Genomic DNA, 229,677 nt, shown 5'->3' on the forward strand with positions numbered 1-229,677 from the left:
GGCAGCAAGGAGTTGCGCGACATATTCGAGGAGTTCGACCGTTCAATGATAGCTGGTGATCCGAGACAGACGGAGCCGGAGAAGCCTATGAGGAGGAGTGCTAGGAGAAGGTGGCAGAAGAGCTATAGGTGAAACACTATGATTATTCCTATGCGTTGTTTTACGTGTGGTAGGCCTCTTGCTCAGTACTGGGAGGAGTTTCGTAGCCGCGTTGAGGGGGGCGAAGATCCCCGGAAGGTGCTTGATGAACTTGGTGTCAAAAGGTACTGTTGTAGGAAGACCCTACTGGCTCACGTTCCAGCCATCTATGAGGTTCGCAAGTTTAAGCGTGTACTCTAGAGGTATAACCCCCCGTCCAGCTTGGTGCGTGGAGGGGGCTAGAAGATGAGCCAGGAGTATGGGAGGCAGCAGGTAGAGATCGGGGGTAAGGTGGTAGAGCTACTCGTACCCCTTGAGCGTTACCTCTCGGCGGGAGTCCACATAGGTACACACATTTGTACAGCATATATGAGGAAGTTTGTGTACAGGGTTAGGCCTGACGGGCTCTACATCCTCGACATAAGGAAGACTGATGAGAGGCTAAGGGTGGCAGCAAAGTTCCTCGCTAGGTTTGAGCCCTCCAAGATAGTAGCGGTATCTGTGCGTCAGTACGGTCAGAGGCCTGTCCAGAAATTCTGCACATATATAGGCTGCAAGGCGATAACTGGCAGGATACTGCCTGGCACATTTACCAACCCGAGCCTAGAGTGGTACGTAGAGCCTGACGTCATAGTGGTCACGGACCCGCGTGCTGATAGCCAGGCAGTGGATGAGGCCGCGCGCATGGGCATCCCTGTAGTAGCACTTACCGACACCGACAACCGTGTAGAGAACATAGACCTTGTGATACCTGTCAACAACAAGGGTAGGAAGAGCCTAGCGCTAGTCTACTGGATACTCACCCGTGAAATACTAAGAGAGCAGGGCAAGATACCGCAGGATCAGGATCTACCCGAGCCGCCGGAAGCATTTGAGTTCAAGGTTAGGAGACACTAGCATGGAACAGCGCTTCTCCCTAGCTAGTAGGCCGATACTTTCGCACAGCCGATTTGTAGTGCTCCTCCTTCTCTATTCCTAGCTGGGTGAGGTGGCTAGTCCTGGCCAGCTACGCTGGCAGGATCATCGCTGGCCGCCGTCTTCCAGCCGTTGCAGGCTTATTTTACGAGGCTGATGCAGAGGCTCTAAAGGCGCAGATAGAGGCTGCCTTCCGGCACCCCCTGGGGCCCGGCTATGTACCGGAGGCTAGTAGTGAGAGGCGTCGTGAAAGCCTCGGCTTTCTCGTGCCACACGCAGGTTACATGTACAGCGGCCCAATAGCAGTCCACGCCTACGCTAAAATGGCCTTGGAGGGCTCTGCCGAGACCTACGTGATAGTAGGTCCTAACCACACAGGCCTCGGCGCTAGCGTGTCGGTTTACCCGGGAACAGCCTGGTCTACGCCACTGGGCGAGCTACAGGTCGACACTGAGCTTGCACGAGTATTAGTTAAGGCTAGCTCGTACGCCGAGCTTGACGAGAAGGCTCACCTATACGAGCATAGTGTCGAGGTTCAACTACCCTTCCTCCAGTACCTCTTCAATGCACGGGTTAGGATACTACCTGTGGTAGTCTATGAGCAAACACCCGAAGTTGCTCGAGACATTGCGGAGGCTCTCGTTGAGGCTGTGGAGAAGACGGGGAGAGACGTGGTTTTCATAGCTACGAGCAATCTTACACACTATGAGCCCTACGAGGCTGCTGTCGAGAAGGATAAGAAGGTTATAGATGCGATAATCTCGCTTAACGCTGAGGAGCTATACAGGATTGTAACCAGCACGCCGGTCTCGATGTGTGGTCCGGCCGCGGCAATGGCGCTGATATACTACGCGAGGCTCCGCGACGCTCGTGGAGTTGAACTGTTGAAATACGCTACTAGCGGCGATGTAGCAGGTGATAAGAAGAGCGTTGTTGGCTATGCCGCTATAAGAGTCTACTAGCGATAGGGGCCTCGGCGGGCAGAGGAGCCTTGTACGAGTTCCCCTTGGCACTTGTGTTCGCTGGCGTACCTATTCCCGGGCGCAGCAATCCCTACATAGTCCTTGTGACTCCTAACACCCCCATAGGCGTTGATGTTGATGTTGAGGAGTCAGATAAGCCCTTGGCACGCGTTACCGGTGCTAGTCTGGGTTGGCGTTTTGAGCTAGCAGTAAAATCCTTCGTGGACACAGTGGCGGCACGACTCGAACAGCCAGTATCTATTAGTCTGCGTGTTGTGCTGCCCAGTAGTCTACAGTATCCACCTCCGGCCTCGGTCTATGCTGCTGTAACGCTAGCCATAGTTGCTAGTGTCGCGGAGGCTGGGGGCTACAGCATGGATCCCTATGAGGTTCTAGAGGCTGCAAATAGCATAGACGAGGAGGGAGGTGTCGGCCTAGACTTCATAGATGCCATGAGGACCGCGATAGTCCGTGGTGAGAGCATAGTCTACCGTCGTGGCGAGGACTCAGTACCATTGAGTATGGGTTCCAGGGTCGAGCTTGAGCTTGTCGGGGAGGATGATATAGGCGAGGACATGTCGAGGCAGCTCGATGAGTCTGTTATGGCTGCTGTGACGAGGCTCGGCGGGATGGCTGTTGTAGCAGCGGTGCAGAAGTTACGCAGTAGCGACTTTAGCCATGTCTTCCAGCTCGTCTCGAGAGTGGATAACGCACTATTCCACCTACTCTATGGCGTCCAGACGCCGGAGGGGCCCTGCAAGTGGACACCATCGCTGCAGAGGGTGTACGGTGTTTGCCTCGAGGCGGGGCTGGGAGACAAGGTGGAGTTTACGTTGTAAAGCTTGGCGGTAGCGTTGTAACCGTGAAGGATAAGCCGTTTACGCCAAACCTTGACATACTCCACCACCTTGCTAGGGTTCTCGCGGGGCTCAATAGGGAGGGCAGGCTTGCAGGCATAGTTATAGGCGGTGAAAGCTATGGCCACTACGTAGCTAAGACTCTCGGAGAAGCAGGCGTTAGTGCTGGTGAGGCATTGTCAGCTATTCCCAGGGCTATGATGGAGCTTAGCCTTCTAGCTGCGGACGTGTTCTCCATGTATGGGCTACATGTTGTGGTATATCCGCCTCACAGCTTCTGCAAACCTCAAGGACTAAGACCCTCCTGCAACTGGAGCCTAGTCATGGGTTATGAGTGGGGGCGTCCTATACCCCTAGTCTATGGTGATGCCTACCCCTGCTCCAGCGGGGCCTGCATTGTCTCGGGCGATGAGCTAGCAATGGAAATGGCTTGTGCTCTCGGAGCCAGCGGCGTCATCTATGCCACCACCGTGCCGGGTGTATTGGGTAGGGATGGTAGGCCTATCCCGAGGCTTAGGCTCAGCGAGCTAGACAGGGTGGCAGTAGGGGGTTCCGACAAACTAGACGTCACTGGTGGTATGAGAAGGAAGCTTGAAGCCATAAGGGCTAATTGGTGTGAGGGGCTAAGCCGCGTAGTTATAGTCTATGGTTTGGAGCCGAACAACATAGAGCAAGCAGTACTGGGCGCAGCGGGGGTTGGCACTGAAATACTCCCCTAGGAAGTCCTGCATCATGTGAGGTGTACGGTAGGCCTTGCAGACAAAGACGCGGAAGCTTGACCACATAAGGATAACAGTTGACAGTGATGTTGAGCATCCAGGGAAGATCACGCTGCTAGAACACGTCGAGCTGGTACACCGCGCGCTCCCCGAGACGGCGCTCTCAAGCATTGATACCAGCATAGAGTTTCTCGGTAAGCAGCTCAGCATGCCGCTAATGGTTACAGGCATGACTGGTGGTCACCCAGTGGCTGCGAGGATAAACTGTGTAATCGCTAGAGCGGCGGCGCGGCTAGGCATAGCAATTGGCGTGGGGAGCCAGCGTGCAGCAATAGAGGATCCATCGCTAGAGTATACGTTCCGTGTTGCGAGGGATTGTGCCAGGGAGGAGGGTGGTGATGTGGTCCTCGTTGCAAACCTTGGGGCTGCGCAACTCGTGGCAGGCTACGGTGTTGAGCATGTGAGGAGGGCTATAGAGATGATTGATGCTGACGCTGTGGCGATACATGTTAATGCTGCGCAGGAAGCTTTCCAGCCGGAGGGAGATGTAGACTTCCGTAACGCCATAGACCTTGTAGCCGAGGTTGCGAGAGAGCTGGACAAACCCGTAATAGTCAAGGAGACCGGGCATGGCCTAGGCTACGAGGTTGTATATGTGCTCCGTGGCCGAGGGATAAGGTTCTTCGACGTCTCAGGAGCTGGCGGTACTAGCTGGGTACGCGTTGAATACTTCCGTGCCAGGATACGAGGCCTCCAGGGCCTAGCAGAGGCTGCCAAAACATTCTCGTCCTGGGGCATACCCACAGCCCAAGCAGTGGTTGAGACCCGCTGGGCAGCACCAGACTCATGCATAATAGCTAGCGGTGGAGTGAGAACCGGGCTTGATGCCGCGAAAGCAATAGCGCTAGGCGCCGATATTGCCGGCCTCGCATTGCCAGTAATAAGAGCCTATACGGTTGGTGACCTCGACGGTGTTATAGGGCTCCTCGAGAGGATAGGTATGGAGTTCAAGGCGGCACTATTCCTTACGGGTGCTAGCAGCCTCGCTGAGGCTAGGAGGCTACCACTAATCGTTAGTCCCGAGCTAGAATCGAGGCTCCAGGCTCGGGGAGTAAAGCTGGATCTCTACCTTAACGGTGCCAGACTCCTTTTCAAGCCCGGTGAGACATGTAGCAACTGGGCCTAGCCGGCAGAGGGCATGGGTTATGACCGGCCAGCTACCCGAGAGCGTTGTGGCCTACTTGAAGCGAGTTGCCAGCCTAGTAGACGGCTACATATACGCTAAGGTGAAGGGCGAGCCTAAGGAGGTCTATGATGCCGGCCTACACCTCATAAGGGCGGGCGGGAAGAGACTAAGGCCAGCCATAGTTGTTGCCATTGCTGAGGCTCTCGGGGAGCCTGCTGAGCGCGCCCTACCCTTCGCAGCAGCGGTGGAACTCGTACACAATTTTACCCTCATACACGACGACATAATGGACCGCGATGAGTTCCGCCGTGGAGTTCCCACCGTGCACAAGGTCTGGGGCGAACCCCTAGCAATAACGGCGGGCGACCTCCTCTTTGCCAAGGCGTTTGAAACGCTCACTGACGCCCTCGACAAAGGCATACCGCCCGACAGAGTTGCAAGAGCCACGAGAGTATTATCCAGGGCATCAGCGGTCATAGCTGAGGGCCAAGCTATGGACCTGATGTTCGAGGAGGAGGACGAAGTTAGCATTGATGAATACCTAATAATGATATACAAGAAGACCGGTGCACTCTTCGAAGCCTCAGCTGTGCTCGGGGGCCTAGTAGCAACGGGTGATGACGCAACCCTGGAGAAGCTTGCAGAGTTCGGCAAGAACCTTGGCATAGCATTCCAGATACGCGATGACATTCTTGGTATTGTCGGCAAGGAGGAGGAGCTAGGAAAACCCGTCTATAGCGACATAAGGGAGGGCAAGAAGACTCTCCCAATAATCTATGCCTTGAGGAACCTTGAGGACGAGGATAGGGAGAAGCTAGTAATGGTTCTCGGAAACAGAGAGGCTTCAAGAGAGGAACTCGAGCAGGCAGCAAAACTCGTGGTAGCATCCGGCGCGATAGACTACGCCGAGAGCAAGGCTAGAGAATACATAGACCGTGCCCTAGAAGCCCTCCGGGGTGCGGTACCCGAAAACAACTACCGTAGGATACTCGAGGAGCTAGCAAAATTCGTGGCAACTAGAACCTGGTAGCTGAAGGGTTTCCCGGGATGGAGTCCGGAGAGAAATCCTGCCACAGATCCCCCTATCACATCCCCCGGATATACATTGAGGGTATAGGTAGCGACGAGTATCTCGAACTCGTAGACTCCACCGCAAGGAGGACAGACAGGTGTAGCGGTAGGCGCTGCTTTGGCAAAGCAATATATGGCACGCTCCTCGACGAGATAGCCGATCTACTAGCAAAGAAAGCTACGAGGAGCTTCATAGTAGTATTGCCGCCTGACTACAGGAAAGGCCTCCTCGTAGAAGCTGGTAGCTACCTCGAACCAGTACCTCTCGAAGGCATGCGTGTCGTAATCCACGTTTGCGAGGGCGACAGGGTGGAGGAGGGTTCAACTCTAGGATTTATTGCTACACGTAAGTTTGAAGTCCGGCATATACGTAGCCATGTGGAGGGTGTTGTTGTATACATTTACTCCTCGCCTGAAGGCCCACCAGACCGGAACATAGTGTTCATAGCGCCAGAGGAGGTGGTTCAGACTGTCACAGTACAATCCTGAGGAGATTAGAGAGCTAGCTCGCGCTTATGCATTGCTTAACGCTGTCGGACACGGTGGCAGGGCAGCGGTAGGCCCAGTAATGGGCAAGATAATGGCTGAAAGACCTGACCTAAGGCCACAAGCCAAGCAGATAGTAGCAATTGTGCGTGAGGTCGTGGAGGAGGTTAACAAGCTGAGCCTCGAGGAGCAGAAGAGGCTGCTGGAAGAGAAGTATAGCTGGGTTATCGAGAAGAAACTGCAGAAGCGGAGGGAGGCTGTGGAAAAGAAGCTACCGCCACTGCCTGATGCTGAGGAGGGTCGGGTGGTTACACGGTTCGCTCCAAACCCTGACTTCGTCATACATCTCGGCAATGCTAGACCCGCTCTCCTCTCCTACGAATACGCTGTAATGTATCGTGGCAAGATGATACTCCGCTTTGAGGATACCGATCCGAGGATTAAGACGCCCCTACCCGAGGCATACGAGTTGATAAGGGAGGATCTCAAATGGCTCGGTATACGCTGGGACGAGGAGTACATACAGAGTCTAAGGATGCACATCTACTATGACATAGCCAGGAAACTAATAGAGGTTGGTGGTGCGTACGTAGACGACCGCAGCCCGGAGGAGTTTAGGAGGTACCGAGACGAAGGCAGGCTAGAGGACTATCCGCCGCGCAAGCGCAGTGTCGAGGAGAACCTCGAGCTATGGGACAAAATGGTCTCCGGAGCCTTTGGCGAAGGCGAAGCAGTACTAAGAGTAAAGACCGACCCCCGGCACCCTGATCCCAGCGTGCGTGACTGGGTAGCATTCCGCATCATAGACACCAGCCGCTATCCCCACCCCCTAGTAGGCGACCGTTATGTAGCATGGCCGACCTACAACTTCGCAGCAGCAGTCGACGACAAGTTAATGGGTGTAACCCACATACTTCGTGCAAAAGAGCACATGCAGAACACAATTAAACAACAGTTCCTCTACAAGCACCTAGGCTGGAGCTATCCTCACGTAGTACACTTTGGAAGGCTTAAGCTTGAAGGCTTCATAATGAGTAAGTCTACGCTAAAACGGTTTCTCGATGCAGGCATAAGTAGGGGCATTGATGACCCACGCTTTGCAACGATTGCAGGGCTTAGACGTCGGGGGATTGTGCCGGAAGCTATAAAGAAGCTAATAATGGAGGTCGGCGTAAAATATACCGATGCAAGTATAAGCTATGACAACTTAGCAGCGATAAACAGATCGATAATCGATCCACGTGCCAAGAGGATAATGGCTGCATTGAGTCCTGTACCAGTAGAGGTTGAGGGATTGCCGTGGAGGGAGAAGGAGTTCAGAATACCTTTCCATCCTTCAGGCCAGCTTGGCGAGAGAATAGTCAAGCTTGCCGGGCCTAAGGCAACCATATACGTGTCCCAGAGCGATGCAGTGCAGCTTGCCAAGGGCAACATTGTGAGGCTAATGGAAGCCTTCAACATAGAGGTTCTAGGGGCGTCACCTAGACGTGTAAGGGCACGCTATCACAGCTTAACAGTTGATGAGGCTAGGCAGCATAACGCGCCCATAATACAGTGGGTGCCAGCCACGGATAACATTGCAGTTGAAGTGTTGAAGCCGGAAGGTCTAGACCTAGTACAGGAGCGTGGCCTCGCAGAACCAGCAGCAGCCCAGCTGAAACCGGGCGAAATAATACAGCTCGTACGCATAGGATTTGCGCGGGTTGATAGCGTCGAGACAGACGAAAAGGGGAAAGTAAGGAAGGTAGTGCTCATCTATGCTCATGACTGAGAAGAAGCTTTCATTCAAAGTGGGGCCGCTAGTTTTGTAAACCCTTCCAGGCCTAGAGCCCTAAGCGTACTATGGAGGGGCGACGACCGAGCCCCGGGAGGAGGATGAGCCATGAGCAAGCCGTTCTATGTTAGGTTCGAGGTTCCACCAGAGCTAGCAGAGAAGGCCTACCAGGCACTAGAGATAGCAAGGAAGACTGGCAAGATAAAGAAGGGCACCAACGAGACCACTAAGTGTGTCGAGCGCGGCCTAGCAAAGCTAGTACTCATAGCTGAGGATGTAGACCCACCAGAGATCGTTGCTCACCTACCACTACTCTGCGAGGAGAAGAAGATACCCTACGTCTATGTACCGAGCAAGAAGAGGCTAGGCGAGGCTGCAGGCATAGAGGTTGCAGCAGCTAGCGCTTGCATCATAGACCCGGGCGAGGCTAAGAACCTAGTTGAGGAGATCGTAAAGGCTGTGAACGAGCTAAAGACAAAGGCAGCCCAGTAGCACGCAACTAGAAACCCCTAGCCCATCGTGTCCATGGTTTTTAGAGTATCTCACTAACTACCTCGTTCTCGTTGTCTCGGGTATGCATATCTTGAATCCATATTCCTCATCGCAGCTCCTACACGTATACGATACACTATATTCTACACAGTTTGGCAGGGGCTTCAAGGTAGCCATCTTCTCTGGTTTCCCACCGCAGGGGCACTCTAAGAGATCCAGGTAGGCTATGTGTCCCTCATATACTGCTTCAATTCGTAGTATGGTGCGCAGTCCTAGCTCCTGCAGCTCCTCGACAAGCCACTTAGCATAGGCCATTGTGTGTGGCTTCAGTCTTGAGGCTAGCCTTTTTGCAGCAGCTGTGTAGAGTATGTAGTCTGAGGCTACTGCATAGCTTAGCGCATCTGCCGTAACTGAAAGTAGCTCTGAGAAGCTCCTAGCAGGCTCCCCGGTGAGGAGGGATATAGCACCAATACGGGATAGTACGTCGGCATCCAGTGCTACCCTTGTATAACTAGCTTGTGGTGCACGGAGCGCAGCATCGGCAGCCTCTTCGGCGGCGCGATCAGCAACACTCCGATATGCTGGCTTGAGCCTATCTGCCTCGCCGGGTTCTACAATTGCCACAGTAGCTGCAGCTGCTTGAGTAGCGTCGCAGCCTTCAATCCTGCATATGGCTGCCGCATAGGCCAGTGCTAGGAGCGTCCTAGCCCTAAGCCTGGGCCTAGACTCAAATATCCGAGCAGCAAGCTGGGAGGCCAACTCGTACAAGGTGTCAGGCCACCCTCCCCAGAGGGATGTGAGGGCGGCTGCAGTTGTCACAGTTTGTTCGGGGTTTAAGCTGCTAGTGCTACGGCTATAACAGCTAGCGTAGCTGCTACTGCGTGGCGGGCTGTTGGCTTCTCAGCAGCTTCTCCTGGCAGGATTGTTGCTGCTAGGAGGAGAGTGTGAAGTGGGTATAGACCTATCAGTATGACGGCGGGGGCTACCTCGATTATGCTTAGGGCAATGTATCGTAGGAGCTGGGCAAACGCGACACTAGCTGCAGCCGAAGCCATGAATATGTGGTGTCGCGTGAGTCCCGTAATCTCCTTGAGTCTGCCCGCTGCGGCTGCTAGCGTGGCGGCGATGGGGAGCGCTACGGTGTAGGAGACTGCTGTGCCGAGTACCGGGTTGCCGCCCGAGTAGCCTCCCGCATAGCGTACGAGTAATGTTGAGGAGGCGAAGACGAGGCTTGAAGCAATACCTGCAACAACACCTAGGCCAAGCTTCTCACCGTGTAACGGTCTCCCGCTAGGTCTGCTGGAAGCAAGGTAGACTGCCAGGGTCGCAGCGGTGAGCCCTGCAGCCCTCTCAGCGTCTATGGGCTCTCTGAGGAAGACCCAGGCTAGCAGCGCTGAAAAGAGCACGGTGGGGCTAGAGGCCACGGCAGCGCTTGTAGCGCCGATAGCGGATATCGAGACGTAAAAGAGGAGTCTCCCAACAACAAAGTTGAGAAGGCCAGCTACAGCATAGGCAAGAAGAGCAGACCTATCCGCCGTAAAAGAGTTTGTGGCTGCCACAGTCAGCCATAGCAGCGGCGTACCTATGAGGAGGCTTAGCAAGAGATTTGCCAGCGGTGATAGCCGTGCCGAGGCAGCCCGTACAAGTACATCGCTAACCCCAAACAGTACACCAGCAGTAAAGGCGGCTGCATAGCCCAGCAATGCACGGGTCACCCATGCATACTGGGAAAGGCTTGCACAGCGTGGGTAGCCGCATGGCGGTCAGCTGCGCCGTCCAGGAGACAGCCCGGCAACCAACTTAGTTTTATTAACCGTTTCTTCCGGCCGCTAGCTGGCTGGGGGACGAGGTTGAGTCAACGCAAGGAGAAAGAATTCAACATAATAGAGGAGATAGGCTATCCTGCAGAGGTCATACAGATAATCGGCAGGACTGGCGTCCACGGCGAGGTTATACAGGTGCGTGTAAGAGTTCTTGAGGGCAGGGACAAGGGTCGAGTACTCACGAGGAACGTTCTTGGCCCAGTAAGGCTGGGTGACATAGTTATACTCCGCGAGACAGAGCGCGAAGCTAGGAGACTTGGCAGGAGGAGGTAGAGGAGCGGCGTAGCGAGGTGATGAGTAGATGCCAGTCGTGCATACGTGCACTTATTGTGGCCGCTCAATAGAGCCAGGCACCGGCCTAATGTACGTAAAGAATGATGGTAGTGTGCTATGGTTCTGCAGCAGTAAGTGCTTCAAGCTCTGGCGGATGGGTCGCGATCCCAGGAAGCTAAAGTGGACCGAGCGCTACACGCAGCTACGCCGTTAGCTGGGTCTTTTCCCAGCCATCTCCAAAGGAGAGGGGCAGCTTCTCCTACCTATGCGCTAGGCTTGCTAGGACTAGTCCTGTGAGCACCAATAGGCCCCCAGCGATCAGTCTTGTTGTGAGCTTTTCCGAGGCTAAGATGGATGAGAGTAGCTGGGTTAGCACCGGCGTAAGCGCTATACCTATGCTGACTATGCTGACTGGTAGGAGCGTTAGGGCATAGAGGAAGGCTATGCCGCCCGTAACATAGCCAAGCAGCCCAGCCACAACGATCTCGCCAGCCACGAGTCGAGCTGCACTCCATCGTGCCATAACCGGGGCTAGGACGGCAACGGAGTATGCTGCTCGCACGCTCGCCACGGTGAGGTAGCCAGCTCTCTTGAGTGCAGCATCGTATGCGTACATGCTCACAGTCCATACAAACGACGCTATGAGAGCTGCAAGTACGGCTAGGAGCCTTTCGCGTTCAGCCACATCAGCTCTGCCGCCTCTACTGGTGGCGATTAGCCATACACCGGTGAGAGCGAGTGCTGCAGCTGCAAGCGCTAGAGGGCCAATAGCGCCGGAGGCGTAGTCGTAGAGTGCTGTCCATATCACGAAGAGGTATGAGACTGGCATGGCAACGCTTGCGCCAACCCTGCTAATACTGTAGACGTACAAGCTGTCCCCTGCAAGGGTGCTAACAACACCGCCAACAATGACGCCTAGCTGGAACACAAGGTCAAGCCAAGGGGTTGTATAGGGAAACCCTTCCCACAGCCATGCAAGTGGTGCCGTAGCTGCGAGAGCTACGAGCATGCGCCAGCCATTAAACGCCCAAGGATCAATACTTGTCTTTGATGATGCGCGGCTAATAACAGCAGGTGCTAAAGCCCAGGATGCGACGGCTGCAGCAATAGCAGCCAAGCCAGCTGAGACTGGCATGCTTGTCACCACGCGCTAGAAGCACTGTTGTCCATATCGTGGAGTTACTAGCTTAAAGGCCTAGAGGTCTCCAGTGGTAGCATCAAGCACTTATCCCGCAGCTTCCAATGGGTAGCGCTTGGTGGAGGAAATCCATGCCTGTAGAACGTACGTTCGTCATGATAAAGCCTGATGGTGTCAAGAGGGGGCTCGTAGGCGAGATAATAGCCAGGTTTGAGAGGAAGGGCCTCAAGATAAAGGCTCTCAAGATGAAGTGGCTAACCCGGGAGGAAGCCGAGAAGCTTTACGAGGTACACCGTGGCAAACCGTTCTTCGAGGATCTTGTCAACTTTGTCACGAGTGGGCCCGTCGTAGCAATGATACTTGAGGGTGACAGTGCTATAGAGGTTGTAAGGCTAATGATAGGCCCAACCGACGGTAGAAAGGCACCGCCGGGCACCATTAGGGGCGACTACGCCCTAGACATTGGCGCTAATGTAATACATGCTAGCGACAGCAAGGAGTCCTATGAACGTGAGTACAAGGTATTCTTCAGCGACGACGAGATAGTGGGTGACTACTAACCATCGATTCAAGGCACATAGCTTATCGATATGATGTTATACATAATGCTAATGGAGTAGTCTCGCTCCACTTTTCTTCCCTACAGCTTACTCCTACCCGCTAACCTGGGTGTGTCGCCAAATTGCCGCCACCAGAGAGGATAGCTGGCATAGTTGGTAAGACGAACGTAGGTAAGTCAACATTCTTTGCTGCTGCAACCCTGGCAACAGTAGAGATAGGCAATAGGCCATTTGTAACACTAGAGCCGAGTACCGGTGTAGGCTATGTGCGTAAGCGCTGCATCCACGTGGAGCTAGGGCTTCCGCGCTGCGAACCAGCGTCGGGCTACTGTATTGATAGCTGGAGGTTCATACCGGTAAAGCTGGTGGACATACCAGGCCTCATACCGGGCGCCCACGAAGGTAAGGGTCTTGGCAACAAGTTCCTAGACGCGATAAGACGGGCAGACGCCATTATACTGGTTGTTGATGCTGCAGGCTCAACCGACGCAGCTGGGAACCCGGTCCCTCCTGGCACCTATGACCCAGTAGAGGAGGTTAGGTGGCTCGAGGTAGAACTCGAAGAGTGGATGTACGGGATAATAAAGAGCGACTGGCAACGCTTCGCGCTCCGCGTCTCAACAACCGGGGAAAACGCTGTTGAAGCTCTTGCACAGAGACTTAGCGGGCTCAGCGTGAGGAAAGAGCATGTCGAAGAGGCCCTAGAATATGCTGGGTTAACAGGGAAGAGCCTGACATCGTGGAGTGACGAGGATTTACGCCGTTTCGTTAGAGGGCTGCGTCTCTCCAAGCCAATGCTTGTAGCTGCCAATAAGGCCGACATACCCGAGGCAGAGGACAATATTAAGCGGATGCAGCGCGAGCTCAAGGAGTATACTGTAGTGCCCACAAGCGCAGCAGCAGAACTGGCGCTACGGCGGGCTGCCAGGGCAGGCCTGATAAAGTACATCCCGGGCGACAGTGACTTCGAGATAATAGCTGAGGACAAGCTGTCCAGGCAGCAGCTCAAAGCACTCGAATACATCAGGGAGCGGGTCCTCAAAAAGTGGGGCTCCACGGGAGTACAACAAGCAATAAACAAGACATTCCTCGAACTGCTAGACATGATAGTCGTATACCCAGTTGAAGACCCCAACAAGTACACCGACGGTAAAGGTAGGATACTGCCCGACGCATATCTCGTCCCGCGCGGCACCACGGCAAGAGAACTAGCATACATGATACACACAGACCTGGGCAAAACATTCCTCTATGCAGTCAACGCGAGGACAAAGATGAGAATAGGCGAAGACTACATACTCCAGGACGACGATGTGATAAAAGTCGTAGCTGCAGCTGCAAAAAAGGGTTAGGCGTAGAGCTAGAGAATCCTTAGCTAGAAACAGAATATCATGTGATTTAAACATCGAGCTTTGAACCGCATCTTTAGGTTGAGGGGGTCAGCCGGGGCGCACTCTCCCCATGGGCTCCAGGCATGATGCTAGCCGGCCTCGGAAATGCGGGCAAATCGTCATCCCCTACGGGATTCTTCTCGTCTAGACGAGCTTAGAAGGTTACATCACCAGGTCTCGGGCTCGTTCTCTCAAGCTATTATAACGTCAGTGCTATTCCCGGTGTCTATAAATATAAAAATAAAAAGAAGTATATCTATGAAGTGTGTATTCTAACTACTTGCTGGCCTCGGGATGCCCCATGCTGCATGAGTGCTGGCAGCCTGGCCTTGGCAAGATGTTTCGTGGTGAGACTGCCAAGCTCTTCCTCAAGGTAATGGATAGTGTATGGGAGCGGGGTGAGGAGGAGGCTGAAGCTATAGCTGCTATGTTAAAGCGGAATGGTGTTGATGCTGGCTCTAGTCTCTTGGAGCTCGGTGCTGGTAACGGTCGTGTAGCCATCCCCTTGGCTAGGCGTGGATACCGGGTAACTGGTGTTGAGGCTTCAGAGGTATTTGTCGCGGATGGCCGGAGAAGGGTTGAGGAGGCGGGTCTATAGGATAGAGTTGAACTGGTTCTAGGAGACGTATATGATCTTGATGCCGCGCTTGGAGATAGGATGTTTGACGCTGCATACATGACCTGGACCAGTATAATAGGCTATGCTCTTTCCGAGGAATGCGACGAACTTGCGCTCCGAAACATTGCAAAACACGTGCGTCCCGGTGGCCTGCTCGTGATAGCCAATACTGCTAGCTATGACAACGTCGGTTTGAGACAGGGTATCTGCGGCTTGTCAGCGTCTCTCAGCATGGTGGATGAGGAACTTGTAGTTGTTGAAGAGCCCCGTTTCGACCCCGTAGAGAGTGTGGTAACAAACAAATGGACTTTCTATAGGTTGGAGGGTAAAGATCTACGCTACCTGGACGAGGTCGAGTTCAGATTTAGAATCTACACGCTCCGCGAGCTTGTAACGCTTGCTCGAAGTGCTGGCTGGGAGCTCGTGGAAGCGGTCAGCGATCCTGTAAAGGCTACGCCTTACAAGCCGTACAGGAGCCCATTCAACCTTGTCTTTCGGAGGACAGTCAGTACGTAGCTTTTGGCCTAGCTACGCTTTTAATAGGGCCTAGCATGCTAGCTGGTCTCCTCTGGGTGCTTGGAAGGGGAACGCTAATGGCGCGCGGTCTATACCACTATCTGCGGGAGATGTGGAAGCAGCGTCACGACATTCCGGAGCTCGCTGAGCTGTGGAAGAGGAGGATAATGGAGTGGAGGCGTCAGCCAAGCGTAGTGCGTATCGAGAAACCCACACGCATTGACCGCGCCAGGGCGCTGGGATACAAGGCTAAGCAGGGCATTATCGTCGTAAGGGTGCGCGTAAGGAAGGGTGGTCTGAACAGGCCGAGGCCAAACAAGGGTCGTAGGCCAAAGAGGATGGGTGTCTATGGCTACGCTCCTGCAAAGTCTACAAGGCTCATAGCTGAGGAAAGGGCGGCCCGCAAGTACCCCAACATGGAGGTCCTCAACAGCTACTATGTTGGCGAGGACGGCGAGTACAAGTGGTACGAAGTCATACTGGTTGACCGCAGCCACCCAGCAGTATGCAGAGACAAGGACCTGGGCTGGATATGCGAGAAGCAGCACCGCGGCAGAGTATTCAGAGGCCTAACAAGCGCAGGCAAGAAGATGCGCGGTCTGAGGAAGACACGTGGCCTACGCGGTACACACAAGTACAAGTGGAAGAAGAAGCAGAAGGAGCGCAAACTCAAGAAGCGCCACGAGGCACACCGCGGTGCAAGGCTCATTGCTCCAGACGAGATACGCGAAAAGTACCACAAGGGAGACCTAAAGTAGCTCTCTACGAGCCGTGCTACCTTACATTCTATATGGCTAGCCCCCAGTTTTTATCTCGGAGAGGCAGGGGAGTACTCGGCGATGTCTCCTACATCCTCCTCTGCGTGGTGGCCCGCTCTTGTCTCGGATACCTACACGCGTCGTTGGCGTAGAGATATCAGTGCATGCACATGCGACAGAGGATGTTGGGAGGGTTAAGCAGGCAGTACTCAACCTACTACCAGAGAGTGTTCATGATAAGGCTGTCTTTGAAGAGCAGGTTCTCGAAGGCCACCACGGCAACCCTATAACCCGTATACGCCTCAGGCTCCGGGACCGTGATGCAGAGGAGTTTATCAAGCATCTGGCATCGATGCTTAGTGATACTGAGAAGAGGGTTCTCCGTGCAATGCTTGGTGATAGGTATGATGAGAGACAGGGCAGAATGTACATTAGGCTTAGCAAACAAGATGCTTTCCTCGGCGATGCAAGACTCTACGATGGTGATGACGTGGTGCATATAGTGATTATTCTCCGGGGCTCGCCCAAGCTTGAAGAAGTAGCACGCGTACTTGGTGAGCTGGGGCTGCTGGCGTGAGGGCCTGCGATCTTAACGTCGCGCCTACCAGCGTTAACGAAGCTAGGCGTATGGCTAAGCTGTTAAAGGGTATGGGTGTTGGCTGTGTCGCTGTGGAGCATGGAGACCCTAGCGTGGCTAGGCAGCTAGTAAATGTTTTCGAGGAGGAGGGTGTTGAGGCCTATACGCGTGTAACTCTCGAGATATCGGACTGGCAGCGTGGCATAGAGCTTGTGAGGAGAGCATCCAGGCTCTACAACATTGTAGTCGTTAAGCCCAAGACCGCCGAGGCGGCAAGGCTGGCGGCTAGGGATCCGAGGGTAGCTCTTCTACAGTTGACGCCAGGTATGGCGCGCTATATGGATAAGAGTCAGGCTCAAATGCTGCGCGAGGGTGGTGCAGCGGTCGAGATTAGGCTTCTCCCCCTACTATACGGCGGGGATCCACGCTCAGCACTGAGGGGGCTCATGATTATTGCGCGCCGGGCTGCAGCCTACGAGGCTGTATTCGTTGCTACCTCCGGTGCTAGGAGCGCCTGGGAACTATGGCATCCCGCCATTGTTAGGGGGCTACTAGTCTCCATAGGGCTCCCTGAGAATATTGCTAAGCTAGCCGTGACTGGATATCCACGCAGTATTGTTAGGCTAAAGGCTCTCAAGTCCCTAGCTAGCGAGGGGTGACTCTACGCCGTGACGTTGTGGGAGGCTATACTTATGGGTATTGTTGCGGTATTGTTGGTGCTAGTTTACCTCCTCAACCGCCGTGTCTCGGGGCTGACAGGGGCCCTTGGAGAGTTCCGGGCTAGGCTTGGCGAGCTAGAAGAGTCCTTCAATAATGTATTGAGAGAGCTGGGGTTTGTCTCCAGGTCCCTCAGCACGGCTCTCCAGAGTATCGAGGCTGAGGATGCGCTTGAGAGGCTTAGAAGGCGCCGGCGGAGACGCTACATAGCCTTTTACGTTGTGTATGAGGGTGATTCTCCCCCGCAGGCAGAAGAAGTGGAGAAGGCTATTGTTAGGGCTGTTGAGAGGCTTGCTGGGCAGCTAACGGTGGCACTTGCGAGGCTCCAGCTCGTATACTATGACCATGTTCGCGGTGCTGGCATTGTTAGAGCAACAAATGATACCAAGTATGTTGTGCTCGCAGCTATGGGGTTGGTGCGGAGCATTGGTGGCCGCAGAGTATTATTGGTGCCTGTTAGGACTACGGGAACCATTAAGAGGGCTAAGAAGGCGCTAGCTGTTCCCAGGAGACTGCTATGACGCTGCGGAGGCCCTACACCGTCATATTCTCCACGATGACTCTTGACGGTCGCTTAGCATCATCGACGGGCTATAGTGTGCTCAGCTGCCCATACGATTTCGCGCGGCTCCGCCTCCTCCGCGGCGCAGCAGACGCCGTGATGATAGGTGCCAATACGGCGCTTCTGGACGATCCCTCGCTACGCAAGAGACTTGAGCCTAGAAGCGAGAAGTACTACAGAGTAGTGGTTGACGGTCGGCTCCGCATATCAGCGTCGCTGAGGCTGGTGCGCGAGCCTGAGCCGCCAGTGATAGTGTTTACAGCGGTTGAGTCACAGCGAGCCAGGGAGTTAGAGGAGCGTGGCGTGAGGGTACATGTTGTCGGCTCTAACGGTGTAGTAGACCTTGCTAGGGCGCTGGAGATACTAGCTGTAGAGTATGGTGTCGAGAGGCTCCTCGTGGAGGGTGGTGGGAGGCTCAACTATTCCCTGCTCTCGAGCAGGCTTGTAGACGAGGTACGCGCAACGATAACACCCTACGTGTTCGCCGCTGGCCGGAGCTTCTTCGAGGACCCGGTAGGTACTGGGTTCCGTGATACCCGCGAGTCGCCGAGGCTGCAGCTTGTCTGTACAGAGTTGTGCCCTTGTGGCCGCTGTGTACACGTAGTCTACCGTGTAGTGGATAGACGTGGGGAGCCGCTAGCTAGCTCCCTAGTGGAGCCGTGTCTGTCCAGTAAGCTCCGAGAGCTAGCTGCGAAGGGCCTCGTGTAGCTAGCCATAGAGGCTCTTTACCCTCCCCACGGGAGGGGTGTGTAGTGCAGAACACTAAGGAGCGGCTTGGGCAGCAATGGAGACGTTTCGCTTCGGGGGCGCAGCGTAATGGGCGAACTAGACAAGGCAATTGAGGCTATGCGGAAGGGTATCCCCGTCCTAATCCACGATGACTATGGTAGGGAGGACGAGGTAGACTATGTTATCCATGCATCCTACGTGACTGTCGACAAGATATATGAGATGAGAACCCTGGCAGGCGGCCTCATATGCTACGCTATGCCGCTACCAGCTGGTGAGATGCTTGGCCTCCGCTACATAGCCGACATACTTGCTGGTATCGAGCCTCTTGGCAGGCTTGCAGAGCGCACCCTAGGCTACGGTGATAAGCCTGCCTTCTCGCTATGGGTTAACCATCTGAAGGCCAGGACGGGGATACGGGACAGGGATAGGGCGCTCACAATACGCGAGCTGGACCGGGTTGTGAACCTCATATATTCTGGCAGGGTTGAGGAGGCCCGTAAGCTATTCTACGAGAGCTTCATGGCGCCAGGTCATGTGCCGATACTGCTTGGAAGAAGGCTCGGGGAGAGACGCGGTCACACCGAGCTATCCCTGCACCTTGCAATGCTTGCCGGGATGACACCGTCAACGGTTATCGTCGAGATGCTCGACCGTGGCGAGGCTTTGAGCGTGGAGGAGGCCCGCAGGGTATCTAGGGAGAAGGGCTACCCCCTGGTGGAGGGGAGTGAGATTATAGCAGAGGTGGAGCGTCGTGGTGAAGATATGTATTGTCGATACAACCTTTGCAAGAATAGACATGGCTAGGTATGCGATAGAGGTTCTCCAAAACCTCATGCCTGACGCAGTTATAGTCCGTAGGACGGTGCCGGGGATAAAGGACATCCCGGTTGAGATCAAGACGCTGATGCAGCGTGAGGGCTGCGAGGCAGGCATGGTTTTTGGCTGGGTTGGACGCAGCCTGGTTGACAAGATAAGTTATGCAGTATACTCTCTCGCGCTCCAGCTGGTGCAGCTCGAGCTGGGCCGCCACATTATAGACGTTACTGTGCACGAGGACGAGTCCGAGAGCGAAGAGGAGCTCTACAGAATAGCGGCTGACAGGGCTAGGAAGCACGCCGAGAACCTTTACCTTCTACTCCGCAGGCCCGAGGAGCTAGTGAGACGTGCTGGTACAGGTAGGCGTCAAGGCTATCCTGATGCAGGCCCTATAATGGGCGGGTATGGCTAGCCAAGCATTTTTCCCCGCCAAGGCCTAAGGCTCACTGGGCTACGGGGTGTAGAGAGCAGTGTCTGCAGCTGATGTGAGGCTTGCATTTGTTGTAGCGGAATTCAACTATGACGTGACCTACCTCATGCTCCAGCGTGCGCTGAGCTATGCCAGGTTCCGTGGTGCAACTGTAACGTACATTGTTTACTCTCCCGGAGCCTACGATATGCCGATACTGGTAGAGGAGTTGCTGATAAAGGATGATGTGGATGCTGTGGTTGCGCTGGGTGCAATAATAACCGGGGCTACAAAGCACGACGAGGTGATAGCACACCAAGTAGCTAGGAAGCTAATGGACCTCGCTGAGAAGCATGGTAAGCCCGTAACTCTAGGCATATCTGGCCCGGGCATGAACCGTGTGCAGGCCCTGGAGCGCGTGGACGACTATGCTAGGAGAGCTGTTGAGGCAGCAGTAAAGCTGGCCAAGAGGCTGAAAATGCTTAGGGAGGCAAGGTTTGAAGGTGAGACAGTCACGATCCAGTAGAGGCTTCTGCATCTGTGCAGACTACGTAGTTGCCGGTAGCGAGCTCGAGCTGCTGCGGGCCGCCTGCATAGAATTCAACGAGGAAGGCATAGTCGTCGGTGTAGGTGCCTCCCGCAGCCCGGGAAGGCCATGCAGCGCGGTTCCAGGCTACATAATGCCGCCGCTCTGTAACGGCCACATACATGTCCTAGACTACGCACTGGCCGAGGCTAGAGAGGATAAGCCCCTAGAGAGCCTTGTGGCCCACCCAACCGGGCTCAAGTACAAGCTCCTCGAAGCCCTGGGCGAGGCCAAGCTAGAAGCCGCCCTTAGAACACTGGCAGCAAGGCTCCAGGACGAGGGCATACTCTACCTCGGAGCTTATGCCGAGATGGGTTTTAGCGGCGCACAGCTCGTCTCGACGGTACTCCAAAGCTCTGGGCTAAGGGTGAGGCTCCTCCCGCAACCCCTACGCAAAACACTACCAGACTATGAATACCTCCTAGAAGCCTATGGAGGCGCTGGGCTAGACACGGTATTTGACCTCAACCCCGGCGAACTCGCGGAACTCGCTGCCGAGGCGCGTAGGCGCGGTTTAAGCCTACATGTACACGTGTCGGAGACCAGGCAGCTCAGAGAAATGCGCGACTACGAGCTAGCACTAGAAGCCAAGCCAACGGCCACGGTACACCTCACTCACCTCGAGCCCAAAGAGGTTCTAGCCCTAGCAGCTGCTGGCGTCCTCCCGGTGTTCTGTCCGAGGTCCAACAGCTTCCACGGCGTTGGCAAGCCACCCCTAGAGGTGCTGCCACAACTTGCCGGGGAGCAAGTACCAGTTGCTCTTGGCACGGATAACGCTGCGTGGATTCCACCATCAATAGCAGAGGAGCTCTCCCACGCATACATGATGTGGAGGCCAATGATGCGAAGCAAAGTGGAGGAGTATGCCCGCTCACTACTCTATGCTGCAACACTGGGCTGCACGAGCCTCCTAGGCCTACAAGCCGAACCCATAGAACAAGGCTCCACCACAGTACTCGTGGCAGCACTGCCAGACGCCCGCTACACAAACAATCCCCTAATAACTCTCATAAAGAGACTGTCAATAGCCTACAAACAAGTAGTTAGCACACCAGGTTGGCGTCGATAATAGTATACCACAAATAGCAAGATTACCATTTAACTCCTAGCCATAAAATAAATGGTAGCTACCCCCCGGGAGGTTTCTTGGCTGTAGTTTTAATTGTTGAGATTAGCTCTGCTACGGCCTCCTCCAGAAGTGTCTCGCCCAGCTCTTGTGACGCTGGCACTGGCTGGTCTGGGTACAGTCCTGGGACGTCCTCGGCTATCCATGGCTGGATGGGTGTTCTGTGGTTTGAGCTGTGGAGGATGCTCAGTACGGTGTCTATGTTCTCTTCCTTCAGCCAGGATCCCTTGTAGCCGCAGGCTAGCAGTATGCTTGCCTCGACGGGGTCGGCGTGAAGTATGCCTGGCTTGAGCCCGTAGCGTTTCTGTAGTGTATCCTCTACTACCTGCCAGAAGCTGTAGACTAGCACGGGTCTCCCAGTTGTCCTCCTAGCGTATCTGGCGGCGATGTAGGCTGCGTGGAAGGCACCACCATGAAACACAGCTATGACGACTGATCCCGTGTATGCTAGGATCTCGTTTAGTAGGTCTACGAGGTACTCTATGAACACGCTGGGACGCACACCGAGCCGCGGGGGCTCGTGCTCCACGCAGACAGAGTATGGGATGACTGGTAGAATAGCAATACCGTCGGCCCCCTCTACTGAGGTCTTGACGCGCTGTACTACGCAGTCGGCGATCAGGACGTCGGATGCTAACGGGAGAACGCCATGGTTTTCGACGGAGGCGACGGGGAGTAGCGCAACGGACGCCCTGCAATATGCGTTGCTGCTATAGGGGCTACAAACCCGTGCCAAAGGGGCTCAGCCAGCACCTACACCTGGTTCAGGCTAAATTATGGGTAACACACTCCTTGGGCATGTGCTGGGTTTATACTGGGCTACCGATAGCTGCCTACCTGGGTGGTCTACCCGGTGAATAGGTATGTGACCGTGTCTGCTAAGATACGCCGCGAACTTAAAGAGGAGGCCGAAAGGCTCGGTATAGACTTCTCTGAGGTTATAAGAAGGGCTATAGAGGAGGAGGTTAAGCGGAGGAAGCTCCAGCTACTTCGTGAGAAGCTTAACGGTCTGAGAGGCGCCCTGGAAAAAATTGATGTTGAAGAAATTGTGGAGCTAATTAGGAGGGATCGTGAGGAACGTTAGCGTCTTGCGGGGCAAAGGTCTGCTCTTCGATGCATCATCGCTAATCTATGCTATTAAGAAGGATAAGGCTGGAGCTGCTAGCGGACAATTATATCCAGTGGCTTACAATCTATGAGGCACTTAATGCTGTGTGGAAGGAGGCGATGCTGCTTCACAGACTGATCCGTGAGGAGGCTGCAGGTCTTGCAGAGGTTATAGCAGAGTTGGCAGGGTTAATGCGCGTGCTAGATCCACGGGGCAGCGAGCTAGAGATAGTGGAGAGGGCACATGAGCTAGGCTTGACAGTATACGACGCATCATATGTTGTTTTAGCGGAAAAAGCATAACCTGATACTCGTAACAGAGGATAGGCGGCTTAGGCAGCGAGCTTCAAAACTAGTGGAAGCTAAAAGCCTGGAAGAAATATCCTAGCACTTTTCACAAGGAGAAAGACTGTGATGATGCCGTCCCAGTCTGAGCCCAGATGTGCGATGAAGATCTCACGACGAGCTGAGCTTCGATGCTTGAAACCATACTGGCAAGATGGAAACAAGATGGTAATCAGTGTCTAGTTGTAGGTTGTGGTGTTCTGTAGGTTTGATGTACTTGGCAGCCGTCAGGAATATCGGGTTGTGTATGCCCAGAGGCTCTAGTTGGGGCCTGGCTGGTTTTGGGTGCTGCTTATGCCCGGCGAGAAGTTGTCCAGCGAGGAGCTGGCTAGGTATGATAGACAGCTACCACTGTTTGGTATTGGGGGCCAGGCTAAGCTTAAGAATGTAAGTGTCCTAATCGCTGGCGTTGGTGGGCTTGGATCGTTCGAGGCTATGTATCTTGCTGCGCTTGGTGTTGGTAGGCTTGTTCTAGTGGACGCTGATTATGTTGACATTACTAATCTTAACAGGCAGGTGCTCTACTGGACTGAGGATATTGGTAAGCCGAAGCCCTACCCGGCGGCTGAGAAGCTTCGCCGTCTCAACCCGAATGTTGAGGTTGTTGTTGTTAGGGAGCGTATAACGCCGGAGACGGCGTCCAGGCTTGTGAAGGACGTGGACGTGGTTATTGATGGGCTTGATAACTGGGAGACGAGGTTAATTCTCGACGAGGCAGCGTATCGGGCGGGTAAACCATACATCCATGCTGGTGTCTATGGGTTTCAGGGCCAGGTTGTAGTTGTAGTACCTGGTGAGACGCCCTGTCTGCGGTGTCTACTTCCGCCTTTTCTACGTACGCCAGAGCGCATAATAGCAATTAGCCCCGTGGTGGGTATTGTGGCTGGCATAGTAGTGATGGAGCTGGTAAAGCTTGTAACGGGGATTGGTCGCTCAAATAAGGGAAGAATGATAATAGTTGATACGTATAACATGGAGTTCATGAACGTAGAGCTAAAGCCCCGCAAGGGGTGCATGTGTCCCGAGCCTGGGGTGTAAGCTAGGCCGTGGAGTATGAAAAGCTGGTACTTGCAGCGCTTTCCGGCGAAATAGTGTTGAAGTCAGAGCGTACAAGGCCTAGGTTTGAGCAGAGACTAGTTGAGAATATCCATGATGCCCTTAGCCGCAATAATGTGTCGTGCAAGAGTATCGCCATAGAGTATGCAAGGCTGCTAGTTAGGGACTGCAGCGACTACGATAAGGCGCTGGATACGCTGCTCCGAGTCTTCGGTGTCCACGGCGCAGCAATAGCCTACAGCTTCAAGCACAGTGGGAGCCTCGACGAGATAGCGGTAGGGGTACGAGAAATCGCGGCTGAATGGGTGAAAGGGCGCAAGTTCGCGGTGCGCGCCAGGCGTAGTGGTGTCGAGGGCTTCACAAGCCTGGACATAGCTAGGCGTGTAGGCGCAGAGCTCTACCCCTACTCGGCGGGCGTAGACCTAGAGAAACCCGAGGTGGAGGTATACGTTGAGGTTAGAGGACGCCAAGTCTACGTCTACCAGGGCATGAGGCCTGGGCCTGGCGGGCTCCCCGTAGGCGTTGAGGGCCGGGCTCTCGTTCTCTTCTCCGGCGGCCTAGACTCTCCAGTTGCGGCATGGTATACGGCTAAGAGGGGCGTCGAGGTTGACCTTCTCCACTTCATACTAGCTGTTCCAGCATCAGCCAGGGATGCCGAGCGTGTCGGTAGGAGGCTAGCAGAACTATGGCTCTACGGGTATAAGCCAAAACTGTTCCTCGTAGACTTTAGGCCGGTAACAGTAACGATAGCTTCAAACACTAGGAGAGGCTATGAGCAGATAGTGCTAAGGCTAGCAATGTACTATGCAGCACAGCTAATAGCCGAGAAGCACGGATATGACGCGGTGGTTACAGGCGAGAGTATAGGCCAGGTTTCAAGCCAGACCCTCAAAAACATGAAAGCGATGGCCCAGGCCTTACCCCTGCGCCTCCCCCTCATAAGGCCCCTGGCTGGCATGGATAAGGAGGAGATAGTAACGGTGTGCAGGAGGATAGGAGTCTACGAGGAAGCAGCAAAAACCAAGGAGTACTGCCAGATAGCGAGAGGTCTAGCAATAACTAGAGCAGACCCAAAGATTCTGAGCGAAGAGTTCGAAAAGGTAAAAGATATTGTTGAAGCTTCACTAGCCACGCTTAAAACTGTCGATCTCGCCTAGCCTCATAATACCTAGCGTGTGGATCGGAGAGTATGGGTGATGGATCAACAATAAGCTCCTCGAGCTTCTGTGCGGGTCTAAACACGACACCCTCAACAAGCCTTGGCGCTCCATGGTTAGCGGCTAGTACTGGGACAACGATTTTCGGCTTCACAAGCAGCTCCAGGGCATAGTTACCCTCTGCAATTCTCCTAGCCTGCCTAGCAAGCTTGGCAGCTATCGCTTCAAGTCTTTCTCCTGCCTCCCCCATTCTAACTATATGAATTGCAAATACTATGCCGTCGCGTCTAGCAACTATATAGTCTACATGTGGTATGCTGGAGACCCTCACTACGCTTGCAACTACTCTTCGAAGGCCGCGGAGCCTAGAGAGGACCTCTTCGACGAGACTGCCACGCTCCAGCGGTTCGGGCTGTGACTCGAAGCCCGTATAGCAGGCTATGTCACCGGAGACTAGGACTATGCCACGGGCTTCAAGCTCGTCAAGTGCCTCTCTAACCTCGCTCAGGGAGAGCCTTGCCCTAGCAGCTATCGTTGCCAGTGAAAGACAGCCCCGGCCGCGCTGGCTAGACTCTCGCAGTACACGCAGCACCCTCGATGCGTGGTCCCGGCCTGGCATACACTACTACCCCGCTATTATGCCTGGAAAGTGGTCAGCAATGAGGCCTCCAGTCATCGCTCCCCAAGCTCTTCACGAAGGACGCGGTCATCATACCCAGGTGCTGGGTAGAGGAGCGCAGGCCCCCTCATCCAGCTGGGCGTCCACAGCGCCCTGTTGGGGGCCCGGCGGCACCCGAGAGGCCCCGGCCACCTGGTATACAGTAAGTCGCAGGTTTCCGGTTTTAGTCTTGGAGTGCTGGGGGCCTCTGGGGCGAGAAGACTCCGCATCCCTTGTTGCTCTACGGTTTTCGGACTCGTCTTCACCGGCCCCCAAGTAGCACTAGGATGGTGGTTAGTGTAGCTATACGCTTTATAGCCTAGGTAAGGCTTTTTACGCGTAGGCCTGGGTTTACGGCTTGATTGGAGGTGTAATGTGCAGTGTCGTTCCCGGCTCCACCAGCGATGATGGGGTATGACCGTAGTACAGCGATGTTCTCTCCTGATGGCCGGCTATTCCAGGTAGAGTATGCTATGGAGGCTGCTAAGCGTGGCTGGACGATGGTGGGTGTTAGGGCTCGCGACGGTGTGGTGATCGTTGCTGAGAAGAAGAAGACAAGCCCGCTAATCGATATTGAGCAGCTGGAGAAGGTCTACATGGTTGACGAGCATATAGGAGCTGGTTTTGTAGGGTTCGGCAGTGATGGTCGCGTGTTGATAGACTATGCTAGGCAGCTAGCGATACAGTACAAGTTCATCTATGGCGAGAAGATACCAGTTGAGTACCTTACCAGGCAGATCTGTGACCTAATGCAGCTCTACACCCAGCATGGTGGCGTGAGACCCTTCGGTGTGACACTGCTGATAGTCGGTGTAGATGATAGTGGTCCCAAGCTATTCGTTGCAGAGCCGAGCGGCCAGTACATGAGCTATAAGGCTCATGGTCTTGGCCAGGGTGGTGGCCAGGCTATAGAGATCCTGCAGCGCGAGTACAGGGACGACATAGATGTTGAGGGCGCAATACTCCTGGGCATAAGGGCTGTAGCATCTGTAATGGAGGGTAAGCCTACGCCGGAAACCCTAGAGGTTGGTGTAGCGGATACTAGGACTGGGAGGTTTAGGAAACTGACTAAAGAGGAGCTATTAAAGTATATAGAAAAGCTTGGTGCCTAGAGAATGCCGCGGAAGGGCAGGGGCGAGCACGAGCCTGTAGTTGCGAGGCTTGAGGTTGCAGGTAAGCGTTTCGAGGTTCTCGTAAACCCGGACCTTGCTTTTGAGTATAAGCAAGGGAAGCAGGTTAGCCTTGAGGACATGGTTATTAGCGACGCTGTCTACACTGATCTGCGTCGAGGCTTGAGAGCATCACCTGAACTCCTACGCAAGGTTTTCGGCACTGATGACGTGGTAAAGATTGCGGCTGAGATTGTACGTCGTGGAGAACTACAGCTCACTGCCGAGCAGAGGAGGAGGCTGATAGAGGCAAAGAAGAAACAGATTATAAGCTACATAGCCCGCAACGCCATAGACCCGAAGACCAAGCTTCCAATTCCACCCGCTAGGATAGAGGCTGCTATGGAACAGGCGGGCGTAGGTGTAGACCCGTTTAAGAGTGTAGAGGAGCAAGCCCAGCTCATAGTCAAGGCTATAAGCAGGATTATCCCGATAAAGATTGCTAAGGCGCTTCTAAGAATAGTTGTGCCGCCCGAGTACTCGCCGAGAGTTGCTGGTGCACTGCAGAAGCTGGGGGAGGTAAAGCATATGGACTGGAGGACTGATGGGAGCCTCGTAGCGGAGCTGGAGATACCCGCGGGGCTTCAGCAGGAGGTTATAGACAAGCTTAACAAGCTCACGCAAGGCAATGTGGATGTTAAGATTGTGAGCGTGGTGTAGCAGGGCCTTGGCCAGGATATATGTGCAGAATAGGAGCATAGTTGTGCCGGGGGATCTCCTGGCTGAGGGCGAGGATGTGGTAGTGGAGTCCATCTTTGTTGAGCGTGTAGGTCTAAAGTACTACGCTACTATAACTGGGCTTGCCAATGTACAGCAGGAGGATGGCAAGTTCAAGGTATCCATTATACCACTCGAGGGAGCCTACATACCCCGCCCAGGCGACATAGTTATAGGGCTTGTAAGGGATATAGGGCTCACTCATTGGGAGGTAGACATCGCCTCGCCCTACAAGGGCATACTCACTGTGCAGGAGGTACTAGATCGCCCCTTTAACCCCGCAACCGATAGCCTGAAGAAGTACCTCGATGTAGGCGACTACATTGTCGCCAAGATAGTAGCTTTTGACCGCGCAAGGGATCCATTACTAACAATCAAGGGTAAGGGGCTCGGCCGCATAGTCGAGGGCTCCATTGTCGAGATTAAGCCCAGCCGTGTACCCAGGGTTATAGGTAAGAAGGGCTCAATGGTGAACATGATTATGCAGGAGACTGGCTGCGAGGTACTCGTGGGCCAGAATGGGAGGATACTAGTTAAATGCCCTAATCGGGAGCTTGAAGAGATAGTAGTACTCTCAATAAAGAAGATTGAAGCCGAGGCTCATACAACGGGGCTCACTGAAAGGGTTAGGGAGTTCATTAGGAGGGAGAGGAGTAGGAGAGGTGTATAACCCATGGCTGGCGGTGCCGGTGAGAAACCCACCCTTATAAGGTGGGAGGAGCGGGACGGCCAGAAAGTAGCTATCCGCCATGATGGTAGGCTGCCGGAGCAGCTCCGCCCCATAAGGATGGAGGTTGGTGTCCTCAGCAATGCTGATGGCTCGGCGCTAGTAGAGTACGGAGGCACCAGGGTTATAGCAGCCGTCTATGGGCCTCGTGAAGCTCATCCCAGACATGTAGCGCTGCCAGACCGTGCCATCATAAGGTGCCGCTACCACATGGCCCCGTTCTCGACGGCTGAAAGGAAGACGCCAGCACCGACAAGGCGCGAGGTTGAACTATCAAAGGTTATTCGTGAGGCGTTGGAGGCTGTTGTTATCTCCGAGCTATATCCTCGCACAGCCATCGATGTCTACATGGAGGTGTTGCAGTCCGATGGCGGCACGAGGACTGCTGCGATAACAGCTGCAAGCCTAGCGCTAGCTGATGCAGGTATAGCTATGAGGGATCTCGTTGCTGGTGTTGCAGTGGGGAAAGTTGATGGAGTCCTGGTACTCGATATAGACGAAATCGAGGATAACTATGCAGAGGCAGACATGCCGGTAGCAATGGCGCCGAGCCTGGATAAGGTTCTACTCCTACAGCTTAACGGTGTTCTAACCCATGACGAGTTTGTAAAGGCGCTAGAGCTTGCCCGGAAGGGTATACAAGTGATCTACAACCTCCAGAAGGAGGCTCTCCGCAAGAAGTATGTCGAGGTAAGTGTTGAGGAGGGTGCATAAGCCATGAGTATCACGCCCTCATTCCAACCAGTTATTCCCAAGCTCAAGAAGCATACTATGGAGACGCTGCTCTCGCGCGGCGTTAGGCTTGACGGTAGGAAGCTGGACGAGACAAGGCCGGTAGAGATAACGCCGGGCTACATTGATAGGGCTGAGGGCTCGGCACTAGTCAAGCTCGGCCAGACAGTTGTATTAGCGGGAGTTAAGACTGATATCGTTGCCCCGTTCCCCGATACGCCTAATGAGGCTGTGCTAGTAGTTCACGCCGAGTTCGTGCCGCTGGCATCGCCAACCTTTGAGCCAGGCCCACCAGACGAGAACGCTATTGAGCTTGCAAGAGTTATTGATAGAAGTCTACGAGAAATCAAGGCTGTTGCGCTGGATAAGCTTGTATTGGAGCCGGGTAAGCATGTGTGGAGGCTCTATGTGGATCTCTACATACTAAACCATGACGGCAACCTATTTGATGCCTCTATGCTGGCAGCAATGGCTGCACTCATGACTACACGGCTGCCAGCAGCAGTTAAGACCGAGGACGGCTACACTGTGGATAGGTCGAAGTTTACAGGCTTGGTGCCAGTGAACCATAAGGTTGTAACGGTAACGATAGCAAAGCTGAGTAATAGGCTCATAGTTGACCCGACCTATGAGGAGGAGCAGGTAGCCGATACAAGGCTCGTAGTAGCGGTTAGCGACGATGGCAGGATTGCGGGTATACAGAAGACAGGTATGGGTGACCTCACCTACAAGGAAGTACTCACTGCGGTAGCTATAGCGCTAAACAAGGCTCAAGTCTACCTCAAAGCTCTTGAGGAGAAGGTTGTTCCCTACCGTGCAGAGCTCGAGAAGAAGCTAGCTGAGCAGGCTGCTGGGGCTACTCCTGCAGCAGCGGTACCGGCACCTGCTAGGGAGCATGAAGAAGTTGTAGAGCAGGCTGAGTCCGCTGGCGAGGAGACCGTTGAACAGAGCTACGAGGAGGAGCGGGACTAGACCTTCAAGGCTTATAAGTTGGCTCTCCTAGAGCCGTGGCGGGGGAACAGCGTTGGCCAGGCGGACGCGCGTCGTAGGCATTGCTGGCAGGTTCGGGCCGCGCTACGGTTCGACCCTTAGGAAGCGCTGGAAAGAGGTTATGGAGCGCCGCTATGCAGACCACGAGTGTCCATTCTGCGGGGTTAAGGGCCACGTCAAGAGGATAAGCGTAGGCATATGGACATGCACAAAGTGCGGAGCCGTATGGGCTGGTGCAGCCTACGTACCCAGAAGCGGGCTCAACAAGCACTTCCCGAGAGTAGTCATACGCGAAGACTAGCCCCAAGCCCGACTTCTTTCCATGTAGAAAGCTCTACCCCTACCTGGTCTTACAGTGATATCGGCAGCTGAGCGGGGACTTCTGGACTGATGGGCTATGGTGCTGGAAAAGCGTGTAACCAGCTATAGGATCCTGGTGACCACCTCTCACCGTCCAACCCAGCGTATAAGGAGCTTTGTCAAGGACTTGGCATCGGTCCTGCCAAACGCGGTTAAAATCAATCGTGGTAAGGCCACTATGCGCGATCTATACTACGAGGCAGCCAGTATTGGTGCAAACCGCGTCGTCATAGTTGCTGGATGGAAGGGTAATCCAGGCTCTATAAACGTCTACGAGCCTGTAGAGCCACCAGACATGGAGCTTAAGCTTATTGCTAGGCTTTTACTTAGAGGCGTTAGATTGTCGAGGGAGACTCCTGGAGCACAACGCTCATATGGAACTTCGAGCCTTGGCGTCTATGTTGAATCAGGCTCCCAGGAGCTAGCAGTACTTGCTGACACACTGATACGCGCGTTTAACGCGAAGCTTATACTCGACCTTGAGAGAGCACATCGTGTCGTGGATGTTGTAGCTGTCATCTCGCCTGGCAGGGATGACTACGTGGCTGAGATAAGGTTCCTATGTACTGGTTCTGGGCGGCAGTGTGGCCCCCTACTGAGGCTCGCGGGGGTAGCGGATAATGTATCGGGTTACAGGCTGCATAGAGCTAGAGCTGCCGGAGGAGAAGGCGCTGCAGGCAGTAGCTAGGGCTTTAGATGTCGAGGCTAGGAACCCGCCAGACCCGCGGAGAGGCCGTGTAGAGGTACGTGTTGAGCCTGGCAAACTAGTAGTCTGTTTCGAGGCACGTGACCTAGCTGCAGCACGTACATTGGCAAACACTTATCTCAGCCTAGCAGCGACAACAGTCGAGGTGGTTGCGGCTACAGGTGGGTAGGGCCTTGGCGCAGCGTCTACCCCCCGAGTTGGAGAACAAGCTTGTCCGGCTACAGACGCTACAAGCACAGTACAATAAGATACTGCAGGAGAGGGCTACGGTGGAGAGCGAGATAGCCGAAACACAGCGCGCAATAAAGCTCATCGAGGAGGCTGGTGAAAACGCACCAGTATATCGGATGGAGGCAAACGTAATGGTAAGGGTTGACCGGGCTAAGCTGCTCCAGGAGCTCAAGGACCGCCTCGAAATACTGGAGCTGAGGCTGCAGAGGCTTAAGAAGCAGGAGGAGGAGATTAGGAAACAGTTAGACACGTTAGCCAAGGAGATAAGGGAGCTACAGACGAAGCTAGCCCTAGGCAAGCAGGCAGGCGCAGGAGCGAGCTAGTATCTCCCCACGAGTTCCTAGGAGGATGGGTGAGCAGACAGTACGTGTTTTTTAGCTGAGAATACCCCTTAAACCCGGGCTCTGTGTCTCCCGTTCCGTTATGTGTAGGGGCCAGTCGTTGCCGAGGGTTATAGACGTCGGGCTTGGCAAGAAGCCGCTGAGCCTCGAGGAGCTAGAGGAGATACTTGGAGAGGTTGAAAGGATGCTTAGCAGGGAGCTTGAGGAGAGGCTTGGCAGGAGGCTGGAAGAGCTAGATATAGTTGTTGAGGGTGTGCTTTCGCCGGACGGTAGAAACCTCCAAATACTAATTGATGTGAGGGCTACTGGTAGGCTAATAGCGCCCCTATCCTATGACGAGGTGGTGGCTGAGGCTATTGACGCTGCAGCAAAGTGGCTCGAGCGCAGGCTACGTTCCAGACTGGCTAAGGGAGAAGGCGGAGGAGCTGCTAGAGCTAGCTGAGGATGCTGGCACACCTATAGTGGTTACCGGCCACAAAAACGCCGACCCTGATGCCCTCGCCGCAGCCTACGTTATCCGCAACATTCTCCGCTCCCGTGGGCTTGACGCGAGGCTCGTACTGCCTGAGGGTCTTAGCCAACCGAGTAAAAGGGTTGCCCGCGAGATACTCGGTGTAGAGCCTGCAGATGTGGAGGATGAGCCCCCGGAAGAGTCTGCGCTAGCAGTAGTTGTTGACACGGCTTCGCCGGAGCAGCTTGGCAGGCTTGCAGAGTTTGTGCTACAGGTAGACTTCGTAGTGATAGACCATCATGAGAGTAATAGGCTGGCGGAGAAGGCTGCCTTAGCCATAGTTGATACATCTGCTAAGGCTAACGCCGAGATAGTATACATGATGGCTCGCCACATCTACGGAGTGAATCTCTCAAGACAGGAACTCGAAGTCCTATTGTCAGGCATAGTCTATGATACAAGGCACTTTGTCCTCTCTACAGCGCGTACACTGAGAATAGCAGCTGAACTCATGGAGGCTGGTGCCAGTCTTGAGAGGGTGCTGCGTGCCCTCCAGTCGCCGCCGATGGAGATTGCCGAGAGGATAGCTAGGATAAAAGCTGCCAAGAGAATGCATGCGCTACGTGCTGGCGACTACATAGTGGCTGTTACAAATGTTGGAGCCTACGAGTCAAGTGTAGCCAGGGCGCTGCTCGACCTGGGTGCAGACATGGCGCTCATAGTTTCCGAGCATGGTGATGAGGTGCGAGTCATTGGGAGGGCTCGCAAGAGCATCGTGGAGAAGCTAGATGTACACTTGGGTCGAGACATAATGGAGCCGCTAGGCTCAATGTTCGGGGGAGGCGGTGGAGGACACGCGCAAGCAGCAGGGGCAACTGTTAGAGCTGATCTTGAGAGAGTATACGCCGCCCTATTAGAACTCCTAGAAAAGCTCCTAAAGAGTAAAGGGCTGGAACCACAAGCTCTAGCCTAGAGGGGGTGTGTGGCCTGGTGGTTTCCGATCTCTCCGAGCTAGAGACCATGGTTAGATTGCTCCGGCTCCCATATCGCCGCATGGGGGACAGTGTAGTCGCGAGCTTCTCCGACGAAAAATACGGTGAGATAGGCCTCGTATACACTCTCGACCGGGATACGGGAAGCCTCCGCGTCGCGGCCCCCTTGGACGTGGAGCCTACGAGTGAGGGGTTGCGCGTAATCCTTGAGGAGAACTTCACAAGCACCACATACAAGTATGCCCTAGACTACGAGGGCTTCATAACTGTGGTGTACGATGTTCAAGCTGACTGTGTAAGGGATGTTCGGAAGCTTAGAGAAATAACGCTCTATGTTGTTGAGGGTGCTAAGAGGATCCTGGAGAGGAGTAGGCCGGAGAAGGTGGAGGGAGGTTAGCCCTTCTTCATACCTATCATCGCGCGTTTCGGCCTCAGATTCTTGCTCTTACAGCGCCTACACTTCTTTGCACCTGGCGGGTTTAGCGCTCCACACTTTCTACAGACAAGCTTGTTTAGTACACGTTGGTACACAATTCTCATTGTTTCTGGGTCGCGCGCTGCAACCATGGCTTACCCCCCGGCTCCCCTCTCCACGGGGCCTCTTATAAGGTGCTCTCCGTGGCTTCTTTCTGGAACAACCCTCGAGCCTATAGCTGCAGCTGTGGCTGCTGCGAGGAATGCTGCTACTGCTAGTGCGTTGTAGGTGCTTGTTTCACCTCTGAGCCTTGCGGCTGACAGAAGTACAATGCCGGCAATGCTGTAGGCTGATGATACGGCGGCGGAGCCCATGGCTTCTCCTACGAGTCTTGCGGCATACTTGTAGATGGCTACGTCGAAGAGAGGGTAAAGTGGAAGCAGCCAGACGGCCATGAAGATTGGGCCGTGGGTTGATGCTAGTAGCGGGATGTAGCCGGCATATAATATGAGCACTAGTGGGAGCACACGAGCCTCCCCAATGCGGTCTACGAGGCTGCCAGCGTAGGGCCTAACAGCGGCACCTATGAAGCCGCTCAGAGCTATGCCCAAGGCGTAGCCCAGTCTTTCCATCTCCACGCTGAGCTTAGCCATGTATATTGTGCCCACTATCTCGGTGCCCACAAAGGCCAGGCTAGCTGGTATAATGGCGACAGCAAAGTATCTCAGTCTCGTCAGTCCTTTGCCTCCCTTCCTGCTAGGCCTAGCCTGCGGCATCAAACCTAGCACTAGGTATATCGCGGCTACAATAATGCCTGAAACCACTAGCACCACGTCTGCGCCGACGTAGGCGGCGAGTATCGGTGCAGCTGCGCCGCCCAAGCTCCAACCAATTGTGCCTCCAGCAAGCACTATGCCGAGAGAGCGGGCGCTAAGCCCCGACACGGTGAGGGCGTAGCCCAGAATCTGTGGCCCGGCGAGGCTCCAGGAGAAGCTAGCTATGAGGGCAGCAAGCCAGAGCAGTTCGGGTCTGTGGAGCCAGATACCGGTTAGCGAGAGGAACAATCCCTCAGCAATGCCTAGGAGGAAGATAGGCCTATACCCAAGTCTTTCAGCAAGTATGGCGCCCAGAACACCCGCTATCGTAGGTATAGTCTCGGCAGCAGCAAGCATGACAAGGTACTCGCTACTCCCGCTATAAACCATCCTGGTCAGGGCGAAGTATGCACTCCACCCAGCAACGTGCAGCAGCTGTAGCCCCGCTAGCAGCAGCTCTAGTCTCATCAAGGGGCAGCACCCAGCCACTGATAACACGGCAGGTATACAAGGTGATACAATACGGATAATATTCGTGGGCTTAGGGTTAGGGGGAGTGTGTAGCTATTGGCGTGGGAGCCTCCCGTACCACGTGAACCCACAGCCGAGCCTCCAGTACCACACTTGGCTGAGGAGGAAGAGGAGCTAGAGTTTACCCCGGCGATACGTAGCCTCCTAGAGAAGAGCAGAGACATCGCGGAGGAGATAATAAAGAGGCTAATGGAGTTTCGCGAGCCTAGTGGAGGGAGCGGTGAGAGGCTCTGGGAGAAAATAGAGTCGGTTGTTATACGCGGCCAGCTAGGCTATGAGGAGCCCCTACCAGGCCTAGCAATAGATTCGACATTCCCCATCGACGGTGGCATGGAGCTTATTGGGGGTAGGCTGGTTGCAATAGTAGCAGGCTACGTTAGCTTTGGCAGGCTCCAGGGCAGAATACTGCCGCGGCAATCCTTTGCAAGTGTAAGGCTTGTAGATACTGAGGAGGCATTGAAAACTATCCCCTACCACGCTAAGCTCTACGAGAAGAAGCTGGCCATGAAGCTACTAAAGGCCATTGAGAACGGTGACGCGGATGCGAAGATAATACTGTTCGACGGCGAGCTTGTACCATACGCACTCCTCTTTAAGAGTCCCGAGTCAATAGGGAAGAGCCGCATATTATCAAGGCTATCGACTATAATGCAGAAGCTGCTGGAGAAGGCTAGGGAGCACCGCATAACCCTTGTAGGCGTTGTCAAGAGGAGCTACTCTAAGCTACTAGCAGTCTATACTGGGCGTAGGCTACCATTAAACGATAAGGCTGTTATGAGCCTAGTCCTAGACTACGGCGAATACGCTGTCGTGGGCAGGTTTGGCGACATCCTACCCAGGTACGCTGAGATAATTGCCCGCGAGAAGGGGGTAGACCCGAAGAAGTATAGGAGCATAGTGTCTGTAAACCTTAGCAACTGCCCCGACTGCAGCAACATAGTCGTAGCCTTCTACAAGCCCCACACCAGGACACCTAGCCACCAAGCCGTAAGAGTCGAGGTGCTAGACTTTGGAGGTTATGGGTTAGAGAGGATACTTTCAATGCTGAACAAGCTTACAAACCCCGGGACAGGGCTGCCATACCCTATAGACCTTGTAGACGAGTACATTAGGCTAGAAGCTAGGGTTCTCGAGCTGGTGAGAAGGAAGGTTATAGGCCATATAGCTCAGGTGCTTGATGTGGTTGGTCCGGGAGCGGTAATGCTGCTAGGCCATACTAACCCGGAGAAAAGATACATCTACGAGCCGAGGCGCAGGTTTACAGTAGGCTAAATCTGTACCTCGTCAACTCGTAGCAGCATTGGGCGCCGCAGCGGATTCATGAGGCCGGCCACGTAGAACTCTCTCCTACCCAGCATTGCAAGGCTAGCCTCCGTAACCTTGCCAAGATCCAGGTAGCCTGCTAGCTCCTGCAGGTCGCCCGTAGCCTGGAGCTTCGAGAAGAATACCGTGCCGAGATTGCTCCGGATACTCGTCTTGATATCTCTCGTTATTCTCTGGCTAGCAACGATTATGAAGAACCTCCACTTCCTCCCCTCCCTCGCTATGGTCTCCAACGCGTAGCTGGAAGCTCCACAGTGTTCGCACGCGTAGTTCTGAGCCTCATCCACGACCAGGCCGAGGTTTATCGGCTCCCGCCGCTCAGAGATGATCTCCCACACTGCAGATGCTATTGAGGCTAGTATGCCCCTCTTAACCTCAATATCCCTCTCATCACTTGCATCGAGGACCACCGCGCCAGACGACAACGCCTTCTCAACGATATCCCGAGGCTCATAACCCCTCGTCTTGAGACTGTCGAAGAGCTCTGGCGGCAAGGAGAACCGGGCTAGTAGCCTTAGCTTGGCTAGCGTTGGCGTCTTGAGGTTAAAGGCTTGGCCTACAACACCGAGTATGCCTAGGAACTCGTCGAACCCGCTAGCATTGCTGCCAGCTTGGCTGCTAGGCTGTGTTAGTCTTTTCTGCCGGTATACTGACCCGGTTGTGAGCTGCTGACACTCTGACGCGATGGCGGCTCCTCTGCCCTGTCCAGAGCTGTTGTAGCCATAGGCTGAGGCTGCATAGCACATAGCCGCGACTTCCACGGCATCCCTCTGGGTGCTCTGTAGGCTCCCCATCATCCTTGTGACTATTGATGCTAGTATCTGGGGCTCTATCCTCACGCTACTAGCGCTTATCACTGGTATCCCGAGCTTCTTGGCTAGAGGCACATAGTCCACACCGCTGTGGTCGAAGATTATGAGTTTATAGCCTGCACTAATTAGTTCCTGGATTAGCTTGGCTACAAGCCGGCTCTTGCCCGTACCAGTAGCTCCGAAGACACCTACGTGGTAGTTTATCCAGGCGGTGTCAAGGGGGAGTCTCCACCCGCTATACTTGTGCCTGCCCACGAACACTGGGCTGCTAACAGTGAGAAACTCTGTGAGGGGCTCCGCGTTAGTAAGCCTAAACACCCTGCTACCCGGCGTGGGCGCATAGATATTGCTCTGGAAGCCCTGGCCAGAACTGCACAGCTTACCGTTTAGGCATATGGCGCCGTAGATTTCCACGTATGCGTTGGTGAAAGGCATAACGGTCTCAATGCTCAATGCGTCGGGATGCTCTATGTAGATGTTGTGGATGCTCCTCCGGAGGAAGGGCTCATACCGGGTTATCCACCTAACCACACCGAGCATATAGTAGTCTTCTAGTCTGTGGTCATAGATGACTACCAGGTCCTCCTCGCGTACCTCAAGCTCACGATCCCTGCGCAGTGCTATTGGCGCGAATGCTACGCTGGCTCCACTAAGTACTATACCTACCTCCTCGCCCATCCGCGCTAGTGGTAGAGCCAAGGGGGCTCTCCACAATATAGCCTATAGCGATAATACCTAATAACGAGAAGCCTAGTAGACAAAGGCCATTAACGCCTTGAGGTAGTCTAGGTGTGGCGCTGAAGGCCTTACAGGGTGGTCTGGTGGCATTCCGCGGATACCCCCTACCGGTGTGTAGCTGCGCCCGGCTCTTGCAAAGCTCTCGGCAACAATGCTTGCGAAGTCGCTGCGGGAGAGGTGTGTGCTACAGCTGCTAAGCAGTACTACACCGCCCCTCTCTACAAGGTTTATGGAGGCAGTATAGAGCCTACGGTATGCCTTTACCCCCTTCTCCCAGTCCTTGGGGTCCGGTATGAATGCTGGCGGATCGACTGCTATGGAGGTGAATCTTGTATCCTTCAGTTTCTTCAGTACGGCCCACACGTTATCAGCAATGATCTCCGCAGCGTCTGCTACCTTGTTAAGCTCTAGGTTTAGCTTTAGCAGCTCTATAGCCTTCTCGTCCTCCTCGACGAAGACAGCCCTCTCCGCGCCAGCTACGAGAGCGTGTATTCCGAAGCCACCAGTGTAGCTGAAGAGGTCCAGAACGGTGCCGTGAGCAAGTCTGCCGAAGTCTATCCGGTTCAGCCTTTGGTCCAGGAAGAACCCGGTCTTCTGTCCAAGACGGACGTCCACGTAGAACCTTGCATCCCCCTCCCGTATCACGGTGCGAGTCTTCGTTCCGTAGCGCAGCCCCTCACGCGGCTTGAGGCCTATATCCTTCCGGGTTCTCTGCACGCTCTTCTCGTAGACCGTATTCACACCAGTGACCTCCACGACGGCTTCAACAACCGCGTCCATGTGAATATCCCAGACTATGCTGCTAGACTGTACCACCGCTACGTCGCTGTAGACGTCTACGATGAGTCCGGGGAGGTAGTCGCCGTCGCTGTGCACGAGTCTGTACCCAGCCTCGGGCCCAGCTAGGCCTAGGCGGCGCCGCGCCTCGAAAGCCCTAGAGATAAGAGTCCTAACGGCCTCTCGTGGGCTACTGTAGCTGCAGCCGCCAAGCTCTATGACGCGCAGCGCTACGGGGCCAACAGTATCGTATAGTGCGCAGCCAACAGTCTCTCCCCTTGGAGACTCGACGACCACCAGCTCGCCGGGCTCAAGCCCATGTGGAGCTTCAACCCATTTACGGTAGACCATTAATACGCCCCGGGTCAAGAGCAGCTTCAGTCCCTCACCTCTCACCCGTACCGAGCGCAAGGGCTCCATGGTGCTGGTCCCTCCTCACAGCAGATTCTCAGCGGCGATGAGAGGTGTCGATACTAACACTAGCGAGGCCAGGCCACCAGCGAGTAGGGATACCAGCCTCTCTTTCCTCGTAAACCCCAGTATTAGCGCTACAAGCGAGCCAGTGTACATTCCCGTGAATGGTAGGGGTATAGCGACAAAGGCTGCCAGCCCAAGCGCGCCGTAGCGCTCTACGAGCCCCCTATGCTTCTCTGCGAGCCTTCTAGCCCTCTCGAGGATCAACCATGCAGCTGGCATGCGTGGCCCCATTCTCTCGAGCAACACCTCTAGCTTTTCAACCAGGAGCGAGAGTGCGAGGGAGAGCATGACGACCTCAACAACAGCAATAGCTATGGCTGGCGCTGTGCCAAGCATAGCTGCGAGTAGTAGCAACGTATAGCGCGGCTCGAAGCCAGGCGCAAGCCCCAGCACTATGGCTGTCAAGACGCTGGTGCTGGGCATGATGCGTGCTACCCTACAAGGCATTCTCTGCAGGTGGTAGCCTCTTAGCCGAAACATCAGCAAGGTAAACCGATATATTTCCTCACCAGCACACCATATGTGACAGCAAGCTGTAGGTATGGAGTGCCTTGACTGGGGCTGTGCGTCTAGAGGGGCCAGTTTATAGTCTCGAGCTGCGTTATGATCCGGACAGCTATAGTCCAAGGGACACCATGAGGACCTATAGTTTTGGCTGGATGTACTGGGGTGAGGATAGGGGCTACATAGAGCTGTGTAGGGGCAGCGTAGCCGAGGTATCCTGGTCAGACGCTGTTCTCTCCGTGAGAGTGTTCTCAGAGCCCGGCACGCGTTGCTGGGAGATGGCTATCAACAATATTGCGGGTATGCTGGGCGTTAACGAGGACCTGGCTGAGTACTGGAGGCTAGCGCGTGGCGACCCCCTCGTTGGCGGGCTGGCGGAGTCTATGAGAGGGCTCCGGCTGCGACAGACAAGCATCTGGTATGGCTTTCTCGTAGCAGTCTGCCAGCAGAATGTCAGCTTCCGGCAAGGCTGGAACATGCTGTACAGGCTACACCTCAACGCATCCAGGCGCCTCGTCCTCCCTAACGGTCGTGTCTACCTTGAAACTCCAAGCCCTCAGAACCTAAGCTTCGAAGTGCTACGCTCATCCGGCCTAGGCTACCGAGCTAGGACGGTGTTGAACCTGGTAAGTGCGCGAGCATGGGAGCTAGAGTGCGGCAACCTAGAGGAGGCCCGTAGCGTATTGGGCGTTGGCAACTATACAGTGTCGCTGGTAGAGCTGCTTGCATGCCGCAACTATAGCAGTCTTCTGCTAGACCGGTGGCTTCGCAGGCTTGCAGCCGAGGCGTACAAGGTTTCGGAGCGGGAGGCTGCGAAAGCGCTAACTGAGAGGTTCGGAGAGTGGAGGGGGTTGGCGGCAATACATACAACAATAGCCTTTGATGCTGAGCCTTCGCGGCGGGCGCTTGAGAGGCTTAGAAGGGGTGAAAACAAGCCGGGACGGGTAGAGCCGTCACCCATATCGCTCTGGAAGCATACGCCTCCTGTTAGCTCTTAGGCAGGAACCTAGCTAGAAGCCTGGCGAACGGCGGCAGTATCCTCGTTTGCACGTAGACCGTTGCGGGCCCAGTAACCTCTATGACGAAGCCCTCGCCGCCGAAGAGGAAGGTTTTGAGTCCACCAAACTTTCTCACAGTATACCTTGTATCGGCTGGCATAGCTACGAAGTGGTAGTTGTCGATTACTAACCTCTCTCCAGGACCGACCTCAACCCTCTCAATACCACCATAACTGTTAACCCATACAATTCCATGCCCCTCAACCTTGAGCCAGAACAGCTCACCTTCAGCTATAAGGCCACGGAGCCCCCGAAACGATGCTGTAACCTTTAGGTCACCATAGTGTGCAAGGTAACTCGCATCCTGTATCACCCATTCACCATTAACCTCTATCGTGTCAATATCTCCCGGCAAGCTCGGTGCAAACCATACCTCCGCTCTACTCCTGGCGCGGTATCTGTTAAGGAAGAAGCTTTCACTGCCTGCCAGCTTGCGCAATAAACCCGAGGTAATGCCTCCACTCTGAGTTCTAACCTCAACATCGCCTCGGAGAAGCATCAATGCACCAGGCTCGCTCCAGACTTCCTCACCGGGTTCAAGCTCTACCTTTAGCACAGCATAAGCAGGACGATAGTCTATACGCCATTTCAAACTGCAATCCCTCCAAGACTACGTATTAGGCCTCGGACCTATACATACTAGTGGTGTAAAGTGTGGGAGAACCGAATGTAAAGTTTGGAGTTCCAATACTTGATAAGCTTCTCCCTCGGGGGATTCCTCGTCGCAGCCTCGTCATAATGGTTGGGGATAGCGGTACTGGGAAGTCGTTAATCACCCAGCTCATGGCAGGCAGTTTCCTACAGCGTGGCGAGAAAGTGATATACGTGTGCCTCGACGATGATCCTGAAAGCATTGTCTCCAGCATGGAGTCCCGTGGTATCGAGGCAAGACGTTATGCCCGTGAGGGCAAGCTAATACTTGTGGATGCATATGCTTCACGTTATGGGCTTGAAACGGAGGAGTATGTAGCCGAGAAAATTAGCAGCCTAGACATACATGGTGTTTCATCCATACTAGCAAGACTTGCAGATAACAATGGGATAAGGGACTCGGGGCTGGTGATTCTAGACAGCCTGAACTCTTTCGCCTTCCGGTACGAGCCCTCAATGCTATACGACTTCTTGAACATGCTCAGGGTTAGCCTTGCAAAGAAGAGGGGGATAACGACAGTGGCAACGTTCCATACGCCAACCCAGCTATATGCCGAGATAGCTGCCACACTAGAGCATATGGCTGACGTGTACATAATTATACGCTACCATGAAGAAGCCCTTGAGGCTGGTGTGGCTGTTCGCGAACTACTAATCAAGAAGGCTAAGGGTGTTCCAGTAATGTTTGGCTGGGTTAAGTTCGTAATAACTGATGAAGGTATACTCGAGGCGAAAGTTAGGAAGATTGAAGGATAACAACTCATTGCTCTTACCAGTTACCCAACTATATTATCCCCTTGCACTATTCCCCCAGCCATCCGGTCAAGCCTCTCTGAGCATTCATCGAGTAGTACTATGTCGACAGTATCGCTGCGGTAGGCATGAAGGGTGCAATGTGGAATGGTTAGGAGGCTTGCAGTAAGAAAAATTCTGAGAGCACGTAGGGCTATTCGCGGAGTACTCGTAGTGGCTACCATATCGCTAATCTTGTCCCTACTAGGCCTTGTAATGTATGTCTTCTATGTGCCGTCGGAAGTAATTCTGATGGAGGCCTTTGTATGGCTTATAGAGGCTTTATCATTTGGTAGTCTTGCCCTAGCCTTCAAGATAGCTGCATCGAAAACAGTTACGTATCGTGCACGATACGAGCTGTTGAGGCTTGAAGCACTTGCTGCGCTGATAACGAGTGTAGTTGCTATGTTTGTCACGTCAACAATCATGTATAAGGCTGTAACAGCAGAGCACAGGGAGCCTTCACCAATAATAGTGTCGGTATACCCTTTGGGCAGCGGTATCATGAGCTTCATACTCGAGCACAGGCTGTCAAGGATACTGCGTGGTATGCGCATTAAACTTGTAAGCGTTAGGATGATTGCTGAGAAGCTAAAGCTAGACGTAGTATTTGAGCTGGGTGGCGGCGTAGCAATAATAGCTGCAAACCTGCTAAACTCGGCACTATATGAGACTGTTGCAGCACTAGTAATGAGCGTCTATGTGCTCATGGGTCTTTATGGTATAGCTAGAGAGGCAGCAATGCATCTCCTAGGCCTTGTGCCAAAGAGCGTTCACCGCGACATGGAGGCAAAGGTTAGAGCGTTACTGCATAAGGTTACACGGTACCGTAGGATTAGAAGGCTAAAGCTGGAAAGCTACGGTACATTTAGCGAGGTGGAACTCTGGCTAGAGGCGCCATCATCAATAAGTCTTGGCGAGGCATACTATGAATCGATAAGGATAGCGCGTGAGCTAATACATAACATTCCAGAACTGTTGCGTGCACTTGTTGTCCTTGTCCCAGAGAAAGAGGCCACAAGCCAGCTAGCAATGAGGCTTAGCGAGGAGGTGCCAAGAACGAGACTTGGTAGACGACGTCGTCAAGTCAGACTTTCCTCTTCTCGATCAGTTTCGCGATCTTTGAGAGGTAGCGTGCAGTCCTTACAGCCTCGGCAGGTACCTCGACGAGTTCAGAGCCAACAACAACGAAGTGGCGACGGCGAATCCCAAGCTTCATCACCTTAAACACTTCTTCCACCATAAAGTGTAACTGTACACAATGCATACTGCCGTCAGTTGTGACCACGGCAACTTCCTCGAAAGGCACCCTAGCCAGTATCCCAGCGAGTTTGAAGCCAGCCATGTTGACATGGGTCTCCTCGAGGCAAACCGTGAGCTTTGCATACTCGTCATCGGGAAACCTTTCAAGAACCCAGGGTTTTTCTACCTCCAAGCAGCGGCCAACAAGTAAGAGCTTACGTTTTCCACGCAGCAATCTTGATGCAACATTATTGTCCATTAGCCGTGGAAGATTGCAACATCTATCACACGCCGCTCCCGGAGACATGGATCACACCCCCTCAGCCTAGGGTGACATGCATAGTAGAGACCTAAAGCCGTGGAGTTACTACGTGCTTCGCTTATCTGCGTGGATGATTTACATCTAGGCAACAGTTCTTGTTCCAAAAGCCTAGTCTAGGCATCCAGGTCTCTAGACATGGTTTCCCAGTGCATGGCTCTGAGTGTTTATACATGGTGGAATTACATCCCTACACGGAACTGTTATAAACCGGTTAATTGTACACAATCGTATATGTCCTAGGGCGAATATTATATGCTAGTCGTAACATACTGGCAAGACGTCCCAAGGCAAGGGGTTGCACCCCATTTGGAATAGAATATGTTTGATCGCTAGCACGTGTAGTGGGTGGCCACTATGCCGCAAGGGTCTACCTTGTGTCTGGAGGCTACTAGAGCAACACTCCTACGTCCAATCTACCCTAGGTACACAAACCGATACGGTACGCTTCACGGTGGCAGACTGGCATGGTGGATTCTCGAGTCGGGCAGTATGGCTGCCATGAAGGCGTCGAGAGGCTATGTCGTTCTTGGCGCAATAGACTACCTCTTCATTCTCAGCCCGGGCCGACTCGGAGAAAATCTAAACGTATACTCGTGGGTCATAGGCTCCACTAGACATACACTAGACGTGCTTACCTATGCAACAGCCGAGCCGGTAGGCGGCGGCGAGGAACGCCCGGTAAGCCTCAGCATACAAACATACGTTGCCGTCGACGAGAACGTAAGGCCCCGCGAGCATGGAGTCGAGGTTAGGCCTTGTAGTCTTGAGGCTGAAGCACTGACTGAGATACATAGAGCTTGGCTCGAGGAGAGGCGAGCCCTGGTAGAAGAGAGGCATAAGATAGCATCAGATACTTCAAGGTTGACAGTTCCCTACCACATAGAGTCGTATCAGATCGTAGGCCCAGACTCGACCTTCTCTCTACACAACGTGCTTGACGCCTCCAAGCTCTTCTACACTATCGACCAAATAGCGGCAATAGCAGCGATAAAGGCGGCCAGGGCCCCTGTGGTTACAGCCAGCTTTGACGCGGCGGTATTCGCGTCTCCAGCCCGTGTAGGTAACATACTGCGCCTTGAGGCGGGCGTAACCGGTGTAGGAAGAACAAGCATCGAGGTGCTAGTGAAAGTAGTCGCAGATGATCCTGTTGCTGAAAGAAGCGCTACCGTAGCTAAGCTGTACACTGTACTCGTTTCAGTAGGGCCAGACGGTAGGCCGAGCCCTCCACCCGTCAAGCCCGTGGTCCCGGAGGAGCTACAGAAAGGCTTCATGGAGAGGAAGAGGGTGAGAGAAGAGAAGAGGAGAAAGGTTAGAGAAATAATAGAAGCGTTGAAGTCAATGCTCTACCTTGTCTAGTAGCTGTAAACACGTCGCCAAAAGACATGGCGGCTACATCTTTTTACCAACGTGGTGGGCGTCCAGGGTTAAGGCGGTAACTTGAAAGAACAGTTACGGGCAAGGTCTCCGGAACTAGCGGCTCCAACGGTTCATAGCTTCTAGAGCCATGCGCCTAGCTGCCTCGGGTAGGCTTCTCAGTCTTTCCTCACTAAGCTTCAGAATCCCGAGCTCTAAGCGTAGCTGGCAGGCACGGCATATCGGGTGGGCCGAGGGCTCGCCACAAATGGCGCATGTGTAGGGTCCCTCCTCCTCATCCCCTGTCTTAACCCTTCCAGCCTCCTCAAGGATCCTTATGGCGGTCTGGAGGCTGCGAAGCAGCGAGTACTTTACACCAGGTGATCTCTCCTCAAGCTCGTTTAACATTCTCCGGATATACCAGCGTACACTTAGCCTCGCATATGGACACTCCTCGAAGCCCGTGTAAAGCCCGTTGATTACAGCGTAGATAGTTGTTTCCTTCTCAAGTACTTCGTAGAATGGCTTAACCTTCCGGACAAACCTGGGATGCGTACCCGGCCCCGAGATTGGGCCGAGCCTCGCAATTTTGTCCCAGTCGTTGTTAAACACGTTCATCAGGTAGGTTTGCACTAAGTCGTCGAGATTGTGTGCTGTAGCTACAACGGTAGCACCCATCTCTCTTGCAGTCTTGTTCATAAGATAGCGGCGGAACACGCCACAGTACGTGCATGGAAGATATGGAAGCCCCCGCTCCTTGCCAATCTTAACTATCTCATCCAGGGTGTAGCCAAACTCGTCCCGGAACCGTGCAATCCTATACTCAACGCCGTGCTCCTCCACGAACCGTAGGAACCGCTCAATTGTGTACTCGCGGTATCCGCGGATACCCTCGTCAACTAGGAGTGCTGCAACCCTCCAGCCAGGCACACGCTTTGAGAGGCGGAGCAGATAGTGGAGCAACGACATAGAATCCTTGCCGCCCGACACTGCAACAACAATCTTCTCCTCGGGGCCAAACAGCTTGTAGCGCCGGAGGGTCCTCCGGACCTTCCTGTCAAAGTACTCTAGGAAGTGCTTCTCGCAGAAAGCCATCCCGGAAGCACGGGACACATAGATCGCGGGCCTCCCGCAGATAGCGCACCTAGCCACCCGACACCACCGGGTACAGTATCAGCTCGTCTCCATCAGCTACAGGCTCATCCTCAGCTACAACTCTTCCCCCTTTAACAACCACGTACTCTGTAGAGAGAAGCCCTGCTTCGCGAAGCACGTCAGCAACCCTGGCACCTTCGGCGACTTCAACCTCTCTAACACCGTTGCCGAGTATGTTAAGCCTAACACGCGGCAATACAGCTCCCCTCCGCCGCAGTGTACGGTGTAGCATCTAATCTGCTTCCTGGCAGGTCTCCTTGTGGCGAGGGATGGGGATAGGGATGCAGGGGGTAAAACAGCGGTATGCGTGTACATAGCCTTAGGTTATCCACAGCTCGGTATGCCGATAGGACATGGCTAAAGTATTTGCTGTGATATAGAGGCCTATCGGTGCAGGTGCGAGTTCTCCACAAGCCCTCGGTGGGCTCTACGAGTTTCCCTAGAACCAGGCTACCACAGGCCCAACTCTCCCACGGAATACGAGCACAAGCCTATCAGGCATAGTAGCATTAGTATTCTTACTTATCTCCAATCACATCTGTTACAGTGGCACCCCTGGCTTCAACTGAGACAAGACTAGGCTCTTGACCAACACGTAGAGCGTACCAGGGCTATACAGTGTGTACAGAATCTAGGTCTCCTTCATCATAGGTTATGGGGTAAGCAGTGATATATAGTTGTGACATAACTATGACGTAGAAGAATATTTAGCCATAATAGGCGCTAAATACGCCCAAGTATGTGGAGTAGACTAAGGAGATGTTTTATCTCCCATGATAACCTATCAGTGTTAAACCTGGACGAACAGCCAGATACAAACTATAACCGTCAAGCTAGGCTCTAGGTGTAAACTACCTGGCTGTGATGACCGCCTGAGCCTTCCGACATCCATAGCAAGGTGGGTGGGGAGCCCTTGCACTCACTGAGCCATCACCAGTCCACTAGCAGCATCCTGAAAATGGCGCATATCATGTTCTTCTTCTAGTCAAGTGCTTCCAAGCTACTCTAGCTCCTGGCCACATCTTGGCATTTTGCCTACGTGGCGTGGTGCTACTGCGAGATAAGCATTCCCGCGGTGGATGTGGATTATGCGGGCCTGGTATACTATCCTTAGCCCGTACGCATTGTAGGTGAAGTATATGGTGTGTCCGCATTGTGCAACTTCAGAGCCGAGTCTCCTAAGATAGGCGGTTAGATCCCAGTAGAGGAGATGGCGTGGCACCCTGAGAACCAGGAGTTCATACTCGACGCGTAGGACCACATCGCCTCCAGCCATGTAGGCGTATGCTTCCATATCGTCAAATCCTAGTCTGAGGGCTTCGAGCAGCTCGGAGGGGTTTACAGCTCCATACCCCCCTCTACCCGTAATCCTCTCCTCGGCCAAGGCTTGGGCACCGTGCCGGGGCCTGTTTGGGCTCTCGGGCCCATATTCCCACGCTGTGCCCCCTATATCAGAGTTTTTCGGTGTAAAATGCCTAGGCGGGCTCTTGGCCCTGCTAGGTGGCAGGCTCGGCTACAAGGTTATGGAGCCCGGATAGCCTCTCGAGGGCTGCGAGGCCCTGGATGAGTGTTTGTTCGGCGAGGGGCCGAGCCATGAGCTGTACCCCTAGCGGCACCCCATCCACGTAGCCAACAGGTGCTGTGCCAGCCGGTATGCCAGCTAGGTTTGCGGTAACTGTTGCAAGGTCTAACGCATACATCTTTGCAGGATCCTCCACTACCTCGCCGAGCCTAGGGGGCGGTGTAACGACGGCTGGTGCTAGGAGTAGGTCATGTGCCTGGAGGAGCTGTAGTAGTCTCCTGCGCACCAGTGCCCGTAGTTTGAGTGCGCGGACATAGTATTGGTCCTTGTAGCCGCTGCTAAGCATCCATGCGCCAAGCATTATGCGGAGCTTGACCTCCCTGCCAAAGTACTTGCCGCGTATCCTCGAGTAGTATTGGTTCCAGCTCTCCCACGGCTCTGGAGGCTCCTTAGGTCCGTAACGTACCCCGTCGTATCTTGCAAGGTTGCTGCTTGCTTCAGCCATTGCTACCACGTAGTATGCGGGGAGGCTGTACTCTAGCACCTCTCTTCCAAGTCTCACGGGCTCAACAACAGCTTCGGCCTCGCCCAGCAGCTCGGCAGCCCTCTCAACAAGTTTCTTCACAGACTCGTCAACACCTTCATGCTCTAGGAACTCCTCCACGACTCCAACCCTTAGCCCCCGTAGCCCCTCACCGTAGCCCTTCTCAACCGCCCCCAGTAGCTCAACCTTCTCGACTGGCAGGCTCGTAGAGTCCCTCGGGTCAAACCCTGCTATCGTCTCCAGTAGCAAAGCCAAATCCCTAACGTTACGGGCCATGGGGCCTATCTGCTCTAGGCTATCAGCGTAGGCCACGAGTCCGTAGCGGGATACGAGCCCGTAGGTCGGCTTAACACCGTAGAGCCCTGTCCATGCGCATGGCATCCTTATGCTGCCGCCCGTGTCGCTGCCAAGACCCAGCGTCGCCATGCCAGCAGCGAGCGCAGCGGCCGTCCCGCTGCTGCTCCCACCAGGCACACGATCCAGGCTCCACGGGTTCCTTGTTGCCCCATAGGCGCTGTTCTCGCCAGTAGACCCCATCGCAAACTCATCCATGTTAGTCTTGCCGATGATTACTGCGCCAGCAGCACGCAGCCTGGAGACGACAGTAGCGTCGTAGGGTGCCACATACTTCTCCAGCATTCTTGAACCGCATGTCACGGGTAAGCCCTCAACATGGATGTTATCCTTGACAGCAACCAGCACACCAGCTAGGGGAAGCTTCTCCCCCCGCCGAGCCTTCTCCACAGCCTTCCTAGCTTCAGCCTCTACCAGCTCCCGAGGCCTAAGAGTAATGTACGCGTTAATCTTATCCTCGAGCTTTTCAATCCTCTCGTAGATAGAGCCAACATAATCCTCGACAGACACATCGCCGGAGACTAGTAGGCTGGTAATCCTCCATGCAGGCTCGGCGTAGAGCCGCTCCAAACCCTACACACCGCCAGCCACTACAGCCAGGAGCCCCAGGGTAGGGTTTGCCCGCATAAAATACTGTCCAAAACAATCACAGGAGGAGAGGTGGCATGTACACGTGAAGATAAAAGAGGCCTAGTTCTAGGGTGTAATCGAACACTTAGAATATGCTCCCAAGCTCTCCAAGACCTTCAAGTAGTTCTGTCCAGGTCCTCTTTACCTACCACATGCTAGCCTCGTCCTCTAACGTACTGATGTCGCCCAGGGGTGCGCTTGCAATAACAGCTTCTACCAATCTTCTCATTATCTTGTCGCTCTTGATCCTCGGTAGCTTCTTCACTAATAATGCTCTCTACGGTACAGCTATAGGGCTGGGCACCTAGTGGGCCGTTCTTCCTGAATCTATTCCTCGGTTCAGTGCTTAGCTAGTACCCCTCGCGTAGGACCACTACGGCTAATGGTACATCGTCATTAATCGGGTCATGAACTTTTCACCACGACGGTCTTGGCGACAGCGGGTGGGAGGTCATGGCGTGCTCTATCCCGGCGGCACCGATACAGTGTTCTGCAATGTTCAACGCTCCGTCGCCGTGGCTTAGGATCTAGAAGTAGTCGTCATCATCTTTTATAGCGTAGTCGGCAAGTTAATAGATTCATTTGCCTCTCTCGAGCTCGCTAAACCCCGCCCAGTAGGTTTGGCCTGGAAGTTGATCCATAGGACTACTCAAGGATGTCTAGCGGCTCTGTGTAGCCATTTACCCATCAATGCTGTGTTCCCGGCTCTTATCGCATGTTTTGCCCGGTTCTCCGCTTGGTGCTGGCTGTTGTTTATTTTATTGTCCTTAGTTGTTTGTGGCTAATAGACTGGTGTGTAGGGTTGCCTGTGCGTTGGGCTAGGATTCTAGCTGTGGTGGCTGGTCTCGCCCTGTTGGCTTTGGCAATTGGCCTCCACGTTTATGCTTGGTTTTCAGCGTGCGGTGGTGAGTGTTAGTGGCAGACCATTACATGGGTTTGAGCGCCGCACCATGGTGTCTATTGTTGTTCCAGGCAGGCCTTTACCCATGTTGGAGCCGAGGGCTGTAATGCTGGCGACTATCCTCGTCTGCCTCTTGAAGCATAGTCTCTGTGGGGTAGCCTAGCACTATGAGAGGGACATGCCTTTGGGTCTTCCTCTTCGAACTGTTTCACTATCTCGAAGAGCTTGCCGGTAACTATGCGGCTATCTCGCCTTCCTCAAGCATGTGTAGCAATACGACCTCGGTACTTGAGTGCTCTGCTATCGTGAACGCGTAGCTGGTAACCATTTCTAGGCGGGGTAGAAGGTTGTGCAACAAGTATTTGGGCCTTTTAGTGGATCGTAGAGTGCCACAATATGCCTTCGCTGGCCCAATAACCATTACCGGGTGATCAGCAATATGTATCGCCTCCTCAGCCATACCACCTGGCAATAGGTAGCTAACCAGATCCCGTCACGAGAATCTGAAAACCTAAGTTCCTATTATGGTGTAGTCTGCTGTAATCTCCTAGCAGCCTCGATAATAGCTTTGGCGAGATCTTAAGTGGACAGGATCCAGTACATAAACCCGGAGCCAGCCTTGCCGGTTCGGGTGTCCTTCTCCAACTGTCTATAGGTGTTCTCGCGTAGCTTCCCCTAAGCTCTCTAGCCACAGCCTCATAGCGTCTGTTGAGGGACATCACCTATCTCGCTCAGCGCTATCGCGTGGGGCAGGCTGAGCCCCTCAGCGCCGAGTCGCTCGAGTTAGGGCAACTACTTGGCCATGATGTTACTCGTGTTTGGTAAGTCATGCGCTGCAAGCGCATAGGTAAGCTCCAGGCCTTTCAACTTAACAACCATACTGGACCACTGTAGGCAAACCAGTAGTTATAATCAACCATCGCCGGATAAATACTGTGCAACCCTCGGGGCTCCGGGAGTCCGCTTATGCGAACACCGATACGGTGCTATTGCAAACGGTGTCTCCATGCAATGTTCCGGTATGTGGTCCCCGTACGTGGGGCTTTGTCCCTGTGAGGCTTGCCCAGAGGTCTTGCCCCCTCTGGGTTTTATGCCGTATCTTCCAGCACTTGAAGCATGCGTATTGGGGGTTCTGGTGGAGGATATTCTGGAGGAGATATTTGAGCGTGTTGTGAAGTCGCGTATCTTCCGGAACAGGGACATACTGAGCCCCGACTATATACCCGATAGGCTGCCCCACCGTGAGAACGAGATACGCAAGGTTGCCAGTGTTCTGGCTCAGGCGTTGAAGGGTAGTAAGCCCAGCAACCTATTCATCTACGGGCTCACGGGGACGGGGAAGACAGCGGTAACCCTCTACGTGTTGCGGAGGCTTGAGGCTAAGGCTAGGCAGCTTGGTGTTCCCGTGAGATTCTCCTACGTGAACACCAGGCAGAGGGATACACCGTACAAGGTGCTGGCGGACATAGCCTCCTCGATAGGCGTCCGTGTCCCGTTCACCGGGCTTTCAACTGCAGAGGTCTACGCTAGGATTGTCCGGGGATTGTCGAGGATGCAGGGTGTGCTCATCGTTGTGCTTGACGAGGTTGACTGGCTTGTCCGCCGTAGGGGCGACGACCTACTATACAAGCTGACGAGGATAGGCTATGAGTTGCCGCCTGGGGCCGCGAAGGTCTCAATAGTCGGGATAACGAACGATGTCCGGTTCGTAGAGTTGCTCGATGCACGTGTCCGGAGTAGCCTCGGGGAGGAGGAGATAGTGTTCCCGCCCTATAACGCTGAGCAGCTACGTGACATACTGTGGGAGAGAGCTAGGGAGGCCTTTCAGCCGGGCGCCGTAGACGACTCCGTGATATCCTACTGCGCAGCGCTGGCAGCTAGGGAGCATGGTGATGCACGCCGGGCCCTGGACCTCTTGAGGGTTGCGGGTGAGGTTGCTGAGAGGGAGAATGCCGATAAAGTCACCATTGAGCATGTAAAGAAGGCTTGGAGCCAGCTTGAGAGGGATAGAGTGTTAGAGGTTGTCTCGACGCTGCCACTCCATGCCCGTCTAGTGCTCCTAGCTGCCATTGCGAGCGGTGCTGCGAACGGGTACACTACTACCGGCGAGCTATACGCGGCCTACCGGGAGCTGGCTTCAGCCGTGGGAGTGGAGAGCGTTACACAGCGGAGAGTTAGCGATATCATCAACGAGCTGGATATGCTAGGCATTCTCTCGGCAAGGGTTGTAAGCAGAGGCCGCTACGGCAAGACAAGAATCATAACGCTTGCGGCTGACCGTGACACTGTACTGGAGGCGTTGAGGAGGGATTCAAGGCTTAGCGAGCTGGTTGAAAACTTACAAAACCCTAGAGGTTAGTGTGTAAGCCTCTGCAGCGCCTCCCCAAGGAGTGTCAGGCTCGGTATAGCTGCTAGCCTGGCCTCGGGCATGTAGACTGGCTCCCTGAGGCTCCGGTTAACCCAGACAGCCATCATGCCTGCCGAGAGAGCACCAGCAACATCCTCCGTTAGCTCGTCGCCGACATGGACAGCCTCTCCAGGATCTACATCCGCCTCCTTGCACAGCTGGAGAAACGCTCTACGATCGGGCTTGTAGAGCCCAATCTCGTCTGCATAGAGCTGGAAGTCTATGAAGTGTTCAAGCCTGGCCTTCTCCAGCAATAGCCTTGTATAGCTGCCGGGCCAGAACAACACGTTGCCCAGAACAGCAACCTTCCCAGCAATCCTTGCAGCTGTTTCGAGAGCCTGGAGGGCTTCCGGGTAAACTATCTCCTCCACATGCTCTATAGCCCGTAGCAGTCCGATAGCGATGCCCCGCCGGACACGATCCAGCGGAGCATCAAGTGCCACAGCAAGCATTTCTTGAGACTCTAGCAGCGGATTGCCACCCTCACCCCTAAGCCTTGCCCTTTTAGCCTCTGCACGAGCCCTCTCAAAGGCTGTCCTCACAGCGCTAAGAGGCTTCCCAGTAGCCTCCGACAAGCCCTCAACAATAAATCCAGCAATTGCCTCAAAGCGTAGTAGCGTATTCCACACATCAAACGATACAAGCCTAATACCCGCCAAGGCCCTATCCAGCCCCCATAATCTAGCCAGGGGCTGGGAGAATACGAGGCTATCTCCCATAGCTGATTACCAAGATAAGCTCTGTAAGCCTATGCACCGTGGGATGTGTTAGGCCTAGAAACTGATTGCGTGAACGACAGCCTTGTAGCCATACACACAGCGCTATGATGTTTGATACTGAATTAATACTATTTTATGCCCTATAGTATCTGTATGGCAACCTGCATCTCGCTCCATGATTTACACGACGTGGTGATATGGAGTTGGAGATTAGGCTTCAGCCTATTGGTGTGGTTCGTGTTGATGCTAGTGACGAGGAGGTGAAGAAGGCTTTACATGGCGTTGAAGGGGTTATAGAGGTTTTCCCGGAGTATGAGGCAGGGCTGAATGGTATTGAAGGGTTTTCCCACATAATAGTTATAGCGTACCTACACAAAGTCACGGATGAGCAGAGGAGTGTCCTCCGGGTGCGACACCGTAGGCTTGAAAGGCTAGGTGTCGACCTTACCGGTATACCTGAGGTTGGCGTCTTCTGCACAGACTCGCCGCACCGGCCCAACCCTATAGCATTGAGTATAGTCGAACTAGTCGAGAGGAAGGGTAGGTTCCTAAGGGTACGAGGTCTAGACCTCTTCGATGGTACACCTGTATTGGACATTAAGGGATACGATAGGACGAGGTGTATTAGGGAGATTAGGGTTCCCTGGTGGCTTGAAGAGCTCGAGAAAAGGGTTGGACGAGTACTGGGTGAGCCAAGCTTTCTCTGAAGAATGGTTTGCCGGATGCAACTTTGCAATGCAACCCCCATGGCTGTAATGAATCCAGGTTGGCACCCGGATCCCTACCCGGTGCCTAGCTACAACAAGTGTTGAGCTCGAACAGCGAGTTTATGAAGAAGCCTATTGTGCTGTCAAAAATAGGAGCCTATCTTTCTCCACTCCTACCCACTCCATTCTAGGAACCAAGAGATCAAACCATTCCAGCTGATGTAGATATCCAAGCATCTAGGCTATCGGTTATTATACCACCTATCATTATGAGCATGAATGTTGTAGGCAAACCTGTTTGAAGTGTGGAGTCTTGGGATCTAGCGTGTATACAGCCATAGCCAGGAAGGTAATCATCATCATAAGCTTCGTATAGAATAGTTGTTCCCTGGATTCCATCTCATGGATCTTAATAACTGTGTTGTTGGATGGGTGTCCGTTGACGTAGACAGGGAATCGCTGTAAACAGGACAAGCCACATAGATAGTGCAGTAGCTAAGCCCAGGTGGCTCAATACTTCTCCCTTGCAAGTCGATTTCATGCGTAGGGTGCAGCATTCCTGATTGGATGGGTGCACCTAGGCGTTTAAGACAAGTGTTCTGTGCAACTGCACAAAACTATATGAGGCCCTTCTGTGCAGTTGCACAGAACTAGTGGGAAGCTATGGTGTGGTGGGGTCCCCGGCTAGGCTGGGGCCGTGGTTGGTGCTGGTGGTGGCGGGGTCCATGGCCAGGTAAGGGGCCGTTTAGCCATCTGCCGCCATGGCTGCGGCCTGGCTGGTTAATGGGCTGGTGGTGGCGCTGGCTAGCAGCCTGGCCAATGCCGTGGCTCTACTACAGCTACTACGGCTACTGGCAGTCAGCATCCTGGCCACACAGCTACCCCGTGTACCCCTGGCCCTGGTGGTAGGCCATGATCTCTCAGCTATACCCTCCATATATGCCACTGCCATGCTGGCCACCAGCACTGCTTGCGCCGCCATACCCATACCCCTATGATCCAGCAGCGCTGCTCTACGCTGCTAGCTGCATGCTGGTAGCACCATACTACTACGCAGCAGTAATAGAGGCGTATAGGGCGGTAATCGATGCCTGGAGGAGGGCCCTGGAGACACTTGCAGCGGGGTTGGGGCAGAGGCAAGGGTAGAGGAGGCGGTGGAGCCCCCTGGTGGGTCCAAGAGGGTTTAGCCGAACACTTACAGCCCCCAAGCCATGGTAGGGGATGGGGGAGAGGTTCGGGAGCCATGTTTGGCTACTGGTATAGGTGGATGAGGCGGCTTGTGTACTACGCGCCACCACCCCCGCCGCCCCCACCGCTACCGCTGCAGCAACAGCAGAGCCAGCAGCAACAATACCCCTACCAGTACCCTCCATACCCATACTATCCGCCGATACCACCATACCCGTACTATATGCCACCAATCCCACAGAGTCCCGAGGAAGAGCTGGAGATGCTAGAGGAGTACAAGAAGATGTTAGAGGAGGACCTCAAGGAGCTACAGGAGGAGCTGAAAAGCGTCGAGGAACGAATACGGGAGCTAAGAGAGATAATTAGGCATAGAAGCAGCAAAGCATAGCATAAGGAAACGCTTAACTATAGTATTTTTCGCTCGTGTAATCCTAGTAACAATGCAAGCTCGTCCCTTCTATATCAGCCCGGCTATCCCAACCCTAACCCATATCTTCGTATCTTCTTACCAAGTGTTCTACATTCTCTATATCATCTGTTGTATGTTCCCCATGGGCCATCCCTCGTAGAAGAGCATGGTTGTGGTAAGCTAGGAGATTGGTGTAGGAGGGTCGGAAAAGAGCTTGTGGCTGCAGCTCCTGGCTTGGGCTGAATGTGATAGTGGTTGAGGTTGACGGGAGTGTGAGGCTTGCTGGGGCATTGCGATGCCAGGGGATATAGTCAGTGTTGATGGTATGGTGACATAGTCCCTAGAGCCGGGGCTGCCGTTGTCTCGGCAGCCTTGGCGATCTTCCTGACTCTCTAGACCTTCGGGCAACAGTTTGTGCTTGTAGGTATAAGTTTCGTGGATGTATTGTGTGCCTTCGGTTTCTGTCGCCAAGCTTATCTTATACGGTTGATGTGTACAGGGCTGCATGGGTGCTTAGATGGTCTCGGAGGCACTGTCGCTACTGGTATTCCTAGCAACTATTGTCGCGATAAATGCCAGGATTATCGATGAAACGGTTGTCGCTCTAGTCGGGCTTACAGCGATGGTCGTGCTGGCGGGTTATCGGCCGGATGACGCCTTTCACGCTGTGGACTGGAATGTTATAATGATACTGCTCGGTATGTGGATGATAACAGCCTACCTTAACCGTGCAGGGTTTTCGGAGGCTGTAGTACGTTTCGTCTCTAGGAGGGTTAGGGACTACCGTCTATTCCTGGTATATCTCATGCTCATAGCTGGCTTTATATCGATGTTCGTCGATAATGTGCTTGTAATCCTCCTCCTAGGCTCAATGGTCATAGAGGCTGCTCGGAGGAATGGGGCGAACATAGGCCTAGCGGTACTCATGATAGGGTTCTCTGCGAACTTCATGGGTACAGCCTTGTTGATGGGTGATTTGCCGCCTCAGCTTCTCCACAGTGTGGCAGGTGCAGAATTCCTAGACTTCATATGGAGCCGTGGCAAGCCTAGCAGCTTCCCACTACTCACGATTACATTCCTCGCTGTAACTGGGTTGATGTACTTCCTCTTCATAAGGCGTGAACCTTCGATGCTCCAGCTGCCAGAGACTAGTAGCAGTGGAGTGGGGGCTGATCGGAGGCTTCTAAACATCTCGGTATTCTTCTTCGCGGCAACCGTAGCCGCTATGGCTCTAAGGCCCTTGCTCGGCGTGCCCCTGGGCTTCATAACCATTGCTGGTGCCTCGCTGCTAGCACTAACTGTTGAGGTTTGGAGACGGCTAGGAGGCAGAGTACCGTCCTTTGAGGAGATTATCGGCGATGTGGAGTGGCGTGCGCTAATGTTCTACGCGCTCCTATTCAGCCTCGTAGGCGGGCTCGAGGAGTCCGGTGTGCTGCGGCGAGCTGCCGAGCACCTACAACCCTACGTTCAGGCCGGCGGCGTAGCCGCCTATACGGTGTTCTACTGGGTCACCGGGCTTCTATCAACGATGATTGAGCATGATGCTCTTCTTCTCACATTCCTCTACATAGTCCGTAATGCTGCAAACCTCGCGGGGGTCGATGCGTGGCCCCTCTACTGGGCCATGGCGTGGGCTGCAACTCTAGGCAGCAACGCGACGATAGTAGCAGCCCCAGCACTATACGTTGCAGTAACCATGGCCGAGAAGGCGGGCCACAGAATATCACCCAGAGAGTTCCTACGCTACTCCCTCACATACGCTACAGCCTCGCTAGTCATACACTACCTCCTAACACTACCGCTCTGGGGCACCTAGAGGCAGACACGAAGGGCTCAAGAGGTGGGTAGCGGCCGTCGCCGGCTCGGCGCCAGCCCATCCCGGGGAGGGCCGTGGACGGCCCCGTAGCTGGCGCCCAGCCCCGACGTCCCCGCGTAGCTATAGCATCTTATCAACATACTCCTCGAGGAGGTTGCAAGCAGCCCCATTGCTGGAGCTGTATTACAGCGTGGCCCGATGCGCGAATATCCACGGTCTAGCTCTTAGGGCTCTATAGCCGAGCCGCGCATAGACCCTTATGGCTGGCTTGTTGCCTGCCTCAACATGCAGCAGGGGCTTAGCACCACAGGCTAGGGCTCTAGCCGTAACCGTACTCGTGACGGCCTTTGCTAAGCCTCGTCCACGGTATTCCGGCCTCGTGTAGACGTTGCCTATGAGCCATATATCGTGCATCCGGATGTATGTACATGCTATGGAGGCTAGAACGCCCTCGACGTAGGCGCCATAGCAGCCCAGAGTTCTGAGCAGCCTCGAGGCCTCTTCGGGGCTTAGCTTCCTGCCACGGGTGGCCTCAACCTCTGCATAGTCTGCTGCATGCTGCTCCCCAAGCTCTACCACGCGTACGCCCGGGGCATGGTAGGGCTTGAAGAGTCTGGGCGAGTCTATGGCCATGTCAATATAGGTTTTCCCCCTGGCATTGTAGCCGTTGTGCTCGAGTACAGCCTTGAAGCCCCAGCTGAGCCTTGTCGAGGAGCCGTGAAGCTGCACAATGATACTTCCATACTTGTCGCTAAGCCTCTGGAGAAGGGAGTTCAAGTGTTCGGGCCTAGCATTCCAACAACGTGTATGAATAGTTTATCTCTGCTAGCCCTATAGGCTACAACGTAGCCTACAAGGGAGCCTTCATCCCTGCTAGGAGGACGCCTGTGGTCGCATCTGGGTGGTAGACTAGGTCGTAGACAGCATAGAAGTGTGTAAACGGGTCACCACGGTATAGGCGGAAGAGCCCAGTGACGAGCCGTGAGCTAGCCTCCTCCAGCCATACAGTCTCCAAGACAAATTGTACCCCAGCTCCCGGAGGGTCCACACTTGGACTGCTAGTCCAGTGCAACGGGTAAGTCTGTGTTGTAGAGCCTTACACCATGCTGCTCGGGGTCAAAATCCATGCCCACCGCCTTTACCAGCACCCCAGCCCTGGTAGCCCTGGCTATGAGACCCGGTATCTCCGGGTCTCCTTCAGGGTTTGGCTTAAACCTCCTAGCGCCGGGTAGTGCGGCGATGAAGACCAAGGCTACACGATAGCCTCGGCTGGCATGCTCTATGAGTTCGCGTATGTGCCTCCGTCCACGAGGCGTGGGGCAATCCGGGTACATAGCCGTGGCGTTGGGACCCATTAGCACTGCGCTCTTAGTCTCAACGTATACCCTCCCATCCCTACAGTCCAGCAGGAGGTCGAGCACCGAGGAGCCAAGCCGGGGCCTCCAGCTGGCAACCCTGCAGCTCCTCAGCCAGGGTATGAGGCCTAGCTCCACCGCCCTGGCGAATGCTTCTTCCTGGAGCCTCGTATCGATAACCGCGAAGCCGCCAGCATACTCTACCGCAAAGAGCCGGTAGCGGGTCCTACCAGGCCTCTCCAAGGGCCTACAGAGCCCAAGGCGACCGGGCACAAGCACGTCGAGGAGGCGACCAGTATTCGTGTTATGGGCTAGTATGTGTTCTCCTTCAGCTTCAACCTCTACAACGAAGCGATTAACCCTCCTTAAAATCCTGCACTCAACATATGCCGGAATCGTAGCCACGATATCCAAGTATTCCCCTCCACGTGGGACCTATAGAGGCGCCAGATTTTAGGTTATGAAGCTGATACAAGCGCGACCATTCCTGGAGGATAGGCTTAAGGGCAGGGAGTATCACTACTAATAGAAAGAAAGGTGTAGGATGGACTCCGGTAGCCTCCCCAGAACTAACCCGTAACCGCCATGGAGGCTGGGCCCGCTGGACTGGAGGTGAATGAATGTGCAAGTTCTCCGTCGAACACAACACGGCGATATGAGGAAGGAGCTCCGGGTTAGGCTTGGCTGGGGCCTCGTTGCTGTTGTGGGCTACATCCTCAGCCCACTGTCGTGGTGGAATGACCTCTTTGTAAACATCCCACTCGCTATACTTGCCGGAAAGCTCTTTGAGCTAGCTGGTCTCCGCTTCGTGTACGGGTTCTACCTGGGATACCTGCTAACGAACATTGCAGGCATGGTGCTACTAGTGCTCGGTGTTGGAGGTGCCGTGAAGGGCTATGCTAACCGTCGCGAGCTAGTGAAAGTCATACTGATTGCAGCAATCTATTCCACAGCGGTATACCCAGTGCTGGTAGCACTAGGACTCGCATAACGATACGCGTAACATGCTAATCTCTCCTAAGAGCTCTTGTGTATATCTCGTATGCCCTGGGCTGTAGCTCTAGTAATGGGAGCTGCTTACGCACCTCATTAATGTAGTCCAGGTCTACATCGACCTCGGCGTAGCCCGGCTCGGATCCCAGGTCGAGCCTTACAACACCCATTGGGTCTACGAGTATGCTGCGTCCAGTGAAGTGCGGCCCAGTCATCGAGGCTACTGCAAGGTAAACTGTGTTTTCGAGAGCTCTAGACCTAGCAGTGACGAGGAGATGCTCCTCTTTGAGATTCCCACGGTACCAGGCAGCTGGTACTGCTACAAGCTCTGCGCCACGGAGAGCCAGGCTGCGAGCCAGCTCGGGAAAGCGCAGCTCAAAACACACGATAAACCCAACCCGAACCCCCCTCACCTCGAGGACCGGCGGCGGCTGCTCACCCCGGCAAAGGCTCTTTGACTCCCTCACGCCCAGCGCGTCAAAGAGCACTGTCTTCCTGTAAACCACTTGCACCTCCTTGCCCGGCTCCACCATCACTATGGAGCTGTAGGCGCAGTCCCCGCTCCGCTCAAGGAACCCCGAGACTATCACAGCCGTATACTCGGATGAAATTTCCTCGAGAAACCTTATGAATGGAGAGTCTTTGGGATTCTCAGCCCGAGCCCTTACCTCGGCTGCACGGAGCCCAGCAGGATACACATTACCGTATTCGGGTAGCACTATAATGTCGGCCTCGACACGGTAGCGGGAGAGGAGTCTTCGGAGCCTCTCTCCACTCTCAATCCCGCTGCGCCCAGCCTCAAACTGGGCTAGGCCAAGCCTAACCCGCGCCACTACACAGCACCACATAATAAAGGCATGCGTTGTGAGGAATTTCTCTCCAGCTCCAGCCCCTAAGAGGCTATGTAGCAGCAAGTATTTATGAAAGAGCTGTAACAGTTACAGATAAGGTCTTCATCTTAGCATCCTACGCGGGCCCCGCTAGGCTGGAGGCAAGAAACCACCATGGCCCTACAGGGCTCCGAGAAGCTTCTCACAATGCTGTCCATCCTGTTCATAGCAGGGTATGTTGGTATAAACACTGTAGCGCCCCTCCCGGGACTCCTTGCCGCGAAGAAACTTGCAGCTGGGCATGTACCACTCCCAGCAGTAGTTCCCGCCGTAGCACTGCTAGCAGCCCACCGGACAGCAAGCTCTACAAACAATACTAAGGGCGTGTAGCTCCCAGATGGCGGTGTTCTAGCGGCTGCGTAGTGTAGCTACTACTACCAGCTCTAAGATGCTGGCTATGAGGAGGACTATGAAGCCTATAATGATTATAGTTAGTATTGCACCGTACCAGTAGAGTTTCCCGGTCAGCCTTGCGAGGCCCTCGTCCCCGTATCTGGCTAGGATCTCCATTAGCCTTCTCCGGTAGTATCCCATTGCGAGCATGGAGATGTAGAGTAGGACGAGGCCAGCAATTATCGCAGTGCCAAAACCCGGCGGTCCGGCGAGCAGGCCAGCGAATATCGAGCCGAGCCCCATTACGAGCACGGCAACTACTACGCCAGCCAGGAAGCCTACCGTGGAGATAAGCGCATAGCGAAGTATCTCGCTCTGCTCGTAGTACGAGGCTAAGCCGTACATGCCTACAAGGTACAGTACGAGTCCGATAATAGCTGCTGAAGGATGTCCAGAACTCAGGAGGGATACAATGATGCCAGCAATAACCAGGAGCTTTGCAAGATTGAGATTCAATGTTATACACCAGCCTCCAGCAAGCTACTGGTGTAGTTGTTATAGCCTAAGGGGAGAAAATAATGTATAGTCCTTAGCTGTGGGCTATCTGTAGAGCCAACATGCAACCCAGTGGCCGCGCTCGGCCTCGACGAGTGGTGGCTCCTCCCTCCTACACCTTTCGCTGGCGTAGGGGCAACGTGTATGGAACCGGCATCCGGGTGGCGGGTTGATGGGGGAGGGAGGCTCGCCTACTATTCTTATCGGCTTCTTTGCCCGGGCCTTGGCGGGATCAGGTATGGGTATGGAGGCTAGTAGCATCTTGGTGTAGGGATGTAGCGGTTTTTCAAACACCTCCTCTGCAGGGCCGAGCTCGACTATCTTGCCCAGGTACATGACTGCTATGTAATCGCTCATGTACCTCACGACGCCGAGATCGTGGCTTATGAAGAGGTATGTCAGTTTCCTCTTTGCCTGCAACTCTTTTAGGAGGTTTAGTATCTGAGCCTGCACCGATACGTCGAGAGCGCTTGTGGGCTCGTCAAGCACCATGAACTCAGGGTTTACCGCGAGAGCCCTTGCGATAGCTATTCTCTGCCTCTGCCCGCCGCTAAACTCGTGGGGGTAACGGTAGACGTGGGTCTCGTTGAGCCCAACCTCCTCTAGTAGCTTCACAATGTATGCGTAGGGGTCTCCAACCTCTACCCGGTGGACCTTCAATGCCTCCATGATTATGTCGTAAACGGTCATCCTTGGGTTGAGGCTGCTATATGGGTCCTGGAATATCATCTGCGCCTTCTTCCGGAATGCTTTAAGCTCCTTACCTCTCAGCTCGAAGACGTTCCGTCCATCAAAGAACACGTAGCCACTTGTCGGCTCTATGAGGCGTAGAATAAGCCTACCAATAGTCGTCTTGCCGCTGCCGCTCTCCCCTACAAGCCCAATGGTCTTGCCGCGTGGAATAATGAACGAGACATCATCTACGGCCTTGACCCAGCCACTAACCCTGATGAACCCCCTTACAGGGAAGTACTTCTTAAGCCTATAGACAAGTACGTGGGGTTCCTCGCCTGGAAACATTCTTGCAAGGCTGTTGACAGCTTCTCTGTATACCTCCCCACTATTGCCGCGAGCCACCTATACGGCACCTCACACGGCTTAGAGACTCAAGTTGGGGGGCCCGGCACAGCCTTATATACATCATACAACCCGAAGGCTTAGCGTAAATAAAATCAATGGATAAGCCTGGCTGGGTTGGGATGTTTGTCTATGTATCTCCAGCAGGCTACGCGGTGCCTCTCGTTAACCCATATCTCCGGCGGCCTATCCTGACGACAGATCTCTGCCATGTAGGGACATCGTGGATGGAATCTGCAGCCCGGCGGCGGGTGAATGAGGTTGGGCACAGTGCCCGGTATTGATTCCAGCTTCTCTATCTTCTTCGTGGGGTCCGGTACCGCCCTTAGGAGGAGCTGAGTGTAAGGGTGCAGAGGGTTGCTGAACAGCTCCTCTGTGGGTGCCTCCTCTACTATGATGCCAGCATACATTACTGCAACTCGGTCGCACATCTCTGCTACGAGGCCCATGTTGTGTGTGATGAGTAGCAGGGTTAGACCCTCCCTCCTCTTGAGCTCGCGTAGCAGCTCCATTATCTGAGCTTGAATAGTCACGTCTAGCGCTGTCGTAGGTTCATCGGCTATTATTAGCTTGGGATTGTTTGCAAGGCTCATGCTTATCACTGCTCTCTGCTTCATCCCGCCGCTCAGCTCGTGGGGGTAAGACTTCACCCTCCTCTCCGGGTCTGGTATCAACGTCTTCTTCAAGAGCTCCACGGCCCTTGTGAAGCCCTCCTTTATCTTCTTTATCATGTCATGTACAAGCATGGTCTCCGAGATCTGGTAGCCAATAGTGTATAGTGGGTCTAGCGCTGAGCCTGGATCCTGGAAGATGTATGCTATCTCAGCACCCCTTATGCGGCGTAGCTCCTCCTCACTCAGCCTCATAATGTCTATCCTCTTGCCCGGCTCTGGGTAGTAGTATATCTCGCCCTTCTCAATCCTACCAGGAGGTTGTATGAGCCTCGTTAGCGCCCTAGAGGTTACACTCTTGCCGCAGCCGGTCTCGCCAACCAGGCAGTACGTCTCGCCCCTCTCTATGCAGAAGCTTACACCGTAGATCGCCTTGACTACGCCGGCATACGTGTAGAAGTTGACGTACAGGTCGCGAACCTCGACTATGGGGTCCCGGCAGCGAAGCATACCGCCACCCATTTCACTCGCCACCCCCACCAGCTGCCTCTTCCTCAGCCTCAACCACCTTCTTCACCTTGAACTCTATGCTCCTCCTAGTCCTAGGGTCTAGTATGTCTCTCAGAGCGTCGCCGAGCAAGTTGAAGCCGAAGACTGTGAGGAATATCATTAAGCCTGGCCAGAATATTAGCCACCAAGCTCGGGGGAAGTACTGGGCTCCGTCGAATATTATCCTGCCCCAGTCAGCTAGCGGCGGGACAACACCTAGGCCTAGGTAGCTTAGTCCAGCCTCCGTGAGTATAACACCACCCATGTCCATCGTTACGTATACTAGTACAGGGCCAATCATGTTTGGCAATATGTGGCGGAACATTATGCCTAGAGTGGAGACGCCTAGAGCCCTTGCAGCCTCAACGTAAGTGTTCTCCCTTACACTAAGCACCATGCCGCGCACGAGCCTCGTATAGGATGGCCACCATACCATCCAGAGTGCAATTATTACAGATGCCAGGCTGGCAAGTGCGGGCTCATGCTCAGGCTTGACAGCGAATAGGTAGCGTAAGATGGTAGCAATGTTCGGGTACTGCTCGAAGACCCCTTGCAGCGCGTAGGGTAGCGTTGCTGAGAAGGCTATAGCTAGTATTAGCCCTGGGAACGCGAGGAATATATCGGTAATCCTCATTATAACCTCGTCAACAGCGCCGCCATAGTAGCCTGCAACGAGCCCCAACAGTATACCTATGGTTGCGCCTACGCTAACTACAAGTATTGCGACGACAAGACTTGTACGTGCACCATAGAGTATCCTGCTGTAAAGGTCTCTACCAAAGTTATCCGAGCCAAGTATGAATGTGAAGTTGCCGGGCTCCAGCCCTACCCTACGACAGTATGTGCTATTTCGTATCTCGATAGTTGTACCTGGAGGCGCTAGCTTGGATTCAAACTCGCCAGGCTTCTTGGTCTTCTCGCAGAAGATAAACTGGGTATCGTAGCTTACCGGGGCGATGTATGGCCCAATGATTGCAAGTATTACAAATGCAGCTACCAGCACGAGGCCAGTAAGGCCTAGAGGTGAACGGTTGAGCGTGTATAGCATTAGCTTCCACTCCTCGAGCCGGCCCTGGTTCTTCAGCTTCCAGCCAGGCCTAACACGGTCTATGACTATTGCAAGCCCATCAACCAGCTTGTCAGCAAGCCTATCGAGGATCTTCTTCTCGTACACGTACTCGGGCATGTGTATTCACCTCCCTCTAGTATCTCACCCTGGGGTCTATGATGGCGTAAAGTATGTCTATGATCAAGTTTATAGTCACGTATATCAGTGCTATGAATAGCACAGCTGCTATCAACACTATGTAGTCGAAGTTGTGTATCGCCCTGATCATGTACGTGCCAAGCCCCGGCAGGTTAAAGACGGTCTCAGTAATCGGCGCGCCCGCCAGGAGCCCGCCAAACATTAAGCCCAGAACTGTAACAACGGGGGTTAGCGCGTTTCGGAGCACGTGAATGTAGATTCTACCACGGGGAAAGCCACGGGCTTCCATGAAGTTTATGTATTCTCCGCTAAACGCGTCGAGGAAGCTATTCCGCACGATCCTTGTTATAAAGCCTATGCCGCCGTAGGCGAGCATGAATGCCGGCAGCCACATTCTTTTGATAAACAATACTATGTACTCGATGTCCATCTTTAGGAAGGCATCTAGTATCGGTATGCCGGTAATCCTATAGTCTGGCATTGGGAATCCTGTAAGGCTTATGAGGCCGCGTGGCTGCAGCACGAAAATTAGAAGGTAGGCTAGCCAGAAGATTGGCGTCGATATTCCGATGAGGGCGAAAGCTCTTATCACAACATCAATCCACGTATCCCTTTTGATGGCGGCTATTATGCCTAGAGGTATACCGATAGTTATTATGAATAGGAATGCGAATAGTGTTAGAGGCAGCGTAACCGTCAGCAGCTTCTCCATAATCTGATCCCAGACATTTGTGTGCGTCACAGGGCTCACAGCCTCACCACTCAGCACCTTCTTGAGAAAGAAGTAGTATTGTACATACCAGGGGTCGTTGAGGTGGTACTCCTCGATAAGCCTCTGGACAACCTCGGGGTCAGCCTTCTCGCCGCCAGCCCATAGCCTAGCTGGATTAGCTGGTATCTGTACAGCAATAATGTAGACGAGGAATGTAACACCTATCACTGTTGGCACGAACGTTATGAGTCTGCGGAGTAGGAAGCGGCGTAGATTGGCCAATTCCCTAACCCCCATTCACCCGCGCTACTGAGATGATACTTCGTACATGTTGGCTCCGGGCTCTGGGATAAGGCTGCCCCCTATTAGTGCTTCCCTGCACAAAGCCCAGTATTCAAAAATACTATTCAAAAATACTATTTAGCTTGTATCTAATTACAAAGTATATATACATTATTGAATACACGTAAAATATACAACGTTCCCACTCTAGAACCCTTCAACTACTGCCTGGAGCCATCAATTCCGCTTGCTTCGCCATAACTTCCTCCGACGTCTATACATCTGAGCACAGGGTAAAGCATAGTCAAATCCCACGCTTGCACAACAATAAAAGCTTTTTAAAGGGGCCAAGGGGTAGGCTAGAACCCGATAGAATAGGTAGCCCGTAGACATATGGGTGGGAGTTGTGGCGAGTCGTGCGGCTTTAATAGCTGGTATTGTTGTGCTTGTTGTTATTGTTGCTGGTATTGCGGTCTACTTTGCCTCCAAGCCTGAGGAGAAGCCTGCAGCACCAACCGAACAGCCAACAGAACAACCAACAACAACACCAACAGAAGAAAAGCCTGCTGAAGAGCAACCGGTACAGGCGGCAAAGCCTCAGCTTCCACCCGAGGTCAAGGTTATAGAGGTTAGCAAGGCTGTAATCGCTGTTGCACCAAAGGATGTAGCTGTCGAGGACATAGTTAACGCGATTGATACTAAGGGCAAGAAGCTGATAATTGTCCGCTACGAGGTTGATGAGGAGAACACTAAGCCGGTAGAAGAAAGTGTAGGCTTCTCCGACATAAACCCAGCATTCTATAGGAACACAACGATAGACGCACTAATCATAGCTGCGAGAAAGGAGACCAACCCCGAGATACGTGAAATGCTCTATGAAGCTGTCTACAAGCTGAGCAACTACGAGGTACCAATACTCTGGCTTGGCCAGTATATGCTTGTGCGTAGTCAGTGGAGCTGGGTGCACGGCCGCTACTATCACCCAACACTAGCTGAGCGCTACGACTTGCTATGGGAGGATCCAGCTGCGCCTGTGAAGAACCTGGAGTTTGGTGGCTACAAGAATGACCCCTCAACATACGTGATAGCAACTATAGGCTGGCCTGACACCTTCGACCCAGCAGCAGACTATGAGACCTTCGGCTGGGCGATATTCCACAACATTGGTGACACTCTAGTAACCTACTGGAAGGATGATACTAAGGAGGTTATACCAGACCTAGCTGTTGCATGGGTACACGATAAGGAAGGTACAACCTGGTACTTCGTGATACGTGGCGGTGTAAAGGCCTACGATCCATGGCACAACAAGGTCTACGATATAAGTGCTGTAGACGTGTTATTCACAATATGGCGTGTAGCGAGGCTAGGCCTAGACCCGAGCTGGATGGTTACAGAGTTCATTGACGTAAACAACTCCAAGGTGCTAACTGAGGAGGAGTTCGACCAGATACTAGCCCAGGGCGGCCTCTATGCAGACTACAAGGGCCAGACGATAGAGCCTAAGAGCTTGAAGGAGCTGCTAGAATTCTTCGGCTACGATGGTGAGACTGCTGGTGTTGTAATGCTCAAGCTATACATGCCGTACAGCCCGATACTCAGCATACTCAGCGACCCATTCCTAATAGTCATCCCGATGAAGTACTTGTTTGACAATGTCGACGAGTTGAAGGGCAAATATGAGGAGGCCCTGGAGGCAAGCCAGTACGGCAAGAACCCGGCAGCGTGGGCCAACTATATAGGCACGGGTGAGCAGGAGCCGACGCACCTCTACCTCCACAAATACCCCATTGGCACCGGGCCATACTATGTTGCCGAGTACAAGGAGGATAGCTACATAGTGCTAAAGTACAACCCATACTACTGGAACAAGAGCCTATGGTACATGGAGCCCTATGGTAAGGATGGTGTGCCAAGCCACCAGACAGTAATCTACCTTATAGCCAACGACCACGTAACAAGGCTGCAGATCTACAAGGCTGGCCAGGCCGACACAGCAGTTGTGCCGCTCGATAGGCTTGACGAAGTTAGAGACTACAAGCTGCAGGACAACCCACAGTTCAAGATAGAGGTGGAGACTGGCGGACTAGAGCCAGCGATAGTCTACATAGTGCTCAACGCTAACAAGGAGCCATTCAACAATAGGCTTGTAAGGCAGGCGTTAATGTATGCTATACCATTCGACCAGATCAAGGAGGTGGTATACTCCGGGTTCCTTGAGAGGCTATATGGTGTCATACCTGCAGGCTTCCCAGGCCACAACGATGACATAGTGATAAAGTACACGTTCGACCTAGACAAGGCTATGGAGCTGATACAGAAGAGCGGTATAGACCCAACCAAGTATAACATCGAGATCTGGTACAACGAGGGTAACGCACAGCGCGAACAGATAGCCACCCTGCTACAGCAGACATGGGGCCAGCTAGGCTTCAAGGTTGGCGTAAAGGCGCTCAACTGGCCAACGCTACTATCAAAGACCGAGAAGGGCGACTTCGACGTATACATCATCGGCTGGGCGCCAGACTACCTAGACCCAGACAACTATGCAGGCCCACTATTCTACGGTGGTACCAGGTTCAGCTTCCTAGAGGTAGTAGTACCAGAGCAAGGCTAACCCTCTAAGAGGGCCGAAGTGGTGCGACAAGCTGGCTCCGAACTTGTTTTTACGTGTTTTTCATTTCACGCTCTTCTCGCCCGCGCGTGCTCCCCTGGTTACTCTTGGACTGCGGGTGCTCTGCGACAAACTAGCACGTTTGTCTGAGCCCTACGCACCACAGTCTCTGTCGTAGCTCCTATCGGTGATGTGCGGCTCAAACCTGGGCCGACAATGATTAGTGCAGCGTCTAGCCTTGCTGCCTCCTCTATTATCCGTTTACCGGGCTTCCCTTCGAGGAGTCTAGTGTTCACAGCTAGGCCACGGTGTCTCGCTTTCTCTGCAAGCTTCTCCAGCCTCTCCCTTGCGAGGATGGGGTCTTCGCCTGGCTCGAGTACATGTAGCAGTGTAAGAGGATTCCCTGTATGCTCAGCAACCTCTACCGAGCATGTATACACGTCTTCTAGGTAGAGATTGAAGTCTATGGCTGCTACAACGGTGCCCTTGAGCGGGGGTGGCTGTACTGGCTCGCCGTCCGGGCTCCTCCGTATCCTTGCTATGAGCAGAGGTTTACGTGACGCGTGGAGTACCTCCTCGACAACACTGCCCAGTAGCAGTTCGCGGAGGAGGCCATGGCCTCGGGAGCCTAGCACTATGTAGTCCGCGCCGTATGCCTCGGAGGCTCTCACTATCCATCCAGCTGGGTTGCCAATCTTGGGCCTCGGCACCTCCACCTCAAACCCGTAGCGCTCCAGCATGCTTGCATACTCTGCAAGTTTCCCCAACGCCTTCCTCCTCTGCTCCTCAACAACCTTGTCAACAGACACTATCCCAGCCAAAAGTTCTGCCACAATGTGCTCTGGCACGACATGGAGAAGTATAAGTGTTGTTGTGCCGAGGAGTCTCAGGTTTGGAAGCCACTCTACAAGCACGTCAGACGATGGAGACATGTCTAGACCAACGAGCGCTGTAGCAAACCTCCATCCAGAATCCCTTATCTGCATATCATTGCAAACCTCCTGGAGACCACTACACTTATACAGTATCTAGCCCACCCCTAAGTCTAAACAATGCCTGGATTAACAACAATACAGCATAGCAGAGCTTGACAGCAAGGTACCAAAAGGAATGATCGGAAAACCGTGAAGAAGAGCGTTCCAAGAATATTCTGTACTTCGCTGAAGGGTTAAGAGTTGCCCAGCTATACGGCCCTCGACATAGTCGGTTGCTTGAACACTTAATGTGCGGGGCTTAGCCGGGGATGGTTTTCAGGTTCGGTCACGGGAAACCAGTCATAGACCCCTATGAACTCAAGAAGGACAGGGTGCTACAGGGCAAGAAGATAGTCCTCACGTTTCACCCCGCATTACTTGCTAAAGCGAAAAACGTGCTTGAGAATGTTAGGAGCTGTGAAGCTGAGCGGGTGGCTCTTCAAGAGCTTTATGGGCGTTTACCGTGGCAAGGAGGTGCTCGTTGCTCTTCCGTATCCCGGTTCTCCTGATGCTGTGGCAGTACTCGAAGTACTCGCCGCTATGGGTGGAAGCGTATTCGTGGTTGTTGGAAGAGTTGGAGCTATCCACCCAACGTTGAGTGTAGGCGACGTGTTTGTTCCAACGTGGGGGCTACGCGAGGAGGGTGTAAGCTTCCACTACGTTCCCGACACGGATTTCATCCCGAAACCTGATGCCGAACTGGCCGACGCTCTTTACAGACGTGCTATAGGGTTGAAGGGGGAAGAGGAGAATTAGGATCGTTAAGGGAGGTGTCTGGACTACCGACGCGATATTCCGGGAGACCGTTGACAGGGTTGTAGAGTACTCGTCAAAGGGCGTATATGGGGTTGACATGGAGTCCACAGCGTTGATGACAGCGGCTTGGTATAGAGGCGTGAGGCTAACCGTCATAGCATCCGTATCCGACGAACTACACCACGATGGAAGGTGGGTGAAAGGATCCCAGAGCAGGAGGCTCAGAGTAACAGAGAAGCTTATTGTTAGAGCGGCCCTTGACACGGCCTCGGATCTAGAGCCCTAGACTTTACTGGAGCCCTGATACAGTGAACATCCTAGCTCTACATCCTACTCTATATTTATAGCTTAAACTTATAGCTGGCCGGGCTGCGAGAAAGCTATCCAGAGCTCTAGGCGAGATATTGATCCTTGAAGCCTGGGCAGAAGCCTACAATCTCCATGTCCACGGTTCAGCGAACGCGCTTACAGCACCGAAGACATAGAGCCGGCGACATAGTTGATAGAGAAGCAGTCGAGTGCACGAGGAATCGGCTGGAGAGCATGAACATAGACAAGAGCCTCGGCACCTTGCCCATTCTTCACCCGTTACTGTCAGCGCCGGGGTAGCGTGGAGGTGCCTCCTCACGGGCTCCGACGTTGAGTCCTACTCCTCCTGCACCCAATTAATGCTTTGAGTGCTTCCCGCAGGAGCGCTTGTGCTTCTTCTACGCTGGCTCCCAGGATTTCCGCTGTTTCACCGATCGGTTTTCCTTGAAGTATTCTCGCCACGAGCGCTACTAGGCTGCGGTCATCTAGTCTGTCTTCGCAGCCTGCCAGTAGGGCTGATGCCGTGGCTAGGTATGCGGAGTCTATTACCTGCTCTAGCTCGACCACTCCCTCCATATAGGTGTTGAGCGCCTTGTGGTCCAGCTGTTCGAGTACTATCGGCGCATCGTGGAGGGGCTGGGTAGCCCTCAGGAGTATAGCCGTCTTTTCTGCTGCTAGGTCGCGGTAGGTGCTATGTGCACCTAGAACTAGCTTCCTCCGTGCCCTCCTGGAGGCGTTCGTGAGCACCTCTGCACCCTTGGGGGTTAGGGGCTTTGCGAAGCCGAGGTTCTTCTCGCCCGTAGCCTTGTTGTAGCGGGGGCTCACGTAGAACAGTGTGTAGCCGGTCTTAACCCAGAACCCTATGACGTCGTGGCGGCCAAACAGTGCGGCAACAATGTCTACTCCTTTGCCGCGGGCCCAGTCCTCGACAGCGCTTAGCAGCTTCCTGCCAAGGCCGCGGCGCTGCAGCTCGGGGTGGACGGCTATCCTCACGATCCTGGCAGCCTTCAGCTCCTTTGCCGCACTGTCTGCTTGGAGCCACAGAATCTTAAGAGCGATCCTCGCGGGCTCCTCTAGCCCCCACTCCTCCAGTGCCACATCGGCCGCAGCTGCTAGACTGCCACCGCAGACTAGGGCGTGAAGTATGTGGTTTCGGGACTCGAGGATGACGAGGAGGTAGTCGGGCTCCGTGCGATAGTGAGCTAGCGCTAGGAGTTGGACTAGCCTCCTAACAGCCTCCGGCTGCTCGGCGAGGCTGCGGGGCTCTAGCTGCTCAACCCTGCACTCATCAACACTGGCTGGAGCTGGGTAGTCGGGCTCGGGCTTTAGCACGAACACCCTGTTAACCCAGTCCTCGAGGGGGTCCCCGGGCGGGTAGCGTATCGGCTCACGTAGCTCAACCCTCTCAAGGGGCTTGGGGAGCACATCCTCGACCATGTGTTGGAACACTCTGCCGCTACCCTCGTAGCCGTGTATCGTTGTTGCAGCCAGCACTCTGCCGCTCTTCCAGGCTAGTCTACGGAGCCTTGCAACTCCCACGGCGGCGGCCTCGTCGACTACAAGGAGTCCGGTTGGCTTAGCATCGTCGGGAGCTGCGTAGGCTATACGACCCCAGGGCCCCGTAACAGCTACGACATCGCCGCCGACTCGGCGGATGCGGTAACGTAGGCCTAGGACTCGCAGGCCGCGAATGAGTCCCTTGTAGAAGCTCGCTAGGCTAGCAGGGCTAGGTGCGACGGCCACAGCCTCGCCAGCTGCTCCACGCTTTACGGCTAGGGCGACAGCTAGGCCTAGCAGGTAGCTCTTGCCTCTGCCCCGGTCGCCGGTTACCAGGAAGCTGCGATAGCCAGCGTCGAGGTATAGACTGAACCTGTCCAGCGCCTCTGCCTGGCTGGGCGTGGCGGCGAGCCCGAGGAGCCTCCTCGGCGCTCCAAACCTGGGCTCGTAGCCTCGGGGGCCGAGGAGCCACTCGTGGGCTCTCCCCCTGGGTGGCTGGTACGCGTACACCTCACCGGTATCAGCGTCGGCCCAGAGGAGCACTCTAGCCTCGCGCAGTGAGGAGAGGAGGTAGCGACGGTAGCCCCCCACGCCGCCACTGGGCCCTGGATTCCACTCGTGCAGCGGCGGTGCCATGATGACCAGCATTCCTCCCGAGGAAACTACTCCTGCGAGGCCTGCCACAAGGTTGGGTCGTAGCAAGCCGTCGGTAGCAATGATAACGTAGTCGGCCTCGCTGCCAAGTAGCCTCTCAAACCCGCCAGGAGAGCCGGGCCTGCAACGCCTGGGGACAGCAAGGGACTGGGGGGCCACAGCTATACAATTACCGTCCAGCACTTCAGCGGTAGTATTCAGCAGCCACTGGAGCCTATTGCTGTGAACTACAGCGAGGCCACGGTAGCCAGAGTTGCGTATCTCCACGGCGAACCTTGCAAGGCTCTCCGGGTGGCTATACTTCATGCCAGCTACACACCCTTCGGCAAGGAGATGGGAGAATGGGGCGGCGCTGGGGAGGCCACTATACCGGCCTTGCCGGTCCCCGCATCACCCCAACAGCGGGCCGGAGACTCGGCCCGGTCTGCGGGGCGGGGCCGGGGGAGCCCCGCGGCCCACCACGTGATGAATCTTCAGTCATGAGAGACACCTATAACAGTTAAGCTTGTCACTCACCCTGGCTATCCAAGGCTACCGCATGCGGGTTTGGGGCGCACATCGGCACGTTCAACAGAGTGGTGCTCTACGGTCTACTCCATGGCTGGAAGCGTTGATATACATAGTGGTGAATACATGCTGGCATGAGGGAGATCGGCAGGTGTAGCAGCGGCGATTGCTGGGAGCCAGAGTTTAACCGCTATTGTTGGAGGATGTTTCGGTGAGCAGGCTGTAAAAAGCTGTATGGGCTGGGGTTCAGCTACTTTGAGATGCCAAGGTATAGCTTGCTGAGCTCGGGATGTGACAGTATCTCCTTGGACGGGCCCTCATAGGCTACTCGGCCCTGGACGAGTATATACCCCCTATCAGCTATCTCGAGCGCCCTCCTGGCATTCTGTTCCACGAGGAGAACGGTTACACCCCTATCAGCTATTTCCCTTATCTTCCTGAATATCTCTTCAGCAATCTTGGGTGCCAGTGCAGCGGTAGGCTCGTCAAGTAGTAGAACCTGGGGCTTCATGAGGAGTGCCCTCGCTATTGCTAACATCTGTCTCTCGCCGCCACTCAGCGTGCCCGCTTTCTGTTTCCTCCTCTCGCGCAGCACTGGGAACATGTTGTAGATCTCCTCTAGCATATCTTCAAACAGCTTATCAGGACTAGCACCATCCTTTTGCGGTGAAGGGCTACTCGCATACCTTTCCCTAAACACTATCCTGGACAACTTTAGGTTCTCCTCAACGGTGAGCCTTGCAAATATGTTGTCCACCTGTGGCACGTAGGCTAGCCCGAGGTAGGGCTTTCTACTGGGAGGAATCTTGGTGATGTCTCTCCCGCCGAGAATTATCCTGCCACGATATACTGTTGTGAAGCCGAATATCGTCTTTAGGAGTGTACTCTTGCCGCTACCGTTTGGCCCAACAATGGCTACCAATTCTCCAGGCTTAGCCTTTACCGATACGCCGTAGAGTATCTGTAGCTTCCCATAGCCTGCGTGTAGTTCCTCGACGACGAGGGGGAGACCATTCACGGCCAATCACCCTCCAAGGTAAATGTCTAGCACGACCGGGTTCTCAGCAACCTCCTCCGGTTTGCCCTCGGCAACTATCTTGCCACGGTGCATTACGTACACGTAGTCGACGAAGTCGAAAAGTATCTCCAGCCTGTGCTCGATTATTAGGAAGGTTAGCCCGTACTCGCTTCTCAGCCTCTCTATCCCCTCGAATATCCTCCTGGCCAGGGTGGGATTCACGCCGGCAGATGGCTCGTCTAGTAAGAGTAGTTTAGCACGCGCCATTAGGGCGCGTGCAAGCTCCGCTAGCTTCATCTGTCCTCCGCTGATGTTTAGGGGGAGCATGTGATCCACGCTGGACAGCTCGACGAAGTCTATCCAGTCTAGTGCTTCTCCTGCCAGCTTTCTCTCCTGCCCCTCCCAGAGCCTCTGGAAAAGCGCTCCTGCAATGTTCTCGCCTTTCCGGTTCTCGGCAGCGCCTAGCACGTTCTCGAACACTGTTAGGCTCGTCCATAGCCTTGGATTCTGAAATGTCCTTATAAGCCCCAACTTGTATATCTCATGTGGCTTCCTACCCGCTATGTCGACTCCGTCGAAGATTATGCGGCCCTTGTCGGGCTTGTACAATCCAGCCACAACATTGAATAATGTCGTCTTACCACTACCATTGGGGCCTATGAGGCCAATTATGCTGCGACGCGGCACTCTAAGGCTTACACCGTCTACTGCACGTATGCCGCCAAAGTACTTGTAGAGGTCCTCAACAACCAATATGTATTTGTCAAAGTCGTAGCCTCCCTTCATGTTTTTCACCTCCTCATCCTAAGCTTGTCTAGGATGTTCTGCATGAAGGGCGGTGTTTTGCCACGTACAGCCATGTAGACCTTCCATGCAGGTGTCCTGACGGGCTTCTCTGGCAGGAGCCCGTAGGGCCGGAAGAATATGGCGAGTATTATTGCGAGGCCATAGACGAGGTAGTAGATGTAGCTCCCCCAGTCTAGCCCGTGGAATGCAGCTAGGTTTGTACCCACGGTGTAGCTGAGCCTCTCGATAAAGGCCATAGCGGCGGCACCAAGTATGCTGCCCACATTGTTTCCTACGCCGCCTACAAGCACGAATGTGAGGACCAGGAATGTAAGCTCGGGGAGATAGTTGTCTGGGTTTACGCTGCTAAAGTAGACCAGGGAGTAGACGGCGCCAGCTATACCGGCAAGGAATGAGCCTATAACCATAGCCTCTAGCCTTGCCCTGGCTACGTTCCTGCCGAGAGCCTCAGCTGCAACCTCGTCGTCCCGAATCATCCTCAGCTTTCTGCCGAAGGGAGAGTTCATCTGCTTCTCGACATAGTACAGGTAGAGGATGACAAGCCCCCATACGAAGAGGGCACGAAGTGTATCCACAAGCACTGCTGGCGGGTTGGGCCCAGCAATCCTGGCAGCTATTGACTTGAAGTCGGGGCCGGGTAGCGGGAGAGACATTGTGCCACCCATTATCGGCTTGTAGACCCTAATTACAAGCCACACCAGCTGGGCAGCCATCAGCAGTGCGATTGCCAGATAGTCCTCTCTCAGCCTTACAGCGGGATACGAGAACGCTACGGCCATCACTACAGCGATAGCGCCGCCTATCAAGGCGGATATGGCAAACACAAGCCATGTATCTAGAGGGTGCTGCTGGTACGCGGGCAGTACCGCCCCGTTGTAGTACCCGAAGAAGTCCAGTGTTGCCGGCGATGCCGGATCCATACCTAGGAGGAGTGGGGGTCCAATCCTCGTAGCGGTAATCGCCGCTGCTATGCCTCCAGCAGCTATGAAGGCGGCCTTTCCAAAATTCGGTATGCCCGCCCATCCATACTCTATGTTCATGCTTATAGCTAGTAGGGAGTAGACCCCCGCCACTACAAGGTATTGTACAAGGAAGCTAACCACATCCACACTACATCACCTCCGTCCTATCCTCCAAACTAGCCTGATAAGCCTATACCAGTCAATTCCCGCCAGGCCCTCCGGGAAGAAGAGGAGCACGAGGAGGGTCAACGCGAAGGGGACTGAGAGGGCTAGAGAGCTATCAAGCCCAAGGCTTGATGAGATCCAAGCAGCAGCCTCGTTGTAAGCAAGGCCGAGGAGTATGCTCGCAGCAAGCGTTCCATAGAAGCTGCCTAGGCCGCCGAGAACTGCTGCAGCGAATATTGAAAGTAGGTTCATCCAGCCAAGCTCTACTATAGGCCTCTCTCCCGGAGGCCCCGTCAGTATAAACATTAGTACTCCTCCAAGCGCCGCCAGCCCTCCACCTATAAACCAGGCTATGGCTTGCACCCTGAAGCTGTTTATTCCAGCGGCCTCGGCGAGTGTGGGATTATCAGCTACTGCTCGTAGAGAGATACCGAGCATTGTCTTTGAGGTAAACAGCGCTATTAGTACAAGCGCTGCAACAGCTAACACAATACTCAGCAGCTCGGCAAGATCTATCCTAAACCCAGCCACGACGTACTCAGCAGCTCCGGGGGATGGCAGGCTAAGCCACTGGAACAAGCCTGCGACAATGTAGAGCAGGAAACGTATAACCATCATAACACCTATGCTAGCCACCATAAGCTGGAGAGGTGTTGCCCCCCTCCTTGAAAGCGGCCAGAAGACGGCAACGAACGTGGCAAGAGATACCAGCCCACCGGCCGCGAAGACAAGGGCTAGCATCCAGAGATTGTCCGGGCTGAGAGATGCACAGTAGACTATGTCGTAGCCTTTGCAGTTTGCAAAGCTGTGCAGAGCTGCTACAAGCAAGAGATACGTTATCACTCCAATACTTGCGAACTCCCCGTGGGCGAAGTTGGCGATTCTACTGACGGAATAGTAGATTGCAAGACCGCCAGCCATTAGTGCTAATGCAGAGCCCCACGCCAGAGAGTACACTATGAAGCTTAGCTCCATAGCCATCACCTCTCAACGCTTGAAGCCTTGCTGCCATGAATGTTGCAGCCAACCCGCTCGTTACGGAACCACGCTTTCTGCAACAGTTATATATTTAACGGCTCCACTAATTGTAACATCGATAATCATTTAGTACAATTCACGATAACAAATGAGAGACATGCGAATGATTTTATCATTATTTTATATCATTTACATGTAGAAATACTTTTAATATGGGGTGATTGGAATCCCCGGACGAGAGAGTGGGATCATGAAAGGATTTAGAGCAATCTCAATATATGTTGTTGTGGGCCTGCTAATACTGGGCCTGCTAGTAGGCCTAGCAGTAGGCTACTTTATTGGTGGCGGCGGCGGTGAGAGTAAGTCAGCTACTAGTACACCAGCCTTCAACGAAAGCTCAAGCGTAAACTTTACTGCTGCAGGAGGCGGCCTTCAGGGCGAGATACCTATCGGCATATTGCTCCCGCAGACGGGAAGCTTGGCGCAGGATGGAAGGGACAATATTAAGGCTGCCAAGCTGGCAATAGAAGACTTTAACAAGCTACTAGAGTCGATAGGTGCTCCATTCCGCTTTAAGGCTATAGTTGCTGATAGTGGTACTGACCCCAATAAGGCGCTTGCAGCACTACAGACACTCTACAACCAGCACCACGTACAGATTGTCGTGGGTACTGATAGCAGCTGGGTGCTAAGCGGCGTAATGAGCTTTGCCAACGAGCACCACATAGTCATGATAAGCCCAGCCAGTACGAGCCCTGCGCTAGCACTGAAGGACTACATATTCAGGATCGTTGGCAACGATAAGGGTCAGGGTAAGGCGCTAGCAGCACTAGTTCACAATAATGGGTTCAACGCTGCTGTCGTGATATTCAGAGACGAAGCTTATGGCCGTGGCATAGCTGAGGCATTCAAGGAGAACTTTGAAGCCTTGGGTGGTACAGCGGTCCTAGTACCGTATAACCCACAGAAGAGCGACTATGCTCCAGAGGTTCAGAAGCTAGCATCGGAGGTTGAGAAGCTCCTCAACGAGGGTAAAAATGTTGCAGTTATCATCGTCGCGTTCGAAACAGACGGGATAAACATACTGAGCCATGCAGCCGATATACCGGTGCTAAGCCAGGTAAAGTGGTTTGCCAGCGAGTCTATCAGGTCGCCAGCGCTGCTCAAGGCCCCTGACAAGGTTAGACAGTTTCTAGCCAAGGTGGAGCTTGAGGGTACATTCCCAATACCGCCCAAGAGCCCGCTAGGTGAATGGTTTGAAAAGCACTTCGAGGAGGTATACGGCCATCCGCCAGAGTCTCCGTTCTCGCCATACGCTTATGATGCCGCCTACCTGGCATGCCTGGCTGTAACCATTGCAGGTAAGTACGACGGTACGGTCATAGCTAAGGTGTTGCCGGAGGTGGCTAAGAACTACTATGGTGTTACGGGCTGGAAGTTGCTAGACGAGAATGGTGACCTCAAGTACCAGGAGTACAGCATCTGGAAGTACGTCTGCGAAGGGGGATCCTGCGAGTTCATCGATATCGCCATATACGATCCACAAAGTGGCAAGATACAGCAGATAGCAGGCTAGACCTAATCTAAACGCCTAGTACACATCATAGCCCAAAGCCTCTTTTTTACAAGCTTCATGGACACGGCATGGGCTTATTAGGATTGTTAGGGGATGGCAGCATAGTGTGGTCTTCACGACTTTGGCGTGATGGTTTGTCTAGGGCTCTCCTATCCGGACTGCCAGCACCAGCGTGCATGTATATCCTTGAAACGGTGTAGGGTGCCTCATTCGGAACAGCGCCAGCCGGTAATTCCATGCTGTTCGATCTAGCAGCGTCGAATAGCTCGGCTATCGCGTCGTGGTAAACAGCGTTTTAACACGTATTCTACGAGAATACGGTACTGATAATATGGTGGTTCAATAGAATTGCATCAGTGTTTAGCTGTGAGGCTAGGAGCCAGGCTTGTTTAATCCCAGCTTCATGAGGGGATTCTAGCCCGCGTCGTATGTAGGGCAACATCTATAACGGGTTAGACGTGTCTTGCTAGTCTTAGTGGGTGTTTCTATGTCGAAATTATTGTCTGTCAGTAGGGAGGCCGGGTTCGAGGAGCGTGTGCGTAGATTCTTGGAGCTGGCTATAAGGCGGTATAACAGGTACCGTGGCGTTGAGTCTACTGCTAAGCTGCTAGAGGTAAAGGGTGATGTAGCCTACGTCGTGTTTGAGGGTAGCTTCTGCGAGACCTGCGGTATCAACGACTGGGTAGATGATCTCAAGTACGTGATCGAGGATCTTGGTGGAGAGGCTGAGCTCATAGCAGTTGTTGAGCCTCCGTCGAGGGATGAGTTCTTCGACTACCGTATAGGCGTGTTTAAGATTAGGAAGGTTCCTGAGAACCTGGATGAGCTTGAGAGGGAGGAGGAAGAGCTCGAGAAGTACTTCTCCCATCAGAACGAGGAGGCGGCACAGAGGGTCTAGAACCTCCCTCTGGATAGCATTCCTTCGCGGCTATTGCTGAACGCTAAGGCTTGCAGGGCTTGGTTCGCTATAGCGAAGAGAGCGTCGGTGACATACCCTGAGGCTGTGTTTTTATTCAGGCTCCGAGTATGTAGGCTGGCGAGACCCTTACACCCCTGGCGGCCAGTTTTACTGTACACCGCCTACAGTACATTGGTTTCTTCTTATCAACCCCCCATATGCTATTGCTGAAGTTCATGACGCAGCCCGGGGTAGCACAGTGCTCCAGGCCAAGGGCGTGGCCAAGCTCGTGTAGCGCTTCCTTCAGAAGCCTCCTACGATAGAGAGCTTCGTTTGGCGGCTCACCGTAGAACTCTGGGTGCAGCCTCGCAGTGTAGACCACGGCGACACCCCGGCCCAGGAGTGCCTGGCCAAATACAAAGTTGAGGCCTGGCGTATAGGCGTCAAAGCCTGCCACAACCAGTAGGGCATCGCCCCTAAGCTTCTCGTGGAGAATAGCTGCAAGCTCCAGTATAGCGTCGCTGAGGTACTGGCGGCGCACCGGGTCATAGGCTGACGGAGGCGGCTCCAGCTCCTGCTCCACGATGTTTACGTGTGCGTTACTGTAGGCCTCCCTGAGCCTAGCAGAGAGAAACACCAGATCATCCCGCTCAACGTGTGTACCCGCAATGTGTATGACTACCATGATGTTGTGCCTCCATACTATGCTAGAGCTAGAGCGGCAGCTAGTAGTAGTGTGAAGAGAGTCAAGCGTATGAGTTCTACCATGCCTAGAAGCCTTATCCTAGACATTTGTATCTTCCTGGCCCGCAGGGCGTTCCACACCAGCTTTATGGTGGGCTCCACGCATGTCAGCAGTGCAGTGCAGGCTTGACAGCTGCAGCAAGGGGTAGCGCAGGGAGCCATAGCGCTAATGGTAAGAGAGGACTCGTACTGCGCATGGGAAGCCTCGACTCTACATACGCTGCTGTGCTAGCAGTGTACAGCGCCATGAGGCCTGCAGCTGTGATGGTTAGAGTTGTGGGCTCGCCAGCGAGGACAGAGGCTAGTACAGCGGTATAGGAGAGAAGGGCAGCGTCAGCTATGTAGCCCATAGCGGTGCCTAGGAGACCCCTCACAGCCGCAGCGGTGTAGCCAGCGAAGAGAGGCGAGTAGGCTAGGAGCGCGGCAGCAACAGCACTACGCCCAAGAATGAATGCAGCTGCGTACGGCAAAACATTGACACTGGCAACGGCTGCTACAAGACGTGCACAGCGCCTCTTCGCAGCATCAAAGGCGGCGTCGAAGGTCAACACGTGCAGAGATACGGCTGCCGCAGCGAACAACAAGCCCCACAAGGTGACAGACTCCATCGACACGACACCGACAGCGGCGCTAAACACTATGATGCCAGCAGCACTAGGCTCCCGGGGCAGCCTAACAAGGCCGCGGAGCCCTACGCTGCAGCCTCGCCCCATTAAGGGACTCCCATCGAGCGGCAAAACAGTAAACCATGATATGGCTGGCGTGGGAGCCTCCACCAGCCAGTATGCAGCCCCTCGCGGCTCAGTGCTAGAGGGAGGAATCCAGCTTGAAGGAACGTCCTGGAGAACGACTTGCAGCCCTTAAGAAGGGGGTAGGGTGTTATAGCTCCTTGGGCGGTGAGGATCGCCTGCGACGAAAGAAGGCCGCCACAGTGTTGGCGGCGATGCTGATGGAAGAGCCGTGCCGAGCCCTCCTCCCCTTCTAGAGTACATCCTTTATGAAGCGGCCGTTCTCATATATCAGGTCGCCGTCAGCGTAGACCTTGTGGCTCCAGAGGCTCCTTATCATGTCCCAGTGGATGCTCGACTGGTTCCTCCCGCCAGTCTCGGGGTAGGATGCTCCTAGTGCTATGTGCATGGTGCCGCCTATCTTCTCGTCGAATAGTATCTCCTTGGTGAACCTGTCAATGTTGTAGTTTAGCCCGAAGGCTAGCTCTCCCAGCCTCCTGGCTCCCTCGTCTGTCTGGAGCATCTTACGGAGAAAGTCCTCGCCTCTCCTCGCAGTGGCCTCTACGACTTCGCCGCGGCGGAAGACGAGCCGTACACCCTCCACCTCGACGCCCCGCCATATGGCGGGGTAGTCGAACTCTATGTAGCCCTCAGCTGTGTCCTCCACCGGGCCGGTAAAGACTTCGCCGCCTGGCATGTTGTAGCGGCCGTCATCGTTTATCCACTTCCTCCCCGCGACGCTCACCTTGAAGTCTATACCGGGCCCCTTGATGTGTAGCTCTGACACCCTGTTCAACATGTCCACTATCTTCTGCTGCTCCCTAGCCTTCTCTCTCCACGCAGCTATGGGGTCGTCGCGGTCAACCATGGTTGCACGATATACGAACTCTTCAAACTCGAGAATAGACATGCCAGCCTCCTGGGCCATAGCCCGTGTTGGGTAGGGCGCCAGGGTCCAGCGCAGCTCGCCTCTCGCGCTCCTCTCCATGTATATCCTTGTCAGCTCGAACCGGGCCCGGCTACGCCTAGCCATCCTCTCCGGATCAACGCCATTCAAGTGCTTGGTATGGCTCGGCGCCAGTATGGATATGGAGACGTCAATCTTTTCGGCTAGGAGCTTCTCCACGGGGCTAATATGGTCTAGGACATTGTCCTTGGCGTACCGGTAGAATATTTCATCGAGAACCTCGTCTCGGAGGCTTACGAGGAGCGGGTACCCGCCCCGGCTAACGACCTCCCGGTAAAGCTCCCGCACTAGAGGCAACGCCTCAAGTCCAGCAGATATAACGACTTCGTCGCCTGGGCGAATGGAGACACAGTATTCTGCAATCAGCTTGGCAAGCTTTGAGATACGAGGGTCGGGCATAGCCTAGCCGCCATATGACACGGGAGTCCCGGCCGTAAAAGAGGCCAGCGGCCACGCTTCCCTTAACACCAGCCTCACGGGAAGCTTGGGCAGCAGGGAGGGGCGGGCAGTATTGATATTCGTGATATACCGTGTCATAAGGAGGTTGGTTAGAGAGCTTGCAGGCAGGATAACAATTATCCTTGTCGCGTTTGCGGGGCTTCTACTCGTTGCAGGTGCCATTTTCAGCTATGTCGAATATCGTGGCCTCTGGGAGGGCGTCTACTGGGCCTTCGTGACAGCCACGACGATAGGCTACGGCGATATATACCCGGAGACGTGGCTCGGGCGCGTCGTAGCAGTAGCAACAGCTGTAGCTGGCATAGCCCTATTTACGGCACTCATAGGCGTTGTGGCAGACCATTTTGCCGCGAAAGCTGCCAGGGCTGAGAGGGGTGAGCTACCAGTACGCGAGAAGGGCCACATAGTGATTATGGGCTGGACACGTCATACAGAGAGACTAGTCGAGGAGCTGCGCGCAAATCTTTCCGACAAGCACATAGTCCTGCTAAACACTGATGGCCCCGTGATACGTACAGCAAGCATTACAACCGTGCGTGGTGACCCCACGAGGACCAAGGACCAGCTAAAAGCTAGCACAGACAAGGCCTGGGCAATAGTAGTCTCTACTGGTGACGACTCAAAGACGATACTAGCAGTACTCCACGCCAGGAGGCTCAACCCCCAAGCACTAATCGTCGCGGAGGCGCTCGAAGAGGAGAACATCGACCCGATAAGGCAGGCTGGCGCCGACCGTGTAGTATACACGGGTGGTCTTGGAGGAGACCTCCTGGCAAGCGCAGTCTTCGAGCCCTCAGTTCCACGGCTCATAGCTGACCTAGCTAGTAGTGTTGAGGGCATAGCAGACCTTGTAGAGGAGCCCGCCACGAGCTATGCAGGCAAGACGTTCCTGGAGGCACTAGTAGAGGCTAAGAAGACCGAGGACAAGCTATTGGTAGCCGTGGTAAAGCATGACGGGATGATAATCGCAAGCCCGCCACCAGACTACCGGATAGAGGATGGCGACAAGCTAATCGTCCTAGTAAAGTCGCACAGGGAGAAGAGTAGCTGAACTCTAGCAAGCCGTAGCAAAAACACACAGTAAACAAGCTGGTGACGGCTTTTGGTGGATTGGCTATCCTAAAGCTTGTCCTGGAGGACGTGGTATAGCCCGCTCCCAGAGGACGAGCAGACATGACCAGCAGGATAGCCATGCTAGACCTGGAGGCTACGTGCCTCCGCGGCCCCGCTGCCGCATAGCATCGCTAGCCCTCATTCCCCAGGTCGCCAAGGCCTCGGCTAGGCTCCACAGTTTACGCCGTGGAACCCCTGGGAACAGGTGGGAGAAACAGCCCTGGTGTATGGGGTAACCTCCAGTGACGCCCCAGGACCACAGTCAAACACCAGCCTCGACGAGGCAATTAGGGCAGCGCTAAGCTACACACTCATAGCCTACGGGGCCAACTACATCAGCCCACTCCTAGCCGAGGCCGAGAAAGGGAAGCTAAAACCCACAAGAATCTGCTACATAGACCTCCTCAGCCACCTCCTATCAAACCCAGCCTGGGGTCGTGGAAGCTTGCCTGGGGTACATACAGAAGGGGAACCAAGGAGGATTCGGTGGGGGTGGTGGACCGGCCGGGATTTGAACCCGGGACCTCTCGGATGCCAACCGAGCGCTCTTCCAGGCTGAGCTACCGGCCCACCCAGCCGGAGGGGCTGGGCTCCATTAATGTTGTGTTATCGTGTTGGCTGGTGGGTCTTTATTTTTGTCGGTCTTGCTTCGGCGGCTAGGGTTCTAGGATTATTCTTATCCTTGCCTTCGGGTCGGGGGCTTCCAGCCTCATTGAGGTTATGAGGCTGCGGTGTGTCGTTAGGTCTATCCTTGTCTTGCCTGGGTGTAGTGTGTAGGTGTCCGTATCGGCATTGCCTGGTGGCGTGTTGAGGGTGTAGGTGTAGACCGTTATCCTGTTTGTCTTGTTGGTTTTTACTTCGAGTTCTGCGTAACGGTAACCTGTTAGCGGTATGCCTGCAAACTGTTTGTTGTCGACAATCCAGCCCTCTAGCTCGATTACTAGGGGTGGAGGTGGGTTCGTGAGAAGCCTGCCAGCGTCGAATGCAACTATGCTTTTGCGGCTGTAGTCTATTCTGGTTGCATCGTAGCGCTCTAGGTTTGGCACGGTATTGCCTGCTATGAGCACTTTTGAACCCATCAGCGTCATACTGGTGATCCTTACTCCCAACGCGGCCACTATCCTTGCTGTGGGTGGGGATATGTAGACGAGTATTGAGGGGGCTACCGGCCTCTGGGATGCTTTCTGCTGCACCTCTGGCAGCTCATCGGTGCCCCTCACTGTGGCGTGGCTCTGGGCACTAAATGCCACTAGTAGCCCGCCGGCGAGTGGTAGAATGTTGCTTCTCAAGGGCCCGTAGGTATTATAGTGGAAGTCCATCATCCTAACGAATACGTGTTCGTTGCCGAAGGGGTCGAAGACTATGATTCCGCCCTTAACTGCGGCGTAGAGCTTTGTGTAGGCTGCTTCTATGTCGCCGCTCCGGTAGCCCCAGAGCCCGCCGCCATCAACGCTATAGGTTTCAACGGGATCCAGCTCTACCGTTACCGTTTGGCTGTAGTTGTCAAGGTTTATGCAGTGTAGTCCAGGCCTACCGCCCCAGCCGTGGTGTAGTGTGAAGCAAGCATAGTCCATGTATATTGTGCCTCTTAGCACGCGCTTCCCTGATGCTCTCCGTGCAGCGCCCCTCCGCCGATCGATCTCGTAGACTCCAAGGTTGAAGTGTCCGTCTCCGCGGGCTGCTAGGAGGGTGTCAGTGCTTGGGTTATAGAGTAGGTCTGTAACCTCTCCGGCCCACTGGCGTTTATCGCCACCGCCCTCGAGCCATAGGAGTTTTACGCTTCTCTCTCCTGTATCGTAGGCGTGTACATGGCTATACTTGTTTGTGAAGCTTATTACCGACCTGCCATCGGCGGTGTGGAGTACGTCGGTTGGTGCGTGAACCCAGCCCCCGAAGTATATGGTGCCATCCACTGCCACGGAGGCGTTGTAGGTGTCGCCGCCGGAGCGTGGCGGCTTGCCAATGTGCTCGAAACGGTATATTCTTGTCTCGCAGTCGTCGTGGTGGAAGAATGCTATAGCTTCAAACGCTAGGGTGTAGTAGAGGGTGCCTCGGTGGTATAGTAGGCCGTAGACCCCACCGCCTCCCCATTCTGGGGAGAGGCTATTGGATGGCAGCTCGAGCTTCGAGAGGATGCAGTCGAGCCCGGCCACACATTCCACCCTCCTAGCCTAGGACTAGGCCCTCCGGTATGAGGCGGCCCTCCCTAAACCTGTCCGGGTTGTAGGGCTTCATGTGTGGATGCTCCTTGTCTTCGGCGATGAGTTTTGCGAGAAGCTCGCCGGCATAGGGTGCCATCATTAGGCCGTGACCGCTGTAGCCCGTGTCAACGTAGAGGCCCTCCGGCCACTCAGAGCCCCTGCCAAGCACGTGGCTGTGGTCGGGGGTTACGTTATAGGTGCCGCTCCAAGCCCGGAGGATGCGGAGGCACGAACCACCCTTCAGAAGCCTCGCTAGCAGCCGAGCAGTGGCTCGGAGCCATTCGAGGGATACACCGCCAAAGTCTAGCGTCTTCGGATCCCTGGTCTTCCCGGTTGCTATTACCTCGCCCTTCAGCGTCTGCCCAATGTATGAGCCCTCCTCGAATACTATCACTAGGGGGCCTATGGTGTAGCGGTAGGGCTCCGTCACCAGGAGGCTTTTACGGACAGGATCCAGGGGGAGATCAACGCCAGCTGTCTGGAGGAGACGGCGGCTCCAAGACCCAGCAGCAACAACCACTGTTCCAGCCCGGATGCTCCCGAAGCCCTCTACATGGACCCCAGCGACTCTGCTGCCGTTAACGAGTATCCGCTCAACCCTAGCACCCTCAACAATGGCTACGCCGTGTCTTGCAGCATAGGAGGCAAGAGCCATGGACATGTAGTCGTGGTGTAAGCTCCCATTCTGGGGACCAAAGACTCCAGCCACGAAGCCTTCAAGGTTTATGTAGGGGTGCCGCTCAGCAACCTCCCCAATTTCGAGAAACCTTACTGGCACGCCGAGAGGCTCCCATATCTCCCTATTGACTTTACGGAGCTTCTCCAAGCTATCCTCACGTTGTACGAGCCAGAGGTAGCCCCGCCGAGCTATAACAGGGTTTACACCCGTTACCCTGGGTATTTCGAGTATCCTCCTGGCGGACTCCCTGGCGAATACAGTGTTCTCCCGGGAGAAGAAGTGTACACGGAACCTCCCAGCGTTTCTTGTCGTGGAGCCATAGAAAATGCTGTGCTGCTCGAGAACCACAACCCTGCCAGGATACCCTATTCTTGCAAGGTAGTAGGCTAGGGCTAAGCCTGCAACGCCACCCCCAATAATAGCTATATCTGCCTCCCGTGGTGGCCTCTCCGTCACTATGCGCTGGGGGAGCGGCACAATAGTCCACCCATCTCGGGCTATGCGAGTAGTGATACCTGGGGCAGGGATAGTGGGGGCCTTGCGCGGAAAACACCGATACTGTTGACGGGTACCCGGTATAGGTGCGAGAGGATGAGTGCAGCCGTGACGGCGCTGAATCGCCCCTGCTCCAGCCCGGTGCCGAGCCCAGTAGCTCTCTTCAACAGCTCCATCCCATGGTAACCCCTCTCCCAGGCCTCAATGACGTCTCCAAGCACGATATCCTCGTCGAGATCCACAAATTGTAGTCCCTTGACGCTGCTTGACAGTAGGACCGGCGGCCTAGTAGCCACGTCGGTGCTGTCGGGGCTGCAGCCAGCGATGCGCGACACCCTCCTATAGGCTTGGTAGGCTGCTTTCACATCCTCCTCGCTTGCCCTGCCGAGCCTCCACGCGGCAATGGCTCCTGCAAGCTCGCCACCAGCCAGCGCAGCCTCTAGCTCATAGTCTCCAGCTGCGCTGCCTGCAGGGATGAGCCACGATCTATCTTCCAACCAGCCCGGCTCGGGCCGGACAGGTTCCGGCACGATGGTGCCAACGCTGCTGCAGTAGGTTGCACGGTACCCCGCGGCGTAGGCTGCAAGCGCATTAGGATACTCGGACACCGCTGAGGCTGCAGCTTCGACCCGCAGATGTCTACCATCAACTGGTACCTCATCTAGCCTGCCACGGCCCTGGAACACGACCTCCCCGGCCTCAACAACCTCGACACGCCCCGGCGCGTCCCGCACTAACTGCTCACGGCGGGCCACAACGTACACTTTCTCCACCTTCTCAGCGAGAGCCTCGGCAACCTCCATGGCCCACGGCCCAGCACCTATGACGGCTATGCTGCGCGGCCGGTAGCCAGCCTCAACGAGTTCTAACAGGTAGGAGGCAGAGACCACGCCGGGCAAATCATTGCCAATGGCGAGGGGTGGGGGAGCCTCGGACCCAGCAGCGTAGACTACCGGGATGCCCCTCCTAGCGAGGAGAATTGAGTCGCTAGCTACAACAGCATGGCCCTCGTCGTAGAGGCCTATGTAGCTGGCGCCCGTGAGTATTTTCACCCTCCCACTCCTCTCCACGGCCTTGACGAGCCTCCTAGCAGCCTCGCTAGCCTCACCGCCGAGTAGGCGGACAAACCCGCCGAGAACACTTGTGGCCTCGGCTAGAACCACCTTGACGCCATACTCGGCTGACTTGGCTGCCGCTGCTAGCCCGGCAACACCAGCCCCAATAACCAGCACGCGATCAGAGACATCTACTATGCTGCGGCTAGCAGTGCTGCAGGGAGCCTCTACGCTGGGCAGGGGCTCGTAGCCAGCGAGTCTTCCAGCAGCAGCCACGACCACACTGTACATCTTCGCTCTCAGCTTTCCATGGAGGCCTGCGGGGGATAGTAGGCCCGGCGCAAAAGCCTCGATAAACCTGCTGGTTAGCGGCTGCGAGGGGTAAAGCTCCACCTCTCCATCGAACCCTATTGGACAGGAGGCGCAGACATAGACGTTAGCTGTGGCTACATAAGCCCTGTTACCCGGGCACCACGGCCTGGAGCAGTAGGGCCACCTTGGACGGCGATAGCGAAGGCTAAGCTCTAGCCCTACGAAACCGCCGTAACCCCTTAGAACCTCCAGATCCGGACGCTGGCCTCGGCCCACGGGGATACGGCGGGGCGGCAAGGATGAGCACTTCCAGCAGCCTGGGAGGGTGGTGAAGGAAAATAAGCTCTCCCACCAATCAGCACTATATGCGCTAGTCCCACAGGTTGCGCCCCCGCAGCCCAGACAATATTAGGGGTGGTTACAGCCAGCGGCTGGGTGAATCCTGCAAGAAAAGCGGCCACGCAGGTACCCCCAGGGGCCGATGCCTCTGTCAATACAGCCCAAGACCCTCGAGGCATGTAAGATGGGGGGGTGGGGAGCCACGGTACAAATCCCGCTGGACTACGTGTGTGTCAAGAGCGGCGTGTTGTGTCCCCGCTGCCAGAGCCTTATCGACACGGGTGCTGTTGAAGAGCGAGAAGTAGACATTATGAAGGTGCTAATAGAGCTCGAGGAGAGTGAGGGTGTACAGCTACTAAAGAAGGCAACATACTACAAAACGTATTTCATAGACAACGACATGGTGATAATAGTAATGGATCTCGGCGTCGGCACCAGCGTCCCGATATTCACCAGGTATGCCAGGCAGGTAGAGCAGAAGCTAAGAGAGAAGCTTGGCACCCGCGTAAAGATAATACCGAAGGCGAGCGATGTACGTGGCCTAGCAACACACCTCCTCTACCCTGCAAGGGTGCTAGGAGTAAACACACTATGGCTGCCAGATGGCAGCATAGAGTACGTCGTAAGGATACCCCGCCGCGACGAGGAAAGGCTCGGCAAGGCAAAGGAGCTCTATGAGCGTATACTAACAGAGCTTCTCGGGAAGAGAACGAGGATAAAGTCCGGCTACTAGCTGTCGCAGCTTTTGGCATGGAAAACTCCAATATGGATTTTTGAAATCACTAAATAATCACTAAATATTAGACGTAAATTATAGGATATTCGTAAGCTCCTCCTCGATATTGATTAGCTGTGCTCACTAGCTCTCCACAGAAGGGGCTAGATGTGAATATTTCATCAATTAAGCAAACATTATTGGTTATCCTCACGGTGGTGGCAATTTTAGCCGTAGCGGCTGTTGTAATACAAAAACATGGTAGCAATACAGCGGAACAACTCTGTACTGGAGCAACATGTGACGAAAACGTCTGTGATAAAGGTGTAATAGTATCGATATCGTCTCCCGAAGAAGCTCTTAGGTGTCCCGGTGCAAAAATCCTGGTAATAAAACCTTTAGTTAAGGAGGTGGATGTTGTATCGGGGACAAGGTATGTGAAAGTACCGGTTAACATTACATATATTCCCACCTCATATGCATTCAGGGACTTTTACAAGCTCCCTTAACAGTATAGTTGCATACATGCCCCTCTCGAGCCAGAATGATACGGCTGTGCGGTTGCTGCTGAGGACCTGCGCTTTCAGCTCGCGTGCTACCGTGTAGACTGGCCTCCAGTATGGCTTTAGCCGTGGCACATAGCTTGGCGGCTCTGCGAGCTCCCCTGGGCGTTAGGCCGGCAAGTTCGATGGCCTCCATTAGCAGCTTCCTGGCCTCGCCGTCTACGCCGATTCTGTAGCCTATGCCTGGTACTAGTGCTAGGGGCCTCCCACTGTCCTCTTGCCGTTCGCCGCGGAGCTTCTCGCCTAGGTCATAGCCGTAGCGTGTTCGGAGCGAGAGGTAGAGGTTGAAGATGTATGCTTGTACAGCCCCGATGAAAACCTCCATTATGCTGCGTGGTATGCGGCGAATAGCCTCCAGGGGGTCCCCAGCCGACTCGGCCATCCACGCCTCATACATTCCCCGTGGGCAACCCCCATCCCTCCACATGGAGAGTCTGCACCGTGTGATGACGCTAGACTCGTCCGGGTACGCGGCGGCTACAGCCTCGTAGAGTGCCGCGTCAACCTCGCCCCTCAACAATAGTATGCCGACTGTATGCGTGTTCGGGCGTCTCGTCCCAAACCTCTGATAACCATAGTATGCTGGGAGCCTCCTACCCCGAAGCACATCCAGGGCCCCGAGAAGCCCCCCGGTATCACCGGTTTCGAGCACTATTGTGAACCTGTTACCCCGGAGCCTTCCCGGCCGCGGACACGCCTCGAGGCGGCCGGCGAGACGAGCCCACAGATTGTCGAGGACGATGTAGCGTGGCGGCTCCTGGGGGCACGGCGTACATACAGCTTGCACAGTGGTAGCTTCAGTGTCCTTGAGCCCTAGAGCCTTCAGGAGGGATGCTTTGACGCCGAGGGCGCGGGCTAGGAGGCGCAGAGCCTCATGGGTAGATAGGCTCCTCTTGCCAACGATGTAGACGCAGAAGCGCCCAGTGCCTCCCAGCTCCAGGCCGTGATCCTCAACCACTATGAAGCTCCTCTCCCGGGGCGCCGCTATGCATGCCACAGGCTCGGAGTCAAGCACACGGTACCATATCCCGACGTGTAGATCAAGAATACTCGAGGCAGGATACACGGGACACCACCGCACTGGTACCCGGATGTTTCGATTAGACCCGGGATAGTTCATGTAGAGCTCCATGCACGGTATGGATGCTACAGCCTACTTTTGGCCCAGAAGCTCTTGGTGAACCCTATATCCGCAACGGTCACCGCCAGATCTCCCATTACGTTCACATAGCTAGGAACATACACGCAGCCGCAGAGGTCATGGTAGGTCACCCGTATCGGGGGTATCCGCTGGCTTGGGCTACCAGAGTGTTGGTACTCCAAACTTTTCCGCCACATAGGCTAGGTCCTTGTCGCCGGTAAGTATGGGTATGTTGAGGCGGAGCGCTAGCGCTATCACTGTGGAGTCCACAATGCTTAGTCTCCTCTGTCTCAGCAGAGGGTTGCTGGAGTTCCGGAGGAACTGATCACCCTTACTCTTAATTTCAGCTGCTTTCACCCAGTCGGCAAACTCTACTCTCTCCACCTTAAAGTATGATGTTAGGAATGTTACCACTTCGTCTACAGTTTTAAGGACTGGTATTCTGCCCCGGTGCCAGTGAACCAAGTACTCGTAAGCCACTGTTACAGGTATGATACCGACAACGCGTCTCTCCCTAACCTGTTCTAGGAGACTGGCAGCCGTACTGCTCAACTCACCGTAAGCCATTGCTAGCAATGTGTATGTATCGATAATCACCTTCTTGGCTTTCTCGCTTCTAGCCATGCCTCTTCCTCCTCGTCAAGCTCCCTCTCGGCCTCCTCCGCAGAGCCCTTGCAGCAGCTCCAAACCCTTTCCCATAGATCAAGCGGCTTGAGTACTACCTCGCCATCCCTCACGCACACTTGCAGCAGTGTACCTTCCTCTATGTGCAACTGCTCTCTCACACTCTTCGGTAAAACAATAACACCCTTCCTGCCCACTCGTACAGTTAAACACAAATGTCACACCCATAGGTTAGACTCGTTATGCGTACAGACTAATATAGGAGACTCTGCTGAAAATCCGTCCAGGTATAGACTTCGGGCATAATCACTGTAGACTTTCATGCCAATGTGAATCGGAATACCTAGGGTAGGATGCGTCGTATTGCCTACGTTACACTTGGGCGGTTTACGTGTAAACCCCTCGGGGGAGTAATGCCAATCCTAGTTTTTAGCATGTTTCATCAGCGGCTCGGTATTGATTTTCCTGCTATGTATGTGCCACGTAGTGGTATAGGGTATCCACAACGTGGACAGCGGCACCTACCATTGCTGCAGTCTAGGTTGTAGTACGTGACGCGGTACCCCTCCCTTCTTATGAGCAGCTTGCCGCACCTTGGGCACCGGGTAGACTCTAGCTCCGGGTCGCCCACGTTGCCAACGTATACGAACTCTATGCCGGCCCTCCTAGCCTTCTCCCTCCACTCTAGCAGCTTCCCTATGGGTGTTGGCGGCTTGTGCCAGCGGTGGGCTGGGTAGTACCGGTTGATGTGGAGTGGTACCTGGTGGCCAAGGTTTGATATGTGCTGGTCTATTATCCACTCAAAGCATTCTGGGTCGTCGTTTGCCCCTGTCACCACTAGGTGGACCATTTCTACGTGGCCGCCGAGGTCTATTATCCTCCTCGCATTCCGGAACACCACGCTATGGTCTATCGCGGGGAGTATCCCCTTCCCCTTCATCCCCGGGCAGCCCTTGATGTCTATGCTCCACCCGTCAACCCCCGCCTCGGAGACCAGCACGTCTACAGCCTTCAGGGTGAAGTATGCGTTGGTGACAATTGTCGCGTAGAGGCCGTAGCGGCGGCCCAGGCTGAACACCTCGACGAGATAGTCGAAGAGCGTAGCTGGCTCATTGAAGCTCGCGCATAGACCCTCATCGCCGGCTCGCAGGGCCTCCCTCACGAGCACCTCGGGCTCCACGACCGGGTCGTCGGGGCGTGGGTGGCGGAAGCTGAGGGGATAGTTCTGGCACCATGGGCAGTAGAAGTTGCAGCCCCACCCAGAGAACGTTAGCGCCGTACTGTTCGGCCAGTAGTGGAACAACGGCTTGATCTCGATGGGCCTGCTCTCGGCGGCGCTAAGTCTCCCATACCCCACGTGCACTAGTACGCCTCCCTCGTTGAGGTAGTTGCCGCAAGCGCCACGGGCACCAGGCGCTATGGGGCACCGGCGCTCGCAAACCAGGCACCTGGCAAACCCCGGCCTATCCCGTAGGGGCTCCCAGAGCCGAGCCCTACGGGCACCCTTCCAGCTGATAGAGTTGCTGGGCTGCTTGGCGGGGAAACCTATAGCCTAGCCACCCCCCGGAATACATCATACATGGATGTGGGGTTCCTTGAGGCTATCCCGCCTGGGTCTCCTTGCGGTCCTGCTGGCAGCATATCTTGCCTCCATGTATTATATCGGGGTGCTCGTGGGTAGCGGCTACTCCGTGGATGTTGTGGAAAAGCCCCTGCCTCAGCCGGAAAAGCTGTCGTTCGATGACTACGCCTTCTCCATGTTCCATGTCTCGATGAGGATTTGGGGGCTCGCCTATGAAAAGGTCTACGTTGACGCTACAGCGGAGCCGCTAATACTACACGGCTACCACTTTACCGAAGGGCTGGTCTGCGAGAGGGTGCAAGGAGCAGAGGACATCTATGAGTGTCGCGGCAGTGGCTACATATACAAGCCCGTCGGCTTCGTGGAGGAATATGTCTCTGGCGGCGGGGAGACCATCAACTACTACTCTGGCTGGATTATCGTGCTGCTCTACAGTATCCACCAGGCCGTATTTGCTGCGGCAGTACTTGCACCGGTTGCAGCCGGACTATACTCCTATGGTCTGGCAAGACTGGGGCTACGGGGCAAGGCCTACCTAGCGGTCTCGGCGGCGGGCATCGCGGCGCTGGTCGCCGGCGGCCTAGAGGGCCTAGCGATGATTCCTAGTCATGTGCCCGGCCTTTACCCGCCACTAGCAGTCTCCACGGCATCTGCAGTCGTGGCAGCATTTGCGGCTCAGGTGCTGGCCTACAGGTGGACGTTGCGCAGGAGTTCGGGTAGGTCTACATCGCAAACGAGCTAGTAACCTGGGTAGGGGGCTGGTGTGGCTCGGCGGATGCTCTCCAGGGTGGAGCCCGCAGCTGTCGTGGATGCTTTCCGGGGCCCAGCAAGCTAGATGCATGCTCGCCAAATAGCTAGGCGAAACAATATCTACCCGTATTGGCTGTTTATTCAGAGAGGCTTGGCTGCGAGTGGAGTTATAGCCTATGCTCATGCAATACCTTGACTTAGGTGGCAGCGGTTGGCTCCATGGACTAGGGATGAGGAGTGGTTTAGAGAGGCTCGCCGCCGACTTGTAGAGAGGCTTGTCAGGGAGGGATACATAAGGTCGGAGCATGTGAAGAGGGCCATGCTTAGAGTGCCACGGGAGCTATTTGTGCCGGACGAGCTTCGCCACTTGGCCTACGAGGATACCCCGCTACCAATAGGGCATGGGCAGACGATCAGTGCTCCCCACATGGTTGCAATGATGACAGAATATGCGGACCTAAAACCAGGTATGAAGGTTTTAGAGGTTGGCGCAGGCTCGGGCTACCATGCAGCAGTAATGGCGGAGGTTGTAGCGCCTAGCGATGAGCCTCGAGAGCATTGGGGCCACGTATACACGATTGAGCGTATACCGGAGCTAGCAGAGTTCGCCCGGAGAAACCTGGAGCGGGCAGGATATGCTGACCGCGTCACAGTCATAGTAGGCGATGGCTCGAGGGGCTACCCGGAGAAGGCTCCCTACGACAGGATAATAGTGACAGCAGCGGCACCCGACATCCCCGGCCCACTCATAGACCAGCTCAAGCCGGGAGGCAAAATGGTGATACCAATAGGCGACCGCTACCTCCAACACCTCTACGTGGTGGTGAAGACCAGGGACGGTAAGATAGAATCCAGACCGGTTACACCCTGCCTCTTCGTCCCACTAGTCGGGGAGTACGGCTGGAGAGAGTACGAAGCCGACACTACTCTAGCCTAGCAATCCCGCTGCTCAGAGGCACTATACGCGGAAAGGAGGGCCACTGGAGAGGCCATGGTCTACACAAATCACGCCCCCTTCCCGGCACGCGTCTAGGCTGTTACCTCTCCGCTTTCGTGTGTTAATAACCTCCGTACTAGTTACGGCTTGCCGGCAGAGCGTGGCTAAACCTGTAAAAATAGGGCTGAGTAGAACCTGGTATTGTCCGGAGCCCGCGTGGGTGTATAGTGAAATGAATTGTTGCGATAAAGCCTCGGACCCCAACTCTTTTGTATGGGGTGTCCGTGCACTCGACAAGATGCTTGTTGGTAGTCTTAGGCCGGGCACTACAGTCCTTATAGCGGGGAATCCCGGTGCGGGCAAAACTATTCTAGCGGCATCAATATGTTACGTTAACGCGTTCCGCGGAGTTCCATGTCTCTACGTCTCGCTGCAGGAGTCTAGGGAGAAGTTTCTATGGTACATGGCTAGGCTCGGTATGAACTTTTCCGAGTTGGAGGAGAAGGGGCTCTTTGAATACCGTGATGTACCCCTTATTGTTGACCGTGCTGCTGTTGGACACGTGCTCGAGGACATAATTAGTGCTGTAACAAGCCATGGCCATAGGGTGATAGTAATTGATAGTTTTACCCCCATTGGCCTACTGGTTGGCGGTACCGTCGAGGCTCGGGAGGTGCTACAGAACTTCTTCTACAACCTCGCTAGGCTAACCAAGGGCCTAGTAGTTATCGTTGCAGAGGTGCCCTACGGCTCCGAGAAAATAGAGCTTGGCGGGATAGAGTTTGTAGCAGATATAGTCATCATGCTCAAGCAGAAGGTGGAAAACGGTTTCATAACAAGGCTCATGGAGGTGAGGAAGATCCGCGGGGCGCCAATAACAACAGCAGAGATACCATTCACCATAGTGGAGGGCAAGGGGCTAGTTGCATGCCCCCCGCCAATGATTGAGGATATACCCGCGCCGAGGAGGGAGGTGAAGCTCCAGCTACCCTGCACAGCTCTCGAGGAGGCTATAGGCCCCCTATACCCAGGCCACCACGTAACAGTGTTCTACCCCCCAGATGGCAGGGCTCGGTACCTCCTAGTACCACTACTTGCTGGCTTCATACTCTCCAACAAGCTGAGAACACTGATTATAAGCTATGAGAGGAGCCCCGAGGAGATCATGGATGGTCTCGTCGAGCAGCTTGGCGAGCTAGCTGGAGATGCTAAGGAGAGGCTAGAGGAGCTTGTCCGCGTAACCTCCTTCAACCCGGCCTCGATGTCCCTAGAGGAGCTCTATGCTAGGGAGCTACAAGAAATAGAGGAGTACCAGCCCTTGCTACTCGTCTTTGACCGCTCCGACATACCATACCTGGTACACGGTACTAGGGACGAGCACCGCTACTACATGTACCTGCGCAACGAGCTGCTAATGTTTCGCTCCAAGGGAATGACGACGATAAGGGTGCTAGCACTTATCGACGAGAAGATGTACCGGCTAAACACGAGCATGGCCGACATAGTGTTAAGGCTCACCTACCGCAGGAGCGGAGAGCAGCACCGCCCGAGGCTCTATGTGTGGCGTAATGGCCGCAACCCCAAGGTGTTGGGGCCAGCAGCCCTCGAGCACTGTAGGAGCGAGGTACAATCAGTGATAGGGGGTCTACTTGGCTCTAGAGTAGGCTAGAGGACTCTCCAGATCTCTCTAGAGCTCTACCTTGCATTTGTGGGAGCGTATTTATCCTCTAGCGGGGATTCTGCAGCTGCAGACACGGGCCGCCCGGGTTGAGGATGCTCGCAGTACTGCTACTCGCACTGGCTGCCAGTGCCGCGGCCGCCTCTGCGATACTCGAGCTAGGCCATGGCCACGTGGTTTTTGTGACCGGCGGCGGGGCCACATTTCCCTACCCCCAGTACTATATGTGGATGCTAAAGTTCATGGAGGAGCACCCCAGGGTGCGGATGACCTACGAGTACCTCGGCAGCGGTGCTGGACAGGCAAGGTTCTTCCAGGGTACACTCGACTTCGCGGGCTCCGACCCACCGCTCGGCCATGAGGTATGGGAGCAATACCGCGGCAAGGTAATGCAGGTACCCGTACTCCTCGGCGCGGTTGTGGTTACCTACAATCTGCCCGAGCTTGGAGATAAAACCATAAACCTTACCGGCAGGGTTCTCGCCCTCATCTATCGTGGCGACATAGAATACTGGGATGACCCGAGGATCCAGGAGCTAAACCCTGGCGTCAAGCTTCCTCACAAGCCGATAATAGTGGTTTACCGTGCCGACGCGAGTGGTACCCAGGAGGTATTCACCCTTTTTCTCCACAAGGCGGCTCCGGACATCTGGCCCAGGGAGCTTGTGGGCAAGGCGCCGGAGTATCCTGTAGCGGCGACTGGTAGGGCTCTCGGCGGCCTGGGCAATGCTGGTGTGGCTGACATTGTTGTACAGAGGCCCTACACTATAGGCTTCATAGAGTGGAGCTTTGCGATAGAGAACAATATGCCGGTAGCAGCAATAATGAATAGGGAGGGGCGCTTCGTGAAACCGAGCATTGAGAGTCTCCAAGCCGTTGCCCGGGCAGCTGCGGAGAAGCTCCCCCGGGACCCCCGGGGCGATTTTAGCGGCGACCTAGACTACGTCGTGTACGCTGAGGGCGAGGACGCTTACCCTATCACGGCCTGGACACACCTCATACTCTGGACGAGCTACAGCGACCCCGAGAAGGCCCGTGCGGTAGCAGAGTTCCTCCGCTGGATAGCATTGAAGGGCGACGAGTACATGGTTCCCGGCTATGCTCCTCCCCCGGAGCCCCTCAAGCAACTCCTCCTACGTGCGGCTGAGATCCTCGAGGAGAGTGCTGCGGCGGGGTGAGAGAGGGGGATGGGTCTCCCCGCTAGGTTGGCGTCGAGGATCCTGGGTGTGGATGTCTCCCGGATGCCACGGCACGACAAGCTCTTTCTCCTCTCCCTCCTACCCCTCGGCGTGCTCATACTCGCCCTCTACGTGTACATAGCCTACGTGTTCGCCGACTATTCAGCCCCGGTGATCGAGAGGGAGGGGGTAGACTTCATCTTTGGCAGTGAGTGGAGCCCATCGAGGACCACCTACCAGATCTTACCAGTGCTCCTCGGCTCAATGGTGACGGCTAGTATAGCCCTGCTACTAGCTCTGCCTCCCACGCTGGCGGCGGTAGTATTCATAAACGAGTACTTGTCCCCGAGGCTCCGCGAGCCGGTGGCAAGTCTCATCGACGTTATGGCGGGGGTTCCCTCGGTAATTTACGGGCTCTGGGGCGCCAAGGTCCTCGTACCACTACTGCAGCGCTACGTCATGGAGCCACTCCATGAAAAGCTGGGCTTCATCCCGCTGTTCTCCTGCCAGCCACTCACGGGTAGGAGCATACTCGCGGCGGGCGTGGTGCTCGCCATAATGGTTACACCCTACATGTTCGCGCTGGTGAACGAGGCCTACCGCAGCATCCCGACGGCATATCGCGAGGCCATACTCGGCATTGGGGGCCGCCGCTACCATGTAGCCCGGATACTCATCTCAATGCTCCGGGGCGCCGTGGCTGGTGCAGCCCTGCTGGGTTTTGGCCGGGCGGTAGGGGAGACCATTGCGGTAACCCTCGTGGTGGGCAATGTGATAGAGATGCCCACCTGTCTCTTCGCTCCAGGCCAGACAATAACCTCACTCATAGCAACACTCTTCCCCGAAGCCCAGGCCAAGCCACTAATGCTCAACGCACTCTACGCTGCAGGCCTCACCCTCCTAGCTCTAGGCCTCGCCCTAAACTTCGCGGGACTAGCCCTCATGTACAGGTGGAGGAGGCTGATGGAGCGTGTCTAGGCAGGCACTACTAGACAAGCTCGTAGCAGTGGTCACTGGTGCGGCAACAGTAGCCATCATAGCCCCGCTAGTCTCGATAATCTACGAGGTAGCATCGAGAGGCATAAGCGTCATAGCCCACGTCGGCCTCATAGACTTCCTCACCCAGCCACCACCCCCGCCCGGAGCTGGGCTCGGCGGTATAGGGCCAGCATTCACTGGCTCCCTGCTCCTAACCCTCCTATCCTCAGCCATCAGCATACCGGTAGCGCTAGGCCTGGCGCTGCTAGCAGTAGAATACCCCCATACGTGGATAGCCAGGGCTGTAAGGGGCCTGGTAAAGGCACTACTCGAGATACCCACGATAGTTATAAGCATGATAGTTTATTCGCTCCTCGTAATACCCATGGGCGGGCCCTCGATACTAGCGGGTGCGGTAGCCCTCGCGATAGTAATGCTGCCCTATACGACATCCTACGTTGAGACCTACCTCGAAAACGTGCCCTGGATCTACCGTGAGGCAGGCTATGCTATAGGCATGAAGAAGGCCCAGGTGGCAGTAAGGATAGCCATGGGGATAGCACGTAGAGGCGTGGCGGTCGGGATAGTCATGGGGTCTCCAGAGCATTCGGCGAGACAGCACCGCTACTCTTCACCCTTGGTGCTGTAAGGCTCTTCCAGCCCTACAGCATAACCGGCCCTGGAGATGCAATCCCCCTCCTCATATACCACTTCGCCCTCACACCCTACAAGAACCTCGTAGACGTGGCATGGGGTGCTGCACTCATACTCCTGGCGGGCTATCTCCTCCTCTATCTCGCCGTAAAGCTGGCGGTTAAGGGTGTAAGGCTATGACGCGCCAGCCAGCCGTAAGCATTAGGGGGTTAAACGTCTGGATACGTGGGAAGCATGTACTCAAGAACATAGACCTAGACATACCTGAGGCAGCGGTAACAGTAATACTCGGCCCCAGCGGTAGCGGCAAATCCACCCTACTCAGAACCATTAACAGGCTCATAGACTTCGTGCCAGGCGCGAAGGTTGAGGGCAAGGTCCTAGTGTTTGGCGTTGATGCATTAAAGGCTGATCCCTACGAGCTCCGGAGCAGGATCGGAATGGTGTTCCAGACGCCCAACCCATTCCCGCACATGAGCATATACGAGAACGTAGCGGTAGCAGCCAAGATAAACCGTGTGGCAAAAACAAGGGAGGAGCTAGACCAGATAGTGAAATGGGCTCTGGAGGCAGCGAGGCTCTGGGACGAGGTAAAGGACAGGCTCCACGATCCACCAACAGCGCTTAGTGGCGGCCAGCAGCAGCGCCTATGCCTAGCCAGAGCCCTAGCCATGAGGCCCAAGCTGCTACTCCTCGACGAGCCCACTGCAAACATAGACGCCCACAACACCGTGATGATAGAGAACGCGCTCCGAAGCCTAGTAGAGGAGCTAGGCTTAACAATCATACTCGTAACACACATGCCGCACCAAGCGCTAAGAGTAGCAGACTACATCGCGGTAATCTACAACGGCCAACTAGTAGAATACGGCCCAGCAGACGAAATAGCAGTAAACCCAAAGCACGAGTTCACAGTAAAGCTCTTCAAAGGCGAAGTAGGCTAAGCCACACCCGTAAAGTAGCCGTTGCTGTAATAGGCATCCTCGCCGAGAAGTGAACGAGTTTAGCCTAGCCCCCGAGCCCTCCCGACAGGCTACCCAACACCCCAGACTCATTATACCCCATGGCCGTGGAGTACACGATGGGCAGCACTCTATCGCGCCCAGCGACACCAGGCTAGCCTACATGTTTCGAGGCGTACACAATCAAGTGCTCTATAAGCACTCCTTCCCGTAGTCCTAGACTAGATTAGTTCCCACGCTGCCAGGCTCCTACAAGTATACCCTCTACCTGATCCATACTAGCATACTAGCAATATGGCGTTCAACGCAGCCAATGCACCACCCGGCTTAGCAGCTAGGGGGTGTCCGTGTAGACGGCTATAGCAATGGTGTCTCTCGTATCGGGCCGGGCAGGTGCTTACACAGCCAGGCTGCCTTGGTGATGAAAAAACACCAGTGTTTTGTATGGTAAAAAGATGGGTTGGGATCGTCTCCGGTTCATCCCCCGTCTCTATTGCTCAAGGCTTTCTAGTGGCTGATGCGTCTGCGCAGCCCCCATGGCCACCATGCATGGCGGCCGAGCATCGATATTACTAGTGGTGTTAGGAGGTAAGCTGCCATTAGACCTGCTAGTAGCACTGTTACTGCTAGCGTGAAGCCCATCTCCCTCATGCCGATGTTGCTTGCTGATAGTAGTGCTAGGTAGGCGCTTGTCACAACGAATGCTAGGCCTACTATGAATGTGCTAACGGCTCCAGCGGCTCTCGCTACGGCCTTCTTTGCGTCGCCACCGCCCCGGTGGTATTCCTCTAGGGCGCGTGCAAGGTAGAAGCTATTGTAGTCCATACCCACGCCCAGCACGGCTGCCATAGAGACTATGTGGAGGAACCATAGCACCGGTTTGCCCAGCAGGTCCTGGAAAAGTATTACGCTCGCAGCGATACCCATCATTGCTGAGCCTATGATTACTAGGAGCGCTGCTATGCTAGCCACCAGGCTGCCGAAGATGCCGGTGAACACGGCTATCATTAGGAGGCTCGCGGCTGGGAGTATGCGGCGATAGTAGACACGGTGCAGTATATCGTCCATCTCGAGTACAGCGTAGGGTGCACCGCCCACGTAGACCTTGAAGCCGTGCTGCTCAGCGTAGCTGTGTGCTATCTCGTGCACCTTCTCTATCGCCTTTTCGCCCTCGCTACTGTAGGGATCCACGCTGAGCATAACCTGTACCACAGCTATTCTGCCGTCGCTGCTCACCAGCCCGCCCATCATGCCTGCAGTCTGGCCGAATACTGCAGCGCTGCTGGCGAGCTGCGTGGGCGATATAACCTTCGCTACGCCGGGCACCTCTGCCAGCTTGGCTGCAAGCTCGTCCAGCATCTTCGCAGTAGTGTTGCTCTCCCAGATGCTCTCCGGGAGTACTGCTACCACGTACACCGGGTCAGTGATGCCTGGCGTGAACTCCTCGCGGAGCACGTCGAATGCTTGTAGGGCTGGCGCGCCGTCGGGGAGCAGGAGCTTCATGTCGTGGCTCCCCTTGAATGTGACGTAGAAGTATGCCGAGCCTATCATCGCGGCGAGGATTACAGCCAGCACTATGGGCTCGTAGCGTATCAGCGTCCTCATCAGCCTACTCTCGCGGCCCAGCCTCTCAATGCTCGGCCTCCGCGGCCACCAGAACCAGCTCCTACCACCGAACAGCGACAGCAGTGCTGGCACTAGTGTCAGGCTCGCGGCGGCTGTGGCGGCTACTGTTATCGGTATAGTCTCGCCTATGTTGCTAAGGAACCCTATCTCCCAGCCTAGCATGAGGCTGCCAAATCCTATGATCACTGTGAGAGCGCTAGCAACGACAGCTGGTCCAGCCCTCTCGAGGGCGCGTCTCGCGGCTTCCCGTGGGTCCTGGAGCCTAGCGTATTCCTCGCGGAACCTGTGCACAATGTATCCTGCATAGTCTGCGCCTAGGCCGAGCGCGGTAGCTATCATCAGCGACTGTGTTGTCGAGGAGACCTCTATCCAGCCCATGCTAGCTGCGATGTATACCAGGGCTCCGCCCACGGCTAGCCCGAGGAAGATGCCAATGTATGGCAGTATGACGGCGAAGAGACTCTCAAGGATTACCAGTAGCACTATGAATGTGCCAAGCTCGCTAAACTTGCTAGTCTTCTCTGCATCCCTGCCAGCATACTCCTTAACCTGCTTCAGTAGGAGATCGTTACCGCTAACATAGGCCCTCTCATAGCTTATGCCCAGCTCCTTTAACAACTCCTCCGCCGTCCTGCCAGCCTCTACGGTGTTGTCTGCCCGCTCCTCCCCAGTATCGCCGAGCGGGGTGCCCATCACGAGGAAGCCATTGTAGTCACTGGCTACGAGTAGTCCACGCGTCTCGTTGAGTAGTCTCGGGTAGACAGCCTCTAGGAGGAGTCGCTCAGCGAGCTGCCCAGCAGCAGTCTCAGCAGCCAGCTCGCCCCGTGCAACCTTCACGCCAAGCTCGATGGTAGCGTCTGCGAGCCAGTCCGGGACCTCAAACCCCTCGAAAGCAGCGCCAGCCATCTTCCCCGCAGCAGCCTCCCTCACGAGCTTCTCCACTATGCTCCACTTCCTCTCCTCGGGTATCCCGGGGCCCTCCACGGCGACGATATCGGCTAGCTTCTCGAGCAGCGGCTTAGCCTCCTCCGGCGCGTTCTCGACCGCCTCCTCCTTCAGTATCTCGGCCATGGTGCGGCGTAGGGCTTCCCGGCTCTCCAGCATCTCCCGCAGCTCACCAACGGTGAAGGGGAGGCTGAGGCCCTGCTGCTCGGCCATCCACGCTACGGCTTCGAGGGCGAGCGTAGTGTTCGAGGCTATCCTCCCGGAGGCGTCGGGGTCGAAGCGCTCTAGCGCAGCGGCGATCAGCTTTGCCCGCTCCTCGCCGGCCTCAGCGGCGACAGCGTTCTCCACGATGCTGAGGGCTATCTTGCGCAGCTGTCCGGGCTCCGCTGCCCCCTCTGCTACGAGGAGCGAGAGCTGGGTGACAACATACCTGGGCAGGATCGCCTGGCCCATCTCTGTCATCTGCTCGTAGACTATGTCGCCGGCTGCCATGGCTGCGAGGGTTTTGTTGGCTGCCAGTAGCCCCTCAGCCTCCGGGTCATACCTCGGCAGTACCTGCAGCAGCTGCTTGGCTTCAGCCGGGACTTCCCCGGCTAAGAGCTGGACTGCCTCGCGCGCAGCAACTCTACGATCCATGGCGCCCTCCTGGAGTATCCTCTTGGCGGCCTCGACGGCGTCGCCTGGCACCCCGAAGGCCTCCAGGAGCTTTGCAGCAGCCTCAACAGCCTTGTCAGGGCTGGAGGCTAGGGCGAGGCTCGCCGCTGGGTCAGCCTCGACCAGTACCCGTGCGAGGAGCTCCGTGGCGTTGGCCGGTAAGCCCATCTCCTCGGCGGCCCGCCCCGCTACCACCAGGGCAGCGTCGAGGGGCTCCAGGGCTCCCTGCGCAGCCTTCGCCGCCAATTGCTCAGCGATACTCTCCGGCAGGCCTTCCACCTCTAGCTGCTTGGCCAGCAGCTCGGCGACAATGGCTGTCCTGTTGGCGGCTATGCTCTCCGCGGCCTGGCGGGCAGCTTCCCGCGCAGCATTGAGCACCTGTAGCTGGCTCTCAACATGCTCTGGCGGCAGCTTGTAGAGGTCTGTCAACGAGCTAACATTCATGGAGGCCTTAACGCCCTGCAAAGCTCCAAGCCAGGCATCAACAGCTACTGGCAGTACGTAGGTGGCAGTGGCTGGCAGCTCCCCAGCCAGCATGTTGGCTGCGACCCGTGACGCAGCGGTGTCCGGGTCTACGCCCTGCTCGACCAGCTGCTTCACAGCCTGCCACGCGGCTAGAGCCTCCTCCCGCGGCAGCGGCACCAGTGCCGGATCGATGCTGGTCAGGTTTGCCGCCTCGGCGTAGGCCTCGTAGCTACCATTGTAGGCTTCGAGATAGAAGTATGCCCTGCTAACCTCCAACAAGGTATAGGTAGCGCATCCTCCACCTGGCCAACCAGGGGTCTCGTTGGAGAATAGCGCTGCTAGCTGCCCGGCAGCGAGGGTCAGGTTCCTGTAGAGCCCACTGTAGAACCGATCAGCCTCCACGAGGCCCAGGGCTGTCTTGTTAAGCTTCGCCGCCAGCTCCAGCAGTTGGCTAGTCGTATCAGCTAGTGCAGCGTCGAGCTGTACCAGGCCGTTAATGGTCTTGTTCAGCAGGGGTACGAGTTCCAGGAGGCCCTGGTAGGCCCGGGCGTAGCCCCGGTCGGCCTCCACGAGCCCTATGAGGCTCTGGTTGAGCAGCTCCACCTGCTTAGTCGCGTTCTCCAGCGCTGCAGCATAGGCCTTGTCGAGGCTGTCCAGAGCCTCGTAGAGCTGCAGCGTGCGGCTAGCAGTCTCGTTGACGGCGGACAACATGGCGGCGTAGAGGGTCTCGTTCAGCCCTGCGAGCATCATCGGGAGCCCAGTGACACCGGTCATGTAGCGGCCGCTGACAGTCTCGTTGAACGCCTTGCCCCACTCTACGAGCCGGAGAACAGTATCATTATCCAGCAGGTCCACGCCAGTAACAACAATGACACCCACACCATCACTGCTACCCAGCTTCTCGAGGAGCTTCGACGCGTTCATAGCCTCACTATTCTCCGGCAGCGTGTACTGCCGCTCCTCAACAATACTGCCAAGCTTAGCGAAGAGCGGGAGCGCGACAAGCGCCACTACCAGCCAGACAGCGATAACCACGATGGGCCTCCTAGCTATGAACCCGGCAACACCCATGCAACCCACCCGACCAGTCGGCAGCCGATATATCTGCGGTACATATAAATTGTTTCCTAGAACATCCAACCAGTAGGCCACAGCTAAAACAACAGCCAAGAAACAGAGAATGCGGTACACACAGCGGCCAGACAAGCCGCACAGAAAACGAGACCATGAATGCGCGTCAGCAAAAACCGGCAACATAGCGATAACATTCTAGCAGCCGGAGATACTCTCCAAGGCATCCTGCTAGGGCTGCCAGTTCTGCGATGCATGATGTGCATACAAGGGCTCCTGGGACCGGAGGCGGAGCTTGCTGGGACTAGCTTATTTTGAGCATTCTGGCCAAGTTTTCGGCTTGCCTATAGCCTTTCTCCCTTGCTTCTTTGAGCAGTACTGGGTTATATATGCCTAGTTCTCGTAGTACGTGTTTTGCATATCCTCGTGGGTAGATTGTTGCCACGTTGTCGTCTCGCGTGTTGCAGCTCCCTCTTCCATCCAGAATCGCTGCTGCTAGGTAGTCTGCGGCTGCGAGTAAGCCGGTTAGAATCGAGGTCGCCGCCGATAATGCTGGCTGTTTCTTCTCTAAAAATGTAAGTCTCCTTCTCACTCTTGCCTCTGCCTCCAGCGGGTTTGGAGGCGGTGCTGTGTCTGCGAGTTCTCGGAGAGTAGCTGCCACGGTTGCTGCAAGACTGCCTGCACTGTCTAGCTCTTCAGCTAGGGCTTTGAGGCTGCTACCGTCCAAGCCATCTATTTTTCCTTGTTTCGCTGCTGCCCGGCATGCTGCTAGGCTCCTCATACCGTGGTGATGTCTTAGTACTGCTGCAGCAGCAACAGCTGATAGTAATTCTACTTTAGACCTGCTAGGCTCTACTAGCTGTAGTATAACGTCTAGGGTCTCCATTGCAACCCAGCTCCCAGCCAGCTCGTGGCATGTGAAGCGAGGGTAGCACCTAGCCACGGTCTCCTGGTACCTTTCAGCCGCCTTACCAGCATCGTGTAGTAGTGCTGCCACGGCAGATGCCAGCATGAGTGTGTCTTGGTCCAAGCCAAGCCTTAGGGCTGTGACCCGGAGCTCGCGGTGAAAGAGGCCTAGCATGAGTCCTAGAGTGTTTATGCTGTGGTCGCGGAGCCTTACACCAATCCAGGCATATAAGGCCATGATTTGCACCTTCATGTGTTGGTTAGAGTGTTTTGAGGCCTATGCCCGGTGTGTACGCGTCTTCTCGCAGTGCTAGAGCTATAGTGTGGAGCCTTGCACCGGTGTCCTTGGAAAGGTTCTCTAGGAGCTTGTAATACGTTCTTAGGTAGCTACTGCAGTTGGCTAGCATTGCTTCTACATCTCTAGCTGGGGCTTGGGCTTCAACTACTTCGGGTTCTTCGCCGGCGTATCCAATACCTATAACGTTGCAGATGCCGTTGCTGCAGTTTAATAGACTCTTCCACCTCCCCCTGGCGCGTAGCCAGTCTAGTGGTGCTTCAAGAAAGTCGTAGCCCTCGTTAAGTGGGGCTGCGAGGTGTACCAGGGCGGTGCCCCGGACTAGGCTGCAGAACTGCTCGATGAGCATGCGTGCTGGCCTGGGGTCACCGAGGGCTGAAGCCACCACGTTGGCTAGGAGCCTCCTGTAGGCTAGTAGCTTTGCTCTTGGCTGCTCTACTTCCAGGCCTACAGCTTCATGGGCTTCTACGAGGTGGCGGAAGCTCTTCCTCCCACCATTATCGTCTAGTAGCCTCCACTCTATCCCGACTCGCCGTGCTTCCACGAGCTGCTTTACAGTCTTCACCGTCTCCACTGCTATGCTGCCGTAGGGGTGTAGTGTGTTGGGAACGTATATGGCTACTATGGGTGGGTCACTGCGGCATTTCTCCGCTGTTCTCTGGCTCCTACAGAGCCTTCCCGCGCGCTGGGCTAGGCTGCTGGGTGCCGCAGCCTCTGTAACCAGGACCTCAGCGTCAACGTCTACACCGGCTTCTACGACCTGCGTGGCAACGACGACTTTTGCTCTCTCTATCTTCTTGATAGCCTCCTCCCTGTCCCTCTGGGCTAACCGCCCGTGAACAAGTACCACGTTCTCCTCGCCAAGCATGGCGCGCAGCTCTCGGTAGGTCTTCAGGGCTGACCCCACGGTGTTGACAGCGTATAGCACCTTGCGCCCAGCTTCAGCATGATCTACCGCTAAGCGTATAGCCTCGCTTGAGGTCTTGAGGATGACTGTTTTCCAGTCAAACATGTTCTCCTCCTCGAACGCGGTATCGGGAATGCATTTCCAGCCTTTGCCGCAGCGGTTGCAGCTCCTGCAGACTGCCAGCACAGTGGCACCAGTGGTGGCTGCAATACTCTCCGTCAGCTTGGTAGACATAGTGGCGGTCTCCACAACCACTGGTGTACGGGTATCCCTCAGTATGGGGAGTACCGTTGAGAGGTATAGGCGTGAGAACGGAGTCTCCCCCTCTAGCCAGGGCTCAGCGTAAAGGTGAGCTTCGTCGAAGACTACTAGGGAGGTTAATATCGAAGCCCGTGGAAGCTCATAGTGGCCTTCAAGCCTCCTCATCTCGTAGCCGGTGAGTACCAGTGATAGCTCTGCCACGGGGAGTCTTGCAAGGTTTAACGCAAAGCTGTCAAGAGTCGAGACCACAGCTCTACGGAGCATAAATGGGCTATAGCCCTCAGGGTCAAGGCTTAGACCCGGCAAGATAGCCAGCATCTCGGCCAAGGATGCCGCGGAGGTATTCGTACTGCTGCCTCACAAGGGCTCTCAGAGGGAGGACGTGCACCGCCCTAGCTGCTATCCCCGCCTTCTCCGCCTCCTCCAGGAGCAATGGAAGAGACTTACTCTTACCGTACCCGGTGGGCGCTACCAGAACCGCATTGCTGCCCCTCCGCACCTCACCAGCAAGCTCGCTGATGCCCCTCCGCAGGGGTAGCACAGCCCGCATAGCCTCCCAGCCTAGCCTCCCACAACTATTTCCCGGGTGCCACTGGCCTGCGCTAGGCTAGCCGCGATACCCGACAGCAAACTCTTCGACCGGCTGCACTCACGGCTCTCTGCTGCACCACGTAGCAGGCGTGCACAGTCGTAGACGTAGATGTTGTTGGCGGTTACAGTGTAGAGGTAGAGCTTCTGTACACACTGGCCTAGTGCTACATAGCCCGGATCCCGGTCTCCCCCACCGCAAACACCGCCTCTCAGGGTTCGTAGGAGCGCATGTGCCAGCTCTACTAGTGGGCGGCTGCCAAGCATGCATAGGGGCTCGGAGAAGCCTAAGGGGAACATCGTGTTCAGCATCGCCCTATTCCCAGCCTCTGTAACGGATGCAGCGTATAGCAGGTCCAGCTCTGAGGCTCCACATGCAGCACCTGGCTCGAAGTCTAGGAGCTCCGCTATCACTGCCGAGCCGTAGAGTATGAGGAGGGTGTCAATGCTCGCTGGCAGCTTCTCTACGCCCCTAGAGCCGAGAAGCGCGCCTATAGGGTTTAGCCGGCCATCCTCCCAGCGGAGGACTAGGGTTAGGTAGAGGCTGCCAATGGGGTCCAAATCCTGGACACCTACCTCCGGTGGTGGGACCAGGTAGAAGCCTGTATCACCTATACGGCCCACCTTTGATAGGAGCCCGCCTATCAGCGCTAGGATGTAGCCATGGATGCTTATCTTTGAGCCTCCAGCTGCCTTCTGCTGGCCGCCAAGCATGCGGCGGGGATACTCAAACATGTTCAGCTTCATCATCATTGCTGCTGTCAGGGTCTGATTGTAGTCGGCTGAGAGTCTCCCATCCCTCAGCATCGCTACCAGCTGCTCTGCCGCATCAATCCACCGGGTCACCTTGGCTCCCAGAAGGTTCTTGAGGGGCCTCCAGTCGTTGCCAAAGAACCTTGGCGGGTAGACTAGCTTCTCGTCCAGAAGCTGCCTAGCAACATCCCATGCTGAGAGAACCAGGTGCCTATAGTCCTCGTAGCTTCTAAACTCGACACCCTCCCAGCTAATCCTCACAATCTTACCCGGGTCAAGGCTTAGCGCTAGTAGCTGGAATCCCCTGCCGAGCCAACCCGGAGGAAACAGCTCAACAATGAATGGCATGTACCCACCCCTGCTACCTCCCTGCTACGCATAACGGCTTGGATGGGTGGCAGTAGACGCGGCTTCTTGGACTAAACCCTGGGAGCTCCGTGGAGGGCGGGGGAAGGAGTATCGAAGATGTTGAGGAGGCTGCTGCCGGTATGTGGTAGAGAATGTAGTCTGGGATTGCCTCGCCGCCACAGAGTAGCTTGGGGTCAAGCCTCCACATGTAGATGTCTCTGATGAGTTCCACCTTCGAGAAGGGCTCTACAAGGCCTCCCTCCTGGTAGAGTATTGTCTCGAAGACGCCGCCCGTGAGTGTCACGGGTTCCACAGCCTCTGCATGGATGACCGATACTAGCCCCTCCTTGGAGCCAAGCCTCCATCCGGCCCAGGCGAGAGCCGAGATGATCGACTCTACAGTCTCGCCGAGCTTGCGGGATAACCCTTCAACGTCAACGACCAGTGCCAGGTAGAGGCGTGCAGCGGGACCATATGCCGCCCCCACCGCCTGGGCTGCGAATGCCAGCTTCTCCCAGCCAGTCTTCCTCCTACGTTGGTATGGTAATGTAGCCACGTGCGATAAATCACTATGAACTACCAGGCCGCTCCTACTATCAGAATTCAAGCCTGCTGAGGCTGCGAGCGTGTGCTCTGCTAGTAGCGCTGCGGGGCTACAGGGGCGCTTCGCTGGAAACCCCCTGTACTCTGCTAGGCCGAGGAGCCTTGCGAGGGGTTCAGCGTAGAAGCCAACAATTGTTGTTGGTGGTGGTATGGGTAGGGCGGGCTGGGCAGCTGAAGCCCCAGCGTAGCGTACGCTAAACCCCCATGCAAGCTCTACCTTAGATACCAGCATTAGGGGCTTCAAGACTTGCCCCTCAGCAGCTCCAACGTCTCCTCCTTAGCGCGTCTAATAGCCTCGAGATAGCTGCCAACCTTCTCAACGCTTACATTATTGCAGCCCTCGGGCTCCATCAGACCTTCGCCATTATAGTAAACTATGCTGGCCTTGAAGCCCTTCACAACAGAGGTCATAGCGCATGCCCGCTCTACTGTCTCCCTAGCGTAGTTCTTATCGTGGCCCGGTGACACGTTGAAGGGTAGTGGCTGCGATACCGAGGCTACGAGGCTTAGTATCTTCCAGTGGGGCTGGAACCTGGAGGTCTTTGCGCCCCATGCCATTCCGCCGAGCAGTGCTGCTAGAGCGTCGAAGGCTGCCTCTACACGCTTAAGCCTATCCTCAAGAGATAGTATGTACTCGTTCCTGCTACTGGCGCCCTCATTCTCCATGCTCCTAGCTCCCACGCCCGAGGCGTCGAGAGCGAAGCTGAACACGTAGACGGCACTGCCAATCTCAACGTAGTATATTGCCTGCTCCTCCTGCTTTGCACCGGGCGAGTACCTTACATGGAACTGGGCTTCTGTAGCTGCTGCACCAGCCTCGAGGGCGTCCAGCGCTGGAACCATGTAGCCTACGCGGAATCTTGAAGTCCTTTTTACCGTCTTGTCCGTGTACAGGAACCCACCAACATCCTCTACAACACAGTTCTTGACTACGTACTCTTCAGCATCGGTTCCTGTCTTAAACTTGTTCTTAGCACCATCGATTCCGTCATACTTCTTAAAGACATCATCATTAGCGTGCTTTAGGAATACGCCTTGACTGCAAGCACTGCAGACCGGTAGCCCCCTCTGGATAGCTATATCGGCTAGGAGCTTCTGGTAGTGATGTGCTAGGCTCTCACCACTGATAACCGGCACGTAGCGCAGCACGAACCCATTGTCTGTACGGAGCACCACAGGAGCACGACGATGTCTGACAACGTTGCCTACGCTCTCAGCCATGTTGAGTGCTTCGAGGTTTACGAGTATGCGGGCCGAGAGGGAGAAGAACACGGGCATCTGGCCCTCACCCCCCGTGAGCCTATCTTCCGAGCGCGAGTATGGCAGCTGTACGGGCTAGACGGAGCCCTTCCTCAGCCCTATGGCTGTCGAGGAGCAGTTCTGTGATCTTCTCAACTTCATACCTGGCCTTCTCAACCAGCTCCTCCGCGTTGTTTGGGCATTTCTTATCTGGGCTCTCGCTTAGGCAGCTACTCCTAAACACGCGGAGAGCATCATATAGTGCAGCTAGGGCCTGGTCTGGACTCAGCGCGTTAGCTATACGGTCCAACACGCCGAACTGTCTGGTCCTCGCGAAGAAGGAGAGGAGTTCGGGGAGCCGGTAGAGGCGGTGCTGTTCATGCAAGTGTCCTGCCACCAGCCTACTGCTTATGCTTTTTGCACAAACTTAAACGCTACTCCTATGACGTTCACGTTTAAGTAGAAAGTTTGCGGTATGAGAAGATGTGATAATACTTAGGACTACGTCAATTATGTACCATAATATAGAAACATGTCAGCATAGCTGGAAAGAGGCTCCAGGCCTTTTTTGGATAGCTGAACGCGGCATTATGCACAATACTACTGTGCTATGTATATGTGGAGGCAGTGACTTAGGAATCATACCATAGGAACCTAGCTGATAAGTATGGAATTAGTTGAAGGTGGATGTGGTTCCAAGTTTGCGACCTATTCTAGCATCTGTTATGGATTCGAATAACCTGTTCATCTGCTGTGAACAGGTTTCATACCCAGGAAAGCTTATATAGAGTTGATAGGGGAGGTAGTTGGTGGGCTCAATATTGGTGGATTTTTCCGAGCTACATATGAAGGTAGTGGTCTCGACCCTAGGGTTTGATGAGAAGTTTGCATTGCGCGCCCTTATAGCTCATAGGCCTCGGAGATTCTACGCGGTAGCACTCTATACTAACGAGGATGCGTGGCGCCGTATACTGAAGGCGTTTTCGCAGCTGAAACTTGTTGCCAGCCAGCTGGGTGTAGAGGCTGAGCTTGTACGCATAGACTACCGTGGTGAGGGTCTCTCTGTTCTAGCTGGTAAGATCAAAATGCTGCTTGAGGGTTATGCTGAGAATGCTGACAGATTAGTGTTGGTTCTTACTGGTGGTCCCCGAATACTGGTTTCAGCAGCCCTAGTGGCTGCAATAGCACTACCTAGACGTCTCGCCGAGAGGATTGCCGTGAGGCTTGAAGGGGAAGGCTTTGAAGCAGTCATTGTTGAGCCCCTACTGAATATCGTGCCGGTACCTCTTGATGACACGGCACGGAGAATTGTGCGTCTACTACTTCAAGCGCTACTTGAAGGTCGAGGGGTCGGGCCTACGGAGGTTTCGCAGGAGCTGGGCATACCAAAGTCTACTGCGTACAAGAAGCTCCAGGAGCTGGTGGCTATGGGGCTTGCAAGCTATGATCCGCGGAGCCGCAGCTACCGGGCCACTGAGAGAGCCTACATTAACGCCTAGACGTTACGGGAAGGGGTGACGTGAAGTGACGGGGAAAGGGAAGAGACGCTATTTGCTCAATACTAATGTGCCGCTATCGGCGTACTATGGTAGTCCACACGTGAAGGCGTGGTTGAGAAGACATGGTATTGAATCCTATTATTCAGACATATTAGAGCTGGAGCTGCGGGGTCATCCAGCAAACGTCGGTGCTTGACCTGCTGAGATGGTATGGTGTTGAACGGCTGAGCACGGATAAGGGTAGACTCTATAGAGCTGCTGTTAGGTTGCTCACGCAGCATGGTCTCTCGCTCAGACTTGTATTTGACGCTATGCATGTTTTAGCAGTTAAGGAGTATGGGTTAGTTGTTGCAAGTCATGATGAAGATATGGGACGACTAGCAGGTATAGTGGGGTTGTGTATAGCAGGCCCTTGGGCAGACCCTATGGCCCACAGGATAGTGTACCCAGATCCTGCTGTGGAACGCGCAGTAAGAGAGGTGAGAGCGATAAGGAATAAGCTTGCAGAACTAGCGATACTTGCTGAGGAAGCCGGGAAGAAGGGAAAAAGGAGCGAGGCCTATAGGGTGATAGATGCTTTTCTAAACGAGGAAATAGGCTATGATGAAGCGTACTATAAGCTCAAAGCTTTAGCCAGGGCATAAACGCAAGCCTATTCACGCAACCCAAGTTTGCGGGAGCACGGTGGTAAAAACAGCCTCTGTGGAAAGGTGTAGCTTCGTTCTCAGCTGGTGTTACCTGTCCCCCACCCTCTATGAGTTTGTAAGACCCTCTTTCTCCTCCTGCCCTTGCTCTCGAGTTTCACGATTTCTATCCCGGGGCATCCTGCATGTGTTCCTAACGTGCGGGCCTCCGTCAGCCCGTACTCGACACCAGGTATCTCGACAATGCGTAGAACCGGGACGTCCGGTGGAGGGCGGTTGGCCAGCTTCACTGTGCCTGGCAGCTTTAGCGCCTCCTCCCTCGGGAGCCAGTACACCCTGACCTCGATGCACCTCCGTAGTATCCTGTTTGCCTCCTCCACAGCCTCCAGTATCGCGTTCTTCCAGTCCCCCACACCTATCTCGAAGTCATCACATGCAATATCAGGAGCTTTATGCCCTCCGGTAACTCTTGCCTCGTACTGTTCACATACAGCACGGCTGCGAGCATATGGCTGGCCGTATGGAGCTTCATCATCCGATACCTGCGCTCCCAGTCCAGAACCACCGCACTGACAGCCCGCCTCTAGCAGCTCGGCAACGATGTGTGCTGCATCGCCAGCCTCCATAACCGCATCTGTAACCTTCACCTGTCGCCACGCCAGGTTAGAAGGTAACCCCTAGTCAGCGTCAAGCCCACCGCTTGGACATGGATGAAAAGCTGTCCCATCAAGGAACACATTGTTGTCGCCAATCCTTGTTGGGGTTGCTTCGAACTCCCTAGTGCAGATATCCTTCTGGTACAGAAGCTCGGACCCAGGCACTCCCGCCTCAGCAGCAGTATGTAGCCCCGGGTGTAGGTAGGCTGCATGGCCTGCATCACTGCTACAGCTTCACCATTCCGGATTCCCAGCCGTCTAAAACGATGTGCCTGGTAGCCAGCTGCTAACTACCTCCAATACCTGCTGAGGGCTTAGAGGATGTATGGAAGTGTGGCGGGTATGCAGCTGGCAGCCAAGGGTCTTGTCTATGTGCGTGCGTAGGTGCACACGCCGCGATAGCTGCAGACGCGGCATCTCCGTGGGGACACGGTGTAGTGCTGGAGCGGCTCCCCCCGCTGCAGCATCTCGTGCAGCTCCCGGGCAGCGTCCTCAACCATTTTGCGGAGCATGGGGGTCACCTCTACCTCCACAATACGGTTCCTTTCCGCCTCGTAGATGAGCGCCATCCTTAACGGGTAGCCGAGGGTCTCCTCTGCCGCCATGCCGTAGGCTGCAGCCTGGACGCGGATGTGCAAGCTCCGCCTCTTTCCCGGCAGGCTGAGCTTAGCCTCAACCACCACCAGCGTGTCATCCGACAGTACTGCGGCCAGGTCCACCCGGCCGGCTAGGCCCAGCCTACTGCTCGTAACGGGGTGCTCCCAGAGCAGCTCCCGGGCTTCGACACGCCACCGGGCAAACACCTCTTCGAGCCGTTCCAGGAGCCTCCACCGGGTCTCACCGCTCAGCCCGCCGGCCTCCATGCTGAAGGTGGGCCTCTCAGCCCACAACACCAGCTTGTGCCATGCCGCCACGGGGCACCAGTAATACTCCTTCACCAGCACTATAGGTATCAACCGCTGAGCCTCCATGAAGCTCGCACGCCCCCACGGAGCAGGTGTAGTACGGCAAGCTGCAAAAACACGATCCAACACGCAAGCCTTTACCGCCTGCAAGCCTAAAGCAAAGTACTATAGCTATAACCAGCGCAATACGGCCGACGTACTGCCCGTGGATAATCACCTCGTCCAGCTCATCTACACTTGTATGTCGACGTGCCACTGTTGCTAGCCGATTTCTATCATTTTCCTCGTATACCTCTTATACTGCTGGAACCCCTTAGGGCCCGTTACATGGAGGTCGACGGGGTAGTCCCAGGGTAGACCCTCCTCGAAGGCTCTGAGGAGTATGCGTTTCTTCGCCTCCAGCCTCTCCCGGTGGCTGGGGTCCCGGGGGAGCACTACCAGTATGTCCAGGTCGCTCACGGCGGTGAGTCTGTCCTCGGCTGCTCAGCCTATCACGTAGACCCGGGCTTCCGGGTAGAACTGCTTGGCCACGTGCTAGACTACTCTCACCGCTTGTTTCTGCTTGGGGTCGCTCATTATGCCGCCGTATACCAGCATTCTGCGGGCGTAGTCTTCCGGCACCACGAGGGCTACGACACTGTCTGTGCGGGCGTCGACGATCCTCGATGCTGCCCGTATGGCTTCCTTGGCCTTGGTGTAGCCTCCCCTGCCCATGAAGACGCTTCTCTGCACCCTGACGAGCCCGAGGGACTGGAGGGTCTTGGCTAGGAGGTCTCGGCGCTTGTTGTCGCTTACGTCGTAGAATACTACTACGTAGGGCACTCCCAGCCCCTTGTGGTAATACCTTAAAAGCCTGGGGGCTTATCCCTTCCCCCGGGTAGCTCCCAGCAAAACACGTTTAGCCGCGGGAACCGTGGGAGCCATGGTTCTCCCGCGGAGGGTCTGGGACTACATAAGGAGCCTGGGCAGCGAGGGCCCAGTCTACGCCGAGATAAGGGGGTGGAGATTCGATTACGTGGCTCCACGGTACCGGTACCGGCCCAGCGTGAGCGAGGTGGCGAGCTACTGTCCTAGCCACCGGGACGCCTACCTCCAGCACGTCCGGGGCCTCCAGCCCCCTAGGAGCCTGCGGGCCCAGTACGGCGTCCTGGTTCACGAGTTCTTCCTGGAGCCCTTCCGCCTCGTAGACCGTGGCGCTGACAGCCTGGAGGCCCTCACGGCTGGGAAGTACAGGCTGGCCCGGAGGCTGGGGGTCAGGGCTGACCGGTTCCTAGAGAGGGTCTACGAGCTAGGCGCGATACTCGCGCTCCAGTCCCGGGTCGACGGCGACATACCGTTGCGCGTCGAGCCCCCGATACCCGGCGCCCCGGTCGGCCTCAGCGACACTGTGCGCCCCGACCTCCTCGTAGGCTTCATCCCGGTGGAGGTTACGGCTGCCGGGCCCTGGGGTACATACGGCTCCAAGAAGGAGCTCCAATTGGCTGGCTACGCTCTCGCCATAGAGGCCTGGACCGGCATCCCGGTAGATTACGGGGTCGTGGTCTATGTTACGAGGAGGAGCGATGAGCCCAGGCCGGAGTGGCGTGTCGTTGTCATCGACGATGCGTTGAGGAGGAGCTTTCTCCGGGAACGCGACGAGGTGGCAATGATAGTTGAGAACCGCGTCGACCCAGGCCCCGCGGGTGAAGGCTGCCCCTCCTGGTGCCCATTCCGTGGTGTAGAGGGCTGCCCCGGGTGAGCCCGGGGTGCCGGAGGTCCTCCTCGTGGCGACGCCGGGGACACGGATCTACGTGCGCCGGGGGGTGGTCTACGCGGAGGCGCCCAGCGGCGAGAAGGCAGTTGTCACAGCTGACACGGAGCTAGTAGTGCTGGCTACGGGCTCGGTATCGGTTAGCGGCCGGGCACTGCGCCGCCTAGCGGAGCTGGGTGTGCGCCTCGTGGTTCTCGGGCAGCGGGGCCAGGTGGTGGCCGAGCACCGCCCGGTGGACAGGGTGAACCGCACCATAGAGGCCCGGATGGAGCAGTACCGCGTCAAGGCCACGGGGGAGGCACTATACTACGCCGCGGAGATGGTGTACGCGAAGATTGTGAACCAGGCCAAGCTACTGAGATACCTCGCGAAGAGCAGGAGGGAGCCCTGGCTCCGAGATGCCGGGTACCGAGTAGAGGGCCACGCCGACCGGCTACGCCAGATAATAGAGAACGAGGAGCCCACAACCCCGGAGGTGATCCGCAGCATAGAAGCCCAGGCAGCCCGGGACTACTGGGACGCGATAGCCCAGATAGCACCCACCCCCTTTCCCGGACGCCAGCCCAGGGGCGAAGACCACCTCAACATGGCCCTAAGCTACGGCTACGCGATACTCTACAGCATAGCCCACGACGCACTAACAGTGGCGGGCCTAGACCCCTACGCAGGCTTCCTACACGCAGACCGCAGCGGAAGACCAAGCCTAACATACGACTACGCAGACACCTACAAGCCAATAGCAGTCGATAAGCCACTGCTAACAGCACCGAGAAAAACGGACTGCCTAGACACATACATGGGAGCACTAACATACAACGCGAGACGCTGCATAGCAACCCTAGTACTCGAAAACATCTACAAAACACCCTACCCCGACAGCAGAGGCCGAAAGAAGACACTAAGAGACCACATATACACCTACGCCTGGAACCTAGCAGCCGCAATAAGACAACACAAACCCTACAAACCCTTCATAGTAGGACGTCTCTAACCGGTTCAACTGTTTTTTACAACGCGCATCCTACAGCTAGTTGTTTTGTCCCACTATGTTCTCCTATCCTGTGTTGTGGGTGTCCATTGCTGTCAGAGTTTCTTGCAATTCTATATATGTCTTCTTGCGAACATACACGTGGCGGAACTGCAAGTGTTCTTGCATTGCTCCATGCAAACCCATACAAATCCATGAGAACACATTCCAACCCCAAATCCATAGCCACAAGTACGCCCCCAGGAAACCAAAAGAAATAAAACAGCCACAAAACCGGGAGAAAAACCCGGACCCCCCAACTCAACAGAGAAACCCCAACACCCCCACAGTGCAGAACAACTCAAAAGAGAATTGCAAGGCAATCCAGCAGATGGCCCAGCAATTCCAGCAGCAGCGAACAACTCAAAAGAGAATTGCAAGTACGCATAAAGAAAGCACTAGCAGAACATCTTGAAGCATTTGCAGGAACAACTCAAAAGAGAATTGCAAGGGTACAGCCTTGCGAAGTTTTCCTCGGTCGCCAGGGCCTTTTCGAGAACAACTCAAAAGAGAATTGCAAGGCGATGGGCATCCCTGTGCAGATTGGCGCCAAGCCAATCAGCATGAACAACTCAAAAGAGAATTGCAAGCCCTTGGCTCCTCGGGAGGCGAGTGCTGCTTCCTGCACAGCTCGGAACAACTCAAAAGAGAATTGCAAGATGTATTCAACGAGGCCAAACTCCTCAGCCTTCTTTACTTCTCTGAACAACTCAAAAGAGAATTGCAAGCCTACCATGGCGGCCTCCACCCCACCCCAAACATTGTAGCTATGAACAACTCAAAAGAGAATTGCAGACCTCTCAAGCATTGACACGCCATGACCCGCAAGCGCCATTGGAACAACTCAAAAGAGAATTGCAAGTCCATGATGACACCCAGTTATCGTTCACCAACACCACTAGGAACAACTCAAAAGAGAATTGCAAGCGCTCACACGGTCGAGACCACGCTCTCCTCGATCCACGACACAAGGAGGCGACTCGAACAACTCAAAAGAGAATTGCAAGTCGTCGCTCACCTATCTCTCCATCACGATACGCAATCGCCACGTCTATGAACAACTCAAAAGAGAATTGCAAGGCATATGCAGTATGGTAGGCCTTCCTTGTCCCATTTCTCCAGCTCGAACAACTCAAAAGAGAATTGCAAGTCCAAGAGCTCTACTTGCCGTCTCTTCAACTCTAGATATTCTGAACAACTCAAAAGAGAATTGCAAGTCTCCGTGAGACGCTTCTCAAGCTCCTCAGGGTCAACGGTTTTCTGAACAACTCAAAAGAGAATTGCAAGAACTCGCTGGCCATCTCCAATAGCTGCTTGATCTTTTGGAGAACAACTCAAAAGAGAATTGCAAGTCCCAACAGCGTAGCCGTACCTTCTCGCGTGGTCTATGAAGTGAACAACTCAAAAGAGAATTGCAAGTACATCATATCCTACTTCTCTACTCTCACAGTACTCTTCACATTTGAACAACTCAAAAGAGAATTGCAAGTCTCCGCCTGCTCGGCGGCCTGCTCTAGCGCCGCTATGGAACAACTCAAAAGAGAATTGCAAGCTCATTGCCAAGTCTTGCTTGCTGAACGTGAACTGCTTCGCGAACAACTCAAAAGAGAATTGCAAGTCAATGCTGCTGATGTTGCCGATGCTTGGCGTCGGCACAAGAACAACTCAAAAGAGAATTGCAAGCCTTGTTTGCAGACTCGACGAACGTCGCGAACACAATCGTGGAACAACTCAAAAGAGAATTGCAAGGTGAGTACGCAGACACCAAGGCCGCCAAGGTTTCACCCCACGTGTGAACAACTCAAAAGAGAATTGCAAGTTTCTGGAATCAGGACTCTAAGTCTCCTTTCCCAAACAAAGAACAACTCAAAAGAGAATTGCAAGTGGGAGCGCACGGGGGGTCTGCGCACACTTTACCAATTCAAGAACAACTCAAAAGAGAATTGCAAGACGAAGACGCTGTACGAGCTGCCGCCACCAGGCAACTACACACCAAGAACAACTCAAAAGAGAATTGCAAGCGTCATTGTACTCTTTTCGCTCAATTATTATTATGTCGTCGGGAACAACTCAAAAGAGAATTGCAAGGTGTTAGTAGTTCTCTCATGGTTTTCAGTGTGTTTACAGCGAACAACTCAAAAGAGAATTGCAAGATCCGAACTGTGCCAGTTCACATTCCATCATTTTTATAGAGGAACAACTCAAAAGAGAATTGCAAGTCTGCTGGATTGCGGGGACATGCGGCGCGAGCTCCCTCAGCATCTTGAACAACTCAAAAGAGAATTGCAAGTCCGTTCGTCCTCAGAGCGAACAGCTTCCTTGCGTACGCGAACAACTCAAAAGAGAATTGCAAGTGGACTGACTTCGATTACAAGCAGCACTACGACAATCTCGAGAACAACTCAAAAGAGAATTGCAAGGTTCTAGCTGCTGACCCCGACAGCCTCGTCGCTGAGCTTAACCGTGAACAACTCAAAAGAGAATTGCAAGCTGTATGTTTGCCGCAACATATCGCTATCACCTTGGGCGAACAACTCAAAAGAGAATTGCAAGAGGCATCATCGGCGCGTCAAGGATCACTCCAGCACAGCTCTCCGAGAACAACTCAAAAGAGAATTGCAAGACACCTCCACGCGGTCCGGTGCAGCCTCCACTTCCCTTTACAATGAACAACTCAAAAGAGAATTGCAAGGGCCGCGTAGACCATGTAGCCTACTGCTAGCGCTACGGCTGGGTACGAACAACTCAAAAGAGAATTGCAAGGTTTTTACTCTGCCAGGTGTTAACCTCGAATTCAACTCTCATCTTGAACAACTCAAAAGAGAATTGCAAGTTATCGCAGCTTGTTTCCTCTTCTTCCGTTTCCTCCTCCGCTTGAACAACTCAAAAGAGAATTGCAAGGCGGTCGCAACCCCATGCGCGTCGTAGTGGGCTATAATGAGGTCCTGGACAGCGAACAACTCAAAAGAGAATTGCAAGTTTAAATCCGGTTTTCTTTCAATTCCACTTCTGGGTTAAAAAAGAACAACTCAAAAGAGAATTGCAAGTATACTTGTTATATCTCACCCTGATGTCTAGCATTCTTCCACCTCGGAACAACTCAAAAGAGAATTGCAAGCTGGGGACCTGTGTCTGGAAACCTCGCTATTATCGCCCCGCCAAGAACAACTCAAAAGAGAATTGCAAGACACCATTTGCAACAATGAGGATGGTGGTTACTAGCGATAGGGATGAACAACTCAAAAGAGAATTGCAAGTTGATTATTGCCATGACTGTGAAGGCTAGCTGGCCAACGGCATGGAACAACTCAAAAGAGAATTGCAAGCGCAGGCTCAGGCGTGGCACGGCATAGAAAACACTTATACTAGGAACAACTCAAAAGAGAATTGCAAGTAGAACAATATATACGGCTCCGTGCCGTCCTTTGGCACCCTCAGCTGAACAACTCAAAAGAGAATTGCAAGACGAACGCTTTGTTGACAGAGACCGGTGGGGAGACTGCGGCAACGAGAATAACTTAAAAGAGAATTGCAAGCTACATGTCTTACACTCGTAAGACAGCACGTAATACATGTGAATAACTCAAAAGAGAATTGTAATGTCTCAAGGCTTGTTGCGGTTTTGGCTAGAATGGTAGTCAAGGATAGATCTTGTGCTGCCAGAAGTCCTCCTTATCCCTGGCTTCTTCTGGTTCCTCGAGGGCTAGGTGGAGTAGTTCGTTGGGGTGCCCGGCTATGAGGCGGTTGAGCGTCTACATCCTTACCTGTAGGGTGAGCGGCGAGGGAACTGTGTGGTGGCGCTGTACCGTGTGGGGGAGCTTCCGGGGGATGTGTCTTGGAACTCGCGTATTATGATCGTATCTTCTCTGTGTTGTTGCAGAATGGCTTCTAGGTTGTTCGATGGCCTACAGCAGCTGGTGCGCCTACTACGCCTATGTAGCCTCCCCTCACCGCGTAGCTAGCCATGACGGCGGCGTGGTCCGCGTAGTAGGGGAGCCTGGCCCGGTACTCCCGCGGCAATGGTAGCTCCTCGGCGGTCTTCCGGTCGGTGCGCAGGTAGATCTTCGTGTTCGCAAGAGTGGCTATGAGCGGGGAGAGGTCTGACTCTCGGTGGGTGGAGAACACTATCGCTATCCCCCTGCTTCTGCCGAGCCGTGCAAGCCTCTCAACTGCAGCGGAGAGCATTCGCTCGTACTCCCCGCCTCCCCTCGGGAAGAACAGGTGAGCCTCGTCGACCACGAGTAGGGCGCGGTGCCCAGCGGTCCTCTCCGCGTATGCCAGCATCGTCCTCAGGAACTGGTAGCCAAGCAGCACCCTTACAGCAGTGGGGCTGGCGGCTCCGCCTCCAACTGCTTCGCCAGCGTAGGCCAAGTCTAATACTATGGCGCGCACACGGCGCCGCCCCGCTGCCTCGACGAGCTCGCCGTAGGATAGGCTCGGCGCCTCCCCACCACCGACACGGATGACACCCATGGACTTTAGTATACGGAGCCTCGAAGCGAGGTGGGCCAGCGTCTGCCTGTGCACGCCGAGATCCTTCTCCGCATTAGCCGGGTTCTCCAGGCGCTTCAAAAGATCCTCTATTGTTCTCGCCTTCAGATTCCTAGCTATGTAGGGTAGGGCCTCGCGGGCACGCTCGGTCATGTATGGGTCTATCTGGGCTATCTCCTCGACGCTCCGCAGCACCAGGAGCCTCGGCGCGATGTAGAGGGTCGCCTTGGCCGTCTCACCCTCACATGTCACCTTCACGTCTACCGCATACACGGTATCCTCCCCGTCGAGCCTCGCCCTTGAGGCCTCAGCGCTGCAGCCATGACGGCTATACATCGTGGCCACGGCTTCGCGTAGTCTTTCAGCGTAGTGCTCGGCCGCCCTGTCGGGGCTACAGCGTCCATTGCTGCTGGTGCAAGGTATGGCTACGAGGGAGGCTACATAGCGGCCGAACACGGGGCTACCGGGCTTTGCATCGATGCCGTAGACTTCTAGCACCCTAGCCGTATCAGCATCCACGAGTCCAGCGGGTATGTAGCCGGGAAGCCCGGCCGAGACGTAGTCGCCACCGGCATCCAGCACGGCCGCCACCAACTCCCCGTCCATGTTGAGGGCAGCATACATAATGTTCTTGACGAGGCTCGTCTTGCCACTCCCCGTGGTCCCCGTTACCAGCACGTGCTTAACCAAGACACTCCACGTCAGCCTAACAGGTATAGCCCTGCCGCCAGCCACGTAAACCCGATCCATCACAGCGAGAGCGCCAACTGGTACGCCCTCGCTGTGGGCGAGCAGCGCAGCCAACACGTCGGGATGAGGGATAACCACGGGGGAGCCAGGGTCCGGCGGCGCCACGGCCGCTACGGGCTGTAGCTTCTCGAGCACGGCGGCTGCCTCGCCGGGATCCCCGGCCTTTACTAGCCGGGCCCTGGCCTCCTCGTCTAGGTGCACGGCTAGCATGGGCTCGAGGTGGAGCTTTAGCGGCGACACGTTGGAGAGAACGACCATGCTGTGCGGCTTCTCCAGCGGCACAAAGGTTGTTGGCGCCCGCTGGGCTTCGAGCAGCGGCTGCCTCTCCACCGCCACGAGCTGTGCTACTATCAGGTTGAATGTTTTCGGGTCGATTACAAGGTAGTAGTAGCCCGTGGAGAGTATCTCTGGAATCTCGTGGGCTAGCCGAACCCACGCCTCCGGCGGCATATCAACGGTTATCCCCGCCTGGCCCTGCTGCACAGAGACACGGGCAACCACCATGCCGCCCTGCAGGCCTAGAGGCGATGCTGCGGCGAGCTTGGCTGCTATCCTCTCCGCCTCCTCCACCCTGCCACGGTAGCTCTGGTGTAGCTCCCTCTGCCTCTCAATGTAGACGTCCAGGAGACTGGGATCGGGCAGAACCCTACACCCCCACAGGCTCCCACGTGGAGACCAGGGTGTCGTAGGTAAACGCTACAACTGTTGAGAGGTGTTTTAGCCAGACGCTAGCCTGGAGCCTTGCCACGCGGCGGGAAGCCTCATCTGCTAGCTGCAGCGATGCTGGCAATGGTATGCTGGCTGTTGGCAGGGTGTGGTTGCCCACGAGCCACTTTATGAGGGAGAGGTCGTGCTCAAGTATAGCGTCTAGATGCCTGGTGTCAATAGTGTACTCGCCGGTTCCGCTGACCGTTACAAGCTCATTGTAGTCGGGTAGCTCTACGCGGTAAATGAGCCTCGGCATCCCCGGCAAGCTGATGTAGACGTAGTAGATCCTCTTAACGGCCACACCTAGCTCGGTGAGCAGCTTGTAGATATCAGCTATGCTCCTGCCATCCCTTACAACCCCCCGGCGGTGGAGGCTCAAGCTTAACTGGCCATTCACGGAGAGTAGCTCGTCGAGGGAGCTTGGTAACAGCCTCCAGCTGTAGCACGACAGCTACAGGGCCTATGACGGCCAACGCCGTAGGGGCCTCGTAGTGCACGAGATGCCTCAGCCTCGACAAGCTCTACATCCGGCGTATAGGTTATATCTCTTACAACCTTCTCGAGCGCCGCTACGAGCAGCTTACTATTCTCAACACGCTTAACAATAGCTACAACCTCCGCACCCCTCGCCCTGGCGATACCTACTATTTTCACGCGGTCAGCGGTGTTTACGAGGTAGCTTAGCGTGTAGAGGAGCTTCACAGCATTGCTAATAGTGAATGTGCCCTTCAAGCTCCTAGCCGTGGTATGCAGAGTTTTCAGCAGCCCAGGCGTCATAAAGAGAGGACCGTCCACAAGTACCAGGGTGTCATTGGTGGCGCGCTCAGCAATCCAGCCGAGGAGCCGGTTCTCAAGATACTCCCGGTTCTCGTCAAGCATTTTGTTCGGGTCGTAGCCGCTCCCATAACCCAGGTTCGAGAGCAAGCTGCAGGAGGCTCCGCAGAGGCTCGCGGGAAGCGCCTCGGCCAGCCAGGCTGGATCCACCAGCGGCTCCGATGCCAGCCAGCCTGGCAGGCTCCAGCCATCATCGAGGCTGGCTGCAAGGCTTGCCGCCGGCGCCTCTGCTGGGACGTATGGGTAGAGCGTCGAGTCCGGGTAGGTGCCAGCGGTGAAGGCCCCATCATAGTAGGCTACAGCGCCAGCATAAACGCCTAGGCGGAGCGTATAGGCTTCAAGCACGCGGCTACCAGCGTCGACAGCGTATACACGTCCCGGATGCTCCGGCTCAACACGGGCAAGACTATGCACCATCACAGGCCACAGCTTGTCGCCGCTACGGATAGGCGCCATGGAATCGAGTATGCCGCCCACGCGCTGCTCCTCCGAGGCCTCAGCCTCGCCTAGCTGCGAGCCTGGAGGCCCCCGCGAGAGGGGCCGAGGCGGCTCCCTAGCCAGGCTAGCAGCCAGCCTTCCAGCCGCCTCGGCGATATCCCATATGGTTACCCGGCCAGGTGGGGGCAAGACAGCTGCCCCTGAACAGCCACTCCAAAGAGTGGAGTTGAGGTAATACTAAAAACATTCCCACTACACGGCCACTGGGAACGAAACATGCACACTATCCCACGGCAAACATTACACTATCAGCTGCGCCATCTCCCTGGGCGGCAGGCAGTAGATCCCAAGCTATACCACATGCACGCAGTAGCATTGAGCGGTGAGCAGTAGATTAGTGTCACAGCTAGCCAGCGGGATCGGCAATGATAGCTCCAGCCATAGAGCGTAGCCTGCCCGCTCAATCTGGGCGTAAATCGCTGCTTCGATCCGGGGCTTCGACCTCCTAGGACTCGAAGATGGCGCGCTAGCGCTTCAGAGCTCGCCGCGTGGAGGCTGGTGAATCGTGTACTATCCCTCTGGTATCCTCCTGGCATAGACTGTCACAAGCTATGGGGATCGCCGATCTTCGTGGCTGGGAGCTGTGGGCTGGCGTGTCTGGTGGACGGCTGGCCAGAAACCAGCGGTATGTTGTGACGGGCTTCCAGCGTTATGGGGCTGTTGAGGTGCACGAGGGTGGGGTCCCGTGGTGCTAGCATGCTATTATGCCGCGTGGTGTTGGCTTGTACTTGCCCCGGGCGCCCTGGCTGTCTAGCCTCTGGACAAGCCCCTTCTCTGCGAGGTCTGTAAGCTTCTTGTGCGCAGTAGACTTGGCCATTTCGAGACTGTCTGATAGCTCCGTCGGGCCCACGGGGTCCCCATCTTCTCCCATGCCTCGACAACGCTGCATAGAACTCGCCTGGCAGCCTCGTCTAGTACCTCGCCCCGGAGCGTGTCGGCCCCCACATGGGCTAGTATCGAGCTATCCTCCATCTCGACTCGGAGGCATATCCTCTCCTGCTCAGCGGGATCCAGCGCTAGCAGCGCAACAGTGGCCGCAATGACTAGGAGGCGGGGCCGCCAGTCAAGCTCAATACTATGCAGCTACTGGTCTCCCCGAGGGCGCTCCGAAGGATCTTCTTCACCTCCCTTACCAGGCTGGCGAACTCCAGGTCGCCCGCGCGGTCTCCACCGATTATCCCGGCTGCGTCTAGGCCTACGAGGCTCGAGCTGGCCCCGGTGGAGACTGCTAGCTGGCTAACACTGTTGTAGGCCTTCTCGACCCGGCTCCACGCGTCACTGCTAACCCTTAAGCCGACAACGATAATCTTCTTGGGCCGGTGGTCTAGTACGGCGCGTATAACAAACTTCTCGTCGAACCCCATTGTGGCTATGAGAGTGGGGCACTCCTGGGACATCCCCAGGCATGAAAGTGTCCTCCTCCGGAGGACAAGCCGCAACACCTTACAGCCTATCTGAGGAGGTTCGGTATAAATCTTACCGGTACACTAGGACGTGAACTAGCCCATCTGTCCGGGTGCTAGGAGGCCCCAACGCTTTGAACGCCGCCGCGGAGACTGGCCGCCCATACGTATGGCTCTATCAGCGGGAGAACATGGCGCAGCCATGAGCTAGCCTTAGCGCCGTGGACTAGCAGTGGAAGGTACGGATCCCGTGTCCTACGATCCAGCCCTGTAGCTGGACCATCGCGGTGCTCTGCTTGGGGTGTAGCTGCGTCTATAGGGGTGTAGCCCGCCCCGTAACCCCAGTGAGGCGAAGGGGTGTCCTCCCGAGGGGGCGTGTGGTGGCGCGAGGGTGCCCGCTGGCGGCCGTGTGAAGGGTGCTGAGGCTACCAGGCTCTACCGGGAGATAATGCAGCCCATATACTGGTGCGATGACTGTAGAATGGTTGTGATAGGCTCCTGCTCCTGGTGTAGTAGGGATGGTTTGAGGAGGCTGAGGCTCTCCCAGCCCGGCGATATAAGGCCAGCCCACGAGCACGACGTGGCTGTCATCCGGGAGGCTTTGGAGTATAGTGTCGGGCGTAGGGCCGCCCAGAGGCTGCTACCCGGCGGCATGGTCTTCCTAAATAAGGTCCAGGCTATCGATGCGGCGGACGAGGTTGTAGCAGGGGGCCTGGTTATAGGTACAAGGATATACGACGTGTACCGGCGGCGGTGGCTCTTCAAGCCAGACCGCGAGGGAGCCGTGCTTGTTGTCGAGGAGAAGCTCGGCCACTATGCTGTCCTGCGCCGCAAGCCCCGGGAGGGCGAGATAGTCGAGAAGAACGAGCTCCTGGAGGCCGACCTGCCCGGAGAGCCAGGGCTCTACGTGGCTTTCTCGGCTCCTGGAGGGGTCTACGGTGTTGCTAAGACGCTGGAGCGTGGAGGGCTACGCGTGCTGAAGACCTGGGTTCAGAGGCGCCGTGTCGAGAAACCCGTGCCAGCCGGGGACCGGTCGAGGCTCCTCGAGGTGTTCTCTGAGAGGCTCGAGAGGCTTGAGAGGGAGGCCGTGGAGTTCCTCGAGAACAGGGTTAAGGGGCTGGGCGACGTAATGGTGGCTGTTAGCGGCGGCAAGGACAGCACCGTAGCGGCAGCACTCGCCGTGAAGGCGGGGCTCCGCAGGGCATACTTCTTCGACACGGGCATAGAGTTCCCCGAGACCATCGAGACCGCGCACCGGGTAGCCCAAACCCTGGGCCTGGACATGGCCGAGATAAGTGCTGGCAACACGTTCTGGAGGGCCCTCAGACTATTCGGGCCCCCCGCGCGGGACTACCGGTGGTGCTGCAAGGTCGTAAAGTTCGCCCCCCTCGCCAAGGCGCTGAAGCCCCTGGTCAAGACCAGGCTGGTAACGGTAACCGGGCAGAGGGGCTACGAGTCAACCCAGCGGGCAATGGCTGGCAAGCTATCACCCTCCGCCACGACGGGCCGGAGGGACCTCCTAGCCGCGCCCATACAGGAGTGGACGAGCCTAGACGTCTACGCCTACATATGGAGGGAGAAGCTGCCCCTAAACCCCCTATACGAGATGGGCTACGAGCGCGTCGGCTGCTACCTCTGCCCCACCAGCAGGCTTGCAGAGATAGACGTAGCCCGGAAACGGCACAGGGAGATGTGGCAGCGGTGGGAGGACTACCTGCACCGCTACGCTAGGAGCAGGGGGCTCCCCCGGATCTGGGTCGACTACGGGTTCTGGAGGTGGAGGTTCAGCTACCCATCCGAGATGATGCACCTAGCCTACAGGCTAGGCGTAAACCCCCACCGGATGCTGGAGAAGCTCATAGTAAGCCATGCCCCCCACAGCATAGAGTACAGCAGGGAGGGCGTCTGCCACACACTACACCTGCTAGACGTAAACCACGACCCCCGCGAGGTATTCGACCTCCTCAAAACCACCGGGCTCCGGGACCGTGCCAGGCTAGAACCCGACGGAACCATCGTGGTCGTGGACGAGGAGCAGGACATAGTGCTGAGGCTCCGGCCCAACGGAGTCCTAGAAGTCTGCGGCAAAGGGCTCCAACGGGCAAGCCCCCGGCGGCTAGCAGCCATGGCACGCAAGATCCTAGCCCCAGCATACATGTCCGGCGCCTGCTACGGCTGCGAGGTATGCGTAGCAGCATGCCCAACCGGCGCCATGAAAGCAGCCCACAAGGTAGACGTGGGCCGCTGTGCCTCCTGCCAGACATGCACCTTCGTCTGCCCCGCCGGCGGGAAACTAGCACACCACGCAGTCCTGTCTCTAGAGAATGCACTAGCAGCTGAGAGGCAAAGCAGCCGCAGGGGAGGAAGGCTGTAGGCACGGCAATACACGATAGGCTTGTGGGAGAAAAACCGCTCTGCCGGGCTAGCTCATCAGCTCATTAGCCTGACTATCTTTGGCTGCGGCTTAACCTTGTAGTCCTCGAGCTTCAGGTAGAGCTCGATAGCTTTCCTGATAACCTCGCTTCTCGTTACACCCTTGAGACGTGCAAACGTGTCTAGACGCTCGAGGAGTTCTTCGTCCACCTTGAATGTTACAACTCTCATCCCGGGACCGCCCCCAACCCCCAGGCTAGAGAGGGGCAGGCACCTCTTGTAGAAGATTACCGTGCAGGGTATTACTAGAGGACGCTTACAAGCGCCGGACTACATGCGTTTCGCTTAAATAGAGGCCTCTTGTAGAGAGTGTATATGGGGCAGAGAAGAGTGCCGACAATACACCTCTCGCTGCCAGAGAGCGTTTACAACGAGCTAAAGGAATATGCCGATGAGATGGGGATGCAGATTACCAGCCTAGTCAAGATGCTAATCCGCGAGGGCCTCGAGAAGCTTAGGCGTGAGCGCGCGGAGAGGATGAGGAAGCAGGAGGAGAAGATGACGCAGGTGATGCTTCAGATACTCAACGAGCTGGAGCAGCTGCGCCGCGAGCTCCAGGAGTTCCGCACATACACCGAGGGCGAGCTATACAGGCTGAACAGTGTAGTATCAAAGCTTAGGAAGAGGGTTGACAAGCTCGAGGACGAAGTAGAAGCAAGGCTCATCCACGTAGAGGAGCCCGAGCTGGTGCCCTGACGCTCACCCGCTTACGCTACGTACGCCCCCGGCCCCCTGCCGTTGAGGGTCCCCCTGGCGGGCCCCGCCCCGGGACCGCCCCCAACCCCCTCAAACCACTCGTTCTCCCTGCTGTACCCCCGGAGATACACGTACTACTCCGTTGTGAATAGCTCCGTGTGTGTAGTGTATCTGCATGCTGTGCTCTGTTCTAGCGGTGTTTCCCCAGGGTGTGGGGCCTAGCGGCATCCATGCATGTTTACCTCTAGGTAAAGTGTTATGGTTGTGTCATGGAGGCTGTGTACATGTGGAGTTGCATGGGTTTTACCTGTATGTTACACTATTTGTATTCCCGTTTGCAGTGGGGCCCGTGTTGTTATGGGCTGGTAGCATCTAGGGTCGGATTGGTATCTTGAGGTAGTCCTCTGCTGCAACCACGTTGTCGTGGTGTATTCTTGCCTCGGCTAGGAGGGGGTCGGGTGTTTCGTAGCGTGCACTTATATGGAATAGTACTAGGAGGCGTGCATCTGCAGTGCTGGCGGCTCTGGCTGCGTCTCTGGCTGTGCTGTGGCCCTGCTCGTAGGCTTCTCGGGCCATGCTACTGGTGAATGTGGCGTCGTGTATTAGCACTGTGGCGTTGCGGGCAGCCTCTACCACTGTTGGGCAGGGCCTGGTATCGCCCGTATAGACTATCACTGCGCGGGGCTGCTCCTCCACGACCTCCTCCGGCCTCACAATCCTTCCGGCGACGGTGACCGGCTCGCCCCGCTGAAGCTTCGCGAGCAGCGGGCCGGGCTCTATGCCGAGCCTCCTAGCCTTCTCGATGTTTATCCTTGGCTTCCTCCGGGGCTCAACGAGTCTATACCCCATAGCGGGGATTGTGTGGGAGACAGGGAACGACTCGACCTCCAAGCCGCTGGGCAGCACCAGCTTCTCGCCGGGCTCCAGCTCCGCCACGTAGAGCGGGAAGCCGGGGAGCCACCTGCTGGCCCTAAAGGCTTCGCGGAGAAAGCCGTAGAGCCCCCGTGGCCCTGCTACGAGGAGCGGCGTCTTCCTGCCGAGCATCCCCATGGACTGTAGTAGGCCGGGAAGCCCGAAGAAGTGGTCGCCGTGCAGGTGGGTGATGAAGATCGCCTCGACGCGGAGCGGGCTCAGCCCAGCCCGGGTAAGAGCGGCTTGTGTCCCCTCCCCCGCATCTAGCAGCACTATGCTGCCACGGTGTACCACGGCTATGCTTGGGAGCCCCCGGTACCGGGTTGGCACAGCCGCGCTCGTGCCGAGAAAGACTATGCCCAGCTCCAAGGCCCCGGTTCAGCCCTCAGACTCGTAGCCAGCCACAGCCTCAAGAACGCTTTTCACCGCGTCGGCTGCCAGCCTGCCGACACTGGCTACGTCAACGTCCTCTGGCGCCTTTACAGTATCCGCAACGAGTATATGCACTATACCGGCCTTCCTCATCTTCTCCAGCGCCTCACCCGCGAAGAGGCCGTGTGTAGCAGCAGCTATCACAACCTCGGCTCCCTGCTCGTAGAGCATCCTAGCAGCCTTAGCCATGGTGCCGCCGGTGCTGACGATATCGTCTATGAGGACTACAGCTGCGCCACTCACATCCACCAGCTTGGGCCTCAGCACTATCTCTCCCGTAACCCGGTCCCTCACCTTCTCCAGGTAGTCGAACGGCGCGCCAAGCCTCTCAGCTAGGCTCTTAGCCCTGCCCACCGCGCCCTGATCCGGCGCGATAACGTAGACCTTCTCCCGGCCCTCAAGCAGCGGACGCAGCTTCTCCGCAAATGCTGGCGCGGGATCAACGTTTACGGCTGGGCCAGGGAACCACTGGAGGCTAACAGTCTTGTGAATATCAACAGTAACAAAGGCCTCTGCCCCGCTAGCGGCGAGGGAGTAGAAGAGCGCCCTCACGCTAACAGGCTCTCCGCGGAGAAACCTGCGGTCCTGCCTCGCATACGGAGTATAAGCAGCCACGACAACAACATGCTCCGCACCGAGCCCACGAGCAGCCTCGACCGCCAGGACAGCCTCCCATAGACGCTGCGTGGGCTCCGGGTAGCCCGTAAACACTATGACCGCAGTGCTTCCCTCAACCTCGCCCGGAAGCCTAACGTAGACCTCGCCGTCAGGGAAAACCTTCACAAACCCCTCAACGAGCCTAGCCCCAAGCCCCTCAGCAAGGCCGGAAGCAAAGCTCTCCGGCACAGGCCCAACACGAACGACTACAGCTCCGCCAGCCACACCCAGCACCCTGGAAGACCAGCCCACGAATTCGAGGAATAAACCCTTAGACTGCCACGCAGGAGCGGAGCTAACTGCAGCTGCTCAGCTAACCGGCTCCCCCCAGGCAAAGAGCAGCTGCCTAAGAGGCTGACACAGCAATGCTAGGCATACTGTGAGAGTGCTCGCGTAAGGAGCGGAAAAGCTTACCCTACCACGCCTCATGGCTAGTTATGGCTAGCCAATCACGCTACGAGGGATCACCCTCTATGATAGCTTTGGGCACCAGCGAGCCGGTTATCAATCCGAAGTCGTTGGTTGAAAATACAAGCCTCCATGTGACCGTGCCCTGTTGACGTTCTGGTATAGACCCCTCGATCTCGCCAAGCCCCTCCTGGAGGATGCTGAGGAGGAGTCTATGCCGAGGAAGATACCTATGCTGAGAAGTATCCAGGGCAGGTATGGCGATGCCAGGATATGTGTCTACAAGCTATACTTTGGTGCGCCAGAGTCCTAGCCCTAGAACTACTCATAGCTGCCGGCGTAGAGAAACTTGTTGTCTTCGGCGGTGCTGGCGCCATACATCCTCCCCGAGTCAAGATCTACGACCTTGTCGTGTCCACCTGGGGTATTAGGGAGGAGGGAACAAGCTACCACTACCTGCCCCCCGGGGTGGTCCCCAAGCCTAGCGAGGACATGGTTAAGCTCCTCGTGGATGCTCTCAGCCCCGTAGCACAGAGACTCGGCATAGGGCTCCACATCGGCGGCGTGTGGACCACGGATGCAGTGTTCCGCGAAACACGGGACAAGGTCGAAAGTACAGCTCGAAAGGGGTCTTAGCCGTCGATACGGAGAGCACGGCACTAATGGCAGTAGCAATGTACCGTGACGCTAGCCTGGACATAGCCCTCGTAATAACCGATGAACTCTACGGAGAACAGTGGAGGTTCTGGAGCGACGACAATAGAATGGCCGAGGTAGAGAAAGAGTACTACACAAGCCCTAATAGATGCTCTCGCTAGAGCCTAGGCACAAGCCTCATCAAGAACACTTTTACATAGTTCTCACATCATCAATCCCTTGTTTGGCTTGTAGACGGAAAACCCTAGGATGCCAGGATGGATGTACGAAAAACAATATTATGCGAGTATGCCAGGATATATAGTGTATGCAGTGCATACAATGACTACAGAGTATACTACCATAAGGGTGAAGAGGGAGACAAAGAAACTCCTAGAAAAGACACTCGTGGCCATGGAATCGAAGCTAGGCAGAAGACTCGACTATGACACGCTACTACGCCTACTAGCCAGGAAGGCACTCAGGGGAAACCATGGCTGCTAGAATGGCTAGTCAACAACCCTATAGGACAACACGACACTAACATGGCCCAAGAACTGTTGAGGCGCGAGAGAAAGAGGGATGAAAGGCCTTGGGCGCCCTAGAGGGTAGAATAGTGCTTGATGCAAGCGTGCTGATAGAGCTACTCGCCGGGAGCCCGGCGGTGAAGCCGCTGGTTGAGGCGATAATTGCTGGTAGAGTTGAGGCGTACACGTCGAGGCTAAGCATAGTAGAAGCATTATACGTAACCTGCAGGCTCTGGGGAATGGAGAAGGCTAGGGAGCGGCTCCAAAATACTCCTCGACTCAGAAATGATAGAGGTTGTAGAAGAAGACGAGATATGGGAATACGTTGCCAACTGCAAATGTAGAATACCAATAAGCCTCGGCTACTGTCATACACTAGCAGCAGCAAAGAAGTACAGGATGAGACCCCTATTCCTCCGCCCCGAGAGAGAACTAGTAGAGAACCAAGACGCCATAGCAGAATGGCTAGGCATAGCTCCACTCTACTTATCAGAGGCGCAACCCAGGCACGGCTGAAAGCACAAAACAGCGCAGCTAGAATGGGGCAATAATCTAGATATTATCGATGTAGCAAGAGTAAACATTGACGGAAAAGAAGGGTACCTCCACAGAGTTCCAAGCTAGCTAGCGAGGGGTCCGGATCAGGTGGGCGTGATGACTTGGGAGGCCCCAGGAGTGCGGCCCGCGGCTCAGCCGCCCTCGCCCCACGGGGCGGCGATGCTGAACAGGCTAGGCTCTGACCCTCTTCTAATCTCCTAAGCCCTATGCTTGCCCATGGGTGTCATGTGGAGCAATAGTGTTCTCGGCGACCTTCACTTATGTAGTATAGAACATGACCCTAGGCTTGTTATCGTGTGTTATTGTATTATTCCTTCTGGCTGAGCGTGTAATGCATAGGTGTAGCTGCTACTCTGGGACTGATAGAGCCCCTATTTCCTGGTTACTGCGTTACACTGTTACTGGGTGACAGACCTGTCTGCCTCGGAAACCGTCCGGGTGAGCAGAATCACCCGGCAGCGGCTAGAGGAGCTCCGCGCCAGGCTAGTTCTGGAGACCGGTAAGAGATACACCATCCAGGAGATAGTCGACGCTGCAGTAGCGATAGCGGCTAGGATGCGGGATGAGCTGCTCCGCGAGCTGGGAGCCTGGGAGCCGCTCAGCCGGGATGAGGCCGAAAAGCTGCTAGACATGTACAGCATAGATCTCCCCGTTGAGGACGTGGAAGAGGATATCGATAAGGTGCTATACGGTGAGCTTACTGGTTGACACTGGTGTCATATTAGCTGCGCTAGCGAGAAGAGAGAAGAGGCACAGCTGGACCAAAAGGCTAATGGTCGATATACTCGCTGGCCGCTACGGCGTCCCCTTCGTCACAGACTATATCGTCGACGAGGTGCTCAGCTACGCCGCTGCCCGTCTCACCCCGGAGGATGCTAGGAAGCTTCTTGACCTCCTCGTCCACCGCCAGGTGTTCCGCATAATACCATTAACGCTTGACGTGTTCAACCGCGCCGTAAAGCTCTACGAGCAAGCCCTGCCCAGGCTCAGCTTCACCGACGCAACAGCGGTGGTGGCGGCAAAGCTATACGATGTAGACTACATCGCCACAATGGATGAGAGGCTAGCAGACATGCACCCCAGCCTCTACCCGCAATAAGGCATACACAAGCCCGCTATACACAGGCTCGCCACAACCAGGTATTGGTGCCGTCCACCCGGCGGCCAAGCATACAACACATATGGCCAAGAGCAGCATAGGGGCGTAATGTTGAAGTGCTTTAAGTATACTCTCGCATGTCCAGCTGCTGGCGATATGAAAGTATTTTGGTGCTTTTCATACTTGTGGTTCTCACTAGTTCTATTGTCACTAACTCATCTCGTATATGAGCCGAGTTAAGTGTTCGAGGCCTGGATGCCTACGGTATGCGGGCTCTTCCACTTTCTCATTCTCTGCCCGTACCGCTATGCAGTAGAGCGTAGCTGCGGCCTGCGATAGTATTGTGGACCAGCAGTCGCCCGTGGCGGGCACCGTGTAGACCTGGAAGCCCGCCTCCCGGAGTGTCTCCAGTGCTTCCCTCTGTCTGTCACGGCTGGCGATCGAGGACTCGTACACCGCTACTGTCTTGGCTGTGTAGATGGGGGCGTGTACGAGCTGTTCCAGCCGGTGCGAGGGTGCAGCTTCGCCCCAGACCTCGGCCCTCTTCAGCTCGGCGTAGTGTGCCGAGCTGTAGGCCTCGCAGGCTCCGGCGTAGGCGTCTGCGCGTGCCAGTTCGCAGGGAGCATCTAGGTTTGCCACCTGGGGCTGGGCGCCGAGGAGCCCGGCAAGAGCGGCGAGCATCGCTACATGCCTAGCTGCGCCGATGCCCGATGCAAGCCCCGTGTAGACAAGCTCCACGGCATCGTTGGCCAGGCTTGCCAGGGGCGTACCTGGCCCCGTTACAGCCACGACACGGCCTCCAAGCTCCCGGTACCGCTGTGCAACATCCAGCACGGCACGTGTCCTACCGCCAACACTGAGGGCTACCAGGATGCAGCCCTTACGGGCGAGCCTCCCCAGCCGCCCAGAGTACAGGGCGTCGAAGGGATCGAGAGCCTCGGCTGTGCCGCCGCTACACGCCTCCAGGGCTAGAGCGGCAGCGTAACTATCACCAGCACCTATAGCTGCGATGCACTCGGCACCCTCTAGGAGGGGTTTGGTATGCTCAAGCTGCTCCGAGACAATGGCATTGATTCTCTCTAGCTCCGAGAGGATATACTTAGCGAGGTTAGCCAAGGTTTGGGCACCCGAAAATTCCGTGTCCGAGAAGAGTAGGCAGCACAACATATTCCCCTGCGACGCCACTTATATGTGGTGGTCAGCCAGAGCTTTAACTCCTAGCTGCATGACGCGAAAACTACCAGCATTAAAAGCCGTGCTGCATAGAGGAGGTAACGATCTGTGGCCCATCCATACGAGATTACGGTGAAGGTTTCGATTCTTCTCGGAGGACTCCCCATTAGCATTGATAGCTAGTGTTGACGAGGCCAAAGAAGGTAGTTGCATGTGTTATAGCGCTTGATAACCCCCGATAGCTATGTCTGATGCGAACTTCTTTATCCGCTAGTACGGTTCGACCATGAAGCCAGCAAGTACCGTATTGGCTCCCTATATATTGATTATCTCGCGTCTAGAATGGTTATGCTCATGGCGCTGTGCTTGCTCCAACATTTGTTTATGAGTTTTTGTACTGGTTAGCTTTCCGAATTATAATGTGTAGAATAATATAATTTTTAAAATATGTCATTTTAAGGTTAGTCCTATAACATCTGAGATACTCGTTATTACCTCCTAGCCAGCCGTTCTATCAGCGGTGAGTCCGGCAGCGTCGTTCTGGGGTGCCGTGGTGCCTTGCCTCGTGTCGAGCTACGGTTCCATGGCAGGGGCGGTCAGGGTGCGGTGACAGCTGCAAAGATTGTTGCTGCTGCCGCGATCATGGAGGGCCGGTATGCGCTGGCCTTCCCGGAGTATGGTGCTGAGAGGCGTGGAGCCCCCGTCGTCGCCTACACGAGGATCGACGAGGAGCCTATTCTCGAGAGAGAGCCAATCCTCGAGCCCGACGTAGTCGTGGTGCTCGACCCATCCCTAGACCCCAAGGTGTACATGTCTGGGCTGAAGAGCGACGGTATCCTGGTGATCAACACGAAGAAGACGCTTGACCAGCTAAGTGAATACATTGGAAGGGCTGGGTTCCGGCCGCCACGCTGCATAGCGCTGGTGAACGCTACTGATATAGCGTTGAAGCATCTGCGCGCGCCGATTGTCAACACCGCGATGCTGGGCAGCCTGATAAAGGCGGCTCGTGTCGTATCGCTCGACTCTGTTATCGAGAAGGTTAGGGAGACGTTTGGCGAGAGACCCCACGTTATTGAACCCAATATCCGGGCCATAGAGGAGGCCTACAACTCGACCCAGGTGATATGTAGTTGAGCGGGATGGAGAGGTATCTCGGCCGGAAGTACCCGCAGGGCTATGAGGACATACCCTTAGCAGCTATTGTGCCCTGGCCAGGCAATACTGCGGAGCTGCCGAAGCACGAGTGGAGGACCTTCAGGCCGGTAATCAACCAGGATAAGTGTGTGAGGTGCAGGCTCTGCTGGACATACTGCCCAGACGGCGCTATAGTCGAACTCGACAAGGAGTATGTTACAAGCACGGGCCGGAAGTACAAGATAACATTCGAGGTGAACTACGACTACTGTAAGGGCTGTGGTATTTGTGCCAACGAGTGTCCCGTAAAGGCTATTGAGATGGTTCCGGAGGAGAGGTGAGGAGGCCGTGGCCTCGGCGGTTGAGACTAAGCCCGTGGAGAAGGAGCTCGGGAAGCCTCACGAACGCATAGCCGCCACGGGAGGCGAGGCTGCAGCCTACGCTGCCAGGGATGCAGACATAGACGTGGCTGCAATCTACCCGATCACGCCACAGACACCCATCGCGGAGAAGATAGCAGAGCTCGTGGCTAATGGCGAGCTGGACGCGGAGCTGATACACGTCGAGAGCGAGCACAGCGCCATGAGCGCAACAATAGCAGCTGCAGCCACCGGCGCAAGGGTGTTCACCGCCACCGCTAGCCAGGGCCTAGAGCTGATGCACGAAATGCTCTACATAGCTAGCAGCCTAAGACAGCCCGTGGTAATGGCCCTCGCTACCAGAGCGCTAAGCGCCCCGATAAACATCTGGAACGACTACGCCGACGCGATGAGCATGAGGGATACAGGCTGGATAATGATCTTCAGCGAGAACGTCCAGGAGGTCTACGACAACATGATACAAGCATACTACATAGCTGAACACCCCGACGTACTCCTACCCGTGGTGGTAACCCTCGACGGCTTCATACTAAGTCACACGATGGAGGCCCTCGAGCTGATACCCAGGGACGAGGTGCTAGCCTACGCCCCGAAGAGGCCTCGTAGCTACCGCCCAGTACTAGACCCAGACAAGCCCATATCAATCGGCGTGCTGGGAGGCCCCAACTGGTACTACGAGGCAAAGATACAGCACGTCCTAGCCCTAAGGGAGTCCCCGAGGATAATCGAGGAGGCTGCGAGGCTGTTCGAGAAGCGTTTCGGCAGAAGCTACGGCTTCATAGAGAAGTACATGATGGACGATGCCGAGGTAGCTATGGTAGCTATGGGTGCTACGGCGAGCCTGGTAAAGGCTGCCGTGAAGAGGCTAAGGAAGGAGGGCGTAAAGGCTGGCATGATAAAGATCCGTGTATACAGGCCGTTCCCGGCAGAGGAGATAGTAAAGGCGCTCGAGAACGTGAAGGCCGTCGGCGTGCTCAACAGAGCGATAGCGTACGGCGCTCCAGTCGAGGAGCCCCTATTCCAGGACGTGGTGACAGCGCTAGCCGTGAGGGGGATAATGAAGCCTATGGTGAGCTTCGTCCATGGTATGGGTGGCAGGGACATATTCGTGAGGGAGATAGTGGACATGTACAAGAAGCTCCTCGACGCCGCAAGGGAGGGCAAGAGTGTGACCCGCACACTCTTCTGGGGCGTAAAGAACCTCGAAGGCAAACCATACATCTAGCCCGAGGGGTGAACGGGTATGGCTGTTAGGTTCAAGACCCTCTGGGATATCCCGCGCGAGGAGAGGTTCGCCCCTGGCCACCTAATGTGCCAGGGCTGCGCAGCAGCACTAGTAATGAGGATGCTGACGAAGGTTATTGGCAAGGATGCGATAATAGTTAACGCAACCGGCTGCGTAGAGGTCACCACTACACCGTTCCCCTACACGGCATGGAAGCACCCATGGCTCCACCTGGCATTCGAGAATGCGGGCGCAGCTGCTAGCGGCGTAGAGGCAGCCCTGAAGGCGCTGCAGAGGAAGGGTGCGATAGACCCGAACCGCAGGATTAAGGTTGTAGCAATAGCTGGTGATGGTGGCACCTTCGATATAGGCCTCCAGAGCCTCAGCGGCATGCTGGAACGCGGCCACGACGTAATGTTCGTGGTCTATGACAACGAGGCCTACATGAACACTGGCATCCAGAGGAGCGGCGCAACACCCTACGGTGCATGGACGACAACAACACCGGTAGGCAAGAAGATGCGCGGCGAGTGGAGGCCAAAGAAGGACCTCATAGGCATAGCGCTCGCCCACAGGATACCATACATAGCAACCGCGAGCCCCGCCTACCCGCTAGACATGCTCGAGAAGTTCCGCAAAGCCTACGAAACCAGGGGGCCAAGCCTAGTACACGTACTGAGCCCATGCACGCCGGGCTGGAGAATACCCACAGACAAGACGATCGAGGTTGCAAGGCTAGCCGTGCAGACCGGTATGTGGGTACTCCTAGAGATAGAGAATGGCAAGCCAAAGGTAACAGTGAAGGTGCCAAAGAGGAAGCACGTACGCCACTACCTCAAGCTGCAGGGCAGGTTCCGCCACCTAACCGACGAAGAGATAGAGCAGATACAACGCATGGTAGACCACTACGTAGAAGAGATAAACAAGTGGGTAGGCGAACAAGCCATAGGCCCAGTAGTAGAGTAAACCCGAGCATTTTTCTTTCGCACACCCACTCTCTCCTCACAGTCAAGCTCTACGCGCTTTCAAGCCTATACCTTGCAGCTCCATGTACTGGGCGCCTTACACAGTATCAGCTCCCTGCACAATCCTGAAGTATTCTGGTCAAGTATATCCTGGCGGGCATACAGCGTAGTAGCCGTGGCATGACAAGCGATTATGTGGCATAGTCGGAGTAAAAAGCATAATTGGCTACAATAGGGTAGCATTATTGTAGGTGGCGGTTGTCTAAGGTTATCCGTGTTAGGTACGAGAACGGCGTACTAAAGCCTCTTGAGCCTTTAGAATTTGAGGAGGGAAAAGAACTTGTCATCAGGATTATAGATGTTGAGGAGAGGAGAAGAGTGCTCAGGAAATACAAGGGTATTCTGGGGCCCGTGGACTCTAGGCTGCATGAGGAAGCCTTAGAAGAGGCTGAGCACCTTTGATATATGTTGACTCTAACGCGCTAGTATACCTGTTGCATGATGTGAAACCTAAATCCGACCTAGTATCTAGCTATCTGGTCCAAGTAGACCGGGTCTATACTAGTCTTAGAACTGTGGAAGAGGTGTCATACGTACTGATTAGGATAAAGGCTGCTAGGCATTACGGTGTAAGGGGTATATATCAGGTTAGGGAGGCGGTGAAAAAGCATGGTCTAGAATTTGTAGAGGAGGAATTGGCTGCCCTAAGAAGCCTATTGGAGGAATATGGGATATTAGGTTACTTCCAGGGGATGCCATTATCGCTTTGACATGTAGGCATTATGGTATTGATACTATCCCGACATTTAATAATGATTTTAGGCGTGTGCCTTGGCTAAGAGTTGTCCCCTAAACTCTAGGAATGGGGGTAGTAGCGAGCCATAGTGGTCTAAAGGTAGAGAATTAGTGGCTGGAAGCGGTTATCGAAATAGAAGCCATCTACAAACTATACCGTCATTATTCGGGGTCTCGTCTGTAGCTGCAACATGCTCGGAATTCACGCATATCTAGCTTGAGGTTTCGTATGCAGCCCCAAGCGTCCTGAACGAGTTTTTCAGAAATTTACTTAGTGTCAACGATCTCCTCTGTATAGAGCTTAATGCTGGAACACACTGTGCTAGAAGCTATGGATTCTAGAGCTGGATGGAGGCTTGGGAAGTGGGTACTCTTCGGGTACCTCACGTGGTTTAGAGTTGCAAGCATGCTATACGCCACGTCCGCTGATTCCTCCCTAACGGGTAGAGCAAGCATATCGGCATTCAGGACGTCCAGCCCACGCAGCCTATGCGCATAGCTATACATCGCCGAGGAAACGTCAAGGCACAATACCTCTATGCCGCGGCTTCTTAAAAACCCCCAGCAACCCTACCCGTTCTACACCCTATGTCCAAGAGTAAGGCTTTACGGAGGTCTATGGACGCAAAATCTCTCTACGAGGCTTACTAGGTACCGTACATCATTCTCTGGGCTCCACGAAAACATAACATCATAAATCTCAGCTCGTCAGTACAAGTCCACGTGGATGGCGTGAAAAGCTCTCGAACAGCATCTCGGAGAAGTATATAGAGTCTTGAGGATTGGCGGTGTATACGTTGCAGACCTCGTCGTCGGGTCGTCCGGATGTATTGGTATCTGCGAGGAATGGAGTGTAAGGTATATGGGAAGAAGCTGCACGGCCCGATACATTATAGAATCAATCGAGGACGGATACTATGTGGAACGCTTAGAACTCACATGCGCGGATGGCCTACGCTATTACTCCAGATCGAGGCTATTCGCGCCCAAGGCAGACAGCTTGGGTAGAAACAGCTGCGAGGACCGGCTTCGGCAAGGTGTTGCTACTCAAGCCGTTCACCATAGAAGCTACCAGCAAACCCCAAGGGAGAATCTTTGCAGTACTCGTCAAGACACAGCACGTCCAGCCCCGAGAGCACTAGAGGCAAGTACTCACCAGGGGGCGGTCTCGGAACCTAGTAAGGCTCTAGAGTAATGCTGTTGGTGAGTCTCTACACCTAATTACCTAGACGTCTAGGACGATGACGTTGCCTATGAGCGTCCTATAGAGGGTTCACGCTGACTACACTGTCGCTCACAGGCAAGTACTAGAGTAGTGCATGCCACAGGAGTCATGATGGTGCCAGTAGCTGGCAGTGCAGGGAAGTATGTTGTCTAAGTACCCGTAATCTAATTAACGTGGGACCCACGCATAGTAATACGGTGGGTTTATGGCTGTTCGCGTAAAGGTTGATGAAAGGGGTAGGATAACGCTACCTAAGGAGATACGTGTAGCCCTCAACATAATGCCTGGGGATGAGCTGTCAGTAAATGTTGTAGGAAATAAAATAATTATTGAGAAAAGCATGAATCCATTCGAAAAGCTAAGTAGACTACTTGGCAACATATCATTTGACAGACATCTACGTATCGAGGCTGAACGGGAAGCATTAAGGAGCACCAGGGAGAGGCTGGATAAACGTGCCAAGGAAATGCCTCCTCGAAACGGGCTTTCTACTGGCGCTCAACCCTAATGATAAGAATCACCAGTGGGCCCTCGAAGTCCTTGCTAGAGCTAAGAGAGGCGAGCTAGAGATTTGCATTTCGCCAGCTGCTCTAGTAGAAGTATCGCTCATACTGAGAAGCCAGGGAGTAAGCGATGATGTTATAGCAGAAGTACTCAGAACTATGGATGATGCAATAAGCCTTTATACTAGGCCGCAATACTGCAGCTTAACACTGCGACATCTCTCGTATGCAGCAGAGCTAAGAACAAAATACCAGAACCTCACATTCTTCGACTCCATACATGCAGCAATAGCCATCATAGACAAGTTAGCATACATAGACCTTGACCCTATAGTACGGGACGTAGTTAAATTGGAAACGAAACGCTAGGTATACCTGTCTACTCTAATAATACATTAGTCTTACCTAAGCCATATTTCTCCTTAACAAGCAACTTAAATCGACTTGCATCGTTAATTTGCTTAGGGAGACAAATGAGGATTCATAAACTTTTGGAGGGATTCATCTGGGGAGGTATTTCGATTAAGCCGGAGGGTAAGTTGCTCGATACAGTTCATATAAATGTGAATGCAACGAGGCACCGCCTAGATGTCGAGCTTAAGGCCCAGCTAGATGAAGTGGGAGGGAATTCGTGTCTGTGGCTTAACGAGGGCTTCACTCTAAAAGGACTCCAATGCGATAATGAATGTAAAGTGGGGGAGAAGAGAGATCCCCATATGGGTATCATAAAAACTGAACTGTATTGTAGCTAAGGACTCGGGTAATATCGAGATCCGCTATAGTGGGGTTGCCCGCCAGCTAGTGAAGGGTTTATGGGGGAGCATTAACGGGTCACACTTGCTAAGAGCTCAGACCTTATGGTATCCATACACTGCTTCCCCGAGGAACCTATTATGGCCACTGATAAGGGGAAGGCATAGACATGTAAGTCTCTGCGTTAGAGTGTTTGAGGGGCTTCAAGCCGTCTCCTCGCTCGGCCTAGAAAGGCAATCTGGCAGCACTGTTTGCTGGGAGGGGAGTGAGGCTAGTCCGGTGGATCTAGTTATTGCCAGGTTTAGGGAGGAGAGCGAGGATGTGTTTGCAAATATACACTTAAAGGCTTACAGTGTCGTGGATGGCGGAGCATCCTCCTCCCTCCGTGCCGTAGTAACAGCGTTAGAAGCATATGAGAGTCTAGGTCTCCCCCTCGACATTATAGACCGTTTGAATATTGTTGTTATTGGGGGGAGTGGAGGCTTCCAAGTAGACCATCTCATCTCACTTGACGTGGAACACCTAGCAAACAATATCGTACTCCTGGCAAACACCCTCCACGAGCTAGCCCACATATGGATAAGCTCAACCCTCAAGCCGGAGCGACCTGAAGACCTCTGGCTCTCGGAGGCACTCCCAGACTTCCTAATGGTCAGAGCACTGCAGACACTAGGATACAGCGAGACAGCACAGCGGATAATATCTAAAAACAGTACATAAAGCTGAAAAGGCGAGAAGCATCCTCTACCGCCCACCCACGAGAATACACGTACCACTAATCCCGAGCAAAGCGGAGATAGTTAGAAGCATCGGGACAGCACTCCTATATGAGGCATCGTTCCAGCGGTTGATGGTAAGCTGGGCAAATGCCTGCCTATTTATACTGCTATACTGCTAGGATAGACCCCCGAGACAGCGAGTTCAACAGCTCTATGATTTTAGCTTCTCTTCAACCTCTTCTACCAGCTTCTGTATCCTCCTAAGAGCCTCCTCTACATGCCTTTTGGTGCACCAGCCCTCGTAGAAGCATACATGCATCCCGGTGGCAGCCATCCATGAGTCGTAAACCCATTCACCTAGCTCATCCATCATCTTCCTAGAATACTCCCATAGCTCCCCATGACTAGTAAGCCTCCTCCCTTCTTTCCACTCAGCATAGGCCTTAACAGCCAGCGCTGCAGCACCCCAAGCCTTCTCCGCAGCCTGCCGGACATCACCCCTACCTAGCTCCTCCCGCGCCTGATCTAATAAGTCGTGAGCAGCCTCGACATACTCTCTGGCTCTCTCCGTCGGGTCAAGATCCCTTAGGACAAGCTCCAGCACATACTCCTCGAAGCTGAGGCCTAGCCTCCTAGCCTCCCTCTCAAGCCTCTCCACCACGCTACGGGGAAGCCTAACAGCCGCAACATCAGTCATACCCATAGCCTCCAAGGAGTAAACATGGGAGGATTCACCTAATTAAATTAAGCCAGAAACCCTGGTGACGAGCCCGCCACGGGCTCCGAGAACCTGGGACCTCCGGCCCCGGAGGCTGGCGCTCTGTCCTGGCTGGGCTACGGGCTCATCCTAGTTGGGTTCGAGGCTTGCCGTGATATATGACAGTACGTCTTGTTTATGGGGGTAGTGGTTGGTGCTTCAGGCTAGCTAGTTGTTTACTGCTTGTGTGGTTATACTGTTCAGTGTTTCTTCGATAAGCTTGGTGTATTCTCCTAGCAGGTGCCAGGGCCTCACTTTTCCCTGCTGGTACTGTCTCGCTATGTGTGATAGGTTATCAAGTGGTTTTCGTAGCTTTTTGCTGCACTGCCTGGCTAGTGGTGGTTGTTGTCTCAGTGCTATCCAGACTGTTGATGCTTTGAGTGTGTTGAATATGTCTTCGCTGGTTGTGCAGGGCAGCTCGCCGCCGTAGGTTCGCAGCCAGTATGCCTGGAGGCCGTATAGGTGTCGTGTTAGGCTGCGCTTCTTCATCTCAATGTGTACCTCCAGGTCTTTGAGGGCGGTGGCGGCGGTGTATGCTGCCAAGAGGCTGCCCGTTACGGGTACGAGGTAGTACTCGGGGGAGCCGTGGAGGACTGCGTGGATGGCCTCGTGGACGATGAGCGCTTCGGCCTCGGGTTTTGGCAGGCCGTAGACCCCTTCCGCGAGGGCGACGTGTATCCTGGGCACGCCGGTCCAAGCCTCGTGGGCTACTGGGTAGTCGGCTGCAACTAGGACCCCTTCCCTCTCCTCCTCGCGGCTGAGAGCGGCCCTTAGGAGGCTCAGGCTGCTGTAGACGTGTAGCTCCACGTAGCCCGGTCCGCCTCCCCTGCCATAGGCCTCGTCTAGGAGGCCTAGGAGCCACTCGACAGCCGGGCTGCCGACCGCGCCGTGGGTAAATACTGCGGCTACGGTATCGGCTACCCTGCGCTTACACGCGAACCCCGTGGAGCCGAGGCTGGAGGTCAACGGGCTGTACCACCACGCCTACGGCCCGCTATGCTATCCACAGCCTCTCGTCTGCTAGGCGTTTTAGGAGCGCTATGGCGGATAGTGCTGCTAGATAGCTTGTCCGGGGGTTCATGGGGCTCGGGGTGTTTTCGACGCGTATGGTGAGCTTTGAAGCCTCAGAATCCACGTGTATTTCGTGTATGTTCCTCTCCACGGTGGGATCGGCAACTATCTCAACAGTAGCCTCCTTCTTTGCCGCTAGGGAGAGTGCAGCGGCGACATTCACGTTTGCCGGGAAGTACTTGACGGCTTCGCTGGCGGGGCCCACGTATATCGTTGTCGGCTCCCTAGTCTCGTCCAGGTTTATCCCCTTCTCCCTAACGTACGGTGCGTCCTTAAGCGCTCTAGGCGGTTTCCTGGTGACTAGCCGCACAGACCTTATCCCGTTCAGCGACAGCGCGTAGACAGCATCGAGGCCTGCTATGGCGCCGGACGGTGTGTATATGTGGCGTCTCTTCCGGCGCGCGGCCTCCACGAGTTTTGCCAGGAGGTCCCGGTCCATTAGCGCCCCGACACTGAGCACTATGAGGTCGGCGCCAGACTCTAGAACTCGGAGGCCATACTCTCTCACGGCCTGCTGGCTCGCCGCCTCGACAACGACGTCTGGCTTCGACCCGAGCAGCTCTTCGAAGCATGAAGCGATGCGTGGCTTGAACCTCTTCAGCTCACTGGCTAGCTTCTCGCAGCGCTCCCTAGCAACGTCGTAGAGGGCTACCAGCTCCGCGTTCTCCACGACACCCTCATCCACTGCCTTGGCGAGTACTGTGCCTATGTTGCCGCATCCTATGACTGCTACGCGGAGCGTAGCTCCCTCACCTCTACAACCCGTAGGCTTAGGTCTACACGCACCGGGCTCATGGTCAGCATGCTCGAGCTAATAATGTCAACTCCGGTGGCAGCGTAGTCAGCCACGTTGGACAGGTCTATCCCACCACTGGCCTCTATGAGTACGCGGTCCCGGAGCCCCCTCCTACCCAGCTCCCCCACTATCTCCGCGACCACTTCGGGGGGCTGATTGTCGATCATCACGATATCGGCGCCAGCCTCTATGGCCTCTACAGCCTCCTCGAGGCTAGAGACCTCCACCTCGACGCGATGTGCGAAGCTCGTCCTAGCCTTGGCCCGTCGTACAGCCTCTGCCACGCTGCCGGCTATGCGTACGTGGTTGTCCTTGACTAGCACGGCGTCGCTAAGGGATAACCTGTGGGTATCGCCGCCGCCAACTGCGACAGCACACTTGGCAAAGTAGCGTAGGCCGGGCGGAGTCTTCCTAGTTGCCGCGATCCTTACGCGGGGGTTTATACGGTGGGCAGCCTCGACCATCATCCTGGTTGTAGTAGCTACACTAAACGTGTATATGAGGAGGTTTAGCAGGGTACGCTCGAAGAGTAGTATCCGTCTAGCCTCGCCAGCAACCTCCAGAACCCCCCTTGGCGGCTCGACCCAGGCAGCTTCCTCAACAAGCGGCTTGGCATTGAAGCCTAGTATGCGTAGGGCCTCCACAACTGGCTCTAGGCAGGCGGGCACAGCCCGAGACTTGAGCACGACGACTGCACGAGCCCAGAGCCCGCGGGGTACCGTGTAGCCCGTAGTCAGGTCGCCGAAGGGCGCGTCCTCCTCAACCCATTCAAGCAGCTTTTCCGCAACGGTGTAGGGGTCGAGGAACAACCCAGCCACCCACAAGGCTACCTTACCATCTCCAGGGAGCGCTCAAGGATTTCGCGGACGCGCCTCGCAATTGGCTCTGGTACGACTACCCTGGGCTTCAGCGTCTCTAGGGAGTAGAGTATCTTTAGCGGCGTAATCTTCTTCATGTTTATGCAGACGGCTCTGGGGTTGGCGGGTACTATCTTCTTGTCGGGGTAGAGCCTCCTGGCGCGGTGGACTAGACCCTCCTCGGTACCGATAATGTATACCTCGGCTTCGACCTCGCCTATCCTGCGGAGCATCTGGCTAGTACTCCCAACGTAGTCCGCCATGAGTCGGACGGGCCTGGGGGTCTCCGGGTGCACCATCAGGTAGCCGCGGGGATACTGTTCACGCACCTTCCTGACATAGTACTCGTCTAGGAGGAACTCGTGGACTGGGCAGATGCCACCAGCAGGGACAGCTACGACGTTTTTCCCGGTAGCCATAGCCACGTGGTCTGCAAGGTTGCGGTCGGGCGCGAAGAGTATAGTATCCTCTCCCAGCTTCCCAACAAGCTTCACCGCCGAGGCGCTTGTGACGATATAGTCTGCATAGGCCTTTGCGACAGCATAGGAGTTGATGTAGATGACGAGAGGTGCACCGGGGTACTTCTCACGATAGCGGCGTAGCAGCTCAAGCCTCGCGTGGTTGGCTAAGGGGCACGTGGCACGGGGGTCTGGATGCAGTACTATCTTGTCCGGGTTGAGTATCGCAGCCACCTCGGCCATGAAGTTAACCGCTGCCATAACTATGACGTCGGCGTCAACCTCCATAGCTTTGCGGGCAAGCTCCAGACTATCCCCGACAAAATCCGCTATATCCTGGATCTCGGGTAGCTGGTAATTATGGGCTAATATAACCGCTCTCCTCTTCTCCTTCAGCTCCCGGATACGCTCCAGAATAGCCTCCAAACCGTTGCCAGTCAAGGGGCTATTCAGCCCCAAGCTAGAACAAGGCCATATCCACCGATATATCCTTCGCTACAAAGAGTGTGCATACATTTACACCAAACATTCACACGAGGAAAATAGACCACCGCGACAAGCCCAACCCCCCTCTCCAAGCATTTCACAGCCCTTACAGCATCGCACAGCTAAGATACCACAAGACTCTCTTTCATCAGTTGAAGCAGCATAAAATTGTACATGTTTCCCGCTATGTACGGGCTAGAGGCCCGATAGGTAGGGTCCTCTCGGCTCTTCGTAGCTAAGGGGTTCAATCTGGTAGCCCGCGTATAGGTGCTCTCTAGCCGTACATGCTGTAGCACTCTATGCTCTTCTCGTGGAGTTGACGGCCTAGCCTCTTGACATACTCTATGTTCTCGATGTTTTCGCGGAGCCTTGCTGGTACTCCTTTGAGCTCGCTGGTGTATGCGGCGGCTAGGGGGAGCGCCATCGCTGCAATGGTGTCGGTGTCGCCGCCTAGGCTTATGGCGTACAGCAGTGTCTTGGCCGGGTCCCCCTCTGCTCTAGCATATGCGTAAACTGCCGCGGCTAGAGCCTCATAGGCTGGCGCGTCGTTGCCCAGGAGTTCGGCGACCATGACAGGGCTCTTGTCGAGGAGGCTGGGTACCAGCTGGAGCCTCGACCGGAACTCCTCGTAGCTCGTCTCGGCGGCAAACCTCTCGGGAGGCTGGCGGGGCTCAACACCCTCCAGCGCGTACCGTATCGCTAGTGCCTGCAGACGGGCAGCCTCGACCCCCAACGGGTGGGCATGTGTTATAGCTGCCTGCGCCTCGGCCATGGACTCCACGAGCCTCCTAGAACGGTAGAATAGTGGTATCGGGGCAACCCTCGCCGCGGCACCGTTCCCGTAGTTTCCAGCGCCGCCGTAGACCATGCGGGCAGCGTGGAGCCAGTGTCTCCCCCGGCGGATGGCAGCGATGACCTCGGCGGTGCCAGCATCGTAGAAGCGTACCGGGTTATCGGTATCAGCCTTTTCAGCCATCTTCCTCGCAAACAGGCTAGGGTTAAACCCGCAAGACTCTATGAGGGGCTCGGCTAGGAGTATAGTCAACTCAGTATCATCGCTGTATGGGTAGAATTCATGCACGCCAATAAGCTCCTCAAGCTCCGGGAAATCCTCAAGCCACCTCTCCAGCGGAGGAGGCCAGCCATACTCTAGCCGGAGCCCAGCAGCATCCCCCCACCGCTACTGCTTCGAGAACAGCGGAAGCCAGCTCGCCACCATACCCTCCAACCGGCATGCATGCACCCACTTACACACGTACATATGGGCTGCTATTCTGTAGCCTCTCCAACAGCCCTACAACGGCAGTATACTGTACAGCTATGCACGCCTCGTCAATCACCACTAGCTCTCCGCAGCCCCCTACGCTTCTGACCGATATCAAACTTGCGAACAGCGGGCAAACCAAGTACTATCATGCTGGAGCTTGTAAGTAGCTATATCGAGATCCAGCCTATCGTACCATGCCCGGCGGGTACCTGCCGGTGATAGTAAGTGACAAATTCGGAGGCTGCCATGGAGAGGCTACATCGCATGCAGTTGCACTATACGAGCCGGCAGCCTTGATCCGGTTGAAGAGCTAGGTTAAACTATGGGCAAGTAAAGATGTCATAGTAGAAGTCATCGTGATAAGAAACTTGAGAGATGAGCACTGCTGCAACAGTAATCGATCCTAGTCATGGCACGCGGCTGGCTAGGCTAGCTTTTCGAGTATCTTCTTGCGTAGCATCTCATACTCTTCTCTCGTAATGACTCCTTCGTCTAGTAGGCGTTTTAGCTTTTCAAGCTTCTCAATTGGGTCCTCCTCGGACTTTATGGTCTGAATCTGTTGTTGCTGCGGCTGTATTGCTGCTCTAGTAATTATCTCCTTTGGTTTCTCGAGGATCCACTCTTCCGTTATAATGTGCTTCTTCTTGACGATCACGGGGGCTCTATGGCTATTCTCTTTAGTGCCTCCTTTATGGCCTCCATGGCTTGTTTTGCTCTATCCTTGTCCATCCAGTCTAGGTTGATGTTCTTATCTTCTTCTAGTTCGAGCCGGAACTCCGAGCCGATAACGCCAGCGCGGTAGTATACACGCTGTAGCTTCTCGTAGGGTATGGAGACTAGCTCGTAGCGGCCCAGCAGCTTTTCGTCGAAGACTATTATCCTTCTAGTGGTTACTACAAGCCATTTAGGCTTCTCGAGCGCTATGCGCTGCTGCTTTACAGCCTTGATAATTGCCTCGTCGGGCTCCAGGTTTTCTGCAAGCTTTCGGGGAATCTTCGCATCAGACATAGAGCAGCCACTCCTCCAAGCTGGTATACGTAGCTGGCGTATTTTTCCAGGGGCACCTCTTCTCCAGGGGCTGGATAGCAGTACCCAGCATAATAGGTGTGTGGCACCCATACCCGCCTGTGTCGGCTAGAATTTATGCCCTTGTGGAGGTATAACATCTGTGTGGTTTCCGGTTTACCGTATCGGTTAGTAATAATAATTCAGGATGATGGATATTGTTATCAGAAAATAATCGATTTATCGTATTGGCGTAGCTGCTAGGCCCTTGGAGCATAGATGATATCGTACCATTGTGGAGCATGTAGCTGAGCAGGAGTGCACGGTGAGAGTGGTAGGGGTGGACGTGGAGGATTTTGTACTAGTCTTCGTTGGTGGAGGCCTCGGTGCTGTATCGAGATGGGTTCTCTCAAGCATCGTGCAGCGGCATGCAGGTATACTGTTCCCCTGGTGTACGCTTGCGGTAAACGTGATAGGGTAACTCTTGCTGGGCTTTGTTATGGGGCATCTAAGCTGTACGGTGTTTTCACGAGGGAGCAGCGATTGCTAATAGCTACCGGGTTTGCTGGTGGGTTTACAACGTTCTCAACGTTCTCCTATGAGACTCTAGCATTGCTCGCTGAGGCACCGCTCTACGGCCTGGCGAATATTATGGCTAACGTATTAGGCGGCCTCCTAGCAGCATACTCTGGGTACGTGCTTGCAAGTGTAATTCATGCAAAGCCGGTGGCTTAGACTGAGGATATATATTGGGGAGCGCGACAAGTACCGTGGAAAACAATTGTACCTCTATTTGCTCCACTTCTTCAAGAGCCGGAGGTGAAGGGGGCAACAGTTTACCGTGGAATAGCTGGTTACGGCTCGCATAGTCTCATCCATACAGCTGATATTCTGCGTCTCTCCGAGGACCTACCAGTAGTAGTTGAGGTCGTTGACGAGGAGGATGTGATACGCTCGATACTGCCGGAAGCGAAGAAGGTTGTAGGTGAGGGCCTCATAACTCTCGAGCCTGTAGAGGTTATCTACTATGGGCATGGTTGAGAGGGCGATCATGTAGAAAAGTGTGTTGGGGTCCTAGATCTCTGTAGCAAGGCCGGGGCCTGGAGCTGGCTCCACAGTTACACCCTCCGCTGTAGCCCTGTATCTCGGCGAGTTCCTGGCAGGGTCTTTCTCGAGGAAGAGCGGCGAGTCGAGGTCCACGTAGCGGGTGGCAGTGCTGGTAAGGGCTGCATGTAGCGCCTGGGCTATGCCGAGCCCTGTCTCCGCCATGCAGCCCCACATGACCTGGAGCCCGTGAGCCTCAGCTAGCGATGCGATTCTGGCGGCCTGGAGTGGCCCGCCAGCCTTTGCTATCTTAATGTTGATGACGTCGGCTGCGCCCATGGCGGCCACCCTGGCGGCCTCAACGGGGCTCCGCGCGGACTCGTCCGCTGCAATCGGCACGTCCACACGCTCCTTCACGTAGCGTAGTCCCTCGAGGTTCCATGCTGGCACGGGCTGCTCAACAAGCTCTAGGGCGTCGCCGAGTGTGTTCTCGAGCCTATGTATTACACGGACAGCCTCCTTTGGGGACCAGGCCTGGTTAGCGTCCACACGTATCCTGGCACGGCCCCTCGAGGCCTCATAAGCAGCTAGCACAAGCTGCGCGTCAAGCAAGGGATCACCTGTCCCAACCTTCACCTTAAGCACGTTGAACCCCTGGATCGACGGTACAGGTATGGGCGGCTCCTCCGGGGGCTTAGAGCGTAGCCCAACAATGTACTCTATAGTCTCGGCGTATAGCTCCCAGCCACGGCCACTCCTCCCAGCAATATCCCTAGCCACCCCGAGATCCGGTATTGATACCGTGTAGTCGGTAACCAGCCTCTCAGCAACACGGCCACCAAGCAGATTGTATACAGGCACTCCAAACAGCTTACCTACAGCATCAAGTATTGCCGACTCCAACGCAGCCCTAGCAGAGCTAAACCCAAGCCCATACCCGTGGATCACGCGTAGAGCCTTGCCCATCTCCTCTGGCAGAGAGAGGCCCCTCAGCTGCCCCGAGACAAGCCCCACGTACGACCCAATAGAGTCTATGGTCTCCCATGTAACCATCTTGCTTGGAGAAGCCTCGCCAAACCCAATAGTGCCATCCTCAAGCACAACCTTGACAACCACGCTCCTAGATACGCTAGCCGCAGAGTAGGCTATGCGGAAGACTCCACGAATCCTAGCCTCGACGACAAAGTATTCAACTCGGCTGATACGCGGCAAGACTGCAGGCCTCCACAGCGTAACTAGTGGCCGAGACCGAGAATAATTATAATAGTGACTATTAGAGGCCCCTCCATGGAGAAGCCTCCATAGTCTCTCCCTGGGCCAAGCCTTTGCGATTAGAGGACCGGTACACTCCACCACGCCTTCCTCGACATGGCTGCAGCTTCGCTATACGCCGTAGCTACTGGTATACAGCCGGCAGCAGCGACAACTACACCAGCCGTGAGCGTAAGCATAATCGCTGCCGTCGTGGCGGACATTCTCGCTATCCATGCTCTCCACGCCAAGCCTACACCGGGATTCGCCGGGCTCCCAATAAACGGCTAGTCTCAGCCATGCTGGCCCCAGCCTGCCGAGAAACATAGCGGTACACGTAATCCACGCAGGCCACGCCAGCAAGCCCATAGGCTGCAGTGGCGCGGAGAAGCCCCGCCTAGATAGTGACCCAGCTATCCCGGGATGAGTGTTCGGCTGCACTGTTTGTGGGGTGGTCGTGGTAATAAGCTATTTTAACAGTGTTCTATCCTACTCTCTCGCCCGGAGCAAAGCAAGTGTATAGAGGTGGAAGCGTGGCAGGAACCTCCCGAACACTAGTTATTGCAGCCATCGTAGCCATAGCCGTCATTGTAGGTGGCGTAGCATACTGGTATGCCGGAGGGGGCGGCGGAGAAGGCAAGAAGATCCTAGTTGTTGGTACGTCGCCCGACTTCCCGCCGTTCGAGTACATTGCTAAGAATGGTAGTGTTGTCGGCTTCGACATAGAGCTGATAAGGCTGGTGGCGAAGAAGGCTGGCTACGACGACATAGAGATAAGAACCATGGACTTCGACGCGCTGATCCCGGCGCTGGAGCAGGGCCAGATAGACGTCATAGCAGCGGGGATGACTATTACTGAGGAGAGGAAGCAGAGGGTCGACTTCACCATACCATACTGGCAGGTTGACCAGGCTATACTCGTAAGGGCCGACTCGGAATTCAGGCCGAAGAGTGTTGAGGAGCTGAGCGGCAAGACTGTTGGAGTCCAGACGGGCACCACGGCAGCGGACTACCTTAATAAGATTGTGGAGGAGAAGGGACTCAACATAAACATCAAAGAGTATAGCAGCTACGTACTTGCCGTAAACGACCTCATCGCTGGGAGGATAGACGCGGTTATGGTTGATACGCCGGTTGCGAAGATGTTCGAGAAGCAGTACAAGGACAAGCTAGTAATATCAGCTGTGATTGAGACTGGTGAGAAGTACGGGTTTGCAGTGAGGAAGGGTAACACCGAGCTACTAGACAAGCTCAACAAGGCCCTTGAAGATATAATGAATAGCCCCACCTGGGACGAGCTGGTGCAGAAGTATTTCGGCAGCGAGCAGCTACCATATACTTAATACTCAGCGTAGCGAGTAGCCAGGCACACGGCCCGGGGAGCGTGTACGGGCTTGCCCTCGCTCTCCAGCATTTTTGAAAACCTAGAACCCTACATTGGTGTAATCCTTTCGGGGCTGCCCAACACGCTCATACTAACCTTTGGCGGGTTCGGCATAGGCCTAATTGTCGGCCCCCTGCTAGCCTTCCTAGAGGTCTATGGCCCCAGGCCCCTCGCGAGGCTCGCGGCGGCGGTTGAGGAGGTTATCCGCGGCATACCCCTTCTAGTTATAATGTTCCTAGTCTACTTTGGGCTTCCAGAGCTAGGCGTGAGACTGGACCCCCTCACGGCCGCAGTTGTATCGATAGGCATCAGGAGTCTCGCCTACCAGTCGCAGATCATTAGGAGCGCTATACTATCGATACCCGCTGGGCAGTGGGAGGCAGCCCTAGCCCTAGGCATGAGCCCTCTCGAGGCATTCGTGAACGTCATTGCGCCCCAGGCGTTCCGCATAGCGATACCCGGCCTCGTAAACCAGTTCACCGTAGACCTCAAGGACACATCGATAGCCTACGCTATAGGCGTCGCGGAGATATTCACACAGTCCGTCCACGTGGCACAGATTATCCTTGACTACCTCTCACCACTCCTCTTCGTGGGCCTCATCTACTTCATACTCACCTATACGGCAAGCAGTCTTGCCTCAATCCTGTACCGCAGAGTGGCGATACCAGGCCTGGGCGGAGGTGCACAGCCGTGAATAGCGACATAGTGCTCCGCGTTGAGAACCTCTGGAAGAGCTTTGGCAGCCAGACGGTGCTCCGGGGCGTCAGCTTTACGGTCCGCCGCGGAGAGGTAAAGGTGATTATCGGGCCCTCGGGCTCGGGGAAGTCCACGCTCCTCCGCTGCATTAACCTCCTGGTGAGACCCGACCGTGGCAGGATAGAGCTGGAAGGCATTGAGGTCTACCCGAGGCCGGCGATGAAGATTAACAAGATACGCGAGAGGATAGGCTTCGTCTTCCAGCAGTTCAACCTATTCATGCACCTTACAGCCCTCGACAACGTGAGGATAGGCCTGGTGAAGGTCAAGAAGCTCCCGCCAGAGGAGGCCACGAGGAGGGCGGTTGAGGCACTGAAGATGGTTGGCATAACCGAGGATCTCTGGCACAAGTACCCTGCACAGCTTAGTGGTGGGCAGCAGCAGAGAGTAGCCATAGCAAGAGCGATCGCCATGGAGCCCTCCATAATACTCATGGACGAGCCGACCTCGGCCCTCGACCCAGAGCTCGTCGGGGAAGTGCTAAAGGTGATCGAGGAGCTTGCAAGGAGGAGGACAACGATGCTGATAGTGACTCATGAGCTGGACTTTGCCCTCGAAGCAGCGGACGAGATAATGGTGCTCGACCAGGGCGTCATAGTTGAGAGGGGGAGCCCAGAGGAGATACTGAGAAACCCCAAGCACGAGCGTACAAGGCGCTTCATCGAGAGGATTGCCAGGAGGAGGCACTAGGCCTTGGAGCTGCTGCAACGTATAGCAGAGCTGCTCTCGGAGCCCCGCTATGTGAGCCTACTCGCCGAAGGCATACGGAACACGCTCATACTCACAGCAGCCTCCTTCACTATGGGCTTCGCACTCGGAACCCTCATAGCGATTGGTAGGCTCTACGGCCCCAGGCCCCTCCGCTGGCTCCTAGCCGGCTACGTCGAGCTGATACGTGGCACGCCAATGCTGCTCCAGCTCTTCATACTATACTACGCGCTCCCCCAGGCCGGGATAAGCCTTGCCGCCATGACAGCCGCTATACTCGGCATGGGCCTCAACAGCGCAGCATACCAGTCCGAGTATCTCCGTGCCTCCCTACGCGCAGTCCACACGGGACAGTGGGAAGCAGCCCTAGCCCTAGGCATGACCAGGTGGCAAGCAATAACCAGCATCATACTCCCAATAGGGCTCCGCACAGCAATACCAGCACTAACCAACGAGCTAGTATACCTCCTCAAATATTCCTCAATAGCCTACTTCCTAGCAGTGGTAGAGCTCGTCTACGCTGGCAAGATAATAGGCTCGGAGACCTTCGCCTACCTCGAAGTCTACACGATCATAGCACTAGTCTACCTAGCATTCTCCCTAGCAATAACAAGGACCATGAAACGGCTCGAAAAGAAGGTCGCCATACCAGGCCTAGCTGTTAGCGCGGCTGAGAGGCTGCAATAAGCTCCACCCGGCTTGACAAGACTTGGCAATCCCAACATACTGCTTATCGGTGCCTACCCAGCCTCCCGGGGGTATCTTTCCATGTTTGATACATGCATCCCGGCTATTGGGCCCAATTGTAGGGGCAGCTAGTTGGCTAGGAGGCCTCGTGATTCCCGGGCCGTGACGCCGCCGTGTATGCTGCATAGCTTCCAGTGTATCGTGTAGAGTGTGTAGCTGATCATCGTTATGATGGCTGAGAGCTGCTCAGCCAGGTCTCTCGGTACGAGCCCCTCTTCTACGGCCTTGGAGATGCTTCTCTCGGCTGCGCGGAGCTTAACCGATGCAAGCACTATGTCGGGGTCGCCCGGCCCGCAGCCAGTAAGGCTCCAGCCCCCGGGCTCGTCGAGGCCCTCACCAGCCTCGATGACAGGCTTAACGGCGTCCTCTGGCTTTATAGCGCCGGCTAGGACTGCTGGTAGCAGCCTGATAGCCCTCTGTATCCTCTCGAGCCTCCAGACAAGCTCTTGGGGTACCTCCATTCTTGCACGTGCTATTAGCGCCTCAGCCTCCTCCATGTAGCCATAGGCTTCGATTACCGGGCTATGTTTTGGCACAATGATGGTCTTACCGGCTACTAGCGCCTCTGTGTAGAGCCCCGTGCAGCCTGGCTTATCGGTCTTCTGCACAGGAGTTAGCACCCAGGTAACACCATATAAGGCTACAGGGATAAATCCAGTGTGCTAGTCAGCACCATGACGCAGTAGAGGCAAGAAGTGCGAACCAGCCACTACCGCCACGGGGCATGGCTAGATTCTGGGGCAGGCACGGCGCTGCACCGTGCGAGAGAACAGTGTTTTCGCCTATAGCCATGCCTGGCTCTGGGAAGTGCTGCCTAGACGGTTACGGGTGCTGCTGGCAGTATGCCTGCAGCGTGTGCAGCTAGCAGTATTGCGAGGCTTACCAGTGGCACACTAATATTATCATCTATGAGGCCCTGCTTCTCTACCAATGCCGCGATTATCGCTGTGAGCGCGCCTACAACGCCGAATATCGCGGCACCGACAGGTATTGATACAGCCATGAAGCCTATGGTGCCATCCCAGCTCTTTACGCGGCGCCTCTGCCTTATCCCCCTGATTATCCCGGTTACACCGTCGCCAAAGCTCATTAGGAATAGTGGGAACACGGCTAGCCAGACATTGAGGGGCCAGGCTACGAGCACCGCTAGTCCCCAGCTGAGGCAGTAGTAGACCTCGCTGATATTGCTCGGATCCTGGAACCACTCCATCAGCTTGCCAGTCCTGTGCGGCATGTATACGTAGGCTGCGAGGGCGAGGCCTAGGAGGAATGGTATCCAGGGCTCGCGGAACACGAACGGTAAGAGCAGCGCTACGACGCCACCGGCAGCCATGTGGATAACCTTCCTAGCAAAGTAAACCCCGACGCTCTCGCCCCACCTAGCCTTGGCCCACTCGTAGCTCCACCGGGCAAGCCCATACACGACAAATAGTACCCAGGCTGCGAGCGGCAGGCTCCGTAGGAGATCACTGATCAAAAGCCCGGGCTCGACAGCATAAGCGTCGAGCACCGACACGGCTCCAAGCCCCACACGGGCTCCAGGGAGGACGGAATTGGTGGGGCAAATAAGGAGTTCAACCAGCTAGTTTCTAGGCTCCTCCACCGGTCTCAGCCTATAGAGTGGCCTGCCGTTAACAACTACTCTCTCGACAAGCCCCATAGCTGTTAGTTTCTGGAGCTTCCTCCACACAACAGACTTGCCCAAGGCAAGCCTCCTAGCAATCTCACTCACACCTATAACACCCTCCCTAGCCAGGAGATGCAGGATAGCCTTATCCCGGTCGTCGAGTACACCCTCTCCCAGCACGACCTCTGGTCCCCCAGCAGCTTGGCTCGAAGCCGTTGAGCCGCCATTCCTGCCACTAGTCTTAGCTATCATGGCTTTCTCCGGCCTCACCAGGAAATAGCATGGCCATGCACACCTACAAATACCCCTCCATAATCAAGCCCGGACACTAAAACACCACCCTTGGCCCCGGCTGTGCCTCGCCCATAGCTACACCATGGCGGCAACTGGTACTAGGATGGTGGACTGCGGGGGTAGGGGTGCCTTTAGGGGGAATACTAAGTTGCTCTTTGAGCCAACCAACCTCTAAATGATGTCCTAGAGGCGCCCGAAGAGCCTGAGCTAGAACCAGACAATGGCAAACTGGATACGGCTCGGGACCCTGCGGAGGCTGCAGGGGGTGTCAAGATCTATTCCCTCCTCCTCTACGTCTACGTGGTGGCCTTGCAGCTCGAGGCAGCGCTGATAGGCTGTGCTGCGGAGCTATGCGTTGGTAGACCCCTTTTGCCTGCCTTTAGACCGATTTGCATATGCTGGGAGTGGAGAAGAAGCCTTGTAATCAACGCGATCTATGCTCTCGACGGTGTTATCCACGAGTATCTCGACGAGGTAAAGGCTGCTACCTCGAAAAGAGTGAGGAGGACCAGCTGTGAGATGCTATCAAGCCATGGCGGAGAGCCGGGTATCCTAGCACGTGACGTGGAATACTGCTAAGACACGGTGTCCCTCCCCTGCCAGCCTGTTATACTCCTCTATGGCTTGGCGTGTTGGCTTCAACACCAGCTTTGCACGGGCTGAGAATAACTCCTTAGCATCGTCTTCGACGGGTAGTGCTCCGTACTGACCCGTGCCGATGACAATGTAGTCTACCTGGCCTGCCTTGGATAGTATGTGCTCAGCCTCCCTCCGGCTGAGGGGTGTGTGTCCATAGACGTTCTTCCTGCTGGAGGAGAGGTATTTCGGTCTACGAGCAACAGTGCCATCAGGGTATATTACGACGTCATACTCGTAGCATGCACCGTTGATAACTATGTAGCCAAAACCTGTGCCCTCAACCCGCGGCTGCACCACAGCCCCGCCCCTCCACAACTCCACGCCATGGAATGTGTGGGCTCGCCTTCTCTCGATCGTGTGGGCCAACTGTACACTGGGCTGGTGTCGGAGAATTTAACGACGCTACAGAATTTTTCAGGTTGCCCTTGGGAGTGTGTCCTGGTGGCCGATATGCTTGTAGGCCTTGTAAGTGATACCCACGACGACGTCTCCGCAGCTCGTCGTGCAGCTGAGGTATTCTCTCGGCACGGCGTCGAAGTCGTACTACACCTTGGCGATGTTGTTGCGCCCTTTACACTGAAGGTGTTTGGAGAGGCTGGGATAAGGAGGCTCTACGCCGTCTACGGTAACAATTGCGGCGAGAGGCTAGGCCTTCAGAGGCTAGCGGTCCAGTACGGCTACCGTATCGAGGAGTGGCCCCTGCTCGTGGAGGCTGGTAACCGTAGAATACTCATGCTCCACGGCGTGGGAAGCCAGGAGAAAACACGGGAGCTCGTAGAGGCTCTCGCTGCGAGCCAGCGCTACGACGTAGTAGCCTACGGGCACACCCACCAGGTTGATGTGAGGAGGGTCGGCGGGGTTCTCGTGGTTAACCCTGGCGAGGCGTGTGGCTGCTTAACCGGGAGAAAGACTGTGGCGATACTTGATACCGAGACTCTTAGCGTCGAAATAGTGGAGCTGAGCTAGGCTTCACCGTGAGCCTCAACTACCAGCACATCCACCCTATGGCTTAGCGATATGACCTTGCTGGAGACGCTTCCAAGTATCAGCCTCTCCAGGCTACCCCTGCCACGGCGCCCCACTACTATCAGGTCGCACCCGTTCTCTTCTGCATAGCGTACCAGCTCCTCAGCTTGATCCCCAACCAGGAGAACATGCTTGACGTGCTCGAGGCCAGCTGCCTCCCTAACCTCGCGGACGAGCGCCTCAAGACTCTTGCGGGCCTGCTCCTCGAACATAGACATGTCAATATGCTCTGGCACCATGAGCTCGCCAAGGAACACTGTTGGCGGCGGTATCACGGTCGCAATGACAAGCTTTGAGCCGAGAGCCTTAGCTATCTCTATAGCCCTATTAACCGCTCTACGAGAGGCATTACTACCATCGTAGCCCACAAGGATGCAGCTATACGGCACCCGGCTACCCCAAGTCAAACCGCGAAGACGAGGGATTATAGCTTCTAGCCCAGCAGCTACACGACTATACAGTGCGCTAGAGCCTACCGCCTCCCACCGGCAAGAGCGGGCCTTCACACGAATAGTGCTGGAAGCCAGCGGGAGGAATGGAGCTGCTCTAAGTATTATAGGACGAGCAATTACTCCAGCATCCTCACCACGTCAAGATGGCTTGTAGAGACGTAGCCTAGCCTGCACGCCCTCGTATCTTCATCTAGCGCATTGGTCACCACTATGACCGGGAGTGTCGTAACCCATAGCTTTGAGTAAGCCTGCAATGGATTAGTCTGGGGTGAGCAGCTGTACACCGATTAGCCTTTGCGGCCGCGTAGGACATGCTACTGGAGGGATCGCGATGGCCAGCAGCGTAGATGGAGAATCGGTGATCCAAAAGCCCGCATCGTCTCAGTTGTTTGAGGGAATAAAGCATCCGAAAACCGGGAATATACCTGGAGTAAATCCGAAGCCTCATCCTTGGTTTGAGGAAAGAGGGGTATAGAATACCGGATTCTTGGCCATCAAAAGGATAAAAAAGGAGTAGATGAAAATAGGAAATAAAATGGAAATCACAAACACATAACAGCATCAAATACCTGGTGATTGGTGACTATAGTTGCGCCACGGTCACAACCATTCTATGCACATGGGCAACGAACATACAGATCACAGTATGCATGATAAGCATAGAGATCATGAGGGACACGATACGCATGAAGGTCACGGCATAGCAGTAGTTACCCCCATGGAGCACCATAAGGCTATGATAAGAGACTATAAGAGGAGATTCCTTGTATAATCAATCCTCACCATACCCGTTCTACTCATATCGCCAGAGGTGCAGGGCGCCCTAGGTTTCAAGCTAGTATTTCCAGGACAATCACTGCTACTATGGCTGTTATCGTCAGTCATTTACTTCTATGGAGGCTACCCATTCCTTAGAGGGCTTTTGAATGAGCTAAGGAATAGATTGCCTGGCATGATGACACTAATCGGTGTAGCTATAACGGTTGCGTATCTGTACAGCACTTTAGTTGTATTCCTAATTCCCGGCAAGACCTTCTTCTGGGAGCTAGCTACACTAATCGACGTAATGCTGCTTGGGCACTGGATTGAGATGAAGAGCCTCCTAGGAGCTTCTAGAGCACTAGAGAAGCTAGCCAAGGCGTTACCTACTACAGCCCATCTAGTCAAGAATGGAAGCTACGTTGATGTATATGTTTCCATGATTAAACCCGGCGATAAGATCCTTGTTAAGCCGGGAGAGAAGATACCCGTTGACGGGATTATCGTTGAGGGCGAAACTAGCGTCGACGAGTCGCTCATTACTGGCGAGTCGAGGCCCGCGTATAAGAAGCCTGGAGATAAGGTTCTTGCTGGCACGATAAACCTTGATGGCTCCATAATAGTTGAGGCTCTCGGTGTTGGAAAGGATACCTACCTGGCGCAGGTCATAGAGCTTGTTAAGGATATTCAGATGAGCAAATCTAGGGCGCAGGATCTAGCTAAGCGTGTCGCCGAGGAGCTAGGCATAGACGAGTACTATGCTGAGGTTCTCCCCATGAGAAGGTTGAGGTTGTGAAGAGGGTGAAGGCTGGAGGATACGTAACTGCCATGGTGGGTGACGGGGTTAACGATGCTCCTGCCCTAATGGAGGCTGATGTAGGCATAGCTATTGGGGCTGGAACTGACATCGCTATCGAGTCAGCTGATGTGATACTGGTGAAGAATGGCCCGAGAGACGTTGTCAAGGTGATAGAGCTGTCCAGGAAGACCTACAGGAAGATAAAGCAGAACCTGCTATGGGCGACAGGCTACAACGCGTTCGCAATACCTGCAGCGGCGGGAGCACTGTACGGTATAGGATTCCTCCTACCGCCAGCCCTGGGAGCACTACTCATGTCACTAAGCACGGTAATCGTTGCTATAAACGCGAGCCTCTTGAGATGATAGGGTTCAGTACCGAAGTTTTTGACCAGCTACAATTCTATTATTTCGTTCGTCTCAACAAGATTAAACATAGCATGGGAGCCTGGCTCTCTACCAGCTGGGTGGTAGTCATTAGTGATGAATCCTAGTGTGCCGTGGGGGGCATCCATACCCTTGTGGTGTCTCGGCTGGATTGGCTACAGAACTAGAAAACATGGAGGGCTTTTCAGAGAATCGGCTGAGAATTGCTGGATATCCATGAGCGCCGTTGTAGTAGCTGCTCTCCGCTCCCGTAGATGCTGGTGCATCCGGCTCACATCCTCTTTCGGCGAATGAGGCCATGAATAGTCGTGCCGAGCTAGCATTCTTCCGTGTCTTCGCAATGTCCACGCTCAGGGATTGCATGTATTTAGTCTCGGTGCCTCCCTGGGGGGCCGTGGCTGGTGCTGGTGAACTGTGTTGGCTGCGCCTGCTGTGGAGGCTCTCGCGGGGGCTAGAAGAATCCACGTGGTGTCCCACGTGGATCTAGACGGTCTTGTTGCTGCTGCACTGCTGGCTAGGTGGGCTAGGCGTCGCGGCGTAGAGGTGGTGCACGATGTTACTGGGGCTCGTGGCCTCTACAGGATGCTGAGGAGGGCGCTGCAGCTGGCAGCGGGTAGGCCCGGCACGGTGGTTGTTGCTGCTGACTTGGCGCCCCGTAGCCTCTCCGAGGCTGAGGCTCTCGCTGCAGCTCTCAACCCGAGGACAACGCTGCTATGGCTCGACCACCACGAGTGGCCCAGCGGTGCCCACGAGTCGCTAGAGAAGGCCGGAGCCATCATAGTGCATGACCGGTCCAAGACCACCGCGGAGATAGCATGTAGCCTCCTCAGCTGCTGGGGCGACGGCTACGAGAAGATGATTGTAGAGATCGCAAGGGCAGACGATGGCTGCAGCGATGACCCCTACGGGCTTGCCGACAAGTGGAGGCTGGTACTGCGCCACATCGGCTGGGACGGGCTGAGGAGGGCTGCGGAGAGCCTTGCCTCGGGTGAGGCGTGGCCGGGCTGGGCCCGCGAGGTCTACGAGAGGGAGGCCCCGAGCTACTACCAGGAGATACGGGAGAAAACCAGCGTTGAGAGGTACAGCTTCGAGGATGTAAGAGTGGCGGTGGTTACCCCGCCGCCTAGGGCTAGCGGCTGTGACGTGCAACGCTTCGGGCCAAGCCTAGGCCCCGGCGACGCCGACGTGGTTGTCATCCTTTACCCGCGCGGCATGAGTATTAGAACATGGGGTAGGCTCAACGCGAACTGTATCGCCTCAAAGCTCGGCGGCGGAGGCCACAGCCACGTAGCAGGAGCACCAAGGCCGTCACAGTCGATGAGCTCGGCACAGATAGCCCGGATGGTGGCGAGAGCCGCCCTAGACTGTATGGAGCCCAGTACTGCGGGACAGAGCGTGGATGCGGCTGGCACATCTCCAGGCAACCCAGCCCGTATATAGCGTCGTGGTGTGCATCTCCTTTCGCACTGGTTAAAAACGCGCAAGTTAACGCATACCAGTTCGGAGCGCATGTGGTGAGACTCTTGACGGGCTATGGCGAAGACGTACACCATGGTGGGCATGGAGCACATCACGACCCGGAGAAGATTAGGAGGGCCATTGAGGCGGCTAAGCAGCTGCCTAGAAAGCCGAAGCCCCAGGGCGTAGTACGCGTTGCTGCCGGCCTAGAAGAACACACAGGCCCCCGCAGTAGGGTTTCATGGAGCATTACTCACGCGCCATACCTGGCCATAGTCGATATAGCTGATGCAAATATTGCTGACATCCTTGTAGCCCCCAACCCCCTCGCGGATATGAGGGGCGGCGTTGGAATCGCCATCGCTAGGTGGCTCATAGACAACAATGTCGACATCGTTGTTGTAGGACACATTGGCCACCATGCACTCGAAGCTATCAACGCGAAGAAGATAAAGATTGTACAGCCCATGCCGGGAGAAACCCTCGTCAACGTCCTCAGAAGGATAGGCTTGCTAGCCTAGACGCCTACAATGGAGGATATTAGGAGGCTCGAGGAAAGGCTGGACAAGAGGATTAGCTGCGTAGAAGAGCGGATAGAGAGCCTCGTAAAATGGGTTGTAGGAATGCCAGCTACCATGTGGGCTACGCTAGCTGCAGTACTCATAGCCTCCCTCCTACGCTGACATCACGGCATTCTCACATATTGCTCCATATCGATGCAGCTATGGCTACTCGTTCTCGATAATTAACATTGAGTGTATCCACAATAACAACTCTCCTAGAGCGAATCGCATTATATTAAACGCACATATAGCATTAAGCTGGACATATGCTAGCCTCTCTTCCACAAGAAGTTTCATGAATACCATTGGGGGTTCACGACAACCTGTTCACAGATATTGAGCGAGCCGACCTGGCATAGTACAGCTTCTGGTTTTATAGTGCCTAGTATACACACTGTATACGTGGATGTCTCTGGGTGAGCGTTGTTATTAGCGTCCGTGTGCCCCGCTGGGTTAAGGAGAAGCTGGAGGAGCACGGGGTAAACATAGCAGAGCTTGTCAGGAGGAAGCTTATAGAGGAAGCTCGGAGACTCGAAGAAGAGGAGCTTGATAGGGAGCTAGAGGAGGTTGGCCGGATTCTAGCTGAGAGGATTGACCCCTATGAGGTAGCGGTGCTAGTCAGAGAGGATCGCCGTAGCCGGTGATCCTTAGCATTGTACGTGGTTGGCACGAGCGTGTATGTTCCGCTGATAATGCTGCTCCGGAGCCGCCTAAGGAAAGTCATGGTGGAGTATGAGTTTCACCTGCTAGACCTTACGCTCTACGAGTCCTGCAACGTGTTCTGGAAGGAGTGTGTAAAGCTCCACCGCATAGACCTGGAGACGGCCAGGCAGAGCTGCCGCCTGGCTGTAGCCCTGGCGAGATACGCTACTCTGCATCAGCTGGCCGAGCTGGATCCAGGCGAGGTAATCGATATAGCTGTAAAAGAAAAACATAACGGTGCACGATGCGTCGTACATAGCTCTAGCCAGGCAGCTGGGCGCACCGCTAGCCAGCAACGACCAAGACCTGCTGAGAGCTGCGCCGAGGCATGGCGTCAAGGTCTACAGTCTAGAGGAGTTCCTGGAGATCATAAGGGAGCGGGGTAGCTGGAAAGAATAGGTCAAAAGGATTCCCTGGCACCTACCTGTGTCCGTGTTGTAGCCTTTCTCGTAGCTGCTTCAGTGGTCTGCTCGCGTTCCTGGCTCAATGCTCCGGCTTTAGCTTGGGTTTCGCTTTCTCCTCGAGCATATCCAGAAGAGTTCTGAGCAGGTAGAGTATGTTCTCCAGCAGCCCTTACGACTCTTACCACGTGTTGGTGACTTATACAGAACCCTTGCATACCCGGGTTGAGTTTTAGTCCTTTCAGTTCAAGATCCTCTTCGGCTCTTCTCAGCTCTCTTACGGCTATGTCTGAGGGGTTGGGTACCACGGAGGCGAACCCTACGGGCTTAGCCACGGCAGGATAAGGGGTGGCTACAGCTTTTGTTATGGGTAGTCTCCATAGTGTTCTCTCGCGGTTTGTGGTTACTGGCTAGCCTTTGGCTATGTGCTGTAGTACTATTTGGTGTAGTGTTTCCTCGTCTGCTATTCCGGTGAAGCCGTCTACTGGCCTGCACTTCTTGAATATTACTGTTGTTGGTGTGGCCATTACGCCTGCTTCGTATGCTGCTTCGGGCGCGTAGTAGACGTCTACTTCTGCGAATACTATTCTCCTGCCTAGCTTCTTGGAGGTTTCTGCTGCGTACCGGTAGAATATGGGCTTGTACACGCTGCATGCTGGGCATGTCGGGCTGGTGAATATTGCTACTACTAGGGGGTTACGGCATATTATCTCCCTGAACAGCCCGTAGCTTGTGATGTATGTTACTGGCTCTCTCGCCTCTACAGCCTCTGCGGACTGGCTGACTCTTTGCTGCGCTATTCTCCTGGCCAGATTCTCTAGTATCTCTTCGAGCTCTCTATCCTCTTCAGCCATGGCCCTAGCCCCCACTATACTGTGGAAGTTTGGTATTAATAGTCTGAGGTATATTTACTTAATCCTATGCAGCCCAGCACGACTGGCCCTAGGCTGGTGTAGCCTTCATCGAGAAATTGGAGAGCAAGCAGAGCCTCTAGTAGGGTCTCGAGTAGCCTAGCGCTAGCATAGCCTGTAAGGCTCCCGTTGCGGCTTGGATAGCGGCTTCTCTAGGGTATGTGTATACAGCCATTTGTAGAGTCCCGAGGCTCATGTAGCTCTAGGGGTGCTAATGGGTGTTGTGATCCTATGATTTTACCGAGCTAGCTGCCAATGACGCTATTGATGTTGCACGGAGAGTTATATACAAGAATATCCCTGGTGTAGAGATAGCTACTAGGCGGTGAAGAGGAGGCTTAGTGCCGAGGCCCCCATGGTATCGGTGGGGGCCTGTGGCGTAAAGCGGTCGGCCTCGAGCCCCGCATTGCCTCTCTTGCCGGAGTCCGGGCCGTGGTGGATGCGGTTGAGAGCCTGCCAGCACAGCGGCGTACTGCTCGTTGGCAGGCTTGCCCGGGAGGCTGCGCCGCCAGTTGTGCCTGCCAGTGCTATAGGCTCCTGGCACTGGTGCAAGGTGAAGGCATGGCATGCAACCACCCTCTTTAACACTGGCTGGCTGCGCCTGGACAACCTCACAGATGAGGCTCTGGATGGCCTCGCGCTGCTCTGGGCAGCGGAGCTGGGCAAGAAGGCTAACCCCCGGATTATAAGGGGCAAGCTTGTGCATGGAGAGCAGCTGGCTGACGTGATCCTCGAGGCCTCCGAGTACCGCTTAGCAAGGCTGCTCTTGGAGGAGCGTGGCAAGGCGCTGCGCAGGCTACACAGTGATGGGCTCATACCCTGCCTCGGCCTCATAGACCCGGAGAGCTTTGAGGAGCAGCTCGCGCGCTACAGGACGGCAAGCGATATCGTCGAGTACTTCCGTAGGGAGGAGTGGCCCCTCATAGCCCGCAGGCCGTCGCACCGCAGCTACGTGGTGATAGGGGTTCCCGACGAGATAGCCTGGGACGACGGCGGTGTGAAAGTGGTGGAGCTGAAGACGACAGGGAAGCCGTGGCTCGTGAAGGCTCGCCGGCAGGGCTACCGGGCAGCACTAGCACAGCTAGCGGCCTACGCCTGGATGCTCGTGGACCGCTGGCCTCTCGAGACAGCAGAGCTTGTCTTCAAGGACTATGCCGGCAATACCGTGCTCCGGGAGAAGCACGACCCTCTAGAGCTAGCCGAGCTGTTCGAAAAGGAAATACTCCCAATAGCCGACGAGCTCGCTTCCCAGGAGCCGCCAGGGCAGCCAGCCAGGCCGCCGTGCCAGAGCTGTGAGTACAACACGGTTAGAGGGTAGGCCTAGCCCGGGCAGCACAGCCGGACGCCATGGGATATCCCGGAGCATAGCCTCCTTGTTATACTCCTAGTATACCGGTTAGGCGTCTCGTTTGTTGAGTAGGCTCCACATGTGACACCTCTCCTGCGCTAGACGGGGCTCCACATAAACGCTATACGGGTGCAATAGCGCTAGCCTCCTCCTGGTGGCCTGGGTGGGCGAGGAGCTGGACACGATTCTCCAGGCGCTTTCCCATCCGACGCGGCGCTGTATAGTAAGGGTTCTTGGCGAGAAGGAGGAGGCAAGCTATGCCGAGCTGATGCAGGAGTGTGGCGTAAATGATTCGGGCACGTTTGCCTTCCACCTGCGCAGGCTGCAGGGCATCGTGGAGAAAATGGGGGAGGGCAGCTACAGGCTAACAGGTCTTGGCCGTAGAGCGTACGAGGTTCTCTTGGCATTAATGGGTGAGGGCCGGCTTTCAACACGTGAACAGGGTGGATGGGACGGGATAGTGTATGGTGGTAGCTACGAGCTGTGGCTCACGGGGAGGCATCTGGACTACGCGGAGTCCAAGCACGCAAGGATAGTTATACGTGATGTTGACAAGCTGGTCATAGCAAGTGATGTTGAGCCGGAGAGGTTTGACAAGCTCGTGGAGTCTATAGAGGATGTGGATACTATTATTGCGCCGCGGAAGCTTGCCCCCATGCTGGAGGCTAAGGCTAGGGACTACGAGGAGATACGCTACTATGATGGTTTGGAGCCCCCGGTGCGTCGTGGTTTCCTGGAGAAGCTCGCGGGGATAGCGTCGTGGCTCCAAGCGCCTAAGCGTACAGTGCTACTCCTGGAGGAGAGTGTAGATCCCGGTGATGCTGAGGAACTGCGCCTAGAAGCTAGGGGCTGCGCCGTCAAGGTTCAGTCTAGCGCTGGTGATAAGCTTGTGGTGAGGCTCTACGGTAGGCGTGGCAGCAAAGCACAGACTGTAGTATCTAGGAAGGGTGGCGCGGTGCTTGTCTCATGCCCAGAGGGAGTTAGGGATGCGAGGCTCGAGATAGACGTGCCACCCAGCTGGAGGCCGCGCCTCACCATAGAGGCGAAGGCAGCAGCTGTGAAGGCCCATGGGCTTGCCGTGGCAGGGCTCGAGGCCTCGTGTAGCGCATCGGCCCTCAGCGCTGATGTCGAGATAGCTCCATCGTCTAGCCAGCCCGTACTAAAGCTAATCGGCAAGGCGACATCGGCTAGTGTGAAGGCCAGGTTTGAGCCGTGGCGGGGTGAGGCCCTAGCGGAGATCGATGCTAGCGCTTCGGCGGTGAGGCTTGAGGCGAGCCTGCCGCGGGGCACTGCCATTAGCTTGGAGCCGACCAGGCTCGACTACTCGTCGGCTGTGAAGCTCGTGGCTGACGGCAGGACTGTGCGGGGGGCGCTGGGATACCGGGAGGAGGATGGTGAGAGGAGGCTGAGGATACGATTGTCGGGCTCGGCGAGCGCTGTGAAGATAGTGTTGAACCGTGCCGGGTAGTAGTGCTTATCAAGCCCCGGCGGGCCGGGGCCTCTAACCAATCCTGGGCAGCGTGGCGGACCGGCTACTCATAGTGTTCGAGGGCGGGCCCGGGATAGGGAAGACCACTCTATCCAGGCTCCTCGCCGAGCTCCTCGAAAGGCGTGGCCGTAAAACCTGTGTAGTCTGGGATGCCGTCCGGGGCATAGCACCCGTCCTATCCAGGCTCTTCGGGGAGTGGTACCGTGCGCCGCGAGAGCTGATAGAGTACATGTTTCTTGGCTACCAGCTCCGCCGGCTCCACGAGTGCGTCGAGGCTGACACGGACACGGTGATACTCGACTACGGTGTCGAAGCACCGCTAGCATATATGGAGGCCGACGGGGTACCCTACCCTAAGGAGCTCGAAGAGCTCGCCGAGGCGGTACTCTCGGGGTGGAGGGTGGTCGTATTCATTCTTGAGCAGCCGGTAGCCTATAGCACCGATGTGGTACGGTGGGAGGATCCCCGGAGGGCCCAAGGCTACGCGAGAAGGCTCATAGCACGAGCGCTAAGCCTCGTGGAGAGGCTCGGAGCCGTCGCCTACGTGCTACCCGAAAAGCCAAGCGTTGAGGAGCGGGCCTTGCTGGCGCCTAAAAATGCTCGAGCTAGGAGGATATCTTGACGACGCCCTTAACGCTGCAGACGTGGAGGATGCCGGTGTTGGAGTCTAGCGCTCTAAGCTCAACAACAACCGGCACCTCCTGGGCGTGGAGAAGTTCGTCCGGCAGCTGCACAGCTATAATGCTGGTTGTGGGCGGTGGCAGTACCTGGATACACACGGCATGCGGCGGTGGCGACATATAGTTGGCCTCAACCGCCACGACAAGCGTATCGTTCACCCAGCGCGGCCAAGCACTGAGCTTGTTCAGGCTGTAGCAGGGGTTGGGCAGCCCAACAGAGTAGTGTATGAGGATAGTATCGTTACTAGCCACCGTAACGCCAGCGCTTAGCGTCATCGCGCCAGCCCTGCAGAGCCCTAGATGCTCCCCCGCAACCGGCACCACAGTGATGTTATCGACCGGCATGGGCTCGGTGCCTATCCAACCAGGTCCAGGCATGTGCCCCGGCACGCTGATAGACACGCTCCACATCATAGCAAGCATGAATACCAATAGCAACAGTATGGTAAGCCAGTCCATAAGCCCGCGCAAAAACAGCACACCTCCGGAAGGAGAGCAAGCCTGTACACCCTATTAGGGCGACTCCTTCAAAAAACCGTGCGGGACAATCCTATACAGTGGTGAGCTAGGATTTGAAGGTGTTCATAGCGGGCATCGACGGGCTTGAATACGAGCTGGTCGTAAGGTGGAGGCTTCGCGGCCTAATGCAGCGCTACTATGGGAGGCACGATGTAACAGTCGCTGTGAGACCTGGTGAGCCCCTCTACACCCCGTTTATCTGGGCCTCATTCCTCCTCGGCAGGCCCAGCTACGAGCTAGGATTCTCCTATTCGAGGCAGAGGGTTGAGAGGGACGCCCAGGCCTACCCGCCGCTACTAAGGCTGTTCTACAAGCTGAGGGTTCGCCTCCTAGGCTACCGCAGCCTCGGCATCAGAAGGCTCCTCGTGAAGCTGGGGCTATACAGCTTCGAGAGAGCTGGGGCAGCCGCAGAGAAGTACGAGACTATGCCCGGTGAGCTTGTTGAGCACACTTTCGTGGCGAAAGCGGAGAAGATGGGGTACAGAGTCTGGTTCAAGGAGTTCCCCTCCCTCAGAGACCCAACCTTTGCGCAGCACCGCGTTGGGCTGACGAAACTGTTCGATGCAGACTACGGGGAGAGGATAAGGTTCCTCTACGACATGCTCGATAGGGCTGAGAAAGATTTCCACGAGGCCGCTAGGATGCTCGACGAGTACGACCTGGTACTCTACTACACCTCGGTAATCGACGAGGCCCACCACCTCATCTATAGGCCTGACAGCCTTAAGCTCATGACTGTGCTCCGGAGCATCTACGGCAGGGTGGAGAAGATGATAGCGGAGCTGGCGGGCAAGAAAGGTGGGCGGGTAGCCATACTCGTTGTGAGCGACCATGGCTACGATTCAAGACTGCATGAGCACAGCCCATACGGCTACTGGAGCCTCAACGTAGAGCCTCCACGGAGGCCGGAAAAAGTGACAGACTTCCACGACATAGTACTGGAGCTACTAGAGAAGCCACCAAAGGGCTGATGAGCTGGGCTGGAGGCGGCACGGAGAGTGTGTAGCACCAGCTTAAGGCTTATCCTCCAGCCCTGGGTATCCAGTATACCGGCTGTGATGATCGCGCCGGAAGCGAACCCCGGACCGAGGCGCCGAGGAGGGGCGCTGATGGCGTAAGCCGGGTTGGCTGAAGCCCCAGCCCAGCCACTCCGCATTGTCTAGCGTGGAGGGAGAACTGTCCGTCGGGTTGTAGGTTGTGGCTGCCTCCCATAGGGCGTAGCGTTTAGGCCGCAGCGTCCATGTTCCCTCTATGTTCTGCGCCGCCAGCCCCAGCCGGTGGGTGTTAGCGGCTGGCCACAGACGTCCTCGACGTGTATCGCCCCGGCTTCTAGGCCGTCGCGGAGCTGCCGGAGGTACCGTAGCCACGGCGAAACCTGGGCGTAGCCCATTACGGGTATGAGGGCTGCCATTACTGCCACGGCGAGGAGTGGGAGTAGGAAGAAGCCGCCAAAGGGCACGTTGATCCACGCCAGTGCTGCGAGCGAAAACGCTATAACAGCAGCCGATACAGCCACCTGGATGAAAATCGTCCTCTTCGCGGCCGCGATGGCCGCGTCGAGAGCAGCTATAGCTGCTTCACGGTCGCAGGGCAAGACGAGGATGAACCCTCCAGGGCCAACCCAGGGGGCAAGCCACCCAGCCCCACATGGAACGCTACAGCAGCACGGGGAGCCAGCTACAACCATATACCTGCACCAGCTCCTCCCAGTAAAAAGGACGGGGCCCACCCCCGGGTCAAGCATAGACCCGGCATGCAGGGGAGGTTGCCGGGAAGGTTGTCGCAGCGCGACCTCGAGGAGAGGCTGCTGAGCTACCTGCGGGAGCACCCCGGCAGCAGTCCGAGAGAGATCGCCGACGCGCTCGGCGAACCCCTACAGCGCGTGAGGGCGGCGCTGGCCAGGCTCCGCAACCGGGGCCTCGTAGCCCGGGGCGAGGAGGGCCACTACTATGTAGTGGCACCCGCGGTCCGCGGCCTCTCGAGACGAGAGGTTAGGAGGCCCGTCTCAACAACGCTCCACGGAGACCTAGACGCGCTGGTCGAGGCTATAGAGGACCTGCGGCGCCGCATAGAAGAGCTTGAGGAACGGGTGGCTAGGCTGGAGGAAAGATGCCAGTGCAAGGGCTAGGCCGTGGAGGACTATACCTCCCAGTGCCCCTGGTATTACGTGTCTACGAGATAAGGGAGCCCTGGCCTAAACCCCGATTCTAGCCTGTATCGCTCAGCTGTTCCTGTCTCTCGAGAGGGGCTAGTCTACCTGTTCGCCGCGAATCTCCACGCCGAGCTGCTCCTCCAGCCCTCCATGGCTTTGGGGCATGGTTTTCTCCAGCTCTATCGTCTTAGAGGATAGGTCTATTGTTATGCGGTGCTACTAGCCCCTTACTACTCCGCGGAAACTATACAACGACCTTGCCTCCATCTACCCTGACGTCGGGCGATCTGAGGTCTACTATCTCCTCGGATTCCACCCTAAACATGTAGGCTATCGCGCTAGCTGCCTCATCGTCGATTGTGAATGTTCTAGCTACCCTTTCTACCGGAATGCTGCTTGTCAGGTTGTACTCCTCAAGGGCTACATAGAGAACGTTGCCTCTCAGCGTTATGTTCAGGAGGAACGAGTAGACGCTGGGGAAGCAGTACACCCAGTAGAGGATAAAGGGGGTACTATTATCGAGCCTGCCGCCCCACCAGCAGTATAGTCCTAGGCGATCCCCACAGCGGCAGCCTCCTCCCCCTCCCCCGTGGAGGAGTCCCCGGCTCCGGAGCTCATCGATTTCTGCGGGCGGAGCTATGCGGACTCCAATCTCAACATCCAACGTCTTAGCATCGACCACGTAGAGGAGCGGTGTGTAAAACACTCTAGAGCCGGGTTCCAGCTGCTAGGCCCAGATGTACAGTGTGTCGTCAACCATTACACATCTATACGTAACTATTCCGCTGGTGCCGAGGCCCCTACGGGCTAGGAGGCCCCCATTGCTTGTCCTTCTAGCTTCAACAATCAGCTCCCCGGGGCTGTCGCCAGCCCAGCGGTCATATACCATGTAGAGCTTCCCATCCACCACGCCGCAAGGACTAGCATCTGCATGGCCGAGGCTTATGCTTCAATCTTCCCTGAACCCTGTGTAGAGAAATGCGGCCACGGAGTAGATGAGCAGGAGGAGGAAAGCTAGCACCACCGCCCTAGGCCAGCTCAGCATAATACACTTTAGAGCCTCCCTCACACCATGCATCCACGACACATACATGCACCATGCTACAGCTTCTTTGACAGCCTAAACCCTCCCCACGGTAGATCCATCCTCCAAGGTTAAGGCCTGTGCGTATAACGTGCCGCAGGAAGGATATTTCTCAGCACAGCATTTACAAGCTAGTGTAACAGCACAACATGCAGAGTACGCATCATACATACCTTTTCCAGAGCCGATGCATAATGCTCCTGGCGACACGGTCTACCGCCAACTGTGTTGGGGGCTTCCGCTGACGTGGCTCTGATTCCCGGTCGAGGCGGCACTATTATCTGGAATCACTATTCGTGTAGCAACAACTCAAAGAGAATTGTAAGAGAATTGTAAAGGTATAGTAGGCTATGCACGGTGGGTTCTGTTGCCCACTATACCTCCACCTTTATGGCTATATTTGTTATGTCCCTCTCCAGTGTGCTCATCCTTGGAGTGGTGGAGTTTTGTTAGAACATGTGCGCATGAAAATGAATAGAGTTGCATGAAACTCTAAAAGACTTAATATACCATTACTATGCCATGGTTATTACGAAGGAATAGAATGAGAAATTGGAAGATAACGGTGTGCCACTAAGGTAGGCGTTTGAGGAGTATCACGCTGATGATTCAAAATTGGAAGTTGAAAGCTAAAAGATTGTAGAAACAGCATAAAAGTTCTATATAACTGATGGGTATGCAATAGGTGTTGAAAAGAGTGATGAGTTTTATGTACTCTGGTATAGCGTGTTAGACGTCTTGCTGTATTTTATGTTCCGAGTTCTTCTATTATTTGCCATATGTTCCTGTTTTGGCATTTATATTCTTCTTTTACTTTGAATGCTACTGTGTTGTCTTGTTTCTTGACTTCTATTATGTCTGTGTGCCAGCCTCCGTGTGCTAGTAGGTCTCTTGTGAGGATGCTTTTGTCCTTGCATTCCTGTTGTTGCATTTGATATACTGTTGCTAGGGGTGTCCACTCTGTTGGGATTAGGTTGGCTTTGAGCTTCTTTTTGAGCTTGCTTATCTCCCTGCTTTGTATGGATTCTATTATTGCCGTGTGTCTTAGTGTTTCTCTGAGCTTTTCCGCCTGGTTTAGTGTTGGGGTGGTTGTGTCTATTAGTTCTTCCTCAAGGATTTTTGCTATTGTATAGGTGTAGAGGATTGTCTTATATGCTTCTGTGAGCTGGCGGCATCTTGTGACCTCTAGTTTTTCCGGTGTCTTCTTTACGGTTATTCCTTCATGCCATAGCTTCTCTGTAGTGTTGTATGCTTGTTTGAGTTTTTCGAGCAGCTTTGCAGCGTATTTTGCTGTGTAGTAAACTAGTTGGGGTATGAGGCCGTATCTCAACATTTTGAGTAGTTTAAGTGCCTCGTCTACTGCTTCATCAAGCTCTTGTTTCTCGTCGCGGCCTATGGTGCATTCTCTGCTTGTCGGTTTTACGGGCGTCTTTTCTGCTGTGTTGATTAGACTGTCTATGTTTGAGATTAGGTCTAGTGTTGTGTAGCGCCTCGCCATTATGAGGTGTATGGTTGCTGTGGGGGGTTCAATGCTTGCTGCTGGTTTGCAGGGATATTGGCGGTTTCTGGCCAGTTTTTTCCGCTCGTCGGCTGGGAGTATTATGGGGTCGCTATTGTAGACTTCGACCTTTACGGTTTCTGCTTTGGAGTGTTTTAGTGATGCTGCTAGGGCGTGTAGGGCTGCAACTTCCTCGACTGCTTTGAGGGCTGTTGAGGGCATGTAGTTTATCCCGTGGGTTAAATCTAGTACTATCGCCTTGACGGTTTCTCCCTCCCATGCTGGTTTTATGAGGGTGTCTAGGAGCTTGTAATAGTAGTCTGTCGGCTTGCCCCTGAAGACCCGGTGCTTCTGGGCTATCACTCCTGGGAGTATGTGTACCTCAGCCTTGCCTTGGAGCTGGCAGAGGTAATTCTTCACATACCTCCTAGCAGAGTCTATAACGTCCTCGTAGCCTGTAAGGGTGAAGGCGGGGTCTGCTAGGGTGTCGGCGGCCACTATCAGTATGCGGGCTTCAGGGTAAGCCTTGGCTACTGCTGCCAGCCCGGTGAAAGATTCTACCTCAACAGTTTTTCCGCCAGCTTTAAGTCGGTACCTTGTGTAGGTCCAACCCGCAGGATCCCCCCATGGGGCGACCGCTAGGATTTCGCCTCTCATAGCCCTGGGCCCCGCGCGGGGCTGCCAGCGCTATACCAGCCTTAGCAGCTTGGCTTTGTGTGGTGTGGGTTTGCTGCATGGGCTTTGCGTTTTGCATAGCTGCTCGTATACCTAGTCGGGTAGTAGCTGCTACTATTGCCGTGCCGTGGCTGAATGCTTCTATTGCTGCCGCTACTGCCACTAGTTTTCGTCCTCCGCCCACCTCTAGTATTGTGACTGTGTCGAGCAGGTTTGCTAGCAGCTTCCTCAGAAGATTCAGGTGTTGGGGGGCCGTCTACGTCATTGAAGGGCAGTATTCTCACCTCGACCCTCACCCTTGGGGATCTACTGGTTGCTGGGCAGGAGCAGCTCGTGAATATTGCTGCTGCCTCTCTTGCTGCTTGGCTGCTTGCGGCTATGATGACGTGCTTGCCTATTGTGTAGCCTTGCCGTCCGAGTAGGCATGCTACTGTGTGGGGTGTGCCGGGCTTAGGCCTGAGAGTAAGACGAGCCTAACCCTCCCTCTCAAGAAACACTCAAAAAGAGAATTGTAAGGCATAGTATCTTGCCGACTGCTCTGCCGTCTCCTCATCGACGCCGAATAACCCAAAAGAGATATTGTGGCTGAGCTGTGTCCGGTCTTTTTGCGGAACATATTCCATGAGAATGCTTAAATGGGGGTTATAGTCGAAGGCTGGTTATTGGCTGTTAACGGTTGTTGTGTGGGTCTGGTCTTTCTCCCTGTGCTGATGTTTGTGATGATGGTCTGGGCTTGGATGGGTAGAATCTGCTATGTTGATTGTGTTTTTTGAGTAGCTGGTGTTGCTTGGCTTTCCTTTTCATCCAGTCTATTAGGTCTGCTATCGACTCTCCCATACTTTCCTCGCTTAGCACTACTATGTCGGGGCTGTGGTAAACCAGACGCGGAGTATTATTGCAAATAGGTTTCTGTAGACCTCAGCATCTCTTACCGCCTCCGCTGCGAGGCGTGTAAGCTCTTCAAGCTTCTGCTTTGCCGAGGGTACCGGTAGCCCGGTTCGAATTCACCATTCTAGCTCCCTCGCGGCTTCTTCTGCTCCCTTCCTGCTCCCAGGTTCTCTTCACATTTTCCTCTACGACTTTTAACTCGCCACCTTGCAAATAATAAGGCCTACCAGGCTCTTGTAAGCTGCCCACGCCTTCTCAGTCGCATCCCGCACATCACCCTGGAGCAGCAGGCGGTGAGCCTCCTCGGTGAACAGCATAAGGTCCTCCTGATGCACCCTCTCAGCCAGCCTAGCGGCAGTCCGGAACCTAGGGAACAGTTCCTCCAGGGAAACAGCCACAGCGGCCACGTCGAAACCCCCTCCTGGGAAGTCTAACGGTATCATAAAGTAAGTAGGCTTCTGGGGCTGTTAGTGTGCTGGGATACGTCCTCTTGTGATGGAGATAAATTGTTAAGTAAAGGTTAAAACTTGCCGCCTCGGCAACCCACTCCTGGCACTCTGCCTAATACCCCCTTCCTCTCTACGAGCGAGGGCTGAATGTGAATGGCGCAACAGGCTGGTAATGGTAGGCCTCTGGCTGGCTTCCTGGTTTTGGGCTATGCTGTGACACCCCTGCATCCCGGCGTGGGCAGGGCTCCCGGTGCTGTCGACCTTCCAGTCCAGCGTGACCCCATGGGCTACCCTATGGTTTACGCTTCAAGTGTTAAGGGCGCGTTGAAGGCTGAGTGTGCTAAGCAGGCTGGCGACAAATGCTTCGACGATAGGGGCAGGATAAAATGTAATGATAAGGATGAGGACTGCGCACTGTGCTGCTGCCTCTTCGGCCACGAGCCTGAGGCGGCGGAGGCCGCATCCTCCGTCCTGAGCGTGCTTGACCTAGTGCCGCTCTTCTTCCCGGTGCCCAGCCTGAGCCACGGCTACCTCTATATTACGACACCTTACCTGGCGAGACGCGCATACTCAGTTATGGAGGCTATAGGCACTAGTGGAGAGTACAACAAGCTCATGAAACTGCTTGAGAACATTGCTAAGCAGGAGCTGGGGGAGGGCGAGGCTGCAGGCTGTGTAGATGATAGGAAAGTCTATGTTGGCACTGACGAACTGAACGTAAAGAAAAAGCTAGGCAACTGCGAAGACCTATCTTTTGTAGCCAAGCTTGGAGGCCTGGCGGGCGACATACAGTCCAGGATGATCGTCGTCTCTGACGCTGTAGGCCCACTCTACGTTGAGAAGGGCCTCATTAGGGTTACGAGGGTGCGGCTGAGACTCGACACCAAAACCGTTGCCGAGGGCGGGCTGTGGACTGAAGAGTACATACCGCAGGGCACAATATTCCTCAGCGGCTTCATAGCAGCACTACCAAAGAAGAACACCTACTGCAAACATGTTAACGGTATTGAAAGCGGTGTGATTAAGGATAGTGGAGATCTTAAGAATCTCATTACGAAGCTTGCCGAAAAGCTGAAGAAAACAAACAACGTTTTCTACGCGATAATAGGGGGCAAGGAGACCGTAGGACGGGGCCTCATAAAGTTCACCATAGCTCTACCTCAGGGCCAACAGTAAGGCCGCTAAGGCGGGGTGACGGTGTTGAGCCGTAACATACTGCCCAACGACCCGGTTGAAGCCGCGCTTGAAGCCATGAGAAGGTTTGACAAGAACCTCCGAGACGCATGCAGCGACAAGGGCGAGCCTAGGGCCGATGCTATCAGCAGGAGGCTCAAGGACTTCCCCCAGCTGATACTTCAGTCTGGCCTTGTGCCTGCGCTAACCTTCTACCTCTCCAAGCTCAGCGAGAAGGCTGATCAGGATGCCTACGAGCTAACTGTCAAGGTACTGACTGAACAGAGGTTAGAGGGGGATGAGAGGAGGAAGTTGTGCAGGAAGACTTCGGGGGAGGGTGGAGGCTACCCTCACGTGCTCGCACTAGTACTGGTCTACGCTGCCGAAAGAGCCGGCTGCAGCGTTGACAGCATAGCCAGGATTGGCTCCAGCCTTGTCGGCTGCCTGGAGACAGTGCAAAAGAAGGGTGTCACTGTGGAGAAGCTTGTGCAGGCCTACGTTAACGAGCTGAAGAAGCTAGCGTCGGCACTATACCCGGAGAAGAAAACATGAGGTGCTCTGCAATGCCCAGCTTCATAAGACCAAAGCCCCTCGCTACACTCAGCTTTGTGAGCTTTACACCTTTATGGCCTGGAGGCCCCCTCGGAGGCCGCACCTACCGGTGTATTACCAGGAGATACTGTATCGGCCCCTTCCTCCCCGACTCCAAGCAGGTTATCGGGAGGGTCAGATGGCTCCTTAGAACCGTTGAGGCTACCCTCCAGGTGTTGACTGGGAAGCCAGTTAACTCCTACGCAGATGTCGAGTCGTTGAATGCTAGGATATTCGGGACCACAAGCACAGCCTCGAAGCTACGCATAGTCCTATCATACTCGCCCAACAGCGTGAGAAGCTACTTTGATGCCAGCACCGTGCAGGCCTTGGAAGAGGCTGCCAGGAGAGCGAGTCTAAATGCCAAGAGTATAGTGCAGCTCATAGAGGTTGACGGTTTTACAAGGCTGAGACACAAGCTGAATCTGCCACCTTTTGAGAGGAGAATATGGTCAGACTACGAGCGTTATCTAAAGGTGACAAGGAATGGGTCATTAGTACCCGATGAGTTGGCTCTACTCCTTACAATTCCGCGTATACGGCTTACACTACAGGGTATAAAAAAGTTCATTGACATATACGAGATGCAGCCTTTACGAGAAGGAATCGAACTAACTGTAACCATCTATGCCCGTAAAGGAGCTAATGTCGATTCTCTCGAGGCTAGCTTTGCAGTACTCGTTATAGTGTTCACTCTAGCCTTCATAGGCTTGGGTAAGGCAACATCAAGAGGTTTTGGAAGGTTTGCCCTTAAGAAGTACGAGATTAATGTCAATAATAAAGACCTTGTTGATGATGTGCTTGAAAGCTTTACAAAAGTAGTGAACTCTGTTGAGGATATGAAGAGTGTCTACATGGAGGCTGGCAAGACCCTTCTAATGCTCGCTCGGGAGTTGAAAGGGGTACCTGTGCCCTCATCGAAGATCGATGACGTGGCTGGAGAGGATGGATGGCATAAGGCGGTTCAGCTGGTTAGGAGGAGTAGAGTGCCCCTCTTCGCTACGAGTATAGCCTACGTAGCGCTTAAGGGAGCTATAGGGAGGATAAAGCATCCCTGCCCCTACGCAACAGCAGAGCTAGGCGGCCGGATTGAAAGCCGTCCCCATGGCTGCATAGATAATACTGTAGAGGTAGGTGATATTATAACTGCTCTAAGTGCTGTAGGGAAAGCCACACTTAAATCGACATGGAAGTTGTATCATGGCCCACAGCAGCTCAGGAGGGAAGGGGTTGCATATCATACTTGGCCTCTAGGTCTACCGCGAGGAGCCCAAAACACAGGGTATTATATTGCTGAGCACGCTTATACAGGTGAAAGGTGCGGCCCCAATCTAGGCAGGATTGCCAAGTTGAATAAATCCTCGAGGAGGCTTTCAACAGTATTCTTCACAGTAGCCTGCAGCGGCGGGGAATGCTTCGGACTTGTGCAGCCCTTCCTCTCCTACGAAGACTTTGCCGACGCTATGACCAGGCTTGTGCATGTAGGCAAGCATGACAAAACACTATATCACGTGGTCAGCGTTGCCCAGGCCTTGCAGCAGAGCAGGCTGGGCCATGGGGGATGCCCGCCGGACCCTGCGGGGCTTGCAGCCCCAAGGGACACCCCAGGCGCACGTACTGCCTCCGATGTTGTTCTCGAGCCTCTTCTCACGGCTCTCGACTGGATTGTCACGCTGTTAGGGTGAGGGGGATGGTTGAGACGGCGCCCTGTAGGAATATGATGCTGTGTATCGCTTGGAAGTTCAGCAAGCTTGTACTGGACACATTGAGTAGGGGTAGGGGTGCTGAGGAGTTTAAGGGGTTGAAATCTAAGATTCTAGAAATGACTTTGAACCCGCATGAGATCGATGTTAGTAGTGTCTGTCGCTCCATCGCTAGTATAGGTAAAGTCTACTATGAGCCTCTGGTTGAGGGGTTGGAGAGGCTTGGTTACTGTGTGGTAGACGTTACTGCTAAGACGAAGTCTAAGCTTATTGTGGGTGCTAGCAGTGGTCTTCTAGGCACAGTGCTGGAGGTTGGGCTCTCCTGGGACTACCTGCTAGACCTTCCATACATTCCTGCGTCGAGCATTAAGGGGCTGATTAGGAGCTGGCTAGTCCACACAGTCCTCAGCAACTACAAGCTTAGCGAGCAGGATAAGAGGCGTTGTATCGAGAGGATACTAGCCTTAACGGGTATAGGCCGCGAGCCGTTCACCCGCGATGAGAAGAGCTGGGCTGTAGAGAAGCTGGGCTCAGAGGTTGACCCCAGGAATACTGTGCCAAGCGCGGGCATGGTCTTCGTTGCTGACGCATACCCTGTTGGGCGTGGGCGGGGCAAAACTGGCTGTGGCCTCCTCGACTTTGATGTAGTAACACCCCACTACTATAGGGGCGGCGAGCCTGTAAGAGACGAGTTTGAAGCCCAGCCGAACCCGGTACCGTATCTCGTTGTGGCTGAGGGTGTTCCATTCCGGATAGTGGCCGCAGTAGGCCTCGTCGAAGCCGATATGCTGAGAGATATTACCAGCTGCATAGGCTTAAATGGTAGTGTTGATCCTTGTGGGCTGCTCAGCTTCATACTCCTCTCATCGCTCGCCGAGGGTGTAGGCGCTCGAACCGGAAAGGGCTACGGCATCTTCGACCTTGAAAGCGTTGAGGTGCACAGGGTGCAGAGGCCCACCGTTCAGAGGCGCAAACCGGGCAGGCTTGTATGGAAGAAGCGTGAAACACCCCATAAGCGTTCAACCACGTGACACTTCTTTAGAGCGTGAGCTTACCCGGGGGGTGGCGGGCCGATGTCTAGGCTTCACATGGTGAAGCTTGCAGCTCTACTCCACGACCCGGCCTGGAAGCCCTGGATTGTAGCTTCAGCCTTTCCCGGCAAAACAGGTACTGTAGGGAGAGTTCTGGCCAAGGTTGCGGGTAAGTCGGCTCCTGCAGGTGAGCTGGTGAAGGTAGAGGAGTGCGAAGAGCTTATGAAGAAGATGAAAACATATACTATTGAAGCTGATGCTCATCAGCTTGATGCTGCTGCGGCGGCAGTAGCTATACTGGATGGCTTGCGCGACGCCCCGATAATTGAGAAGCTTATCCTGGACGAGAAAGGAGTTGTTGCTGAGGCTGACAAGCTTGCGGCTAGCCTTGACCGCTGGGTGCTAACCTATAAGCATAGGGAGGCTAGAGACGTTAAGGTTGACGTTGGCGATGTGGCTTATGCTAACCCTCTAGACCCGCGGTTTAAGATGCCAGAATCGATGAGGAGTATAGATGCGGGAGTTGTGTGCAGGTATGTTATGAAGCTTAAGCAGCTCTACGGTGATGCGAGAGAGCTTCCTTACCCGCTGCTCTACAACCTGTTCTACCTGCTCCTAGAGCCCTTATGGTATGAGGTGTGTAGAGCTTGTATACCGTTGGCTGATACTAGGACTCCCACGCACACAGTGTTCGACCATGTCTATGCTACCGCGGCTATGGTCAACTGGCTCTACCCAGGTGGTGGTAAGCCCGGTGGCTTTCTTGTAAAGGTTGATGTGGCTGGTATTCAGGGCTTCATATCCGCCTCGAGGAAGACTCGCGACCTCTGGGCTGGCTCGTGGCTTGTATCGGCGCTCGCCTGGTTCACTGTTTCGGAGGCTGTTATGCTTCTGGGCGGCGACATAGTGTTGTCGCCCTACAACCCTGCGAACCCCTTCTTCATGGCAACGGTGCTCGAGGAACTCAGACTGGCAGGGAGCGAGTACAGCGGGCTTGTACGGTTTGTGGAGGATAAAGTGGAGAGGGCTTACCTCTGGAAGGGGGCTGCCAACCAGCCCGTAATACCTGGCACCATCTTCCTAGCCCTACCCTGCATCGACGAGGACGACTACGAGAGACTGCGCTTGGAGGCAGAGAAGCTGAAGACCGTCAGCGATGACGTCTTTAAGCTTCTTGAGGCGCTGAGGAGCTGCGACGGGGAAAAGCTGCGCAAATACTTCATTGGGAGGTTCTGGGAGGGGTGGAGAAAGGTATGGTGTGCAGCGATAGAGTCGGCAAGGGTGGGGAGAGGATGTAATATTGAGAAGTTCGCCGAGACCATAGTCGATCTAGGAGTTACGGATCTGAGCCCGGAGGCTGTTAGAGAGTACCTGGAGGCTTCGAGAAATAATCCCCCGATGCAGCTGCGTATAGTTGTTATCAACATAGAGGATGAATATGATAGGCTCCTAGGCTGGCTTAGAGAGAAGAAAGGGAAGCTTAGCAGCCTACGAGTGGAGGAGGCTGCACAGAAGCTTCTCTTCACATGGCTGTTCACGAGGGCCCTACCGGAGGCTGAGGAGCGGGAGTACGCTAAGAGCGTGAGCATAGATGCGGGATTCGCGATAGCTGAAAGCCTGGAGGAGGCCACTTCTAAGCCTTTGAAGCCTGAGTTCCACGAGTGTAGCATGTGCGGTAGGCTCCCAGCCATAGTACATCTAGCGGATGCAGCGAAGGTCAGAGAGTTCGCGGAAAGGCTTGGGGTTCCCGTGGTATTGTTCTCTGAGGGTGAGAGTCTCTGCCCCTACTGTCTGGTGAGGAGGCTCGTCTCGACAAGTGATGCCATTAGGAGGATTATGAACGGACTTAATCTCTACTACTCACTGAACCCCCGGCAGCTCTACACGAGGCCCCCGTCGACAGATGAGCTTGCTGCTATGGATAAGCTTTTAGCGATAGTCGACGCTCTAAGCAAGGATGAGCAGCTGGCCGCCGAGCTTCGAAGCTTCTTCTGCAAAGACGATAATGGCAGAAATGCCTGTGAGTATAGGGGTAAGTATGTGTCTGAGATCGTGGAGCGCTACGCGTACACGAAGGCAGGCCAGAAGGCCAAGGAGATACTAGGGCTCCTAGAGGCTATCTACGATAAGCTCCTGGGCGAGTTTGGTGAGGAGTTCCCACACATGCTCATAGCAGGCATACTGGCCAGCGAACAGCGCTGCGCAAGCCATCTCGCTAAGAGTGTGGCAAAAATCCGGGAGAAGAGGGAGGAAAGGGTTGGCAGTGAGGTGCAGGAGAAGGCTAGGGAGGTATGCAGCCTTCTAGCGAAGCTCTATAGTAGAGCTGATGGTGTTGCAGGGCGCTACTATGCTATTGTGAGGGGTGATGGCGACTACTTTGGCAGCAGGATTATCAAGGGCGTCTTAGACTTTAAGAGCTCCAGAGACTATGTTGAGGAGATGCTGAAAGCCATTAGGGATGAAGGGGCGCGAAGCCGCCTGGCCCCCGTATACTCTGAGATCGCCACATTACTCGTAGACCTCATGGAGGAAATGAAGCCGGAAACCCCCAGCTCAGGCTGCAAGAAGGGCTGCAAGGCTCTGCCAAAGCCTGCCACGCTGGTTACACCAACATACTATATGGCCCTGTCTAGGGGGCAGATGATTACCGCCCTTTACGACGCCGAGATAGTGGCAATGCTTGGCGGCTTCCCAGTGTATGCTGGCGGCGACGATGTCGCGGCTCTCGCGCCGGGCTACATAAGCAAAGGTAGACTAGAGAATCTCATAAAGGGCTATGCTACCAGGGCCACGCATATCAAGGACAGTATAAGGGCGGACACGGGCTTTGTGCCAGCACTCATAGCGCTCTACACCAGGAAGAACTACTGGGGACTACTGTGGGCTGGCAGGGGCTTCCACCGCACACCTATAGGGGCAGTGTACCCCGCCCCGGTTGCCTACGGTAGGAGCTATGGCATCTACATTGTCCACTACCGCGACCCATTCATGGCGGCTTGGAGGAGCGCTGGCGACCTTGAAGAGTACAAGGATGTAATTGCCTTCACAAGTCCACACGGCACCACAGTGTCTAAGGATGCAACCTTCCTAGCCTACGGGAGGGTGTCCAGTATAGCTGGCGTAGAGTTGGGTGCTGTAGCGCTACCCAACATGAAGCCTGGCGCAGGCAAGGAGAAGGTAATCACTTGGGGGGCTGCGGGCAGGAAGCCTGAGGAGCCGGAGCCGGTGGGGTGGACGCTGGCTCTCAGCCTCGATTTAGCTTCGAAGGTCGAAGAAGAGGACCGCGTTATCTCAAGAAGTCTCTACAGCGACTTCGAGAGGGAGTGCCCGCTAGCCATGCGTATAGCCCGGAAAATCGTACTCACCGGAAGCACCGACCTGCAAAGGATTGCGGAATCCCTGCTGGAAATGATTATCAGGCGGAACACGCCGGAGAGACATAGGAGGAAAATTGAATACATAACTAAGCTTCTCAAGGAGGTCGCTATGGTGGCGCCGGCGCCAGCTAAGCTTCTAGAAGCTCTTGAATGTGGCCAGCTAAGAGTCGAGGAGGCCGAGAAGAGGCTTAACGGGTTCAGCAAGCTTGCATGTCTTGCACCCCTGCCCTGGCAGATAGTCCTTGCAGCCTACACAATATCATCTGGGAGGAGGTGAGCCTCCTCGTGAAAGGATTCTCACTGCTTTTCGAGCCTCTGAGCTTCGGGAACTACAAGTGGCAGGGCGCGTTTGGCCCCTCGCTGAGGGGGCCGCAGGCCTACTCTCGTTCCTCGCCGCTACCACTACCATCAACGATGGCTGGTGCTGTTGCGGCAGCTGCCATAACGGCTCTTGGCGGCAACCTCTGCAGGGACGAGTGCAGGGGTAGCAGCTACCCCTACTGCAGCGTGGCTGGGACTTTGGAGGAGAAGCTCTGCCGGGGGGCGAGGCTGAGGGGCCCCTTCTACTATGTTGAGGGTGGTGGCTCGCGTGTGGCCTGTATGTACCATACGGAGAATAGCCTCATCTGCATCGACGATAGCGGCAAGGCTGGAATAGTTGGTGTGGCGCAGCTTCAGAGCGTGGGTATAGCGTTGGATAGTCTTTCGAGGAGCGCCCTGGAAGGCTACATCTACACGCTACTCTCCGTAGACCTTACAGCTACAGCCAAGAGGGTAGCAGAGAGGTTCGAGCTCCCCCACGTTAAGAGGTATGGGGTTCTCGTTGAGGTCCACGGAGAGTGCGGCACCGCAGAAAGAGTGGACGGTGCTATCGTTGTTCTAGGTGGCGAACAGAGGCCCCACCGGCTACACGTCCTAAACAGCCAGCCGCTCACAGAGTTACTAAAGGCAGTCCTGGAGAGAGCTGGTGGAGACTGCTACTACTGGCACATAGCAACACCCATACTCCTCTGCCGCGACACCATGCCGGAGGAGTGTAGGGAGGCGCTAGGGTCTCCCAGGGAGCTGCTTGAAAAATGTCTCGTGGAGAAGGTGATGGGTCTCAAGCCATGCCCTAGAGGGAGGCTGGTGCCGGAGGGTGGGAGGGTGAGGTTCTCCGCCATAGGCCTAGGCTACAGCCACTGCAGCTGGCACCAGGGGAGGTGGGCTGGGGGCAAGAGGAAGTATTGTGCAGCCATAATGCCAGGCTGGGGGATCATCGCAGAGCGAGTGGCAGACTGGGAGTCCTGGTATGTTAGTGGCGTAGGCTCCTATAGCCAGCTAGGCTGGGGCACAATAGCACCCTTACCATTAGACTTTCTTGAGAGCCTACGATGCACCGACGAGTAAGCTCTTTAGGCCGTAGAAGTGCGTGGTGAGCCTTCTTGAGTCTGAGCGGGGGGCTTGAAAACCTCGCAAAACTCCTATCCCCAAGGCATGTAGAGAAAGTTGAAGCCCAGGTCAGCATTGTGGGAGACGTGTGGAACCGGCTTCTCAGCGAGGCCCGCTTGTCCGGCGAGACTATAGAGACGGAGCCCGGTAGCGTCTGCAGGGTTTCGCTGAAACGCCTGAAGGAAAGTATGAGGAGGATAGTTAAGGATAGAAGGACGCACGCGGCCGTGAGAAGGGCTCTTGAGGGGCTTCTCAGCAAGCTCGGGAAGGGAGATCTGGGCTGCCCCGAGCCGGGGGCGGAGCTGGCCTCCAAGGTGGAGCATGTGAAGAAGCTCGTTGAAAAACTGTCCAAAACACTTTATGACGATCTCGACTGCGGCCAGCTGTGCGGCAGAGACAAGCGCTGCCAGGACAACTGTCATGTCGTGCTCGCCGAACTCATCGGGGAGATAAACTTTATGGGGTTCCTGCTGGACACATGCTACAATACTGAGAGGTTCAAAAGGCTCTACAGGGCGCTGAGCAGCCTGCTAACATGTCCTAGCCTGGATGAGGGGGATAGGCAGGCACTAGCTACACTGGTAGTGGCGGCCACACTCCTCCTAGCTGAGAACTATAGGGAGATAGACTGGCTCTATGAGCTGCTGAGGGCTAAGCTCGGCCTGCCAGTCACTCCGTGGCTTGGAGATGTTGCAGCCCTAACCTACGCTACAGCAGGCATACTCGGCGCCGATAAGCTCGGTACAAGCGTACGCTTCAACGTAGAGACCGTCGGCAAGCTGGTGGCAAAACTGCTAGAGTGCAGAACAGCCTAAAACTATACCCTTGCCACGAGAACAGCCACCAAGATCATGGCCTGCCATTTTATGCCAAGAAGCTAGCCAAGTCTATACCCCCAAGGAAACCGAGGAAGCTGCAGGAAGAGGCCATGGCGTGGAGGACTTGTGAAGCCTCCTGAGCCCGAGCGATTTTTCATGGCTCTCCGCTACCAGCTCCGTGTTAGCCCTGAGAGAATCCTCTAACTACTCTATCGCCGTCCGAGTGTTTATCAGAATGCCCATGGGCAAGAAGGCTTCAAAACCAATGAATGCTATTGCTTACAGAAGGCTCGGCCCAGAGAACAGTGAAGTCTACGTAAACATGGACGCGTATCCTAGTGCACGAGCTAAAAAGAATTCGAGAAGGAGGCCCCGGAAGTATTACGAGGACAACCGGGACGAATAGCGGGAGGAACAACCCCCTGCTCCACCATCGAGAACAGCTTCTAAGATTACTGGTCAACTACGCCAGGAGCCACCCGCCAAGGCCATACCAGAGCGCTTACTAGCATACCTGCACAACCACAAGCCTACGATCCTAGCTACCAGGCTATGCCGTAAGCTCGACAAGTTAGCCAGGGATTACCTAAACGACATAATTCTATCGCCGACACTTCCTAACATTAAGTAGCAATGGCAAGCAATGGTTCCTCCCAGTCAGATGCCATATCTATATGCCAAAGCTCTTACAATTCTCTTTTGAGTTGTTCGCCCGCTCCAGGACTCGGCACGGACCTCTATCCTAGTGCCTCCGTTCTTGCAATTCTCTTTTGAGTTGTTCTAGGCTATGTCAAAAGAGAAATCGCTATAAGAAAAACATCTTGCAATTCTCTTTTGAGTTGTTCGAGCGCCTGCTGCAGATCATAGAGTATGAATTGTCGAAGGAGACTTGCAATTCTCTTTTGAGTTGTTCAGGGAGGATAAGGACGACCCGCTGGAGGCAATAGCAATAGGTGTCATCTTGCAATTCTCTTTTGAGTTGTTCCCTGGCGAACATGGTTATCGTGCTGCCGCCCTCGTAGCCAAACGCCTTGCAATTCTCTTTTGAGTTGTTCACGAGTGAGGTACGGGCGTCGAGGAAAACTACGGTACATGATTGTCTTGCAATTCTCTTTTGAGTTGTTCATTTTTGCCGTTTGGTGGGAAGGTTCTCCCACCTGCTCACTTCTCTTGCAATTCTCTTTTGAGTTGTTCAGTGGTGACAAGGCAGCAAGTAATAGTGCAACTCTGCATACCGAAAGACTTGCAATTCTCTTTTGAGTTGTTCAGGTGGAGAGGCTGCTGGGCGGTGAGGCCCTGGCAGGTATAAAGACTTGCAATTCTCTTTTGAGTTGTTCATCCACTCCTCCCTGCTTACCTTCCTCTTTACGACTAGTCTTGCAATTCTCTTTTGAGTTGTTCCTATGTCCTCCTCCCGTAGGCTCAGGGGCCAGGGCATTAGAACTTGCAATTCTCTTTTGAGTTGTTCCAGCAGTTGCTCTAGGGTCTTCGGCACCCACATGGAGTGCTGTGGTGCTTGCAATTCTCTTTTGAGTTGTTCGGAGGTGAGAGGTATGAGTAGAAAATGTAAATTCGTATCTTGCAATTCTCTTTTGAGTTGTTCAGATGAGATAGAGCAGCTGCTAGAGGAGTGCGAAGCCGTTGACTTGCAATTCTCTTTTGAGTTGTTCCAAACCTGCGCTACCTCAACGACCTACCACCAACTATTGATATCTTGCAATTCTCTTTTGAGTTGTTCAGATGAGATAGAGCAGCTGCTAGAGGAGTGCGAAGCCGTTGACTTGCAATTCTCTTTTGAGTTGTTCCAAACCTGCGCTACCTCAACGACCTACCACCAACTATTGATATCTTGCAATTCTCTTTTGAGTTGTTCCCAGGTACGGTGACCTACTGCTTAAACCCGACTGCCTAGCACCAGGAGGGGATCTTGCAATTCTCTTTTGAGTTGTTCCATTATACCGATGATGTTCAGTACTGCTACAGCAATGGCAGCCTTGCAATTCTCTTTTGAGTTGTTCTGGTGGAGATTGTGAAGTGAGGTGATCGGCATGCAGATGTCTTGCAATTCTCTTTTGAGTTGTTCAAGAGAGGTGGCAGTGAGGAAAACGTTGATTGTGATGGAAGAAATCTTGCAATTCTCTTTTGAGTTGTTCGCGTGGTGCTATGGGTCGTCGAGGACTAGGAGGGCGAAGAGTCTTGCAATTCTCTTTTGAGTTGTTCCCTCCTCGGAGAGCGTTACATTGCTGAGATATGCCTTTACTTGCAATTCTCTTTTGAGTTGTTCTCACATGGCTCGGTTTTCCCCCAAAATCACGCATTCATTGTACGTCTTGCAATTCTCTTTTGAGTTGTTCATTAATCAAATCACAATCATTGGGAGCTGCGATCAACAAAAGAACACTTGCAATTCTCTTTTGAGTTGTTCCAAGCATCACCGCATCTACCGGCTCCTGCTACGCCTCGGCCCCAGGACTTGCAATTCTCTTTTGAGTTGTTCTTGATTGTAGGCGCGCAAGGCGGTGGTGGCAATAACGCTTTCGCCTTGCAATTCTCTTTTGAGTTGTTCTGGCACGCTGGAAGTACTACTACAACGGAGTGAACCAGTTGGACCCTTGCAATTCTCTTTTGAGTTGTTCCTTCGTCCTGTTCGGCAGTATCAACTATGTGAAGACTGAGATGCCTTGCAATTCTCTTTTGAGTTGTTCTCGCTCGCTGGCGGTGGCGTCGTCGAGATCGCAAAATCGAATCCTTGCAATTCTCTTTTGAGTTGTTCATACAGCTTCGAGGAACGCGAAGAGCCTGGCCGCTTGCTTCTTGTCCCTTGCAATTCTCTTTTGAGTTGTTCCAGTATGCATAGACAAGTCTATCGGCAGGATAGAGCCCTATATCAAGGCTTGCAATTCTCTTTTGAGTTGTTCAGAGGATGTTCGAGGAGCGGCTGAGGGAGATGCAGGAGACGATACACTTGCAATTCTCTTTTGAGTTGTTCTTAGTAGAATCATAGAAGAAGGTAGTATCAGCATCTTGATAGATCTTGCAATTCTCTTTTGAGTTGTTCTTGAAAAAAGACCTGCATGAGGTGGCTCATCATGCGCTTGCTTGCAATTCTCTTTTGAGTTGTTCAGAGCCCGTTCACCCGCATAGCGGTCAAATGGGAGCCCAGCGCTTGCAATTCTCTTTTGAGTTGTTCACCGGTGAGAGGGATGGTAAGGGTCGAGTTTCAGATCAATACACTTGCAATTCTCTTTTGAGTTGTTCTTCACATCATTCATTGAGTACACAACAGGAGAGAGCTACATAGAGGCTTGCAATTCTCTTTTGAGTTGTTCATAGTCATCGAATACAACGGCATATTCATGATGGAATGCAAACCTTGCAATTCTCTTTTGAGTTGTTCAGACCCTGAGAAACGAGACAGACTACCCGCCAGCCAGGCTCTGGAGGCTTGCAATTCTCTTTTGAGTTGTTCACGTTAGAAACCCCGATGCAGCGATAAAGACACTGAGCCTTGCAATTCTCTTTTGAGTTGTTCGATATTCCACGTAGACCACCACGAGACAAGCATACCGTTCGCTTGCAATTCTCTTTTGAGTTGTTCCTACATCTCGCTGCGCTACAGCAGCAAGGACGAGGCGTCCACTTGCAATTCTCTTTTGAGTTGTTCAAGACCATGAGTGCACAACGATGCAGCAGTTCTACATAGTCTTCAATGACTTGCAATTCTCTTTTGAGTTGTTCGAAGAAGGTTGGCAACAAATGGAGGGGCGTTAAAGCCCTTGCTTGCAATTCTCTTTTGAGTTGTTCAGCAAGCTGAAGTTTAAACTCTGCAACGTGGAGAGCTGCCTTGCAATTCTCTTTTGAGTTGTTCTGCACTGTGGGGGTGTTGGGGTTTCTCTGTTGAGTTGGGGGTCCGGGTTTTCTCCCGGTTTTGTGGCTGTTTTATTTCTTTTGGTTTCCTGGGGGCGTACTTGTGGCTATGGATTTGGGGTTGGAATGTGTTCTCATGGATTTGTATGGGTTTGCATGGAGCAATGCAAGAACACTTGCAGTTCCGCCACGTGTATGTTCGCAAGAAGACATATATAGAATTGCAAGAAACTCTGACAGCAATGGACACCCACAACACAGGATAGGAGAACATAGTGGGACAAAACAACTAGCTGTAGGATGCGCGTTGTAAAGGGTTCTGGAACAGGTTTGCTATGTGTTGGGTTGGTGGTGTGTTTTGTGGGTGGGATTGCTGTGGTGGGTGTGTTGTGGGGGTTCAGTGCCCAAGGATTTCTTCATGCCCCCCTTTCTGTGGGGGTCTGGGGCCCATCAGTTCATCATGGGGTGTTGGGTTATGGTTTCTTGCGTAGGCGTGCTATGTAGTAGCCTGTTGTGCGGTGTACGTGTGGGTGGCTGCGCTGTGCGTACCATGCCTGGTTTAGGCCTCTGCTGAACCTGTGGTATTGTGGTTCCTCCGGGTTTAGGCCTAGCTTCTCTATGGCGTATTGTGTGTTTTCCTCGTTCTCCATTAGTGTCATGGTGCATGTTGAGTAGACTAGTACTCCGCCTGGCTTGAGCAGCTTGGCTGCTGCGCGGAGGAACTGGCGCTGGTACTCCGCGGTGTTGGCGACGTCTCGGAGTGTCTTACGGTCGTAGATCTTGGGGATTACGCCTAGGCTTGTGCATGGGGGGTCTAGGAGCACGTAGTCGGCGACCCCGCTGCCGAGGATGCGGTCGAGGTATCTGGAGTCAGCCCGTATGACCTCTATGCGGGTGTGGCCGAGCCGGCCTAGCTCCATTCTCATCCTCTCGGTCTTCCTGGCGGAGTGGTCTACGGCGATGATCCTTGCCTCGCCCCTTACTAGCTCGTAGATGTGGCTTGTCTTGCCTCCGGGGGCTGCGCACATGTCCACTATAACTGCTCCGGGCTCCGGGTCTAGGATCCTGGACGCGTACATGGAGGGGAGGCTTTGCTCGTAGATGACGCCCCGGCGCCACCACACGGTGTCCCGGAGGCTTGGCACCCGGTAGCGGGGCCGGACGTTGACCGCTACGAGGCCCCTCCCCTCCTCCATTGCACGGCGGTAGTCCTCGGCTAGCACGGCGTTGGCGACGGGTACGCCGTTCTCCGAGACTACTGTGACCTCTGCTCCGGGGTTGGCGCACGCCTCGTCCAGCGCTACGACGCCGGGGGCGTACACGTTCGCGCCCAGCATGATGCTCTCGGCGGCCCTCTTGTCGACCACTAGCCTGCACCCGGTGTCCCGGGGCTCCACGGGCCCCCGGACCGGGAGCCACAGGGCCTCCGGCAGCTCCTCGTCAGCATAGACTTCCAGGCCCTGGGCCCTCATCTCGTCGAGCACCGTGCCGGGGTCAGCCCGGAGCACGTTTACCCGGACGTAGTACCTGGCGGGGGGCTCCAGTATCGCCTGGAGCGCCGCGCTTAGGGCTCCGCCGTAGACCCTGCGCAGCTCCCGCAGCAGCCCAGCATCATAGTCTAGCTGGGGCGGCGCCCGGATGTCCTCCTGGATGTCCTCCTCCTGGATAGCGGGGTTCCGCACACGGGGCATACCCGTTCACCCGGCCTCCGGGACCGGTAGCCGCACGCTGGGCAGACAGCCTCGTAGTCCTCCACCCTGCTTATACCCCGTGTGCGGAGGCTCCGGTACTCCAGGCCGAGCAGCGCGGCCAGGTTCTGGACGCTATAGTCGTCAGTGACCACCACGACACGGCGGCCCTCCCCAGCCAGCTCGAGCGCCAGTGCCAGGACGCTGAGGTCGGTCCTGCTGAGCGAGACGTGGAGCCCGTGCCGCGCCGCGAGCTTCTCCACCCTGCGGATGCTCCCCGGGGAGGGGTCGCGGACCTCGACCCTGCCGAGGCTCAGCGCCAGCTCCAGGCCCTCCCTGCTAGACGGGTCCCGGACCTCGCCCAGGACGAGGCTCGTAGTGTACATCCTGCCCCTCGGCGCGTAGAGGGGCCACCTGGCTATGAACGCGGTCGTGTCGAGCACGTAGACTAGCTCCAGGGCGTCCTCAGCCTCCTCACCCCCCGGTACCGGGCTATCCTCACCGGCGGCCCGCACAGGCAAGCCCTCACCACGGCCCCGCGGGACAGCAGCTTCTCGTAGACACCATCCACTATCAGCTTGGCCGGCCTGGTCGCGTGTATAAGCTCTACCTCCACCCCCGGCCGCCCGGGAACCACCACGCTCCCATACCGCCGGTCTAGGGGGTTCACCGGGGTCAACACCACCGCGTCCAGGTCGAGGTAGAGGACGGGGCCGCCCGCGCTGTAGCTATAGGCGGTGCTCCCCATAGGCGTCGCAACTATGAGGCCGTCACCCTCAAGCCTCTCATACACCGTGTCGTCGCCGGCCCGAACCCTCACAACCAGTATCTTGGAGCCCGACCCCAGCACAGCGGCCTCGTTGAAAGCGTAGACCGGCACACCCTGCACCTCAACGTGGAGCCTCACCCGCTGCTCGACCTCAAAGTGCCCCGCAACGAAGTCCCCGATCCTGTCGAGGGCCTCTCCGGGCTCCTCGTCGAAGAAGAACGCCTTCCGGCCGAGCCTCACCAGGTGGAGCACCGGCGTCTTGGAGCCCAGGAGCTGGAGGAGCCGGAGCAGCGTACCGTCACCGCCAATCACCACGACGCCGTCCACGTCGTCGAATCGCACGTCGGTGCTGGGGCCCCCGACCAGCCCGGCTATCGAGGCATCGTAGAAGGCCTCCGCCCCCGCCTCCCTCAAGCGGCGGTAAGCCTCTCTAGCCAGCTCCAGCGCCTCCCTACGGTCGGGCCTCGCGTATATGGCGACCCTGCGGAGCAACCCAGGCCCACCAGGCAACTGCACGCTGCTAGTAACGGAGCCGAGATGCGGCGAGACCGTACGCGCCGAGCTGAAAAAGCATGGGCTACGGGCTAAGAACCTACGCCCCACCTCGCCGCCAGCCAGGGCCAGGCTACCAGCATTCCCCGTAGCGGATACAGGCTCCGCGAGGATGCTCAGGGAGGAGCTGCTATCAGCGTGCCGGGGCCTAGCCGAGCTCATCGAAGCCGAATGCCTCCACGTGGAGAGGGTGGAGCCGCCCGTCTCCTACGTCCTCGTAGGCCCGGTAGCCATCGTCTCGCTGGACGAGAGGGTGAGGGGCCGGGAGAGGGAGGTGGCAGAGCAGCTGCTCCGCATCCCCGGCGTCCGGGCCGTCTACGGTAAGGAGGCTACGGAGGGCGAGTACCGGGTCCAGCGCCTCGTACACCTCGCGGGCGAGAGGCTGGAAGAGGTTGTCTACCGCGAGCACGGCCTGGAGATCCCGATCCCCCTGGGCAGGGTCTACATCAACCCACGGCTAGCCACCGAGCACATGCGCGTCGCGGAGATGACAGCCGCGGACGACACCGTGCTGGACATGTTCGCCGGGTGGGGAGGCTTCCCACTAGTAATCAGCAAGCTGGGCAGGGCGAGGCTAGTAGTAGCGAACGACGCCAACCCCTGGGCCATAGCAACGCTTGCCAGGGCCCTGGAGAGGAACCGTGGGAAGCTGAAGACCCCGATAATCCCAGTGATGGCTGACGCGGCGCTGCTCCCAGAGCTGCTAAGGCCCGTGTTCACGAGGATAATCATGAACCTGCCACACAGCTCCAAGCAGTACCTACCCGCAGCACTGAAGCTCTGCAGCCCCAGGGGCTGCACCATCCACCTCTACACCGTGGCTTCGAGCCCCGAGGAGGCAGCTGAGGGGATCACGGTCGGCGAGGTAGCCAGGATCGTCAAGGTGTTGGACTACGCCCCGTACAAGTACATCTACCGTGTAGACTTGAAACTGGAGGGTAGAGAGAAGAACCCGTCTACGATAGGGTAAGTGGTGGGAGCGGGGCGGGGCCCTGGAAGCCATGCATGCCCAGCACAGCACCCCCAGGCCCTGGGCCGGGATCAGAAGGCTGCTCGAGATGATTCTACAGCCTCTCGAGCTCATGGGAGAGCTGGAGCGAAGGCTGCGCTGCATCAAGTGGGAGCAGGACTGCCGGTTCCTGGGCCGCAACTGTATAAGGTACAAGCTAACATGCAGCGACACCAAGCCTCTGGGCCAGCTGCTCCAAGAGCTACGGGACAGTGTTAGGGAGCTGCTACGCTAGCAGCACATCCCAGCCCTAAGCCAGTGCGACGACCTCCCGGTAGGCTGCGCCGAGGCCCAGGAAGGCCTAGCTCGGATTCCGACATTCTTCATGCAGATCGCATAGCTGTAGCAAGCAGCTCTGCCGGGCATGCCGGCTGGGGTGTCCCAGCGGGGATGTAGAGGCCGCAACCCCATAAACCGCCTAAGGGGGCTTGAAGTCCGGGTCCTCCTCCTCCTCCTCTCCTCGGGGAGCTATGCTCACCAGATAGTGCTGCTTCGGGGTGCCGCGCCGGTGGATGCTCTGGCCTGGTGTCGCAGCCTCCTCGATGGGCTTGGGGAGCCGCTGCTGGTGCACCACTGGGACGCTGATGGTATCGCATCGGCGGCGCTTCTCGAGAGGATCATGGGTTGGAGGAGGCGCCTAGTGCCCCGTATAGGCTTCTACAGCGCCGAGGCTGTTACGGGCCAGGCGCCGCTGAGGGGTGCCGCTGGGCTGGTCGTGGTGGACTATGGCGTGCCGCAGCACCTCCCCGCGGCTGCACAGGCCCTAGGCGCAACCAGTATTGTCTACATTGACCACCACCGCGCCGAGTGCCCCGGCGGCATAGCCTGCTGCAACCCGGTAGCCCTGGGGCTAGGCGGGGAGGACGAGTATCCCTCCACGAGCCTCCTCCTGGCATGGCTGCTCGGTGCTGGGCGGGAGCACCTCGACCTGGCCCTTGTAGGCCTTGTCAGCGACCTCCCAGGATTCACCGAGACACGGTGGGCCCAGCTGGTGGAGGAGCTGGAGAGGATGCAGGGGTTCGGGCTGGCCGAGCTGCTGAAGGCTGTGGAGGCTGTTGACTCCTGCTACCCCCTCCTAGACACGGCATGCATAGACCACGCGGTGGAGCTGCTGGCGGCGAAGGGCCTCGCAGCCGTTCTGGACGACCCGAGGCTCATGGAGGCTCGTAGGAGGTTCCGGGAACTGGTGGGGGAGGCGCTGCGGGATGCTGAGGCGAATGCTATACGGGAGGGAGCAGTGATAGCCACCGAGGTCGCGGTGGACGCGCTGGTGACACCAAAGGTTGGCCGCATATTAGCCAGGGAGCACCCCGACAGCGTGGTTATCGTACAGCACTGGATACCAAACCTCGGCAAGGGAATGGTGTACGTGAGGAGCCGGAAACACATGGTGGGCTGGATAGCCGCCAGGGCACGCGCCATGGGCTACGAGGCGGGGGGCAAGGACCGAGTAGCAGTCATACACTACTACCAACAGAGCCAGGGCGGGAAGATAGTCGAGGCCGTGACGAGAATGCTGAAGGACATCCTTTAGGCCCCGAAACCCCGGGAGTACTGCAGCACGCTAGGCTAAACCCTATGTAGCTCAGGCTCGTCCGCCCTGTGCGAGCAGCCCGGATCAGGATGGCGAGGGTTTAACCCCTGGGCGATGGGTTGCCGTGGGGTTGCTCCGCAGCCTGCCCTGCTGGGGGGCTGATTGGTTGTGTGTAACCCTTTTTTAGCTGGTTGTCTTGGCGTGTTGCGGGTGAGGCTTGATAGCTGGTTGGTAGGGGTGGATGGCTGTGGACGTGTTTGTGCTTGGCGGCTACTCGCGCGGCATTGGTGCACGGAAGGTTTTGAGGGAGTTTGAACGCGGTGGCGTGGGCTGGGGCGAGGCCGAGGCTGTTATCGGGCTTGAGGAGGCAATGCTTGTCGGTGTTCAGGCTGGTGCTGGGCTGACCTACGTGTCTGACCCTGCTCTGGCGTGGCACGACCTGCTCCGGCCCTTCGTTGAGGCCTGGCGTGGCGTTGCTGTGGGTGGTCTCGCGAGGTTCTTCGACAACAACTTCTTCTACCGTGTCCCGGTGTTTACGGGTAAGCCCGATCCGAAGTACTATGTGCTCGCTAAGCGTGCAGTATTCCTCTCAAAGATTGCCCCCCGCGGTGCCGGCGTGAAGGTCTTCATGCCCGGGCCGGTGACCTTCGCAGCTCTCTCCGATACCAGCGTGTTCGGCGGCATGGAGGAGGCTGCAAGGGAGATAGCACGCATCCTCGGCGAAGAGGCCAGGAGGGCCCTGGAGGCCGGCGCCTCCGTGGTGGAGGTCGCCGAGCCGTTGCTAGGCGATATCGATGCCAGGCCGGAGCACGCCGGGCTCCTCGTGGACCTCCTCTCCAAGTACTTCCCCGACCCCTCAAAGCTCATCGTATCAATCTACTACCACCCGCCCAGCAAGGAGGTAGCAAAGGAGCTAGCAGTGCTAAAGGCACAGTACCTCGCGCTAGACTACGCTGATAGGCCGGAGACCTTCCGCGAGGCAGTAAAGATCGCCTGCCCCGAGGGCCTAGCTGTGGGTGCCGTGGATGCCCGTAGCATCTATCTGGAGCCTGTGGAGAGGGTGGAGAAGGCCCTGCAGACAGCAAAGGAGCTATGCAGCCCGGATAGGCTAGCACTAACAACGACAGCACCACTAGACCTCATACCACAGCAGCACGCCATCGCGAAGACCAGGCACCTAGGCCACCTCGCGAGGAGGCTCGAGGAGGGAGCCTAGGCAGCCACTACCCCGCCGCCATCCCCACATCCATGCACCAGTGCCACTGCATAGTAGAGCCATCGTGTACAGGCTTGGGGGTGTACAGCAAAGCTTATACTATTCAATTCCCGATGGAGTATCTGGTGCAGGGTGTGGGCGGGCCCGCCTGCTTCGAGGGGAGCCTCGAGGAGCTAGCTAGGATGTACGGCCTGGAGCTCCCCAGCTCTGTTAGGGGCCGCGTTACCGTGGAGGGAGACTGCGGCCTCATGAATAGGCTGGGCCGCGAAATAGCCATGGTGTTCAGGGCGTTCCGAAGCCCTCTCAGCATGCTGAACCCTATGAACCTCTTTAGGCTCATGAGCGCCCTCCAGGAGTACCGGAGGCTGCTCAAAAGCTGCTGCTACGAGGAGAAGGGGCGTGAGACAATTGTACATGCAGTACTAGGCGATGAGCGCCACGTGCTCCGTGTAAGAGCCCTGCTTGATGCGGGTAGCCCGCTGGAGCTGACGGCGCTGCCCAGCCTCTCGAGCCTCTGCACGCGATGCAGCAGCGTATAGCCGGCATAGTAGCGCCGCGCATCCACCATGGCTCTACCGTGGGGCCTCCTTGCCCGGTGTTTTCGGCAGCCACCACCCGCCACAAGCTATATCGCCGAGCCGCTAGGCAGTTGCCCACGTCACCGCTGTAGCCCGTGACGCTCGGAGTGCTGCCCGCCGCGGAGCTAGTGTTCTCCGCGCATTTTATCAGTGATAAACTGTTTTAGAGGTGGGAAAGCTTGATTAGGCGTATTCGGGACTAGGTGCCGCCCAGCGTACAAGTGTACGCCGTGCCCCGCTGCGGGGCTGCAGGGTGCTCAGCAAGGCTAGCTGGGGTGGCTGCTGGGTTGGAGCTGTGGGCTGAGGTTTCGCCGTCGCGGAGCCGCAAGAAGCTCTCGCAGCTAGCCGGGAGGTTGCACGGCCTAGCCGACTATATCGACGTGCCTGACTCGCCTATGGGCATACCTGTCGCCCATGCTCTTGGCGTTGCCGGGTTTTTGGCGCTCCGCGGACTGCGCGTCGTCGCGAACATAAGGCTTGCAGACATTAACGCCAATGCTCTGCTCTCCCTCGCCGGCGCCGCCAGGCTCCTCGGCGTTCAAGGGCTCGTGCTTCTACAGGGCGACCCGCCGGTCTACGGTAAGCATGTCGGCCAGGTCTCAACAGAGTATGGCGTCAAGCTTCTCCGGGGCTGGGAGGGCGCTGAGGGGCTAAGGCTCGGCGTCATACTCAGCCTCGCGCGGGGCGACGAGGAGCTAGCGTCGAGGCTCAGCCTCCCCGTGGACTTCGTCCTCGCCACAAGGCTCTGGGAGCCGGGGCAGCTCGACCGGCCCCCGATACGGGAGGCCCGCCGGAGGGGCATCCGCGTCATACCCTACGTCGTGGTTGCCCCCGAGAACCGGGTGGGCGAGTTAGCCAAGCTCCTCAGTGGCCACCAGCCAGTCTTCACCGTGGAGGAGATGCTTGACTTTGTTCTCGGGCTCCGCGGCCTGGTAGACGGCGTTCTCGTCTCCTCCCCGCTCTCACACAGCCTCCTCGTAGAGGCCCTCCGGAGGCTACGTGAGGCACTAGGGCACCGGAGTAGAGGCACCGACTAAACCCCCCTGCATGCGGGGCTGAGGGTTGAGGGGCTAAGCCTTGGCCTACCGGGTGCCCCGCGCGTTCCCCGTAACCGTGGTGGGCAGCTACCCGAAGATGCCGGAGGCTCTGGAGGCTATCAAGCTCCGGAAGAAAGGCGTTATAGGCGAGGAGGAATTCCATGAACGGGTCAAACCCGCCATAAGGAGCGTTGTCGAGGACTACCTCGAGGCCGGCGTAGACATAATCAGCGACGGGGAGCAGAGCAGGGAGGACATGGTAGTATACTTCGCCGAGAGGATCCAGGGCTACGAGATAGGGGACTGGGTCCGCGTCTTCGACAACGAGTACTTCAGGAAGCCCGTGGTAACCGCAAGGCTCGAGTACGTCGCACCAATGGCTGTCATGGACTGGGAGTACGCCCAGAGCATCTCCCAGGGCCGCCCAGTAAAGGCGATCATCACCGGCCCCTACACTATGGCTGACTGGAGCTTCGACCTACACTACGGCGACCGGCGCGAGCTGGTACTGGAGCTTGCAAAGGTGCTCCGGAGGGAGATAGAGGAGTTCGTCCGGAGGGGCGCCCAGTACATCCAAGTCGACGAGCCCGCCCTCCCCGCCAGGCCCCGCAAGGAGGAGGCTGAACTGGTGAAGGAGGCGCTCGAGATACTCTTCAAGGGTGTCGAGGCGAAGAAGATAATCCACATCTGCTACGGCAGGATCGAGAAGCTGATACCATACATCCTCGAGTTCCCCGTGGACCAGGTAGACTTCGAGTTCAAGAACTCTGACTTCAAGCTACTACCATACCTCAAAGAGTACGGTTTCGACAAGGAGCTAGGCTACGGCGTGATAGACGTCCACTCAACCCGCGTAGAAACCGTGGACGAGATCGTAGCCGACGTCGAGCGCCTAATGAAGCTCGACATACTCCCACCAGAGAAGATCTACCTAGACCCAGACTGTGGCCTCAAACGCCTCCCAAGAGAGATCGCCAAGGCCAAGCTGAAGAACCTAGCAGAGGCGGCAAGGAGGCTACGGAAAGCATACGGCTACGAGGACTAATACATGGTATAACAACTAGCTGCAATCCTCTTTCAACTCTTCAGGCCAGCAAGGAATTCCGCAAGAAGCTACCCTGTTTCTGCCAAGAACCCCCAGCGGTGCTGGGCCGGAACCTCCTACTACAGGGAGGCGCATCCCTAGGCTGTGGAGATAAAAGTATGCGCTAAAGGCTTTAGGCGGATTCTGCGGCTTCAACTAGGACGAGTATTTTGGAGTCATTCTGCCCTCTTTCAGCTAGCATTCTCCTCATAGCGTCCCTTGATCCTTCAAGCGAGAATAGGCCCCTTATCTCGGCGCGGCTTTTTAGTGCGAGGTTTACCGCAGCCTCGATTAGCGATTGGTTCTCCGTGGTAGCTGCTACGATTAGCACCTTAGACTTTCTAGGTATGCAGGAGCGTGGTATGGCAGCTACATCTAGCATGTTTGGGGCTGGCATGTATACCTCCACAAGGCTGTTGCCTGGCGGGAACATGCGTACGGGTATGCACAGTCTAGCCCTCAAATACGCAGCTATAATCGACCCCAACGCTATAGAGTAGGGATCGGGGGCGGGGAGCACCACATCTATCCTATTCTTCTTAAACTCGTTAACGATTTTTAATGCGGCAAGCTCGAGTATGCCGGGGTTCCTGAAGATCTCCCATAGCTCCCACTTACCTGTAATGGTCTTTGAGACGGCCTTCTCTATTAGTTTCAGCTCATTTATTTTCGCGATTATCTTTTGTGCTGTCTCTTTCTCGGGTGTTACTCTCAACGTGGTATATCTCCACAATACTTGGGATGGTATGTTTAGCATTTTCTCTAGCTCTTTAAAAGAGTAGAAGAACTTCAGTATCCGAAGCAGGTTAAACATTATGAACTTAGGGTTCTTTGCAATCTCTTCCTCAGCTATCTTATCAGACAAACTCCCACACCCTCACCAGCACCCTAAGCAATGACGGGGTTAAAACAAGGTTCAACGATGCACGTACAAGTAGCATATAGTACAATACAACTCCACCTACCAGGTGTAGCATCACAACATGCTACTCCAAGCTAGGCGCCTCGATCTAGCCACAACATTGTAGTGATACACGCTAGGATATAGCGCTCCAGTAGACATAGAGAAATCCGGCCGAGAGGCAGGTGGGCAGAATGGCAAAGGGCAGAAAAGAGGGCAAGAAGGGAAAGGGTAAGAAGCAGGAGCAGCAGCAGGGTAGTTAGATCCCTAAGGGTAACTGGTGGCTGAGACAGCTACACCAGGCCTAGGAGGTTTTTAAGGCGAATTATTCTCTATGCATGCGGGTCTCCCAGCGCTTCGAGCTGTTGACCGCAGGAGGGCTGGTACCACTAAACAATAAATGGTCTGGCACTGCGTCGTAGCGGAAACCTAGCTAGATGCTGGGCCGGGATGGTATCCTTATTAGTTTGGCTAGGCTTGCTTCTGCTCCGAGTACACGGGTACTAGGGAGCTACGCCATAGTGTTGCTGTTTACGATGCCTTGCATGGAGTGTGTAGGGGTATGGTTATCCGTGTACTGTATTTTGCTTCCGGAGACCTGGCTTATGGTGGTAAGCTTCACGGCCTAATGGCTGGCAGCATTTTTGCTGGTAGAATATCTGCTGTAGGGCTTGAGCTGCGTGACTGTAGCGTGCTGCTGCCGGGCAGTGGACGCCGTGACGCTAGGCTTAGCGGCGAAGCATACTATATTGATGCCTGGCGGCTCAGCGAACTCGACAGCAGGCTTGAAGGTTTTGGCGCACGCCGCGCAACAGTACGTGTAGAGCATGGCGATGTCGTGCTCAACGCGGAGACGCACCTAGCCGAGGACTGCAGGCCCGCCACAGACACAGCGGCTGGGCGGGGGTGGGTTCGTCTCCTCCTCGTGCTTCCGCCCAGGGCTCCGCCACCCGTGCAGCCCATGGCTGTCTACCTGGCTGATATTGCTGGCGTATCGCTCTGTAGCAGTGCTAGCCGCCTCCTCTGCCGTGGAGGCAGTATCGAGAATGCTGCCATGGCTGATGTCTATGTCGAGCTTGGCAGGCTAGCTGACTGGCTCGAAGAACTTGGCGGGGAGCCTGTACAGGTGACGGGTAGGATGAAGCCGCTCGACTTGACCGTGTTCGCGGTTGCGCCAGTGGCGAAAAAAGTGTAGTGTGTGGTGGCCTACTTTAGGTCTCCCTGTGCCTTCAGTATCGCTATTATCTCCTGCCAGTTCCTCTCAATATCCTCCTTGAACCTCTGTACGTCCTCTGGCTTGAAGTGGCGGAAGCGGCCCTGCAGCTTGAGGTACTCCTCCACCGGCTTCCTCTTCGACGGGTCTATGAGCTTGTTGCTTGGCGGGTTGAGTTTGAGCCTGCCGTTCTCGTACTCGTAGAGTATCCAGGCGCCCGTCTCCACTGCTAGCTTTGCTATGTGGACTGTTAGCCCGGGGTCGAATCTCCAGCCCACCGGGCACGGGGCGTGGAGGTGTATGTACTTGAAGCCACGGATGCTCGCCGCCTTCCTCAGCTTTGCTATGAAGTCCCATGGATAGCCAACACTCGCCGTGGCTACGTATGGCACCCTATGCGCAGCTACTATCTGGGGCATCGGCTTCTTCGACTCCCGCTTGCCGGTGTGGGTCGTGGTTGTCCAGGCGCCATAGGGTGTCAAGCCGCTCCTCTGGATGCCAGTGTTCATGTAGGCCTCGTTGTCCACACAGATGTATATGATGTCCTCGCCCCTCTCCGCCGCAGCGCTAAGCGCCTGGAAGCCTATGTCGGCCGTGCCGCCGTCGCCAGCCCACACCACCACCTGGGCATCGACGCCTCTCCTCTTCAGTGCGCGGGAGAGCCCGCTGGCTGTGGCAGCACTAGCGGCGAAGACTATGTTTAGTATCGGCATATTCGTTGCCTGCTTTGGTCCGAGGCCCTGGATGACGGATGTGCAGCCTGCTGGGACGACCAGGACAGCCTTCTCGCCCAGGGCCATGCCGAGGAAGCGTAGCCCCATAGCCTCTGGGCAGCCGGGGCACGCCGCTGTACCTGGCAGCACATACCTCTTCTTGGGTAGCGTCCTCAAGTTAACAGCCACGCGGGTTCACCTCCACACTCTAGGCCTTTGGGAAGGGTAAAACCTCCTCGCCGTGCATGATTGGGTAGAACTTGCCTAGGTGGTACCAGAGCGATGGTATGTAGACCCGGCCCTTCTCCTCGACCTCCGCTAAAGCCTTTTCGACAATAGCAGCTATGTCCTCGTATGATATGTCTACGCCGCCGACGCCTGCAGGCACACCTATCATGCTGGGCTTGGCTTCTAGGGCCGCGCTAAGCTCTAGGAATAGCGGGCCCGTCTGGCCGAAGGATACGCTGCGGTCCAGGACTATCACAGCCTTCTTCGATATCGCTGCCTCTCTCACCTCCTCCCAGGGGAACGGCCTCACCCAACGCAGCCGGAGTACGCCGGCACGGATACCCTTCTCCCGTAGCATGTCCGCTGCTATCTTGGCGTCACCCATCCAGGAGCCCATGCCAGCGATTATGTAGTCGGCGTCCTCGCACCGGTAGCACTCCACCAGTTTGTCGTAGTACCTGCCGGTGAGCTTGCCATACTCCCTGCCGACCTCAGCTATAACCTTCTTCGCCTCTAGCATGCTGCGGTGCATGTCCATCCTCATCTCCTCGAATGTCTCGTCGGGGAATATGTTGCCCATCGCAATCGGCTTACCGGGCTCCATGGTGTATGGCTGCCTCCTGGGCGGCAGGAACGCGTCAACAGTCTCCTGGTCGGGCAGCTCCACGGGCTCCACGGTGTGGCTGAGTATGAAGCCGTCAAGACCCACTATGCCTGGCAGGTAGACCCGCGGGTCCTCGGTGACACGGAACATTATTATCGTGAGGTCGAATACCTCCTGGTTGTTCTCGCTCATCGATATTAGCCAGCCAGTATCCCTCGTAGCGAGGATGTCCGCGTGCTCAACATGGATGTTCCATGGCGGGCCTATGGCCCTGGTTACGACGGCCATTACCACGGGTATCCTGCTTGCAGCTGCCCACCAGAGCATCTCGTACATGTACATTAGGCCGTGGCTGGACGTTGCAGTGAACGCTCTAACACCACCCACGGCTGCGCCGTAGGTTGCTGCTAGGGCGCTGTGCTCGCTCTCCACGTGTATCATCTCGGCGTCCATCTCACCCTTCGCTATTAGCTCATCTATCTTCTCCACGATGATGGTCTGCGGCGTGATAGGGTATGCTGCGACGACTTCAACGCGGGCGTATTTTACTGCATAGGCTACAGCGTCGTTGCCACGCATAGCCATGAGCCTACCCATAGCCAGGGATCACCCCTGCTCCTGCATCTTCTTGAGGAACTCCTCCTCGGAAACCATGCTTATGGCCTTCACGGGGCAGACCTGGGCGCATACACCGCAGCCCTTACAGTACTCGTAGTCTATCACGGGAATGTCCTGGCCTCGCGGCCCCCTCCCCGCAGCCATCTCTATCACGTGCTCGGGGCAGTAGAGCCAACACATGTAACAGCCAAACACACTTCTCAACGTTTACTACTGGTCTCTCAGTCCTCCACGTACCAGTCCTACCCATGGCACCCGGCGAGCCCGTTGAGAGGGGCAGCGGGTGCCCCGCCGGATCCACCACGGCTACGAGCCCACTCCTGCGGGCCCCGGACACGGCCTAGGCCACCTCCCTCCCCGCGAGCTGGACCATGCGTGTCTCCTCGTAGGCCCTCCTCGCCGCCTCAGCGTTCGCCTCGGCGATCTTTGGACTAGAGCTCCAGTACGACTTTATCGCCTCGACTACAGAGTCTATGGAGACGAGGCCCGTAGCCCTCGCCAGGGCGCCGAGCATCGCTGTATTCACCACCGGCCATCCGGCCACGACCAGGCCTAGCTCCTTGGCGATACGGGTAGCGTTAACGTAGTAGAGCGTGGCGTGCACACCCAGATCCACGGGCTCGGGGAGATTCGCTACTATCTTGCCGCCGGGCTGGAACCCGGAGAGGACCCGGTCCCTCTCAATGGCGAGCAGGCCGGGATCAAGCACTACTAGGACCTGGGGCTTCCGCACCATGCTGTGCAGCGGCACCGGCCCTGGAGCTATCCTGGCAAATGCTAGTACGTGGGCTCCACGCCTCTCAGCACCAAAGCTGGGTATCGCTTGGCCCCACTTACCCTCAACAAGAGCTGCCTGAACCAGCAGTGTTGCAGCGGTAACAGCGCCCTGCCCGCCACGCCCATGGAACCGCAGCTCCAAGGTTTCCCTCAGAACCGGGATGTAGGAGGCACCCTCTGCGCGTTGCAACCTGGACACGCTCTCCCAAGAAGATATTCCATTCATGATGGAACATTTTATACATAGCTAAATGCATAACAGAACTGTTACCAGGGTGGCCCGTCAGTACCACGACTAGCCATCTTGCAACTCCTCCCGCTGTATGCCATAGGCCCTCTACAGACCACAGCGCCCGGCTAGCAGCTTGCAAATACGAGCTGAGACTTCACGCCATACTGTGGCATGCGAGCCCCAGCCGAGGCAGCAGCGTGAAAGCCAACGCCACACATCCCATACGCAAACAGCAGCATCCAGCAGCTATGCCAGCTGCGAGGAAGCTACACCCTCACCAACCATAACTATCCAGAATCCCAGCTAGATAACAGGCGACTATGGGCGAAAGCCGTGGCCGCGCAGAGCAGTATAGCCGAAGAACCTGCTAGCCCCTACAAGCTACCACGTTGACAGTGCATGTGTGCTCGTCAAGATATACTACGTAGTCGACGCTCCTGCACGCCTTGTCGGTATGGCTTGGCACGAATCTTGCCCTTTACCGGCAGCCCTTAACACGCCAACAAGGGCTTCCATGTGTACAGAGTATGTAAGCAGGGGCTTCCCTTCACACCTGGCCAGCTCAAGCCTACATCCATTGTCTTCGCAGCGTAGATTCTTGAAGATCTGGAATGGGTGACGCTGCACACCATCAGGGCTGAGTAGGAAAACCCCGAGCAGCTCCTCGAGAGACAGCTCCTCCGGCTTAAACCCGGCCATAGCGCCGAACGTTCTAAAGCCCCGCTCCGCCCCCGCCTCAGCTATCATGGCCGCCAGCAGCGCAGCCCGCCTCTAACCTACAATTCTCGCAAGACTCTCAGGCAAATCACGTGTTAGAATGGAAATAGCCATCTCTATCAATCCACGGGAAACAGCCTCCACATTATCTATAAACTGCGCCATAAACGACGCCTCCCCTGGCTGGAGAGTAACACAGAGGAGGGCTGCAAGTAAGCCACTACATATGCCCACCTGTATATTCCCACTTACATGTTTTGCATAGTGTATGGAAACTATTGCCAAACCCATCCCAGGGAGAAATTGAGCAAGAAGAAGGCTGCCCCGTCACACAGCTCTGCCCCAACCCCATTTATCATAACCGTGTAGCACATACTCCGACATCCATACGTGGCGGTAGTATTCGACCTCCATAGGCTTGCCCAGCCTCACTATCACCCTAAACCCTATCGTGGCGCCGCCAGGCGCTCCCCTCGCCCCGGGCCGTGTCGGGTATCCATGCTGTTAAGGCTCCAGTCCTCCAGGGGGCGTAGCGCCTGGGCGAGCTGTTAGCCCCTGCCTAGGATTGCTTGGCAAGCTCCACGAGTAGTTTGAGCATTCTTCTAGCATTTTCGAGCATGTCGTGGTCGTTGTTGAAGAATACGTAGATCCTCCTGGGGTTCAGGGCTAGTACGCGCTTGGCATCCTCGAGCAGCTCCTCGTCCGTGTAGTTGTGAGCGTACCACAATACTCTACCGTGCATCCGGAGGTAGACAGTATCGTTACTCGCCGCTATGTAGACGCCTATGGGGGAGTCCACCGAGACAAAGGTGGCGCCTATCCTCCGGCAAACCTCTACGCCTAGACCGTTCTCAAACCAGCTCTCGTGCCGAAACTCTACGGCCATCCTCTCCCCGAGCCCGGCCTCGGCTGCGAACCGCTCAAGCCTCTCAATGTTCTCGCTGGTGGCCCGGTAGCTCGGGGGGAGCTGGAACAGGTAGAAGTCCACGAGGCTGTCGAGGGGCTTGAAGAGCTTGTGGAACCTCTCCCAGACACCCAGCGCGTTCGGGTTCAACCGGTGCACATGGGTTATTCTCCGGTGGACCTTGACGGCCCAGCGTAGCTCCCGGCCCCGCCGGGCCCATGAAGCAACCTGGCTCGGGAAGGGGAACCTGTAGAACGACGCGTTAAGCTCCACCGCGTTAAGCCCACTATGCCGCACATACCAGTCCAGCGAGCCCTCCAGGTTCCAGTCGTAGAGCCACCCCGACGTACCAACATAGATGCCGATCTGCGGCAAGTACGAACCCTGGAGAGGTGTAGAGTGCTTGCCAGCGTAGAGTGTGTTCCGGTAATCGTTAACACAACGGTTAGCTAGCAACTCTCGTGCCGCGGTCGCGCATGTGCCGGACAGTCCATGCGCCTAGTTACCCACGGGAGCGTAGTGGCTGTGCCACTGTCTAGCAGCTCCCAGGCGTTGACATAGTAGGCTTGCTTCTCAGGACAGATAATACTAGCATAAAAGTTAGTAAAGTTAGGTTAGTGATAGTGGCACATACGTGGCGTGGCTTCCTGGCCGGATGCCCCCTCTGGGAGGGGTATGGCGCGTCGTTTGGTGTTAGGTTACCGCCTAGCACTGTAAGGCCCCTTACACAGCTTCCTGAACATGGCGATATAGCTGCCCACTACGTGGTGGTGAATGGTGAGCTGATTACTCTTCACCTGAGCATTCTTGGGTATTAATGTATTGCCTGGACGTTCAATGCTAGCCCGGCATGAAGCCGTCAACACCCGTGACAGACATGATTGAATGGTTTAATATATCTCTAACCTTTTAAGAACTGGCTTTCTATCAGTATCGTGTTTGTCGGGTAGCCATGCTTCTCGAGGAATTCTAGGAGCTTGACGTCCCGGGTTAGCAGGTGGAGGCCCTTGGTGAAGGCTGTAGCGTAGATTAGCGCGTCTATAAGGTCTCGGAGGCCATCCCTGCGGAGCCTTGCAGCGAGGAGCCACGCCCTAATATCCGGGTCGGCCCTGGCATAGCCTGCTGCTATCGCTGTAATCCCCTGCTCTACCACGTGCTCGGGCACACCTAGCTTCACAGCCTTGGCTAGTGCTTCCAGCAGCGAGAAGTCTGAGTAGTAGAGCTCCACACGCCCCCGGCTCCGGAGCAGCTTTAGCCTCTCGAGTACCGGTTTTACACCTTCCACATCGACGCCGAGGGTTGGCAGTATGTAGCTAGTGTCGAGGAGTACGCGTTGCACTACCCCTCCAGCTGTTCTTGCTGCCATTTCTCGCTCCACTCCTCAAACTCTTCAAAAGCTACGCGAGCATACTTTGGACCCTTCAGCGCCAGCTCCAGCGGATCGTACACTGGCGTCAACACTATACGGCTGCCCTCGAGATGGAGGAGCAGCTCGCAGCCCTCGCGGAGGCCGAGGCGCCTCAGCACATCCCGGGGCAAGTATACCGCGCCCTTGCTTGATAGCTTCACCCGGAAAACTATACTGCTACCTTCCAACCCTATGATCCACCCGGGGAAGATTAGTATCGTCCAGGCTTCATATACCATTCTCCCGGTGCGACACTAGTCGGGCCCGGAGAGAGGAAAGCCCTCGGGGTAAGCCTTGCCAGGCCACGGGGTAGCGGTTCACCGCTACCACTGCTTAAATGCAAGGCATCAAATAATAGTCAATGATACCTAACGTAGTCACTGAGCATAAGCCTTTCTCGCGTCGGCCGAATACTGGGATTAGCTCAGCAGCATCAGATACAAGAGTGCTACGAGGATAGGCACCCATAGCTTTGCCCAATACACTTACCTGTGAATACATGTGTACTGTGCTAGCATGGTCCAAGCCAGGGTACAAGCTGCGAGTAGAGGCTGCTTTTCCTCTCCCACTCCTCTAGGAAGTCGCGGCTGACACGCGGCCGTTTAACAATGTCATAGTAGTCGTAGGGCTTTATGTCGAGAACTGGGGTTCCCGTCCACGCGTCGATACCTCTAACCCTTAGCCTTGGGCCTCTGAGCTCGACAAGCTCTACGACAGACACAGCTATGGGGTTTGGTCTTGGGGGATATCTGGTAGCAAAGATGCCCAGCTCTCTTCCAGTAACGCGGTGTTTGAGTTTTAGCCTAGCCTCTTTCGCCTCGTGGAACACGTAGACGATTATTAGGTGCGAGTATTCCTCTAGTCCCTTCAGCCCCTCAACGTACTCGTCGAACACTCTAATGGTGCCTATAACCTCGTACTTACTCTTGAGGCGTTTTCTCTCTGGTTCTTCGGGCTTCGGAAGACCCTCTTCAACTATGCCTATGGGTCTAAAGCAGTACAATTCGTTGTTCTGGCATGCCATACTGTGGAACCCGTTCAGCCAACTACAGCGGTGATGGTATTATTGTTACTGTAGAGGGTTTGCGTTGAGTAGGGTCCATGTCGCATATGGCTGGAGTTCAAATTCTAGTTTGCTGTGGCGGGCTAGCGGTTATGCCATGTGTGTTAATATGATGGCTTTCAGCTATATCGTCCATGATATTCCCAACACAAGCTCTCAGGAGGCGGCATCCCATGGTACCCTATAAGGCTTAACTAATCCCCCTCTGCTCACAGACGTGGAAAACTGCACGTATGGGTGGTAACTGGTGCTAAAGGGTTATGCTGGCCGGGTTGGATTTGTAGACCTATCCGCTGGGAGAACGTGGATTGAGCCTCTCGATGAGCGTGTGGCAGAGCTGTTCATTGGTGGTAAGGGCTTCCTCTACTACTACGGGTTCCGGCTGATACCACCCTCCGCCGACCCCTTGGACCCGAACGCTAATGTGCTCGTGGTTGCTCCGGGCGCCCTGGCGGGCCATGCCCCTGCAGCGTCGAAGATAGGGTTCCTGGCTAAGAGCCCGCTCACTGGCATACTCTGCGACACCTATGCCGGCCAGGTTTTCGCGTCGAAGCTGAAGCTAGCGGGGTTCGACGCCCTCGTAGTGCTTGGAGCTTCGGATGAGCCGGTCTACATCTACGTGGAGAACGGGAGGATAGAGATCCGGGAGGCGGGGCACCTCTGGGGGAGCAGCACGTGGGACACGTTCCAGGCTATCCGGAAGGAGACTAGGAGCGGCGCTAGCGTCGCGGCGATCGGGCCGGCGGGGGAGCGGCTGGTACGCTTCGCCAACATAATGGTGGATGGGTTCCGTGCAGCTGGACGCTGCGGTCTCGGAGCGGTGATGGGTGCTAAGAAGCTGAAGGCGATAGCTGTCTGGGGCGGCAGGCCGCCCGAAAGGGCCGACCCCAGCGCATGGAGGGAGACATACATCTCCATCTATAGGAGGGTGCGGGAGGACGAGCCTACGAGGCTATGGGCGAGGTGCGGCACCAACGACGGGGTAATGTCCTGCGCCCGGCTAAGCATGTGCCCGGGCTGGCACTGGAGGAGGCCCTGGCTCCCCCAGGAAGAGGCCGAGAAGCTATCCTGCAGCGAGGTGCTGAAGAGGGAGGCCCCGAAGAGTCTCTACCGGGAGCATGCAGGCTACCTGTGGGGCTGGGGCTGCCCTGTCAAGTGCAGCAAGCTCATAGTGGTTGGGAGGAAGGGGCTGGAGCACATAGCTGTTAAGCCAGAGTACGAGAACCTCGCTATGCTCGGCCTCGCAGCCGGCATCCTCGACGTGGACAGTGTAGCCTATCTCGAGTGGCTCGTGAACAGCCTGGGGATGGACAGTATAAGCTTCGGCGAGACCGTTTCCTGGCTGATGGAGCTCTACGAGGACGGGCTCGTGGCCAGGGAGGATCTGGCAGGGCTAGGCAGGGAGCCGCGCTTCGGCGACCCGGAGGCGGTGGCAGAGCTGGCCAAGCTGATAGCAGAGCGCCGCGGCATAGGCGCAGTGTTAGCGGAGGGCGTCGAGAAGGCAGCAAGGATACTCGGCAGGGGCGCCGACCGAGCCCTACACGTCAAGGGGCTAGAGCCGGCAGCGTGGGACCCGCGGGGCCGCCGGGGCCTCGTAGTGAGCTATGCCACGGCAGATGTTGGTGCTAGCCACCTGCGAGGCTGGCCGAGGCCTCACGAGCCTCCGAGCAAGGGCCCTGCGAGGGAGACAGTTGAGAGCATGATAAGGGACCGCGACTGGAAAGCACTCCTAGACAGCCTCGGCCTATGCAGCTTCGTCCCATACACCAGGGAGGAGGTGGAGAAGATCTACAGGGCCGTGACCGGCAGGGATGCAAAGGCTGACGAGCTTGTACTTGTGGGCTGGAGGGCGGAGGCGCTAGCAAGGATACACGCTGCGCTAGCAGGCAGAGTCCCCGAGGGCGACAGGCCGCCGAAGAGGTGGATGGAGCCCATACCCGAGGGCCCCCTGAAGGGTGTAAAGGCGGCGCTAGACTGGGACGACTTGCGGGAGGCGCTGCGAGAATTCTACCGACTAAGGGGCTACCACGAGGAGTACGGCGTGCCGCTACCCGAGACCCTCCAGAAGCTCGGCCTGGAATGGGCAATACCCGAAGCCGAGAAGGCCCTGGAAGAGGCTAAACGCCGCCTCCACCACGGCTGAAAAGGGATGGCCCACGAGGTGGCCGTCCTTACCCGCTTTTTTCCACTTTCACGCCTTGCTCATCGGGGAGCTAGCAGAGCTAATCCGCATACCACAGCGGGGAGCCATGGCCACAGCTTGGCTGGGCGCGGGCCAGGGCGGGGCTTAGGCTGGGGCTAGCTTTGCACGCTCCATGAGCACCATCCTATACGTCCTTTACCCTTCCGGAGAGAATAGGTGGGCCACGGGTGGGGCTGGAGACGCCTTGGACCCGTTCACTGCGGGCGTCCTACTAGTCATAGCTGGTATAGTGTTGATACTCGTGGAGATAACTGTGCCAGGCTTCATGCTCGCGGTACCCGGCACGCTAGCGATAATCTATGGAGTCATGCTCATAGTGTTCCCAGGCCTCGCGAGCGTATGGTAGGGCCCCTGGCTAATGGCTGTTCTCACCCTGCCACTATCAGCTGTAACAGTGGCCCTCTACCGCCGGCTAACACATCAGGCAAGGTTGAAACCACGAGCTACGAGGGGCTCATAGGTAAACCGGTATAGTCATCCGGGAGGTTAGGCCAGACAACATCAAGGGCCTTGTCCGCATAGGCAGCGATGTCTGGTCAGCAACAACCAGGGGCAAGCCCATACCACGCGGCACTAAGGTACGCGTAGTAGGCGTAGAAGGTGTCCACCTGATAGTCGAGCCCGTAGAGGAGGCTTGAAACGGCTAGGGGAAGGAAAGGGCGTTTTAAGGCTTGAGCAAGCCGAAAACGTAACGGGTGCAGAACTTCCTCCCCCTACTGTTTGGGAGGGCGTGACAAACATTGAACGGTGTAGCTGCTCTCCTAGCTCTAGTCCTTGGAGCCCTTGTATCAGCGCTTGTCGCTCTAGGCATCCGGGTCATTAGGCCCTGGGAGGTTGACATCTACATTCGGCTCGGCAAGTTCATGGGCATACTGCGGCCTGGTCTCCACTGGGTCCCTCCGTTTATAAGCAATGTATACCGCATAGACCTCCGCACACAAGTAGTCGACGTGCCGAAGCAGGAGGTTATAACGAGGGACAACTCTCCAGTCGTAGTATGACGCTGTTATATACTACCGCGTCATAGACCCGAAGAAGGCCTTCTTCGAGATCGAAGACTACCGGACCGCAGTTGTCGCGCCGGCGCAGACAACGCTGCGAAGCGTAATAGGCGACATGGAGCTAGACGAGATACCCTACAACCGCGCTGCAATAAACGCTAAGCTCCGCAGCATACTCGACGAGGCCACGGATAAGTGGGGCGTCCGGGCCGAGAGCATCGAGATAAGAGAGGTTGAGCCAAGCCCCACGGTTAAGAAGGCTATGGAGGAGCAGACGGCAGCGGAGAGGGAGAGAAGGGCAGCAATACTCAGCGCTGAGGGCGAGAGGATGGCCATGATACTCCGAGCGCTAGGCGAAGCCCAGAGGCTGAGGATACTAGCAGCTGGAGCATCAGCACTACACCCAGCCGCAGTAACGGTCCTCGGCCTAGAGACGCTAGCCAAGCTAGCAGACACACCATCAACAAAGCTGGTCCTACCATACGAGCTAACCCGCCTAGCTGAGGCAGTAGCAGCACACCTGGGTGCTGCAGCAGCCCAGCCACCATAGCTCGTCGAGCTCGAGAAGCTGGAGGAGATAAACAAGAAGCTCGAAGAGCTACTAGGCAAGCTCCCAAGCATAGAGGAGGTAACAAAGGGGATCCAGCAGCTCCGCGAAGAGGCGAAGAAGGTAGAAAGCCTACGCAATGTGCTAGCAGGAGAGGAGGTACGCCAGCTCATAATGCGTAAGCCTGAGGAGGAGAAGCAAGGCGGCTAAACAAGAGGAGACATTCGGCGCAGAAGAGGCCATAGCAGAAGCCGGGGGAGGCTACACCACGCAGCCCCATCGGGCAGCCATGCGGCTGTGAGGAGGCTTGGAAGGGGCGAGCCTCCCTGGAGAGGCTGTGAGCGCAAGCGGGGAGCCGAGCCCCCACTGCACCCCACACTTTTACCCCCAGCCATTCCATAGATGGGCCACGGTGAGCCCCTGGTATTGGCTTCCAGCGGTATCGCGCAGGGCTACCTGGCGAACATCCGTAGCCTCGTTGAGAGGGCCAGGGAGACAGACTACGTTATGCCCATCTGGCTCCCATACCTGCCACTACTGATAGTGCTTGCATCAATGTTCGGCATATTCATCGTTCTTGCTGCTTCGGAGGCTAAGCCGGTGTGGGAGATAAGGCATGGCGAGCCCGGTTTTGCGGTAGGCGAGTACAGCAGAGACAATGTCGAGTTCGCGCTCGATATCGGGGCCATATTCTTGTTCCTAGCCATGCTTATCGCTGGGCTAATAGTGCAAGCCTACGTCGTCTACAAATGGATTGACCGGAGGAACAAGCATTTCGCTAGGACGCACGCCCTCTACGAGAACATTGTCGAGTACCTGGAGGCACTGGGTATCCAGGAGCCCGAGATAGCCCAGATGAGGAGCATCGTGCAGGAGATGAGGTACCGCGAGCCGCACCGCAGCCCAGTGCTCTGGTTGATACTCATCATAATCCCGGTAACAATTGTCAGCCTGATAGCCCAGCTCTACGTCTACCACTTCCTCACAAGAGACTACTACGAGCACGAGGTCCGGGAGCAGATGTTCTACCGGCAGCTCTCGGAGCTGCTTAAGCGCCACGGGGTATACCTTGAACCGCCGGAGCAGACCGTGCCAGACCGCAACACGGTCCTATACATTATACTGTCGATAGTCACGCTGGGCCTATTCTTCCTCTACTGGGTCTATGTGATGACGGAGGATCCCAACCGGCACTTCACAGCCCACAGCGGCGTAGAGCAGAACCTCATCCGCGCCCTCGAATCGCTAGCAGCACCAACAGCCTAAACCCGCATGTAGGGCCCTACGGCGCTGTTTTACCCTCCTACCCCTCCATCTCCCTCGCTATGTCCCGGTATGCTGGTATTAGGTTTGCAAGCTTCGTCCACGTCTCCCGGCAGTAGCTCTGCTCGGGTAGGGGCCTCGGCTCCGGTGTCGGAGCAGGGTCGATAGCTATTGTACAGTAGACCCTCGGTGCTATCTGCTCCTGCTCCTCCCAGTCGCCCTCCAGCACGCCTCTGCCTAGGAGGCGTCGTATCGCCTCACGGTACCTGGGGTGCACAGGTTTCGGCTTCGCCTTGGCGAAGGGGGTGCCTGGCAGGGGTATGAAGGTGTGGAGCCTCAGCTGCGCCCCCATCTCTGCTAGCTTGTACATCGCGTCCACAGTCTTCTCCACGGCCTCCTCGTCCTCGCCCGGTAGGCCGAACAGTATGTCCACCACGGGGCGGAACCCATAGCGGACCACTAGCTCCACTGCCTCGAAGACCTGCTCCACTGTGTGACCGCGGTCGGAGACCTCTAGCACCCTGTTGTCACCGCTCTGGAGCCCCAGGGCTATCCTCCGGTTGGCGGCGAGCCGCTTCACAACCTCTAGCACCTCGGGCGTCACGTACTCAGGCCGTGTCTCGCTAGGGAAGGTGCCCAGGTAGGGTATACCCCCGGCTCTCCGGACGGCGGTGAGGAGCTCCTCTATCGCCTCCACGTTGGGCTCGCCGGGCCTCCTCGACATGTAGGCGAAACCTATCGGCGCCACGAACCGTATATGCTTCTTGCCGGCAGCCACGTAGTCCCTCACAGCCTCCTCCACAACACTGGGGCTACGGTACCTTACGCGGGCCTTGAAGAGCCATGGCACCTGGCAGAACCGGCACCGGAACGGGCACCCCCTCATAATCTCTATCGGCGGGTACAACCTATACCTCCTACTATGCGGCATATAACTGTCCAGGTCCACCAGCTCGATCCTCGTAATGCGGAACCTTCCATCATCGCGGAGCGCTATGTTTGGCACATCATCGAGGCTCCTCTCGCCGAGAAAGTGCTCGGCAAGCGCCACTACCGTGTTCTCGCCGTCACCCACGACGGCTGCGTAGACGCCCATCCTTAGGAGCTGCCAGTAGGCGCCCTCAGCGTGGGGCCCGCCAACAACCACAGTGAATCTCGCAGTGTTGCGGGCTAGCTCTGGTAGCAGGTCGAGGAAAACAGGGCTGGAGAGACCGTAGAGCAGCACCACCCGGCGCCCACGCCTCTCAAGCTCCGCAGCAACAGTGGCGGGGTCCTCCTCGACGAGAACCATGTCCACGCTGCGTCCGAGGAGCCCAGCAGCCTCTAGCGCTGAGGCTAGGTGTGCAAAGGCGTTCCGCGCGCCGTAGACGCTCCTAGCGACAAACACTAGGTCGGCAGGCATCCCCGGCCAGCACCCTCCCAGCAGTTCTCCAGGCTAGTGGAGGGCTATGCGGCAACCGTCTATGCATGTATCGTAGCCCAGCAGCTGCCACCGTCTACGCGGCAGGCTGCTGTACGGCTGCTGTGGGGGTTACAGCTGGTTTAATTGCCTCCCCACAAGTATCCCACAGAAAGGTAACGATTTAAGGTGACTTTGATGTCGTGGCCGTCCAGACACTATTCCTCGAGGAGCTAATGGGCCCCATAGGCCGCCTACTCTTCCTAGTAGCAGCCTGGCTCCTCATATGGAATACACAGATGACCGTGGCTGAGGCCCTGGTGAGGGATCTAACCAACGGCCTCTACCTAGCCTTCGACAAGGTGAGGAGGTGGGCTGGGAAGGACGTCATGAAGCTGTATTTCACCATGTGGTCAATCTACATAGCGGTATCATTCATCCTCATAGCACTACAGTACTTTGTGCCGGGTGCAAACCCCTTCGCCTACGTAAAGCTGGCAGCATTGCTATCCTTCCCGCCGATAATACTCTCATCACTCTACGCGGCTGTGGTGTTGCTGCGCTTCAAGAAGCTCCTGGACAAGCCGCTGCTAGGCCTACTCAAGCCTAACAAGCTAGCGGTCATGGCGCTGGCGGCAGCGGTATACATGGCTGTAGCGGGGGTAATCGCCTGAGCCTCCTCTAGCCCCCACCATGTTCCACGCTGTTCCCATTCTCCGCCTCGGCCGTCGAGTAGGTGTAGGCCCGTTCTAGCGCCTTCAGTGGCAGGCCCAGCCTCACCAGGCGGTGCCAGCGGGGCTCAACAGGGCCGTAGGCGTAGCGGTCTAGGTTCACGCCGAGGCGCCTGGCTGCCGTCCATAGCTGGCCTAGGCGGCCTCCCAGCCGGGCCCACTCGTCGACGAGCCTGGCGACCGTCTCGTCGCCCCTCGCAATCACCGTCTGGGCGTAGGCGTACCTGTAGCTCAGCGGCTCCACCGTCAGCACCTTGCTCTGGGCGCGGCGGAGGATCCTCACGCGGCGCTCGTAGGTGGCCCGGTCTATCAGCCGGTGGAACTGCATTGGTGTGTGGGGCTTCGGCACCATGGGGTTAACCGTGACCCGGATCGCCTCCCGGACCGGCGGCGCCCGCCTACTCAGCTTCTTCAGGGCCTCCGCGTACTCCTCCACGTCGCGGTCCGTCTCGCCCGGGAGGCCCAGCATGAAGTAGAGCTTGACGTGCATCCTCCGGGCCCAAGCCCACCCCGCGATCTCCTCCACCCTGTCGTAGCCTATGCATTTCCCTATGCCCCTGCAGAGCCGGGGGCTCAGCGTCTCCGGCGCAACCGTGACCACCCTCTGGCCAGCCCGCGCCAGGAGCTCCACACGGTCCTCGTTCAGCGTGTCGGCGCGTAGGCTCCCGATACTCGCCTCCAAACCCTCCCCGATCACGTGCTCGAGCAGCCTGTCGGCGGCGGGGTGGTCGAAGAAGCTCAGCGCGTAGAACGCGACGCGCCGCACACCGTTAGCCTCGACGCCCCGCTCAATCAGCTCCAGGAGCCTGCCGAGGCTGCGGTATCGCAGAGGCATGAGGAAGTGGGCCTCCATGCAGAACCTGCACATGTAGGGGCAGCCACGGCTAGCCTCAACCATGTAGGCTTCGCCCCAGGGCTCCCCGCTCCCCGGCACACGGAACTGCACAGTTGAGTGGAAGGCTGAGTCGAGATCGCGCACAACAACCTTCTCGACCCCCTCGCAGCCCGGCGCCAGGAAGCCAGGCCTACACTCGAGCTCCTCCAGCGCCCTCCACGGCCCGTGCTCGTAGGCCTTCTCGGCGAGGAGAGGCAGGAGGGGCTCAGCCTCGCCAACCGCGACCAGGTCCGCAAACTCCAGAGCAACAACCGGGTTCATGCTCGCGACGGGCCCACCCACAACAACCAGGGGGCCCTCGCCGCGCCTCATCTCTCTGCGGAGCAGGGGGAGCCCAGCAGCGTGGAACAGCCTGCCAAGCGTCACATAGTCCAGCTCATAGCTCACCGGGACAACCACGACATCGAACTCCCTTAGCGGCCGCCCAGTCTCAAGGCTGCGGGGAGCCGGCTCCGGCCCAGCCATCGACCTGGCCACTATACGCTCGGCATACACGTACTCGAGACTGTTGAGCAGATAGTACATGTTCTGGTAGGCGAGGCTAGCCACAGCAGCCTCGTATATGGCAGGGTATAACAGCCCGACACGGAGACAGTCCCGGCACCGCTTAACCACAACACCATGCTCACGCAGCAGGAACCACCCACGCTAGTATCCGAGAGCCAGCTACACTTGTACCCCTAATAGCATAGCAGCTGCTGGAAGAGAAGGGCTTGTGGCTGCAGCGTTTCTACTGCTACCACTACATCACCATGCGGGTGTGCCCAGTTGGCCCTGCAGATGTTTCCGCAATAGTATGCGGTATGCTGGGAGCTGCCATGCATAGTACCTGCCAATGCCTAGCTCTTGGTTGGCGGGTATGGATTCGCCTGTCAGCGTGGCTATAGCCTTGTATATGAGGAGATTGTGTTCCACGAGAAGCTGGCCTACCTGCTGGAGCCCCGGCGTGGCACTAGTGATAATGCTATCTGGATCCTCGAGCACCTCGCGGAGCTCAGCTAGGAGCCCGCGTGCCTTAGCCTCGGCGAGTACCGGCACGATAATACTGGCGTCGAGATCCCTAAGCCACGCCTTGATGTTCCACTGGTAGACAGTGGCGATCTGTATAAGAGCCCTGGGATTACCACCCGTAAACCTCCAAACATCCCCAACGAGTTCCGTGCCGGGAGCCCCGAGAAGCCCTGCAAGCTCCTCGAAGCCCTCACGGGGCAGACCCCATAGAAGCTTCACTGACACCCATGTAGGGTGGCGCTTCAGCTTCTCCAGGCTCAAGCCCTCACTCGTAGATGCAACCACGAGCACCGATGCTGGATTCTTCTCGGCCAGATCATACTCCACGAGCCTTAGAAGACTCTTAACATAAGCCTCGACAGAGTCGAGACCCAGAGGCCGAGCAACATCGTCCACAACAATAACAACATGCCTCCCCTCAACAAGTCTCCTCTCAATACTTGCCAATACACGGGCGACAGCATAGACGAGTATAACACCCAGCGGCCCGCCGCCAGCGCTGCGCACAGCATCCAGAATCAGGCGGCGAAGCTCATCCGACCCGGCAACAGCACGTCCAGGATCACGCTCCTCCAGGGCATCAATATATGCTACCAGATAGCTGCTATGCTCCCTCAGCCGGGCAACAAGCTCCCTCAACAGCCTAGTCTTGCCACAGCCCTCCGGCCCATATAGGTAGATCGGGACCCCAGAGCCGCGCTCGGCAAGCCCGAGAAGGATGGACAGCTCAGCAGCCCTGTCAACAAATCTAACATACACCCCTAAACCACCTGGCCAGCGGGACGCCAGGGCATGAAGTCCTCGTGGACGCCCAGGGGAGAGACCTACAAGGCCTTCACGCTTATACCTTCCCCTACACCCCTCCATGCATTGAGGAGTATCAACTCTTGGAGGGCCCCCTAATAGACCTCTAGTACCGCTAGCCGGGGCGAGCCGCCAGGTACTATAGCGGGATTCAGCAAGTATACATACTCCGTGTGGCCAGATGTCAACCGACATATGCGGCGGTGTACGGCTGTACCCGGGTTGTGGAGAGGTTTGCTCCTAGCCACACTATGCGTGTCCCTCCTCGTCCAAGCCTTCCCACTGCATGCTGTGGCGATGGGCGAGAGTCTGTCCAGGGGCTCGGTGCTCCAGTACGTGCTCTCCACGAACGAAACTGAGGGCTCCGTCACCCTGAACGTTACAGCAAGTAGTAGACAATATTATAGCCGTTGAGGACGCTGCTGTGCACACTATGCCTTCGACGGTGTATCCGTGCTCTCTGAGGAGCTCTATGAAGTTGTGGTCTATAATTAGCAGGGGGATGTTCTCAGTCCTGGCAGCTGCATAGTGTAGCGCGTCGATGTAGTTGCGGTGCCCTGCATGGTATATCCTGGCGGCCCCCATTACGCCTTAGCCGCGGCACGTAGGTCGTGGGTTCTGCGAATAACCCTAATCCATATCCCTGCACTGCCAAGCCTGCGATGCAGTCCAGGGTCTACGGCTATAGATAAGGGCTCATGAGGGTGAGTTGGGGTCCGTCTACCTTAGTCTTGGCAGTATCTCCTCCCACGACGGGACCGCTGGGGGTTTGGGTGCTCCACGGGTGTTCTGTAGACTGTGGAGCTCCCTATCCTCTGTTAGGAGTACAGCGTTGTAGTAGCATGCCGTGGCGTATATCATGCGGTCGAAGTAGTCCCTGACGCCCATTGCGAGCAGCTTGTCGGCCACCTCATCTACAGCACTATTCGTGGTTATCGTCTCGTGCAGCCTATCCTCGGCTTCTAGTGTTTCGAGCCCCGCCCGGTACTCTGCGAGTAGCCTCTCACGGAGATCGGGGCTGCGCCTGGCCAGCCGGAGAATTATCCACTTAGCCTCTACGAGGAGGAGCGGCGTATAGTAAACCTCGTATGCGTCCAGGAGCCGGGGAAAGAGCTTCTCATAGTCTCGGAGTCTTACTTAACGCCAAGGACCGGGAGGAGATAGGTAGTGTCGAGGAGCAGCCTAGCCATAAACCCCCTCCTCTGCCTGGGCCTCCTCGCTGAGCCTCTCAGCCCCCCCAGGCTCGAGCTCGACAACTGTACGCCGGATCTTCTCCTCAAGCGGGGTAACAGGCTTTATAACAAGCTTATCGCCGACAATGTAAGCCCTAACAACAACCCCCTCTCTAATGCCGAGCCTCTCACGAAGCTCCCTCGTAGTATAGATCTCGCCGCGCCTCCCGACACGCAGAGTAAACGCCTCCACAGCAGCCGGAACCCCCGACACACCGTAGACGCGTCGGAATAGTATAAACCTGCTCTGAAGCACAGCTCCTCCACCGGCAGGCTAGAGAGATGATCAGAATAATACTATCCACGCCTCGAAGCGGCAGCGCCAACACATGGAGACACCGTAGCACAGGCTGCAGGGTACCGCGTAGACGGGGCCATAGCACGACCCCTCGGGGCCGGGAGCGACAGCACTAACACTCTGAAATGCTATGGTGGCGTCTGTATCCATGCCCTCCTTAGCCTCTATGCGTGGCGGCTGTGCTGCGCTTTCGCAGGTGGTCTGGGAAGAATGCTGCCAGCATTGAGAGGGCGGCGGTGTACAGTAGCGCTGTCACCCTCAGGGGGAGCTCCACGTCGATGTCAAGCAGGGCGCCGCCAACGCTCCTCCCCAGCCCCACGGGGACCTGCCACGCCAGCCCGAGGAGCGATGAGCCGCGGCCCCTCAGCTCCCATGGGATGAGCGACATCTGGAACGCCTGGTAGAGGGGGCTCGCCACGTTCATCAGTATGGTCCTCACTATGTACAATGCTGCTGCCACGGGGAAGCTATCCACGAGGGTCATCGCCACGAGCAGGGGTACGCTCGAGCCGGTGAGTACTAGGTATGTGCGGAGGGGGCCTCCCACCCTCCTGCTGAACCTGGGCATGTAGAGTGTCAGCACTCCCATAGCAGCCTCCTGCACGCCGAACGTCGTCCCGAGCTCGGCGCTAGTCACGCCGTACTTGAGGGCAAAGTAGTAGTCTATATTGTGTATGGAGAGGGCCGCGCCGAAGCCTATCACCAGCTCGACCAGGAACAACTTGTATATCGTCCTCCACGGCACAGACACGCGTCTCCTCGGCCCGTCCACCCCCACCGCACAGGCAGCCCTGGGCTCCCTGACCCGCGCGTAGAGGGGGAGCGTCACGGCGAGCAGGACAGCCGCCCCCACAGCCAGGAAGAGCCTGTAGGACTCCAGCAGCGGCGCCCCCGTAGCACGGGAGTAGATGATGGGGAGCCAGCCCATGAAGCTCCCCAGAGCGCCGCCGAACAGGTTGGCCGCGTTCATGTAGGAGAAGGCCTTGTCAAGCTCCGCGTCCGGAGCCGTCCTGCTAACCAGAGCAGCCACCGCAACCCAGACAGCCCCACCCCCAAACCCTGACAGCACCGACGAGGCCAACGCGGGGTAGAGCCCGCCAAGCGAGAGAACAGCCGCCCCCACCGACCAGGAGACAACACCAGCAATAATCACCCCCCGGGACCCATACCTGTCGGAAACCCAGCCACCCACAAGACTACCAGCAACAGACGAGAACACCGACACAGAGCCTATCACGCCGTAGAGCGTCCCGCTAAACCCCTGGCCCCGGAGGAAGGGCGCATACACGCTCCAGAGCAGCCCGCCAATCACCTGCGACGCAAACGCAGCCACCAAAACCGGCCAGAGCCTATCCAGCCAATCCTCCCCCATACCCCACACAACCACCCCAAACACACCATGAAGCTAAAAAAGTTCAACCACACGACCCACAAGTAATGCCACGCCACCACGTGACGTACCATAACGGACACAACAAATACAGGATAGTAGCACATGCTAACGCAAACACACATGCACACCGTCTCCAGGCAGAAGCCACAAAAGCCACCGGCTCGGCAGGTGGCGAGAGAGCCATGGCGAAGGCCTAGGCCCGGCAGCCCAGCCCCAGCCGAACATCCTGTAGAACAGGTCCCTACCAACGTAGAACCCTAGCACGACAAGCTACACCGGCATCCCGGCAGCCCGCCAAGACACTCTAGCTCTCCACGAACTCTCTGAAGCGCTCAGCTTCATCCAGGAGATAGAAAGCATCTACTCCGGCCCTTCTAGCATTAATATCTAGCATTAATAGCTTGCACCCTATCGTTTGCCGCGAGTGGAGCATCTAGCACGCTAGCCAAGCCTATCCCTCTCCCAGCTGAGGATCTCGCCGGGCTCCTCACCGCCTTCACCAGGCTGCGGATCTGCCTGGCAAACACGACATATCCTCGTAAACCTCGAGGACAACCTCCTTACCCTCCCGCAGCTCTAGCCTCCCAAGAAGCCTCAGCACAACCCCCTCATAGCGGGCACGGACGACACTAGGCATAAACCCCAACCCCCTGTCTCTCCAACAGTGCTGCACACCCTTGTTCCACTCTTATTATGTAGCGTATACCGCTATCTATCATGTGTGGGGAGTAGCGTTGAGCGGTTATGTGGAGTTAAAGGTGCCCAGGAGTGGGCTGCAAGTGTTGCTGAGGGCTATCGAGGCTAAGGCTAGGAGGCTAGAACTAGAGATAACCGCCACGCTAAGCAGAATCAGAATGTTCGAGGAAAAGTATGGGATGAAATCTGAGGAGTTCCTGTCACGCTACATGAGAGGAGAGCTAGGCGACAGGGAGGAGTATATGGAGTGGTATGGAGAGCTAGTGTTCCTAGAGAAGGCAAGGAAGGAGCTAGAGGAGCTGAAGAAAATTGCGGGCACAGCCTCTCCGAGAATACCTGGAAAGGGTTGAAGCTAAGATAAAGGAGCTAGAGCCACTAATTTCATCCCTCCAAGTACATGTAGAGTAGAGAGCGCCTACTAGGCTCGTCCTAAAAGGCGTAATTTCCGGATGGTTTTGCGTGTTTGTGGGGGTTGGCGGGCTGTTGTACGTTGTTCTTGGCCGTAGCGGGTTGAGGGTTTCGCGTGTAGGGCTTGGATTGTGGCAGGCTGGTAGCCGGCTGTGGGGCGGCGTTAGCTTGGGCGATGTTGTTGCTGCTGCTGAGCGCGGCCTCGAGCTTGGCTTGAACCTGTTTGATACCGCTGAGCTGTATGGTGCTGGTAGGAGTGAGGCTCTCCTCGGGGAGGCTCTGCGCCGCGCCGGCGCCCGTGACGGTGTTGTGGTTGTCACCAAGGTTGCTGGGTATCGTGTCACGTGGGCTGGTGTTAGGAAGGCGCTGGAGGGTTCCCGGCGGCGCCTCGGCAGGAGCCCGGACATAGTGCTCTACCATTGGCCTCCACCTGTGCCCTTCACTGTGTGCCGTGTTGTTAGGCTGCTGGAGCGCGCTGTGGATGAGGGGTTGGCGGCGTATATGGGTGTAAGTAATTTCAACGCGCGGGAGCTCGAGGAGGCTGTCCAGTGCACCCGGCGCCACGAGATAGTCGTGGACCAGGTCCACTACAGTATTGCCCACCGTGTCCCGGAGAACCGGCTGATACCTACGGCGCGGAGGCTCGGCGTAACAGTCATGGCGTGGGGGCCGCTGGCAAAGGGCGCCCTCGCCGGGAAGACCAGGGCAGACAACATGGCCCGGAGGCTTGACCCGGTATTCCGGGAGGCGGCGAGGGACGACAAGCTATTGGAGACGCTGAGGAGGGCAGCTGAAAAGCTGGGCGTCAGCATGGCCGTTGTAGCACTAGCATGGCTTCATGGCAGGGGCGTGGTCCCAGTAGCTGGCGTTAGGAGGCCACGCCACGCCGAGGAGGCTGCAAAGGCTGCTAGGACAGAGCTACCCCCAGAAATCGCGGGAGAGATAGACGAGGCCTCCAAGAAGTATGTAGCGAGGTGGGGTACCTGCTACAACGAGTTACACTGGAACAGGTACATCCCACCGCCACTCCAACACCTCATCTACCGGCTCATCCTGAGGGGAATCTAGACAGCTCCTACGCCACGGCAGTAGGGCCAGTAGCCCCGCCCCCTATGGGAGACCCGGGAAAGCCTAATCACCCTTCCCCTCCCGCTGGGTAGTGTGGCGAGGCCTCTTGTGCCGAATGCTCGGCGCCGCGTGGTTCGGCGCAGAGGGCTCCCGGCTAGCCGCGCGGCTGGCAGGACTCCTCTACGAGGCGGCCCGGAGCGACCCCCTCCTCGAGGCCATCACGGGGGATGCCAGGCACTGCCACGGCTACGGCTACCTGCTGGTCTACAGTGATGGGCGTGGCTGGAGGATCCTATGGGAGCGTTACGATGCGGCAGACGAGCTCGGCCCGGGCGAGGAGTCCTGCAGAGCCAACCTCGACGCGCTGGGCTGGGCTGCCGAGAGACTGGCAAGCCTCGTCGAGGGCACGGCTAGAGGCGTACTGATGCTCCACGCCCGGCGCGCCAGTAGAGGCGAGCCCCGCGGCTCCCTCCACGCACACCCCTACCTGCACGGCATACCGGGCCGCAACGGCTACCGCATGCTCGCACTCATGCACAACGGAAGCGTGCACAAGGACGGGCTAGCCCTACTACTCGGCGTAGACCCGGCAGCCTACACCGACACCCACCTCCTAGCAGTATGGCTCGCGAGGCAGCTAGGCACCGGCAGAACCATGGAGGAAGCCGTGAGGGAGGCCGAGAAGTACACGAAGACAGCCCTAGACATAGTCCTAGCAGACATAGCGCCAGGCCCAAGCATAAGCCTCTACATCTACTCCCACCTCCCAGAGGGGCTGGACGCCAACAGGTTAGAATACTACAAGCCAGTAGTATTCACAGCCGGAGAGGCGAAAGGCTACATGTCCTCGACACTGAAACTCCTAGCCGAAAAGAGGGGCTTGAAACTCGAGACAGACGAGACAATAGGCAAGCTCTACCACGTAAAAGTTACAGGGTAGCAGGCAACACGACACCACGTCCACGCCGATAGACACCACGGACCAGTACACCGGTAGAGGCTTCGGCCTCGCCCTCGCTCATCACCCGCTGGGGCTCAGCCCCCTCCAGACCGCCTCCACACAGCCGCCAATGGGGTTTCAGCAGCACACGCCTCCCCTATTCTCACTAGATGCCACGCCACAATACTGCTAGCGCACGAGCCCAACCACAGGCGTTAACGAGTACAGTCGTGCCATACATGTCCATATCGGTGGCCCCGCGCCCGCTAGGGAAGCATGTTCAACAACATCGTTATAGGGGCGAGGAACTACTATAGCCTGAATGTGAGGGTGTGATGACCCGTCCACCTCCTGCTGCAGAGCCCAGGAGCGGAGGGCTGTGAAGTATTTGGGCGCCGCTGACCCCTGCAAGGGGCAAGTTGTAGACCATGATGGCGGCTTTGGCGGGCGTTTCTCCCAGCTGCCTGCTAACAGCGCGGGCTACAAGCCGGCCCCTCAACCGGCAAGCTACCCGAAGCACCATTACCCCTACAAAGCCATAGCCGTGGATCGCTAGTCCCTGCAGACCGAAAAGCCGCATGCCTCTACCAACCTCTTGTTCACCTCTGGTTCTTAACCTCAAACCCTCCAGCCGTATGGTCCCAGCCCGGTACCGCCTCTTGCGGGGTAGGCGAGGGAGAGGATGGAACACATCCCCGCCACGTACTGTGATGGGCGACTTGTCGCCCCTGCAGAGATCGAGCCCCCAGTAATCTCCCGGGTGGATGGTTGGAGCGCCTCGCGTCTTGCTTTAGACGCCACATGCCGGGGATGCTTGTGCTGCTCAACACGGTCTCCGAGCAAGAGTATGGTGTGCCGTTTCCCGTACTGCTCGCCGAGCGTAGCGAGGCAGCGCTGCTGCCCACATGGCTTCCAAGTATCTATCCATGTGCCGCCGCTACGCCATCTGCTCTGATGGTGAGCATAGCACTAGGCTATTGTCTGCCCCTCGCTAGCTGGACGCCCCGGCTGGGGCTCGTGTTATTGGTGTGGGCTCCCCATCCCCTAACTCGCAAGGTTCTACTATACCCTATGGGGCCTACACGGCTGCGTATGCTTGCATTACTGGTTACTCCCTGCTGCCGCCGCTGTGCTGGCAGTGCATAGTGGTGGCCGCGACGGTGGCGTGGCTACAGCTCGCTTGTCTAGGGGAGCGGTACCCGTATCACCCGGGGCACTAATACCTCCCCACGGGGCTCCTGGATGAGCGAGCTGCAGCGGCTCGCTAGGCTCCTCGGAGAAGCCTATCGCTCGCTGCGCGAAACACTAGACGTCTTCAGCGATATAACCCGGGGCATCGAGGAGCAGCTACGCAGAGAGTTGCTCAACGCCCTATATCGGTTCCCGGAACCCCGGACCCCCAGCCGGGAGGAGCTCGAAGCTGAGATTAGAAGGCTCCTAGGCCTCAAGGAGGGTGAGAGTCTTGGAATACTCGCCGGAGAAAGGCTTGATCGCCGTAGCGCTAATACCGAATCCCAGCTGCGAACCCGGCCAGGCGATACTAGAGATAGCGTCGAGGCTGGACGGGAGAAGGCTGGGTAACTGCCTGGTAATAGAGGCAGATATGGACGCCATATCCCTCGCAGACATCGTCGCCGACCACGGTGCTGAGAGACTTGTTATCCTAGGCCCGCTAGACGAGCCCGACAAGCCCCAGGGCATACTGAGGCTGGGAGAATACAGCTACATCCAGCCCGACGCTATCGACCCCGAGGAGCTGGTGAGTAGGCTCTGGCCGAATCTCACCGGCAAACTCTCCATACGAGACTACATTGAGGCTCTACGCTTCTTCCACAAGGGCGTCTTCGAGGCCTACGCATGCAATACTGCTGGCGGAAGGATAGACCGCGAGACCTGTAGAAGACTTGTCGAGGACTGGCTACGAAGGCTTTGCAGAGTCCATGGAGAGCAGGATCAGCGGCAATAACGGGCTAGAATCCCCACGCCAGCACGCAGCGGCTGATGCCACAGCAGCTCTGCTAGGAACAATGTATGGCTTGCCATGGCCAAACATGGCAGTCCCCGGACGGGCGGGGAGCGCTCATATGCTCCGGGGAGGCCTTGGAACGGGGATTGTGGTAAATAGTCTGGCTAGAGTCCCGGGCTTGTCACCTTGTTTTGGCTGCTGCCACTATTATTTGGCCTAGGGCTATTCCGCCGTCGCCTGGCGGCACCTTGCCAGGTATGTGTACTGTTCTACCATACGCCTTGGCGGCGTCTGCCGCACCCATGTAGATGTAGTCGTTTACTGCTGCACCGCCAGAGATGAGGAGTGGTTTATCGCGAGCCCCGTCATAGTTTTCTAGCACTGTCTCGGCCAGGTGGCGGCCAACCCAGTACATCACCGTGGCGGCTAGGTGCCAGGGCTCCACACCCTCTTCCAGCTTCTCCACAACCCATTCCAAGACCCGTAGAGGGTCGAGAGCGCTGAGGCCCTTGTAGCTTGTTGCTGGCGGCTCGTCGGGTAGTGGTTTGCCGCCGTGGCGTCTAGCATAGGCCTCTAGTACTATCGCTGGTTCACCCTCGTAGGTCCTCCTATACCTTAGGCCTAGGAGTGCTGATACCGCGTCGAGGAGTCTGCCAGCGCTGCTTGCTAGTGGTGTACGGTTGCTCCTGGCAAGCTTGTAGGAGGTTACTGCTTCCTCCTCACTTATCCCCTTGCCAAGGTGGCCCATCTTCTCGAGTAGCTGTAGTATCTCGTCCAGGCCCCAGCCCTGGGATAGTATGCCTATGAGTATTCTTAGGGGCCTCTTGGTGGCTGTATCGCCGCCCGGCAAGGGGAACGGCTTTATGGTACCAGTTCTCTCAAACCCTTCAGCACCAGCGATCATGGCCTCGCCACCCCATATAACGCCATCCACGCCGTAGCCTGCACCATCAACTGTTACCGCCGGGACGTAGTCCCATGGATCCAAGCCAGCATCAGCAGCTGCAGCTACGGCGTGGGCGTGATGATGCTGAACCTCGACGGGCTCGGCATCTAGCTCTTCTGAGAGCTTTGCAGCTAGCCGTCTACTCTCATAGGCTGGGTGCATGTCGAGAGCAACGCTACTAGGCCTCAGCCCATAGACTCTTATGAGCCACTTTAGCTCCTCCTCCAGCTCCTCGAGCTGGCCAGGCTCGTCGAGGTCTCCGATGTATTGTGTTAGCACGACCTTATCGTCAAAGCTTACTGCCCCAGCTGTTTGCAGGTCGGCTCCAACCGCTACGTGCTCCCCGACGCTGCGGCTGATACGTATCCATTCGGGCGCGTAGCCCCTAGCCCTCCTTAGGAGTACAGGCTTGCCAGCCGTGAAGCGTACAACACTGTCGTCGACACGGTGTACTATCTCCCTGTTATGCGTGAGTATGTAGTCTATTTCGCCGCCCAACTGGTCCAGGATACACTCCACGGTCCTGCACATCGGCATTCCGTGGCGGTTCCCGCTAGTCATTACTAGGAATCCGTCCCGCACCATGTGGAGGAGTAGGAGGTGGAGCCCAGTGTACGGCAGCATGATGCCCAGGGTGTCCAGGCCGGGGGCCACAAGCGGGGATACCGGGGCATCATCACGTTTTGGGAGTAGGAGTATTGGGCGGCGGGGGCTTCGGAGGAGCTGGCATGCATGGGCGTCAAGCGCCACCAGCCCAGCAGCCACACTACAATCCCTAGCCATAAGCGCTAGGGGCTGGGTGGGCCTGGACTTGATCCTCCTAACCCGGGCCACGACCTCGTCGTCTGTTGCAAGGGATGCTATGTGGAAGCCACCAACCCCCTTGACAGCGACAATATGGCCCTCATCTATCAGCCTTGCAGCCTCCGCAACCGGGTCTTCAACGTCTAGAGGCTCGCCACGACCGTCCAAGAGGATGGTTTTGGGGCCGCAGCGGGGGCAGCTGAAACCCTGCGCATGGTACCTCCTAATATTACCCATGTCCTCGTAGTCGCGGCGGCACTCCTCACAGAAGGGAAATTCTCTCATAGCAGTGTTTTCACGGTCATAGGGTATGTCGTACATCATCGAGAATCTTGGCCCACACCAGGCACAGCTGGTCCAAGGGTACCTGTAGAACCTTGTACCAGGCTCCAGGACCTCCCGGGCGCACCAGTCGCAGATGCCGAAGTCCGGCGGTATCATGCTTCGCTCCTTTCTGCTACGGCTACTCTTCTCTATACGAAACACCGTGAGGCCACGAGCTGGTACCGGCTCGACACGCATCTCCTCTATGATGGCTGGTGGTGGCTTCT

Annotated in this window: 248 protein-coding genes, 1 tRNA gene, 6 pseudogenes and 2 CRISPR repeat arrays (2 of these 257 only partly in view); of the genes and pseudogenes, 142 read left to right on the plus strand and 113 right to left on the minus strand. The window is 55.8% G+C overall.

All coding sequences use genetic code 11. The features are described from left to right. From HBUT_RS02770 to rpl7ae, 11 genes are all read left to right on the plus strand, one after another. Positions 1-132: the final stretch of a 30S ribosomal protein S9 gene (locus HBUT_RS02770; RefSeq protein WP_048061714.1), read on the plus strand. It extends 288 nt beyond the left edge of the window; 132 of the gene's 420 nt are visible here — the last part of the coding sequence; its start codon lies beyond the left edge, outside the window; its stop codon occupies positions 130-132. 6 nt (positions 133-138) lie between these two features. Then, the gene (locus HBUT_RS02775) at positions 139-339 is read left to right on the plus strand and encodes a DNA-directed RNA polymerase subunit N (protein WP_011821712.1); all 201 of its coding nucleotides are present in this window, start codon (positions 139-141) and stop codon (positions 337-339) included. A gap of 45 nt (positions 340-384) precedes the next feature. Next, entirely contained in the window at positions 385-1,035 is a 651-nt protein-coding gene (gene rpsB / locus HBUT_RS02780; protein ID WP_011821713.1) for a 30S ribosomal protein S2, read from the plus strand. Positions 1,036-1,121: 86 nt separating this feature from the next. Then, a complete protein-coding gene (amrB, locus tag HBUT_RS02785; RefSeq protein ID WP_011821714.1) occupies positions 1,122-2,015 on the plus strand; it encodes an AmmeMemoRadiSam system protein B in 894 nt (297 codons plus the stop codon). A gap of 29 nt (positions 2,016-2,044) precedes the next feature. Then, the gene (locus tag HBUT_RS09685) at positions 2,045-2,854 is read left to right on the plus strand and encodes a hypothetical protein (protein WP_011821715.1); all 810 of its coding nucleotides are present in this window, start codon (positions 2,045-2,047) and stop codon (positions 2,852-2,854) included. After that, a complete protein-coding gene (locus tag HBUT_RS02795) occupies positions 2,809-3,591 on the plus strand; it encodes an amino acid kinase family protein (RefSeq protein ID WP_011821716.1) in 783 nt (260 codons plus the stop codon). Before HBUT_RS09685 ends, HBUT_RS02795 begins: the two co-directional genes overlap by 46 nt. A 34-nt stretch (positions 3,592-3,625) precedes the next feature. Further along, entirely contained in the window at positions 3,626-4,777 is a 1,152-nt protein-coding gene (fni, locus tag HBUT_RS02800) for a type 2 isopentenyl-diphosphate Delta-isomerase (RefSeq protein WP_011821717.1), read from the plus strand. A gap of 19 nt (positions 4,778-4,796) precedes the next feature. Next, complete coding sequence (locus HBUT_RS02805; RefSeq protein ID WP_011821718.1) at positions 4,797-5,807, plus strand: polyprenyl synthetase family protein; 1,011 nt, start codon at positions 4,797-4,799, stop codon at positions 5,805-5,807. 17 nt (positions 5,808-5,824) lie between these two features. Continuing rightward, positions 5,825-6,337, plus strand: coding sequence for a DUF2118 domain-containing protein (locus HBUT_RS02810; protein WP_011821719.1), 513 nt, complete (start codon positions 5,825-5,827; stop codon positions 6,335-6,337). 4 nt (positions 6,338-6,341) lie between these two features. After that, positions 6,342-8,105, plus strand: coding sequence for a glutamate--tRNA ligase (locus HBUT_RS02815; protein WP_083756284.1), 1,764 nt, complete (start codon positions 6,342-6,344; stop codon positions 8,103-8,105). A gap of 111 nt (positions 8,106-8,216) precedes the next feature. After that, entirely contained in the window at positions 8,217-8,600 is a 384-nt protein-coding gene (gene rpl7ae, locus HBUT_RS02820) for a 50S ribosomal protein L7Ae (protein WP_011821721.1), read from the plus strand. 57 nt (positions 8,601-8,657) lie between these two features. On the opposite strand, the gene HBUT_RS02825 is transcribed toward rpl7ae, so the two are convergent. Together HBUT_RS02825 and HBUT_RS02830 are read right to left on the minus strand one after the other, a co-directional pair. Next, entirely contained in the window at positions 8,658-9,368 is a 711-nt protein-coding gene (locus HBUT_RS02825; protein ID WP_011821722.1) for a hypothetical protein, read from the minus strand. A gap of 65 nt (positions 9,369-9,433) precedes the next feature. Further along, positions 9,434-10,303, minus strand: coding sequence for a DMT family transporter (locus HBUT_RS02830; protein WP_011821723.1), 870 nt, complete (start codon positions 10,301-10,303; stop codon positions 9,434-9,436). Between the two features lie 147 nt (positions 10,304-10,450). Between HBUT_RS02830 and HBUT_RS02835 the strand changes: the two genes are divergently transcribed. Then, positions 10,451-10,696 carry a 30S ribosomal protein S28e gene (locus HBUT_RS02835; protein WP_011821724.1) on the plus strand — a complete coding sequence of 82 codons (246 nt, stop codon included), beginning with the start codon at positions 10,451-10,453 and terminating at the stop codon, positions 10,694-10,696. Positions 10,697-10,724: 28 nt separating this feature from the next. After that, a complete protein-coding gene (locus HBUT_RS02840) occupies positions 10,725-10,910 on the plus strand; it encodes a 50S ribosomal protein L24e (protein ID WP_011821725.1) in 186 nt (61 codons plus the stop codon). 45 nt (positions 10,911-10,955) lie between these two features. On the opposite strand, the gene HBUT_RS02845 is transcribed toward HBUT_RS02840, so the two are convergent. Then, positions 10,956-11,831 (minus strand): DMT family transporter, encoded by an 876-nt coding sequence (locus HBUT_RS02845; protein WP_011821726.1) that lies wholly within the window; start codon positions 11,829-11,831, stop codon positions 10,956-10,958. Between the two features lie 134 nt (positions 11,832-11,965). On the opposite strand from HBUT_RS02845, the gene ndk reads away from it, so the two are divergent. From ndk to HBUT_RS02910, 13 genes are all read left to right on the plus strand, one after another. Further along, positions 11,966-12,394 carry a nucleoside-diphosphate kinase gene (gene ndk, locus HBUT_RS02850; protein WP_011821727.1) on the plus strand — a complete coding sequence of 143 codons (429 nt, stop codon included), beginning with the start codon at positions 11,966-11,968 and terminating at the stop codon, positions 12,392-12,394. Positions 12,395-12,516: 122 nt separating this feature from the next. Beyond that, entirely contained in the window at positions 12,517-13,746 is a 1,230-nt protein-coding gene (locus HBUT_RS02855; protein WP_011821728.1) for a redox-regulated ATPase YchF, read from the plus strand. Positions 13,747-14,086: 340 nt separating this feature from the next. After that, complete coding sequence (locus HBUT_RS02860) at positions 14,087-14,383, plus strand: class I SAM-dependent methyltransferase (protein WP_011821729.1); 297 nt, start codon at positions 14,087-14,089, stop codon at positions 14,381-14,383. Positions 14,384-14,443: 60 nt separating this feature from the next. After that, positions 14,444-14,920 (plus strand): hypothetical protein, encoded by a 477-nt coding sequence (locus HBUT_RS02865; protein ID WP_048061407.1) that lies wholly within the window; start codon positions 14,444-14,446, stop codon positions 14,918-14,920. A 77-nt stretch (positions 14,921-14,997) separates the two neighbouring features. Further along, the gene (locus HBUT_RS02870) at positions 14,998-15,678 is read left to right on the plus strand and encodes a 50S ribosomal protein L15e (protein WP_011821731.1); all 681 of its coding nucleotides are present in this window, start codon (positions 14,998-15,000) and stop codon (positions 15,676-15,678) included. Between the two features lie 118 nt (positions 15,679-15,796). After that, positions 15,797-16,255, plus strand: coding sequence for an RNA-binding domain-containing protein (locus HBUT_RS02875; protein WP_011821732.1), 459 nt, complete (start codon positions 15,797-15,799; stop codon positions 16,253-16,255). Beyond that, entirely contained in the window at positions 16,252-16,914 is a 663-nt protein-coding gene (locus tag HBUT_RS02880; RefSeq protein ID WP_011821733.1) for a ribonuclease P subunit p30 family protein, read from the plus strand. Before HBUT_RS02875 ends, HBUT_RS02880 begins: the two co-directional genes overlap by 4 nt. A 9-nt stretch (positions 16,915-16,923) precedes the next feature. Then, a complete protein-coding gene (locus HBUT_RS02885) occupies positions 16,924-17,493 on the plus strand; it encodes an Rpp14/Pop5 family protein (protein WP_011821734.1) in 570 nt (189 codons plus the stop codon). Then, positions 17,490-18,242 carry a dihydrofolate reductase family protein gene (locus HBUT_RS02890; protein ID WP_011821735.1) on the plus strand — a complete coding sequence of 251 codons (753 nt, stop codon included), beginning with the start codon at positions 17,490-17,492 and terminating at the stop codon, positions 18,240-18,242. Before HBUT_RS02885 ends, HBUT_RS02890 begins: the two co-directional genes overlap by 4 nt. Positions 18,243-18,350: 108 nt before the next feature. Then, on the plus strand, positions 18,351-19,070 hold the full coding sequence (locus tag HBUT_RS02895) for a 3,4-dihydroxy-2-butanone-4-phosphate synthase (protein WP_011821736.1): 720 nt from the start codon (positions 18,351-18,353) through the stop codon (positions 19,068-19,070). Further along, entirely contained in the window at positions 19,021-19,494 is a 474-nt protein-coding gene (ribC, locus tag HBUT_RS02900) for a riboflavin synthase (RefSeq protein WP_011821737.1), read from the plus strand. Before HBUT_RS02895 ends, ribC begins: the two co-directional genes overlap by 50 nt. Positions 19,495-19,552: 58 nt before the next feature. After that, entirely contained in the window at positions 19,553-20,017 is a 465-nt protein-coding gene (gene ribH / locus HBUT_RS02905) for a 6,7-dimethyl-8-ribityllumazine synthase (protein WP_011821738.1), read from the plus strand. Beyond that, positions 19,995-21,146 carry an amidohydrolase family protein gene (locus tag HBUT_RS02910; protein ID WP_228546783.1) on the plus strand — a complete coding sequence of 384 codons (1,152 nt, stop codon included), beginning with the start codon at positions 19,995-19,997 and terminating at the stop codon, positions 21,144-21,146. The genes ribH and HBUT_RS02910 overlap by 23 nt, the downstream gene beginning before the upstream one ends. Before the next feature lie 58 nt (positions 21,147-21,204). Here the strand turns inward: HBUT_RS02910 and HBUT_RS02915 are convergent, their stop codons facing one another. Next, positions 21,205-21,939 (minus strand): creatininase family protein, encoded by a 735-nt coding sequence (locus HBUT_RS02915; protein WP_011821740.1) that lies wholly within the window; start codon positions 21,937-21,939, stop codon positions 21,205-21,207. A gap of 117 nt (positions 21,940-22,056) precedes the next feature. Here HBUT_RS02915 and HBUT_RS02920 point away from each other — a divergent pair, with 117 nt between their 5' ends. The 4 genes from HBUT_RS02920 to thiI all read left to right on the plus strand — a co-directional run bounded on the left by HBUT_RS02920 (position 22,057) and on the right by thiI (position 24,868). Continuing rightward, positions 22,057-22,287, plus strand: a complete 231-nt coding sequence (locus tag HBUT_RS02920) for a ribbon-helix-helix protein, CopG family (protein WP_048061410.1) — start codon at positions 22,057-22,059, stop codon at positions 22,285-22,287. 47 nt (positions 22,288-22,334) lie between these two features. After that, the gene (locus HBUT_RS02925) at positions 22,335-22,613 is read left to right on the plus strand and encodes a PIN domain-containing protein (RefSeq protein WP_011821742.1); all 279 of its coding nucleotides are present in this window, start codon (positions 22,335-22,337) and stop codon (positions 22,611-22,613) included. A 336-nt stretch (positions 22,614-22,949) separates the two neighbouring features. Further along, positions 22,950-23,693: a HesA/MoeB/ThiF family protein gene (locus tag HBUT_RS02930; protein WP_011821743.1), complete on the plus strand. Its 744-nt coding sequence runs from the start codon at positions 22,950-22,952 to the stop codon at positions 23,691-23,693. 8 nt (positions 23,694-23,701) lie between these two features. Beyond that, positions 23,702-24,868 carry a tRNA uracil 4-sulfurtransferase ThiI gene (gene thiI / locus HBUT_RS02935; RefSeq protein WP_011821744.1) on the plus strand — a complete coding sequence of 389 codons (1,167 nt, stop codon included), beginning with the start codon at positions 23,702-23,704 and terminating at the stop codon, positions 24,866-24,868. Here thiI and HBUT_RS02940 read toward each other — a convergent pair. Further along, the gene (locus tag HBUT_RS02940; RefSeq protein ID WP_011821745.1) at positions 24,846-25,487 is read right to left on the minus strand and encodes a hypothetical protein; all 642 of its coding nucleotides are present in this window, start codon (positions 25,485-25,487) and stop codon (positions 24,846-24,848) included. The two genes, thiI and HBUT_RS02940, sit on opposite strands and share 23 nt — an antisense overlap. Before the next feature lie 446 nt (positions 25,488-25,933). Between HBUT_RS02940 and psmA the strand changes: the two genes are divergently transcribed. The 12 genes from psmA to HBUT_RS03000 all read left to right on the plus strand — a co-directional run bounded on the left by psmA (position 25,934) and on the right by HBUT_RS03000 (position 33,339). Next, the gene (psmA, locus tag HBUT_RS02945) at positions 25,934-26,638 is read left to right on the plus strand and encodes an archaeal proteasome endopeptidase complex subunit alpha (protein WP_083756398.1); all 705 of its coding nucleotides are present in this window, start codon (positions 25,934-25,936) and stop codon (positions 26,636-26,638) included. 3 nt (positions 26,639-26,641) lie between these two features. Further along, positions 26,642-27,355: a ribosome assembly factor SBDS gene (locus HBUT_RS02950; RefSeq protein ID WP_011821747.1), complete on the plus strand. Its 714-nt coding sequence runs from the start codon at positions 26,642-26,644 to the stop codon at positions 27,353-27,355. A gap of 7 nt (positions 27,356-27,362) precedes the next feature. After that, positions 27,363-28,082 carry an exosome complex RNA-binding protein Rrp4 gene (rrp4, locus tag HBUT_RS02955; protein WP_011821748.1) on the plus strand — a complete coding sequence of 240 codons (720 nt, stop codon included), beginning with the start codon at positions 27,363-27,365 and terminating at the stop codon, positions 28,080-28,082. A gap of 3 nt (positions 28,083-28,085) precedes the next feature. Next, positions 28,086-28,853: an exosome complex exonuclease Rrp41 gene (gene rrp41, locus HBUT_RS02960; RefSeq protein ID WP_011821749.1), complete on the plus strand. Its 768-nt coding sequence runs from the start codon at positions 28,086-28,088 to the stop codon at positions 28,851-28,853. 3 nt (positions 28,854-28,856) lie between these two features. Continuing rightward, positions 28,857-29,843 (plus strand): exosome complex protein Rrp42, encoded by a 987-nt coding sequence (rrp42, locus tag HBUT_RS02965; protein ID WP_011821750.1) that lies wholly within the window; start codon positions 28,857-28,859, stop codon positions 29,841-29,843. A gap of 52 nt (positions 29,844-29,895) precedes the next feature. Then, positions 29,896-30,162 (plus strand): 50S ribosomal protein L37ae, encoded by a 267-nt coding sequence (locus HBUT_RS02970; protein ID WP_011821751.1) that lies wholly within the window; start codon positions 29,896-29,898, stop codon positions 30,160-30,162. A 96-nt stretch (positions 30,163-30,258) separates the two neighbouring features. Beyond that, on the plus strand, positions 30,259-30,909 hold the full coding sequence (locus HBUT_RS02975) for a Brix domain-containing protein (protein WP_011821752.1): 651 nt from the start codon (positions 30,259-30,261) through the stop codon (positions 30,907-30,909). Further along, positions 30,842-31,096 carry a KEOPS complex subunit Pcc1 gene (locus HBUT_RS02980; protein WP_048061411.1) on the plus strand — a complete coding sequence of 85 codons (255 nt, stop codon included), beginning with the start codon at positions 30,842-30,844 and terminating at the stop codon, positions 31,094-31,096. The genes HBUT_RS02975 and HBUT_RS02980 overlap by 68 nt, the downstream gene beginning before the upstream one ends. A gap of 4 nt (positions 31,097-31,100) precedes the next feature. Further along, a complete protein-coding gene (locus tag HBUT_RS02985) occupies positions 31,101-31,481 on the plus strand; it encodes a prefoldin subunit beta (RefSeq protein ID WP_011821753.1) in 381 nt (126 codons plus the stop codon). Between the two features lie 118 nt (positions 31,482-31,599). After that, positions 31,600-31,941 carry a hypothetical protein gene (locus HBUT_RS02990; RefSeq protein ID WP_011821754.1) on the plus strand — a complete coding sequence of 114 codons (342 nt, stop codon included), beginning with the start codon at positions 31,600-31,602 and terminating at the stop codon, positions 31,939-31,941. Beyond that, positions 31,856-32,923, plus strand: coding sequence for a DHH family phosphoesterase (locus tag HBUT_RS02995; protein ID WP_011821755.1), 1,068 nt, complete (start codon positions 31,856-31,858; stop codon positions 32,921-32,923). Before HBUT_RS02990 ends, HBUT_RS02995 begins: the two co-directional genes overlap by 86 nt. Positions 32,924-32,940: 17 nt before the next feature. Further along, complete coding sequence (locus HBUT_RS03000) at positions 32,941-33,339, plus strand: hypothetical protein (protein WP_011821756.1); 399 nt, start codon at positions 32,941-32,943, stop codon at positions 33,337-33,339. Here the strand turns inward: HBUT_RS03000 and HBUT_RS03005 are convergent. Both HBUT_RS03005 and HBUT_RS03010 read right to left on the minus strand, forming a co-directional pair. Further along, on the minus strand, positions 33,336-33,509 hold the full coding sequence (locus HBUT_RS03005; RefSeq protein WP_011821757.1) for a 50S ribosomal protein L40e: 174 nt from the start codon (positions 33,507-33,509) through the stop codon (positions 33,336-33,338). The two genes, HBUT_RS03000 and HBUT_RS03005, sit on opposite strands and share 4 nt — an antisense overlap. Positions 33,510-33,512: 3 nt before the next feature. After that, on the minus strand, positions 33,513-34,640 hold the full coding sequence (locus HBUT_RS03010) for an MFS transporter (RefSeq protein ID WP_338034158.1): 1,128 nt from the start codon (positions 34,638-34,640) through the stop codon (positions 33,513-33,515). A 99-nt stretch (positions 34,641-34,739) separates the two neighbouring features. On the opposite strand from HBUT_RS03010, the gene HBUT_RS03015 reads away from it, so the two are divergent. Further along, positions 34,740-35,975 (plus strand): DNA double-strand break repair nuclease NurA, encoded by a 1,236-nt coding sequence (locus HBUT_RS03015; protein WP_011821759.1) that lies wholly within the window; start codon positions 34,740-34,742, stop codon positions 35,973-35,975. Here the strand turns inward: HBUT_RS03015 and HBUT_RS03020 are convergent. The 3 genes from HBUT_RS03020 to HBUT_RS08845 are packed head-to-tail and all read right to left on the minus strand — an operon-like array spanning position 35,972 to position 39,253. Next, the gene (locus HBUT_RS03020; RefSeq protein WP_011821760.1) at positions 35,972-37,537 is read right to left on the minus strand and encodes an ATP-binding protein; all 1,566 of its coding nucleotides are present in this window, start codon (positions 37,535-37,537) and stop codon (positions 35,972-35,974) included. The two genes, HBUT_RS03015 and HBUT_RS03020, sit on opposite strands and share 4 nt — an antisense overlap. A 51-nt stretch (positions 37,538-37,588) precedes the next feature. Next, positions 37,589-38,773, minus strand: coding sequence for a class I SAM-dependent rRNA methyltransferase (locus HBUT_RS03025; RefSeq protein WP_083756286.1), 1,185 nt, complete (start codon positions 38,771-38,773; stop codon positions 37,589-37,591). Positions 38,774-38,788: 15 nt separating this feature from the next. Continuing rightward, the gene (locus tag HBUT_RS08845; protein ID WP_011821762.1) at positions 38,789-39,253 is read right to left on the minus strand and encodes a small multi-drug export protein; all 465 of its coding nucleotides are present in this window, start codon (positions 39,251-39,253) and stop codon (positions 38,789-38,791) included. 128 nt (positions 39,254-39,381) lie between these two features. On the opposite strand from HBUT_RS08845, the gene HBUT_RS03035 reads away from it, so the two are divergent. Then, a complete protein-coding gene (locus HBUT_RS03035; RefSeq protein ID WP_011821763.1) occupies positions 39,382-40,332 on the plus strand; it encodes a DNA glycosylase family protein in 951 nt (316 codons plus the stop codon). Here the strand turns inward: HBUT_RS03035 and HBUT_RS03040 are convergent. Then, positions 40,322-40,984, minus strand: a complete 663-nt coding sequence (locus HBUT_RS03040; RefSeq protein WP_011821764.1) for a TIGR00266 family protein — start codon at positions 40,982-40,984, stop codon at positions 40,322-40,324. The genes HBUT_RS03035 and HBUT_RS03040 overlap by 11 nt on opposite strands. A 62-nt stretch (positions 40,985-41,046) precedes the next feature. Here HBUT_RS03040 and HBUT_RS03045 point away from each other — a divergent pair, with 62 nt between their 5' ends. Together HBUT_RS03045 and HBUT_RS03050 are read left to right on the plus strand one after the other, a co-directional pair. Further along, positions 41,047-41,799: an RAD55 family ATPase gene (locus tag HBUT_RS03045; protein WP_011821765.1), complete on the plus strand. Its 753-nt coding sequence runs from the start codon at positions 41,047-41,049 to the stop codon at positions 41,797-41,799. 144 nt (positions 41,800-41,943) lie between these two features. Continuing rightward, positions 41,944-42,576: pseudogene (locus tag HBUT_RS03050) on the plus strand (cation efflux transmembrane domain-containing protein); the annotation flags it as partial. A 346-nt stretch (positions 42,577-42,922) separates the two neighbouring features. Here the strand turns inward: HBUT_RS03050 and HBUT_RS09325 are convergent. Continuing rightward, the gene (locus tag HBUT_RS09325; protein WP_011821767.1) at positions 42,923-43,384 is read right to left on the minus strand and encodes a hypothetical protein; all 462 of its coding nucleotides are present in this window, start codon (positions 43,382-43,384) and stop codon (positions 42,923-42,925) included. Positions 43,385-43,753: 369 nt separating this feature from the next. Here HBUT_RS09325 and HBUT_RS03055 point away from each other — a divergent pair, with 369 nt between their 5' ends. Then, entirely contained in the window at positions 43,754-44,755 is a 1,002-nt protein-coding gene (locus tag HBUT_RS03055) for an acyl-CoA thioesterase (protein WP_083756287.1), read from the plus strand. A gap of 114 nt (positions 44,756-44,869) precedes the next feature. Here the strand turns inward: HBUT_RS03055 and HBUT_RS03060 are convergent, their stop codons facing one another. From HBUT_RS03060 to HBUT_RS03080, 5 genes are all read right to left on the minus strand, one after another. Further along, positions 44,870-45,904 (minus strand): TIGR00269 family protein, encoded by a 1,035-nt coding sequence (locus HBUT_RS03060; protein ID WP_110138735.1) that lies wholly within the window; start codon positions 45,902-45,904, stop codon positions 44,870-44,872. Next, entirely contained in the window at positions 45,897-46,103 is a 207-nt protein-coding gene (locus HBUT_RS03065) for a MoaD/ThiS family protein (RefSeq protein ID WP_011821770.1), read from the minus strand. The genes HBUT_RS03060 and HBUT_RS03065 overlap by 8 nt, the downstream gene beginning before the upstream one ends. Positions 46,104-46,907: 804 nt before the next feature. Next, on the minus strand, positions 46,908-47,291 hold the full coding sequence (locus HBUT_RS03070; protein WP_011821771.1) for a hypothetical protein: 384 nt from the start codon (positions 47,289-47,291) through the stop codon (positions 46,908-46,910). A 112-nt stretch (positions 47,292-47,403) separates the two neighbouring features. Beyond that, positions 47,404-48,897 carry an Asp-tRNA(Asn)/Glu-tRNA(Gln) amidotransferase subunit GatA gene (gene gatA / locus HBUT_RS03075; protein ID WP_228546756.1) on the minus strand — a complete coding sequence of 498 codons (1,494 nt, stop codon included), beginning with the start codon at positions 48,895-48,897 and terminating at the stop codon, positions 47,404-47,406. A 1,196-nt stretch (positions 48,898-50,093) separates the two neighbouring features. Next, a complete protein-coding gene (locus HBUT_RS03080; RefSeq protein WP_153801367.1) occupies positions 50,094-50,318 on the minus strand; it encodes a hypothetical protein in 225 nt (74 codons plus the stop codon). Between the two features lie 630 nt (positions 50,319-50,948). On the opposite strand from HBUT_RS03080, the gene HBUT_RS03085 reads away from it, so the two are divergent. Beyond that, positions 50,949-52,217, plus strand: coding sequence for a Cdc6/Cdc18 family protein (locus tag HBUT_RS03085; RefSeq protein WP_110138736.1), 1,269 nt, complete (start codon positions 50,949-50,951; stop codon positions 52,215-52,217). Here HBUT_RS03085 and HBUT_RS03090 read toward each other — a convergent pair. Then, positions 52,214-52,924, minus strand: coding sequence for an HAD family hydrolase (locus HBUT_RS03090; protein WP_011821773.1), 711 nt, complete (start codon positions 52,922-52,924; stop codon positions 52,214-52,216). The two genes, HBUT_RS03085 and HBUT_RS03090, sit on opposite strands and share 4 nt — an antisense overlap. A gap of 257 nt (positions 52,925-53,181) precedes the next feature. Here HBUT_RS03090 and tsaA (HBUT_RS03095) point away from each other — a divergent pair, with 257 nt between their 5' ends. The 4 genes from tsaA (HBUT_RS03095) (at position 53,182) to HBUT_RS03110 (ending at position 57,104) form a co-directional block, all read left to right on the plus strand. Continuing rightward, positions 53,182-53,691, plus strand: coding sequence for a tRNA (N6-threonylcarbamoyladenosine(37)-N6)-methyltransferase TrmO (gene tsaA / locus HBUT_RS03095; RefSeq protein WP_048061415.1), 510 nt, complete (start codon positions 53,182-53,184; stop codon positions 53,689-53,691). 912 nt (positions 53,692-54,603) lie between these two features. Then, entirely contained in the window at positions 54,604-54,837 is a 234-nt protein-coding gene (locus HBUT_RS03100) for a hypothetical protein (protein ID WP_048061416.1), read from the plus strand. Positions 54,838-54,958: 121 nt separating this feature from the next. Then, complete coding sequence (locus HBUT_RS03105; protein ID WP_228546757.1) at positions 54,959-55,267, plus strand: hypothetical protein; 309 nt, start codon at positions 54,959-54,961, stop codon at positions 55,265-55,267. Between the two features lie 538 nt (positions 55,268-55,805). Then, positions 55,806-57,104 carry an SLC13 family permease gene (locus HBUT_RS03110; RefSeq protein ID WP_011821776.1) on the plus strand — a complete coding sequence of 433 codons (1,299 nt, stop codon included), beginning with the start codon at positions 55,806-55,808 and terminating at the stop codon, positions 57,102-57,104. A 183-nt stretch (positions 57,105-57,287) separates the two neighbouring features. On the opposite strand, the gene HBUT_RS08850 is transcribed toward HBUT_RS03110, so the two are convergent. The 3 genes from HBUT_RS08850 to sfsA all read right to left on the minus strand — a co-directional run bounded on the left by HBUT_RS08850 (position 57,288) and on the right by sfsA (position 58,864). Then, positions 57,288-57,881, minus strand: a complete 594-nt coding sequence (locus HBUT_RS08850) for a GNAT family N-acetyltransferase (RefSeq protein ID WP_011821777.1) — start codon at positions 57,879-57,881, stop codon at positions 57,288-57,290. A 73-nt stretch (positions 57,882-57,954) separates the two neighbouring features. After that, positions 57,955-58,119, minus strand: a complete 165-nt coding sequence (locus tag HBUT_RS09455) for a hypothetical protein (RefSeq protein WP_153801368.1) — start codon at positions 58,117-58,119, stop codon at positions 57,955-57,957. Positions 58,120-58,162: 43 nt separating this feature from the next. Next, positions 58,163-58,864 carry a DNA/RNA nuclease SfsA gene (sfsA, locus tag HBUT_RS03120; protein WP_228546784.1) on the minus strand — a complete coding sequence of 234 codons (702 nt, stop codon included), beginning with the start codon at positions 58,862-58,864 and terminating at the stop codon, positions 58,163-58,165. A gap of 217 nt (positions 58,865-59,081) precedes the next feature. On the opposite strand from sfsA, the gene HBUT_RS03125 reads away from it, so the two are divergent. Next, positions 59,082-59,450 (plus strand): DUF7980 family protein, encoded by a 369-nt coding sequence (locus tag HBUT_RS03125; protein WP_011821779.1) that lies wholly within the window; start codon positions 59,082-59,084, stop codon positions 59,448-59,450. A 16-nt stretch (positions 59,451-59,466) separates the two neighbouring features. Here the strand turns inward: HBUT_RS03125 and HBUT_RS03130 are convergent, their stop codons facing one another. After that, positions 59,467-60,285, minus strand: coding sequence for a nitrilase-related carbon-nitrogen hydrolase (locus HBUT_RS03130; protein ID WP_011821780.1), 819 nt, complete (start codon positions 60,283-60,285; stop codon positions 59,467-59,469). 171 nt (positions 60,286-60,456) lie between these two features. Between HBUT_RS03130 and HBUT_RS03135 the strand changes: the two genes are divergently transcribed. Continuing rightward, complete coding sequence (locus HBUT_RS03135) at positions 60,457-60,672, plus strand: hypothetical protein (RefSeq protein ID WP_048061417.1); 216 nt, start codon at positions 60,457-60,459, stop codon at positions 60,670-60,672. 18 nt (positions 60,673-60,690) lie between these two features. On the opposite strand, the gene HBUT_RS03140 is transcribed toward HBUT_RS03135, so the two are convergent. The 5 genes from HBUT_RS03140 to HBUT_RS03160 form a co-directional block, all read right to left on the minus strand. Next, entirely contained in the window at positions 60,691-61,191 is a 501-nt protein-coding gene (locus tag HBUT_RS03140) for a DUF996 domain-containing protein (protein WP_048061418.1), read from the minus strand. A gap of 84 nt (positions 61,192-61,275) precedes the next feature. Next, complete coding sequence (locus HBUT_RS03145) at positions 61,276-62,250, minus strand: ABC transporter ATP-binding protein (RefSeq protein ID WP_048061729.1); 975 nt, start codon at positions 62,248-62,250, stop codon at positions 61,276-61,278. 152 nt (positions 62,251-62,402) lie between these two features. Further along, on the minus strand, positions 62,403-63,440 hold the full coding sequence (locus tag HBUT_RS03150; protein WP_011821783.1) for an ABC transporter ATP-binding protein: 1,038 nt from the start codon (positions 63,438-63,440) through the stop codon (positions 62,403-62,405). Between the two features lies 1 nt (position 63,441). Continuing rightward, positions 63,442-64,653 (minus strand): ABC transporter permease, encoded by a 1,212-nt coding sequence (locus HBUT_RS03155; protein WP_011821784.1) that lies wholly within the window; start codon positions 64,651-64,653, stop codon positions 63,442-63,444. Between the two features lie 16 nt (positions 64,654-64,669). Next, positions 64,670-65,668, minus strand: coding sequence for an ABC transporter permease (locus HBUT_RS03160; protein WP_011821785.1), 999 nt, complete (start codon positions 65,666-65,668; stop codon positions 64,670-64,672). Between the two features lie 397 nt (positions 65,669-66,065). On the opposite strand from HBUT_RS03160, the gene HBUT_RS03165 reads away from it, so the two are divergent. Continuing rightward, on the plus strand, positions 66,066-68,285 hold the full coding sequence (locus HBUT_RS03165) for an ABC transporter substrate-binding protein (RefSeq protein WP_011821786.1): 2,220 nt from the start codon (positions 66,066-66,068) through the stop codon (positions 68,283-68,285). Between the two features lie 98 nt (positions 68,286-68,383). On the opposite strand, the gene HBUT_RS03170 is transcribed toward HBUT_RS03165, so the two are convergent. Further along, the gene (locus HBUT_RS03170) at positions 68,384-69,268 is read right to left on the minus strand and encodes a universal stress protein (RefSeq protein WP_011821787.1); all 885 of its coding nucleotides are present in this window, start codon (positions 69,266-69,268) and stop codon (positions 68,384-68,386) included. 405 nt (positions 69,269-69,673) lie between these two features. Here HBUT_RS03170 and HBUT_RS09985 point away from each other — a divergent pair, with 405 nt between their 5' ends. Together HBUT_RS09985 and HBUT_RS09990 are read left to right on the plus strand one after the other, a co-directional pair. Continuing rightward, entirely contained in the window at positions 69,674-70,012 is a 339-nt protein-coding gene (locus HBUT_RS09985; RefSeq protein WP_048061419.1) for a phosphorylase family protein, read from the plus strand. A 34-nt stretch (positions 70,013-70,046) separates the two neighbouring features. Beyond that, entirely contained in the window at positions 70,047-70,298 is a 252-nt protein-coding gene (locus tag HBUT_RS09990) for a nucleoside phosphorylase-I family protein (RefSeq protein ID WP_267195216.1), read from the plus strand. Positions 70,299-70,636: 338 nt separating this feature from the next. Here the strand turns inward: HBUT_RS09990 and HBUT_RS03180 are convergent, their stop codons facing one another. The 5 genes from HBUT_RS03180 to HBUT_RS03200 all read right to left on the minus strand — a co-directional run bounded on the left by HBUT_RS03180 (position 70,637) and on the right by HBUT_RS03200 (position 76,906). Continuing rightward, positions 70,637-72,778, minus strand: a complete 2,142-nt coding sequence (locus tag HBUT_RS03180) for a GNAT family N-acetyltransferase (RefSeq protein WP_011821789.1) — start codon at positions 72,776-72,778, stop codon at positions 70,637-70,639. Between the two features lie 451 nt (positions 72,779-73,229). After that, a complete protein-coding gene (locus HBUT_RS03185) occupies positions 73,230-73,997 on the minus strand; it encodes an ABC transporter ATP-binding protein (protein ID WP_011821790.1) in 768 nt (255 codons plus the stop codon). A gap of 6 nt (positions 73,998-74,003) precedes the next feature. Continuing rightward, a complete protein-coding gene (locus tag HBUT_RS03190; RefSeq protein WP_011821791.1) occupies positions 74,004-74,783 on the minus strand; it encodes an ABC transporter ATP-binding protein in 780 nt (259 codons plus the stop codon). 5 nt (positions 74,784-74,788) lie between these two features. Continuing rightward, complete coding sequence (locus HBUT_RS03195; protein WP_048061420.1) at positions 74,789-75,913, minus strand: branched-chain amino acid ABC transporter permease; 1,125 nt, start codon at positions 75,911-75,913, stop codon at positions 74,789-74,791. Positions 75,914-75,919: 6 nt separating this feature from the next. Continuing rightward, the gene (locus HBUT_RS03200; protein ID WP_048061421.1) at positions 75,920-76,906 is read right to left on the minus strand and encodes a branched-chain amino acid ABC transporter permease; all 987 of its coding nucleotides are present in this window, start codon (positions 76,904-76,906) and stop codon (positions 75,920-75,922) included. A gap of 253 nt (positions 76,907-77,159) precedes the next feature. Between HBUT_RS03200 and HBUT_RS03205 the strand changes: the two genes are divergently transcribed. Together HBUT_RS03205 and HBUT_RS03210 are read left to right on the plus strand one after the other, a co-directional pair. Further along, positions 77,160-78,485 (plus strand): ABC transporter substrate-binding protein, encoded by a 1,326-nt coding sequence (locus HBUT_RS03205; RefSeq protein ID WP_011821792.1) that lies wholly within the window; start codon positions 77,160-77,162, stop codon positions 78,483-78,485. Between the two features lie 487 nt (positions 78,486-78,972). Further along, a complete protein-coding gene (locus HBUT_RS03210) occupies positions 78,973-79,383 on the plus strand; it encodes a hypothetical protein (protein ID WP_194840494.1) in 411 nt (136 codons plus the stop codon). Positions 79,384-79,498: 115 nt separating this feature from the next. Here HBUT_RS03210 and HBUT_RS03215 read toward each other — a convergent pair whose 3' ends face one another. The 4 genes from HBUT_RS03215 to HBUT_RS03225 form a co-directional block, all read right to left on the minus strand. Then, positions 79,499-80,068, minus strand: coding sequence for an archaemetzincin (locus HBUT_RS03215; RefSeq protein WP_011821794.1), 570 nt, complete (start codon positions 80,066-80,068; stop codon positions 79,499-79,501). 17 nt (positions 80,069-80,085) lie between these two features. After that, on the minus strand, positions 80,086-80,229 hold the full coding sequence (locus tag HBUT_RS09460; protein WP_153801369.1) for a hypothetical protein: 144 nt from the start codon (positions 80,227-80,229) through the stop codon (positions 80,086-80,088). Positions 80,230-80,234: 5 nt separating this feature from the next. Next, positions 80,235-80,864 carry a hypothetical protein gene (locus tag HBUT_RS03220; protein ID WP_011821795.1) on the minus strand — a complete coding sequence of 210 codons (630 nt, stop codon included), beginning with the start codon at positions 80,862-80,864 and terminating at the stop codon, positions 80,235-80,237. 244 nt (positions 80,865-81,108) lie between these two features. Beyond that, a complete protein-coding gene (locus HBUT_RS03225) occupies positions 81,109-82,221 on the minus strand; it encodes an aminopeptidase (RefSeq protein ID WP_011821797.1) in 1,113 nt (370 codons plus the stop codon). A 121-nt stretch (positions 82,222-82,342) separates the two neighbouring features. Here HBUT_RS03225 and HBUT_RS03230 point away from each other — a divergent pair, with 121 nt between their 5' ends. Further along, positions 82,343-83,332, plus strand: coding sequence for a potassium channel family protein (locus HBUT_RS03230; RefSeq protein ID WP_228546785.1), 990 nt, complete (start codon positions 82,343-82,345; stop codon positions 83,330-83,332). A gap of 555 nt (positions 83,333-83,887) precedes the next feature. Here the strand turns inward: HBUT_RS03230 and HBUT_RS03235 are convergent. From HBUT_RS03235 to HBUT_RS03250, 4 genes are all read right to left on the minus strand, one after another. Beyond that, a tRNA-Ala gene (locus tag HBUT_RS03235) sits at positions 83,888-83,964 on the minus strand. 86 nt (positions 83,965-84,050) lie between these two features. After that, the gene (locus HBUT_RS03240) at positions 84,051-85,547 is read right to left on the minus strand and encodes a DUF2139 domain-containing protein (protein ID WP_011821799.1); all 1,497 of its coding nucleotides are present in this window, start codon (positions 85,545-85,547) and stop codon (positions 84,051-84,053) included. A gap of 13 nt (positions 85,548-85,560) precedes the next feature. Continuing rightward, positions 85,561-86,751, minus strand: a complete 1,191-nt coding sequence (locus HBUT_RS03245) for an NAD(P)/FAD-dependent oxidoreductase (RefSeq protein ID WP_011821800.1) — start codon at positions 86,749-86,751, stop codon at positions 85,561-85,563. Between the two features lie 20 nt (positions 86,752-86,771). Continuing rightward, complete coding sequence (locus tag HBUT_RS03250; RefSeq protein WP_153801370.1) at positions 86,772-88,217, minus strand: FAD-dependent oxidoreductase; 1,446 nt, start codon at positions 88,215-88,217, stop codon at positions 86,772-86,774. Positions 88,218-88,701: 484 nt separating this feature from the next. Here HBUT_RS03250 and HBUT_RS03255 point away from each other — a divergent pair, with 484 nt between their 5' ends. Together HBUT_RS03255 and HBUT_RS09465 are read left to right on the plus strand one after the other, a co-directional pair. Further along, complete coding sequence (locus HBUT_RS03255; RefSeq protein ID WP_228546758.1) at positions 88,702-89,208, plus strand: transcription elongation factor; 507 nt, start codon at positions 88,702-88,704, stop codon at positions 89,206-89,208. A gap of 197 nt (positions 89,209-89,405) precedes the next feature. Next, positions 89,406-89,699, plus strand: a complete 294-nt coding sequence (locus HBUT_RS09465) for a hypothetical protein (RefSeq protein ID WP_153801371.1) — start codon at positions 89,406-89,408, stop codon at positions 89,697-89,699. On the opposite strand, the gene truD is transcribed toward HBUT_RS09465, so the two are convergent. The 4 genes from truD to HBUT_RS03275 all read right to left on the minus strand — a co-directional run bounded on the left by truD (position 89,674) and on the right by HBUT_RS03275 (position 92,881). After that, complete coding sequence (truD, locus tag HBUT_RS03260) at positions 89,674-90,819, minus strand: tRNA pseudouridine(13) synthase TruD (RefSeq protein WP_048061423.1); 1,146 nt, start codon at positions 90,817-90,819, stop codon at positions 89,674-89,676. The genes HBUT_RS09465 and truD overlap by 26 nt on opposite strands. 234 nt (positions 90,820-91,053) lie before the next feature. Then, positions 91,054-91,518 carry a type II toxin-antitoxin system VapC family toxin gene (locus HBUT_RS03265; protein ID WP_011821804.1) on the minus strand — a complete coding sequence of 155 codons (465 nt, stop codon included), beginning with the start codon at positions 91,516-91,518 and terminating at the stop codon, positions 91,054-91,056. Then, on the minus strand, positions 91,488-91,733 hold the full coding sequence (locus HBUT_RS03270) for an AbrB/MazE/SpoVT family DNA-binding domain-containing protein (RefSeq protein ID WP_048061424.1): 246 nt from the start codon (positions 91,731-91,733) through the stop codon (positions 91,488-91,490). Before HBUT_RS03270 ends, HBUT_RS03265 begins: the two co-directional genes overlap by 31 nt. 227 nt (positions 91,734-91,960) lie before the next feature. Beyond that, positions 91,961-92,881 carry a radical SAM protein gene (locus HBUT_RS03275; RefSeq protein WP_011821805.1) on the minus strand — a complete coding sequence of 307 codons (921 nt, stop codon included), beginning with the start codon at positions 92,879-92,881 and terminating at the stop codon, positions 91,961-91,963. 232 nt (positions 92,882-93,113) lie between these two features. On the opposite strand from HBUT_RS03275, the gene HBUT_RS03280 reads away from it, so the two are divergent. From HBUT_RS03280 to HBUT_RS03310, 7 genes are all read left to right on the plus strand, one after another. Then, the gene (locus HBUT_RS03280) at positions 93,114-93,842 is read left to right on the plus strand and encodes a hypothetical protein (protein WP_011821806.1); all 729 of its coding nucleotides are present in this window, start codon (positions 93,114-93,116) and stop codon (positions 93,840-93,842) included. 219 nt (positions 93,843-94,061) lie between these two features. Further along, positions 94,062-94,787 (plus strand): protein-L-isoaspartate O-methyltransferase, encoded by a 726-nt coding sequence (locus HBUT_RS03285; RefSeq protein WP_011821807.1) that lies wholly within the window; start codon positions 94,062-94,064, stop codon positions 94,785-94,787. 232 nt (positions 94,788-95,019) lie between these two features. Beyond that, entirely contained in the window at positions 95,020-96,456 is a 1,437-nt protein-coding gene (locus HBUT_RS03290; RefSeq protein WP_011821808.1) for an ATPase domain-containing protein, read from the plus strand. A 104-nt stretch (positions 96,457-96,560) separates the two neighbouring features. Then, positions 96,561-97,643 (plus strand): phosphate ABC transporter substrate-binding protein PstS, encoded by a 1,083-nt coding sequence (gene pstS / locus HBUT_RS03295; protein WP_048061735.1) that lies wholly within the window; start codon positions 96,561-96,563, stop codon positions 97,641-97,643. 9 nt (positions 97,644-97,652) lie between these two features. Next, entirely contained in the window at positions 97,653-98,621 is a 969-nt protein-coding gene (gene pstC, locus HBUT_RS03300; RefSeq protein ID WP_011821810.1) for a phosphate ABC transporter permease subunit PstC, read from the plus strand. After that, a complete protein-coding gene (locus tag HBUT_RS03305; RefSeq protein WP_011821811.1) occupies positions 98,614-99,270 on the plus strand; it encodes an ABC transporter permease subunit in 657 nt (218 codons plus the stop codon). Before pstC ends, HBUT_RS03305 begins: the two co-directional genes overlap by 8 nt. 181 nt (positions 99,271-99,451) lie before the next feature. Beyond that, complete coding sequence (locus HBUT_RS03310; protein ID WP_011821812.1) at positions 99,452-100,219, plus strand: phosphate ABC transporter ATP-binding protein; 768 nt, start codon at positions 99,452-99,454, stop codon at positions 100,217-100,219. A 525-nt stretch (positions 100,220-100,744) separates the two neighbouring features. On the opposite strand, the gene HBUT_RS03315 is transcribed toward HBUT_RS03310, so the two are convergent. The 8 genes from HBUT_RS03315 to HBUT_RS03350 all read right to left on the minus strand — a co-directional run bounded on the left by HBUT_RS03315 (position 100,745) and on the right by HBUT_RS03350 (position 111,283). After that, positions 100,745-104,998, minus strand: a complete 4,254-nt coding sequence (locus HBUT_RS03315) for an MMPL family transporter (RefSeq protein WP_011821813.1) — start codon at positions 104,996-104,998, stop codon at positions 100,745-100,747. A 304-nt stretch (positions 104,999-105,302) separates the two neighbouring features. Further along, positions 105,303-106,142: a CRISPR-associated endonuclease Cas3'' gene (locus HBUT_RS03320; RefSeq protein WP_011821814.1), complete on the minus strand. Its 840-nt coding sequence runs from the start codon at positions 106,140-106,142 to the stop codon at positions 105,303-105,305. A gap of 22 nt (positions 106,143-106,164) precedes the next feature. Further along, positions 106,165-107,673, minus strand: a complete 1,509-nt coding sequence (gene cas3 / locus HBUT_RS03325; RefSeq protein WP_011821815.1) for a CRISPR-associated helicase Cas3' — start codon at positions 107,671-107,673, stop codon at positions 106,165-106,167. After that, positions 107,654-107,917 (minus strand): DEAD/DEAH box helicase, encoded by a 264-nt coding sequence (locus tag HBUT_RS03330; protein WP_011821816.1) that lies wholly within the window; start codon positions 107,915-107,917, stop codon positions 107,654-107,656. The genes cas3 and HBUT_RS03330 overlap by 20 nt, the downstream gene beginning before the upstream one ends. Before the next feature lie 11 nt (positions 107,918-107,928). Next, positions 107,929-109,056, minus strand: a complete 1,128-nt coding sequence (locus HBUT_RS03335) for a hypothetical protein (protein WP_011821817.1) — start codon at positions 109,054-109,056, stop codon at positions 107,929-107,931. Between the two features lie 13 nt (positions 109,057-109,069). Continuing rightward, the gene (gene cas5a, locus HBUT_RS03340; RefSeq protein WP_011821818.1) at positions 109,070-109,903 is read right to left on the minus strand and encodes a type I-A CRISPR-associated protein Cas5a; all 834 of its coding nucleotides are present in this window, start codon (positions 109,901-109,903) and stop codon (positions 109,070-109,072) included. Beyond that, positions 109,900-110,937: a type I-A CRISPR-associated protein Cas7/Csa2 gene (gene cas7a, locus HBUT_RS03345; RefSeq protein WP_011821819.1), complete on the minus strand. Its 1,038-nt coding sequence runs from the start codon at positions 110,935-110,937 to the stop codon at positions 109,900-109,902. The genes cas5a and cas7a overlap by 4 nt, the downstream gene beginning before the upstream one ends. Before the next feature lie 22 nt (positions 110,938-110,959). Then, positions 110,960-111,283 (minus strand): hypothetical protein, encoded by a 324-nt coding sequence (locus tag HBUT_RS03350; RefSeq protein WP_011821820.1) that lies wholly within the window; start codon positions 111,281-111,283, stop codon positions 110,960-110,962. A 424-nt stretch (positions 111,284-111,707) separates the two neighbouring features. Between HBUT_RS03350 and HBUT_RS03355 the strand changes: the two genes are divergently transcribed. The 3 genes from HBUT_RS03355 to HBUT_RS03360 all read left to right on the plus strand — a co-directional run bounded on the left by HBUT_RS03355 (position 111,708) and on the right by HBUT_RS03360 (position 113,041). Continuing rightward, positions 111,708-112,397 carry a helix-turn-helix domain-containing protein gene (locus HBUT_RS03355; RefSeq protein ID WP_011821821.1) on the plus strand — a complete coding sequence of 230 codons (690 nt, stop codon included), beginning with the start codon at positions 111,708-111,710 and terminating at the stop codon, positions 112,395-112,397. 25 nt (positions 112,398-112,422) lie between these two features. Continuing rightward, positions 112,423-112,593 (plus strand): hypothetical protein, encoded by a 171-nt coding sequence (locus HBUT_RS09470; RefSeq protein WP_153801372.1) that lies wholly within the window; start codon positions 112,423-112,425, stop codon positions 112,591-112,593. A 70-nt stretch (positions 112,594-112,663) separates the two neighbouring features. Next, a complete protein-coding gene (locus HBUT_RS03360) occupies positions 112,664-113,041 on the plus strand; it encodes a hypothetical protein (RefSeq protein WP_153801373.1) in 378 nt (125 codons plus the stop codon). 80 nt (positions 113,042-113,121) lie between these two features. On the opposite strand, the gene HBUT_RS03365 is transcribed toward HBUT_RS03360, so the two are convergent. From HBUT_RS03365 to cas2, 5 genes are all read right to left on the minus strand, one after another. After that, complete coding sequence (locus HBUT_RS03365; RefSeq protein ID WP_011821823.1) at positions 113,122-113,688, minus strand: alanyl-tRNA editing protein; 567 nt, start codon at positions 113,686-113,688, stop codon at positions 113,122-113,124. A gap of 30 nt (positions 113,689-113,718) precedes the next feature. Further along, positions 113,719-113,862 carry a hypothetical protein gene (locus HBUT_RS09790; protein ID WP_228546759.1) on the minus strand — a complete coding sequence of 48 codons (144 nt, stop codon included), beginning with the start codon at positions 113,860-113,862 and terminating at the stop codon, positions 113,719-113,721. 203 nt (positions 113,863-114,065) lie between these two features. Next, positions 114,066-114,668, minus strand: coding sequence for a CRISPR-associated protein Cas4 (gene cas4, locus HBUT_RS03370; protein WP_011821824.1), 603 nt, complete (start codon positions 114,666-114,668; stop codon positions 114,066-114,068). Between the two features lie 195 nt (positions 114,669-114,863). Beyond that, positions 114,864-115,061: a hypothetical protein gene (locus tag HBUT_RS03375; protein ID WP_052287740.1), complete on the minus strand. Its 198-nt coding sequence runs from the start codon at positions 115,059-115,061 to the stop codon at positions 114,864-114,866. Between the two features lie 75 nt (positions 115,062-115,136). Beyond that, positions 115,137-115,424, minus strand: a complete 288-nt coding sequence (gene cas2 / locus HBUT_RS03380) for a CRISPR-associated endonuclease Cas2 (protein ID WP_011821825.1) — start codon at positions 115,422-115,424, stop codon at positions 115,137-115,139. Between the two features lie 100 nt (positions 115,425-115,524). Here cas2 and cas4a point away from each other — a divergent pair, with 100 nt between their 5' ends. Then, on the plus strand, positions 115,525-116,340 hold the full coding sequence (gene cas4a / locus HBUT_RS03385; protein ID WP_011821826.1) for a type I-A CRISPR-associated protein Cas4/Csa1: 816 nt from the start codon (positions 115,525-115,527) through the stop codon (positions 116,338-116,340). Positions 116,341-116,347: 7 nt separating this feature from the next. After that, the gene (gene cas1 / locus HBUT_RS03390) at positions 116,348-117,343 is read left to right on the plus strand and encodes a CRISPR-associated endonuclease Cas1 (RefSeq protein WP_011821827.1); all 996 of its coding nucleotides are present in this window, start codon (positions 116,348-116,350) and stop codon (positions 117,341-117,343) included. Between the two features lie 330 nt (positions 117,344-117,673). After that, positions 117,674-120,980: a CRISPR direct-repeat array (repeat unit 25 nt; unit sequence GAACAACTCAAAAGAGAATTGCAAG). A 287-nt stretch (positions 120,981-121,267) separates the two neighbouring features. Here cas1 and HBUT_RS03395 read toward each other — a convergent pair. From HBUT_RS03395 to HBUT_RS03415, 5 genes are all read right to left on the minus strand, one after another. Further along, complete coding sequence (locus tag HBUT_RS03395) at positions 121,268-123,190, minus strand: ATP-binding protein (RefSeq protein ID WP_011821828.1); 1,923 nt, start codon at positions 123,188-123,190, stop codon at positions 121,268-121,270. A 76-nt stretch (positions 123,191-123,266) separates the two neighbouring features. Continuing rightward, positions 123,267-123,725 carry a hypothetical protein gene (locus HBUT_RS03400; RefSeq protein WP_048061429.1) on the minus strand — a complete coding sequence of 153 codons (459 nt, stop codon included), beginning with the start codon at positions 123,723-123,725 and terminating at the stop codon, positions 123,267-123,269. Next, positions 123,722-124,789, minus strand: coding sequence for a DNA double-strand break repair nuclease NurA (locus HBUT_RS03405; protein WP_011821830.1), 1,068 nt, complete (start codon positions 124,787-124,789; stop codon positions 123,722-123,724). Before HBUT_RS03405 ends, HBUT_RS03400 begins: the two co-directional genes overlap by 4 nt. A 562-nt stretch (positions 124,790-125,351) precedes the next feature. Next, positions 125,352-125,549 carry a helix-turn-helix domain-containing protein gene (locus tag HBUT_RS03410; RefSeq protein WP_083756302.1) on the minus strand — a complete coding sequence of 66 codons (198 nt, stop codon included), beginning with the start codon at positions 125,547-125,549 and terminating at the stop codon, positions 125,352-125,354. Positions 125,550-125,703: 154 nt separating this feature from the next. Beyond that, the gene (locus HBUT_RS03415; protein WP_011821831.1) at positions 125,704-126,099 is read right to left on the minus strand and encodes a hypothetical protein; all 396 of its coding nucleotides are present in this window, start codon (positions 126,097-126,099) and stop codon (positions 125,704-125,706) included. Positions 126,100-126,454: 355 nt separating this feature from the next. On the opposite strand from HBUT_RS03415, the gene HBUT_RS03420 reads away from it, so the two are divergent. Then, positions 126,455-128,437: a phosphoadenosine phosphosulfate reductase domain-containing protein gene (locus HBUT_RS03420; protein WP_011821832.1), complete on the plus strand. Its 1,983-nt coding sequence runs from the start codon at positions 126,455-126,457 to the stop codon at positions 128,435-128,437. A 56-nt stretch (positions 128,438-128,493) separates the two neighbouring features. On the opposite strand, the gene HBUT_RS09190 is transcribed toward HBUT_RS03420, so the two are convergent. Next, positions 128,494-128,667 carry an aCcr1 family cell cycle regulator gene (locus HBUT_RS09190; protein WP_011821833.1) on the minus strand — a complete coding sequence of 58 codons (174 nt, stop codon included), beginning with the start codon at positions 128,665-128,667 and terminating at the stop codon, positions 128,494-128,496. Positions 128,668-128,826: 159 nt separating this feature from the next. On the opposite strand from HBUT_RS09190, the gene HBUT_RS03425 reads away from it, so the two are divergent. Then, on the plus strand, positions 128,827-129,192 hold the full coding sequence (locus HBUT_RS03425) for a ribbon-helix-helix domain-containing protein (protein WP_011821834.1): 366 nt from the start codon (positions 128,827-128,829) through the stop codon (positions 129,190-129,192). A gap of 372 nt (positions 129,193-129,564) precedes the next feature. On the opposite strand, the gene rnz is transcribed toward HBUT_RS03425, so the two are convergent. Beyond that, complete coding sequence (rnz, locus tag HBUT_RS03430; protein ID WP_011821835.1) at positions 129,565-130,473, minus strand: ribonuclease Z; 909 nt, start codon at positions 130,471-130,473, stop codon at positions 129,565-129,567. Between the two features lie 9 nt (positions 130,474-130,482). Next, positions 130,483-131,418, minus strand: coding sequence for a ribose-phosphate diphosphokinase (gene prs / locus HBUT_RS03435; protein WP_228546760.1), 936 nt, complete (start codon positions 131,416-131,418; stop codon positions 130,483-130,485). Between the two features lie 331 nt (positions 131,419-131,749). Between prs and HBUT_RS09475 the strand changes: the two genes are divergently transcribed. From HBUT_RS09475 to HBUT_RS03455, 7 genes are all read left to right on the plus strand, one after another. After that, positions 131,750-131,914 (plus strand): hypothetical protein, encoded by a 165-nt coding sequence (locus tag HBUT_RS09475; RefSeq protein ID WP_153801374.1) that lies wholly within the window; start codon positions 131,750-131,752, stop codon positions 131,912-131,914. Continuing rightward, positions 131,875-132,237 (plus strand): phosphorylase family protein, encoded by a 363-nt coding sequence (locus HBUT_RS03440; protein WP_011821837.1) that lies wholly within the window; start codon positions 131,875-131,877, stop codon positions 132,235-132,237. The genes HBUT_RS09475 and HBUT_RS03440 overlap by 40 nt, the downstream gene beginning before the upstream one ends. Positions 132,238-132,263: 26 nt before the next feature. Further along, positions 132,264-132,419, plus strand: a complete 156-nt coding sequence (locus tag HBUT_RS09480) for a hypothetical protein (RefSeq protein ID WP_153801375.1) — start codon at positions 132,264-132,266, stop codon at positions 132,417-132,419. Between the two features lie 160 nt (positions 132,420-132,579). Beyond that, positions 132,580-132,741 (plus strand): hypothetical protein, encoded by a 162-nt coding sequence (locus tag HBUT_RS09485; RefSeq protein WP_153801376.1) that lies wholly within the window; start codon positions 132,580-132,582, stop codon positions 132,739-132,741. Between the two features lie 88 nt (positions 132,742-132,829). After that, positions 132,830-133,108 (plus strand): PIN domain-containing protein, encoded by a 279-nt coding sequence (locus HBUT_RS09195; protein WP_083756303.1) that lies wholly within the window; start codon positions 132,830-132,832, stop codon positions 133,106-133,108. A 652-nt stretch (positions 133,109-133,760) separates the two neighbouring features. Then, entirely contained in the window at positions 133,761-134,030 is a 270-nt protein-coding gene (locus HBUT_RS03450) for a hypothetical protein (RefSeq protein WP_011821838.1), read from the plus strand. Further along, positions 134,014-134,421, plus strand: coding sequence for a type II toxin-antitoxin system VapC family toxin (locus HBUT_RS03455; protein WP_110138740.1), 408 nt, complete (start codon positions 134,014-134,016; stop codon positions 134,419-134,421). The genes HBUT_RS03450 and HBUT_RS03455 overlap by 17 nt, the downstream gene beginning before the upstream one ends. Before the next feature lie 210 nt (positions 134,422-134,631). On the opposite strand, the gene HBUT_RS03460 is transcribed toward HBUT_RS03455, so the two are convergent. After that, entirely contained in the window at positions 134,632-135,537 is a 906-nt protein-coding gene (locus HBUT_RS03460) for a hypothetical protein (RefSeq protein WP_011821840.1), read from the minus strand. 615 nt (positions 135,538-136,152) lie between these two features. On the opposite strand from HBUT_RS03460, the gene HBUT_RS03465 reads away from it, so the two are divergent. The 7 genes from HBUT_RS03465 to HBUT_RS09995 all read left to right on the plus strand — a co-directional run bounded on the left by HBUT_RS03465 (position 136,153) and on the right by HBUT_RS09995 (position 140,154). Continuing rightward, entirely contained in the window at positions 136,153-136,731 is a 579-nt protein-coding gene (locus tag HBUT_RS03465; protein ID WP_011821841.1) for a 2-oxoacid:acceptor oxidoreductase family protein, read from the plus strand. A 5-nt stretch (positions 136,732-136,736) separates the two neighbouring features. Next, positions 136,737-137,072: a 4Fe-4S binding protein gene (locus HBUT_RS03470; protein ID WP_048061740.1), complete on the plus strand. Its 336-nt coding sequence runs from the start codon at positions 136,737-136,739 to the stop codon at positions 137,070-137,072. A gap of 7 nt (positions 137,073-137,079) precedes the next feature. Beyond that, positions 137,080-138,336 (plus strand): transketolase C-terminal domain-containing protein, encoded by a 1,257-nt coding sequence (locus tag HBUT_RS03475; RefSeq protein ID WP_011821843.1) that lies wholly within the window; start codon positions 137,080-137,082, stop codon positions 138,334-138,336. An 18-nt stretch (positions 138,337-138,354) separates the two neighbouring features. Continuing rightward, the gene (porB, locus tag HBUT_RS03480) at positions 138,355-139,302 is read left to right on the plus strand and encodes a pyruvate synthase subunit PorB (protein ID WP_011821844.1); all 948 of its coding nucleotides are present in this window, start codon (positions 138,355-138,357) and stop codon (positions 139,300-139,302) included. Between the two features lie 257 nt (positions 139,303-139,559). Further along, positions 139,560-139,763, plus strand: a complete 204-nt coding sequence (locus tag HBUT_RS03485) for an antitoxin family protein (RefSeq protein ID WP_011821845.1) — start codon at positions 139,560-139,562, stop codon at positions 139,761-139,763. Continuing rightward, the gene (locus HBUT_RS09795; RefSeq protein ID WP_011821846.1) at positions 139,760-140,071 is read left to right on the plus strand and encodes a PIN domain-containing protein; all 312 of its coding nucleotides are present in this window, start codon (positions 139,760-139,762) and stop codon (positions 140,069-140,071) included. The genes HBUT_RS03485 and HBUT_RS09795 overlap by 4 nt, the downstream gene beginning before the upstream one ends. Then, complete coding sequence (locus HBUT_RS09995) at positions 140,068-140,154, plus strand: hypothetical protein (protein ID WP_267195217.1); 87 nt, start codon at positions 140,068-140,070, stop codon at positions 140,152-140,154. The genes HBUT_RS09795 and HBUT_RS09995 overlap by 4 nt, the downstream gene beginning before the upstream one ends. Positions 140,155-140,363: 209 nt before the next feature. On the opposite strand, the pseudogene HBUT_RS03495 reads toward HBUT_RS09995, so the two are convergent. Then, positions 140,364-140,639, minus strand: a pseudogene (locus HBUT_RS03495) (class I SAM-dependent methyltransferase); the annotation flags it as partial. Between the two features lie 887 nt (positions 140,640-141,526). On the opposite strand from HBUT_RS03495, the gene HBUT_RS03500 reads away from it, so the two are divergent. The 3 genes from HBUT_RS03500 (at position 141,527) to HBUT_RS03515 (ending at position 143,297) form a co-directional block, all read left to right on the plus strand. Next, a complete protein-coding gene (locus HBUT_RS03500; RefSeq protein ID WP_011821847.1) occupies positions 141,527-141,829 on the plus strand; it encodes an AbrB/MazE/SpoVT family DNA-binding domain-containing protein in 303 nt (100 codons plus the stop codon). Beyond that, positions 141,777-142,193, plus strand: coding sequence for a type II toxin-antitoxin system VapC family toxin (locus HBUT_RS03505; RefSeq protein WP_011821848.1), 417 nt, complete (start codon positions 141,777-141,779; stop codon positions 142,191-142,193). Before HBUT_RS03500 ends, HBUT_RS03505 begins: the two co-directional genes overlap by 53 nt. Before the next feature lie 663 nt (positions 142,194-142,856). Beyond that, on the plus strand, positions 142,857-143,297 hold the full coding sequence (locus HBUT_RS03515) for a hypothetical protein (RefSeq protein ID WP_011821849.1): 441 nt from the start codon (positions 142,857-142,859) through the stop codon (positions 143,295-143,297). Positions 143,298-143,507: 210 nt separating this feature from the next. Here the strand turns inward: HBUT_RS03515 and HBUT_RS03520 are convergent, their stop codons facing one another. From HBUT_RS03520 to HBUT_RS09805, 8 genes and pseudogenes are all read right to left on the minus strand, one after another. Beyond that, positions 143,508-143,993: a PaREP1 family protein gene (locus HBUT_RS03520; RefSeq protein ID WP_011821850.1), complete on the minus strand. Its 486-nt coding sequence runs from the start codon at positions 143,991-143,993 to the stop codon at positions 143,508-143,510. Positions 143,994-144,221: 228 nt separating this feature from the next. Continuing rightward, on the minus strand, positions 144,222-145,019 hold the full coding sequence (locus HBUT_RS03530; RefSeq protein WP_011821851.1) for a hypothetical protein: 798 nt from the start codon (positions 145,017-145,019) through the stop codon (positions 144,222-144,224). Between the two features lie 28 nt (positions 145,020-145,047). Further along, a complete protein-coding gene (nadX, locus tag HBUT_RS03535) occupies positions 145,048-145,848 on the minus strand; it encodes an aspartate dehydrogenase (RefSeq protein ID WP_083756305.1) in 801 nt (266 codons plus the stop codon). Between the two features lie 5 nt (positions 145,849-145,853). Then, positions 145,854-146,738, minus strand: coding sequence for a carboxylating nicotinate-nucleotide diphosphorylase (gene nadC / locus HBUT_RS03540; protein ID WP_228546761.1), 885 nt, complete (start codon positions 146,736-146,738; stop codon positions 145,854-145,856). Positions 146,739-146,746: 8 nt separating this feature from the next. Continuing rightward, positions 146,747-147,676, minus strand: a complete 930-nt coding sequence (gene nadA / locus HBUT_RS03545) for a quinolinate synthase NadA (RefSeq protein ID WP_228546762.1) — start codon at positions 147,674-147,676, stop codon at positions 146,747-146,749. A gap of 319 nt (positions 147,677-147,995) precedes the next feature. Then, positions 147,996-148,883: pseudogene (locus HBUT_RS08855) on the minus strand (ADP-ribosylglycohydrolase family protein); the annotation flags it as partial. A 529-nt stretch (positions 148,884-149,412) separates the two neighbouring features. Then, positions 149,413-149,643 (minus strand): SHOCT domain-containing protein, encoded by a 231-nt coding sequence (locus HBUT_RS09800; protein WP_011821856.1) that lies wholly within the window; start codon positions 149,641-149,643, stop codon positions 149,413-149,415. Continuing rightward, entirely contained in the window at positions 149,640-149,996 is a 357-nt protein-coding gene (locus HBUT_RS09805) for a PH domain-containing protein (protein ID WP_011821857.1), read from the minus strand. The genes HBUT_RS09800 and HBUT_RS09805 overlap by 4 nt, the downstream gene beginning before the upstream one ends. 322 nt (positions 149,997-150,318) lie before the next feature. Between HBUT_RS09805 and HBUT_RS09690 the strand changes: the two genes are divergently transcribed. The 3 genes and pseudogenes from HBUT_RS09690 to HBUT_RS03565 all read left to right on the plus strand — a co-directional run bounded on the left by HBUT_RS09690 (position 150,319) and on the right by HBUT_RS03565 (position 151,034). Further along, entirely contained in the window at positions 150,319-150,474 is a 156-nt protein-coding gene (locus tag HBUT_RS09690; RefSeq protein ID WP_194840497.1) for a fluoride efflux transporter FluC, read from the plus strand. Beyond that, on the plus strand, positions 150,444-150,728 hold the full coding sequence (locus HBUT_RS09695) for a fluoride efflux transporter FluC (RefSeq protein ID WP_228546763.1): 285 nt from the start codon (positions 150,444-150,446) through the stop codon (positions 150,726-150,728). Before HBUT_RS09690 ends, HBUT_RS09695 begins: the two co-directional genes overlap by 31 nt. After that, positions 150,709-151,034 (plus strand): annotated as a pseudogene (locus HBUT_RS03565) (DUF190 domain-containing protein). The gene HBUT_RS09695 and the pseudogene HBUT_RS03565 overlap by 20 nt, the downstream one beginning before the upstream one ends. A gap of 33 nt (positions 151,035-151,067) precedes the next feature. Here the strand turns inward: HBUT_RS03565 and HBUT_RS08870 are convergent. Both HBUT_RS08870 and HBUT_RS09490 read right to left on the minus strand, forming a co-directional pair. After that, positions 151,068-152,249, minus strand: coding sequence for a mandelate racemase/muconate lactonizing enzyme family protein (locus HBUT_RS08870; RefSeq protein ID WP_011821858.1), 1,182 nt, complete (start codon positions 152,247-152,249; stop codon positions 151,068-151,070). Positions 152,250-152,368: 119 nt separating this feature from the next. Beyond that, on the minus strand, positions 152,369-152,539 hold the full coding sequence (locus tag HBUT_RS09490; RefSeq protein ID WP_153801377.1) for a hypothetical protein: 171 nt from the start codon (positions 152,537-152,539) through the stop codon (positions 152,369-152,371). A 282-nt stretch (positions 152,540-152,821) separates the two neighbouring features. Between HBUT_RS09490 and HBUT_RS03575 the strand changes: the two genes are divergently transcribed. From HBUT_RS03575 to HBUT_RS03590, 4 genes are read left to right on the plus strand one after another with little or no spacing between them, the layout of a single operon-like run. Then, positions 152,822-153,631: a basic amino acid ABC transporter substrate-binding protein gene (locus HBUT_RS03575; RefSeq protein ID WP_011821859.1), complete on the plus strand. Its 810-nt coding sequence runs from the start codon at positions 152,822-152,824 to the stop codon at positions 153,629-153,631. Positions 153,632-153,682: 51 nt separating this feature from the next. Further along, positions 153,683-154,369: an amino acid ABC transporter permease gene (locus HBUT_RS03580; RefSeq protein WP_011821860.1), complete on the plus strand. Its 687-nt coding sequence runs from the start codon at positions 153,683-153,685 to the stop codon at positions 154,367-154,369. Continuing rightward, positions 154,366-155,121 (plus strand): amino acid ABC transporter ATP-binding protein, encoded by a 756-nt coding sequence (locus HBUT_RS03585; protein WP_011821861.1) that lies wholly within the window; start codon positions 154,366-154,368, stop codon positions 155,119-155,121. The genes HBUT_RS03580 and HBUT_RS03585 overlap by 4 nt, the downstream gene beginning before the upstream one ends. A gap of 3 nt (positions 155,122-155,124) precedes the next feature. Continuing rightward, positions 155,125-155,826: an amino acid ABC transporter permease gene (locus tag HBUT_RS03590; protein WP_011821862.1), complete on the plus strand. Its 702-nt coding sequence runs from the start codon at positions 155,125-155,127 to the stop codon at positions 155,824-155,826. Between the two features lie 128 nt (positions 155,827-155,954). Here the strand turns inward: HBUT_RS03590 and HBUT_RS03595 are convergent, their stop codons facing one another. From HBUT_RS03595 to HBUT_RS03605, 3 genes are all read right to left on the minus strand, one after another. After that, entirely contained in the window at positions 155,955-156,494 is a 540-nt protein-coding gene (locus HBUT_RS03595) for an ATP:cob(I)alamin adenosyltransferase (RefSeq protein ID WP_011821863.1), read from the minus strand. Positions 156,495-156,700: 206 nt separating this feature from the next. Then, positions 156,701-157,402 (minus strand): diacylglycerol/polyprenol kinase family protein, encoded by a 702-nt coding sequence (locus tag HBUT_RS03600; protein WP_011821864.1) that lies wholly within the window; start codon positions 157,400-157,402, stop codon positions 156,701-156,703. Positions 157,403-157,468: 66 nt separating this feature from the next. Next, entirely contained in the window at positions 157,469-157,783 is a 315-nt protein-coding gene (locus HBUT_RS03605) for a winged helix-turn-helix transcriptional regulator (protein WP_048061435.1), read from the minus strand. A 333-nt stretch (positions 157,784-158,116) separates the two neighbouring features. On the opposite strand from HBUT_RS03605, the gene HBUT_RS03610 reads away from it, so the two are divergent. Further along, positions 158,117-158,386: a hypothetical protein gene (locus HBUT_RS03610; protein WP_048061436.1), complete on the plus strand. Its 270-nt coding sequence runs from the start codon at positions 158,117-158,119 to the stop codon at positions 158,384-158,386. Here the strand turns inward: HBUT_RS03610 and HBUT_RS03615 are convergent. After that, positions 158,360-158,743 carry an Mth938-like domain-containing protein gene (locus HBUT_RS03615; protein WP_011821866.1) on the minus strand — a complete coding sequence of 128 codons (384 nt, stop codon included), beginning with the start codon at positions 158,741-158,743 and terminating at the stop codon, positions 158,360-158,362. The genes HBUT_RS03610 and HBUT_RS03615 overlap by 27 nt on opposite strands. A 153-nt stretch (positions 158,744-158,896) precedes the next feature. Here HBUT_RS03615 and HBUT_RS03620 point away from each other — a divergent pair, with 153 nt between their 5' ends. Beyond that, positions 158,897-159,412: a metallophosphoesterase gene (locus tag HBUT_RS03620; RefSeq protein WP_048061747.1), complete on the plus strand. Its 516-nt coding sequence runs from the start codon at positions 158,897-158,899 to the stop codon at positions 159,410-159,412. Here HBUT_RS03620 and HBUT_RS03625 read toward each other — a convergent pair. Both HBUT_RS03625 and HBUT_RS09495 read right to left on the minus strand, forming a co-directional pair. Further along, on the minus strand, positions 159,409-159,861 hold the full coding sequence (locus HBUT_RS03625) for a universal stress protein (RefSeq protein ID WP_011821868.1): 453 nt from the start codon (positions 159,859-159,861) through the stop codon (positions 159,409-159,411). The two genes, HBUT_RS03620 and HBUT_RS03625, sit on opposite strands and share 4 nt — an antisense overlap. A gap of 179 nt (positions 159,862-160,040) precedes the next feature. Beyond that, entirely contained in the window at positions 160,041-160,178 is a 138-nt protein-coding gene (locus HBUT_RS09495) for a hypothetical protein (RefSeq protein ID WP_153801378.1), read from the minus strand. Positions 160,179-160,543: 365 nt separating this feature from the next. Here HBUT_RS09495 and HBUT_RS10125 point away from each other — a divergent pair. The 6 genes and pseudogenes from HBUT_RS10125 (at position 160,544) to HBUT_RS03650 (ending at position 164,977) form a co-directional block, all read left to right on the plus strand. After that, positions 160,544-161,847 (plus strand): annotated as a pseudogene (locus HBUT_RS10125) (HAD-IC family P-type ATPase). Between the two features lie 438 nt (positions 161,848-162,285). Next, entirely contained in the window at positions 162,286-163,308 is a 1,023-nt protein-coding gene (locus HBUT_RS09700) for a DHH family phosphoesterase (protein WP_011821869.1), read from the plus strand. 83 nt (positions 163,309-163,391) lie between these two features. Continuing rightward, a complete protein-coding gene (locus tag HBUT_RS09705; protein WP_011821870.1) occupies positions 163,392-163,847 on the plus strand; it encodes a NifB/NifX family molybdenum-iron cluster-binding protein in 456 nt (151 codons plus the stop codon). A gap of 9 nt (positions 163,848-163,856) precedes the next feature. Further along, complete coding sequence (locus HBUT_RS09500; RefSeq protein WP_153801379.1) at positions 163,857-164,009, plus strand: hypothetical protein; 153 nt, start codon at positions 163,857-163,859, stop codon at positions 164,007-164,009. Between the two features lie 296 nt (positions 164,010-164,305). Continuing rightward, positions 164,306-164,533 carry a hypothetical protein gene (locus HBUT_RS03645; protein WP_011821871.1) on the plus strand — a complete coding sequence of 76 codons (228 nt, stop codon included), beginning with the start codon at positions 164,306-164,308 and terminating at the stop codon, positions 164,531-164,533. 9 nt (positions 164,534-164,542) lie between these two features. Further along, on the plus strand, positions 164,543-164,977 hold the full coding sequence (locus tag HBUT_RS03650; protein WP_011821872.1) for a hypothetical protein: 435 nt from the start codon (positions 164,543-164,545) through the stop codon (positions 164,975-164,977). 425 nt (positions 164,978-165,402) lie between these two features. Here HBUT_RS03650 and HBUT_RS03655 read toward each other — a convergent pair whose 3' ends face one another. Then, the gene (locus HBUT_RS03655) at positions 165,403-165,846 is read right to left on the minus strand and encodes a thioredoxin family protein (RefSeq protein WP_011821873.1); all 444 of its coding nucleotides are present in this window, start codon (positions 165,844-165,846) and stop codon (positions 165,403-165,405) included. 502 nt (positions 165,847-166,348) lie between these two features. Here HBUT_RS03655 and HBUT_RS03660 point away from each other — a divergent pair. The 3 genes from HBUT_RS03660 to HBUT_RS03670 all read left to right on the plus strand — a co-directional run bounded on the left by HBUT_RS03660 (position 166,349) and on the right by HBUT_RS03670 (position 169,362). Further along, complete coding sequence (locus HBUT_RS03660; protein ID WP_011821874.1) at positions 166,349-167,221, plus strand: PD-(D/E)XK nuclease family protein; 873 nt, start codon at positions 166,349-166,351, stop codon at positions 167,219-167,221. Positions 167,222-167,414: 193 nt separating this feature from the next. Next, positions 167,415-168,719, plus strand: a complete 1,305-nt coding sequence (locus HBUT_RS03665) for a winged helix-turn-helix domain-containing protein (protein ID WP_011821875.1) — start codon at positions 167,415-167,417, stop codon at positions 168,717-168,719. A 52-nt stretch (positions 168,720-168,771) separates the two neighbouring features. Further along, entirely contained in the window at positions 168,772-169,362 is a 591-nt protein-coding gene (locus HBUT_RS03670) for an ATP/GTP-binding protein (protein ID WP_011821876.1), read from the plus strand. On the opposite strand, the gene HBUT_RS03675 is transcribed toward HBUT_RS03670, so the two are convergent. Continuing rightward, on the minus strand, positions 169,346-169,891 hold the full coding sequence (locus HBUT_RS03675; protein WP_048061437.1) for a hypothetical protein: 546 nt from the start codon (positions 169,889-169,891) through the stop codon (positions 169,346-169,348). The genes HBUT_RS03670 and HBUT_RS03675 overlap by 17 nt on opposite strands. 107 nt (positions 169,892-169,998) lie before the next feature. Between HBUT_RS03675 and HBUT_RS03680 the strand changes: the two genes are divergently transcribed. After that, entirely contained in the window at positions 169,999-170,910 is a 912-nt protein-coding gene (locus tag HBUT_RS03680; protein WP_228546788.1) for an alkaline phosphatase family protein, read from the plus strand. Positions 170,911-171,188: 278 nt separating this feature from the next. On the opposite strand, the gene HBUT_RS03685 is transcribed toward HBUT_RS03680, so the two are convergent. Next, the gene (locus HBUT_RS03685; protein WP_011821879.1) at positions 171,189-171,533 is read right to left on the minus strand and encodes a hypothetical protein; all 345 of its coding nucleotides are present in this window, start codon (positions 171,531-171,533) and stop codon (positions 171,189-171,191) included. 183 nt (positions 171,534-171,716) lie between these two features. Between HBUT_RS03685 and HBUT_RS03690 the strand changes: the two genes are divergently transcribed. Further along, complete coding sequence (locus HBUT_RS03690) at positions 171,717-172,067, plus strand: BlaI/MecI/CopY family transcriptional regulator (protein ID WP_011821880.1); 351 nt, start codon at positions 171,717-171,719, stop codon at positions 172,065-172,067. Positions 172,068-172,335: 268 nt separating this feature from the next. Here the strand turns inward: HBUT_RS03690 and HBUT_RS03695 are convergent, their stop codons facing one another. The 4 genes from HBUT_RS03695 to HBUT_RS03710 all read right to left on the minus strand — a co-directional run bounded on the left by HBUT_RS03695 (position 172,336) and on the right by HBUT_RS03710 (position 176,643). Further along, entirely contained in the window at positions 172,336-172,797 is a 462-nt protein-coding gene (locus tag HBUT_RS03695; protein ID WP_011821881.1) for a hypothetical protein, read from the minus strand. Between the two features lie 21 nt (positions 172,798-172,818). After that, the gene (locus tag HBUT_RS03700) at positions 172,819-173,001 is read right to left on the minus strand and encodes a hypothetical protein (protein WP_048061439.1); all 183 of its coding nucleotides are present in this window, start codon (positions 172,999-173,001) and stop codon (positions 172,819-172,821) included. Positions 173,002-173,923: 922 nt separating this feature from the next. Further along, complete coding sequence (csx1, locus tag HBUT_RS03705) at positions 173,924-175,330, minus strand: CRISPR-associated CARF protein Csx1 (RefSeq protein WP_011821882.1); 1,407 nt, start codon at positions 175,328-175,330, stop codon at positions 173,924-173,926. A gap of 1,100 nt (positions 175,331-176,430) precedes the next feature. After that, on the minus strand, positions 176,431-176,643 hold the full coding sequence (locus HBUT_RS03710) for a PaREP1 family protein (protein WP_048061440.1): 213 nt from the start codon (positions 176,641-176,643) through the stop codon (positions 176,431-176,433). 195 nt (positions 176,644-176,838) lie between these two features. On the opposite strand from HBUT_RS03710, the gene cmr4 reads away from it, so the two are divergent. The 8 genes from cmr4 (at position 176,839) to HBUT_RS09505 (ending at position 187,215) form a co-directional block, all read left to right on the plus strand. After that, positions 176,839-177,861: a type III-B CRISPR module RAMP protein Cmr4 gene (gene cmr4, locus HBUT_RS03715; RefSeq protein WP_011821883.1), complete on the plus strand. Its 1,023-nt coding sequence runs from the start codon at positions 176,839-176,841 to the stop codon at positions 177,859-177,861. Positions 177,862-177,885: 24 nt separating this feature from the next. After that, positions 177,886-178,410 (plus strand): type III-B CRISPR module-associated protein Cmr5, encoded by a 525-nt coding sequence (cmr5, locus tag HBUT_RS03720; protein ID WP_011821884.1) that lies wholly within the window; start codon positions 177,886-177,888, stop codon positions 178,408-178,410. A gap of 11 nt (positions 178,411-178,421) precedes the next feature. Continuing rightward, positions 178,422-180,134: a hypothetical protein gene (locus HBUT_RS09710; protein ID WP_011821885.1), complete on the plus strand. Its 1,713-nt coding sequence runs from the start codon at positions 178,422-178,424 to the stop codon at positions 180,132-180,134. Positions 180,135-180,139: 5 nt separating this feature from the next. Further along, positions 180,140-181,183 carry a type III-B CRISPR module RAMP protein Cmr6 gene (gene cmr6, locus HBUT_RS03730; protein WP_011821886.1) on the plus strand — a complete coding sequence of 348 codons (1,044 nt, stop codon included), beginning with the start codon at positions 180,140-180,142 and terminating at the stop codon, positions 181,181-181,183. Between the two features lie 42 nt (positions 181,184-181,225). Beyond that, positions 181,226-184,837: a type III-B CRISPR-associated protein Cas10/Cmr2 gene (gene cas10, locus HBUT_RS03735; RefSeq protein WP_011821887.1), complete on the plus strand. Its 3,612-nt coding sequence runs from the start codon at positions 181,226-181,228 to the stop codon at positions 184,835-184,837. Positions 184,838-184,845: 8 nt separating this feature from the next. Continuing rightward, positions 184,846-185,949, plus strand: a complete 1,104-nt coding sequence (locus HBUT_RS03740; protein WP_194840498.1) for a hypothetical protein — start codon at positions 184,846-184,848, stop codon at positions 185,947-185,949. 35 nt (positions 185,950-185,984) lie between these two features. Then, positions 185,985-186,806 (plus strand): hypothetical protein, encoded by an 822-nt coding sequence (locus HBUT_RS03745; protein ID WP_011821889.1) that lies wholly within the window; start codon positions 185,985-185,987, stop codon positions 186,804-186,806. Between the two features lie 238 nt (positions 186,807-187,044). After that, complete coding sequence (locus tag HBUT_RS09505) at positions 187,045-187,215, plus strand: hypothetical protein (RefSeq protein ID WP_153801380.1); 171 nt, start codon at positions 187,045-187,047, stop codon at positions 187,213-187,215. A 279-nt stretch (positions 187,216-187,494) separates the two neighbouring features. Then, positions 187,495-190,677: direct repeats of the CRISPR family, unit length 25 nt; unit sequence CTTGCAATTCTCTTTTGAGTTGTTC. A gap of 472 nt (positions 190,678-191,149) precedes the next feature. On the opposite strand, the gene HBUT_RS03755 is transcribed toward HBUT_RS09505, so the two are convergent. From HBUT_RS03755 to HBUT_RS03765, 3 genes are read right to left on the minus strand one after another with little or no spacing between them, the layout of a single operon-like run. After that, positions 191,150-192,367: a PUA domain-containing protein gene (locus tag HBUT_RS03755; RefSeq protein WP_011821890.1), complete on the minus strand. Its 1,218-nt coding sequence runs from the start codon at positions 192,365-192,367 to the stop codon at positions 191,150-191,152. Beyond that, a complete protein-coding gene (locus HBUT_RS03760; protein ID WP_228546789.1) occupies positions 192,295-192,879 on the minus strand; it encodes an NOB1 family endonuclease in 585 nt (194 codons plus the stop codon). The genes HBUT_RS03755 and HBUT_RS03760 overlap by 73 nt, the downstream gene beginning before the upstream one ends. Then, entirely contained in the window at positions 192,813-193,625 is an 813-nt protein-coding gene (locus HBUT_RS03765; protein WP_011821892.1) for an NAD(+)/NADH kinase, read from the minus strand. The genes HBUT_RS03760 and HBUT_RS03765 overlap by 67 nt, the downstream gene beginning before the upstream one ends. Between HBUT_RS03765 and HBUT_RS03770 the strand changes: the two genes are divergently transcribed. The 7 genes from HBUT_RS03770 (at position 193,606) to HBUT_RS03800 (ending at position 200,104) form a co-directional block, all read left to right on the plus strand. After that, entirely contained in the window at positions 193,606-194,655 is a 1,050-nt protein-coding gene (locus tag HBUT_RS03770) for a class I SAM-dependent methyltransferase (protein ID WP_011821893.1), read from the plus strand. The two genes, HBUT_RS03765 and HBUT_RS03770, sit on opposite strands and share 20 nt — an antisense overlap. Positions 194,656-194,743: 88 nt before the next feature. Next, positions 194,744-194,929, plus strand: coding sequence for a hypothetical protein (locus HBUT_RS03775; protein WP_153801381.1), 186 nt, complete (start codon positions 194,744-194,746; stop codon positions 194,927-194,929). 129 nt (positions 194,930-195,058) lie between these two features. Beyond that, positions 195,059-196,228 carry a single-stranded-DNA-specific exonuclease RecJ family protein gene (locus HBUT_RS03780; protein WP_011821894.1) on the plus strand — a complete coding sequence of 390 codons (1,170 nt, stop codon included), beginning with the start codon at positions 195,059-195,061 and terminating at the stop codon, positions 196,226-196,228. Positions 196,229-196,475: 247 nt separating this feature from the next. After that, positions 196,476-197,444, plus strand: a complete 969-nt coding sequence (locus tag HBUT_RS03785; protein ID WP_048061445.1) for a hypothetical protein — start codon at positions 196,476-196,478, stop codon at positions 197,442-197,444. 134 nt (positions 197,445-197,578) lie between these two features. After that, positions 197,579-197,983, plus strand: a complete 405-nt coding sequence (locus tag HBUT_RS03790) for a hypothetical protein (RefSeq protein WP_011821896.1) — start codon at positions 197,579-197,581, stop codon at positions 197,981-197,983. A gap of 326 nt (positions 197,984-198,309) precedes the next feature. Further along, on the plus strand, positions 198,310-199,059 hold the full coding sequence (locus HBUT_RS08885) for a hypothetical protein (protein WP_052287747.1): 750 nt from the start codon (positions 198,310-198,312) through the stop codon (positions 199,057-199,059). 40 nt (positions 199,060-199,099) lie between these two features. Next, the gene (locus HBUT_RS03800) at positions 199,100-200,104 is read left to right on the plus strand and encodes a methionine synthase (protein WP_011821898.1); all 1,005 of its coding nucleotides are present in this window, start codon (positions 199,100-199,102) and stop codon (positions 200,102-200,104) included. Positions 200,105-200,276: 172 nt separating this feature from the next. Here the strand turns inward: HBUT_RS03800 and HBUT_RS03805 are convergent, their stop codons facing one another. After that, positions 200,277-201,008, minus strand: coding sequence for a hypothetical protein (locus tag HBUT_RS03805; protein ID WP_011821899.1), 732 nt, complete (start codon positions 201,006-201,008; stop codon positions 200,277-200,279). 598 nt (positions 201,009-201,606) lie between these two features. On the opposite strand from HBUT_RS03805, the gene HBUT_RS03810 reads away from it, so the two are divergent. Continuing rightward, entirely contained in the window at positions 201,607-202,239 is a 633-nt protein-coding gene (locus HBUT_RS03810; RefSeq protein WP_011821900.1) for a hypothetical protein, read from the plus strand. Positions 202,240-202,250: 11 nt separating this feature from the next. Here the strand turns inward: HBUT_RS03810 and porB (HBUT_RS03815) are convergent, their stop codons facing one another. The 9 genes and pseudogenes from porB (HBUT_RS03815) to tsaA (HBUT_RS03865) form a co-directional block, all read right to left on the minus strand. After that, positions 202,251-203,159 (minus strand): pyruvate synthase subunit PorB, encoded by a 909-nt coding sequence (gene porB, locus HBUT_RS03815; RefSeq protein WP_011821901.1) that lies wholly within the window; start codon positions 203,157-203,159, stop codon positions 202,251-202,253. Between the two features lie 19 nt (positions 203,160-203,178). Further along, entirely contained in the window at positions 203,179-204,399 is a 1,221-nt protein-coding gene (locus tag HBUT_RS03820; protein ID WP_011821902.1) for a transketolase C-terminal domain-containing protein, read from the minus strand. Between the two features lie 9 nt (positions 204,400-204,408). Next, positions 204,409-204,670 (minus strand): annotated as a pseudogene (locus HBUT_RS03825) (4Fe-4S binding protein). Positions 204,671-204,760: 90 nt separating this feature from the next. After that, positions 204,761-205,387, minus strand: a complete 627-nt coding sequence (locus tag HBUT_RS03830) for a 2-oxoacid:acceptor oxidoreductase family protein (protein ID WP_011821904.1) — start codon at positions 205,385-205,387, stop codon at positions 204,761-204,763. A 462-nt stretch (positions 205,388-205,849) separates the two neighbouring features. Continuing rightward, a complete protein-coding gene (locus HBUT_RS03835; RefSeq protein WP_048061447.1) occupies positions 205,850-206,176 on the minus strand; it encodes a hypothetical protein in 327 nt (108 codons plus the stop codon). A 529-nt stretch (positions 206,177-206,705) separates the two neighbouring features. Beyond that, on the minus strand, positions 206,706-207,425 hold the full coding sequence (locus HBUT_RS03845) for a DUF72 domain-containing protein (protein ID WP_011821905.1): 720 nt from the start codon (positions 207,423-207,425) through the stop codon (positions 206,706-206,708). 526 nt (positions 207,426-207,951) lie between these two features. Continuing rightward, positions 207,952-208,416, minus strand: coding sequence for a PIN domain-containing protein (locus HBUT_RS03855; protein WP_048061450.1), 465 nt, complete (start codon positions 208,414-208,416; stop codon positions 207,952-207,954). Then, positions 208,389-208,646, minus strand: coding sequence for an AbrB/MazE/SpoVT family DNA-binding domain-containing protein (locus HBUT_RS03860; RefSeq protein WP_052287748.1), 258 nt, complete (start codon positions 208,644-208,646; stop codon positions 208,389-208,391). The genes HBUT_RS03855 and HBUT_RS03860 overlap by 28 nt, the downstream gene beginning before the upstream one ends. 323 nt (positions 208,647-208,969) lie before the next feature. After that, complete coding sequence (tsaA, locus tag HBUT_RS03865; protein ID WP_011821908.1) at positions 208,970-209,482, minus strand: tRNA (N6-threonylcarbamoyladenosine(37)-N6)-methyltransferase TrmO; 513 nt, start codon at positions 209,480-209,482, stop codon at positions 208,970-208,972. Between the two features lie 286 nt (positions 209,483-209,768). Here tsaA (HBUT_RS03865) and HBUT_RS03870 point away from each other — a divergent pair, with 286 nt between their 5' ends. The 6 genes from HBUT_RS03870 to HBUT_RS03885 all read left to right on the plus strand — a co-directional run bounded on the left by HBUT_RS03870 (position 209,769) and on the right by HBUT_RS03885 (position 214,538). Then, entirely contained in the window at positions 209,769-211,664 is a 1,896-nt protein-coding gene (locus tag HBUT_RS03870; RefSeq protein ID WP_011821909.1) for an aldehyde ferredoxin oxidoreductase family protein, read from the plus strand. Positions 211,665-211,908: 244 nt separating this feature from the next. Continuing rightward, entirely contained in the window at positions 211,909-212,070 is a 162-nt protein-coding gene (locus HBUT_RS09510) for a hypothetical protein (RefSeq protein WP_153801382.1), read from the plus strand. Positions 212,071-212,242: 172 nt separating this feature from the next. Further along, positions 212,243-212,362, plus strand: coding sequence for an NfeD family protein (locus HBUT_RS10130; protein WP_420804949.1), 120 nt, complete (start codon positions 212,243-212,245; stop codon positions 212,360-212,362). Positions 212,363-212,464: 102 nt separating this feature from the next. Further along, positions 212,465-212,725 (plus strand): SPFH domain-containing protein, encoded by a 261-nt coding sequence (locus HBUT_RS10000; RefSeq protein ID WP_011821910.1) that lies wholly within the window; start codon positions 212,465-212,467, stop codon positions 212,723-212,725. A 49-nt stretch (positions 212,726-212,774) separates the two neighbouring features. Continuing rightward, positions 212,775-213,275 (plus strand): SPFH domain-containing protein, encoded by a 501-nt coding sequence (locus HBUT_RS10005; RefSeq protein WP_267195218.1) that lies wholly within the window; start codon positions 212,775-212,777, stop codon positions 213,273-213,275. A 423-nt stretch (positions 213,276-213,698) separates the two neighbouring features. Continuing rightward, a complete protein-coding gene (locus HBUT_RS03885; protein WP_048061451.1) occupies positions 213,699-214,538 on the plus strand; it encodes a DUF4234 domain-containing protein in 840 nt (279 codons plus the stop codon). A 37-nt stretch (positions 214,539-214,575) separates the two neighbouring features. Here HBUT_RS03885 and HBUT_RS03890 read toward each other — a convergent pair whose 3' ends face one another. After that, positions 214,576-215,937, minus strand: coding sequence for a TIGR04013 family B12-binding domain/radical SAM domain-containing protein (locus tag HBUT_RS03890; protein WP_011821913.1), 1,362 nt, complete (start codon positions 215,935-215,937; stop codon positions 214,576-214,578). 200 nt (positions 215,938-216,137) lie between these two features. On the opposite strand from HBUT_RS03890, the gene HBUT_RS03895 reads away from it, so the two are divergent. Then, positions 216,138-216,608 (plus strand): hypothetical protein, encoded by a 471-nt coding sequence (locus HBUT_RS03895; protein ID WP_011821914.1) that lies wholly within the window; start codon positions 216,138-216,140, stop codon positions 216,606-216,608. A gap of 7 nt (positions 216,609-216,615) precedes the next feature. On the opposite strand, the gene HBUT_RS03900 is transcribed toward HBUT_RS03895, so the two are convergent. The 7 genes from HBUT_RS03900 to HBUT_RS09235 all read right to left on the minus strand — a co-directional run bounded on the left by HBUT_RS03900 (position 216,616) and on the right by HBUT_RS09235 (position 222,935). Then, complete coding sequence (locus HBUT_RS03900) at positions 216,616-218,175, minus strand: B12-binding domain-containing radical SAM protein (RefSeq protein ID WP_011821915.1); 1,560 nt, start codon at positions 218,173-218,175, stop codon at positions 216,616-216,618. Positions 218,176-218,307: 132 nt separating this feature from the next. Continuing rightward, positions 218,308-219,330 carry an ATP-binding protein gene (locus HBUT_RS03905; RefSeq protein WP_011821916.1) on the minus strand — a complete coding sequence of 341 codons (1,023 nt, stop codon included), beginning with the start codon at positions 219,328-219,330 and terminating at the stop codon, positions 218,308-218,310. A gap of 294 nt (positions 219,331-219,624) precedes the next feature. Continuing rightward, positions 219,625-219,960, minus strand: a complete 336-nt coding sequence (locus HBUT_RS03910; RefSeq protein ID WP_011821917.1) for a PIN domain-containing protein — start codon at positions 219,958-219,960, stop codon at positions 219,625-219,627. Positions 219,961-220,095: 135 nt separating this feature from the next. Further along, positions 220,096-220,473 (minus strand): PIN domain-containing protein, encoded by a 378-nt coding sequence (locus HBUT_RS09230; protein ID WP_083756318.1) that lies wholly within the window; start codon positions 220,471-220,473, stop codon positions 220,096-220,098. An 84-nt stretch (positions 220,474-220,557) separates the two neighbouring features. Continuing rightward, on the minus strand, positions 220,558-220,863 hold the full coding sequence (locus HBUT_RS03920) for an AbrB/MazE/SpoVT family DNA-binding domain-containing protein (RefSeq protein WP_011821918.1): 306 nt from the start codon (positions 220,861-220,863) through the stop codon (positions 220,558-220,560). Positions 220,864-221,062: 199 nt separating this feature from the next. Beyond that, the gene (locus tag HBUT_RS03925) at positions 221,063-222,292 is read right to left on the minus strand and encodes an MFS transporter (RefSeq protein WP_048061453.1); all 1,230 of its coding nucleotides are present in this window, start codon (positions 222,290-222,292) and stop codon (positions 221,063-221,065) included. Positions 222,293-222,794: 502 nt separating this feature from the next. After that, positions 222,795-222,935, minus strand: coding sequence for an antitoxin AF2212-like protein (locus tag HBUT_RS09235; protein WP_153801383.1), 141 nt, complete (start codon positions 222,933-222,935; stop codon positions 222,795-222,797). A 97-nt stretch (positions 222,936-223,032) separates the two neighbouring features. Here HBUT_RS09235 and HBUT_RS03930 point away from each other — a divergent pair, with 97 nt between their 5' ends. From HBUT_RS03930 to HBUT_RS03955, 6 genes are all read left to right on the plus strand, one after another. Next, a complete protein-coding gene (locus HBUT_RS03930) occupies positions 223,033-223,344 on the plus strand; it encodes a hypothetical protein (protein ID WP_011821920.1) in 312 nt (103 codons plus the stop codon). A 133-nt stretch (positions 223,345-223,477) separates the two neighbouring features. Further along, entirely contained in the window at positions 223,478-224,470 is a 993-nt protein-coding gene (locus HBUT_RS03935) for an aldo/keto reductase (RefSeq protein WP_228546765.1), read from the plus strand. A gap of 115 nt (positions 224,471-224,585) precedes the next feature. Then, the gene (locus HBUT_RS08900; RefSeq protein ID WP_011821922.1) at positions 224,586-225,410 is read left to right on the plus strand and encodes a class II glutamine amidotransferase domain-containing protein; all 825 of its coding nucleotides are present in this window, start codon (positions 224,586-224,588) and stop codon (positions 225,408-225,410) included. Positions 225,411-226,178: 768 nt separating this feature from the next. Continuing rightward, positions 226,179-226,556, plus strand: coding sequence for a hypothetical protein (locus HBUT_RS03945; RefSeq protein ID WP_048061454.1), 378 nt, complete (start codon positions 226,179-226,181; stop codon positions 226,554-226,556). 96 nt (positions 226,557-226,652) lie between these two features. Further along, positions 226,653-226,991: a hypothetical protein gene (locus HBUT_RS03950; RefSeq protein ID WP_011821923.1), complete on the plus strand. Its 339-nt coding sequence runs from the start codon at positions 226,653-226,655 to the stop codon at positions 226,989-226,991. Next, positions 226,873-227,376: a hypothetical protein gene (locus HBUT_RS03955; protein ID WP_011821924.1), complete on the plus strand. Its 504-nt coding sequence runs from the start codon at positions 226,873-226,875 to the stop codon at positions 227,374-227,376. The genes HBUT_RS03950 and HBUT_RS03955 overlap by 119 nt, the downstream gene beginning before the upstream one ends. Positions 227,377-227,557: 181 nt before the next feature. Here HBUT_RS03955 and hypF read toward each other — a convergent pair whose 3' ends face one another. Then, positions 227,558-229,677 carry the 3' portion of a carbamoyltransferase HypF gene (gene hypF, locus HBUT_RS03960; RefSeq protein ID WP_011821925.1) on the minus strand. The gene runs 196 nt beyond the window's last position, so 2,120 of the gene's 2,316 nt are visible here — the last part of the coding sequence; the start codon falls outside the window, past its right edge; the stop codon is at positions 227,558-227,560.

The organism is Hyperthermus butylicus DSM 5456, from assembly GCF_000015145.1.
In the GTDB taxonomy this organism is placed as follows: domain Archaea; phylum Thermoproteota; class Thermoprotei_A; order Sulfolobales; family Pyrodictiaceae; genus Hyperthermus; species Hyperthermus butylicus.

Coding starts and splice junctions, on each gene's coding strand:
- HBUT_RS03205 (WP_011821792.1), top strand. CDS start 77,160: ATGAAAGGATTTAGAGCAATCTCAATATATGTTGTTGTGGGCCTGCTA.
- HBUT_RS03500 (WP_011821847.1), top strand. CDS start 141,527: ATGGCTGTTCGCGTAAAGGTTGATGAAAGGGGTAGGATAACGCTACCT.
- cas4 (WP_011821824.1), bottom strand. CDS start 114,668: ATGGAGGCTCAGCGGTTGATACCTATAGTGCTGGTGAAGGAGTATTAC.
- HBUT_RS09500 (WP_153801379.1), top strand. CDS start 163,857: ATGGAGGATATTAGGAGGCTCGAGGAAAGGCTGGACAAGAGGATTAGC.
- HBUT_RS03910 (WP_011821917.1), bottom strand. CDS start 219,960: ATGGGGGCCGCCAGGATATACCATGCAGGGCACCGCAACTACATCGAC.
- HBUT_RS02925 (WP_011821742.1), top strand. CDS start 22,335: ATGCTATTAAGAAGGATAAGGCTGGAGCTGCTAGCGGACAATTATATC.
- HBUT_RS03210 (WP_194840494.1), top strand. CDS start 78,973: ATGTCGAAATTATTGTCTGTCAGTAGGGAGGCCGGGTTCGAGGAGCGT.
- pstC (WP_011821810.1), top strand. CDS start 97,653: ATGGGTCTCCCCGCTAGGTTGGCGTCGAGGATCCTGGGTGTGGATGTC.
- HBUT_RS03470 (WP_048061740.1), top strand. CDS start 136,737: ATGGAGAGGTATCTCGGCCGGAAGTACCCGCAGGGCTATGAGGACATA.
- cas4a (WP_011821826.1), top strand. CDS start 115,525: ATGGTTCTCCCGCGGAGGGTCTGGGACTACATAAGGAGCCTGGGCAGC.
- pstS (WP_048061735.1), top strand. CDS start 96,561: ATGCTCGCAGTACTGCTACTCGCACTGGCTGCCAGTGCCGCGGCCGCC.
- HBUT_RS03055 (WP_083756287.1), top strand. CDS start 43,754: ATGCCGCAAGGGTCTACCTTGTGTCTGGAGGCTACTAGAGCAACACTC.
- cmr6 (WP_011821886.1), top strand. CDS start 180,140: ATGGTTGAGACGGCGCCCTGTAGGAATATGATGCTGTGTATCGCTTGG.
- HBUT_RS08845 (WP_011821762.1), bottom strand. CDS start 39,253: ATGCCCAGCACCAGCGTCTTGACAGCCATAGTGCTGGGGCTTGCGCCT.
- HBUT_RS02860 (WP_011821729.1), top strand. CDS start 14,087: ATGCTGCATGAGTGCTGGCAGCCTGGCCTTGGCAAGATGTTTCGTGGT.
- HBUT_RS03810 (WP_011821900.1), top strand. CDS start 201,607: ATGGTTATCCGTGTACTGTATTTTGCTTCCGGAGACCTGGCTTATGGT.
- HBUT_RS09505 (WP_153801380.1), top strand. CDS start 187,045: ATGCCCATGGGCAAGAAGGCTTCAAAACCAATGAATGCTATTGCTTAC.
- HBUT_RS09805 (WP_011821857.1), bottom strand. CDS start 149,996: ATGTCTGATGCGAAGATTCCCCGAAAGCTTGCAGAAAACCTGGAGCCC.
- rrp41 (WP_011821749.1), top strand. CDS start 28,086: ATGGCTGGCGGTGCCGGTGAGAAACCCACCCTTATAAGGTGGGAGGAG.
- HBUT_RS03440 (WP_011821837.1), top strand. CDS start 131,875: ATGTGTCTACAAGCTATACTTTGGTGCGCCAGAGTCCTAGCCCTAGAA.
- rrp42 (WP_011821750.1), top strand. CDS start 28,857: ATGAGTATCACGCCCTCATTCCAACCAGTTATTCCCAAGCTCAAGAAG.
- HBUT_RS03290 (WP_011821808.1), top strand. CDS start 95,020: ATGAATTGTTGCGATAAAGCCTCGGACCCCAACTCTTTTGTATGGGGT.
- HBUT_RS03265 (WP_011821804.1), bottom strand. CDS start 91,518: ATGGCTAGAAGCGAGAAAGCCAAGAAGGTGATTATCGATACATACACA.
- HBUT_RS03135 (WP_048061417.1), top strand. CDS start 60,457: ATGGCCCTACAGGGCTCCGAGAAGCTTCTCACAATGCTGTCCATCCTG.
- cas7a (WP_011821819.1), bottom strand. CDS start 110,937: ATGCCCGTGTTCTTCTCCCTCTCGGCCCGCATACTCGTAAACCTCGAA.
- HBUT_RS09325 (WP_011821767.1), bottom strand. CDS start 43,384: ATGTCTCCGGGAGCGGCGTGTGATAGATGTTGCAATCTTCCACGGCTA.
- HBUT_RS02870 (WP_011821731.1), top strand. CDS start 14,998: ATGGCGCGCGGTCTATACCACTATCTGCGGGAGATGTGGAAGCAGCGT.
- HBUT_RS02950 (WP_011821747.1), top strand. CDS start 26,642: ATGCCGCGGAAGGGCAGGGGCGAGCACGAGCCTGTAGTTGCGAGGCTT.
- rpl7ae (WP_011821721.1), top strand. CDS start 8,217: ATGAGCAAGCCGTTCTATGTTAGGTTCGAGGTTCCACCAGAGCTAGCA.
- HBUT_RS03145 (WP_048061729.1), bottom strand. CDS start 62,250: ATGTTTCCAGGCGAGGAACCCCACGTACTTGTCTATAGGCTTAAGAAG.
- HBUT_RS03775 (WP_153801381.1), top strand. CDS start 194,744: ATGATTCTACAGCCTCTCGAGCTCATGGGAGAGCTGGAGCGAAGGCTG.
- HBUT_RS03410 (WP_083756302.1), bottom strand. CDS start 125,549: ATGCAGCGTTGTCGAGGCATGGGAGAAGATGGGGACCCCGTGGGCCCG.
- HBUT_RS03835 (WP_048061447.1), bottom strand. CDS start 206,176: ATGATAGCTGAGGCGGGGGCGGAGCGGGGCTTTAGAACGTTCGGCGCT.
- HBUT_RS09480 (WP_153801375.1), top strand. CDS start 132,264: ATGGCAGTAGCAATGTACCGTGACGCTAGCCTGGACATAGCCCTCGTA.
- HBUT_RS02895 (WP_011821736.1), top strand. CDS start 18,351: ATGGGCGAACTAGACAAGGCAATTGAGGCTATGCGGAAGGGTATCCCC.
- csx1 (WP_011821882.1), bottom strand. CDS start 175,330: ATGAGAGGCGAAATCCTAGCGGTCGCCCCATGGGGGGATCCTGCGGGT.
- HBUT_RS03215 (WP_011821794.1), bottom strand. CDS start 80,068: ATGGTAGTCATACACATTGCGGGTACACACGTTGAGCGGGATGATCTG.
- HBUT_RS03005 (WP_011821757.1), bottom strand. CDS start 33,509: ATGGTTGCAGCGCGCGACCCAGAAACAATGAGAATTGTGTACCAACGT.
- psmA (WP_083756398.1), top strand. CDS start 25,934: ATGGGGTATGACCGTAGTACAGCGATGTTCTCTCCTGATGGCCGGCTA.
- HBUT_RS09235 (WP_153801383.1), bottom strand. CDS start 222,935: ATGCCTAGTGTCGTCCGTGCCCGCTATGAGGGGGTTGTGCTGAGGCTT.
- HBUT_RS03110 (WP_011821776.1), top strand. CDS start 55,806: ATGGTCTCGGAGGCACTGTCGCTACTGGTATTCCTAGCAACTATTGTC.
- HBUT_RS03520 (WP_011821850.1), bottom strand. CDS start 143,993: ATGACTGATGTTGCGGCTGTTAGGCTTCCCCGTAGCGTGGTGGAGAGG.
- HBUT_RS02940 (WP_011821745.1), bottom strand. CDS start 25,487: ATGCCAGGCCGGGACCACGCATCGAGGGTGCTGCGTGTACTGCGAGAG.
- rpsB (WP_011821713.1), top strand. CDS start 385: ATGAGCCAGGAGTATGGGAGGCAGCAGGTAGAGATCGGGGGTAAGGTG.
- HBUT_RS02890 (WP_011821735.1), top strand. CDS start 17,490: ATGACGCTGCGGAGGCCCTACACCGTCATATTCTCCACGATGACTCTT.
- tsaA (WP_011821908.1), bottom strand. CDS start 209,482: ATGGCATGCCAGAACAACGAATTGTACTGCTTTAGACCCATAGGCATA.
- HBUT_RS03225 (WP_011821797.1), bottom strand. CDS start 82,221: ATGCCCGACCCTCGTATCTCAAAGCTTGCCAAGCTGATTGCAGAATAC.
- cmr4 (WP_011821883.1), top strand. CDS start 176,839: ATGGCGCAACAGGCTGGTAATGGTAGGCCTCTGGCTGGCTTCCTGGTT.
- ndk (WP_011821727.1), top strand. CDS start 11,966: ATGCCTGTAGAACGTACGTTCGTCATGATAAAGCCTGATGGTGTCAAG.
- HBUT_RS02975 (WP_011821752.1), top strand. CDS start 30,259: ATGGTGCTGGAAAAGCGTGTAACCAGCTATAGGATCCTGGTGACCACC.
- tsaA (WP_048061415.1), top strand. CDS start 53,182: ATGGAGTTGGAGATTAGGCTTCAGCCTATTGGTGTGGTTCGTGTTGAT.
- HBUT_RS02810 (WP_011821719.1), top strand. CDS start 5,825: ATGGAGTCCGGAGAGAAATCCTGCCACAGATCCCCCTATCACATCCCC.
- HBUT_RS03025 (WP_083756286.1), bottom strand. CDS start 38,773: ATGGAGCCCTTGCGCTCGGTACGGGTGAGAGGTGAGGGACTGAAGCTG.
- HBUT_RS03320 (WP_011821814.1), bottom strand. CDS start 106,142: ATGGCCTTATATGCCTGGATTGGTGTAAGGCTCCGCGACCACAGCATA.
- HBUT_RS03180 (WP_011821789.1), bottom strand. CDS start 72,778: ATGAAGTATAGCCACCCGGAGAGCCTTGCAAGGTTCGCCGTGGAGATA.
- HBUT_RS03200 (WP_048061421.1), bottom strand. CDS start 76,906: ATGGAGCTAAGCTTCATAGTGTACTCTCTGGCGTGGGGCTCTGCATTA.
- HBUT_RS03655 (WP_011821873.1), bottom strand. CDS start 165,846: ATGGCTGAAGAGGATAGAGAGCTCGAAGAGATACTAGAGAATCTGGCC.
- HBUT_RS03150 (WP_011821783.1), bottom strand. CDS start 63,440: ATGGGTGGCGGTATGCTTCGCTGCCGGGACCCCATAGTCGAGGTTCGC.
- porB (WP_011821844.1), top strand. CDS start 138,355: ATGGCTGTTAGGTTCAAGACCCTCTGGGATATCCCGCGCGAGGAGAGG.
- HBUT_RS03335 (WP_011821817.1), bottom strand. CDS start 109,056: ATGCCATTCATTGTTGAGCTGTTTCCTCCGGGTTGGCTCGGCAGGGGA.
- HBUT_RS03770 (WP_011821893.1), top strand. CDS start 193,606: ATGGCGACCCTGCGGAGCAACCCAGGCCCACCAGGCAACTGCACGCTG.
- HBUT_RS02930 (WP_011821743.1), top strand. CDS start 22,950: ATGCCCGGCGAGAAGTTGTCCAGCGAGGAGCTGGCTAGGTATGATAGA.
- HBUT_RS09485 (WP_153801376.1), top strand. CDS start 132,580: ATGACTACAGAGTATACTACCATAAGGGTGAAGAGGGAGACAAAGAAA.
- HBUT_RS02775 (WP_011821712.1), top strand. CDS start 139: ATGATTATTCCTATGCGTTGTTTTACGTGTGGTAGGCCTCTTGCTCAG.
- HBUT_RS03855 (WP_048061450.1), bottom strand. CDS start 208,416: ATGGCAGCAAGAACAGCTGGAGGGGTAGTGCAACGCGTACTCCTCGAC.
- HBUT_RS03820 (WP_011821902.1), bottom strand. CDS start 204,399: ATGGGTAGGCTCATGGCTATGCGTGGCAACGACGCTGTAGCCTATGCA.
- HBUT_RS03620 (WP_048061747.1), top strand. CDS start 158,897: ATGCTTGTAGGCCTTGTAAGTGATACCCACGACGACGTCTCCGCAGCT.
- HBUT_RS03190 (WP_011821791.1), bottom strand. CDS start 74,783: ATGAAGGGAGGCTACGACTTTGACAAATACATATTGGTTGTTGAGGAC.
- HBUT_RS03105 (WP_228546757.1), top strand. CDS start 54,959: ATGAGGCGGCTTGTGTACTACGCGCCACCACCCCCGCCGCCCCCACCG.
- HBUT_RS09190 (WP_011821833.1), bottom strand. CDS start 128,667: ATGAGAGTTGTAACATTCAAGGTGGACGAAGAACTCCTCGAGCGTCTA.
- HBUT_RS03950 (WP_011821923.1), top strand. CDS start 226,653: ATGAGCGAGCTGCAGCGGCTCGCTAGGCTCCTCGGAGAAGCCTATCGC.
- HBUT_RS03315 (WP_011821813.1), bottom strand. CDS start 104,998: ATGGGTGTTGCCGGGTTCATAGCTAGGAGGCCCATCGTGGTTATCGCT.
- HBUT_RS03155 (WP_011821784.1), bottom strand. CDS start 64,653: ATGCCCGAGTACGTGTACGAGAAGAAGATCCTCGATAGGCTTGCTGAC.
- HBUT_RS03890 (WP_011821913.1), bottom strand. CDS start 215,937: ATGCCTGCCGACCTAGTGTTTGTCGCTAGGAGCGTCTACGGCGCGCGG.
- HBUT_RS03755 (WP_011821890.1), bottom strand. CDS start 192,367: ATGCCCCGTGTGCGGAACCCCGCTATCCAGGAGGAGGACATCCAGGAG.
- HBUT_RS03330 (WP_011821816.1), bottom strand. CDS start 107,917: ATGCGGGCTGTGCTACCCCTGCGGAGGGGCATCAGCGAGCTTGCTGGT.
- HBUT_RS03010 (WP_338034158.1), bottom strand. CDS start 34,640: ATGAGACTAGAGCTGCTGCTAGCGGGGCTACAGCTGCTGCACGTTGCT.
- HBUT_RS03080 (WP_153801367.1), bottom strand. CDS start 50,318: ATGGCTGAGGAGGCGATACATATTGCTGATCACCCGGTAATGGTTATT.
- HBUT_RS09710 (WP_011821885.1), top strand. CDS start 178,422: ATGCCCAGCTTCATAAGACCAAAGCCCCTCGCTACACTCAGCTTTGTG.
- HBUT_RS08900 (WP_011821922.1), top strand. CDS start 224,586: ATGCTCGGCGCCGCGTGGTTCGGCGCAGAGGGCTCCCGGCTAGCCGCG.
- HBUT_RS03100 (WP_048061416.1), top strand. CDS start 54,604: ATGATCTCTCAGCTATACCCTCCATATATGCCACTGCCATGCTGGCCA.
- HBUT_RS02980 (WP_048061411.1), top strand. CDS start 30,842: ATGTATCGGGTTACAGGCTGCATAGAGCTAGAGCTGCCGGAGGAGAAG.
- HBUT_RS03085 (WP_110138736.1), top strand. CDS start 50,949: ATGCCGTATCTTCCAGCACTTGAAGCATGCGTATTGGGGGTTCTGGTG.
- HBUT_RS02845 (WP_011821726.1), bottom strand. CDS start 11,831: ATGCCAGTCTCAGCTGGCTTGGCTGCTATTGCTGCAGCCGTCGCATCC.
- HBUT_RS02865 (WP_048061407.1), top strand. CDS start 14,444: ATGTTTGACGCTGCATACATGACCTGGACCAGTATAATAGGCTATGCT.
- HBUT_RS02840 (WP_011821725.1), top strand. CDS start 10,725: ATGCCAGTCGTGCATACGTGCACTTATTGTGGCCGCTCAATAGAGCCA.
- HBUT_RS03780 (WP_011821894.1), top strand. CDS start 195,059: ATGCCGGCTGGGGTGTCCCAGCGGGGATGTAGAGGCCGCAACCCCATA.
- HBUT_RS02805 (WP_011821718.1), top strand. CDS start 4,797: ATGACCGGCCAGCTACCCGAGAGCGTTGTGGCCTACTTGAAGCGAGTT.
- cas10 (WP_011821887.1), top strand. CDS start 181,226: ATGTCTAGGCTTCACATGGTGAAGCTTGCAGCTCTACTCCACGACCCG.
- HBUT_RS03310 (WP_011821812.1), top strand. CDS start 99,452: ATGACGCGCCAGCCAGCCGTAAGCATTAGGGGGTTAAACGTCTGGATA.
- HBUT_RS03170 (WP_011821787.1), bottom strand. CDS start 69,268: ATGCAGATAAGGGATTCTGGATGGAGGTTTGCTACAGCGCTCGTTGGT.